The 230,686-nt window shown below is 62.7% G+C and carries 173 protein-coding genes and 11 pseudogenes (1 of these 184 cut by a window edge); 115 read left to right on the forward strand and 69 right to left on the reverse strand.

Annotation, left to right across the window (positions count from 1 at the left end; all coding sequences use genetic code 11):
- On the reverse strand, positions 1–849 hold an 849-nt coding region (locus QZ634_RS00005; RefSeq protein ID WP_291984459.1), incomplete at its 3' end, for a hypothetical protein.
- 462 nt (positions 850–1,311) lie between these two features.
- Here QZ634_RS00005 and QZ634_RS00010 point away from each other — a divergent pair.
- The 5 genes from QZ634_RS00010 (at position 1,312) to QZ634_RS00030 (ending at position 7,631) form a co-directional block, all read left to right on the forward strand.
- Positions 1,312–2,571 carry an extracellular solute-binding protein gene (locus QZ634_RS00010; protein WP_291984461.1) on the forward strand — a complete coding sequence of 420 codons (1,260 nt, stop codon included), beginning with the start codon at positions 1,312–1,314 and terminating at the stop codon, positions 2,569–2,571.
- Positions 2,568–3,311, forward strand: coding sequence for a glycerophosphodiester phosphodiesterase (gene ugpQ / locus QZ634_RS00015; RefSeq protein ID WP_291984463.1), 744 nt, complete (start codon positions 2,568–2,570; stop codon positions 3,309–3,311). The genes QZ634_RS00010 and ugpQ overlap by 4 nt, the downstream gene beginning before the upstream one ends.
- Positions 3,312–3,419: 108 nt before the next feature.
- The gene (alaS, locus tag QZ634_RS00020) at positions 3,420–6,035 is read left to right on the forward strand and encodes an alanine--tRNA ligase (protein WP_291984466.1); all 2,616 of its coding nucleotides are present in this window, start codon (positions 3,420–3,422) and stop codon (positions 6,033–6,035) included.
- A 53-nt stretch (positions 6,036–6,088) separates the two neighbouring features.
- On the forward strand, positions 6,089–7,120 hold the full coding sequence (locus QZ634_RS00025; RefSeq protein WP_291987908.1) for a low specificity L-threonine aldolase: 1,032 nt from the start codon (positions 6,089–6,091) through the stop codon (positions 7,118–7,120).
- A gap of 22 nt (positions 7,121–7,142) precedes the next feature.
- Entirely contained in the window at positions 7,143–7,631 is a 489-nt protein-coding gene (locus tag QZ634_RS00030) for an NUDIX domain-containing protein (RefSeq protein ID WP_291984468.1), read from the forward strand.
- 5 nt (positions 7,632–7,636) lie between these two features.
- On the opposite strand, the gene QZ634_RS00035 is transcribed toward QZ634_RS00030, so the two are convergent.
- From QZ634_RS00035 to QZ634_RS00065, 7 genes are all read right to left on the reverse strand, one after another.
- Positions 7,637–8,905 carry an HDOD domain-containing protein gene (locus QZ634_RS00035; RefSeq protein WP_291984470.1) on the reverse strand — a complete coding sequence of 423 codons (1,269 nt, stop codon included), beginning with the start codon at positions 8,903–8,905 and terminating at the stop codon, positions 7,637–7,639.
- Between the two features lie 95 nt (positions 8,906–9,000).
- Entirely contained in the window at positions 9,001–10,404 is a 1,404-nt protein-coding gene (locus QZ634_RS00040) for a phosphomannomutase/phosphoglucomutase (protein WP_291984472.1), read from the reverse strand.
- Entirely contained in the window at positions 10,405–11,376 is a 972-nt protein-coding gene (locus tag QZ634_RS00045) for a hydrolase (protein WP_291984474.1), read from the reverse strand.
- On the reverse strand, positions 11,373–11,819 hold the full coding sequence (locus tag QZ634_RS00050) for a nuclear transport factor 2 family protein (protein ID WP_291984476.1): 447 nt from the start codon (positions 11,817–11,819) through the stop codon (positions 11,373–11,375). The genes QZ634_RS00045 and QZ634_RS00050 overlap by 4 nt, the downstream gene beginning before the upstream one ends.
- Entirely contained in the window at positions 11,816–12,832 is a 1,017-nt protein-coding gene (waaF, locus tag QZ634_RS00055; RefSeq protein ID WP_291984478.1) for a lipopolysaccharide heptosyltransferase II, read from the reverse strand. Before waaF ends, QZ634_RS00050 begins: the two co-directional genes overlap by 4 nt.
- A 46-nt stretch (positions 12,833–12,878) precedes the next feature.
- A complete protein-coding gene (locus QZ634_RS00060; protein WP_291984479.1) occupies positions 12,879–13,076 on the reverse strand; it encodes a zinc-finger domain-containing protein in 198 nt (65 codons plus the stop codon).
- A gap of 22 nt (positions 13,077–13,098) precedes the next feature.
- Positions 13,099–14,019: a branched-chain amino acid transaminase gene (locus QZ634_RS00065; protein WP_291984481.1), complete on the reverse strand. Its 921-nt coding sequence runs from the start codon at positions 14,017–14,019 to the stop codon at positions 13,099–13,101.
- 106 nt (positions 14,020–14,125) lie between these two features.
- Here QZ634_RS00065 and QZ634_RS00070 point away from each other — a divergent pair, with 106 nt between their 5' ends.
- From QZ634_RS00070 to QZ634_RS00090, 5 genes are all read left to right on the forward strand, one after another.
- Positions 14,126–14,572 carry an NUDIX hydrolase gene (locus tag QZ634_RS00070; RefSeq protein ID WP_291984483.1) on the forward strand — a complete coding sequence of 149 codons (447 nt, stop codon included), beginning with the start codon at positions 14,126–14,128 and terminating at the stop codon, positions 14,570–14,572.
- Complete coding sequence (locus QZ634_RS00075) at positions 14,569–15,168, forward strand: hypothetical protein (protein WP_291984485.1); 600 nt, start codon at positions 14,569–14,571, stop codon at positions 15,166–15,168. Before QZ634_RS00070 ends, QZ634_RS00075 begins: the two co-directional genes overlap by 4 nt.
- A 13-nt stretch (positions 15,169–15,181) precedes the next feature.
- On the forward strand, positions 15,182–16,282 hold the full coding sequence (mnmA, locus tag QZ634_RS00080; RefSeq protein ID WP_291987910.1) for a tRNA 2-thiouridine(34) synthase MnmA: 1,101 nt from the start codon (positions 15,182–15,184) through the stop codon (positions 16,280–16,282).
- A 361-nt stretch (positions 16,283–16,643) separates the two neighbouring features.
- Positions 16,644–17,453 (forward strand): PEP-CTERM sorting domain-containing protein, encoded by an 810-nt coding sequence (locus QZ634_RS00085; protein ID WP_291984487.1) that lies wholly within the window; start codon positions 16,644–16,646, stop codon positions 17,451–17,453.
- A gap of 86 nt (positions 17,454–17,539) precedes the next feature.
- Positions 17,540–18,415 (forward strand): class I SAM-dependent methyltransferase, encoded by an 876-nt coding sequence (locus QZ634_RS00090; RefSeq protein ID WP_291984489.1) that lies wholly within the window; start codon positions 17,540–17,542, stop codon positions 18,413–18,415.
- An 839-nt stretch (positions 18,416–19,254) separates the two neighbouring features.
- Here QZ634_RS00090 and QZ634_RS00095 read toward each other — a convergent pair.
- Positions 19,255–19,632 (reverse strand): hypothetical protein, encoded by a 378-nt coding sequence (locus QZ634_RS00095; RefSeq protein ID WP_291864366.1) that lies wholly within the window; start codon positions 19,630–19,632, stop codon positions 19,255–19,257.
- Between the two features lie 170 nt (positions 19,633–19,802).
- A complete protein-coding gene (locus QZ634_RS00100) occupies positions 19,803–56,330 on the reverse strand; it encodes a CARDB domain-containing protein (RefSeq protein WP_291984491.1) in 36,528 nt (12,175 codons plus the stop codon).
- A 258-nt stretch (positions 56,331–56,588) separates the two neighbouring features.
- Between QZ634_RS00100 and QZ634_RS00105 the strand changes: the two genes are divergently transcribed.
- From QZ634_RS00105 to QZ634_RS00115, 3 genes are all read left to right on the forward strand, one after another.
- Complete coding sequence (locus tag QZ634_RS00105; RefSeq protein WP_291984493.1) at positions 56,589–57,044, forward strand: helix-turn-helix domain-containing protein; 456 nt, start codon at positions 56,589–56,591, stop codon at positions 57,042–57,044.
- A gap of 288 nt (positions 57,045–57,332) precedes the next feature.
- Entirely contained in the window at positions 57,333–57,860 is a 528-nt protein-coding gene (locus QZ634_RS00110) for a hemerythrin family protein (protein ID WP_291984495.1), read from the forward strand.
- Positions 57,861–58,065: 205 nt separating this feature from the next.
- Positions 58,066–58,671, forward strand: a complete 606-nt coding sequence (locus QZ634_RS00115; RefSeq protein WP_291901377.1) for a MarC family protein — start codon at positions 58,066–58,068, stop codon at positions 58,669–58,671.
- A gap of 350 nt (positions 58,672–59,021) precedes the next feature.
- On the opposite strand, the gene QZ634_RS00120 is transcribed toward QZ634_RS00115, so the two are convergent.
- The gene (locus tag QZ634_RS00120; protein ID WP_291984497.1) at positions 59,022–59,678 is read right to left on the reverse strand and encodes a hypothetical protein; all 657 of its coding nucleotides are present in this window, start codon (positions 59,676–59,678) and stop codon (positions 59,022–59,024) included.
- 260 nt (positions 59,679–59,938) lie between these two features.
- On the opposite strand from QZ634_RS00120, the gene ssb reads away from it, so the two are divergent.
- The 9 genes and pseudogenes from ssb to QZ634_RS00165 all read left to right on the forward strand — a co-directional run bounded on the left by ssb (position 59,939) and on the right by QZ634_RS00165 (position 69,694).
- On the forward strand, positions 59,939–60,388 hold the full coding sequence (gene ssb, locus QZ634_RS00125; RefSeq protein WP_291984499.1) for a single-stranded DNA-binding protein: 450 nt from the start codon (positions 59,939–59,941) through the stop codon (positions 60,386–60,388).
- Positions 60,389–60,471: 83 nt separating this feature from the next.
- Positions 60,472–60,720 carry a hypothetical protein gene (locus QZ634_RS00130; RefSeq protein ID WP_291984501.1) on the forward strand — a complete coding sequence of 83 codons (249 nt, stop codon included), beginning with the start codon at positions 60,472–60,474 and terminating at the stop codon, positions 60,718–60,720.
- Positions 60,721–61,264: 544 nt separating this feature from the next.
- Positions 61,265–62,098, forward strand: a complete 834-nt coding sequence (locus QZ634_RS00135) for a PD-(D/E)XK nuclease-like domain-containing protein (RefSeq protein WP_291984503.1) — start codon at positions 61,265–61,267, stop codon at positions 62,096–62,098.
- Between the two features lie 94 nt (positions 62,099–62,192).
- Positions 62,193–63,254 carry a recombinase RecT gene (locus QZ634_RS00140; RefSeq protein WP_291987912.1) on the forward strand — a complete coding sequence of 354 codons (1,062 nt, stop codon included), beginning with the start codon at positions 62,193–62,195 and terminating at the stop codon, positions 63,252–63,254.
- An 877-nt stretch (positions 63,255–64,131) separates the two neighbouring features.
- A pseudogene (locus QZ634_RS00145) lies at positions 64,132–64,836 on the forward strand (hypothetical protein); the annotation flags it as partial.
- Between the two features lie 646 nt (positions 64,837–65,482).
- A pseudogene (locus tag QZ634_RS00150) lies at positions 65,483–66,241 on the forward strand (transposase); the annotation flags it as partial.
- A gap of 86 nt (positions 66,242–66,327) precedes the next feature.
- Positions 66,328–67,710 (forward strand): IS1182 family transposase, encoded by a 1,383-nt coding sequence (locus QZ634_RS00155; protein ID WP_291984505.1) that lies wholly within the window; start codon positions 66,328–66,330, stop codon positions 67,708–67,710.
- A 139-nt stretch (positions 67,711–67,849) separates the two neighbouring features.
- Positions 67,850–68,452 (forward strand): annotated as a pseudogene (locus tag QZ634_RS00160) (transposase); the annotation flags it as partial.
- Positions 68,453–68,626: 174 nt separating this feature from the next.
- The gene (locus tag QZ634_RS00165; protein WP_291984507.1) at positions 68,627–69,694 is read left to right on the forward strand and encodes a patatin-like phospholipase family protein; all 1,068 of its coding nucleotides are present in this window, start codon (positions 68,627–68,629) and stop codon (positions 69,692–69,694) included.
- Here QZ634_RS00165 and QZ634_RS00170 read toward each other — a convergent pair.
- Positions 69,680–71,257 (reverse strand): hypothetical protein, encoded by a 1,578-nt coding sequence (locus tag QZ634_RS00170; RefSeq protein ID WP_291984509.1) that lies wholly within the window; start codon positions 71,255–71,257, stop codon positions 69,680–69,682. The genes QZ634_RS00165 and QZ634_RS00170 overlap by 15 nt on opposite strands.
- 221 nt (positions 71,258–71,478) lie before the next feature.
- Between QZ634_RS00170 and QZ634_RS00175 the strand changes: the two genes are divergently transcribed.
- The 7 genes from QZ634_RS00175 (at position 71,479) to radC (ending at position 78,547) form a co-directional block, all read left to right on the forward strand.
- Positions 71,479–72,525, forward strand: coding sequence for a cyclic GMP-AMP synthase DncV-like nucleotidyltransferase (locus tag QZ634_RS00175; RefSeq protein ID WP_291984511.1), 1,047 nt, complete (start codon positions 71,479–71,481; stop codon positions 72,523–72,525).
- Positions 72,526–74,220 (forward strand): ThiF family adenylyltransferase, encoded by a 1,695-nt coding sequence (locus tag QZ634_RS00180; RefSeq protein WP_291984513.1) that lies wholly within the window; start codon positions 72,526–72,528, stop codon positions 74,218–74,220.
- Between the two features lie 68 nt (positions 74,221–74,288).
- A complete protein-coding gene (locus QZ634_RS00185; protein ID WP_291984515.1) occupies positions 74,289–74,732 on the forward strand; it encodes a Mov34/MPN/PAD-1 family protein in 444 nt (147 codons plus the stop codon).
- A gap of 862 nt (positions 74,733–75,594) precedes the next feature.
- Positions 75,595–76,677 (forward strand): toprim domain-containing protein, encoded by a 1,083-nt coding sequence (locus QZ634_RS00190; RefSeq protein WP_291984518.1) that lies wholly within the window; start codon positions 75,595–75,597, stop codon positions 76,675–76,677.
- A 13-nt stretch (positions 76,678–76,690) separates the two neighbouring features.
- Positions 76,691–76,957 carry a hypothetical protein gene (locus QZ634_RS00195; protein WP_291984520.1) on the forward strand — a complete coding sequence of 89 codons (267 nt, stop codon included), beginning with the start codon at positions 76,691–76,693 and terminating at the stop codon, positions 76,955–76,957.
- A gap of 100 nt (positions 76,958–77,057) precedes the next feature.
- A complete protein-coding gene (locus tag QZ634_RS00200; RefSeq protein ID WP_291984522.1) occupies positions 77,058–77,864 on the forward strand; it encodes a DUF1738 domain-containing protein in 807 nt (268 codons plus the stop codon).
- An 83-nt stretch (positions 77,865–77,947) separates the two neighbouring features.
- Positions 77,948–78,547, forward strand: coding sequence for a DNA repair protein RadC (gene radC / locus QZ634_RS00205; protein ID WP_291984524.1), 600 nt, complete (start codon positions 77,948–77,950; stop codon positions 78,545–78,547).
- 109 nt (positions 78,548–78,656) lie between these two features.
- On the opposite strand, the gene QZ634_RS00210 is transcribed toward radC, so the two are convergent.
- Positions 78,657–79,301, reverse strand: a complete 645-nt coding sequence (locus QZ634_RS00210) for a LexA family transcriptional regulator (RefSeq protein ID WP_291984526.1) — start codon at positions 79,299–79,301, stop codon at positions 78,657–78,659.
- Between the two features lie 80 nt (positions 79,302–79,381).
- On the opposite strand from QZ634_RS00210, the gene QZ634_RS00215 reads away from it, so the two are divergent.
- From QZ634_RS00215 to QZ634_RS00225, 3 genes are all read left to right on the forward strand, one after another.
- On the forward strand, positions 79,382–79,654 hold the full coding sequence (locus tag QZ634_RS00215; RefSeq protein ID WP_043569162.1) for a hypothetical protein: 273 nt from the start codon (positions 79,382–79,384) through the stop codon (positions 79,652–79,654).
- Between the two features lie 5 nt (positions 79,655–79,659).
- Complete coding sequence (locus QZ634_RS00220; protein ID WP_291984528.1) at positions 79,660–80,151, forward strand: FlhC family transcriptional regulator; 492 nt, start codon at positions 79,660–79,662, stop codon at positions 80,149–80,151.
- Positions 80,152–80,453: 302 nt separating this feature from the next.
- Positions 80,454–80,756 (forward strand): hypothetical protein, encoded by a 303-nt coding sequence (locus QZ634_RS00225; protein WP_291984530.1) that lies wholly within the window; start codon positions 80,454–80,456, stop codon positions 80,754–80,756.
- Between the two features lie 63 nt (positions 80,757–80,819).
- Here the strand turns inward: QZ634_RS00225 and QZ634_RS00230 are convergent.
- The 9 genes and pseudogenes from QZ634_RS00230 to QZ634_RS00270 all read right to left on the reverse strand — a co-directional run.
- Positions 80,820–81,127 (reverse strand): annotated as a pseudogene (locus tag QZ634_RS00230) (DNA helicase); the annotation flags it as partial.
- Between the two features lie 143 nt (positions 81,128–81,270).
- A complete protein-coding gene (locus QZ634_RS00235) occupies positions 81,271–87,576 on the reverse strand; it encodes a DEAD/DEAH box helicase (RefSeq protein WP_291984531.1) in 6,306 nt (2,101 codons plus the stop codon).
- Positions 87,497–91,084 (reverse strand): STY4851/ECs_5259 family protein, encoded by a 3,588-nt coding sequence (locus QZ634_RS00240; protein WP_291984533.1) that lies wholly within the window; start codon positions 91,082–91,084, stop codon positions 87,497–87,499. Before QZ634_RS00240 ends, QZ634_RS00235 begins: the two co-directional genes overlap by 80 nt.
- A 25-nt stretch (positions 91,085–91,109) precedes the next feature.
- On the reverse strand, positions 91,110–93,245 hold the full coding sequence (locus tag QZ634_RS00245; RefSeq protein ID WP_291984535.1) for a 3'-5' exonuclease: 2,136 nt from the start codon (positions 93,243–93,245) through the stop codon (positions 91,110–91,112).
- A 24-nt stretch (positions 93,246–93,269) separates the two neighbouring features.
- Complete coding sequence (locus tag QZ634_RS00250) at positions 93,270–94,004, reverse strand: hypothetical protein (RefSeq protein ID WP_291984537.1); 735 nt, start codon at positions 94,002–94,004, stop codon at positions 93,270–93,272.
- Positions 94,005–94,042: 38 nt separating this feature from the next.
- The gene (locus QZ634_RS00255; protein ID WP_291984539.1) at positions 94,043–94,558 is read right to left on the reverse strand and encodes a hypothetical protein; all 516 of its coding nucleotides are present in this window, start codon (positions 94,556–94,558) and stop codon (positions 94,043–94,045) included.
- A gap of 6 nt (positions 94,559–94,564) precedes the next feature.
- Positions 94,565–97,435 (reverse strand): site-specific DNA-methyltransferase, encoded by a 2,871-nt coding sequence (locus tag QZ634_RS00260; RefSeq protein ID WP_291984541.1) that lies wholly within the window; start codon positions 97,433–97,435, stop codon positions 94,565–94,567.
- A 2-nt stretch (positions 97,436–97,437) separates the two neighbouring features.
- Positions 97,438–100,530, reverse strand: coding sequence for a BPTD_3080 family restriction endonuclease (locus QZ634_RS00265; RefSeq protein ID WP_291984543.1), 3,093 nt, complete (start codon positions 100,528–100,530; stop codon positions 97,438–97,440).
- A gap of 353 nt (positions 100,531–100,883) precedes the next feature.
- Positions 100,884–101,129, reverse strand: a complete 246-nt coding sequence (locus tag QZ634_RS00270; protein WP_291984545.1) for a hypothetical protein — start codon at positions 101,127–101,129, stop codon at positions 100,884–100,886.
- 74 nt (positions 101,130–101,203) lie between these two features.
- Here QZ634_RS00270 and QZ634_RS00275 point away from each other — a divergent pair, with 74 nt between their 5' ends.
- Complete coding sequence (locus QZ634_RS00275) at positions 101,204–101,761, forward strand: hypothetical protein (protein WP_291984547.1); 558 nt, start codon at positions 101,204–101,206, stop codon at positions 101,759–101,761.
- Between the two features lie 46 nt (positions 101,762–101,807).
- Complete coding sequence (locus QZ634_RS00280) at positions 101,808–102,683, forward strand: restriction endonuclease (protein ID WP_291984549.1); 876 nt, start codon at positions 101,808–101,810, stop codon at positions 102,681–102,683.
- Positions 102,684–102,930: 247 nt separating this feature from the next.
- Here QZ634_RS00280 and QZ634_RS00285 read toward each other — a convergent pair whose 3' ends face one another.
- The 7 genes from QZ634_RS00285 to QZ634_RS00315 form a co-directional block, all read right to left on the reverse strand.
- A complete protein-coding gene (locus QZ634_RS00285) occupies positions 102,931–103,638 on the reverse strand; it encodes a hypothetical protein (RefSeq protein WP_291984551.1) in 708 nt (235 codons plus the stop codon).
- A 61-nt stretch (positions 103,639–103,699) separates the two neighbouring features.
- Positions 103,700–103,837 carry a hypothetical protein gene (locus QZ634_RS00290; protein ID WP_291984553.1) on the reverse strand — a complete coding sequence of 46 codons (138 nt, stop codon included), beginning with the start codon at positions 103,835–103,837 and terminating at the stop codon, positions 103,700–103,702.
- 25 nt (positions 103,838–103,862) lie between these two features.
- Entirely contained in the window at positions 103,863–104,285 is a 423-nt protein-coding gene (locus QZ634_RS00295; protein ID WP_366145342.1) for a hypothetical protein, read from the reverse strand.
- Positions 104,282–104,632, reverse strand: coding sequence for a hypothetical protein (locus tag QZ634_RS00300; RefSeq protein ID WP_291984555.1), 351 nt, complete (start codon positions 104,630–104,632; stop codon positions 104,282–104,284). Before QZ634_RS00300 ends, QZ634_RS00295 begins: the two co-directional genes overlap by 4 nt.
- Before the next feature lie 107 nt (positions 104,633–104,739).
- Positions 104,740–105,093, reverse strand: a complete 354-nt coding sequence (locus QZ634_RS00305; protein ID WP_291984557.1) for a hypothetical protein — start codon at positions 105,091–105,093, stop codon at positions 104,740–104,742.
- Positions 105,094–105,483: 390 nt separating this feature from the next.
- The gene (locus tag QZ634_RS00310) at positions 105,484–105,738 is read right to left on the reverse strand and encodes a hypothetical protein (RefSeq protein ID WP_291984559.1); all 255 of its coding nucleotides are present in this window, start codon (positions 105,736–105,738) and stop codon (positions 105,484–105,486) included.
- Between the two features lies 1 nt (position 105,739).
- Complete coding sequence (locus QZ634_RS00315; RefSeq protein WP_291984561.1) at positions 105,740–106,714, reverse strand: ParM/StbA family protein; 975 nt, start codon at positions 106,712–106,714, stop codon at positions 105,740–105,742.
- A 507-nt stretch (positions 106,715–107,221) separates the two neighbouring features.
- On the opposite strand from QZ634_RS00315, the gene QZ634_RS00320 reads away from it, so the two are divergent.
- Both QZ634_RS00320 and QZ634_RS00325 read left to right on the forward strand, forming a co-directional pair.
- Positions 107,222–108,505, forward strand: coding sequence for an SPFH domain-containing protein (locus QZ634_RS00320; protein ID WP_291984563.1), 1,284 nt, complete (start codon positions 107,222–107,224; stop codon positions 108,503–108,505).
- On the forward strand, positions 108,502–109,941 hold the full coding sequence (locus QZ634_RS00325) for a hypothetical protein (protein WP_291984565.1): 1,440 nt from the start codon (positions 108,502–108,504) through the stop codon (positions 109,939–109,941). The genes QZ634_RS00320 and QZ634_RS00325 overlap by 4 nt, the downstream gene beginning before the upstream one ends.
- A gap of 261 nt (positions 109,942–110,202) precedes the next feature.
- On the opposite strand, the gene QZ634_RS00330 is transcribed toward QZ634_RS00325, so the two are convergent.
- The 3 genes from QZ634_RS00330 to QZ634_RS00340 form a co-directional block, all read right to left on the reverse strand.
- Entirely contained in the window at positions 110,203–110,589 is a 387-nt protein-coding gene (locus QZ634_RS00330) for a helix-turn-helix transcriptional regulator (RefSeq protein WP_291984567.1), read from the reverse strand.
- Between the two features lie 362 nt (positions 110,590–110,951).
- Positions 110,952–113,030, reverse strand: coding sequence for a HAMP domain-containing sensor histidine kinase (locus QZ634_RS00335; protein ID WP_291984569.1), 2,079 nt, complete (start codon positions 113,028–113,030; stop codon positions 110,952–110,954).
- Between the two features lie 75 nt (positions 113,031–113,105).
- A complete protein-coding gene (locus QZ634_RS00340; RefSeq protein ID WP_291984571.1) occupies positions 113,106–113,825 on the reverse strand; it encodes a response regulator in 720 nt (239 codons plus the stop codon).
- 887 nt (positions 113,826–114,712) lie between these two features.
- On the opposite strand from QZ634_RS00340, the gene mobI reads away from it, so the two are divergent.
- The 3 genes from mobI to QZ634_RS00355 all read left to right on the forward strand — a co-directional run bounded on the left by mobI (position 114,713) and on the right by QZ634_RS00355 (position 116,082).
- On the forward strand, positions 114,713–115,195 hold the full coding sequence (gene mobI / locus QZ634_RS00345) for a conjugative transfer protein MobI(A/C) (protein WP_291984573.1): 483 nt from the start codon (positions 114,713–114,715) through the stop codon (positions 115,193–115,195).
- Positions 115,196–115,200: 5 nt separating this feature from the next.
- Positions 115,201–115,491 carry a hypothetical protein gene (locus QZ634_RS00350; RefSeq protein ID WP_291984575.1) on the forward strand — a complete coding sequence of 97 codons (291 nt, stop codon included), beginning with the start codon at positions 115,201–115,203 and terminating at the stop codon, positions 115,489–115,491.
- Positions 115,492–115,773: 282 nt separating this feature from the next.
- Positions 115,774–116,082: an H-NS histone family protein gene (locus tag QZ634_RS00355; RefSeq protein ID WP_291984577.1), complete on the forward strand. Its 309-nt coding sequence runs from the start codon at positions 115,774–115,776 to the stop codon at positions 116,080–116,082.
- A gap of 160 nt (positions 116,083–116,242) precedes the next feature.
- On the opposite strand, the gene QZ634_RS00360 is transcribed toward QZ634_RS00355, so the two are convergent.
- The 9 genes from QZ634_RS00360 to QZ634_RS00400 all read right to left on the reverse strand — a co-directional run bounded on the left by QZ634_RS00360 (position 116,243) and on the right by QZ634_RS00400 (position 126,732).
- Positions 116,243–117,523: a plasmid pRiA4b ORF-3 family protein gene (locus QZ634_RS00360; protein ID WP_291984579.1), complete on the reverse strand. Its 1,281-nt coding sequence runs from the start codon at positions 117,521–117,523 to the stop codon at positions 116,243–116,245.
- Positions 117,524–117,866: 343 nt separating this feature from the next.
- Positions 117,867–118,292 carry a hypothetical protein gene (locus tag QZ634_RS00365; RefSeq protein ID WP_291984581.1) on the reverse strand — a complete coding sequence of 142 codons (426 nt, stop codon included), beginning with the start codon at positions 118,290–118,292 and terminating at the stop codon, positions 117,867–117,869.
- Positions 118,293–118,353: 61 nt separating this feature from the next.
- A complete protein-coding gene (locus QZ634_RS00370; RefSeq protein ID WP_291984582.1) occupies positions 118,354–119,400 on the reverse strand; it encodes a DMT family transporter in 1,047 nt (348 codons plus the stop codon).
- A complete protein-coding gene (locus QZ634_RS00375) occupies positions 119,397–119,777 on the reverse strand; it encodes a hypothetical protein (protein WP_291984584.1) in 381 nt (126 codons plus the stop codon). Before QZ634_RS00375 ends, QZ634_RS00370 begins: the two co-directional genes overlap by 4 nt.
- A 60-nt stretch (positions 119,778–119,837) precedes the next feature.
- Positions 119,838–120,305 (reverse strand): hypothetical protein, encoded by a 468-nt coding sequence (locus tag QZ634_RS00380; protein ID WP_291984587.1) that lies wholly within the window; start codon positions 120,303–120,305, stop codon positions 119,838–119,840.
- A gap of 26 nt (positions 120,306–120,331) precedes the next feature.
- Complete coding sequence (locus tag QZ634_RS00385; RefSeq protein ID WP_291984589.1) at positions 120,332–123,475, reverse strand: efflux RND transporter permease subunit; 3,144 nt, start codon at positions 123,473–123,475, stop codon at positions 120,332–120,334.
- A gap of 12 nt (positions 123,476–123,487) precedes the next feature.
- A complete protein-coding gene (locus QZ634_RS00390) occupies positions 123,488–125,056 on the reverse strand; it encodes an efflux RND transporter periplasmic adaptor subunit (protein WP_291984591.1) in 1,569 nt (522 codons plus the stop codon).
- A complete protein-coding gene (locus QZ634_RS00395; protein WP_291984593.1) occupies positions 125,053–126,270 on the reverse strand; it encodes a TolC family protein in 1,218 nt (405 codons plus the stop codon). Before QZ634_RS00395 ends, QZ634_RS00390 begins: the two co-directional genes overlap by 4 nt.
- 99 nt (positions 126,271–126,369) lie before the next feature.
- A complete protein-coding gene (locus QZ634_RS00400) occupies positions 126,370–126,732 on the reverse strand; it encodes a hypothetical protein (RefSeq protein WP_291984595.1) in 363 nt (120 codons plus the stop codon).
- Positions 126,733–127,747: 1,015 nt separating this feature from the next.
- Between QZ634_RS00400 and QZ634_RS00405 the strand changes: the two genes are divergently transcribed.
- The 5 genes and pseudogenes from QZ634_RS00405 (at position 127,748) to QZ634_RS00425 (ending at position 133,443) form a co-directional block, all read left to right on the forward strand.
- A complete protein-coding gene (locus tag QZ634_RS00405; protein WP_291984597.1) occupies positions 127,748–129,448 on the forward strand; it encodes an IS66 family transposase in 1,701 nt (566 codons plus the stop codon).
- Entirely contained in the window at positions 129,445–130,302 is an 858-nt protein-coding gene (locus tag QZ634_RS00410; RefSeq protein ID WP_291984599.1) for a DUF4338 domain-containing protein, read from the forward strand. Before QZ634_RS00405 ends, QZ634_RS00410 begins: the two co-directional genes overlap by 4 nt.
- A 189-nt stretch (positions 130,303–130,491) precedes the next feature.
- Positions 130,492–130,587 (forward strand): annotated as a pseudogene (locus QZ634_RS00415) (LysR family transcriptional regulator); the annotation flags it as partial.
- A gap of 354 nt (positions 130,588–130,941) precedes the next feature.
- A complete protein-coding gene (locus tag QZ634_RS00420; RefSeq protein ID WP_291984601.1) occupies positions 130,942–131,253 on the forward strand; it encodes an integration host factor subunit beta in 312 nt (103 codons plus the stop codon).
- 12 nt (positions 131,254–131,265) lie between these two features.
- Positions 131,266–133,443, forward strand: coding sequence for an ATP-dependent RecD-like DNA helicase (locus QZ634_RS00425; protein WP_291984603.1), 2,178 nt, complete (start codon positions 131,266–131,268; stop codon positions 133,441–133,443).
- Between the two features lie 179 nt (positions 133,444–133,622).
- Here the strand turns inward: QZ634_RS00425 and QZ634_RS00430 are convergent, their stop codons facing one another.
- The 5 genes from QZ634_RS00430 to QZ634_RS00450 all read right to left on the reverse strand — a co-directional run bounded on the left by QZ634_RS00430 (position 133,623) and on the right by QZ634_RS00450 (position 136,815).
- A complete protein-coding gene (locus QZ634_RS00430) occupies positions 133,623–134,021 on the reverse strand; it encodes a type II toxin-antitoxin system VapC family toxin (RefSeq protein WP_291984605.1) in 399 nt (132 codons plus the stop codon).
- Positions 134,018–134,254 carry a ribbon-helix-helix protein, CopG family gene (locus QZ634_RS00435; RefSeq protein WP_291984608.1) on the reverse strand — a complete coding sequence of 79 codons (237 nt, stop codon included), beginning with the start codon at positions 134,252–134,254 and terminating at the stop codon, positions 134,018–134,020. The genes QZ634_RS00430 and QZ634_RS00435 overlap by 4 nt, the downstream gene beginning before the upstream one ends.
- A 666-nt stretch (positions 134,255–134,920) precedes the next feature.
- Positions 134,921–135,166 (reverse strand): hypothetical protein, encoded by a 246-nt coding sequence (locus QZ634_RS00440; protein ID WP_291984610.1) that lies wholly within the window; start codon positions 135,164–135,166, stop codon positions 134,921–134,923.
- A gap of 173 nt (positions 135,167–135,339) precedes the next feature.
- Positions 135,340–135,894: a sigma factor-like helix-turn-helix DNA-binding protein gene (locus tag QZ634_RS21465; protein WP_366145343.1), complete on the reverse strand. Its 555-nt coding sequence runs from the start codon at positions 135,892–135,894 to the stop codon at positions 135,340–135,342.
- A 120-nt stretch (positions 135,895–136,014) separates the two neighbouring features.
- Positions 136,015–136,815 carry a replication protein RepA gene (locus tag QZ634_RS00450; RefSeq protein WP_291984614.1) on the reverse strand — a complete coding sequence of 267 codons (801 nt, stop codon included), beginning with the start codon at positions 136,813–136,815 and terminating at the stop codon, positions 136,015–136,017.
- Positions 136,816–137,913: 1,098 nt separating this feature from the next.
- Between QZ634_RS00450 and QZ634_RS00455 the strand changes: the two genes are divergently transcribed.
- The 3 genes from QZ634_RS00455 (at position 137,914) to QZ634_RS00465 (ending at position 141,051) form a co-directional block, all read left to right on the forward strand.
- On the forward strand, positions 137,914–138,330 hold the full coding sequence (locus tag QZ634_RS00455; protein ID WP_291984616.1) for a hypothetical protein: 417 nt from the start codon (positions 137,914–137,916) through the stop codon (positions 138,328–138,330).
- Between the two features lie 289 nt (positions 138,331–138,619).
- Positions 138,620–140,437 (forward strand): conjugative transfer system coupling protein TraD, encoded by a 1,818-nt coding sequence (gene traD / locus QZ634_RS00460; RefSeq protein WP_291984618.1) that lies wholly within the window; start codon positions 138,620–138,622, stop codon positions 140,435–140,437.
- The gene (locus QZ634_RS00465) at positions 140,434–141,051 is read left to right on the forward strand and encodes a DUF4400 domain-containing protein (RefSeq protein WP_291984620.1); all 618 of its coding nucleotides are present in this window, start codon (positions 140,434–140,436) and stop codon (positions 141,049–141,051) included. Before traD ends, QZ634_RS00465 begins: the two co-directional genes overlap by 4 nt.
- A gap of 468 nt (positions 141,052–141,519) precedes the next feature.
- On the opposite strand, the gene QZ634_RS00470 is transcribed toward QZ634_RS00465, so the two are convergent.
- Complete coding sequence (locus QZ634_RS00470; protein ID WP_291987916.1) at positions 141,520–141,723, reverse strand: GDCCVxC domain-containing (seleno)protein; 204 nt, start codon at positions 141,721–141,723, stop codon at positions 141,520–141,522.
- Positions 141,724–141,780: 57 nt separating this feature from the next.
- Positions 141,781–142,212 (reverse strand): Cd(II)/Pb(II)-responsive transcriptional regulator, encoded by a 432-nt coding sequence (gene cadR / locus QZ634_RS00475; protein ID WP_291984622.1) that lies wholly within the window; start codon positions 142,210–142,212, stop codon positions 141,781–141,783.
- Positions 142,213–142,318: 106 nt separating this feature from the next.
- Here cadR and QZ634_RS00480 point away from each other — a divergent pair, with 106 nt between their 5' ends.
- Together QZ634_RS00480 and QZ634_RS00485 are read left to right on the forward strand one after the other, a co-directional pair.
- A complete protein-coding gene (locus QZ634_RS00480; protein ID WP_291984624.1) occupies positions 142,319–142,465 on the forward strand; it encodes a hypothetical protein in 147 nt (48 codons plus the stop codon).
- Between the two features lie 53 nt (positions 142,466–142,518).
- Complete coding sequence (locus tag QZ634_RS00485; protein WP_291984626.1) at positions 142,519–144,582, forward strand: heavy metal translocating P-type ATPase; 2,064 nt, start codon at positions 142,519–142,521, stop codon at positions 144,580–144,582.
- A gap of 10 nt (positions 144,583–144,592) precedes the next feature.
- On the opposite strand, the gene QZ634_RS00490 is transcribed toward QZ634_RS00485, so the two are convergent.
- The gene (locus tag QZ634_RS00490; protein ID WP_291984628.1) at positions 144,593–145,948 is read right to left on the reverse strand and encodes a heavy metal sensor histidine kinase; all 1,356 of its coding nucleotides are present in this window, start codon (positions 145,946–145,948) and stop codon (positions 144,593–144,595) included.
- Positions 145,945–146,631, reverse strand: coding sequence for a heavy metal response regulator transcription factor (locus tag QZ634_RS00495; RefSeq protein WP_291984630.1), 687 nt, complete (start codon positions 146,629–146,631; stop codon positions 145,945–145,947). The genes QZ634_RS00490 and QZ634_RS00495 overlap by 4 nt, the downstream gene beginning before the upstream one ends.
- A 192-nt stretch (positions 146,632–146,823) precedes the next feature.
- On the opposite strand from QZ634_RS00495, the gene QZ634_RS00500 reads away from it, so the two are divergent.
- The 12 genes from QZ634_RS00500 to QZ634_RS00550 all read left to right on the forward strand — a co-directional run bounded on the left by QZ634_RS00500 (position 146,824) and on the right by QZ634_RS00550 (position 157,386).
- Positions 146,824–147,165, forward strand: a complete 342-nt coding sequence (locus QZ634_RS00500; RefSeq protein ID WP_291984632.1) for a DUF4148 domain-containing protein — start codon at positions 146,824–146,826, stop codon at positions 147,163–147,165.
- A gap of 287 nt (positions 147,166–147,452) precedes the next feature.
- Positions 147,453–147,806, forward strand: a complete 354-nt coding sequence (locus tag QZ634_RS21470) for a DUF2946 family protein (RefSeq protein WP_366145375.1) — start codon at positions 147,453–147,455, stop codon at positions 147,804–147,806.
- 265 nt (positions 147,807–148,071) lie between these two features.
- Positions 148,072–149,361 (forward strand): TolC family protein, encoded by a 1,290-nt coding sequence (locus QZ634_RS00505; protein WP_291984633.1) that lies wholly within the window; start codon positions 148,072–148,074, stop codon positions 149,359–149,361.
- Between the two features lie 64 nt (positions 149,362–149,425).
- Positions 149,426–150,775, forward strand: coding sequence for an efflux RND transporter periplasmic adaptor subunit (locus tag QZ634_RS00510; RefSeq protein ID WP_291984635.1), 1,350 nt, complete (start codon positions 149,426–149,428; stop codon positions 150,773–150,775).
- 10 nt (positions 150,776–150,785) lie between these two features.
- Entirely contained in the window at positions 150,786–153,881 is a 3,096-nt protein-coding gene (locus QZ634_RS00515) for a CusA/CzcA family heavy metal efflux RND transporter (RefSeq protein ID WP_291984637.1), read from the forward strand.
- A gap of 11 nt (positions 153,882–153,892) precedes the next feature.
- Entirely contained in the window at positions 153,893–154,318 is a 426-nt protein-coding gene (locus QZ634_RS00520) for a hypothetical protein (RefSeq protein ID WP_291984639.1), read from the forward strand.
- 39 nt (positions 154,319–154,357) lie between these two features.
- Positions 154,358–154,684, forward strand: a complete 327-nt coding sequence (locus QZ634_RS00525) for a P-II family nitrogen regulator (protein ID WP_291984641.1) — start codon at positions 154,358–154,360, stop codon at positions 154,682–154,684.
- Between the two features lie 216 nt (positions 154,685–154,900).
- Positions 154,901–155,248, forward strand: a complete 348-nt coding sequence (locus tag QZ634_RS00530; RefSeq protein WP_291984643.1) for a DUF3703 domain-containing protein — start codon at positions 154,901–154,903, stop codon at positions 155,246–155,248.
- A complete protein-coding gene (lspA, locus tag QZ634_RS00535; protein WP_291984644.1) occupies positions 155,245–155,796 on the forward strand; it encodes a signal peptidase II in 552 nt (183 codons plus the stop codon). The genes QZ634_RS00530 and lspA (QZ634_RS00535) overlap by 4 nt, the downstream gene beginning before the upstream one ends.
- The gene (locus QZ634_RS00540; protein WP_291984647.1) at positions 155,793–156,257 is read left to right on the forward strand and encodes a copper chaperone PCu(A)C; all 465 of its coding nucleotides are present in this window, start codon (positions 155,793–155,795) and stop codon (positions 156,255–156,257) included. Before lspA (QZ634_RS00535) ends, QZ634_RS00540 begins: the two co-directional genes overlap by 4 nt.
- Positions 156,254–156,712 carry a disulfide bond formation protein B gene (locus tag QZ634_RS00545; RefSeq protein ID WP_291984649.1) on the forward strand — a complete coding sequence of 153 codons (459 nt, stop codon included), beginning with the start codon at positions 156,254–156,256 and terminating at the stop codon, positions 156,710–156,712. The genes QZ634_RS00540 and QZ634_RS00545 overlap by 4 nt, the downstream gene beginning before the upstream one ends.
- Positions 156,713–156,723: 11 nt before the next feature.
- Positions 156,724–157,386 carry a thioredoxin domain-containing protein gene (locus tag QZ634_RS00550; protein ID WP_291984651.1) on the forward strand — a complete coding sequence of 221 codons (663 nt, stop codon included), beginning with the start codon at positions 156,724–156,726 and terminating at the stop codon, positions 157,384–157,386.
- A 216-nt stretch (positions 157,387–157,602) separates the two neighbouring features.
- Here QZ634_RS00550 and QZ634_RS00555 read toward each other — a convergent pair.
- Positions 157,603–157,767, reverse strand: a pseudogene (locus tag QZ634_RS00555) (type II toxin-antitoxin system YafQ family toxin); the annotation flags it as partial.
- A gap of 451 nt (positions 157,768–158,218) precedes the next feature.
- Between QZ634_RS00555 and QZ634_RS00560 the strand changes: the two are divergent.
- The 15 genes from QZ634_RS00560 to QZ634_RS00630 all read left to right on the forward strand — a co-directional run bounded on the left by QZ634_RS00560 (position 158,219) and on the right by QZ634_RS00630 (position 172,029).
- A complete protein-coding gene (locus tag QZ634_RS00560; protein WP_291984653.1) occupies positions 158,219–158,647 on the forward strand; it encodes a lytic transglycosylase domain-containing protein in 429 nt (142 codons plus the stop codon).
- The gene (locus QZ634_RS00565) at positions 158,635–159,321 is read left to right on the forward strand and encodes an OmpA family protein (RefSeq protein ID WP_291984654.1); all 687 of its coding nucleotides are present in this window, start codon (positions 158,635–158,637) and stop codon (positions 159,319–159,321) included. The genes QZ634_RS00560 and QZ634_RS00565 overlap by 13 nt, the downstream gene beginning before the upstream one ends.
- Before the next feature lie 4 nt (positions 159,322–159,325).
- On the forward strand, positions 159,326–159,520 hold the full coding sequence (locus QZ634_RS00570) for a hypothetical protein (protein WP_291984655.1): 195 nt from the start codon (positions 159,326–159,328) through the stop codon (positions 159,518–159,520).
- Positions 159,513–159,806 carry a TraA family conjugative transfer protein gene (traA, locus tag QZ634_RS00575; protein ID WP_291983290.1) on the forward strand — a complete coding sequence of 98 codons (294 nt, stop codon included), beginning with the start codon at positions 159,513–159,515 and terminating at the stop codon, positions 159,804–159,806. Before QZ634_RS00570 ends, traA begins: the two co-directional genes overlap by 8 nt.
- 14 nt (positions 159,807–159,820) lie before the next feature.
- Positions 159,821–160,111 carry a type IV conjugative transfer system protein TraL gene (gene traL, locus QZ634_RS00580; RefSeq protein WP_291984657.1) on the forward strand — a complete coding sequence of 97 codons (291 nt, stop codon included), beginning with the start codon at positions 159,821–159,823 and terminating at the stop codon, positions 160,109–160,111.
- Between the two features lie 3 nt (positions 160,112–160,114).
- Complete coding sequence (gene traE, locus QZ634_RS00585; RefSeq protein ID WP_291984659.1) at positions 160,115–160,705, forward strand: type IV conjugative transfer system protein TraE; 591 nt, start codon at positions 160,115–160,117, stop codon at positions 160,703–160,705.
- Entirely contained in the window at positions 160,641–161,363 is a 723-nt protein-coding gene (locus tag QZ634_RS00590) for a type-F conjugative transfer system secretin TraK (RefSeq protein WP_291984661.1), read from the forward strand. Before traE ends, QZ634_RS00590 begins: the two co-directional genes overlap by 65 nt.
- Positions 161,356–162,621 (forward strand): TraB/VirB10 family protein, encoded by a 1,266-nt coding sequence (locus tag QZ634_RS00595; RefSeq protein ID WP_291984663.1) that lies wholly within the window; start codon positions 161,356–161,358, stop codon positions 162,619–162,621. The genes QZ634_RS00590 and QZ634_RS00595 overlap by 8 nt, the downstream gene beginning before the upstream one ends.
- 3 nt (positions 162,622–162,624) lie before the next feature.
- The gene (locus QZ634_RS00600) at positions 162,625–163,335 is read left to right on the forward strand and encodes a DsbC family protein (RefSeq protein WP_291984665.1); all 711 of its coding nucleotides are present in this window, start codon (positions 162,625–162,627) and stop codon (positions 163,333–163,335) included.
- Complete coding sequence (traV, locus tag QZ634_RS00605; RefSeq protein ID WP_291984667.1) at positions 163,332–163,940, forward strand: type IV conjugative transfer system lipoprotein TraV; 609 nt, start codon at positions 163,332–163,334, stop codon at positions 163,938–163,940. Before QZ634_RS00600 ends, traV begins: the two co-directional genes overlap by 4 nt.
- Entirely contained in the window at positions 163,937–166,540 is a 2,604-nt protein-coding gene (traC, locus tag QZ634_RS00610) for a type IV secretion system protein TraC (RefSeq protein WP_291984669.1), read from the forward strand. The genes traV and traC overlap by 4 nt, the downstream gene beginning before the upstream one ends.
- A 12-nt stretch (positions 166,541–166,552) precedes the next feature.
- Complete coding sequence (locus QZ634_RS00615) at positions 166,553–166,945, forward strand: hypothetical protein (RefSeq protein WP_291984671.1); 393 nt, start codon at positions 166,553–166,555, stop codon at positions 166,943–166,945.
- An 81-nt stretch (positions 166,946–167,026) separates the two neighbouring features.
- Complete coding sequence (locus QZ634_RS00620; protein WP_291984673.1) at positions 167,027–167,740, forward strand: conjugal transfer protein TraF; 714 nt, start codon at positions 167,027–167,029, stop codon at positions 167,738–167,740.
- 8 nt (positions 167,741–167,748) lie between these two features.
- Positions 167,749–169,173, forward strand: coding sequence for a conjugal transfer protein TraH (locus tag QZ634_RS00625; RefSeq protein WP_291984675.1), 1,425 nt, complete (start codon positions 167,749–167,751; stop codon positions 169,171–169,173).
- 33 nt (positions 169,174–169,206) lie between these two features.
- Positions 169,207–172,029, forward strand: a complete 2,823-nt coding sequence (locus QZ634_RS00630; RefSeq protein ID WP_291984677.1) for a conjugal transfer protein TraG N-terminal domain-containing protein — start codon at positions 169,207–169,209, stop codon at positions 172,027–172,029.
- Positions 172,030–172,082: 53 nt separating this feature from the next.
- Here the strand turns inward: QZ634_RS00630 and QZ634_RS00635 are convergent, their stop codons facing one another.
- The 3 genes from QZ634_RS00635 to QZ634_RS00645 all read right to left on the reverse strand — a co-directional run bounded on the left by QZ634_RS00635 (position 172,083) and on the right by QZ634_RS00645 (position 174,845).
- On the reverse strand, positions 172,083–172,766 hold the full coding sequence (locus QZ634_RS00635; protein WP_291984679.1) for a hypothetical protein: 684 nt from the start codon (positions 172,764–172,766) through the stop codon (positions 172,083–172,085).
- Between the two features lie 403 nt (positions 172,767–173,169).
- On the reverse strand, positions 173,170–173,688 hold the full coding sequence (locus QZ634_RS00640; RefSeq protein WP_291984681.1) for a cytochrome c: 519 nt from the start codon (positions 173,686–173,688) through the stop codon (positions 173,170–173,172).
- Positions 173,685–174,845 carry a c-type cytochrome gene (locus QZ634_RS00645; RefSeq protein WP_291984683.1) on the reverse strand — a complete coding sequence of 387 codons (1,161 nt, stop codon included), beginning with the start codon at positions 174,843–174,845 and terminating at the stop codon, positions 173,685–173,687. The genes QZ634_RS00640 and QZ634_RS00645 overlap by 4 nt, the downstream gene beginning before the upstream one ends.
- A gap of 217 nt (positions 174,846–175,062) precedes the next feature.
- Between QZ634_RS00645 and QZ634_RS00650 the strand changes: the two genes are divergently transcribed.
- The 23 genes and pseudogenes from QZ634_RS00650 to lspA (QZ634_RS00760) form a co-directional block, all read left to right on the forward strand.
- On the forward strand, positions 175,063–175,743 hold the full coding sequence (locus QZ634_RS00650) for a heavy metal response regulator transcription factor (protein WP_291984685.1): 681 nt from the start codon (positions 175,063–175,065) through the stop codon (positions 175,741–175,743).
- Between the two features lie 2 nt (positions 175,744–175,745).
- Complete coding sequence (locus QZ634_RS00655; protein WP_291984687.1) at positions 175,746–177,152, forward strand: heavy metal sensor histidine kinase; 1,407 nt, start codon at positions 175,746–175,748, stop codon at positions 177,150–177,152.
- Between the two features lie 321 nt (positions 177,153–177,473).
- Entirely contained in the window at positions 177,474–177,902 is a 429-nt protein-coding gene (locus tag QZ634_RS00660) for a MerR family DNA-binding protein (protein WP_291984689.1), read from the forward strand.
- A 65-nt stretch (positions 177,903–177,967) separates the two neighbouring features.
- Positions 177,968–178,729: an HD domain-containing phosphohydrolase gene (locus tag QZ634_RS00665; protein WP_366145344.1), complete on the forward strand. Its 762-nt coding sequence runs from the start codon at positions 177,968–177,970 to the stop codon at positions 178,727–178,729.
- The gene (locus QZ634_RS00670; RefSeq protein WP_366145345.1) at positions 178,726–179,073 is read left to right on the forward strand and encodes a DUF2933 domain-containing protein; all 348 of its coding nucleotides are present in this window, start codon (positions 178,726–178,728) and stop codon (positions 179,071–179,073) included. The genes QZ634_RS00665 and QZ634_RS00670 overlap by 4 nt, the downstream gene beginning before the upstream one ends.
- A complete protein-coding gene (locus tag QZ634_RS00675) occupies positions 179,070–179,750 on the forward strand; it encodes an isoprenylcysteine carboxylmethyltransferase family protein (RefSeq protein WP_291984691.1) in 681 nt (226 codons plus the stop codon). Before QZ634_RS00670 ends, QZ634_RS00675 begins: the two co-directional genes overlap by 4 nt.
- Positions 179,747–180,112, forward strand: a complete 366-nt coding sequence (locus QZ634_RS00680) for a cytochrome c (RefSeq protein WP_291984694.1) — start codon at positions 179,747–179,749, stop codon at positions 180,110–180,112. The genes QZ634_RS00675 and QZ634_RS00680 overlap by 4 nt, the downstream gene beginning before the upstream one ends.
- 77 nt (positions 180,113–180,189) lie before the next feature.
- Complete coding sequence (locus tag QZ634_RS00685) at positions 180,190–181,179, forward strand: YncE family protein (RefSeq protein WP_291984696.1); 990 nt, start codon at positions 180,190–180,192, stop codon at positions 181,177–181,179.
- Between the two features lie 71 nt (positions 181,180–181,250).
- Positions 181,251–183,674 (forward strand): heavy metal translocating P-type ATPase, encoded by a 2,424-nt coding sequence (locus QZ634_RS00690; RefSeq protein ID WP_291984697.1) that lies wholly within the window; start codon positions 181,251–181,253, stop codon positions 183,672–183,674.
- A gap of 16 nt (positions 183,675–183,690) precedes the next feature.
- Positions 183,691–184,179, forward strand: a complete 489-nt coding sequence (locus QZ634_RS00695) for a YHS domain-containing protein (protein WP_291984699.1) — start codon at positions 183,691–183,693, stop codon at positions 184,177–184,179.
- A 221-nt stretch (positions 184,180–184,400) separates the two neighbouring features.
- Positions 184,401–184,778 (forward strand): hypothetical protein, encoded by a 378-nt coding sequence (locus QZ634_RS00700; protein ID WP_291984701.1) that lies wholly within the window; start codon positions 184,401–184,403, stop codon positions 184,776–184,778.
- A gap of 32 nt (positions 184,779–184,810) precedes the next feature.
- The gene (locus QZ634_RS00705; RefSeq protein ID WP_291984703.1) at positions 184,811–185,938 is read left to right on the forward strand and encodes an NAD(P)-binding protein; all 1,128 of its coding nucleotides are present in this window, start codon (positions 184,811–184,813) and stop codon (positions 185,936–185,938) included.
- A 97-nt stretch (positions 185,939–186,035) separates the two neighbouring features.
- Positions 186,036–186,221: a YHS domain-containing protein gene (locus tag QZ634_RS00710; RefSeq protein WP_291984705.1), complete on the forward strand. Its 186-nt coding sequence runs from the start codon at positions 186,036–186,038 to the stop codon at positions 186,219–186,221.
- A 163-nt stretch (positions 186,222–186,384) separates the two neighbouring features.
- The gene (locus tag QZ634_RS00715; RefSeq protein WP_291984707.1) at positions 186,385–187,035 is read left to right on the forward strand and encodes a methyltransferase domain-containing protein; all 651 of its coding nucleotides are present in this window, start codon (positions 186,385–186,387) and stop codon (positions 187,033–187,035) included.
- 240 nt (positions 187,036–187,275) lie between these two features.
- Complete coding sequence (locus QZ634_RS00720) at positions 187,276–187,992, forward strand: DsbC family protein (RefSeq protein ID WP_291984709.1); 717 nt, start codon at positions 187,276–187,278, stop codon at positions 187,990–187,992.
- Between the two features lie 254 nt (positions 187,993–188,246).
- Positions 188,247–189,320, forward strand: a complete 1,074-nt coding sequence (locus QZ634_RS00725) for a phospholipase D-like domain-containing protein (protein WP_291984711.1) — start codon at positions 188,247–188,249, stop codon at positions 189,318–189,320.
- 320 nt (positions 189,321–189,640) lie between these two features.
- The gene (locus QZ634_RS00730; RefSeq protein ID WP_291984713.1) at positions 189,641–191,563 is read left to right on the forward strand and encodes an alpha/beta fold hydrolase; all 1,923 of its coding nucleotides are present in this window, start codon (positions 189,641–189,643) and stop codon (positions 191,561–191,563) included.
- Positions 191,564–191,568: 5 nt separating this feature from the next.
- The gene (petA, locus tag QZ634_RS00735) at positions 191,569–192,204 is read left to right on the forward strand and encodes a ubiquinol-cytochrome c reductase iron-sulfur subunit (RefSeq protein ID WP_291984715.1); all 636 of its coding nucleotides are present in this window, start codon (positions 191,569–191,571) and stop codon (positions 192,202–192,204) included.
- 94 nt (positions 192,205–192,298) lie between these two features.
- Positions 192,299–192,955, forward strand: a pseudogene (locus tag QZ634_RS00740) (phosphatase PAP2 family protein); the annotation flags it as partial.
- A gap of 69 nt (positions 192,956–193,024) precedes the next feature.
- A pseudogene (locus QZ634_RS00745) lies at positions 193,025–193,986 on the forward strand (IS3 family transposase); the annotation flags it as partial.
- A 212-nt stretch (positions 193,987–194,198) separates the two neighbouring features.
- Positions 194,199–195,476: pseudogene (locus QZ634_RS00750) on the forward strand (IS110 family transposase).
- A 190-nt stretch (positions 195,477–195,666) separates the two neighbouring features.
- Positions 195,667–196,098 carry an IS200/IS605 family transposase gene (tnpA, locus tag QZ634_RS00755; protein ID WP_291984717.1) on the forward strand — a complete coding sequence of 144 codons (432 nt, stop codon included), beginning with the start codon at positions 195,667–195,669 and terminating at the stop codon, positions 196,096–196,098.
- Positions 196,099–196,206: 108 nt separating this feature from the next.
- Positions 196,207–196,566, forward strand: a pseudogene (gene lspA, locus QZ634_RS00760) (signal peptidase II); the annotation flags it as partial.
- A 98-nt stretch (positions 196,567–196,664) separates the two neighbouring features.
- Here the strand turns inward: lspA (QZ634_RS00760) and QZ634_RS00765 are convergent.
- Both QZ634_RS00765 and QZ634_RS00770 read right to left on the reverse strand, forming a co-directional pair.
- Positions 196,665–197,264: a methyltransferase domain-containing protein gene (locus QZ634_RS00765; protein ID WP_291984719.1), complete on the reverse strand. Its 600-nt coding sequence runs from the start codon at positions 197,262–197,264 to the stop codon at positions 196,665–196,667.
- A 132-nt stretch (positions 197,265–197,396) separates the two neighbouring features.
- A complete protein-coding gene (locus tag QZ634_RS00770; protein WP_291984721.1) occupies positions 197,397–197,966 on the reverse strand; it encodes a carboxymuconolactone decarboxylase family protein in 570 nt (189 codons plus the stop codon).
- Between the two features lie 253 nt (positions 197,967–198,219).
- Here QZ634_RS00770 and QZ634_RS00775 point away from each other — a divergent pair, with 253 nt between their 5' ends.
- The 6 genes from QZ634_RS00775 to QZ634_RS00800 all read left to right on the forward strand — a co-directional run bounded on the left by QZ634_RS00775 (position 198,220) and on the right by QZ634_RS00800 (position 206,001).
- A complete protein-coding gene (locus tag QZ634_RS00775; protein ID WP_291984724.1) occupies positions 198,220–198,612 on the forward strand; it encodes a CzcE family metal-binding protein in 393 nt (130 codons plus the stop codon).
- Positions 198,613–198,736: 124 nt separating this feature from the next.
- Entirely contained in the window at positions 198,737–199,021 is a 285-nt protein-coding gene (gene copK, locus QZ634_RS00780; protein ID WP_291984726.1) for a periplasmic Cu(I)/Cu(II)-binding protein CopK, read from the forward strand.
- A 486-nt stretch (positions 199,022–199,507) separates the two neighbouring features.
- Complete coding sequence (locus tag QZ634_RS00785; protein WP_366145346.1) at positions 199,508–199,909, forward strand: copper-binding protein; 402 nt, start codon at positions 199,508–199,510, stop codon at positions 199,907–199,909.
- 77 nt (positions 199,910–199,986) lie between these two features.
- A complete protein-coding gene (locus QZ634_RS00790) occupies positions 199,987–201,291 on the forward strand; it encodes a TolC family protein (RefSeq protein ID WP_291984728.1) in 1,305 nt (434 codons plus the stop codon).
- 17 nt (positions 201,292–201,308) lie between these two features.
- Entirely contained in the window at positions 201,309–202,841 is a 1,533-nt protein-coding gene (locus QZ634_RS00795) for an efflux RND transporter periplasmic adaptor subunit (RefSeq protein WP_291987923.1), read from the forward strand.
- A gap of 1 nt (position 202,842) precedes the next feature.
- The gene (locus QZ634_RS00800) at positions 202,843–206,001 is read left to right on the forward strand and encodes an efflux RND transporter permease subunit (RefSeq protein WP_291984730.1); all 3,159 of its coding nucleotides are present in this window, start codon (positions 202,843–202,845) and stop codon (positions 205,999–206,001) included.
- 374 nt (positions 206,002–206,375) lie between these two features.
- On the opposite strand, the pseudogene QZ634_RS00805 reads toward QZ634_RS00800, so the two are convergent.
- Both QZ634_RS00805 and QZ634_RS00810 read right to left on the reverse strand, forming a co-directional pair.
- Positions 206,376–206,678 (reverse strand): annotated as a pseudogene (locus QZ634_RS00805) (Tn3 family transposase); the annotation flags it as partial.
- Positions 206,679–206,683: 5 nt separating this feature from the next.
- The gene (locus tag QZ634_RS00810) at positions 206,684–207,934 is read right to left on the reverse strand and encodes a cation:proton antiporter (RefSeq protein WP_291984732.1); all 1,251 of its coding nucleotides are present in this window, start codon (positions 207,932–207,934) and stop codon (positions 206,684–206,686) included.
- Positions 207,935–208,018: 84 nt separating this feature from the next.
- Here QZ634_RS00810 and QZ634_RS00815 point away from each other — a divergent pair, with 84 nt between their 5' ends.
- Complete coding sequence (locus tag QZ634_RS00815) at positions 208,019–208,162, forward strand: hypothetical protein (RefSeq protein ID WP_291984734.1); 144 nt, start codon at positions 208,019–208,021, stop codon at positions 208,160–208,162.
- Between the two features lie 623 nt (positions 208,163–208,785).
- Here QZ634_RS00815 and QZ634_RS00820 read toward each other — a convergent pair.
- From QZ634_RS00820 to QZ634_RS00855, 8 genes are all read right to left on the reverse strand, one after another.
- Complete coding sequence (locus QZ634_RS00820; RefSeq protein ID WP_291984736.1) at positions 208,786–209,994, reverse strand: MFS transporter; 1,209 nt, start codon at positions 209,992–209,994, stop codon at positions 208,786–208,788.
- Positions 209,995–210,048: 54 nt separating this feature from the next.
- Positions 210,049–210,630 (reverse strand): carboxymuconolactone decarboxylase family protein, encoded by a 582-nt coding sequence (locus tag QZ634_RS00825; protein ID WP_291984738.1) that lies wholly within the window; start codon positions 210,628–210,630, stop codon positions 210,049–210,051.
- Between the two features lie 117 nt (positions 210,631–210,747).
- Positions 210,748–211,227, reverse strand: a complete 480-nt coding sequence (locus QZ634_RS00830) for a cupredoxin family protein (RefSeq protein ID WP_291984740.1) — start codon at positions 211,225–211,227, stop codon at positions 210,748–210,750.
- 72 nt (positions 211,228–211,299) lie between these two features.
- Entirely contained in the window at positions 211,300–212,445 is a 1,146-nt protein-coding gene (locus tag QZ634_RS00835; protein ID WP_291984742.1) for a copper resistance protein B, read from the reverse strand.
- 26 nt (positions 212,446–212,471) lie between these two features.
- On the reverse strand, positions 212,472–214,277 hold the full coding sequence (locus tag QZ634_RS00840; protein ID WP_291984744.1) for a copper resistance system multicopper oxidase: 1,806 nt from the start codon (positions 214,275–214,277) through the stop codon (positions 212,472–212,474).
- A gap of 324 nt (positions 214,278–214,601) precedes the next feature.
- Entirely contained in the window at positions 214,602–215,039 is a 438-nt protein-coding gene (locus tag QZ634_RS00845; protein ID WP_291984746.1) for a c-type cytochrome, read from the reverse strand.
- A 155-nt stretch (positions 215,040–215,194) separates the two neighbouring features.
- Positions 215,195–215,536: a hypothetical protein gene (locus tag QZ634_RS00850; protein WP_291984748.1), complete on the reverse strand. Its 342-nt coding sequence runs from the start codon at positions 215,534–215,536 to the stop codon at positions 215,195–215,197.
- A 421-nt stretch (positions 215,537–215,957) separates the two neighbouring features.
- On the reverse strand, positions 215,958–216,428 hold the full coding sequence (locus QZ634_RS00855; RefSeq protein ID WP_291984750.1) for a heavy metal-binding domain-containing protein: 471 nt from the start codon (positions 216,426–216,428) through the stop codon (positions 215,958–215,960).
- A 187-nt stretch (positions 216,429–216,615) separates the two neighbouring features.
- Between QZ634_RS00855 and QZ634_RS00860 the strand changes: the two genes are divergently transcribed.
- The 9 genes from QZ634_RS00860 to QZ634_RS00900 all read left to right on the forward strand — a co-directional run bounded on the left by QZ634_RS00860 (position 216,616) and on the right by QZ634_RS00900 (position 226,147).
- Positions 216,616–217,098: a S26 family signal peptidase gene (locus tag QZ634_RS00860; RefSeq protein WP_291984752.1), complete on the forward strand. Its 483-nt coding sequence runs from the start codon at positions 216,616–216,618 to the stop codon at positions 217,096–217,098.
- 439 nt (positions 217,099–217,537) lie between these two features.
- A complete protein-coding gene (mobH, locus tag QZ634_RS00865) occupies positions 217,538–219,505 on the forward strand; it encodes a MobH family relaxase (RefSeq protein ID WP_291984754.1) in 1,968 nt (655 codons plus the stop codon).
- Positions 219,506–219,613: 108 nt separating this feature from the next.
- Positions 219,614–220,243 (forward strand): type-F conjugative transfer system protein TraW, encoded by a 630-nt coding sequence (gene traW / locus QZ634_RS00870; RefSeq protein WP_291984756.1) that lies wholly within the window; start codon positions 219,614–219,616, stop codon positions 220,241–220,243.
- A complete protein-coding gene (gene traU, locus QZ634_RS00875) occupies positions 220,227–221,240 on the forward strand; it encodes a conjugal transfer pilus assembly protein TraU (protein WP_291984758.1) in 1,014 nt (337 codons plus the stop codon). Before traW ends, traU begins: the two co-directional genes overlap by 17 nt.
- Before the next feature lie 4 nt (positions 221,241–221,244).
- Entirely contained in the window at positions 221,245–221,955 is a 711-nt protein-coding gene (gene trbC, locus QZ634_RS00880) for a type-F conjugative transfer system pilin assembly protein TrbC (protein WP_291984759.1), read from the forward strand.
- Positions 221,952–223,148, forward strand: coding sequence for a hypothetical protein (locus tag QZ634_RS00885; RefSeq protein ID WP_291984760.1), 1,197 nt, complete (start codon positions 221,952–221,954; stop codon positions 223,146–223,148). The genes trbC and QZ634_RS00885 overlap by 4 nt, the downstream gene beginning before the upstream one ends.
- Positions 223,145–225,223: a conjugal transfer protein TraN gene (locus QZ634_RS00890; protein WP_291984761.1), complete on the forward strand. Its 2,079-nt coding sequence runs from the start codon at positions 223,145–223,147 to the stop codon at positions 225,221–225,223. Before QZ634_RS00885 ends, QZ634_RS00890 begins: the two co-directional genes overlap by 4 nt.
- A gap of 82 nt (positions 225,224–225,305) precedes the next feature.
- A complete protein-coding gene (locus QZ634_RS00895) occupies positions 225,306–225,812 on the forward strand; it encodes a hypothetical protein (protein WP_291984762.1) in 507 nt (168 codons plus the stop codon).
- Between the two features lie 110 nt (positions 225,813–225,922).
- Positions 225,923–226,147 (forward strand): AlpA family phage regulatory protein, encoded by a 225-nt coding sequence (locus tag QZ634_RS00900; RefSeq protein ID WP_291987925.1) that lies wholly within the window; start codon positions 225,923–225,925, stop codon positions 226,145–226,147.
- On the opposite strand, the gene QZ634_RS00905 is transcribed toward QZ634_RS00900, so the two are convergent.
- The 3 genes from QZ634_RS00905 to guaB all read right to left on the reverse strand — a co-directional run.
- Positions 226,044–227,327, reverse strand: a complete 1,284-nt coding sequence (locus QZ634_RS00905; protein WP_291987927.1) for a site-specific integrase — start codon at positions 227,325–227,327, stop codon at positions 226,044–226,046. The genes QZ634_RS00900 and QZ634_RS00905 overlap by 104 nt on opposite strands.
- Before the next feature lie 298 nt (positions 227,328–227,625).
- Positions 227,626–229,191, reverse strand: a complete 1,566-nt coding sequence (gene guaA / locus QZ634_RS00910) for a glutamine-hydrolyzing GMP synthase (protein WP_291984763.1) — start codon at positions 229,189–229,191, stop codon at positions 227,626–227,628.
- 58 nt (positions 229,192–229,249) lie between these two features.
- Positions 229,250–230,686, reverse strand: partial view of an IMP dehydrogenase gene (guaB, locus tag QZ634_RS00915; RefSeq protein WP_291984764.1) — the 3' portion only. Its footprint extends 24 nt past the window's final position; 1,437 of the gene's 1,461 nt are visible here — the last part of the coding sequence; its start codon lies off the right edge, out of view; the stop codon is at positions 229,250–229,252.

Consider the following 230,686-nt stretch of genomic DNA (forward strand, 5'->3'; position numbering starts at 1 on the left):
CGTCTGGGCCTCCATCATGTAGGTGCTTCTCGTGTTCGGGGCAGTGTAGCAGTTGTCATCGAGGTGCGACCCCGAGCTGCCTTGTTCCCAGGTGGTGGGCGCGTAGATCTGCGCGGCGACGCCGCCGTTCGCCGCCATGGCATTCGCGCCGTTGAACAGGGTGCCGGCTCCGCAGCCTGACACGCCATTGCCATCGGCGGACAGCCTGGCTTCGTCATAAATCACTTTATCGAGAATGTACGTCGTCTGATCGATGAACGGCGTGCCGCTGTAGCTGGTCAGGTATTGGGAAAACGGCGACCATACGCCGGGGTCGCCAGGCTGGTCCCCAAATCCGCTGACGCCGTTCTCCGTGATACCGGCCGAGAACCCCAAGGCATGCACGAGCTCATGCACTGCGGTCGAGAAGAAATCGTATTCGCCGGGCTGGAACGTGTTACCCAACGCCCAGGTATTGGTGGCGAAGTTCCACGTCACGTTGCCATCGGCGGTGCCTACCGCGGGATCCGCGGCGTTGCCACCGAGAATCTTGAGCATCACGTCGCCCCTATCGTTGAAGCCGTCGGCGGGTCTTGGCGCGTTGAAATTCGAACTCGCCGAAGCCAGGTTGCCCGGCGTGCTGCCGCTGCCATCGACATTCATGAAGAGGTTCGCAGTGTAGCTGGTCAGAAAGCTGCTGACGTAGGTCGCAGCGGACTGCAATTCGGCTTGGCGTGCAGCACCTTGTGCGAGGTCGTTGAAGCCGACGCCCGCTGCATCCTGAAAGTTGAACGTCCACGTCACGGCGGCATGGGTCGGTGCAGCGGCAAACGCAGCGATGATCGCGGCGGCGGCAAGTTTTTTCTTCATGGTGCTTTGCTCCTGATTGTGGTGGCGGGCAGGTCCTCGGAGTTGCCCTGTTTTTCGGTCGCCACTGGGGCGGTAATATTTTCGATACGGCCTTTGCCAGCCCGTGTTCCTGCGAAGCCTGAAACGCCCGCCGCAACACCATTAGTGAAATTTATCACAATGGTCTATCTAGCGCGCGTTCAGGTAAAAGCAAAACCCATGCCACATTCTTGGTGACAATTATATCAAAGAGATACAAGCGCATGGTGAGACTCTTTATTTGCGAGTGTAAAGTTTTCCGACACCCGGCTTCCGGCATGGATTGGCCTCTGCGAGGGTGCCACGAGGGTGCCACGAGGGGGCTGTCAGGCGGGCAGGGCGCTGTCGCGTTGCTCGCCGCAAAGTGAACGCTGCGAAGTCCGTTCTATCGCCGCAGGCTACGGCTATAATTGCCGACTCTTTTACCTAAATTCCAGGATCGACATGCGCCTACTCAAATTTTTCCCGTCTGCGGTGGCAATCGTTCTTGCTGCCCCGCTTGCTTTCCCGGTGTTCGCGGCACCGGTGCAAATCGACCTCTCGCATCGTCTTGACGAAGAACGTGGCGAACGGCTCGAGAAATTCGTCGCGCGTTTCAATGAGCGGCAGAAGGATTACCAGCTCAACGTCGTGCGCCGCGTCGACGGTGACGCGCCGAAACACCTCAATCTGGTCACCCGCGAAGAACAGGCACAGTTCCAGACCAGCAAGGAGGACTTCAAGCCGCTGTACCTGGTGATGAAGCAGGCCAAGCAGCCTTTCGATGGCCGCAAACTGTCGCCTGAGCTGCGCGTCGGCCTCGACGATGCGAAAGGAAACCTGTTTGCCCTGCCGCTGGCCTTGTCCACGCCGGTCCTCTATATCAACAAGGAAGCTTTCCGCAAGGCCGGTCTGGATCCCGAGAATCCACCAAAGACCTGGGCCGCGGCACAGAAGGCTGCCGACAAGCTCTTCGATTCCGGTAGCACCTGTCCTTACACCACCTCCTGGCCGGCGTGGGTGCATATCGATAATCTGAGCGCCTGGAACGGTGGCGAGGTCTCGGACGCCAAGGGCAGGCTGGACTTCAACGGCCTGGTTCAGGTGAAGCACACGGCGATGCTGACGACCTGGTCGAAAGCCAAGTTCTTCACCTATTTCGGTCGTCGCGACGAGGCTGACCGGCGCTTTGCGGATGGCGAGTGCGGCATGCTGACCAGCACGTCGTCGCTCTATGGAACTTTGCGCGCTGGTCGCAAGGTCGAAACCGGGGTGTCGGCGCTGCCCTATCACGACGATGTGCAGGGCACGCCGCAGCAGACGCTCGCCGACGGTGCCTCGCTATGGGTCGGGGGCGGCAAGAAGGCAGACGAGTACAAGGGTGTGGCGCTCTTCGTCAGCTTCCTGCTGGAACCTGATCTGCAGGTCGAACTGACCGCTCTTGAGGGCTTCCTGCCGATGACTTCGGTGGCCCGCGCCGCTGCCAATAGTCAGCTCCTGCGCGCCGACGTCGCCAGTCTCGACGTCGCCTACCTGCAGTTGCAGGGCAAGGGCGCCTTGCGTCCGCTGCGGGTTTCGCAGATCGAGCCGGTGCGCATCATCGTCGAGGAGGAGCTGGAAGCCGCCTGGGCTGGCCGCAAGCCGGCCAAGGAGGCGCTCGACAATGCCGTCGAGCGTGGCAACCAGGTCCTCCCGGCGGCGCTCAGGGCGCAAGTCTTGAAGTGATTCGTCCGCGGCTCGGCTGGTCCCTGCCGCGCGTCTTCGCGCACCGCTGTGGCGGTGCGCTGGCCCCGGAGAACACCCTGGCCGGCCTGCGTATCGCTGCCCGCATGGGACTGCGGGCAGTCGAGTTCGACGTCATGCTTTCGGCCGATGGCTCGCCGTGGCTGGTGCACGACGAACGCCTGGAGCGCACCAGCGACGGCTCCGGGCGGGTCTGCGAGACTCGCGACGCGACGCTGCGAGGGCTCGACGCAGGCGCTCATCGGCACCCTGCGTTTCGTGGCGAGCCGCTCCCCTCTCTGGAGTCGGCGGCAGTGCTTTGTCGGCAGCTCGGGCTGATGGCCAACGTCGAAATCAAGCCGGCAGCCGGTTTTGAGTTTCTGACCGGCGAGGTTGTCGCTCGGCAGGTCCGTGAACTCTGGGTGGGTGCCGAGCTGCCGCTGGTTTCGTCGTTTTCCGAGGAGGCGTTGCTGGCCGCGCGCGAGGCAGTTCCCGAACTGCCACTCGGCGTGCTTTATGAAAGCCCGCCAGAGGATTGGCTGACCCGCGTCAATGACCTCGCTGCGCTGAGCCTGCACTGTGACGCCGAGCACCTTGACGACAGCGTACTGAGCAGTGCGCGGGCCAACGGCATTCCGGTGCTGTGCTACACGGTCAACGAGCTCGGCGCGGCCGAAGCGCTTTTCCGGCGCGGCGTGATGGCGGTTTTCAGCGATCGCATCGACTGCGTGCGCGATGGCTGAAGCCGGTCGCGGCGGGTGATTGGCCGGTCGCGGCTACCGCTTTCACGTTAGAATCGCAGCTTTTTGAACGACCCCGCGCGGGTACGGACGACGATGAAAAGCACCACCATGAGCAGCGCTGAAATCCGCGAGAAATTCCTCAGGTTCTTTGAATCCAAAGGCCACCAGATCGTCGAGTCGAGTTCGCTGGTTCCGCATGCCGACCCGACGCTGCTGTTCACCAACGCTGGCATGAACCAGTTCAAGGACGTCTTCCTCGGTTTCGACAAGCGTCCTTACCAGCGGGCGACGACGTCGCAGAAATGCGTTCGCGCCGGCGGCAAACACAACGACCTCGAAAATGTCGGCTATACCGCGCGTCACCATACCTTTTTCGAAATGCTCGGCAACTTCTCCTTCGGCGACTACTTCAAGCTGGAGGCGATCCGCTACGCCTGGGAGTTGCTGGTCGATGTCTACGGTCTTCCCGCCGATCGCCTGTGGGTGACGGTGTATGCCGAGGACGACGAAGCCTACGCGATCTGGACCGGGGAGATCGGCGTGCCGGCCGAGCGGGTGATCCGCATCGGCGACAACAAGGGCGCGCGCTACGCCTCCGACAACTTCTGGATGATGGGCGACACCGGTCCCTGCGGACCATGTACCGAGATCTTCTACGATCACGGTGAAGGCATCGCTGGCGGTCCGCCCGGCTCGCCCGACGAAGAGGGCGACCGCTACATCGAGATTTGGAACAACGTCTTCATGCAGTTCAACCGTGACGAGGCCGGCGTCATGCACCCGTTGCCGAAACCATCGGTCGACACCGGCATGGGACTCGAGCGGACGGCTGCGGTCCTGCAGCACGTGCACAGCAACTACGAAATCGACCTCTTCGCCCGCCTGATCGCGGCGGCAGCCCGCGAAACCTCGTCAGCGGACATGCACAGCCCGTCGCTACGGGTCCTCGCCGACCACATCCGCGCCTGCTCCTTCCTCCTTGCCGACGGCGTCATTCCAGGCAACGAGGGGCGCGGCTACGTTCTCCGCCGCATCATCCGGCGCGCCATCCGCCATGGCTACAAGCTGGGTGCGCGTGCCGCTTTCTTCCACCGCATGGTGCCCGACCTGGTCGCCGAGATGGGCGCTGCCTATCCCGAACTGGTGAGCAGCCAGGAGCGTGTCAGCGATGTCCTGCGCCAGGAAGAGGTGCGCTTCTTCGAGACCATCGAACACGGCATGAGTCTGCTGGAGAGCGAACTCGCGGCCCTGGCTGGCGATGGCGTTTTCAGCGGCGCCACCGCTTTCAAGCTGCACGACACCTTCGGCTTCCCCCTCGACCTGACCGCCGACGTCTGCCGTGAGCGCGGCGTCAGTGTCGATGTCGCCGCCTTCGACGCGGCGATGGCCCATCAGAAGGAGCAGGCGCGTGCCGCCGGCAAGTTCAGGATGGCCGCCGCACTCGACTACAGTGGCCCCGAGACGGCCTTTCACGGCTATGACGCGCTCGACTTCAACGGCCAGGTGCTGGCGCTGTACCGGGATGGCAGCCCGGTCGATGAACTCAGGGAAGGCGAACTCGGCGTCGTCGTTCTCGACGAGACGCCGTTCTACGCCGAGTCGGGCGGTCAGGTCGGCGACCGCGGCGTGCTGCAGGGCGCGCAGGGCATTTTCGCCGTCGAGGACACGCAGAAGATCCAGGCCGCCGTTTTTGGTCACCAGGGCGTCGTCCGTACCGGCGTCGTCGTCGTCGGCGACCGGGTCGCTGCCCGCGTCGACGTCGTTGCGAGGGCGCGCACCGTGCGCAACCACTCGGCAACGCACCTGATGCACAAGGCGCTGCGCGAAGTGCTCGGCGCGCACGTGCAGCAGAAAGGCTCGCTGGTCGACCCGGAGAAGACGCGTTTCGACTTCGCGCACAATGCGCCGATGAGCGCCGACGAGATTCGCCGCGTCGAGCGTATCGTCAATGACGAGATTCTCGCCAACGCCGCCGCCGAAGCACGCATCATGGCCATCGACGACGCCCGCAAGTCTGGCGCGATGATGCTTTTCGGCGAAAAATATGGTGATCAGGTGCGCGTGCAGACGATCGGCTCGTCGATCGAATTCTGTGGCGGCGTGCATGTTCGCCGCACCGGCGACATCGGCCTGTTCAAGATCGTCTCGGAAACCGGCGTCGCGGCTGGCGTCAGGCGCGTCGAGGCGCTTACCGGGGACGTTGCCCTGGCTCTCGTGCAGCAGCAGCAGACGATGCTGGCCGACGCGGCAGCGGCTTTCAAGGCGCCGATCGCCGAGGTCCCGGCCAAGCTCGCGCAGGTGCTCGACAACGTCCGTTCGCTGGAAAAGGAACTTGCGCGCCTGAAGGCGAAACTGGCGTCGGCGCAAGGCGACGACATGCTCGCGCAGGCGGTCGATGTCAAGGGGGTCAAGGTTCTCGCGGCACTCATGGAGGGCGCCGACGTCAACGCCCTGCGTTCGGCCGTCGACAAGTTGCGCGACAAACTGAAGAGCGCCGCGGTTGTCGTCGCCTCGACCAGTGCAGGCAGGGTGACGCTGATTGCCGGCGTGACCGCCGACCTGACCGGCAGGGTCAAGGCCGGTGAGCTGGTGAATATGGTCGCCCGCCAGGTCGGTGGCAAGGGTGGTGGTCGCCCGGACATGGCGCAGGCGGGCGGCAACGAACCGGAGAAGCTGCCGGTCGCGCTGGCCTCGGTGGCGGAATGGGTCGAACAGCGCCTGTAACCCAGCGGCCGTCAGCGGCCTGACGAACCAGCGGAATGACGGTGACGACGACCATGCAACACTTCGCCAGTGACAATTACGCCGGCATCTGCCCGGAGGCTTTCGCCGCCCTGCTGGCGGCCAACGACGGCCACGTGCGCTCGTATGGCGACGATCAGTGGACGCTGCGCGCTGCCGACCGCCTGCGGGACGTGTTCGAGACCGACTGCGACGTGTACTTCGTTTTCAACGGGACGGCGGCCAATTCACTGGCCCTCGCCGCGCTCTGCCAGTCCTACCACAGCGTCATCTGTCACCAGCTGGCGCACGTCGAGACCGACGAATGCGGCGCCCCGGAGTTCTTCTCGAATGGCGCCAAGCTGCTCGCCCTTGCCGGCGAAGAGGGCAAGCTGACTCCGGCAGCGATCGAGGAGGCGGTGACCAGGCGCACCGACATTCACTACCCGAAGCCAAAGGTGGTGACGCTGACCCAGGCCAGCGAAGTCGGCACGGTGTACCGTCCCGACGAATTGTGCGCCATCACTGCCACGGCCCATGAGCTGGGTCTGCGCGTGCATATGGACGGCGCCCGCTTTGCCAACGCCGTCGCCGGCCTTGGCGCCGCTCCGGCCGATCTGACCTGGCGCGCGGGTGTCGACGTGCTCTGCTTCGGAGGGACCAAGATGGGGCTGCCGGTCGGAGAGGCGGTGGTCTTCTTCGACCGTCGCCTGGCTGAGGACTTCGCCTACCGCTGCAAGCAGGCCGGCCAACTGGCGTCGAAGATGCGCTTCCTTTCCGCGCCGTGGCTCGGGATTCTCGAAAACGACAGCTGGTTGCGCCACGCCGCGCACGCCAACGCGATGGCCCGCCGCCTGGCCAGCGGGCTGGCGGAAGCCGCGGGTCTGCAGACGCTTTTTCCGGTCGACGCCAACGGCGTTTTCGTGCACCTGCCAGCTGTCGTCGAGCAGGGCCTGCGCGCGCGCGGCTGGCTCTTCTACACCTTCATCGGCGCCGGTGGCGCGCGCCTGATGTGCGGCTGGGATACCGCGCCGGAGACCGTTGATCGCTTTCTGGCCGACGTCCGCGAGTTGTTGGCCGCGTCGTAAGCGAAGTGAGTGAAGTAGCGAAGTGAGCGACACCTGGAATTTCTGCCCCCGCTGCGCTGCTCGTCTTGAGTCCAGCGACGAGGGGGGGCTGCCGCGGCTTTCCTGCAGTGCCGGCTGCGGCTTCGTGCATTGGGACAACCCGGCGCCGGTGCTGGCGGCGCTGGTCGAGTATCAGGGCGCCATCGTGCTGGCGCGTAACCGGGCCTGGGCGGCAGGGGCTTTTGGCCTGATCACCGGTTTTCTCGAGCGCGGCGAAGACCCGGCGGTCGGCGTTGCGCGCGAGGTCAGGGAAGAACTCGGCCTGGACGCGTCGGCGACGACGCTGATCGGCGTCTATCCCTTCGCCCGCAAGCACGAAGTGATCATCGCCTACCACGTCGTCGGTCACGGCGAGATCGCCCTCAACGAAGAACTCGCCGAGTTCCGCCTGGTCGCCCCCGCAAAGCTCAAACCCTGGGACTTCGGAACCGGCTTCGCCGTCAGCGACTGGCTGGCGCGCCGCGGCGCCTGAAACGCTCAGTCGGCGCTGCTGTTCAACCAGCTCAGCGCGGCGCTCAGGCCGGTGTTGAGCGTCTGCCGGTCGTAGTTGCCGGGTAGCCGGGACAACAGGCTGTCGCAGCAGGCGGCGTCGTCGTTGTCGAAGCACTCGAGCAGTGCGAGGAGCGTTCCCAGCAGGCCTTCGTGCTGACGCAGAGCGTCGCCGACCTCGCGCTCGACGGCGATCTGTTCGAGGATTTCTTCAATCGGCAGGCCGAGTGCGGCCGGCATCATCGACAGGATGCCGGTGATGAACGCCAGGTCGGCCTGCTTGTGGTCTCCCGGCTTGCCGACGGCGACCAGCAATTCCATCATCCGCCCGCGCAGGGCGGCGACTTGCAGCAGCGGCGAACGGGCGGGGTCGAGCGAATCGTTGGCCTGGTTGCCGGGTGCCAGCAGCAGCAGCGATAGCCAGCGCTGCAACTGGCGCCTGCCGAGCAGGGTGATGGCGTGGCGCAGCGAGGTCACCGGTTGCGTCGAGCGGTTGCCGAGGCGCCCGACGGAGTTGACGATGCGCAGCAGGTTGAGCGTCAGTGCCGGCTCGTGCTTGAAGGCGTCTTCGATCACCGCCGTGTCGACGTCGCGGCCGACCAGGTTGCACAGGCGAATCAAGGTCGCGTGCGCGGCCGAGAGGCGGCGGCCGCTGACGATTTCGGCCTGGGCAAAGTAGCGGCCCTGGAAGAGGGCGAAGCCGAGGTTTCGACAAGCTTCCATCTGCGCGTGGTTGTCGACCCCCTGCGCCAGAAGCTTGAGTGGCAGGTGCCGCAGTGAGCCCGCCAGCTCTTCCAGGCGCGCCTGGCCAGCATGACGCAGGTCGATCTTGACCACCGAAACGAGCGGCAGCAGAGGCCGGCTGCGGTCGTCGATGCCCTGATAGTTGGTCAGGGCCAGGGAATAGCCGCGCTGGAGGAGTACATGACAGCGCGTCAGCGTGGCTTTCTCGGGAACGCCGTCGACGAGCAGTTCGAGCACCACACCTGGCGGTGGCAGCAGCTCGATCGCCTCCTGTTGCAGGAAGTCGGCGTCGACGCCGATGTAGGCGCAGGTATTGCCCAGGGCGCCGTGCATGCCGAGTTCGGAATAGGCCGCACAGAGTGGTGCGCCGGCGCCGCGTGCGGCCGAGACAGCGTCATCGTCGTCAATTCCTTCGCTGCCGTGGAACGACAGCTGGTAGCCGGCGAGCTCCTGCCGGCGGTTCAGGATTGGCTGGCGGAAGAGGAATGCGTTCTGCAGGAATTGATCACTCATCGGGCCTGCTCATCTGTGCGGTGCATTCCAGTGTCTCGCTGATCTCGTTCGGGCATCTTAGCATTCCATCTCGGCGAAGCGCTTGTGCGGGGCGCTCAGAAGGGCAGTTCCAGTCCCGGGCGCGCGGCGTGGATGACGCGGCGGAAATCAGCCTGGATGCGTTCGAGTGCCGCCCGGTTGTCGGCCTCGAAGCGCAGGACGACCACCGGCGTGGTATTCGACGGGCGGGCGAGGCCGAAGCCGTCGGCGTACTCGACGCGCAGGCCGTCGATGGTGATGATTTCGCGGGCGCCGTCGAAGCGGGCGTTGCGGCGCAGCTCTTCGACCAGCGCCAGGGGTTCGCCTTCGTGCATGGCGATGTTCAGTTCGGGCGTCGAACTGCTGTCCGGCAAGGTCGTCAGCAGGGCGTTGGCGGCGTCGGCGTCGCTGCTGCGCGAGAGGATCTCGAGCAGCCGGGCTCCGGCGTAGAGGCCGTCGTCGAAACCGAACCAGCGCTCCTTGAAGAACACGTGTCCGCTCATTTCGCCGGCCAGTGGCGCACCGGTTTCCTTCAGTTTGGCCTTGACCAGCGCGTGCCCGGTCTTCCACATCAGCGGTTCGCCGCCATGGTCGCGAATCCACGGCGCCAGCTGGCGGGTGCACTTGACGTCGTAGATGATCTGCTGGCCCGGACAGCGACCGAGGACGTCGGCGGCAAAGAGCATCAGCTGACGATCCGGGTAGATGATCTGGCCGTCCTTGGTGACCACGCCGAGGCGGTCGCCGTCGCCGTCGAAGGCGAGGCCGAGTTCGGCATCGGTGTCGCGCAGGGCGCGGATCACGTCCTGCAGGTTCTCGGGCTTCGACGGGTCGGGATGGTGATTGGGAAAGTTGCCGTCGACGTCGCAGAACAGCTCGACCAGCTCACAGCCGAGCGCGCGGAAGAGTTGCCCGGCAATCACGCCGGCTACGCCGTTGCCGCAGTCGACGACGATTTTCATCGCTCGCGCCAGGCGGACGTCGGCGACGATGCGCGCCAGGTAGGCGGGCAGGACGTCGGCACTGCTCGCCGTGCCCGCACCCTTGCGCAGCTCGCCGGCGTCGACGCGCCGGCGGATGCTCTGGATCGTTTCGCCGGCCAGCGTTTCGCCGCCAACGACCATTTTCAGCCCGTTGTAGTCAGGCGGATTGTGGCTGCCGGTGACCGCCACGCAGCTGTTGCAGCCCAACTCGTGGGCGGCGAAGTAGGCCACCGGCGTCGGTACGCAACCGAGGTCGATGGTGTCGATGCCGGCCAGGCGGATGCCTTCCATCAGTGCCGCCGCCAGCTCCGGCCCCGACAGGCGTCCGTCGCGGCCGACGGCAATCGCTTGCTGACCCCGCTCGGCGGCCAGAGAGCCAAGGCCATGGCCAATGCGGCGGACGATGTCGCTGGTCAGCGTCTTGCCGACGATGCCGCGAATGTCGTAGGCCTTGAAGATTTCGCTGGGCAGGGCGGCGGCGTTGGCGGTGGCGTTCATTCAAACCTCGTTCTGGAAATAGTGGAGAAGGCGCAGCGGCAGCCAGTCAAGGTGCCCGGGCGGCTGGCCGGCAACGAAGCCGACGTGGCCGCCCTGCGCCGGGAACTCGCGCCGTACACTGGCGGCTACCTGGCTGGCGGTGGGCAGCGCCGCCTCGGGCAGGAAGGGATCGTTGCGCGCGTTGAGGAGCAGGGTCGGCAGGCGTATGCCGGGCAGCCAGGGCTTGCTCGAGGCGCGTCGCCAGTAGTCGTCGGCGCTGGCAAAGTCATGCAAAGGCGCTGTGACCTGTTCGTCGAAGTCGTGCAGATTGCGCGCTGCGCGCATCCGTCGCTCATCGAAAATTCCCGGGTGGCGGCGCAGCTTGGCGGCTGCCTTGCCCTTGAGCGTGTGCAGGAAGTGCCGGGTATAGACGCGGTTGAAACCACAGGCCAGATGGTGCCCGGAGACGCTGAGGTCGAGCGGGGCGCTGACCGCTGCCGCGGCGTGCAGGCAGTCGGCGGCTTCGGTTTCCCGTTCGCCGAGCCATTTGAGCAGCGCATTGCCGCCCAGCGAGACGCCGACTGCGTAGCGCGGGCGGTCGGAATAGAGCTGCTGCAGGCGGCGCAGAATCCAGTCGATCTCGTCGCTGTCGCCGGAATGGTAGGCGCGTGGCAGGCGGTTCGGCTCGCCCGAGCAACCGCGGAAATGGACCACGACGCCGGTCCAGCCGATGGCCGCGGTGGCGCGCATCAGCGCGCTCGCGTAATGGCTGGCCGAGCTTCCTTCGAGGCCGTGAAAAAGCGTCAGCAGCGGCGCGGAAGCCGCCGGCATCACGCCCGGCTGCGGGTCGCTCCAGTCAAGGTCGATGAAATCGTCGTCGGGTGTTGGCCAGCGTTCGCGGCGATAGCGCGGGGGAGCAGGCTTGATGAGCAGCGGGTAGATCGTCTGGGCGTGGCCACCGGGCAGCCACGACGGCGCACGGTAGCCGGTCAATGGAGAATCCGTGGCGGGTTTTCCTCGCGCTCGCCGGCGCGCTTGTCGGCCAGGTCGCGATCGGCCGCGGTCGAGGAATGATGGGCAAGCAGGCGCCAGCCGCTGGTTCCGCGCTGGAAGACGTTGGTGGCGAGCATCGGGCCGTGCGGTTTTTGCTCGTCACCGATGTACAGCGTTTCGACGACGTTGTGCACCGCCAGGAGCATGCTGTTCCAGCGCAGAACGCGCGACAGGCGTACCTTGAGGCGCGGGTTATTGGCGAAGATACTCCGCCAGCTGTCACGGATCGCTGCCGTACCGCTCAGCCGCTGGCCGGTCGGGTGGATGCAGACGATGTCTTCGTCGTCGGCCCAGACGCTCATCAGGGCGACCAGATCGGCACGCGCGATGGCCTCGTAGAACGCTGCTTCGACGTCAGCGGGGCTGGCAAAGGTGGCGATCATTCGGCACTCCTCGCCAGGCAGGCGTCGAGCACGCGTTGCGGTTCGAGCTTGTTCAGGCAGTCGAGATGGCCGAGCGGACACTCACGCTTGAAGCAGGGGCTGCATTCGAGGCGCAGGCTGATGACCTGTGCCCGATCCGACAGTGGCGGCGTGAAGCCGGGCGACGACGAGCCGTAGACGGCGACCAGCGGCCGGCCTAGTGCTGCGGCGACGTGCATCAGGCCGGAGTCGTTGCAGACGACGAAAGACGCCGCCGCCAGCAGGTCGATGGCCTGGCTCAGCGAGGTGCTGCCGCAGAGATTGCGTGGCGCGCTGGTCGTTTGCGCCAGGTCGGCGATCTGTTCGGCAATCGGCCGGTCTTTCGCCGAGCCGAGCAGCCAGACGGCGTAGCCACGCGCGGCCAGCGCGTCGGTCAGCGCTGCGAAATGGCGGGCTGGCCAGCGCTTGGCCGGGCCGTACTCGGCGCCGGGGCAGACGACGGCCAGTTTTTCGGGGAGGGCGAGGGAAAGTTCGGCGAGGGTCGCCGCGCGTTGCTCGCTGCTCGAAGTCAGCCGTGGCGACGGCAGCGGTCGCGGCAGCGGCGCGCCGGGGGCCTCGGCGAGTTGAGCGAAGCGCTCGGCCATCTGCGGCAGCAGGATCTTGTCGAGCGTATGGCGCTGGTTGATCAGGCCGTAGCGCTTCTCGCCGACGAAGCCGATGCGTTCGGGAATACCGGCAAAAAATGGCACCAGCGCCGATTTGAGCGAGTTGGGCAGGACGTAGGCACGCTGATAGCCGGCTGCAGCGAGCCGGCGGGCGAGACGGTGACGTGTTTTCAGCGACAGTTCGCCGTGGACGAAGGGGCTGTCGACGACCTGCGCGATTTCCGGCATACGTTCGAGGACCGGCGCCACCCAGCGCGGCGCCAGCGCGTCAAGCTGCAGGCCGGGCGTGCGTTCGTGCAGGCGCCGGAACAGCGGCTGCGCGAGAACCGTGTCGCCGATCCACGACGGGGCGACCATCAGCGCTTTCATGAGAACCTGTTCAGCCGGCTACCCCGCAGCGGACAGCCGCCGACGATCAGTGATGCCCTTTCGGCAGTCCGCCGGTCAGCACGTAGTGTGCACTGCAGTACGGGCAGACGGCCTCCCCGGTGCGGGTGATCTCGAGAAATACGCGCGGATGCCGCGCCCACAGCGGTGCGTCGCTGGTGGGGCAATGCAGGGGCAGATCCTTGGCGCTGATCTCGATGGGCTTCTGCGGGGTGTTCTGGGGCATGGTGGAAACCTTGCAAACTGGGTTAGACGTAGGCGAGCCAGTCTGCATGCGCCGGAACCCGGCCATTCACGCAGTCGAAGTACAGGCTCTGGATGCGGGTGGTGATCGGTCCGCGGTGGCCGGCACCGATCTGGCGATTGTCGAGTTCGCGAATGGGCGTCACTTCGGCGGCGGTGCCGGTGAAGAAGGCTTCGTCGGCGCAATACACTTCGTCGCGGGTGATCCGCTTTTCGATCACCGGAATGCCGAGTTCCTCAGCCAGCTCGAGCACCGAGGCGCGGGTGATGCCCTCGAGGCAGGAGGTCAGATCCGGCGTGTACAGCTTGCCATGCTTGACGATGAAAACGTTTTCGCCGGCGCCTTCGGCGACGTAGCCATCGACGTCGAGCAGCAGCGCCTCGTCATAGCCGTCGTGCGCCACTTCCTGGTGGGCGAGGATCGAGTTGGTATAGGTGCCGACCGACTTCGAGCGGCACATGTTGACGTTGACGTGGTGACGGGTGAATGACGAGGTCTTGACGCGAATGCCCTTTTCCATTCCCTCGACGCCGAGGTAGGCACCCCACGGCCAGGCGGCGATGGCCACGTGCGTGCTGACTGCCGTGGCGGCAATGCCCATGGCTTCAGAACCGTAGAAGACGATCGGCCGGATGTAGCACGATTCGAGCTTGTTGGCGCGGACCACTTCTTTCTGCGCTTCGAGCAGCGTTTCCTTGTCGTAAGGCATTTTCATCTGGAAGATGTAGGCCGAATTGAACAGCCGGTCGGTATGCTCTTCGAGACGGAAAATGGCGGTGCCCTTTTCGCCCTTGTAGGCGCGAATCCCTTCGAAGACGCCCATCCCGTAGTGCAGGGTGTGCGTCAGCACGTGCGTCGTTGCCTGGCGCCACGGCACCAGCTTGCCGTCGTGCCAGATGAATCCGTCGCGATCCGCCATGGACATGTTTTGTTCTCCCTTTGCTGGAAATCCTGAAGCGGAAAGTTTAGCCGATTTCGCCCCCCGGTTGGCGGTAAAATGGCGAGCTCCCGCTACCCGCAAGGCTTGTCGAATGGTCTGGAAACCCAACGTCACCGTCGCCTCTGTGCTCGAACGCGATGGCCGCTTTCTGCTTGTCGAGGAGGAAACCGAATACGGTGTCTGCTACAACCAGCCGGCAGGCCACCTCGAGTGTCGCGAGTCCCTGATCGATGCGGTGGTCCGCGAGACGCTCGAGGAGACGGCCTGTACGCTGAATCCGCAATACCTGGTCGGCGTCTACAACTGCCGCAACGAAGCCCGCGACCTGACCTACCTGCGCTTTGCCTTTGGCGGCGAGATCGTCGCTCACGATCCCGGCCGGCAGCTCGACACCGGCATTCTGGCGGCGCACTGGCTGACCCTGGCCGAGATCCGCGCCCTGCAGGCGCAGCATCGCAGTCCGCTGGTACTGCTTTGCATCGAGGACTGGCTGGCGGGAAGGCGCTATCCGCTGGATTTGCTGACCCACTGTCAATGAGGTGGCTGCTGGCGCTGGCGCTCCTCGCGGCGGCGGCACCGCTGAGCGCTGGCGAGGCGATCAGCGTCTGTTACAACTACGGTTGTCTGAGCCAATCCGACGTGCACTACGCCGACGAGCAGCTGGCGCAGATACGGGCGCTGCTCGGCACGGCAGAGAGTGCCGCCGACGAGCGTGCGAAGCTGTCGCTGGCGATGGGCTGGCTGCTCGGCTGGGCCGGCCAGCAGACGCCGATTGCCGCCGACCGTGGCGGTAACACCGCCGACGATGGTGTCTATGGGCGGATGGATTGCATCGATCACTCGACCACCGGCACGCGCCTGCTGCGCTTGCTGGAGGCCCGCGGCTGGCTACGCTTTCATCGCGTGCTCGACCCGGTGTGGCGCGTGCTCTACCTGTTCCAGGTGCACCATGCGGCGCAGATAGAGGAGGTCGTGGCAACGCTCGGGAGCGAGTCGGGGGCGAACGCCGGCAACGGGGAAGCCGAGCCGGCGCGCTACGTCGTCGACAGCTGGTTTCGCGACAATGGTCAGCCGGCGCTGGTGATCGACTTGCAGAGTTGGCTGGATGGCCAGGAAGAGAACCTTGAACCTTAGCAAAGGCAGGAACATGAAGGTGGCAAAGACGGTGGTCGTCGGCTTGTCCGGGGGGGTCGATTCGGCAGTGGCGGCCATGCTGCTCAAGGAGCAGGGCTGGCATGTTCTCGGCCTGTTCATGAAGAACTGGGAGGACGACGACAGTGACGAGTACTGCTCGTCGCGACAGGATCTGGTCGATGTGATGAGCCTTGCCGACGTGATCGGCATCGACGTCGAGGTGGTGAACTTCGCTGCCGAATACAAGGAACGCGTTTTCGCCCACTTTCTCAAGGAATACCAACTCGGTCGAACGCCGAATCCGGACGTGCTGTGTAACTCGGAGATCAAGTTCAGCGCCTTTCTCGAACACGCGCTGAGCATTGGCGCCGATTGCATCGCCACGGGCCACTACGCCGGCGTGCGCGAGTTTGCCGGGGCATTCCAGTTGCTCAAGGCCGAGGACGGGACCAAGGACCAGAGCTACTTCCTGCACCGCCTGAATCAGCAGCAATTGGCGAAGACGCTGTTCCCGCTGGCCGGCCTGTACAAGCGCGAGGTGCGCAAGATGGCCGAGACGGCGGGGCTGCACGTCGCGCTGAAGAAGGATTCGACGGGTATCTGTTTCATCGGTGAGCGGCCGTTCAAGGAGTTCCTGATGCGTTACCTGCCCGCACGGAAAGGCGAGATTCGTGGCCTCGACGACAATCGCCTGCTCGGCGAGCACGACGGCGTCGCCTATCACACCATCGGCCAGCGCAAGGGGCTGCACATCGGCGGCGTCAAAGGGGGCAAGAGTGGTGACAGCGGTGACCACGACGCCTGGTTCGTGGCTCGCAAGGACATCGCCAGCAACACTCTGTATGTCGTCCAGGGGCACGCACATCCGGCGTTGCTGACCGACGAGCTGCGTGCCGAGGACCTCTCCTGGGTGGCCGGCCGGGCAGCGCACACGCACTGGGTGTACACGGCCAGGACGCGTTACCGCCAGGCCGACGCCGCTTGCGAAATCGAGCGCATCGATGCCGGCGCGTGCCTGATCCGCTTCGCCGAAGCGCAGTGGGCGGCGACGCCGGGCCAGTCGGTCGTGATTTACGAAAGCCGCGTCTGCCTCGGCGGCGGCGTTATCGCCTGATCGCGGCGGTGCTTGGACGCCCCTCGTGAGGCGCCACGGCTGTCGCGCGCCGGCTTCAGACCCACGCTTCGGCGCCTGGTGGTCGCGGGCGGTCACCGATGTTCGCCTCGGACTCGTCTGCCCCCGGATCTGATCGATGTTGGCCGGTGCGAAATGTCACGTTGAAGGGCGGCAAACTGTCGGAAAATTTTACAGTGGTAAGCTTTCTTGGTTGTTGAAGTGCGCTAAGTCTTTGATTGTGCGTTTTTAAATGTTTCTGGCACGGTACGTGCTTATAGTTCGTCGGGTCCCATGAAAGTTACAGCCCGCCAGGTTTGCCGAGTTCAATGGACTAACTAATACTCTCAAGGAGAAAATTGTGATGAAAAAAAGAATGTTGGCTTCGGCCATCTGCGGCCTGGGCCTTATGGCTTCGGGCGCTGCTTCCGCCTCTGTCATCGGGGGTGTCGATTTCGGCCCCTTCGGCTTCCACATCGATACCACCACGCTGGCCGAGACCTTTGTCGGCGCTAACGGCGACATCGCCCGGGGTTACGGCGTCATCAATACGATCAACGGCAACAACGCCTACGCCGGTACCGAAAAGTTGTTCTTCATCTTCGACAACTATGTCGCGAAGGATTACACCCCGACCACGGTCAACTTCTCGGGTGGCGTGGTCAAGATCTACAAGCGCGCAGACTTCAACCTGCTCCTGCAGGGCTCGGAAGGCGTCGGCGGTAACCTCGACCTGATCGATGACGGCATCCTGTGGGCGACGATGACCGGCCATGCGCAGCAGGGAACGGTCAATACCCTGTCGGCAAGCGGTCAATTCACCGGTGCGTCGCTGAGCTTCACGGGTGCGGGCCTGCTGGATGTCGACCAGACTCCGGGTAGCGGCCTGCTCGACGTGCAAACGCGCCTCAACGGGAACGACATCGCGGACGGCGTTGCTCCTGGTTTCGGTTTCGCGGACGTTGCCCTGACCACCTCGGCCAACAACTTCGTGCTCAACCCGTTCGACAATACGGCTGGCTGCCGGACCGGTGGGGCAGTTGCTGGTCAGTGGTGTCTTGCTGGCTCGGCCGACCTGCGCGGTACCATCATTCCTGAGCCGGGCGTTCTGGCTCTGCTCGGTATCGGCCTGCTGGGCGTGGTTACCTCGCGCCGCAAGAGCAAAGCCGCCTAATCGGGCTTTGCGGGGGGCGAATAGCCCTCTCGGTTCGGGAGCCCCGCTTGCTTGGCAAGCGGGGCTTTTTCGTATATAAACGGGCGATGCCGAACCCCGCCCTGATCCCGACCTTCCTGCGCGAACTGCTGGTCAGCCGCAGCCTGCCACGCGAGCCCGAGCCAGACTTGGTCATGGACGACCCGCAACAGGTTGCCGCCTACGCGGAAGCCGGTCGCATCGACGGCATCATGGCCTCGTCGTACCTGTTCCATTCGGCGCGTATCAGCCAGGTCGTCCAGGGGTGCAAGACTGTCCTCGACCTCGGCTGCGGTCCGGCGACACAGCTCGCCCAGATCGCGCAGTTCAATCCCGAAATCGCCTTCACCGGCCTCGACCTCTCGCCGGCAATGCTCGCCGACGCGCAGCGCCATGTGCAGGAGCTGGCCCTGAGCAACGTGGATTTCCGCCAGGGCGACATCACCCGCCTGGACAGCTTCGCCGATCGCAGTTTCGATGCGGTGATCAGTACCATGGCCCTGCATCACCTTCCGACCCTGCAACACCTCGACGACTGCCTGGCCGAGGTGGCTCGCGTGCTGCGTCCGGGTGGCGCCCTGTACCTCACCGATTTCAGTCGGCTGAAGTCGCTCAAGTCGGTCATTTTCTTCGCCTACATGAATGCCGACCATCAACCGCACATTTTTTCGCTGGATTACGAGCGCTCCTTGCGCGCGGCGTTCCTCAAGGAAGAGTTCGAAAGTCTGGTCAGCCGCCATTTTCCTTCCGAGGTCAGCGTTCAATCGACCTTCAAGGTGCCCTTCCTGGTGATCATCAAGACCGCGGATCACCCTTTGCCGGAGGCGCTTCGCCAGCGGATCGCGGCGATGTACAAGGCACTGCAGCCGCGCTACCGTCGTGACCTCAACGACATCCGCAACTTCTTCGCCCTCGGTGGCCTGCGCAACGATCCCTTCTCGTAGGCGCGCGCAGCAAAGTGGAGTGGCGTTGGGGTGTGGCTGGCTGTGGCCGGCGCCTTCAGGTCGCCGCCCCCATCCGCCCGCACGTCATTGCGAGGAGGCGTAGCCGACGCGGCAATCCAGAGGTCTTGTTTCTCGCCTGGCCGACGGGGCGCACCAGTCGTCAGAGAATGGAACTGGATTGCCGCGTCGGCTGCGCCTCCTCGCAATGACGACGGTGGCTGGCGAGTGCTTGTCCGGATTCGGCGACGCGGGTAGCGGCATGGAGCGGGTGAAATCCCGCCAGCGCACGGGTTTCGGGCGGCTGTCATGGTCGCTGAAAGTCTCGTCAAGAACGCCGCACAACACGACCCCGACAATCCTGCAAGGCCACCACGAACCCGCTGCGCGAAGCGGGTCGTGGCGCTGCGCTTGTGCGCCTCAGACGACCAGTTCGCCCGGTTCGATACACTGTGGAGGGGCGTGGCCGGCGCGGCGGCTTCAGGTCGCCGCCCCCATCCGCCCGCACGTCATTGCGAGGAGGCGCAGCCGACGCGGCAATCCAGAGGTCTTGTTTTTCGCCTGGCCGACGGGGCGCACCAGTCGTCAGAGAATGGAACTGGATTGCCGCGTCGGCTGCGCCTCCTCGCAATGACGACGGTGGCTGGCGAGTGCTTGTCCGGATTCGGCGACGCGGGTAGCGGCATGGAGCGGGTGAAATCCCGCCAGCGCACGGGTTTCTGGCGGCGGTCATGGTCGCCGAGAGTCTTGTCAAGAACGCCGCACTACACGACCCCGACAATCCTGCAAGGCCACCACGAACCCGCTGCGCGAAGCGGGTCGTGGCGCTGCGCTTGTGCGCCTCAGACGACCAGTTCGCCCGGTTCGATACGTCCCATGCCGATATAGACGTGGGCAGCCTGATTGAACAGGCTGTCGAGATCCGGCCATCTCGTCTCCGGAACGGCGCCGGTGATCCAGCCGTTCGGCGCCTGCAGGAAGAAACCGGTATAGCAGTCGTTCGCCTTGTCGCCGCCATCGTCCATGTTGCACAGCGCGAGCGGGCCGATGGCCGTGATGGGCACAGGGTAGCCGTCGTCGGCGCGGACGCCGAAGCCGATCACGTTGAAGCGTTCGGTGATGCTCCAGGTCTTGATGTCGTCCTTCGCCGAGGTGTCGATGGAAATCACTATCCAGCCAGCCTCCGCCGGCACTATCGCCTCAAACTGTCTCTTGGCCATCTTTCTATCCTTGAAGTTGTGAGCAGACTTGCGCAGCACCATTGCCGGCACAGGCGGAAACGTATCACGTTCGCGCGTTCACAAGAAGCGTGGACGGGCAGCGTTCCCTTGCCGTCCAGCGCTCCCGTTGGTCGGCAGAAGCGACGCAAGCAGGCGCCGCGGGCCGGTGCTCAGGCCGACCGGGTTGCTTGCGGCGAGGCGTCCAGCGTCACCTGCAAACGGCTGTTTGGATTGGCAGTGTTTCTTGCCAGTTGGGTGACAAAGGACGTCTGCCAGTTGTCGCGCCGGTAGCGCGGGTCGTCGCTGCCGACGCTGAAGCCGGCGAAGCGGGCGCCGAAGTCGATCTGCGGCTGCCCTGGCCACTCCTGCGGCTCGGCAAAGACCAAGGACAGACCGGTCGGCGCCTTCGCTACCTGGGGCCATTGCAGGTCATGCAAGGTCTTCCCGATCGTGGAAACGTCCGCTGACGTGATTCGGCGGTCGGAATCGACGTCGGCGACGAGCAGAGGATCGATTCGCGACCAGGCGGCAAAACCGTTGTCCGCTTGCCAGGCAAGCCGCGAAATGAGCGCCAGATCGGCTTTTTCCCAGGTGCCGTTGCCGTTGGTGTCGCCGACGTAGCCGACACTTTGTAGTCCGTCGCGGTCGGCGCCCGCGAGCGACTGCGCGTTGATCGACACCTGCTGGATGTCGAGCACCTGCTGCGTGCCGTACGGAGCCGTCGCCGGAACGCTGGCCACGAGGTCGAGCAGCGTGACCGTTCCGGCGTCAATGGCGGTTGCGGTCTCGATGTTTACCCGAAGCTCACCGGGAAGCGGGCGGTCGATCTTCAGCAAGGCATCGGCAGGCAGGCCGGAGCCGGGGAGCGCGGCGCTGATTTCCAGCAGCGCGGGATCGAAACGGATGACGAAGCTCAGTTGGTGCACCTCGCCCGGGCTGAGCAAGGTCAGCGGAAGGTGCTGGCCGGCGGCCGGCACATTGACCGCCTGGCCGGGCCCGCGCATGAAGTCGGGCAGCGAGAGCTGCGTTGCCGGCACGGCGTCGAGCGTGAACGAGGTGCGAAAATCGTCGCCGAAAACAACGTCGCCGTCGCCGTTGCCGTCAAGGTCACTCCATGCGCTGTGAAACGCCTGCGGCCCACTCCTCAGCGTCAGGCGGTAGGTATCCGCGAGCAGGCCGCCGCCGCCGACCAGGTAGCGCAAGCCCCGGTAATCGGCGTCGATGACCAGCGACCCGTTGACCACCCCGGCACTGCCGGTGAGAACGATGTCCGCCGCGCCGAGACTGGTGAGCGCTGAGTCGTAGAGGTTGATCCTGCCGGCCTCGAAGACGTCGTTGAAACGCACTGCAAATCCGCCATGGTCGTAGCTGAACGAAGTGAGCTGCAAGGGCGGCGGCAGAACCGTCACGGCCAGCGGATCGAGCGAATAGCGGCCATCTTCGTCCACGGCCGTGGCACGAATGAGCACTTCGCCGAGTACTCCGCTGTAGCGGTGGCTGACTTGGCCGGGATTGCCGTCGATGTCGACGATCTGTCCGTCGCCCCAGTCGATGCGCCAACCATCGATGCGGTCGTCGCCCGGATCGCTGCTGCTCAGTTCGAGCGTGAAATCCTCGTTGGCGTAGGTCGCCTGCAAGCCCCCGGCGCTCAGCGTCGGGGCGACGTTGGCCGGGGTGACGATCACGCGGACGGCGGCGATATTCGATTCGACCTCCTTGCCGAGCAGGCGATAGCTGAAGCGATCGGTGCCGTTCCAGTCGGCTTGCGGGCTGTAGGTGAAGCTGCCGTCGGCATTGACGGCAACCTTGCCATGCAGCGGGCCGTCGACGAGCACGGGGACGATGCCGCTCGTTGCGCTGCCGAGCCTGTCGCCAGACTGCACGCCTGAATCGTTGTCCAGGACGGCGATGCGCAGTGGAGTGTCCTCGGCGGTGGTTGCCTCGTCGTCCCGCGCTGCAATCGCTTGCCCGCCAGCGAGCCGCAGGTCGCGGACGGTGACCTGGCTGCTGGCCGCGGCGGCACCGCGCCCAAAGCCGATCAGGTCGAAGCTCAGGTTGACGACCGTACCGGGGGCAATGCCGGCCAGGTCGACGACGACCGACACGCCGTCGGCCGCGTTGTGCAAGGTCGTGACGCCGGCGGCCCTGTGCTCGCTCCCATCCGCTTGCAGGTTGAGGATCGCGTCGCTGTTGGCAAGGCCGCTGCCACCCAACAGCGATTGCCCGGTGCTGGCGTCGATGAGCGCCACTTCGAAGGCGTCGTCGGGGGCGGCGTCGACGTCGTCCAGGGCGATGTCGGTGAGGGTGAAGGACAGCGTGCGGTCGTTGGCGCCGACGACAAAGGCCTGGTTGAGGCGGGTCTGCGACGAGGCCGCTTCCCTGAGCGTCGCAGCACCCTGCGCGAAGGCGACTTCGCCGCTGGTGGACCAGGCAGAGCCGTCGATGAAGGCGGCGTCAAGCAGGGTGGGGTTGGCGGCAATGCTGAACTGTGCGATCGCAGCGCTGAGCGTGTCGCCCGTCTGGTCGTTTGTTTCGGCTGGGCGCAGCCGGCTGAGCCGCAGGGATCCCACGTTGCGGCTCAGTGGCAGCGGTGCGCCGGGAGGGGTGGAAGGATCGTACGGCAACGGTGCCGAGTCGGTGCCGGCGAGCAGACCGTGCAGCGCGGCGAGTTCGCTGGAAGTGGGCAGGCGACGCACGCCAGGCGGAAGCGTCGAGGCCATCAGGTCGTGGCTGTCGCCGGTGTGCTCGAGTCCCGCCGCGTGGCCGTATTCATGGCGCAGAACGGTGAGCAGATCCATCCTGCCCTCGGCGTCGGAGCCCTGCCTGGCGATCCATTCGAACGGGTTGCTGGTGGGCAGGAACTCGGCGTTGTCGGAGGGCGTGAGGTCGATAAACCAGCCGTAGCCGGCGGCATTCTGGTCCAAGGCTATACGCACATTGTCCTGATCCACAGTCATTTTCCCCAGCGTGCCACCGGGCAGGTCTAGGTAGGTGACTAATGCTGCATTGGCGCTACTCACACCACCGGCCAACGGGACAGATTCGTGCCAGGCTACGACGTTCTTGTCCTTGACAGCGGTTGGGGATTTGGAGATTTTCCAGATTCGGTAACCGTCACTGCTGCTGCAGACTTCAGACGCCGTGTAAGCCGCAGTGTTCATTGAATGAAACTGATAATGGAGCCTGACTTTCCACCCGTTGACCTCCGCGTCAATAATCGCCGAGTCGTCGCCAAAATAACCGTCGTCTGGTTTATAATAAAACGCTTTGTGCTCGCAGTATGCGCGATGTTCTTCACACTTCGCCGGAAGAAGCGAGCCGTGGGCTGGTGTTTTAATAATATTAGTTTTTGACCGGTCAAAAGGCCCCGTGTTTGCGTACCATTTTCTGATGTCGCGTCCTTCGAATTGTGTAAAGTACAACGACGCCTCGAAATAAGGAAAGACCGGTATTTGTTCTGGGTATGCTCCTGACTCTGTGTGAATGTTTTTCAAGGGTATGTTTGGCACTACATGGCAGATTCCCATTTCACGCGACTTTTTCTGCCTACTATTCCTGGAGGCCTCTGCCTGCGCTATAGAAACAATAGGGCTAGTTGACCCTGAGTGGTCCATGTAATCTAGCGCGACCATCTTATATCCTCCTCGATAGAAATAGGGTTCTATTTGAACACGGTCGCCTACCTCTTGAATTTCCGTAGTAAGCGCCCGGGAAAAAATCCGATTGATGTTATCGGTTTGGCGCGAAAATAAATCAGTGCCTAAGAGAGCATTAAGACTTCTAGCCATCGGCGTGGTCACCGCTTGCAGAGCGGGCGGCCGTAATATTATTCCGAACTGGCGGTCATAATGTTCTTCTCCTCTGCTTGAAAACCCAAGTTGCGAAAGTGCTTTCCTGAGGTTCTCATAAGGGTTGCCGCCTGTCTGCATAAGATCGACATTTCTCTTGTACTTTAGCCAGCGCTCGGCATGTGCCATTCTTCCGATTCCAGTGGAAATTTCATCGAATGTTTCTTTTTCGGCATTCGACTTGCTGAAATCCAAAAGATCGGCACGGCCGTTTAGATTACTGGCTGACGATCCGATCGCCCAAAACCACCCCGCGGAGCGTGCAGCAAGTTCTCGGTTTGACGCCAGTAAATCCGGGTTTCTCATCAGCTCAGCTCCCGTAGGCTGGCCCGCTAAAGGGTGGCTAGACAGGTAAGCTGCAAAAGCCCCGTAATTTGCCCTTCCCGTAATTTGTTTTAGACCGCGTCCCTTGAAGAGCCAGCCATCGCCGCTAGCGATGTTTCCGTTGCCTAGGTAGGCGTTGGATTCACTACCGTAGACGGTATTGGCAATACGAACTTGTCGATCGTGAGGGACGGTTGCCTCCCCAGCTTGCCTGCCCAATAACTGCGCCAGTGTTCTTGTGCTCCCGGCAGCATCGACCTCTTGATGTGTTCTCAAGTAGGAAAAGGTACTGGCGAGAGCGGCTTGCGAGTAATTAAAGCCCTCGGTGAGATCTCTCATGCCACCGGATTCTTGCTTTATCTGGGCAAGAAAAGCCGCAATTCTTTGCGGTGTTGTGATCTCGAACTCCAGCATGGCGCTCTGTAGGGGTGCGATCCAGTCTCCATAGTTTACCCCTCGTACGTTCCCCATTATGTTGCCAAGGGACTCTGCTGTCATTTGGCTGCCAATGCTCAACGCGGTGCCTCCAATGAGCAGTGCTTGTTGGTCGATTATGCCTCCAGCGGGGTTGCCTTCACCAAATAGCGCCGTTCGAATTGTCTCGGTATCTCCATTCAGAATTCTTATCGACTCTCGGGTGCCGTTCGTTTGAGTGGCGGCGTAAATCGCTACAAAGTCCAATAGTACTTCATTCTGCTTGTTGAGCTGCGGGCTCTCGGGAGTGCCGTTGCTCGGGTTTTCTCCGAACGTCCGTGTTGAAGGATCAAAGTTTCTTAGATGAGGGTTTAGCAGTAATGAGGAAAGGTTTCTTGAGTTAACATAGTCCCATTCGCGATTGGTATAAGCCTCTGGGTTGGTGATTGCCGGCGGTGGCGTTCTCGGAATCACTCCGTTTATCACTTCGCTGCCACTGACCGTCCGTTGGTTTTGCGTAGAGACGTAGTCTGTCCTGACTCCGAGGTTGAGGCGGTTCCCGAGGTCGTTGGTGCCGGCGAACCAGAGGTTTGGGCGTTTCTCTCCTTCCAGTGTCTTGTTTTCGGCTTGCCCAGCGACCATCAGATCAAACACCCAGCTCGTGCCCATCGCTGCAGTGGGGTTCGTCTTGTCGGTCATGTCTTCCCAGCCCACGAGCTGCTGACTTCCGGACGGAAAGAAATCGAGCCAGTGCGGTGCGTTGTAGGCGTTCAGCCAGGCGACGTCATGCTCGGAAAGCGTGACGGGCGGCAGCGGGGTGGTGCGCGTTCTGGCTCGTCCCCGTTCCGTGATTTGCTCGGTAAGGGTGGTGGCGTAGGCGGTCTTTCCATCGATGATCTGGTCAAATTGCCGCAAGGCGATGTGCTCGGCGTCGTCGATTGCGCCGTTGACCGTGATTTCTCCCGTATTGACTGCGGAGAGGCCAAAGCCAAGGTACTTCAATCGTTGCTCCACCCGCCACACGTCGAGAAGGTCGTTCTCGGCGCCTGGTCGCGCGCTGAGGCCGGCTGCGCCGTCGAAGGGGTGATACCCCGGATTGTTCAGCGGCCGATCGCCGAAGAAAACGGTCTCGGCCGCTCTCGCGTAATCCACGACGCGCAGTTTCAGGAGCAGGCGCTTTTCCGGATCGTTCCTGTCGTAGCCCTTGAGGGAGAGGGTGATGCCGGCAGCAGGCAGCGTCCTGCCCTGGCGCAGGCGATCGACATCGATTTTCGGCGCGAGGAAGACGATGCCGCTGTCGCGGAGCGTCTTCTTGCCCAGGTCGGTGCTGACCGCTTGCAGTCCGGAGTAGGTCGCACTGGTCGCTGCCTGCGCCGACGTGAATCCATCCTCGCGTTCGGCGGTGAGCAGGAAGCCCTGGCCGTCCCTGACCAACTGCGCAGCGCCGCCGACCTCGATGTTTTCCCAGTTGATGTTGAAGTCCGCGTCGTTCAGATCCTCCAGCGTGCTTGCGTATTCGTCACGGATGAGCTTGAAGAGGTCTATGCGGGCGACGTCGCCGTAGTTGATTTCAGGGACTTTTCTGCCTGCGTCAGGGGCGAAGGTCGTCGGGAGGAACTGGCCGCCATCGACCGGCGCCGTGAATTCCACCGCGTCGGGTTGCAGTAGTTGGCTGGTCGCCATTCCGTGGATCCAGCCGGAAGTCAGTTGCGGGCTGTCGGCGAGGTTCAGCTTGCTCGGAGTGACGACCTGGGTCGTCACGCCATCGATTCGCTGGCGATCGATCGGCAGGGGTCGCGGCGACGCCTGCCTGGCGAGCGAATTTCTTTCCGCGGCGGCGATGAGCGCGTCCAGGTCCCAGACCAGAAGGCCGCTCGGCGGCGGTGCTTCGCCAATGGTCGGCCAGTAACGGATGTCGGCCCACAGCGTCCTGCCGCCGTCGGTCACTTGCAGGCGTGAAAAGTTGGCGTCGATGATCGGCGAGGTCGCGCCGAGGTACTCCGGCGCTGCACCGAAGGGATTCCTGACGATACCGATCTTGCCGCCTGCCTGCCGGGCGCCGTTCTGAGGGTCGTCCAGCGCGTACAGCGGATCGACGAAGTCGAAGAAGTAGTCGGCGACCAGCGCGTATTCGCTGCCGTTGCGCGCAACGATCACCGCTGGCGATTGCGCACGCTGGATATTCAGCTGGTAGTTCCCGTCGAGGCGGCTCATGCCGGGCAGGGCGCCGGACATCGGGATTTGCCTGAAGACCGGCGTTCCCTGAAGTCTTCCCGAATTGCTCAACTCGACGGTGATCGTGGCCAGGCCCGCGTTGTCGTCAAGTGCGTCGCTGAGCAGCAGTCGCAGCGTATTGCCCTTGATCCCCGCGGACGCAATGTACTGCGGCCCCTTTCCTTCGCGGGTCGGGAAATCGACCTGCACGAAGGCGCCGGTGCCGGTGGCCGCGAGGCGGCCGCTTCGTTCCTGTAGTTGATCCAGGTCCAGGATGAAGACGTTGCCGCTGTCCGGCTGGCTACGCGCCATGGCCACGTCGATGCGCTGCTTGCTGGCAGTGAGCGCCAAATAGCTGTGGGCGCCGTGCGTCAGCGCCAGGTCGATATATCCGTACGGCGCGTTCTGGCCGCTCACTGCCGCGGGCAGCTCGACTTGCCGGATGGCCAGGAAGTCGCTGGCCGTTTCGTCGATATTGACGCGCAGGAGACGGTAGTTGCCAGCCGGGTCGTAGTGGCCGCCCTCGGCGACATAGAGCCACTGCCCGGAAACGGCCAGGCTGCTGACATTGGCCGTTCCGACGCTGAAGCTGGTTGTTGCGCTCATGGTGGCCGTATCGATGACATGGATGGTGCCGTGCGCGCCGGCGACGAAGACGAGGCGGTTGTCGAGGCTGAAGGCGATCTGGTCGGTCTTGCTGCCGCCACCGACGGTCGGGTCGCCGTTGGCGTCCAGATAGGGGATCTCCTTGACGATCTCGCCATTCCTGAAAATCTGCATCCGGTTGGCCAGGGTGACGACGCTGAAGTCGGTCTGTCCTGCGAGGGCGACGTGGCCCGCCTCGCCGTTGGCCAGCCAGCGTGTCGCGCCGGGATTGGCCGGGTCGACGGTTTGCAGCATGCGCTGCACGGTGATCACATGGAGTCCCAGTGCCAGCTGTGGCGGAAGGTCGATGTCCACGGTCATGCGCGCAGCACCGGGTGCGACCGCTGCGAGGTCGACCACCTTCTGCCACAGGCGCATGCCGTCGCGCATTTCCTGACTGTCGTTTCGCCAGACGGCGGAACTCGCTTTGCCGTACGGATCGAGCTTGGGCTCCTCCGGGGAGATCCACACTCGCAGGGCGCTGGCTTGCGCCGCCATTCCGGGGACTGTCGCCGGCTGGAGGTCTTCGAGGGTCAGCTGCAGCTTCCCGGCAGCGAGCATTTTGACGTCGGTGATGCGCGGCGAAGTGCCCGTATCCCGGGTGCCCGATCCGCTTTCTCCGGGCGTCGCGATGGTCAGCGTGAGTTCGCCGTTGTCGAGGCTTCTCTGGACCGGGACGACCTGGTAGACGCCGCCGAAATCGAGGTTGATGGCGTAGATTTCCGACATTCCGGCGAACATGCCGATCAGGTTCGTCGCTGCGCCGGCACCCGTCAAGCCGCCGTTGGCCAGGTTGCCAGCCAGCGAAATCGCCAGCGAATTCGTCGTCAGGGCAAAGACGTTGACGCCGTTGCCGCGCACTTTCAGCGCACCGGTCTGATGGTTGCTGCGGGTCTTCACGAGAACGAGATCGCCGGAAGCGCTGACGCCGCTGTACGGTGGGCTGGCGGTGCGGGCGACGAGCCGGCCCTGCGCGTCGGTGCCGACGAAGCCGTTGTCCAGGAGCCACCATTTGTCCTGCACGATGCCATTGACGTCGGGGGCGGTGCCGCGGCGCAGAAACAGGACTTCGTCGCCGACTTCGACCCCGACCTCGTCCTGCAGCGGGATCGCCAGTTGCACCGGGACGCTGCTTGCCTGTTCGCCGAGATCGAGGCGGAACGCAGCGAGGGTTTGCAGGACCTCCGGTTCCGGCGCAGACATTCCCGTTTCGGCGAGCAATTCGGGCACGGCGATGCGCCGTATCGAGACCAGCGCATCGTCGCGCAGGGCTCCCGCTCCGATCATCACCGTTTCGCCGGTCGCCGCCTGCACCACGCCACCCTGGTCGGCGGCGATGGTGATGCCGGCCGGGGCGGCGGTGTTCGGGTCATCGTCGGTCAGTGCGGCGGCCTGCACACGCAGGCGGATAGTGCTCTGGCCGATGACCTGGTCGCTGACGCCGCCGTAGCGATCGACGACGCTGGCCAGGTGAACGATGGCGACGCTGACTTCGCCAGGTCGCAGGGCGGTGATCAGCCCGTCTTCGCCGAGGCTGGCGATGCTCGCGTCGGAAACGAGGTAGCGCGTGCCGCTGTACACCGGCGGGGTGGCCGGGATGACGATGTCGAAGCTTTCGCCGCTCTCCGGGTCGAGGTAGCTTTCCAGCGTTTCCGGTGTGCCGGAGAAGTTCGTCTGGCTCGCCGTGTGGATGTCGATCGGCTGATCGCTGTAGGGGTCGGGCAGGCGTACCTTCAATTGTCGTGTGTCGCCCGGCATCAGGGTGAGCGTGCCCGGGTAGACGTCCGGCTCGATGGACAGACTTTCGTCGCCGCCGTAGCCGCTGGCACTTTCGTTCTCCTCTGCGCCGGCTTCGCGGTCGAAGGGCAGCGCCGCAGCGCGAACGTTGATCGCCGCGGCGGCCTGGACCAGGCGTCCATCGTTGTCTACGCGCTGAATCATGAGCAGCGCCGGGCCGACGCCGGTCGCCCGGACAATGTCGTGCGTGTCGTCGACCTGCAGCGGGTTCGGCAAGCGGCCACCGAGCTCCGTCAGATCGGCGCTGCCGAGCGTGAGATAGGCGGCGTCGGTGATGGCGACGGACTGCTCGTCCGCGAAGTCGGCGCTTGCCTGCAGGCGGGCAAACTGGCCACTGGCCAGCGCCGGCAACTGCGCGAGATGCAGGCGCAGCAAGCTTGCGCCACTGACGTCGATCGTCAGCTCGAGCGGAGCGCCGGCGGCGAATCCGTCATCGGCCTGCAGCGTCAGCGTCGCTGCACCGCTGTAGCCGGCTTCCGGGGTGAAGCTCAGCGTCTGGCCGTCGGCTTCTATTCGGCCGCTGCCGTGGTTGCTGCCGAGAACGCGCCAGAACAGCGTGTCGCCCTCGAGGTCCTCGGCGAACTTGCTCAGCGCGCCGCGCGCGGCCAGATCGGTGTGCGTCCTGAGTGCTGCGGAAGCGCCGTTTGCCGTGTTCGTCGCCGTCGGCGCGCGATTGGCCCTGAAACCGTAATTCGCGTAGAGGACCTGGCGGTCGGCGCTGTCCATCCGGCCGTCGCCGTTGATGTCCGCCACACGGTCCTGTGCGGCAGCGGCTTGCTCCCAGGCCTGGCTGTCGGCGGCGTCGACACGGCCGTCGCGGTCGAGGTCGCCGGCGACGCTGATGCGTAGCTGTGCTGCACCGTTGCCGGTGATGCGAATCAGCTTGACGCCGGCGTCGCTGACGCGCAACAGGCGGGTGAGCGTGCCGTTCATCGTGGTGCTGCCAATGATCTGGGCGCCGACGACTTCGAGCCGGGCGTCGGCGGGGAGCATCGTTTCGAGCGCCAGGATCACGGCGCCCTGAGCCCCGGGCGCATGTATCGTCGATTCGATTTCACTCTCGCGCACACTGAAGGCGAGGTTGATGCCCGTATCGGCGTTCAGCTCGCCGGCCCAGGCGTTGGCGTCGCTGCTGCCCCAGTGCACGGCGGCGCCGAGGTAGGCGGTGAGAGGGTCGGTGAGCACTTGCCCGCCAGCGGCGTAGGCGATCGGCGTCCCCGGATCGCCGTCGTCGAGGTGGCGGACGAGGATCAGCCGGCCGGCGCTGTCGTAGCGGTAGGCGATGGCGGTGGCGCCACCGGCGCCGTCAGGAGCCGTAAGGCGCACGATGCGCCCGGCGCTGTCGCGCTGCAAATCCAGGCGCTCGGCGAAATCGCCGTTCACCGCCACGATGCCGGCGTCCGAAACGAGCCAGGATTGGCCGTCGGCGAAGGCGATGCGGTTGATCGTCCCTTGCGCGTCGAGCGTGTAGCGCGTGCCGTCCGGAGCGGTCAGCGTGTAGGCACCGGGCACCCAGGGCAGGCCGCTGTCCTGCGCGTAGAGTCGATCACCCTGGCGCTGGAGACGGTCGGCGCCGCTGCGCGCCTGGTCGGCGTGCGCCTGCAGTGTCCAGCCGCGGTCGCCGCTGAACGACGGCCGCCAGACCTGCGCTGCGCCGGCTTCGCTGCCCAGGCGTTCGCCTTGCACGCCGAGAACGAACGAGAGCTGGGTCAGGCCAGCGCTGGCGTCGGCAAGATCGGCCGGGATAGTCAGCCAGACGCGCGCGCCCAGCGCCCACGCGGCGCTTGCCCCGTTGGCCAGCATTGCCGGCTGGTCGCTGCTCAGCCGGCTGGCGAGAAGCGGCAGCGTCCAGTTGCCAAAGTCGCCGCGGTTGTCGGCCGGCGCGCCGCTATTCGTCGGCTGCCAGTGGCGGATGAGGGCCAGCGTGTGGCCGGCAAGGGTCAGCGCGGCATCGGTCTGGCTGTGGCTGGCGAACGTCTTGTCGGCGCTGTCGATGATCAGCGTGGTGGCGATCTCGCTGCTGCGGCCAGCGAGGTCCCAGGCGGTCAGGCGCAGCTGGTAGATGCCGTTGTCGAGCTGCTGTGGATCGAGCGTCGCCAGGGCCAGCGTTTGCGCGACGCTGATCGCCGGCGTTTCGGCCTCGGCCAGCGTTTGCCAGCGATTGCTGCCGGCGACGGCGATTTGCAGTTGCCAGCCCATCAGTTGGCTTTCCGCGATGCGGGCGGCGAGGGTCGTGCTGGCCCGCACTTCGTGCGGCTGGCTGCTCGCGCTGGCGCCGGCAAGCGTGCCGCTCCACGCCAGTAGCGGCGCCGCGGTGTCGGCCGGGTCCCTGACGCGCAGGGTCTCGGTGTGGGTGGCGCTGAAGCCATCGCGGTCGGTGGCCAGGACGCGCATTTCGATCAGTCCGGGCTGGCTGGCGCTGAGCCGGACGCGTCCGGCACTGTCGAGCGCAACACTCTGCCAGCTCCCGACGCCGCTTTCCGCGTTGATTGCCGAGCCACGCACGGTCACTGCGAGTTGCGCGATGCCGCTCCAGGCGTCGGCGCGCACGCTGGCCAGGATCGTTTGCCCCGGCAGCGCGGGCGCGCTCGGCGTGGTCGAGACGACGATCTTCGGCGCGTTGGCTGCCGCTTCGGCGAGCACTCGCAGGGTGAACACCGCCGTTGCCGTTCCGCTGCGCGCCTGGCCGTCGTTGACCGTGGCACTGACCGCAAAGTCGCCGATCTGTCCGGCGCCGGGCGTCCAGACGAGACGCCGACTGTCGGCGTCGTAGCGGGCACCTTCGGGAAGGCCGCTGAAGCTGATCGCCAGCGCCGCGCTTTGAGCCGGGCCGTCGGGGTCGCTGAGCGAAATCCCGTTGCTTGCAGCGGCGAAGACGACCGGGACGCTCAGCGTGTCGCCGATCACGACGGCGTGATTGCTGGCGCTGATCTGCGGTCGCCGATTGACGTCGAAAACGCGTAGCTGCACGCTCTGTGTGGTCAGCGAGTTGTCGGCAGCGCGGCCGTCGTTGGCGCGAAAAGTGACGCTGTACGAGCGGCTGTCGGCGCTGCTGTTGTCGACGACATCCCCCGGCGTCCATTCGAAACGGCCACTGCTGGCGTTGAACGAGACGCCGGCCGGCGTTTCCTGGTCATGCACCAGGCTCAGTTGCACGGCGTCGCGATCGGCATCGGAGGCGACGACGGTGAAGGCCAGCGTCTCGCCTTCGTCGATCAGCTGCAGCGCTATCGGCACGATGCGCGGTGCCTGGTTGGTGTTGGCGACGACGATCTCGATGTCGCGGCTGAAGCTGGCCATGCCGTCGCTGGCGGTGACGCTGAAGCGCCAGTGGCCGGCGCGCAACGCGCTGCCATCCGGGTCGCTGCCGTCCTGTGCCGCGAAGAGATCGGGAGTCCAGTCAAACGCCGCGCGACCGCCGTCGGCGCTGAAACCCATGCCGCGCGGCATGCCGGCGACGCGCCAGTGCAGCGCATCGGCGTCGCTGTCCTGCGCGAACACTTCGAGGGCCAGTGGCTGCCCCTCACGAGCGTCGATGCGCAGCGGGCTGGTGTTCACCGAGCCGCCGGCGTTCCCGGCAGCGACGCGATCGTCGGCGAGGGTCTGCCCGTTGACCCGCACGCCGAGCAGCTCGGGTGCGGCGTTTTGCGAACGAACGACGATGCGCAGCGTGTGCCGGCTCACGTTCGGCAGCGGCTGTTCGGGGGTGCCGAAGCCGCCGTTCTGCGGTGGCAGCCCGCTGTCGGTAACGATCAGCTCTACGTCGCGGCTGCCAAGGTCGTCGGCGGTCGGTGTCCAGCGCAGCGTCGCGTGTCCGTACTGGCTGGCCGGAATCAGCTCGGCGCCGAGTGGCAGGCCGTTGCTCGACCAGCTCAGCGGGTCCTGGTCGAGGTCGCTGGCGACGATGGCCACCGACAACGGCTGGCCGACCAGCGCGACGACCTGGCGTGGCGCGGCGATCAGCGGCGCTTCGCTGACGCTGTGCACGCTGACGACGAAGGAGCGCGTTGTGCTGAGCGCCTGCGTGGCGTTGCCATCGCCGTCGTCGCTGGCGGTAATGGTGACCGTGTAGTCGCCGCGGTCGCCGGCACCGGGGGCAAAGCGGATGCTGCCGCGCAGTTGGCCCGTTTCCTGACCAGGCGCTTGCTCGCCAGTCGGCGGCGGCAACTGCGTGTAGCTTGCGAAATGCGGCAGGCCGCTGATCGTGATGGCGATCGGATTGCCGTCGACGTCGCCGACGCTGAACGGGATTTCGAGCACGCCACCGGCGTCGACGAAGGTATTGCCCAGGTCGCCCATCTGTGGTGCGCGGTTGGCGTTGCCGACGACGATCGGCACGACCAGCTGGCTCAGTGCGGGTGTTCCCATACCGTTGCCGTCGTCGGTCGCGGTGACGACGACGCTGTAGCTGCCGGCCTGGGTGTAGCCCGGCGTCCACACGATTTCCAGGGTGTCGGGGTCGAAAAAGGCGCCTTCCGGCAGGCCGCTGAGCTGGTAGCCGACGCTCGGCGCGCTCGTTTCCGGGCCGATCGCTGCACTGCCCGGACGCATGCGCACAGCTGGCGTGAAGGCCGGGTTGTCGGGGTCGAAGGCGAAGACACTGATGCGTAGCGGCTGGCCTTCGAGGACCCGCCAGGTTTCGCCGGCGGCGAAGATTGGCGCGCCGTTGGCGTTGGCGACGTTCAGGACGACATCGCGGTCGAGCACGCTGCGGCTCGTTTGCCCCGAGGGCGCCGTCCAGGTGGCGACGACGCTGACCGGCACGCGGTAAGTGCCGTGCTGGTCGAAGCCCGGCGTCCAGGCCAGCCAGCCGGTCTGCGCGTCGAGTGTGGCGCCGCCTGGCAGCCAGCGCGCGCCGTACTCGACGCTGAGCGTCGTGCCGTCGGCCTGTGCGCGACCGGGCAGCATTCCCGGTACGCCGGCGGCAAGCTGCAGCGCCCAGGCCTCGCCCTCGCGCAGGGTTTGCGCGGCGACGGCGGCCAGGACGGGTTGCGCGCGAGCCTGTTCGACGGTGATCGTGAATGTGCGGCTGGCGGTGCTCTTGCCGTCGCTGGCGAGGACCGTGACTGCCGCCCAGACGCCGGCCTGATCGTGGTCTGGCGTCCAGCTCAGGACACCGCTGGCCGCGTCGAAGACGGCGCCGTGTGGCAGGTTGCGCAGCGCCAGCGTCAGGCGGTCGCCGTCGGCGTCGGCGGCGAGCAAGGGCAGCGACAGCGTTTCACCTTCGGCGAGGGTGACGTCGTCAATGCCCTCGATCACCGGCGCGCGGTTGCCGCCGATCACCGCCAGGCGGAATTCGCGCAGCGCGACGCCGCCGCGGCTGTCCTCGACACGCACCATGAATCGCGTACTGGCGTCGGCGCTGGCGAGTGGCGTCCAGTCAAGCGTGGCGGTCGCGTGCGCGGCTTCGCCGGACAGGTCGATCCCGGCCGCTGGCGTCAGCGTGACGCCGGCCGGCGCGTCGACCAGCTGCCACCAGAAGCGCGTTCCGTCGAATTCAATCGCTTCAATCGCTTCAATCGCTTCGATCGCTGCGAACGCTTCGGTCGCTTCGGTCGCTTCGATCGCTTCGATGCTCGCGCTCCATGCCTCGCCGACGCGCGCCGGCGGCAGGAGGTCGCTGTCGACCAGACCGGCGAGCGAAAGGGTCGGTGGCCGGTTGTCCTGCGGGAGAGCGAAGACGCCGTGCCCGAGGTTGGCCTTGAGCAGCTCGCTCAGGCCGGCGCGCGGCACTGTTTCGCTGCCCGGCGTGACGCGAACGGTCTGGCCGGCAATCGTTGCGCCGACCGCGAGGCGCCCGCCAAGCGCCTGCAGCGCGGCGCCGAGGTCGATGGTCCAGAGGTCGGCGTGGCCGGATGGACCATCGCTGGCCGGCTGGGCGTCGGCGATGGTGCCGGCAAAGTAGCGGCCGGCGTCGAGGAGCAGGAGCAGGGGGCCCCGGATTTCGTCGCTGCCGATATTGGTGACGCTGACATCGTAGCTGACCTCACCGCTGGCACGGCTGGCGCGGGTGTTGCTGAAACCGAGCTGCAGCCGGCTGCTCATGTCGGCAAGGGCGGTGAAGCGGCTCGAAAAGCCGCTCTGCAGCGGCGTCCCGGCGGCGCTCTGCAGGCTGGCGGCGATGTCGATCCGGAAGTCGCCGGCGGCGAGGCCACCGATCGCCAGCCAGGCAGTGCGGCTTGCGCCATCCCAGCGCACCGCTTGCGGCTCGCTGCGCGCATTGGCAGTGCCCGCCGTGGCCCCGTCGCTGGCGAGCGCGGTGAGCACGAAATTGCAGGGATCGAGGACGCTGCGCGGGTCATGGCCAGCGCTGCCGTCAGCCAGGGTGCCCAGCCACATCGCCTGGTCGAAGACGACGCCGATCTCGTTCAGCGGCAGCGGCACGAGCGCGCCGTCAGGGACGGTGATTGCCTCGACGAGTGGTGCGCGCTGCAGGGAGATTTCGTCGATGCGCGTCGTTTGGGCGACCAGGATGCGCCCGTCGCCAGTGGCGACGATGCTTTCGCCGCGGCTGCCACCGCTGGCCACCTGCAGCGCTTGCCGGCTGGCGAGTTCGACCATCCACACCGGTGACTGCTGCGGCGTGCCCGTTGCACCCGCGCCGACGTTGCGCTGGCGAAGGTTGCTCGAAGCGAAGAGCAGTCCGTCGAGGCTGCTCCCGGCGGCGCCGAAAGCGATGCTGTCGACGATGCCGGAGAGACGATATTCGAGTTCGGCGCGGCCGACGGAGCGGCCGCCGAGCGGGAAGCTGACGATCTCGCTGGTCGCCTGCAGTTGTGCCCCGGCGACCTCGCTGCCGCTCCACTTGACGCCCCACAGGCGGCCGTCGGCGGCGAAGGCCAGGTCGCCGACGCGCTGATTGCTGAAGTGCCGCCAGGCGCGGGCGCGGTCGCTTTCGGCGGGGTCGAAGATTTCGATGCCGCCGCCCGAAGAAACGTAGATCCAGCCGCTGCCCGGGTCGATGGCCAGCGCATGGGTCAGCGGCTCGCCGCCCGGTCCGCGATGGCGTTCGATGACCTGGCCGCTGTCCACGTCGACCTGCAGCAGTTCGGCGCCGGTCGTCAGCCAGAGCTGGCCGAAGCGATCGACGGCCATGTCGAGGATAGGCTCGGCGAGCGTGAACAGCGGCGCCAGGCGCGCGTTGAGGAGCTGCGCCGAGGCGGGGACTGAATTCGTGGCCGGGCCGCCATTGCTGTCGAGGTGGAAAACATGGTTGCGCTCGCTGCCGGCGCTGGCCAGGAAACTGTGATCGGGCAGCTCGACCAGCGCCTGCGCGCCGATGTCGGCGTCGCTGGCGGCGTAGCCGCTGGCCAGGCCGCGCACGCTGAACGGCGCGAGTACCGAACGCAGATCGCTGCCCTGGCTGTCGGCGACGTGCCCGGGCAGCAAGCGTGACGCTTCGGCGAACAGGGCGTTCGCCGCATAGCTGCGGTCGGCCGTGGCCAGTGGCAGCTCGGCAGTTGCCGGCAGCGACTCGTTGCTGCCGATGGCGTCGAGGATCTCCTGCCGTGCGCCGTCGTCGGGCAGAACGGCGTTGGCCAGCGACGCGGCCTCGCGGTTGCCGGCGCGGTCGGTGGCGGCGGCAAGGAACTCATAGCGCTTGCCGGCGCTGCCGGTGAAGATCGCCTGGCCGATCGTCGGGTCGACCTGACGTTGCCAGAGGCGAAAATCGCCACCGTCTTCGGCGACATAGACACTGACCGACTTGACGCCACTGCCCGTGCCGCCAGCACTGCCCGCGGCAGGCGGCGTGTCGTCGGCCTGCCAGCGGACATCGAAGCTTGGTGCGCCGTCGGCGTTATCACCGAGGGCGCTCGCCGTCAGAGTCGTTCGCGGCGCGTCGGCATCGAGCTTGACGACGCTGCGCTGGCTGTCGATGGGCGGTGCCTGGTCGATGAACATCCGCGCGCTGGCAACGATGTCGGCGCCGGAAACCGCGCCGTCGCCGGCGCTGACCGTGTAGCTCAGCGAGGCACGCTGCACAGCGCCGACGCCCGCTTCGCCGGCAGCCCGGGCGAGCAGGCCGCGCGTCGCGTCGTGCAGGACTTCGCCGGTTTGCGGGTCGATGGCCTGCAGCAGCCAGGTGGCGATGCGCGTCGTGACGTCGATGCCGGCGCTGACGCGCAGCACGAAGCCCTTGCTGCCGCTGAAGTCGAAGTCGCCCTGGAAGCTCGCCCTGCCGGCCGGCAGGTGCACGTTGATGTCGCCGAGCTTGAGATCGCCGAGGCGGAAGGAACGCGCGTCGAGGCTGGCGTCGAGTGCCATCACCAGGCGCAGTTGCCCGGCCGGCGCGTTACCCGGCATCCCGAAGTTGACGGCGTACGGCAGCGCTGTCGCCGCCGGGACCCAGGCCTGGCCGTCGTCGCCGAGCAGCGCCTGCGGCCCGCGCACGCCGAGCAGGGCGGCAGCGGCTGCCGACTCGCTGGCGGCCTGCTGCAGATAGTGCGTGAGGTCGAGCGCCTGGCCGGGGACAGGCCTGAAGTCGGCGTCGAGAACGCCGACATGGCGCAGGTACTCGAGCTCGCCGAGGCCGCCGGCAAAGACGTTGAAGTTGATGAAGTGCGTTTTCTGCGCCGCCTGCCGGTCGTAGTCGGCACGCTCGGCCGAAACAGGGACGGGGATTTCGACGAAGCCGGCGAGCGACTGGCGGACTTCGCGGTAGTCGACCGGCGCGGTCGTCGCCTGCGGATCGCCGGCGAAAGCGGCGCTGTCGCCATACCATTTCTGAACCGTCGCAAAAAAGCCGAGCAGGTCGCCCTGCGTGCGATAGGCGTCGCCGCCGCGGGCCAGGAGGATGCCGCTGGCGAGCGTGCTGTTCAGGCTGACCACCTTGGGGTGGGAACGGATCGGCGGCGCTTCGTCGACCGGCCGCAACAGTCCGCCGGCTTCGAGTGCGCCGAGCCAGCCGGCGACCCACTGCCCGGGGTCGGCAGCGAGCGTTGCCAGGCTGGCCGGTGCGCGCTCGTCGGCGAGGATCGCCGCGCGCAGCCTGCTCGCGTGGGCGACCTGTTCGGCGACGAATTCGTCGCGCGTCAGCGGCGTTGCCGCGCCGCTGACGTCGAAGCGAAACGGCAGCGCCAGCCTTTCGATCTTGAGCAGGTTTTCGTCGGCAACCGTCGACACGAACTTCCTCGCCAGTCCCTCGGCAATGCGGTCGAGGTCCTGCACGCCGCCGTCGAGCAGTCCCTGTTCCTTCCACTGCGGGTGCAGCGCGTAGAGCTTGTCGCGCAAGCCGTCGAAGTCGTGGGCAATCCATTCGGCGAGGCCCGGCCAGGTCTGGACGTTGAAGCTCATGCCGACGTAGCCGCCGGCCGCCAGGTCGACCACGTAGCCAGGCAGCAGATTGACGCCGCTGGTATTGAGCGTGCCGTCGAGGCTGGCCCAGGGAATGTCCGGGCGTGTCGTGCCGCTGTTCGGCGTCGGGCCGTAGCTCTGCGTGTTCCCGGCAGCGTCCACGCTGACGCCGTCCGGGCGGCCGCCGATGTTGCTGCCGACGACCAGGTAGGGCAGGGCGATGCCGCTCAGTACCTCGTCGCTGTAGCCCATTTCGGGAACGCCGAGGTCGAAGCGTACGTAAGGCGTGTCGATGTTGGCCAGGCTCTGCAGGGCGACGCTGTAGCGGCCGTTGTCGCCAGGAGTCAGCGTGCGCGGGCCGCCGATGCCGATGGTCACGTCGGCTTCGATGCCGCGTTCGACCAGGAAGCGCTGCGCTTCGACGACCCGTTGGCCGTCGGGATTGATGACGCTCAGGTCGTAGAGACCGAACCGCACGCCGCGCAGATCGAAGACCGCCCGGATGTGCGTCGCGTCGAGCACCTGCCAGCGTTCGGGTTCCAATTCATGCACCCCCGGCCGGGTCAGCTTGACCAGTGCGCCGGGCTTGAAGTGGGCGCCTTCGATGTCGATGCTCAGCCAGCGGTGCGCGTTGTCGCCCGGGTCGCCGCTGCCGCCCTGGTCGGGGCTGATGCGGCTGATCGACAGCGGCAGCAGGTCGGCGCGCAGCGTCACCGGCGTGTTGGCCGCAGCTTGCCGCGAGCGCAGCAGGAGGTAGTAGTCGCCGGCCTGCGTGCTCGGCAGCCAGACCTCCTGGTCGCTGGCCAGCGGCCGGTCGTAGGCGGCGTCGAAAGCGTAGCCGCTGGGCACGTCGCCGTAGCGCAGATAGAGCTCGTTGTGGCCGTCGTCGGCGCTGGCGGTGAGGCTCACGCGCAGCGTTTCACCGGCCGCGACGGCGACCTTGTAGAGGCGTTCCTGCCCCGGCGAGAGCGTCGTCTGCAGCGGCGTGCCGACCTGCATTCGCGGGACGCTGACCTGCACGCTGCTGCCCGACGCGCTGCGGTTGTTGGCCTCGCCGGGTGGCAGGTTCACCCCCTCTACGCCGGTGCCGGGGCCGCTGATCGCGCCTTCGAACACTTCGTTGTACAGATCCGGGCGGACGATCAGCCGCCAGTTGCCTTCCTTGAGCGGCGGCAGCGTGGCGGTCAGCGTGCCGTCATAGCTGCCGTTGGCGGCCAGGCCGGCCGGGTCGCTGACGTGGTCGACCTTGCCGAGCAGGAGGTCGCCGAGGTCCCATTGGTTGTCGGCGGAAAGGTAAACGGCGTCGGTCCACCGCCCCCAGGCCGGGTTGCTCGACTGATTGGCGACGCTGAAGTCGATGCGCAGCGTGTCGCCGACGCTGGCGCCGGCGGGCACGACGACCTGGGTGACGACCAGGTCGGCCGGCGGCGGAATCTCGATGAGCAGTGGCTGCGCGGCTGCCAGGGCGTTGTTCCGCTCGCCGCCGAACTCGCGCAGCCGGCCGAACTCGCCACCGCCCCAGGCGCGCGCCGGGTCGCTGATTACGAAGACGTACCAGGGGCCGCGCATCTGCTGTGGCGCGCTCACCACCAGGTTGGCAGCGTAGCTGCCGCCAGCGGCGAGGCCACCGGAATGCTCGACGTAGCCGAGATAGTGGTCCTCGTCGATGTCCAGGAAGCGGTCGCGGGAAAGATAGACGAGGTCGTACCAGCGGCCCTGGTCGGCGGGCGTGTCGCCGCCGGCATTGACGACCCGGTAGCCGACGTTGAAGTCCTGACCGGCGATGACCGTCTGCGCAGCGACCACTTCGGCGAGCTGCAGGTCGGGTGGCGTGGCCAGGGTGATCGACAGCGCTGTCGACGCGAGGTTGTTGCCTTCGTCAGCGAATTCGCGAATCGTTCCGGCCGGGTCGCCGAAGCGACCCAGCGGCAGCAGGTCGTCGCGGATGCTGCTCGTTTCCGTCGAGTATGGGTTGGCGAAAATCGCCGTGTCGGTGTTGACCAGCAGGTAGAAGTCGCCGCTGATCGATGCCGGCAGCGTGGTGGTGATCGACGCGCGATAGGATTCGCCAGGACGCAGGGTCGGCGCCAGGCCGTTGCCCTGCAGATGGACGGCGTAGGTCTGCAGGGCGAGGTCGCCGTAATCGAGCGAAGCATCGCGCGACAGGTAGACGCCGTCGACCCAGCTGCCGCGGCGCGTTTCGCGGCTGCCGCGATTGCTCACCGTCCAGCTGATCGTCAGCGTCTGTCCGGAGAAGGTTTCGCCTTCTCCTTCGGTCCGCGCAATGACGATGTTGTCGACCTGCAGGTCGGGCTCGCGATAGGTGATGGCGAGGGTGCCGCGGCCGACATTGTTGTCGTTGCGCCGGCCCTCGAAGACGCTGCCCGGCGTACCGTTCACACCGGAATACCAGGCCATGCTGCCGGCGAGTGAGCCGCCCGCCGACAACTCCGCTCGCGCCCCGCGCATGCCCGGGTTGGCAAGGTCGCTTTCGGCGTCGGTGATCACGTAGAGGTAATACTGCCCGTCGGCACCAGCCGGCAGGCGGATTCTTGCCGTCCCGGTATAGCTGGCGCCGGCGGCGAGACCGCCAACGTTGGAGTGCACGACGCTGCCCAGCGCGATCGCCCGTTCGGCGATGAACGACGGGTCGCGGCTGAGGTAGAGGGTGTCCGCCCAGCTGCGCGTTCCCGACCATACCGCCGCACCGACGTTGGTGACGGTCCACGTCACGGTCGTTTCTTCGCCCGAGAAGTGGAGGGCATCGCTTGCGTCGTCCGCACTGTCAGGCAGCGCACGCACGTCGCTGACGCGCAGGTCTGCGGCCGAGGCGTCGAGCTGCGAAGCGCTGGCGCGGGCGTTGTTGCTTTCGTCTGCCTCGGCGATGTGGCTGCCGCTGTCGGTACGTACGATCAGGAAGCGCCCATTGATCCACGGTGCCAGCCGCAGCGTCTGGCTGACGCTGTAGCGTTCGCCGAAGCCCAGGCTTCTCGTCTGGCCAAAATCGGCGAGGTGCCAGACCTCGCTTGCCACGTTCCAGTCGGCGTTGTCGGCCAGGTAGACCGAATCGGTCCAGCTGCCGCTGAAGGCGTCGCCGCGGTTGTCGACGCTGTAGCTGAAGCGATAGCTTTCGCCGACGGTCACCGCTGGCGGCGCGACGACCTCGCTGACCCGCAGATCCGGCGGCGCGCTTCCCAGCACGCTGATCGGTCGCGCGTGGTAGTTGTTGTTGTCGACCTGTGTCGGGTCGTCGACGTTGATGTTGGTGGCCAGGGTGTCTTCGAGAACGACGTCGTAGGTGTCGCTCCACACGCTCAGGAAGTATTCGCCGGAAGGCAGTGCGTCGGGGACAGTGACGCGGACATCGCCAAGGTAGCTCTCGCCGACGCCGAGGTGCCCGACGTGGCTGAACGAGCCAAGCAGAATGTCGCCCTTGTGGGCGCCGGGGCGGCGTTTGTCACGTGCCAGCCAGACGCTGTCCGTCCAGCTGTCGAGCGCCGCCGATTCGCCGCGCGTCGTCGCGCTGCCAAGGTTGCTGACCTGGTAGCGGACTTCGACGCTGGCGCCGTGCACCGCCTGGCTCGGGGCGACGACGTCGCTGGTGACCAGGTCGCCAAAGGGCACGGCGTCGACCGTGAAGCGTGTGGCGTAGGCGTTGTTGCTGTCGTTCGGATACTCGTCGATCCGGAAATTGCCGTCGGCGACGACGATCAGATAGGCGTCGCCGCGCAGGCGGATCGGGATGTCGAGCAGTGCGGCTTCGCTGCTGTAGCTTTCGCCGGGCGCCAGCGCCCCGGCGTTGGCCACTTCGCCGAGCAGGCGGTCGTCGCCGCTGAGCGTGCCGTCGTCGGACAGATAGACCTTGTCGCTCCAGCGGCCGTTGGCCGGCGCCGCACCGAGATTGTTGATCGTGAAGCGGATGGCGGTCGTCGTTCCGGCGCTGACATGTTCGGGAACGATGACGCTGGCGACGCGCAGGTCGGCGCGCGCGTTGCGCCCCACGGCGGTCGTTTCGGCGGCGAGCAGGGCGTTGTTCTGGCCTGCTGCGCCGTGTTCGTAGATCTGCTCGCCGCTTTCACCGAGCCTGGCGTTGGTGCGCACCTCGAGCCGGTAGAGACCTTCGATCCGCGGCGGCAGGCGCAGCTGCTCGCTGCGCGTATAGCGCGTTCCGGCGGCCAGCGTGCCGTCGTGGCTGAAGCTGCCCAGCGCGATCGCGCCGGTCATGCCGTCCACAGCGCCAGACTGGCCCGTGGCGCTGGCCGGCAGCAGCCAGACGCTGTCGATCCACACGCCAGTGGCGTCGGCGTCGCCCTGGTTGACGACGCTCCATGAGACGTCGATCAGCGCGCCTTCCCGGGCGCTCGCCGGGCCGACGACGCTGTCGACGCGCAGGTCGGGCGAGCGCGACAGTTCGACCGCCAGCGCGGGCGAACGGCCGCTGTTGTTGTCGGTGAAGACGAATTCGAAGGGGCCGCCGGTACGCACGTTGAGGTAGTGTGTGCCGCTGATCCCTTCGGGAAGCCTGACCTCGACGCTGCGCGCGTAGCGCGCGCCGACGGCGAGCTGGCCGAAGTGACGGGCCTGGCCCAACTGCGCGACGAGATCGCTGCCGTCGGCGTTGCGGCTGAGCCAGACCTGATCCGACCACTCGGCGCTGTCGGTGCTTCCGATGCCGTTGTTCACCACCTCCCAGCTCAGCGTCAGCGACCGCCCACTCGCCGCGAGGCCGGCGGTGGCGAGCGAAGCGACCTGCAGGTCGGCGTAGGCGACCGGCATGACGTCGACCGGGTGCGCGAGCAGGACGACATTGTTCGCCTCGACGTGGTTCTCGAAGACTTCGCCACGCGCGTCGCTGACGACGAAGAGGCGGAAGCGGCCGCTGCTGCGCGCGGCGAGTTGAATGCTTTCGCTGCGCGTGTACGACTCGCCCGCGGCCAGCGCGCCGTCGTGGCGGTATTCGCCGATGAGTAGGTCGTCGGCGTTGCCGAGGACGTCGTCGCTCGACAGCACGATGCGGTCGCTCCAGCTGCTCATCCCGCCGGCGCCGGTGCCCCGGTTGCCGACCGTCCACGCCACGCTCAGGGTCGCCGGGTCGGCGATCAGCGTCTGCGGCGCGCTGACTTCGCTCACCGCCAGATCGGCGTACGGTGAAAGCTCGACGCGCAGCGGCGCGTGCGTGCGGTTGTTGCTGCGCTCGCCGTCGCCGATGGCGTCGCCCGCGTCGCTGATGACGATCAGATCGTAGGCGCCGGAAAAATCGAGCGGCACGACGACATCGACTGCCGCGTCGTAGCTTGCGCCGCTCTCCAGCGGGCCGAGATGGACGATCTCGGCGAGTCTGTGGAGCGGGGCCGAGGCCTCCGCCGCGGCGAGGAAGAGCTGGTCGGTCCAGCTGCCGAGGGCGACGCCGCCATCGTTGCGCACCCGCCATTCGACGTGCAGCGGCGTACCCGACGCGACCTGCGTCGCGGCGTCGAGAAGGCTGACCGCGAGATCGACGCGGGCGACGCGCAGCGTGTCGTCGGCGCGCGCCAGGTTGTTGTTCTCGCCGCCGCGCTCGTAGACGCTGTCGTCGCTGTCGGCCTTCACCAGCCAGCGCCATTGGCCATCGGGCAGCGACGCCGGCAGCGTGAAGCTGGCGCTGCGCGCGGCACGGCTGCCGGCAGCCAGGACGCCCGTGTTGAGGACGCTGGCCATTTCGCGCAGCGCGCCGCTGCTGTCTTCGACGAAGATGCGATCGCGCCAGGCGCCGCTGGTCGGCGCCGCACCGACGTTGCTCAGCGTGTAGCTGACGCTGGCCACGTCTCCCGGGCGCAGGGCGCTCGGTCCCAGGACGTCGCTGATCGTCAGATCGGGCGTCGGCGTCAGGCTGATGCGCACGGTGGCGGCGCTGGCGGCCGTGTTGTTGCTGCTCCGCCCGCCCTCGTTGACACTGCCGTCGGCGTTGCTTTCGACGATAACGAAGTAATCGCCTTCGAGGTCGCGCGGCAGGTTCAGCGTCGCCTGGCCGCGATAGCCCTGGCCCGCTGCGAGCGCGCCGCTGTGCACCAGAGAGCCGGCGACGACGATGTCGTCGCTGCTCAAGCGGGCGTCGGTCGAGAGGACGATGCGGTCGTTCCACTGCCCGCCGTTGGTCGTCGCGTTGCCGAGGTTGACGACCTCCCAGGCGATCGACAGACCTTCGCCGCTGCGCGCGTCGGCCGGTGCGTCGACGACGCGCACGCTCAGGTCGGCGGACGGTGCGGGCTGGACGTGCAAGGCTGCCGAATAGCGGTTGTTGCTGCGGTTGCGTTCGGCCAGGCGAGCGTCGGCATCGCTGACGACGATGACGAAGTAGCCGCCACTGGCTACGCGCGGCAGCGTCACGGCGACCTCGCCGAGATAGCTCTCCCCGGGCGCCAGCGTGCCGGCATGGGCAAAGGTCGCCACGACGATGTCGCTGGCGTCGATCTGGGTGTCGGACGAGAGCAGCACGCGATCGTGCCACAGCGCCAGGTCGCTGCTCGCGTTGCCGCCGTTGCGTACGCTCCAGCGGATGTCGGCGCTTCCGCCGCTGACGGCCAGGGCGGGCGCCGTGAGCTCGACCAGGCTCAGGTCGGCGGCCGGGAGGTGCAGCTGGAACGTCACGCTGGCGCTGTTGTCGGCGCGCGTATCGGGTTCCAGGATCTCCTCGCCGGCGTCGCTGCGCAGGGCGAGGAAAACCGGCCCCTGGGCGATGAAAGGCAAGGTCATCGTCGCGCTGGCCAGGTAGCTCTCGCCGCTGCCCAGGCCAGCGCTGTGCCGGAGGCTGCCGACGACGATGTCGTCGCCATTGCCGATGACGTTGTCGCGGCTGATGACGAGCTGGTCGTTCCAGGCGCCATCGAGGTCGACTGTGCCGTGGTTGACCACCTGCCAGTCGACGCTGATCCGTTCGCCGGCAATTCCCGTTGCCGGCGCCGCGAAGGACTCGACCCGCAGGTCGGCGTAGGCCGTGCGCGCCGCGAGCAGCCGCACGCTGGCGCTGTTGTTGCTTTCGGCGTCGTCCAGCGGCGCTGCGGCATTGGTTTCGAAAAGCACGCCGAGACCGCTGCGATCCTGGTCGACGCTGACGCGAATTTCGAGATTGCCTGCCGCGCGCGATCCGTCGGGAAGACGGAAGCTGAAGCTTCGCTGGCGATAGTCGCCGGGGGCGATCGCGCCATTGGTCTGGCCGCCCGTGGCGGCGAGCGGATCGTAGACGGTGCTGCTGTCGAGCAGTATCTGTGAGCTGTCGAGGTTGGTGACCACGATACGCTCGGCGAATGCACCGGCGGTCGAGCTCAGGCCGATGTTCCAGTCCTCCCAGCGGATGCTTGCCATGCCGCCGGCCTGAAGGTCGGGGTTGTCGGCGCGCAGGTTGCGGATCTCCAGATCGGATCCGACGAGGTGGATCAGTTCGCCCTCTCCGGCGCGCCGGACATCCTCGCCGCTGCCGCCCTGATTGGCCGTGGCGACGACACGCAGCGAGAAGCGTCCGGCGGCGCTGTTGCCGCTCGGCCAGATCAGGCTCGCGCTGCGCTGGCGGCTGGCGTCGACGGCCAGTGGCGCAGCGCCGGACAGATCGTCGAGGACGACGCTGGCGACCAGTTCGCGGGTGGTCAGGTTGCGCAACTCCAGGCGTTCGCTCCAGCCCGGCTCGGCGGCCTGATTGCCGCGGTTGACGGTCTCCCAGCTCACCCTGACGGCGGCGCCGGGGTCGAAAACGGTGCCGGGATCGAAGGCGAGGTTCTCGATGTGCAGTTCGCTGGACGGCGCCCGGACGACATCGATGTCGATGGCCAGGGCGTTGTTGCGCTCGTTGCTGACGCCAACGCCACCTTCGCGAATGACATTGTCGGCGTCGGCGATGAGCGTTATCCGCAGGCGGCCGACCGCGCTGGCATCCGCGGGCAAGGTGAGGCTGTGGTGGCGGCTGCGCGAGTCGCCGGCGGCGATTGCCCGGTTGGCGGCTTCGCTCGCCGCGTCGGGGACGTAGAGGTCGGCGACGATGACGCCGCTGTCGAGATTGCGAACGACGATGCGCTCGCGCCAGTCGCCCGTGGTGGCTTCGCTGCCACGGTTCTCGAGCAGCCACTCGAGGTCAATGGTCTGTCCGCTGCGCAGCTCGCCTGGCGGGTCCACCGCGATGCGGCTGACGCTGAGGTCCGCGGCCGGTCGGCTCCGGAAATCATCGTGAGTCTCGGCGGCGGTCTGCGGCACCAGGCCGAGGCGGAAGGAAACCGGCGCGCTAGCGGCCGGGCTAGCGGCCCCGCTTGCGCCATCGATCAGCAGCGTATAGCTGCCGGTGACCAGGAGCACGGGCGTTTCCTGGTCGACGCCGTGCAGGCTGTGCCGGTAGAGGATCTGTCCCGACGCGCTGTCGATGTGGTCGAGGGCGACGCTGTCGACGCCCATCGCCGTGCGCTCGAAGACCGTTCGCCCGAGGGGGTCGAGAAGCTTCCAATGCGCGACGGCGCGAGCCACTCCAGAGGTCGACGTGCCGCTGGCGGAGTCGAGGACGTCAAGAAAATAGCGCTCGCCGGCACGCGCCGAAAAACGGAAGCCTTGCCTGCCCTCCGCTGGCGCAGTGCCGATCGTCGTTGGCGTGTCGCGTGCGAGCGGCAGGCTGTCGTCGAGGGCCAGCACGCGGAAGCGGCCACTTTCCGGCGCACTGCCGAAGTTGCGGATGAGCAGGGTGTAGTCGCCGGCGGCGAGCTGCCCGGAATGATAGATGGCGTGGTTGATGATATTTGCATCGGTGCCGCTGGCCGGCTCGCTCATCCGCCGCGAGAAGAGCAGGACGCCGCGCGAATCCACGAGTTGCCACCACAGGCTGGCGCCACTGCCCAGGCTGTCGAAGGCGAGGACGCTGGGCTGATCGAGGTGCAGCGCGTAGGGCGTGCTGCCGTTGCCGGCGAGTGTGGCCACCAGGGTGGTGCCAAGAGCGGTGTCAAGAGTGGTGCCAAAAGCGGTGCCAAAAGCGGTGCCAAGGGTGGGCGCCGGCACGCCGCCGGTCGCGCTGCCCGGGGGCTGGCCGGCGTCCTCGCCGGGTGCATTCGTTTCGCCGAGCACGAAGCGCAGCAGCCTGGCGGTCAGCCCGGGCGACCGGTCGCGCAGCTCGAGCGTGTAGCTTCCCGCGGCGGGCAGCCTGATGGCCTGCGGCGTCGTCGCCGATGCGTCGGCGCTGTACAGGCGCCAGCCCGCCGCACTGCGCACTTCGACATGGGTCGCGAAGTCGGCGCTCAGCGGGGTCAGCCAGAGCGTCGCGGCGCTGCTGGTGGTGAAGCGGTAGGCCAGGGCGCCGCCGGCTTCGAGCGTCGCCGCGACGACGCTGTTCAGGGCCAGCTCCTGCTCCCGCCCGAGATCCTCCCCGCTCGATATGCTGAAGTCGTAGTGCCGGCCTGCTTCATGATCGCTGCTGTCATCGTCGCGGAGCAGGAAGTAGGTGCCGCTGCGGGGGAGGGGGGCGACGCTGCCGGCGCCCTGTCCACGTGCCAATTCCCGGCCGAACTCGTCGAGCAGCCACCAGCGATCGCTGTCGCCGGAATCCTGCGCGAGCGTCAACGGTTCGCCGGCGTCGGCGACAAAGCTGAAGATTGCCGCCTGGCCGGGAAGCCGCTCGCCGGTGTTCCGGATGCCCATGCTCAAGGGCTGCGCCTGCGCCAGATCGAGCAGCCGGAAAGTGAAGGTGTCGGCATCCTCGACATCGGCATCCGCCGTAAAGGCAAGCTGATAGCTTCCTGCCGGCAATTCGACGATCGGCAGCGGATCGTCGGGATTGGCCTCGCTGCTCAGCGTTCCCTGGGCGATCGACTGCCCGGCGCGGGAAATCCGCCAGCCGAAAGCTCGGCTATCGTTGTCGGCAAGGGCCGGGTCGAGCAGGACGCGTGTCGCCGTTGGCACGCTGAAGCGATAGGCAGCGCTGGCGGTGGCGGCGAAGGCTTCGCCGCCGACCCGTTCGCCAAGCGCGATCGCCTGCACGGTTTTCAGCGCGAAGCGGTAGTTCGCCTGGCCGCCAGCCGCCGACCGCGGATCGCTGTCCCAGACGAGGAAATAGCGACCGCTCCCGGCGAGCACGCCAGTCGTCGTCGCCTCGTCGAGATAGCCGGTCGCGACCTGGGCGCCGCTGCTCGCGAGCAGGCGCCACCTGCCGTAGAGGCCGCCGAGGTCGGAGGGCTGGTATTCGACCTGCGTCCCGGCGGCAAGATCGACGGCGTAGATCGCCGCTTCGCCGCCCTGCAGGCGGCCCGAGACGGCCGTGTTGACCGCCAGCATTGGCGCTGCGGCGAGGTCCAGCAGGCGCAGAGCGTAGGCCGTCGTGGCTCCCGCTGCCGCCGCCATCGCCTGCACTTCGATGCGGTAATCGCCGGCGGCAAGCTCGAACGGGTCGAGGGGAAAGCCTGGCGTGAGCCCGTTGAGTGTTCGCAGCAGCGTGTTTCCCTGGTAGAAGAGAACCCGCAGCGGCGAGTCGGCGCTGAGCAGGTCGAGGAACAGCTGCTTTCTCTCCGCCAGTCGGAAGCGATAGCCATACTGCGCGTCGCCCGTACCGTTTGCAGTCAACTGGCCGCTGATTCGGCTGCCGAGCGCGATGGGCGCGCGTTGCCGTTCGACCGTAACGCTCGAGTGGCCAGTGACGTCGGCCCGCCGGACGAGGTACCAGCGGCCGTCCTGCGCCGGCACAAAGCGCAGCACGGCATCGTCGGACAGCGCCTGTGCCTGGGAGAAATCGGGGCGGTGAAGCGACCACTCGCTGGCGTTTTCGGCCTGCAGGCGATACTCGTCACCGGCCGTGAGCTCGACCCGATAGATGCGCGCGCCCGAGGCGCCAAAGCGGCTGACGTCGCCAACCGCGCTTCCGCCAGCGACCTGGCTGGCGTTGGCGCTGCCATCGACGCGAAAGGCGAAGCTGCCGCCCGGGCCGTCGTCGCGCGACACCTTGAGCGTGTAGTCGCCGGCGGCGAGCGACAGGGCTTCGCTGCTGGCCTGCCACGCATTCCAGTCGCCATGGTCACCGGTAAGGAAGCCGGCAGCGTCGCGCAGGACCCAGTGCGCCTGCCAGGCCTCTTCGGCGTCGGTCGTGCGACCCTCGATCAGCGCCAGTCCCGCCTGGTCGAGCGTGAAACGATAGGCCTTGCCGGCGGCGCCGGTCGCGGTCAGGGTGTCGCTGATGTCGACAGCCAGCGCCACCGGGCGGCTGGCGGGCAAGGTTTGCGCATCGCCCGCGTGCTGCGTGGCCACCAGCGTGTAGTCCGCCGCCTCGGCGAGGGAGCTGCCGCCGAAGACGACCAGCGTATAGAAACCGGACTCGTCGAGCGTCTGCTGCAAGGCGCCGTCGCTGACCCAGGCGTCGGCGACGTGGCGACCGAAAGGATCGAACACGACGATGCTGGCATCGTAGAGGAGCTGGCGGTCGAGTTCGTTGGCGCCGCTCGCCGCGATGGTGACGGTCTCGCCGGCGCGCGCCTGCAGGCGATAGACCTGCGTCTGCTGCCCGCCTGGAGCGACGGTGTCGTCGATTGGCTGCCCGGGAGCGAGGATCCGCTGGCCGGTGCGCGTCATGTTCAGCAGGCGGAAATTGAAGTCTGTGGTGAAGTCCGGCGTGAAGTCGGACCCTGCGCTGCCGTCGCCTGGTCGCCCGCTTGCGCTGAGCTTGAGGGTGTAGTCGCCGGGGGCGAGGTCGAGCTGGTCGGAGTACAGGCTGCCGAGGTAGTCGCTGGCCAGATGTTCCCCGTCGGCGGCGCGGATTTCGTAGCCGACGTTCCAGACTTCCGACAAGGCTTCGACCAGGATGCGGCTGCGCTCGGTCAGGGAAAAGACGTAGTCTGCCGTGTGGTGGCGCAAAGGCCCCAGACTGGCTGCGCGGACTTCGTCCACTTGCAGCGTCGGCGGGGCCGAGGAGACGACGCTGAGCGGCGTGCTCAGCGTTCCGTTGCCGGCAAGCGCCGGCTGTCGCTTCAATTCGAGGGTGTATGAGCCGCGGTTGCCGGGCAGGTCGATCGACGTGCCGACGCCGTTTCCCTGCGCCACCGGCGTGAGCTGCGCGTCGAACAGCAGCCAGCTGATTTCCTCTGTCTGCTCGCCGCTCGCGTCGCCGATGTTCAGGCGCGTGCCTGGTCCCGGGAAGCTGGTATCCAGCCGGTAGACCCTGGCCTGTTCGCCGACGGCAAAGCTGGCCAGCGTTTCGCCCATCGCCAGTGGTGATGCAGCATCGAAATCGACCAGATGCACGCTGAAGGCGCCGCCACCGTCGCCGTTGGCCTGGACGGCAAAGTCGTAGCTGCCGGCATCCAGCCACACCAGGTAGGGAGGGCGGGCTTCACGATCGTCGGTGCCGGCCTGGGCCGGTCCAAGGGCGAACCAGCCGTCGGTGGCGGGCGGGTCATCGGCGTTGCGGATTCGCCATTCGACGCCCGCCTCGGAGCCCTGGTCGTGGATCTGGACGTGCGTTGCGAAAGGTACTTGCAGCGTGTAGCGGCGGATTGTCTCGTCGTCAGCAAGCCGACCGGCAAGAAGGTCGCCAGGCCGAATGCCTGTCGGCGACAGGGCGAGGCTGAAGTCAATGCTGCCCGTGGCGCTGGCCGCAGGACTCCCGGCAGCGCTTCCCGAGAGCGTGACGAGGAAGCGGCCGACCTCGAGGTCGCCAAGGTCGACGATCGAGCTGCGGCCAGCGAAGGGCAGGGTGTCGCCGGCCTGTACGCGCCTGCCCGAGGGGTCGTAGATTGCCCATGCGACGGGCGACGCGTTGGCGGTGGCGATGTGCAGGCGATGATCACCGGCGGTGAGGACGTCGTAGCGGTAGACTCTGGCCTCGCCAGCGTTCGCCAGTTGCCCGGCTGTTCCCATCGGGGAGAGCGCTTCGGCAATCTCGCTGGCCAGCAGTTGCAGATCGTAGCGGGCGTGGTCGGCTGTCGCCTCGATGATCAGCTCGTAGTCACCGGCGGCGAGCAGTTCGTTGTCCCCGGCTTCGCTGGCGTCGCTCTCGGGCCACCAGTCAGCCGGGCCGGCATCCGTGCCGGCAGCTACCAGACGCCAGCGGACGTCGCGCGAGCCGGCGTCGTGTATCCAGGCGCGCGTCGGCAGGCTTGCCGCAAGGGGCAGGCTGACCCGGTAGCCGATACGCTCGCCGGCGCGCGTCAGGCCTCCCGCCACCGTCTCACCCGGCTGCGCCCGCAGGAGTGTCGCCTGGCGGGTGCTGAGCAGGTAGTCGAGCGGCGTGACGGCGAGCGGGTCGTTTTCCAGGATCAGGAAGCGCTCGCTGTCGCTGGCCGTGCCGAGTTCCGCCGGGTCGAGCCGCGGCAGCGCGAATTCGCCGAGCACAACGCCATTGGCGTCGTAGGCGGTGAGCACGCCACTTGCGTTGCTGGCGCTGGCAACCTCGACCGTCAATGGCCGGCCAGCGTTTGCCGGTGGCACGCGAAAGATCTGTGCGCCGCTGCCGGCGTCGAGCGTCGCGCGTACTTCCTGGTTTGGCGACAGCGTTTCGGCGCCGGCCAGGTCGATCAGCCGGAAGGCGTAGGCGCCGAGATCGGCGGCCGTATCGGCTTTCACGGCGAGAGTGTAGGCGCCGGCATCGAGGGCAAGAAAGGCGTTCCGGTCGCAGACCCCGGAAGCGAGCAGCGCGCCGTCGGCGGCGTGCAGCGTCCAGTGGTTTCGGGAGCCGGCGAGACCGTCGAAGAGGAGGCGGGTCGGCCAGTCGAGCGAGACGCGCCATTGCTCGGCAAGATTGGCGATGCGGGTGCTGCCGCTGGCTTCGCTGCCGACGCTCAGCGTCGCGACCTGCGGGTCGAGCAGCAAGGTTTGTGCGCCAGAGAGCGGCAGCGATTCGGCACGGCCGGCGTCGATCATGCGGAAGCGGAAGTTTTCGGTGGCGCCGAAGGCCGGGAGGAAGCGCAGGCGATAGGCGCCCGCCGCGTCGAGGCGGATAGGCGCGACGAGGGTGTTGCCGCCGAAGCCATGGCTGCGGTGAATGAGCCCGGTCGGTCCCGACAGTTGCCAGGTCAGATTCTCGCTGTCGGTCAGCGCATCGACGAGGAGCGTTGTCGGCGAGTCGATCGAGAACAGGTATTCGCGAACCAGGCCAGGCTGATCGATGGTCGCGGAGACTTCGCTGCCCAGCGGCAACTCCTGGCTGCGCACCAGCAGGCGGCGCAGGACGAACTCATAGTCATCCTGGCCATCCGGGCCATCGCCGTCGCTAGCGTTGCCGTTGTTCATTTCCTGACCATCGACGACGAAGGTGTAGGCGCCGGCCGGGAGGGTGAACGAATCATGACTTTCCGCCATTCTGCCGCCGACCATCGTCCTGCCGCCGCGGTCAAGGACCCGCCAGTCGCCGTCGCGCGTTGGCGTGGCAGTGGGCGCGAAGACGAACTCGCTTTCCTCGTCGACGAGCAGCGACAGTGCCTGCGCCTCGCCGGTCGGGCCGAGGGTCAGCGGGATAAAGCTTTCGCGGGCCAGGAGGGGCAGCGTGGCGGTGTCGAGCAGGCGAAAGCTGAAGCCACCGGTGGCCAGGGCGGGGCTGGAGACCACGAACTCGTAGTTGCCTGCGGGCAGCGCCAGGACACTGGCGTGCGTGCTGGCGAAACTGTTCAACGGCTCTTCGCCAGCAGCATTCACGAGCGGCGTTTCCACGCGAGAATCCACGAGCGGCGTTTCCACGCCGCGGGGCCCACTCAGTCGCCACAGGAAATCACCGGCGGCGGCGCCGTCCGTCTGGCCGGTGTCAATCAGCAGCGAGCTCGGCGCAGTCAGCGTGAAGCCGTAGCCGACCGCTTCTCCCGGTCGTTCGATGCTGCCCAGCGTGCGTTCGTTGAGCGTCAGCGGCGCTGCTCGCGCCGTGGTCAGGGCAAAGGAAAAGGCGATCGGCCGCGGCGCCGAGTCGGGCGGCTGCTGCCCGAAGGTGGGGAAAACCGCCAGCAGATACTCTCCGCTGGTCGGCAATGGGGTTTGTGTGGTGCCAGCGCCGAGAGTGGCAAGCGGGCGACCGTAGGGGTCCCATAGTTGCCAGGCGACGCGCTGGTTCACTTCGCTCGCCAGCGGGGGTTTGGCGACGACAGTGCTCTGGCCGGCAGCGGCGGTGAAGCGATAAAGGCGCGTTTCGCCCGCGGCGATCGTTTCGTTGACGTGGGCGCCGGAGGGCAGGTCGATCGCGGAATCGGCATTCAGCACGCGGAAGCGGTATTCCGCTCCCGGCGGGCCGGAGGTGTCCAGGGTCAGCAGATAGTCGCCAGGCGGCAGGCGAAGAATCTGCCCCGGGTCGTCGCGCAAGGAAGTCCAGCCGCGTACCGTGCCGAGCGGCCCGGCAAGCATCCAGCGCGCGGAGGCAGCACCCGGCGAGTCGAACGGGCTGGACGCACTTGGCGCACTCGACGGACTCGACGCACCGCTCAGGGCATCAAAGACAAGGGTGCTTGCCTGAGCAAGGGTGAAGCGATATTCGGCGACGCTGCCGACGCCGGCGGCGCTGACGCTGATCGGGCGGTTGAAGACCAGGGCAGCGCTGATTTTCGTCTGTCGAGAAAGGGTGAAGCCGACGTTCGATGCGCCGTTGGCGCCGTAGTAGCCGTCGTTGAGCAGCGTGTAGCTGCCCGTCGAGGCAATGTCGATGCTCCTCGTGATGGTCTCGCCCGAGGCTGCCGCGATCTGCTGTCCGAAGGGGTCGAACAGGCGCCAGACGCCGCCTGCGGAATCCGCCGCCTGCAGAACGAGCGTGCTGCCGGCCGTCGCCGCGACACGGTAGCCGATGCTCGATGCCGCTGACGGGCGCATCGTGACCACTCGTTGCCCGAGCTCCAGTTCCGGGAAGGCGGCGCTGTCGAGCAGCCGGAAAGCGTAGGCGCCGTCGGCAAAGACGCTGCCCGTTGCGGCAGCGCCCTTGACGGTCAGGGCGTAGTCTCCCGCCGGCAGATCGAGGAGCGGGTTGGCGTTGGCGTCGTCGCTGCGGTACAGCGGGCGGCTGTCGACTTCGTTGCCGCGGGGACCCTGCAGGGACCAGACGGCGCTGCTCGCGCCACCCTGCGTGTCGAACACCAGCTGGCTATCGGCGGCGAGCGTGAAGCGATAGCTTCGGCTGGCGTCGGCGGCAGGCAGGAGTCCGGCGAGCATCGTTCCGAGGGTAAATTCCTCGCCGGCGGGCGAAGCGGCCGGGGCCAGGTGGCCGACGCGTTGGAGCCGGAAGTGATAGTCACGCGGCGTTGGCGCATCGGCGCGTCGTTCAAGCAGCAGGGTGTAGACGCCGGCGCTGCTCAGCAGTCGGGCGTCGGAAGCGTTTCCGGCAGGGGGCAGGGCGGCGGCTGCGGCGACATCACGGCCGAAACGGTCGATCAGCCGCCAGACGCCCTCCTCGCTGCTGCTGCCGGTCATGCTCTCGAGCGCGATCTGGTCGCCTGCGCCGGACAGGAAGCGATACGCCTGCGTGCGGTTTTCCGCGCTCAGGACGGCGTCGGTGGCCGCTTCCAGCGACAGCGTCGGCGCGGCCGCCAGATCCAGGAGGCGGAACGAGAACTCGCCGGTGGCGGCGCCAGTGCCGCGCACGGTCAATCGATGCGTGCCAGCGGGCAGCGTCAGGATGCCGAGATGACTGGCTTGGCTGGTCGGGCTGGCCTGGCTGGCCTGGCTGGGGCCCTCGCCGTGGTCGACGTTGTCGAAACGCTGCTCGGAGACTTCGTTGCCGCGCGGTCCCGCCAGCGACCAGACGATATCCGGCCGCTGACTGAGCGCCTCGAACGCCACCTGCGTTGGGCTGGCGAGATCGAAGGTGAAGACCGTCGACTGGCCGGCGCTGGCGACGCTTCCGGCGACGGCGTCGCCCAGGGTCAGCGTTCGCGCCAGGTCGGGGACTGCGTTCAGCGAGAATTCGTAAGCAAGAACGGCTTCCGCCGCGTTGCTGTCGGCGCCATCGACGAGCAGCCAGTAGCCGCCGCTCGTGGCCACGGTAAATGGCCGCGCCAGGGCGACGGGATTCGCTGCGCTGCCGAAGTCTCCGCTAGCGACGCGCACGCCCCAGGGATCGATCAGCCGCCAGTCGAGCGAACCGCCGGAGAGCGAGCGCGGCTCGAGAAAGAGCTTGTCGCCGGCGCCCAGCGCCACCCTGTACAGCTGCGACGCAGTCGCCCGGTCAAGCTCGCCGGTACTTAGGGCGCCCGTGACGAGATTCTGCGCCGACTCGGCAGCGAGCAACCGGAACGCGAAACTGCCGCTGGCGGCGCCGTCGAGGTCGACCGACAGCGTATAGCTTCCCGGCGGCAGGAGCAGCTTTTCGACGCCGTCGAAGAGCGTGCTTTGCGCGGCGGCGCGGCGCGCGACGTGCTGACCCGCCGGCCCGCTCAGCGACCAGGCGAAGGCGGCGTTGCCCAGGCGGTCGAAAACGACCGGCGTCGTGGCCGCCAGATCAAAGGTGAAGTGGGCGATTTTTCCTGGCTGGTCGATCGTGGCGATCTGCGTTTCGCCGAGGCGCAGCGGCGAGTGGCTGTCGACGACCTGTTGCAGGGTGAATCCGTAGGCCAGCGCCGCCTGATTGGCGATGTCGCCTTCGAGCAGGAGGAGGTACTCGCCGCTGCGCTCGACGGTGAACCGCTGGCGATCCTGTCGGGCATCGAAGCTGTTGCCTTCCTGGCGGCCAAAAGGGTCGAGCAGTCGCGCGGAAAGCGCGCCGGAAGCGGGCGCTGCCGCCTTGAAGAAGTAGCTGTCGCCGGCGCTGGCGCGGAAGCGGTAGAGCGCGCTCTGGTTACCGACCTCGAGGACGCCGCTGACCGGCGTGTCGGGCGCCATCGCGCTTGCCGAAGCGGCGTCGATCACGCGCAGGGCGTAGGCGCCGAGCGCATCCTGCGTGCCATCGACGCTCAGCCGATAGCTGCCCGGCGCCAGGTCGTACGCCGGTGGGGCGGTGTTTGGCGATTCGGTGGCGCTGAACGACCTGCGCGCGACCAGTCCGCCGGGGCCGTCCAGTCGCCAGGTCAGGTCGCTGCGATTGCTCAGGCTGTCGAGGACGACACGGATTGGCTGGTCTACGCTGAACTGGTAGTGATCCTGCTCGCCGGGGGCGTCGATGCTGCCGGCAAGGGTCAGGATGCCGGCGCCGCTGTCGCCGTCGAGGAGGACGCGCGCTTCGAGGGCCTCGAAATGGAGCCTGGTTTCCGGAATCCTGCCCGCAGACTTGCGCATGTTCGTTTCCCCCTCGCATTGCAACCCTCAATGCCAACGGACAAGAAACCGACGTTTCTCAGCGATCGCCAGCGGTCACCGGGTTGCCACCCGTACCCGCAGGTCTGCCTGAAGCGGAGCTTTTCTGCTATGCTGTGCAACCTAATTTTTAGCAAGATGTTGCGAGATGTCAATAGTTTCTTGCGTTACCTGCTTCCCCTTTGTTCTTTTTGCGGGTCATCAATGACTGGAACTCCGGCCCCTGCTGGCACCACGGCGATGGCAACGGCAAGCGAGCGCAGCGTCGATCAACGGTCGTTGGCCGACATCGAATCGGGTGCGCTCGCCGCGCGCTTGAAAGCGATCATCGGTGACGAGTCGGTGTCTTCGTTTGCGCGCCGCTGCGGCATGGCCGAGTCGGTGCTGAGAACTTACCTCCGCGACGGACGAATGCCCCCGCTGGACAAGGCCCTGGCCATTGCCGCGGCGGCGGGCGTCAGCGTCGACTGGCTGGCCACCGGGTGCGGCGCGCGTGCGCTCGCGCAGGTCCGCGCTGCCTACACGCCGAGCGCGGAAGATGTCGTCGCGGCCGATGCGCCAGTGGTCGACGCGGCTGTCCTCGAAGGCATCGTCAAGGCGGTCCTGCACGGGCAGGGCAGGCAGGCGTCGCCCGAACACCTTGCCGGCATGATCGTCGATCTTTATCAACGCGCGCTAAAGCGTGACGCGTGCTGACGAGGCCGGCTGCGAAGTCGCTTCGTGTTGGCTCGCGACACGGCGAAAGCGACGCGCTTTGCCGCCGCCGCAGCCTGCCCGGCAACGAATTCCCGGCTTGCCGGTGGGCCCGCTTCCCGGTCGGCCTGCGCCTGCTGTTTGCGCCGCTTTCGCCGAAGTGAGACTTTTGAATCCTTTTGCGCGTACCGGGTCGTATAGGATCGGAAAAAAACCCCCGCCTGGGCGCGGCGCTCGACCTCAACCGCAAACACAAGGAGCTAATTCGCTGAATCATAAGAGAAGAGACACATGGGTCTGAGTTCACGCGTCATGTTCGACGGTCGCCTGTCTGGCGTTCACGGCTTGACCAATTTTTCGCTCAAGCAGCGGGTCGCCTGGGATGGCCGTCTCAATATCGGCGAGGCGCAAATCGACGCCCAGCACGAGGCTATCTTTGCCCTGGTGGTAAGAGCTTCGGACGCCTGGCGCAAGCACGGCGACGTCGAGCAGCTGACGCTGATGACGGGAGAGCTTCATCAGGCGCTCGAGGAACATTTCAGCTACGAGGAGGGGGTGCTGGCGGGGCTTGGCTACGACGATCTCGCCGAGCACCGTGCCGAGCACCAGGTGATGCGCGACGAGTTGCAGCTCATCCGCGCCCGGGTGGAGCAGATGGATCCGGCAGGCGATAACGCCGAACCGGGATTTCTTCTTCTGAACTATATCCTCAGCGCGACCGTTGGCCACATCCTGCACAGTGACATGGACTATTGCGTCCTGGCCCGTGCGGCTGCGTCACATCGCGGTTCGGCCGCCGCCGCATCAGTGTTTTCTTGAGCCTGTAGTGGCGCGGCAAACGGCGGGCGGGAGCGGGTGATGACCAGCCAGCGGCCAAGGAATGCCCAGTGCTGTTATCCTGCGTAGCCGTGCGGCGCCTTCCATTCCCCCCGTCCCCTCTGGCCTGTCGATTGCGGTTGCTTTTCTCCGAAGCCTGAAGTCTCGCGCTCCTGCGCTCACGTGTCCGCCATGAAGCCGTGAATCGATGAACTACACCTTCGCCTCGGCGACCATCCTGCTCATCCTGATCACCGATCCGGTCGGCAATATCCCGATTTTCGCCAATGCGCTGCGCTCGGTTCCGCCCGAGCGTCGCGCCTGGGTGATTCTGCGCGAGGTGCTGATTGCCTTTGTCCTGCTGCTGACCTTCATGTTCGTCGGCGACGGTTTCCTGCGGCTGATGAACCTCAGCGAGCTGTCGCTGCAGATTGGCGGTGGCGTGATCCTGTTCCTGATCGCGCTGCGCATGATTTTCCCGCAGCCGGGAGTCGCCGACGCGCCTGACGCGCTGGGTGAGCCGCTGATCGTGCCGCTGGCCGTTCCGGCCATCGCCGGGCCTTCGGCCCTGGCGACAGTGCTGCTGCTGGTTTCGCAGGCGCCCGAGCGGCGCCTGGAGTGGATCGGCGCCCTGTGCATCACGATGGCCGTGTCTGCCGTCGTTCTGGTACTCGCCGAGCGCATCCAGCGCGTTGCCGGCGAGCGCTTCGTGGTGGCCCTGGAACGGCTGATGGGGCTGGTGCTGGTCGCCGTGGCGATCGAAATGATGCTGCGGGGGATCAGGACCTTCGTCCTGCAGCTCGCCAGCGGCTGAGTTCAGTGCCGGCGCATCATTCCCACTCAATTATCAACAAAAAACATAAGCAACTGATAGTAAAGACGAAAATAAGGACTGACGTCAGACGATACCAAGAATAATACCAGCACCAAAGGAAGGCTCGAACTGGCGTTCGTCTGTTTGGCGATGCGGTTGCATCGTCAATCATTGCGCTGGTCGCACTCCCCAAGCAGCAATCTTTGCGAGTCTTCAACGGACCCCTTTAGCCGGGTTCGGTTCAGCCGACGAGTTGGTTTGGCGGTACCCGTTGAAGTTGTGTGGCGCCGCGCTACCATTCGGGCCGGCACCTTCGGCCTTCCGCAAGGCGGCCTTGCGAGAGAGAGATTCTACTCGCCTTCGGGGAGCTTCACCCGAGTGTGGTCTGTCGGAGAATTCTCAGCCTCCACCACCGGACCCTCGCTCGCGTCAGCCACCGTCTCGCTCGCCGTCTCCTTCCGCCGTGCCGCCAGCACCGCACGCGTGGCGAGCTGCCGGATCTGTCCGGCCAGACGAAGAATCCGCCGCTTCCATTCATAGACCCCGCGCGCGTATTGGTTGTCGCTGATGACGCATGAAAGCCAGAGCGCATCCAGGTGGGCCATCATCCCGTCGAACTCGCGGATGATCGCCAGGTACTTGATCGAGCGCGGCGAGGTGATCTGCACATCGATGGTCTTGGCGCTGGTGTAGCCGATCGCGGTCTCGATGCCATTGCCTTCGGCCACTTCCTTCAGCCGCAGCGACTCCTTGCGAATCTCCTCCAGGGTCTGGTCGATCTGAGTATCGACCAGGGCATCGACTTCCTGCGCCTGCTCTTCGCTCCCGATGAATCGCAAGACCACACTCAACGAGAACAGCGCGTTGGCGCACATCTCGTAGCCACGGTCGAAGATCTGCTGCGCGTGCAGCGAATTGAGCAAGGCCTTCTGCGTCAGGAAGGGCCGGCTGTTGTCCTGCCGGACCGATGGAATGTGCGTCGAATCGTTCCTCTGTCGCTGTGCCATCTGCCGTCTCCCGGAGTGTCGATCAAGCCCAGCGTATCGCTTGCACTGCGAGCGCGACCTTCGAAAAGCGACCAGAAGCAACGCATTTCGAACCCCTGCGACGACCGTGGCGGCAGAGAATTCAGCCATCTCTCGTTCCGTCTATGACGATCGAAGTGAAGGTAGCTGGCCTTCTTCATAAACAGCATTCTCTCCAACCCCCGGCGGGGTAGCCCCGTCAGGATACGGCGGCGTCCCTGCCTTCATTGTCAGGAGGCAACATGCCATCGTTGAACAGAGTCACCCTCATCGGCCATCTCGGCGCCGACCCCGAGGTTCGCTACACCCAGAACCGAGAAGCGATCGCCACGATCCGGATCGCGACCACAGAGATCAGCAAGGACAAGTCGTCCGGTGAACGCAAGGAGACCACCGAATGGCACCGCGTGATCTTCTTCAACCGTACCGCCGAAGTCGTCGGCGAGTACCTCAGGAAGGGCTCTCCGATCTACGTCGAAGGTCGCATCCAGACCCGCAAGTGGCAGGACAGCGCAGGTCAGGATCGCTATGTGGTCGAGATCATCGGCAGCGAAATGCAGATGCTCGGTGCTCGTTCATCGGCGAAGGACGCCAAGGCATCGGGTTCCGTCCCTCGTCGTGCCGGCACGGCCGCGTCTGATCAGGCAAGCAGTTCAGCCGTCGACGAAGTGCCGGTCATGGAGCCGTTCTGAGCCGGTCGTCACGTCTTTCCCCTACCGGGCGGTCATTCTCCCGGGCCGGGAGCCGACCGCCCTTCACCTCAGGAGGTTCGCTCATGGAACGTGTCATTCTCGTCCTCGCCATGCTGGCAGGGCTTCACTTGCTTCTGTCGTTTCTCCGTTGCTCGGCACAAGGCCTCAGGAGCTTCTTGAGCCGTCGACCCGAAGCGACGGCAGCGCCCGAGCCGGTGAAGGTCACAAGCACCCATTGGCAGCAATACGACCGACCGGCTTACCAGCGCCGGATCGGGGTCGACATCGATCCCGCCAAGAGCGGTGAGGCTTCGTTTGAAGTGATCGCCTGAACGCTCATCCCCCTGCGGGGCATCGCCTCCGCATCAGGGGAGGGATGCCCTTTTTTTTCCTGGAGGCATCTCATGGCACTCGTTCTTCTTTCTTGCTGCATCACCGGCTGGATCATCAGCCGTCCGATCATTCGCGCGCTGGGGCTCTGAACATGGCTTTCGACCCCGCACACGATCAAGTCGTGCAATCCAACCCGCTTCTCGTTCGACTCTTTTCGGCTCTCTCGATGAATCGTGCCTGCGATCTCCACCAGAGACTCCAGGCAGGGCGCACCGACCCGGAAACCCGCCAGCTACTCCGACGGGCTCTGACCCTCGCGAGTCAAGAACAAGCAGCGAACTGAAGCACGCCCCGGCTTGCCGGGGCTTTCCCGAGTGCGTTTCCTGAGCGCCCTCCGGAAAGCAGCCTTTGATCGAGCGATTCTTCGCCCGAGCAAGTCGCGGTAGCTGGCCGCACGAAACAAACAGCATTTTCATCCACCCAGCCGGGGAGGCCCTCTCCGGAAGGGGCAGGTGACTCCGGCTTTTTTCTTCTGGAGGCACTATGCACGTAAGACATCCTGGCCTGCTGCGCATGCCGGCCAAGCAATACCACGCGGATCAATCGATCGGCCATTCGGGAATCATCAAACTGCTCAAGAGCCCCGCGCATCTGCGCGAAGCCCTTGATCATCCGTCGCCGCCAACGCCGGCGATGGCGTTTGGGTCTGCGGTTCACACCCACGTCCTCGAACCGGATCGTTTTTCCGAAGAGTTCGCGGTGGTCGAGAAGTTTGATCGCCGCACCAAGGAAGGCAAGGAAGCCGCCGCCCGCTTCGAACAGGAAAATCAGGGCAAAACCCTGATCACTTCCGACGACCTGGCGACATTGACCCGAGTGCGCGCCGCCGTTCACGCGCACGAGGGGGCGGCCCGCCTGTTCAAGCAAGGAGAGGCCGAGCTGTCGGCGTTCTGGACAGACCCGCTCACCGGGATCCCCTGTCGCTGTCGTCCGGACTGGTTCAACGGGACGGCCGTGGTCGATCTCAAGAGCTGTGTCGATGCCAGCAGCCGAGGTTTTTCTCGCGCCATCGCCAATCTTGGCTACGACATCCAGGCGGCGTTCTACGTCGATGGAATGAAAGCCGTGACCGGCACGGAGTTGCCCTTCCTCTTTGTCGCCGTCGAAAAAGAGGCTCCCCATGCCGTGGCGCTTTACCGGGCTGACCCAGAAATCATCGAGGTCGGTCGCAAGAAGTACCGGGCAGCACTGCAGCTTCTGAAGTGGTGCCAGGACTCGGGCAACTGGCCGGCTTACCAGCCCGGGGGTGAGATCGAATTGATTTCGCTACCGCGTTGGGCAGCCAACGCCGACGCCTTCGAGTTCGACGCCGCCTGATCGGCGGCCATTTTTAGTTCATTGACCCCGGCGGGGAGACCAGTCCCCGCTCCGGGAGGCATGGTGTCTCCGCCATTTGTATTTGGAGGAAACCATGTCTCAAACCTTGCGTAACATCCAGAGCGCCCGTCAGGGGAATCCGACCAACGTGGTGTCTTTTCCAGCGATGCTCGAACAGCTCAAGGGCGAAATCGCCCGCGCGCTGCCCAAGCATCTCAGCGCGGAGCGCATGGCGCGGATCGCACTGACTGCATTTCGCATGAATCCGAAGCTGTCCGAAGTGGAGCCACGCAGTGTCGTCGCGGCGGTCATCCAGTCTTGCCAGCTCGGTCTGCAAATCGGCCTGATGGGCGAAGCGCATCTCGTCGTGTTCGGTAGCCAGTGCCAGTTGATCCCCGGCTATCAGGGGCTCGTGAAACTCGCGCGCAACAGCGGCAGCGTGCAGGACATCTATGCGCACGAAGTGCGGATCAACGACCGGTTCGACATCGTCCTGGGCCTCAACCGTTCCTTGATGCACGAGCCGTTGAAGAAGAACGGCTTCCCGGCGTCCGACGACGAGCGTGGAGCGATCGCCGGTTTCTACGCCGTCGCGGTGTTCAACGATGGCTCACGCACCTTCCACGCCCTGTCAAAGGAGCAGGTCGAGTGGGTACGTGATCACTCCCGCGGCTACCAGATGGCGAAGAAGAACCGAAAGGAGAGTCCGTGGGACACGCATTTCGTCCCGATGGGCCTCAAGACGGCCATTCGCCGCCTGTGCAATTTGCTGCCGAAGTCGCCGGAGCTGGCCATGGCTCTAGCCATGGACGAACTCAACGAACGCGGTAAAACCCAGAACATCGGGATGGCCGAGGCGATCGACGGCTCCTGGGCTCCGATCATCGACGACGAGTCGAGTGACGCGAAGGCTGAGGAGACGGGGGCGGGCGACCAGAAGTCCGGTCGTGAAGGTGGCAAACCGCCGCTCGATACGCTCCTCGCCAGCATCAGCCAAGCTGCATCCGTTGATGAACTCGACGAACGCTATGCCAAGGCCGAAGACGCCGCCGACGACGGCGATCTTGAGCAGTTGCTTCGCGCCTATCGCAGTCGTAAGGCGGCGTTGACCGACACGGCTTCACCGGTCAGTGCGATTGTCGGCGTAGCGAAATGAGCGCCCCGCGAGGAAGTGATCGCGGTGTCTCTATCCATGGCCGATGGCCCGAGGCCACGACGAAAGGCTGCGGTCCGCACCGAGCGAGCAGAAGCACCTGGCGAAGGCTGCCCGTGGTCTGACGATGAACTCGTCAGGCTTCACAGGCGCCTGCTGCACAAGTCGCTGCGCGCTCTGTTCGATTCGAGGGTCTGCGCCGCTACACGGGTGGAGATCCTCGACTGGCTGCTGTCCCCGAAGGAGTGCTCGAACGCCTTCTCGTACCACGCGTGCTGCGCGCTTTCTGGCCTCGATTCCGAAGTGATTCGGGATCGGGTGCTGGAACGCTACCGGCGACGCGATCCCCGATAAACCCCCGGCGGCAACGCCGGGCTTTCCGCAGAGGGTTGACGCAGCCCTTTGCGGAAAGCGCATCTGGGCGTTGGCGCCGGCCGGCCGGTGGAATTCTCCGTGTTGCTGCGAGGTTGTGCGCTCCAGGTTTGCATTTCGGGACGGGCATGGCTCTGGCGAGAGCTCTTGCCTGACACGATCTGACGACAGACCGAACTGCGCGCGCGGTGGACACAAGTAAGCCAGGACTCTGCAGTCGATGGTTGCCGCGGGTCGGCAAGATCTGTTCGAAGTGCTGCGACGTCAATAGTGACGCGAACGTCCGCTGTGCCGCGTATAGCGGTCTCTCCCATAGGACGACCCGTGAGCCGCTGCCGGCCAAAGGCTGGCGCTCGTCCGTGACTGCTCTCTGGTACTCGCCCCCCCCAATTTGTACCGATGCAGCGCTGGCCTCCCCACCTGCGATCGGCGAACAGCCCCCACGTAACTCGGGCGCGGGTTGCTGGATTAAAGTAGATGTTGCTGACATCACCTAGAGAACCGATCCATGAACGAAGCTTGGATTCTTCAAACCTCTGAAATTCGGCGTCCGTTCTCTCGGGCGACCTGGGTCCCACTCCGGGCGTCGCTCAATGACGAGAAGGGCAACGTGACGGAGGTTGGGTATATCGGCAACATATTCGCTTGCGGCTCCGTCGCCTTTCCAAACAAGCATCGCGAACTTGCCGAGCGCTTGAGCTGGAGCGACATCGGTATCGGGCACACCGTGGCACCGTATGCGTACTCAGACGGACATTACTCGCCGATGGATGAGTACCAGTACAACGACAAGGAGTCCATCGGGATCAACCTTGTTTTCGAGCACCCACAGCCCGTGGTCGGCGGCCGGCAGTGGATCCTGAATCCTGACCTGGTGGTCGCGCTTCGCCTGATTAAGGAAGGGCCGAACTGGGCCAGGCCGGAAGAGGACTTTGTCGTGGTCGCTAGGGAGACGGTGGACAGCGATGGCAGCCATCGCCTGATAGAAATCAAGCGCGAGTTCCTGATGGACTATCTGGCCGCGCGCGGCCTCTCCCTTCGTCTGTCCTATGACCGCCAGCGCGTCGAGAACGTGGCCGACCACAAGGACAGCCCCTATGCCGGCCTGAACGAGATCCAGGATCAGCGTGAAGGTGGAAGGTACGAGCTGCGCATCCGGGAGCTGAGCGCCGTGTTTGGCGGGAACTGGGCGTCGCTTCGTATGTGGCGCACTGTATCCAACGGGTCAGAGTGATTTCAGTTTCCAAATCACTCTGACCCCCATGGCACTACCTTAGGCCGATAGCATGGACAAATCACTCTATTTCTTGCTTGCCAACGTACGTCACCACCGGCGCAAGCCGGTGCCCGGGAAGGTCCGTCGATGCTGGATTCAGGTTTTTTCTTGGATGCAAAGGCGGCTTACGTTTCTGTAGCAACTGCTTGTCGTTAAACGAAAAACATGGCATGTCAAAAGCTTAAGGTAGTGCCATGGCACTCTGACCCGTTTAGTTTCACGGGCAGTGGCAATGTATCGACCATGCATGATATTTGGCTTAAGACCATAATTCATAAGCTGCTTGATTCGATCACCCTGTTCTCGAAGACCTGCCGTCAGGCCAATTCACACAACGCGGCCATTCCAAGCGATAGCGGTTGTACGGGTGCCAGAGTTACCATACCTTGGAAGAAGACGTTTAGCCCAATTCAGACGATCGGGACCGGCAAGAGGAACCGGCCTGAGCAAACGCAATCATTGGCACAGGTGTCTCATAGAGTCAGTCCGCATGCGCATAGGGAAAACCTTATGCTCTAGCAGCCTGTCGGACTTACCCCGCTGCATGCGATAATCATAGTTATTGATTGAGACGGGCGTTGCCATGACCTTTCACGCGATAGATCGAGACACCGACTACCTGTTGCCCCCGTCGGTGCAAGAGTGGCTGCCAGAAGCGCACCTGGCACGGTATGTCGTGGATGTAGTGGAAGGACTTGATCTATCGGCGCTGGAACGAGCCTATGCCGGGCGTGGCAGCGAGGCCTATCACCCGGCGACGCTGCTCTCCTTGTTGATCTACGGCTACGCCACGGGTACGTTCTCCAGCCGCAAGATTGAACGGGCGACCTTTGATTCACTGGCGTTTCGTTACATTGCCTGCAACCGGCATCCCGACCACGATACGCTGTTTTACTTCAGGAAGCGCTTTGGCAAGAAGTTTCAATCCGCCTTTGTCCAAGTGCTCCAGATTGCTCGGGAGAACCAACTCTCGCGTTTTGGTACCGTCAGTCTGGATGGCACCAAGATTCACGCCAACGCCAGCCGGCACAGCGCCCTATCGTATGGGCACGCTGAGAAGATCGAAGCCCACCTGAAGGCGGGGGTACAGGAACTGCTGGCTCTGGCGGAGTCAGCAGATCAATCGTCGGTGCCGGACGGAGCGAGTCTTCCCGACGAGATCAAGCGCCGAGAGGATCGCTTGGCGGCGATTGTGGTCGCCAAAGCCAAGCTCGAGGCACGGGCCAAAGAACGGTATGCGCAGGAGAGCGCGGAGTACGAGGCCAAGAGGGCTACCCGTGCAGCAAAGGAAGCAGCGACAGGCAAAAAACCGGGCGGCAAGCCACCGACGCCACCTGAGAGCCTGTGAAAATATTCCCAAGGGTTTGTGTTGGGTGTGTGCGTCTGGGCTATGATGGCGATGTCATTAGTTATAGGCAGGCTGAGATCATGTCCGAGACGAAACCACTGTTCGCAGACGACGCCATGCCCGAGGTCACCGCGTGCGCCCCAGCTGCTGCGGAAGCAGTGCTACGGAAGACTGTGGCGCGAGTCTTGATGCCCAATCGCAGCCAGCTCGAATTTCGTGCCAGCGATCTGGAGTCAGTGCTTTCCCCTGGACACCGAGCGCGGTTGGTGTGGGGTTACGTGGAGCGACAGGAGTTGGCAGGGCTCTATGCGGGAATCAAAGCCGTTGACGGTGGCGTGGGCCGGCCGGCGATTGCCCCTGAAATCCTGTATGCCCTGTGGCTTTACGCGACGCTGGAAGGTGTTGGCAGCGCACGTGCCATCGCTCGTCTGACGGAGGTCCATGACGCCTACCGGTGGATTTGCGGTGGAGTACAGGTCAACTACCACACCCTGGCCGATTTTCGCAGCCACCAAGGCGAGGCGCTGGATGATCTGCTGACCAACAACGTCACCAGTCTGATGGCGGCGGGAGCGGTCAAATTCAAAGGCAGTGCGCAGGACGGCATGCGTGTGCGCGCCAGTGCCGGCGCTGCCTCGTTCCGGCGGGAAGAGACGCTGAAAGCCTATCTTGAAGCGGTCCGGCAACGGGTGGCCAGACTCAAGGCGCAAGTGGATGACGACCCGGTGGGCGAAAGTGCTCGCAAACAAGCGGCGCAGCAGCGTGCGGTGGCTGAACGGGAGGCACGCATCGAGGCCGCCCTGGCTCGGCAACCTGAACTGGCGGCGATCAAGAAGGGTCAGGGCAAGGACCCGGGTGAAGCCCGCTGTTCGACGACCGATGCCGATGCGACGAACATGAAGATGGGCGATGGCGGATTTCGGCCGGCGTTCAACTTTCAGTACGTCACCGACACCGAAAGTCAGGTGATCATCGGCGTTGAGGTGGTGACTGTTGGCACCGATCAAGGCCAGCTGGCAACGATGGTCGAGCAAGTCAGCGAACGCTATGGCCAGGTCCCGGAGAACTGGCTGGTCGATGGCGGCTACCCGGGGCATGGGCAGATCGACGCGGTCGCAGAGCACACGACTGTCTATGCGCCAGTGCCCAAGGCAAAGGACCCACAAGTCGACATCCACCAACCGAAAGCCAAGGACAGCCCGGCGGTGGCTGAATGGCGTCAGCGAATGGCCAGCGACGAAGCCAAGCGTCTGTACAAGGACCGCGCATCGACCGCCGAATGCGTCAATGCCCTGGCCCGCAATCGGGGGCTGAATCGACTGCTGGTTCGCGGTCTGAAGCGCGTCAAGGCGGTTGCACTACTCTTCGCCCTGGCGCACAACCTGATGCGCACCGCTACGCTCGCACCCCATTTGGTCGGGATAGGGAGAGGAACGTCTGTCGTCCCGCAAATCGCCGGGTAAACAGCAAAAATCCGCCAAGAAACAGAAATCGCGCGCCAACAGCTTGCTCTACCATGAACACAGCATATCTTGGCCTGTACTGGCCATACTTGGGAAATGACGCCCCTGCTGGCGCCCAGGGAAAAACTTCACAAGCTCTGAGTCCGGACCGCGTGCGGATGATCAGATCAACCTGACCGATGAAGAATCCCGGATCATGAAAGTCGCTGGTGGCGGTTTCGAGCAGTGCTACAACGCTCAGGCAGTGGTCGATACCGAATCGATGCTGATCCTCGTCCCGGACGTCACGCAGGCGACGAACGACAAGGAGCAGGTCGAGCCGATGGTCGGGAAAATGCAAGAGAATCCCGAAGGACTCAATCAGCCGGAGACTCTTTTGGCCGATACGGGCTACTTCAGCCAGAGGAACGTCACCGCCTGCGTCGACACCCAGATAACGCCGCTGATTGCGGTCAAGCGCGATGCGCACCATTCGCCGTGGCGGGAGCGTTTCACCGAGCCGACGCCGCTGGCCGAAAACGCTTCGGCCGTCGATGCGATGAAACATGCGCTCAAAACCAAGGCTGGCCGCGCGGCCTATGCACTGCGCAAACAAACGGTGGAACCGGTGTTCGGCATCATCAAGTCGGTGATGGGCTTCCGCCAGTTTCTGCTGCGTGGCCTGGAGAATGTCCAGAACGAGTGGACGCTGGTTTGCCTGGCGTGGAATTTGAAGCGCATGGCCGCTTTGCGTCTGCAGTAGGAAACGACGACAGGGACATCACCACTCCATGACCAAGCAACCAGATTTCACCCCAAAACGCGCCGACTCGTCCCGGATCGCGGAATTGGCCTACCAGCCAATTCCAAGCCCGACAGGCTGCTAGGCACTTGAAACAACTGGCAAAGACCCCATCTGCATAAGCTATATCAGTGGATGAGCAAAATGGCTGAAAAAAGCAAGCCCTTCAGAGTGTTGTGCTTGGACGGTGGCGGCATGCGCGGGGTCTACCAGGCTGCATATCTTGCGACCTATGCCGCCCGCGTGGCCAAGACCGAGCGCTTGGGGGAAAATGCTCTCGATATCGGCAGTGCTTTCGATTTGATCGTCGGCACCAGCACGGGCGGCATCGTGGCTTGCGCGCTCGCCAAGGGCATCCCCCTTCACGACGTGCAAGATCTGTACTCGGATTACGGCGGCAAGATCTTCCCGCACCAGTGGGCGCGAGCGCTGCCGTTCATTGGCAACTTCGTGGTCCGGAATCTCGGCATAGGCCTGCGACGCGGTGAACTCGCGCTACGGGAAGCACTGAAGTTCAAGCTGGGGGAAACTACCATAGCTGAGGTCTACGAGAAGCGTGGGATCGCGCTGGCGATTCCGACGATCGACATCAACCGGCATTCCGCTGTCGTCTTCAAGACCAAACATCTCAACAGACTTAACGGCCGCGACGACCCGCGCACGCTGGTGGATGTGTGCATGGCTACCACAGCAGCGCCTATTTTGCGTTCGATGGCGAAGCTGGATGAGCCCGGCGGTGACGGTGCAACAACGGCAACCTATGTCGATGGCGGCCTGTGGGCCAACAACCCTGGCTTGATTGGCATGATGGAAGCGGTCGAAATCCTTCATGACCGGGATGAGCAGCGCCCGATTCAGCTGTTTATGCTGGGCACACTGCCCGCGCAGGGGGGCGAGGAAATTTCCGATCGAGCTCGCTATAGGGGAGCTCCAGGCTGGAAGTTTGGTTTGAGGGCCATTGAGGCCGGAATGAACGCGCAGGCCGTTGGATACAGTTACCTCACAAATAAGGTTGCAGAATTGCGCCATGACGGGAGCTTTGCCTACCGTCTGCCGGCTCAGTGCCCATCTAAGGCCCTGCAGGAGTATCTGTCCAACATGGATGACGCTCGGCCTGAGTTGCTGAACGCGCTCGCACGACAAGCAATTTCCGACGTTGACTATGAAATTCCCCCGCAGGACTTGTCTCTATTGCGCGAATGATTCTGACATGTTGAAGGCGGCTGGAAAGTCGATACGGCGGCAGCGGACGGCGGCCCACATTGCTTTCACGCCGTTTTGCGTGACCCGGTAGAGACGAGAGTTGGTGACCTTGGCGATCAAGCCATGGCCGCGCAGTTTAGCGATCAGGCGGCTGGTTCGATGCGTGCGCCGCTTGATTTCGGCGGGGTTGTTGGCAGGGGCTGAGTAAAGCTTGGCCTGGAGATCGCGGTTGCGGAAGCCATTGATGGCGAACTCGCCGGCCAGCAGCGCGGTGAACAGAGCGACGTTCTCCGCGGTGACCGGGTTGAAAGCGGCGACATGCCGACCGGCCTTGCTCTGTGACCGGCACAGGCGATCGATGGCCTCGATCGCCTGACCTTGAAGAGGAGCATTGGCCAAGGCGTCGATCAGGCGCGAGTTGGCGCCGTGAGCGACTTCGGCATAGCGCCAGAAATTCGAGACCCCTTTGCGCATGGGCGACCACCGGCAGACGACCTGGCCCTCGGCATTTTCGGACGAGGTGAGGATTTTGAACTCTGCCGGATTGTTGAGTGTGGTCTCGATTCTCAAGACGTTGAGATGATCGTAAAGTTTGACGGAGTTGCGTCGGATACGGAACTTGATCCGGCAACCTTCGGGCCGCTTCTTGCTGTCGATGACGACCTCGCCCGTGAAGAGGTGATGAGGTTTTTGGCCGAGAAAGCGCATGACGTCCGTCGCGCCGAAGCCGGTGATGGCGGCATGGACGAGGTCGTGGTGGATACGTTCGAGATTGGCTCTGGACTTGAACAGGATATCGGTGGCCACTTCGGCCTGGTCGATGCCGAACCAGTAGCCGTCGAACTTCGCAGCGGCGATGGCCGGCAAGAGCGGATTGACGCTGGCCACCTGACGAATCAGGAATGCTGGCCAGTCGGTGTGATTGAACTGCTCGGCAAGTGCCGCCGTGGCCTCGAAATCCGACACCCAGAGAATCTTGTTGTCGCTCCGCTCGAAGGCGACACCCACTTGCGGCAGTTGCCGACACAGCCACTCCCGGCCATTGACGTAAATCTGAGTGGCGTACGGTGCCCAGGTCTGGATACGCACGTGCATCCAGCCAAAAACCGGGTCGATCAGATACCAGTACAGGTGCAGGCAGCGGCGATTGCGCCGAACGACTTCCAGACGTTGTGTCTTGCGATTGCCGGCGACGGCGAACGAGACGCACGGTTCGATGACCGAGAAGATGCAGACTAGGCCTTCGGCAATTCCGTCCTGCTCGGCGATGGCCCGGGCCATCGCTTCCTTCGATCGACCGCTGGCGTGCGTGTGCGCGGAGGCGAGAAAGTGGTAGGGACGCCCCGCCTCTTCGGCGGTCGTCTTCGCGTGTTCGACGAGCGTTTTGGTTTCGCTTTCGAAGAACTTCCCGGCATCCTTGAGCAGCACGCCCCGCTTGGACAGGTAGCGGCCAAACGCACCATCCGGAAACATCGAGGTCAGGTACCCCTTGAAGATGATCCGGTCGAACCCTTCGACCACACCCAGGATTGACTCTTGGTGCTTATTGAGGAAAATGTCCATGTCGCCTCCTTTGCCGTGCGGTGGTCTACCTCCTACGTGGGGTTGAGGATATTGTCCTCGCAAATTAAATCCGGCGGTATCGGAGGCGACACCTCCTTTTGGTTGCGGCCAACGGCCGCGCTATGCTTGGGCAAGCCAAGACCAGCACCCTCAGATGAAGGCCTTCCGGACCGCGCTATCCGATTCTCAGCCTCACGCACCTACAAACCAGGAAGAAAAGAATGACTGACATCAATTGCAACGCCGACATGACCGGCTATCACCGTAGCGAGGTCACGCTAGCACTGGGCCAGCAACAGGACATGCGCGGCCGAAGGGACAACGGCCGGGACCGTCTGCGTAAAGGCCTCGACACTGCATGCAAACCGCAGCCACGAGAGATTCACTCTCAGGGCTCGTACCAGATGCGCACCATGGTGCAGGACCCTAACAACGACTACGACATCGACGATGGCGCCTACTTCTGTTCAGAAGACCTGAAAGATAACGACGGTGTAGACTTAACCCCGCTAGCCGCGCGGCAGCGTGTGTGTGACGCCTTGAAGTGGGATGGCCGCTTCAACCAAGAAGCCGAGGTGAAGGACAACTGTGTGCGCCAAGTTTACGCTGCGGGCTATCACATTGACGTGCCGGTCTACCGTATCGGTATGGAGAAGGACTTCGCCGGCAATCACGTCGAGAAGTACGAACTTGCCAGCGGCGACTCGTGGGTCATTTCAGATGCACGCGCCGTCACGAAGTGGTTCAACGACCAAGTAGGTGAGCTGAATTCCGGCCAAGCCGACGGCAGCCAGATGCGGCGTATCACCAGGCTGACCAAGAAGTTCGCCCGGCGCGCGGATTGGAAAGCGAATACCACCAGCGGGATCACGATCTCGAAGCTCGTGGTAGATCATTTCGTGGTCAACGCAGATCGCGACGACAAGGCGCTGCGCCAGACCTGGCAGCAGATCCACTGGGCTCTAACTTTGTCAACCCAGGTTGCACATCCCGTTGTCGCGAAGAACCTAGCCGAGCAAGGCGAGGTCCAAGTCACGTACTTCCGGAACTGTCTGAAGGGGGCGCTGGACACCCTCAAAGTACTCGACCGCGAAGACTGCAGCCGCGCAATGGCCCGTGAGGCCTGGGATAGCGTGTTCGACACGAACTTCTTCTCCGATCAGCCGAATCCCGATACCACCAACGAGGCATCCGCTCTTGGCTCAGTCATGAATGTCATATCGGTCGAAACTGCGCGTCGCGAGGATGGTGGTGGACGCTTCGGCTGAATGACGTCGGCAGAAGTCATCACCGCCGTCGAAGCCGAGCTGGACCAGTGGTGTCCAGGCCACTGGCGAAAGCTATCCGTCGAGGAGATGCAGCCGGACCCTATGCCGCTGTTCCACTGCGGCTGGCGGGTAACTCTTGCAGAGGGCACGATCCGTGCCCCAGGAGTCGGCCACCTTCTGTGCGCCATCGACGTCGCGTTCCCTAACTCCCAGCCCCGTATTTTCGCCCCGGAACTTGGAAGCGATTTCCGCTGGCCCCACGTCGAGCCGAATGGGCTGCTGTGCCTGCGCCCGACGTCGATCATGGCCCCACCGGGCGATCGCGCCCGCGTCCACCTCGATGATGCGGTCGAACTGCTAAACTATTCCGATGCGAAATGCCGGACCGAGTTCGAGCGGGAGTTTGGCTCGTATTGGTCTCAGCAGGCCATCCAGCCAAGCGGAAAACTCAAGGTCCTCAGCCTAGTGAAGCCAGGCGGCAAATCGCGCCAGGTGGCTTTCCACTTGGATGCGCAATTGGGGCGCATCGTTGTCGCCGATACCAAGGCTGAGCTCAAAGCTTGGCTGGTCAGCCTCGGCGTTCAGGTGGGAGACCATTTCCTGTGGCCCGCTCTGCTGGTCAAGCTCCCACGCCCGTGGCAGCCGACCGAGTTTCCGCAAACCGTTGGCGATACGATTCGTGACCTTCCCATGAATGTTGTGCAGCCGATGCTGGTGCATAACCACCGCACGCTGTTCCTGTTCGAAGCTGAAACCTCGACAGGCCCAGTATTCGCCTCGGTCGTGGCGACCGGTGACAAGAGCCGGAGGCTTCGAAACGGATTCCGGAGCTGGGAGCAAGTTCCGCTGGACCACGTGAAGCGTGCTTTGTCTAACCAGCGTGTGGAGCGTGTCGTCGTAAGTCGCGTCGACGCGCCCTGGATTCATGGGCGGGGCCACTACCCGGATCACACCGATTTGCAGGGCCGCAAGGTAGTCATCGTGGGCTGCGGCGCTGTGGGATCTGAAATCGCGGAGTTGCTGGCCAAGGCTGGTGTCGGTGAGCTGACGTTGATCGACAGCGATACCTTTCTGTCCGCGAACGCCAGCCGTCACTTGTTGGGTCTTGGCTCCCTCGGCTGGAACAAGGCCCAGGGCGTGGCTACTGAGTTGCAACGCCGACTGCCCCACCTGAAGATCGGCGCGTCTTACACCAAGAAGTTCGAGCGTCTCACAGCCGCAGACCTAGGGAAGCTTGCCGGCGTGGACATGATCGTAACCGCGGGTCTGGACATCGAAGGCGAAGCGGCCGTGAACGCTTGGCGTCAGTCGTTGAACCGTCCTCCCGCCTACCTCAGTACTTGGGTCGAGGCATATGCCATCGTGGGACATGCCGTGCTGCTCTACGGCAAGGACGATCTGATGTCGCGCTTCGAAGGTGAGCGTCCGGCTTTCCGTTTGACGGACTGGCCGGTGGGGGCCGGCGAGGTCATCGTCGAGGCCGGTTGCGGCAACGTTTTTCAGCCTCATGGCGCGGCCGATCTCCAACCGACCATTTCCATGGCGAGCAAGTTAGCCCTGGATGCGCTACTCGGGCGCGTGCCCGCATCCTGCAGGCGCGTGTGGTTCGGAGACCGAGAGGCCGTGGAGGCGCTGGGCGGTGTGACCCGGGACGACTTTACTGAAACCAATGCCATGCGGCAGCTGACATGGTGACGCGGCCGCCACCTGATGGCACCGCTGCACCCAGCTTAGTCGGTCGGCTTGAAAAGGTTGCGCAGCTGGTGCTCTTTACCGCTGACGCCTTGGCGCATGTGCGCCGGTACCGTCAGTGGTTGCCTTGGGCAAAGGAAGCCGGCGGCCAACTGTTCGGAACCATCAGCGCCGAACAGATCCTGGTGACTACCGCGACAGGCCCGTATCCCCGTGACGAGCGATCGCGCTACCGCTATCGATCCGACCCCGCCGCCGCACAGCACGCTATTCGCGCTCAGGCCGAATCCGGTCTGCTCTACCTCGGGGAGTGGCACACGCATGCCGAAGATCGCCCGGATGCGTCTGGCTTGGACGGCGACGCCATGCGTCTGCTCTTGGCCAAGTCCCAATTGAACAGCAACACGTTGCTAATGCTGATCATCGGACGCAAGACCACGGTCGATAGCCTTGGACTGTGGACCGTAGCGGCTAAGCGCGTGGATCAATGGCGCCTGGAATACATCGCCACCTAACTCCAGAGGCTGCACGATCAGAACGACTTCGATAGCCGCTGGAGATGAGCTTGTGCCTCGCTGGCTTTTCATTCGGTGGTGGAACTTTCGAAAGAGCCACCGTAACCTGAGTTACCAGGGTGACATTGTAGTCATCGACCAATGGAGCTGCGACACGGAACACTCGGAGATTATTTGTCTTTTCGCAGGGTACAGAGCGGCAGCTAACTGGTATATAGCCGCCCGAGTCTTTCCACAGCCCAAGGTCAGCAATGGCACGACCAGACGAAGCGCGCCTCGTCGCGAAAGCCCGCTTTGAAGCAAACACCGGACGCTGATTGTTGTCGCTCACGCCGGCACTCATCCCCGCCAAATTCCGCCGCCAATTTTTGCCACCAAATTTGTGCGGTTTTACTCCGCCGCTAGCGCCGTTCCCTGGTGCTGGCAACGCGAGGCCGTTGGAAATCGCATCCAACCGCGCTGTTCGGCCGTACGCACCGAGATGCCCTGTCGTCGAATTCGATCCGATCAGGACGCATTTCGCCCGCTGTAGGCCGAAGTGTCTGCGTACCATCGTAGCCGTTTCCTCCCCTGCAGCACTTTCCCCGGCCACCGTGCCGGGGCTTTTCGGAGGGGGTTCGGTGAGCCTCCTGCGAACAGCCATTGAGTTTCGATCCCGCACCGTAAGGCGCAGGATGGACGTGTGGTAGCTGGCCACGAGAAAACAAACAGCATCATGACCCCGCCGGGGAAGCGTATCCCGGCAGGGCTACCTTCATGCCGCGCGGAACGTTCCAACCGGCCTTGCCGTGGCCTTCCCCAGGACCCCGGCATGGGGTGCTTCGGAAGGTCCCGACCGGGACATTCCATGGAGGCACCTGCAATGAAACAGGCTTATCGAACACAGAGCGTCAAGGATGACGCACGCGGGCGCTGGGAGCGGGTCCTGCCCGATCTGGCGCCGGCGTTGAAAGAGGCTGTGGAGCGGCGAGGGAAGCATGTCCCTTGTCCGGTCCATGGTGGTCGGAATGGCTTTCGGGTTTTTCCTGACGTCGATCAAACCGGCGGCGGAGTCTGCAATACCTGCGGCTTTTTTGCCGACGGCTTGTCTTTGCTGATGTGGGTCAACGACTGGGATTTTGGTCGCACGATCCGCGAAGTGGCAGAGCATGTCGGCGGCCAGCCCGTCAGCAGCACCCGCAGGCAATGGCCGTCGGTCGCAAGTGGTACGTCCGACGATGCCACCCGCCGCGAACACCTGAATCGCACTTGGCGGGAATCCTTCCCGCTAACAGACCCGCAAGCCGAGCCGGCGCGTCTCTATCTGGCGCGGCGAGGGCTGTCGGCAACGGCACCACAAACCCTGCGTTTTCATCCCGCGCTGGGTTACTACGCCGAGCGGTGTCTCGTGGGGCGCCATCCAGCCATCCTTGCCCAAGTCACCGGGCAGGGGGGCGATTCAGTGACTCTCCATCGCACCTATCTGACGGTCGATGGCCACAAGGCGCCGGTCGACGCGCCCAAGAAGCTGATGTGCCATCCCTCGGCGCGACAGCTGACCGGCGGCGCCATTCGCCTGATAGCCCCCGGGAGTCGCCTGGCGGTGACCGAAGGCATCGAAACTGCGCTTGCCGTCATCGAAGCCACCGGTCTGCCCGCCTGGGCGACCGGAAATGCCCATCTTCTGGAAACCTTTGTTCCTCCTCCAGGAGTGCGCCAGGTCCTGGTCTTTTCCGACAAGGACCGGCCGTCGCGACAGCACCCGTCCGGACACGGACAGGAAGCGGCGAGGGCATTGGTGACTCGGCTCTGGGCCATGGGGATTCAAGCCGGTGCGATTGCGCCAGCGCTCACGATTCCCGACGGCCAAAAAGGGGTCGATTGGCTCGACGTGTTCAATCTCGCAGGGAAAGCAGGTTTTCCCACGCTCGGCAGCGTCGACAAGGCGCTGACCCGGGCCGCCTGACGAGGAGGTGACCATGTACGGCGTCATCGACTTCAGTCGGATCAACACCCGGCCAGGGGGTTTCGGGCCTTTCGCACCGCCAGTCGGATGGCAGGGCGACTACCGGCAATATCTGCAAACCCGCTTCGATGGGGACATCGGTGTGCGACAACAGATCCTCGTCGTCGGCCGAATCCTCGTTCTCCAACCTGACTGTGCACGCGCCCGGTTCCTCGGGCCGCATGCCGTCGAAGCTCAGAAATTTGCGCTTTCCGCGGGTTCATCGATCAACCGCAGCTAACGCAGCAGACTTTCCCGGCCTTGGCCGGTTTTTCCATCCCACGGGGAGTGTATCGCTCCCCGACAGGGACGGTGCCTTCCCATTTTTCACTGGAGGCACCATGTACGACAAGTTCGCACCCCTTCTCGAACAGGCTCTCACTGAGCCCGGGATCGTCAGTCAGGCTTTCCGCCGGTTTCACCGCTTCAGTGTCGGCAATCAGATTCTGGCGGCCATCCAGCTTCGGCGAAAGTGCCTGCCTCTATCGCCCATCGCGAGCTTCAGTCGCTGGAAGGCCCTGGGTCGGTCCGTCTGCAAGGGACAGAAAGCACTCTCGCTGTGGATGCCGATCACCGTCAAACGCCGGGACCGGCAGGCGGTTTCTGACGATCCCGGCGATTCCGGCAGCAGCGAAGAGGTGTTCACGCGCTTCAAACTCGCGCCGCGCTGGTTCAGCCTGGAGCAGACCGAAGGTGAGGCCTACGCTGAGCCTGTCGAATCGCCCCATTGGGATGCCGGAGCGGCTTTGGCCGCGCTGGACATCACGCAGGAGCACTTCGATTACCTGGACGGCAATGTCGAGGGCTATGCGGTTCAGCGCCGCATCGCGGTCAGTCAGTTGGCCGAGCACCCCCACTCGACGCGTTTTCACGAGATGGCTCATGTCGTTCTCGGGCACACCCTCGAAGCCGACTGCCATGACGCCCCGTCGACGCCAAGAAGTGTTCGCGAAGCCGAGGCCGAAGGCGTGGCCTTTCTCCTGTGTTCGATCCTCGAGTTGCCAGGCCGGGACGAGTCGCGAGGTTATATCCAGTCGTGGCTCAAAAACGGTCAGCTCCCGGAAAGATCGGCGCAGCGGATCTTCAGCGCCAGCCAGAAGATTCTCGAAGCCGGCAGACCCGTTGGCCAGCCAACGGTAACGCATTAAGTCGCAATCTTTGAACCCCGCGGGGCGTGCATCGTCCCGCAAGGGGAGGGTGCCGTCCCGCTTTTCTATTGGAGGCACCTCAGATGATTCATTCAAGCAACCGCGAACTACTTTCGATCGTGCTTGGTGACGAGGCCGCGTCGCTCGCCACGCGTTCGCTGGCCGAGCTTTTCGGGCTGCGCGCCGTTCGGCAGACCACCACCCTTGGTGCGGCAGAGGAGGTTCTCTCCTATGCCGTGCGTGACCGATTGATGGCAGCCCGGGAACTTCTGCGGCGTGCTCTGGCGGAAGTTCTTGCCGAATCAGCCGTCAGCCTGTCTTCACCGGCGGCAGTTCGCGATTACCTGCGGCTGTTTCTCGGTGGGCAGGAGTACGAAAGTTTCGTCGCGCTGTGGCTCGATGGGCAGAACCGGCTGATCGCCGGGATGGAGCTCTTTCGTGGAACGACGACGCAGACGTCGGTCTACCCCAGGGAAGTGGTCAAGGCCGGCCTGAAACACAACGCCTGTGCCGTTATTCTGGCGCACAACCACCCCTCGGGGCATCCCGAGCCGTCGCGCGCCGACGAGTTGCTGACCAGCGAGCTCAAGAACGCCTTGGCGCTCGTCGACATCCGGGTGCTCGACCACTTCATCGTGGGCGACACCGCCGTCATGTCCTTCGCAGAGCGGGGGCTGATCTGACCAAAAAAATACCCGCCGACCTGGCGGGTATTTTTTTGGTCAGCTGCAGGCTGCAGCCGAATGGTCGAAAGTAATAGTCTATTAGGAAAACGCTCGGCGAACGTAATGATCAGCGTAGCCGACCGGAGAACACCACCGTGCCGCAAACCACTGCGTCGTCCGGCAGACGCATGATCGGTGTCGGCCAACTGGGGTTGAGCGTTTTGAGAAATCGGCCTTCAGGCGTGACTACCAGTCGCCGGAAGAGGGCGGTTTCGCCATGGAGTACCACGACATCCTTCCCGTGTTCAGGAGTGACACGCGGGTCCAGGAAAAGAATCTCACCTTCGCGGTAGCCGTCGTCGCCGTGCATCGCCTCACCGAGCACCGGGAGGGCGAAGGTCTCGTCGCTGTGCTCGACGGGGCAGGCCAGCCATGCGCCCTGGTCCCGATCGTTTGCTGAGTCGGTGGGCAAGATCTGTTCCCAGCTCAACACTGGCACCACGCCCCTGGCGAGCATGTGGGCAGAGATCGGCTCCCGGCCGGCCAACTGATCCGGTGTGACGCCGAACTCGGCGGCGAGCTTTTCGAGCGTGTCCTGCCGCGGATGTTTGGCCTTCGAGCGCTCCCTGAGAATTCGGTTGATGGCCGGCTGTGAGACACCCGAACGATGGGCCAACTCGGTCTGATTCAGGCGATGTTTGCTCATCAGCGCTTCAAGGATTTCTGCCACCGGGTTTCCGCTGGCGGCGACTGTAGAGGCGATGTTCATCATAGATCATCCGATTTATGGTTGTGCTATGTATTAAGTGTAATATATAATGCGTCCGTGTGGCAACTTTTTGATTGTCTATCATGGAAAAGCGCGACGTACTCAAAATCAACAGGCAGTTCCTGTTGCTCACGCGCCAGTTGGCGCGGGAGGGCAGGGCGGCCGAGATCATGACCGGCTTACCCCGCGCGGTGATCGAAAAAGTGGCCTCGCTCGACATGGACGAAATCGACGAGCTGGCGGAGACGGTCCCCGTATCGCTCTACACGTTCCGATTGACGGACTCGGCGCTTGAGCGGCTGTTGCAGATGCCAAGGGATGCGAAAAGCACCTACGCCGAAGCCACGCTTCTCTAGCCGTCATGTCGGCGCTGCTTGCCCCTGATGAGTTGGAAAACAGCCGAGTGGCCCATGAGCTGATCCGTTTGCGCCTGCGCGTGCCGATCGTTCATTACCTGACGAACATCCATCCGAAGCCGCTGCGCATGCGCTGGCGGCAGCTCCACGGGGAAAGCCCGCACAACGGGAAACTCCCGGATTCCGTCCGACCGTTCATCACCAACCCAATGATGCTGGCCAAGCTCTCCAGTTTCGTTGCTCTCTACAACCGTCTTGACGAGGGTGATGGCCGATCGGTCACCGCAGCGATGTTGTTGTCGGCATGGGAAGTACATGGTCGTGTCGGGAGCGTTGGCCTGGACATCAATGCCGCGTGGTACGCGATCAGGGATGTGCGATCGAGGATCGTCGGCTGGGAGCGGTGTGCAAGGTGCCAGGCCATGTACATCTATGAGCCGAATGTGTCGCATGCGCGATCGTGCCCGTTTTGTCGGCTGGCGAGGGCGCGATCCTGAGGCTTTTTCTGAACGGCAGCAGACCGTCGGGTGGGTGAGAGTAGTGTGTCGCGCCGGGTCGTTGCACTCTCGTTGCCCCCCGTTGGCATCGGAAATTCGCAGCGCGTTCAACGCCCTGTTGGCGGTCGGTATCGATCGACCCCCTCAAGTCGCCTCCACGACGCCGTTCAACAGCCCACCGCCCGACGCTTCCGTCCGCTCGGTTGCGCGCGTGATGCATCGACTCGCCATTCATGCAATATACTGTACAGGTGTACAGCACGTTGGCGGCTGTGAAGCTTCTTCGTTAGTTCCTCTCCCCCATGATTTTCAAGGTCTATCTGATGCGTATCGGTGGTCGGCGTCGCCCGTGGCGCGACATCCTGAACAGCCCAGCCTACGTTGGCGACCTGCGCACCGTGACCGAAAAACGTGGTGATGCCATCTACACCCAAGCACTCCTCGTCAGCGCCGGGGCATTGGCCCAATGCCAGCTACCCGCCCTCTATGAGCCGGTGTTGGTGACAATCGCGCCGATGGCGATCCAACTCCGTGGGTTCGAGCGTATCAAGAAGCCCGAGGGGTTCTACGGCGTTGTTCAGGAATGGCATTGCATTGCGCCGTAGCCGCGTAACCCATGCGGCGAGCCACGGCTGGCTGTTGCCGTTCAACTACCCAACGAGGGCAGCTCAATGGGAGCAAAGCCCGCGCCCATGACTTCGCACGTCGTCGAGAAACTCCGAAGCCGGTTCGACGCCGGTCACAGATAGATCGTCTCTCACCCGTGTGCAACAAGTAACGAAGAGCAAGCGTCGCTCAGTATCATCGACCTCCTGGAGATCGGCGTCGTCGCCCACCGTCTTGATGCGATCATGTAAAGGGATCACTTCGTAGCGTCGCAAGCCATCATCACTACCGCGCGGTATTCCAAACCCTCGGCGAGGTCCATGGTGCTGATCGCGGTGTGGCCGCCGATCGTTTCGACGCGCTCATCCAGAGTCTTGACGGAATACAGCTGGCACGAGAGACAACACTAAAAATATCAATTTGATTCACGTTGCAAGCCTGAGAGGCTGCATCTCTGGAGGGTGCGTGTTGAGTACGGAAATCCCACTCTGGTCAGTTCTCAGTTCGCCGCAGCTACCGAAGCTTCACAAATAGCTCAGTGGGTAGCGTACCTCCTTCAACAAGAATGTGCATGTCCACCACTTCCCGGACTTGATCGTTTGCTGGTTTCGTGAAGTCGAAAGCTACCGGGGGTCTCCGTGCACCGGACGAGGCTGGCACACGCCAGTAGCTAACTCCTTGGTCCAGCCGAACTGTCAGCGTCTTCCCATCAGAGAATCTGACTTCCAGCACGCGGCCATGCTGTACCTCGAATCTGTTGGGCACCAGGACAGTCGTCCGCATCCCGAGGTATTGGAACGCTCCTCTTGCAACGGCGTCACGAACGCGCAGGTCCGGCCAATCGGCGAAAACGCGGTTGAACGCCCGGCTCTCGCCGCCGCTGCGAACGGCCGTGGTTGTGATGGTGAGGGCTGGATCATCCCATCGCGCCTGGCCCACGATCGCCTTTAGACAGCTGACGAGATCGACAAGCAATGCCATTGACAGCGGCGTAAAGAGATAGCGGTCGCTATAGCTTATCTCCACCACGTCAGTGATGGAGTTCTGGAGTTGCTGTAACGTCCCCTGGTGTTCGTCGGCGATAATTTTCCAGAGTCTCGTTCCGAAACCCTGGAGCGGGCCATCCACCTCATGATGCAAGACGATCTCGCGGTCGCCAGCAACCACTGCTTGCGGCCTTATTTCCGCCGATTCAATCTTTGTCGTCGCCGTGCTGGTACCGCTTGCGAGCGTGCCGATGACCCATGGCGAGTTGGACGCTCCCCAATCCTCGTTGGGCTCTGTCGACTCGCTGTCGGTACTGGCCCAGGCGACGCTGGACGATCCGTGGCTGACCTCAGCAAGGATGCTCGCACCGGCAGCCTGCGGTAGCGCGATAGTCAAGCCAATGGTGATTGCCGGGTGGTCAGCCAAACTCGATAATGCAAATCTGTTCGATTCCGAGAGTCTCTCAAACAACGTTCTTTCGATCACGACTTCGACCGGGCGTGAAAGTGATGCGAGACGATAGGCGAGAAGCCTGATCGAGGAAGCAGAAAAGTCGATACTCTCCGACGCGCCACCAGCAAACAAGCGCGTTAGCAGTGCATCCGGATGGCTGCTTTCACGCAGTACCGCCCCGACCATTCCCGACATCTCGACCCGTGAGCTGTCTCCAAAGTGGCGTAACGACTCGGGAATCTTCAGCATGTCCAGCCAGTCCGCCGAAATGACGGCCAACGCTGCAAATCGGTCGAGCACTGCGGCTTCGAATCGCTGGTCGAAATCAAGGATACAGTGTGGGCAGCAACTGTCGCATCCCTTCGGGCAATCCAGGCGCGTGGCCGCTGCACGGAACATGTCATTGATCAGGCGTTCGGCGCTAGACGCATAGCCGGCCGCATATCTGTCGAAGACGAAAATCGATTGACAACGCTGGTCCTCGACGGCGCGAGTTTCCTGAACATCGCACCCTAGCTCGCTGGTCTGAACGCCGATCAAGGCGGCAAGTGCGTCACGTAAAGCGACGCCAATGGTCAAGGCAACGCCGCGTTTCGTGATCCATTGACCGCTGAGATCGCGAAGCTGAATTTCCAGGACGTCTGTGCGTACCTGATGCCCGAGCACGATACCGTTCTTGATCTGATACTGATTGGCACCGCCGGCGCAAACACGATCCGTGGCACGGCTTCGTAGTTTCTTGTGCTCCGAACCCGTCGCGAGAATTTTTGGGGGAGTGCCATCTGAAAGCATTGGCTCGGCACGCCCGCAACCGAGACACAGGGCATAGCCCTTGCCATGAAGACCGGCAGAATGGTGATAAACACGCCCGTCGGTGGTCGCTCGAAACCGCCCCAAGGCCGGATTTGGCATGGGGGACCAAGCACCTCTTGCGCTAATCCATGGCCGCTCTACTGGAACAAATTGCTGTCGCGTCACGTCGTTGTGCGGTTCGACATAGAAGTCGACGGAGAACCCGGCGGGTTCGAGGAACTGTTGGATATCGTTGGCTTTCACCTCTGCACCACAAGCGTCACAGTTCGATGCTAGCTTCAGCGACATCGTGGTGCCACTCGCGCCACAGCTTCGACAACGCCACGCCAATTTGATCGCCTGGGTTTCTCTGGCGCCCTCTTGATCCGCCGGGACATGCCAGTTCAGTGTGATTCCTGCCGATCGATACACCAAGCCGTCCATGACCAGCTCGGCACCGGGTGCGTATTCACGAAGCGCGGTCACCAGGTCTCTGCTGGCGAGATCCCGCTTCTGGAAGCGATTGTCATCCCGGCCGCGATTTGTTGGCGCATCTGGCGGCGGCAACCTCCTTGCAGCACTAACGGTCGTGTTGTCAAAGCTGGCAATGGATGTCGGGAAACCATAGCCGGGAAGGAAGCCCTGGGTCGCCAGTTCGCGCAGCAGATACTCCTCGGCTAGCCGCTTCTTCTGGAAACCGATGGCTTTCGCTGCGGGATCAGTAGTTGTGCCTGGTCCCAAGCCAGACTCCTGCTCGATGAGGGCCTGCCACTCAGTCTGCCATTGGTCGAAGGCCAGTTCCATTTCCGCACCCGCCTGTCGAACGAGTCGATCCGTATCCTGACCCTCGAACAGGGTGTGGCGCACCAGTTGCTTCAAACCAGCGTCCACGCCCTGTTGCGACTTCGAGATGTAGGCGTCGCACCAACGCACGAATCGTTTCGATGGACCATCTTCGCGATCATCGAAGAACCAGCCACAATTTAGCCGTGTCATGTCCTGAGGGTTCGTTTGCAGCAGCTTGGCAAGGAAGCGCGCGAGAATCATCGCGTTGACGTGCCGCTGCACGATCACCGCACTGTTCAGTGAAACCACCGGAGGCGGCAACCGGGCATCGAATGCCCAGCGTGTGTTCAGGAACACGTTTTGGTCATGCGGATTTGATTTGCACAAGGTAACGGCCGCTGATCGCGTCTCCCGCCGTCGACCCGCCCGGCCCGCACGCTGCAAGTAGTTGGCAGGGTGAGGCGGCACGTTGTTCATGGCCACCAGTTGGACGCCACCGATGTCGATGCCCATTTCCATCGTCGTCGAACACGAGAGCAGGTTGATCGATCCCTCCTTGAAGCCTCTCTCGTATTTGTCCAGGAGTTCAGACGCTTGTTGTGCTGAGTGCTCGGCGGCAGAAAAATAGGGCGCCGATTCAATGACTCGATCGTTGACGTTCGCCCAAAGACCGTCCTCGCGGAGACTGACTAGCGTCTCCTGTTGCGAGAGCCACTCGCGTGCTCGCCCTATACGGCGCACGCCATCAGTTTCTCCACCGAAGGGCAAATCGTAGACGGGTATCTCTCTGCGCTCGCAAACCGCGATCTCCTCTCTCATGATCCGCGGAAGATACGGAGTGACGCCTCGTACGGTCGTATCAAGAAATCGACGAGTTACCGGACAAACCCAGGCGTGGGAAATCGTCGAAAACGCCATGTCCTGCAATCGCAGGATGTATCCGCTTTCCGTGAGGGACAGTACTTTCTGGACTTGCTCCCATGCCGCGATCAGCAGACTATCGACGGCATCCTGACCAGGGTGTGTTTCCACGTCGACTTTCAGCAGATGGGCGACGAGCCGGACCAGTGTGCTCTGTGCTCTTGAACGTCTGGCGGATGGCCATCGCCGTTGCCCACGCGAAATCTCATCTGCGTTCGGAGCGACAATCCAGTTGCGCGGAAAACGTATGCCGATCCAGTTGCGCCACAGGTCCGGGATGTCCAGGCTGCCCCCACCACGAACAAAATGGTCGACAGCCACTTTCAGGAAATCCTTCCACTCGTGCAAGGTAAATCCTCGGCTAGCCCAGGCTGGGGGTGCTGTATTGAGCCTATCCAGCTGGGGATAGTGCACGGCGATCATCCCCATCGTTTCGAGGTTGTTCTGCCGCTTTGGTCGTCTGCCAAGTTCCCTGACCAAGAGCATTCCTGCCAGATTCGAAGCGCCCTCGTGGCCGTCGAAAACTTGCCGTGAGTACCCTATGTACGTCTGAAGAATCCACCGGAACTCCTGTCCCTCTTGAGCGATTGCTGCCTGCAATTGCTGAAAAGGCATAGGTGCCGGTTGCAATGCAGCCGCCAGCTGCATGCGGGCATCGTTCAACAACTGCACGATTGGCACCTGGGCTGCCTCGGGCATTCCCGGTGTGGCAAGTATGCTTTCGTACTTTTGAATACGACTCCTGATCTCCGCCAGTTCAGGTGTCGCTGTCCCGCTCATTGCCTTGAGCACGTGGTGATAAATCAGCCCGCGTGCCTTTGTACGCTCTGCGTCTTGCTGCAACTTCGCGGCCAGTCTCGCCGTACCCTGGCGGCTGTCGCTGAACGTCAATAAGCGGCGCCCTCTGTAAGGCTGATCGGCTGGCCTGGCGCCGTCTGGCGCATACTCAAGCAGAGTCGGCAGTAAGCCACCCAGCAGGAAGGGGGCGCCGATTCGGGCCTTGCGGAAAAGACGACCGGTACGAGCAGGTGTCGCGCCACACGCCGGACAACCGAGCCCATCGCCACTTTCCTCGTACACAATCAAGGCAAGCGCATCCGGATCGCTCGCGTCGACGATCTGCTGCGTTTTGCGGTTGATGTGCAGGTCGCCGGCTTGGGGTAGATTTCGGTTGGTAATCAGGATCGCATGGCCGCCCTCAACGGGCTCGTTCTCATCGCTATCCAGCGCGTCTGGCTCATCGTTGTCGATCTCCAACTCGAACTCGTCGACGGCAGATTCACTTGACGCCTGCACTACGGCCCCCTTCTTCTCTTCCGATAGCAGGTAGGCCGCACCGCATTCGTCGCAAGACGCAAACTCGAAGGCGGGGGCACCACAGGTGCAATGATTTCTCGGTTCCAAGAAGACCTGCCCGAAAGTCCAGTCCGGGTCATCGAGTTCCGAGCCGCGCTTTTCGGGGCATTGCGGGTCTGCGCAGCACCACAAACCCGTCAATGTCTGGTGAAAGGCGTGCGCCCGAAGAGGCAGGAACGCTGTTCCACCTGTATCAACCGCGCTGGTCAGCAGATCGAGCCAGCTCAATGCCTCTCGCTGCTGCGTTAGCGTATAGGCCGACGCAGGACCAAAGATGAGCGAGCAGACTTCCGAGAGTTTCGCCACCGGCGACGCACTGCGGCGGACGAAAAGCTCGCGGATTTTGCGCGCGATGGGATGTCCCGACAGCGCGCGATAGCGATTGGGCGTTTCGACTTCACCCACATCAATTTTGCGCAATTCGTCCAGCGAGAAACGGCAGACATCCTTGCCCAAGGGTATCAAGGGAATCTGTCGAGCTCCCGATACCAGGTGAACGCGCGAAATATCGACACCCGCGACCTGCGCCAGAAATTCCTTGAGGCGCTCGCCGGCGGGATCATCCGGATCGCCAATCGTCGCTGACGTTGCCACGAAGCGAAGGTTTTCTGGCTTGACGTCAAATGCGTGAACAACGCGACGAATCAGTAGGGCCAGCTCAGCGGCCTGTGAGCCCACATAGGTGTGCGCTTCATCAAGGACGATCCACTCAAGCTTTCCGCTGGACTTCTCCAGGATGGTCGCGTCCTGAGCCCTTACCAGCATGTATTCGAGCATCGTTGCGTTGGTGACCAGAATCGGGGGTGGTGCTGCACGTAGAGTCCGACGGTCCTTCACCTCGCTGCCTGCCGGTGCACGCGCGTGTGCGGGCACCGTTTCCGGCGTCAGGCCGTTGTAAAGGCAAAACCGAATCTGGTTGCCGAATCCATGTGTCCAGGCACTGAGTCGATCACGCTGGCTGTTGATCAGTGCATTCAGGGGATAGAGAAACAGCGCGCGGACACCGACCAGCTGGCTACCCAATTCCAACTGCTCTCTGGCGAGTCGATCCAGGATCGGCACCATGAAGCACTCGGTTTTTCCTGACCCTGTGCCGCTCGTCACGATGAGCGACTTGGCGGGTTGCTGCGCCAAAATCTCCCACGCCTGCAGTTGGTGCACGTAGGGTGCTCGGTCCTTGGCAAAGCGGTATTCGTCGGCCAATTGGGGTGGTGGCGAATTCATTGCGTTCACCACCGATGGTGTGAGTAGCTTGCCCGCCAGGTCACGCATTTGGCTGTTGCTTGGCGCCCACCCAAATACAGCCTCGAATGTCGGGTCAGCGAGGAAGCTGCCAGTATCACCAAACGGCCGCGCAAAGACCTGCATCAGGTGTCGACGCAGCGGTGCGTTCGCGAATCCAAGCCAGCCAACCGTTCCAAGATTCGCGCGGCTAGCGAGTGCCTCAAGGAGCGATTCGAAATACTCTTCTTCCATCATCATCCAATCGTGGCAGGTGAGGAACATCAGGTTGAGGAAGTTCAATTCGCCCTGTGGCCAGACAGCGAGCAACGGTCAAATCAAAGGCCTCGGCGAACCATTCCGCGTCGAATGACTGAATCTCGCGTATCGCGCTGATCACGTTTGGATGGCGGTTCAAATCGACGGGCGGGTCCATCGCGGCATTGACTGCCAGAAGAATCGGCAGGTTGATTACGGAGTCATGGAAGCCGTACTCGACTGGACAGAGATACGGCCTCGCTCCGTGCTGTTTTACAACGGACAGTTCAGCCGGAAATCCCTGTGGCCACTGCCGTTCAGCGTTGTTGCGCAACAAGTGCTGAACCCGTGAGCTTTCGCCACCGAATAGCTGCCCGGCAAATACCGCATCCATGGGCTGTTGGCGGCAAACCTGCAATTCCTGGTTCGTTCGCTCGGTAGCGATCGCGCGCGCCACTTCCAGCAGCACGCGAAGGGACGGGCAAGCGGATGTCAAAGCCTGTAGTCGCCGATCAAGGTGTTCCGATACGACGAAGCCCCCAGTGTCTACTCCGTACCAGGAGGTGCCTTGGGCGGTCACCGCGCGTATCGCATGTACCCAGGCCGTCAAAGGAATCGTTTCCCAAGCAGTGGGCAGTTCGTTGGGAAAACGCTCAGCAAATCCAGCGGGCAGGCCACCCATGCGAACCGCAAGCGCGGCCATGCCAGACGGGGAATGGGTGAAGCGCCGCCACAGGTCGAGAGTCGACAGGGGCAGGTGGCCAAGTTGTACTGCAAGCTGCTCCGCGAGGCGCCAATCGTCACTGACGAAGTTCAACGCCATCGTATCTATCAGGACGTCAAGCGCGTCCATCCGGTGTCGTTCGGCCGGAATGCCGAGCGCCGCCGCTAGGTCGAGTTGCGCTTCTGTGGCTTCCCCCGCGTCTTGAGTCTCGGGCAGTATCGTGGCCTCACCGTCATGGGGTGCCAGAACGGGCCATAGCATCGGTCGGAAGATCAATTGAGAGTCACTGGCCGGATAGATCACCCATGGACCGGGTGAAAGGTCGGTGGACGGGAATATCCAGTTCCCTGTCGCCACACCTTCGGAAAGAATGGCAGCCAGGCGAATCGGCTCTTCACCGGGGGCATTGAGTCGAAGTGCGACCACCGGCAAGCACGCGAGATCGTCCGCCGACAAGCGGCCGAGTTGTTCCTGGGGCACGCCAACTCTCGACATCATCGCCATTCGATCGAGTTGGAACTCGTAGCGGGCCACGCGCAGCGTGGCTGATTCGCCACCGGACAAGCGTAGCCTGACACTCACATAGGCATCCAGGGTGTCGGCGCCAGCAAGCATGCTCTGGATGTCATTCAGGTAGTCGACCAGTCGAATCTCGACGCGGGTCCCACCAAGATTGGTCTTGATCGTGTGTGCCACTTCGCTGGCTGGATGAGCGTGATTCCCACGATGTAGCCCAAGCCTTAGCGTCGCATGGTAAGCGTCAGCCCCGAGAAATCCCACCATCCGAGTACCGCAGGCCCGGCCGACCGCGAGCAAGGCGCCATCCTCTAGCTGCGCCCCATCGGCGGCAATGATGCGCACTCCTTTGGCCGGGAAGGGAACCCGAAGCCTGACGATATTTGGGTTGCCAGGCCACACAGCGTTTACTGAGCACCATTCGGGTGGGTGGCCTTCTCCCTGGAACCGCAGATCAAGCACAAAGCTTGTCCCATCGGGTCGTGTCCTTGATGAGACTCCCGGGGTGTCGCTCTCGGCTGTCAACAACGCCCAGTTCGTGAATCGCAGCAATCCGTTTGACGGATCGCGACCAGGTTCAACCGCCATTCTCGCCTGCGCAGGCAAAAGCACAACAAGCGACCGCCATTTAGTTTCGCCTTGAGCTTGCCAGATTGCACTCACCGGGCCGACGACTTCCTCCGGACGCTGAGTGACCCTTCCCCCAGGGAATTGCCAGGCGAGCGCGCCTTGAACCCGACTATCTGGACGACCCTCGGACACCTGGTACAGGTTTGGCACGCCAAAAAATGCAACCGCTGGACGATCAAAGAGGTCCCAGCAACGGCGGCCTCGCAGTTCAAATCGTTCCTCGATGGCGGCCGCCTGCCCGCATCTCACACGGTAGTGCGATCCGTCGGAAGCGTCGATCCGAACGACCCCGCGGATTGTCCAAACGCGTCGAGCGCCGCCCGATAGCTGGCCCTTGTGATTCACTGAAGCGTCGTCGTCGGGACGCAAATTCCAGTCCACCGGAATGCAGAGTATCCCCTCATGCCCACTAATCGCCCCGGAACCCTGGCGAACCAATCGATAAGCGTTCGTGGACTCAGCGCTCTGCTCGAATATCCAGGGCAGATCGGATTGAAGCGCATCGCCGCGGGCAACTTCCTTGTGACGCGCATCCCCCGATACCGTGAGGAGCTGCATCGTATGTTCGGCGGCCGCGACGTCTCCCTGGCGGTCCAGAGCGCGTCGTTCGATACGATAGCGGTCTTGGCCCGCCAGTCGCCGCAGGGAGACATCCGCGTATTGCTCCCCAAGTGGAAATCGCAAGGTCAGTGTGCGGCCCAGGCTTTCCGACTCGATCCCGAAGAGCCGGGACAGAGCCGCTGAGTCCAGGAACTCTGGCAGCACGACCTCCGATCGGAGCTGAAATGAATCTTGCTCCGATGAGTCCAGCCATCGCTTAACGAAGACTGCTTGGTTTCCCTGCAATTGTTCGCGGTACGGGACGACGATCGCCAGCTTGAACAACTCGATCGCCTGATGGTCATCCATCGGCAGTGGAAACTCGTCCCTCCAATTTACGTGGGTACGATCAAGCTTGCCGATCAAATCATCAGTGTTGATTAGCTGGGCCTGTTGCTTCAGACGCAGAACCGTAAGGACGACTTCGGTCAGCAGCACAAATACTTCGCTCTGCCGATAGGTGTTTGGCAAGTAATGGGCAAGGCTCTTGATCCATTCGAGGATCTCGGCTGCGTCCGTTCGGCCTTCCGCAGCCAGCCTCAGTGCTCGCATCAATATCCAGCCGATAGGCCCCCGTGCGCGCGCCAGGAGACACATAGGGAGGCCGCCCTGAAAAGCGATGCTTCCGAGGTACCGTAGCCCGTGCGAGTTCGACAAGCGAAGCTTCCAGCCTTGCAGGCCTTTTTCAACGCACTCGCTGCGCTCGCTCTGATTCCACGTCTCAGCGGGAGCTCCAATCGCACTTACAATTGGTTCCCATGTGAATCCGGTTCCGTCATAGTTGCGGCGCCACCATTCAGCCGCATAAAGCACGAACAAGGGTGGGAAGCAGGCGATGTTGTGAGAAGCTTCACCAAGCGTGGCGGTTGTTAGCCAAACACCGACACGCTCTCGTAATATCGTTTGGAGGTCCCGATACTCCTCGTCAGTGACCCGGTAAGTGTAAAGAGGCCGACCGGTCGGGTACTCGAACCCTCGCCGCCTCAAGAAGTTGCCTTGCCACTGGTGAATTGGATGCACTTCACGTACTCCCAAACGGACGTTCGTCAAAGCAACTTCTCTTGCAGGCTCTTGGTGCGTCATGCCCCGGCGGTCGAGCGCCGGTAACTCAGCGTTCCATCACCTTCGGGCTTCGCGAATCCCCAAGGCTTCGCATGTCATCAAGAAATTCTGACGCCGGCTCTACGCTCGTCACCAGTAGCTGGTCCCTGGCTCGCGTGCAGGCAACATAGAGCAGGTGGCGCTCGGTGTCGTAGACCTCTTGCAGGTCGGCGTCGTCGCCGACCGTCTCGATGCGCTCCTGCAAGGGAATCACCTCGTCGTCGCACGCCATCACCACCACGGCGCGGAACTCTAGCCCCTTGGCGAGATGCATGGTGCTGATTGAGACCTGGCCGCTGATCGTCTCGACGTGCTCGTCGAGGACCTTGAAGACCAGCCCCGATCCCTTGACCACCGCCCGTGCGCGGTCAAGCTGCGCTTCGGATCGAACGAATACGCCGATCTCGTGCGGGAGGATGCCGGCTGTGGCACACTCCGCCACCCAGCTGCCCACGGCCTCGATCTCCTCGCCCTCGTCCTTGAAGCTGCGGATCGTTGGCGGCGGGCCGTTGAACACCGAGACGGTATCGCTGCGGTCCTCGCTGTTGCCGTCCACGTCGGTCACTGCCGGGCCAAGCAGTCGGTCAGCCTGGCTGCGGATTTGGTGCGAGGTGCGGTAATTGACGCGCAAAGTGCGCGAGCGCCCCCGGATATCCACCCCGAGTGCTTTCCACGAAAACGGCTGCTGGAAGATTCGCTGCCCAAGGTCGCCAGCAAAAAACAGCGCATTGGGCCGGCCACCACCCAGGGCAGCAAGGAATCGGAGATGCGCGACACTGACATCCTGCGCCTCGTCCACCACCGCGAAATCGAACACCACCGTCTTTTTCGCTGAAAGTGTGGCGGCCAGTGCGGTGAACAGCTCCGCATGCGTGATCAGCCTGCGTTCGTGCAGTCCTGCCCGCATTCGCTCGAAGATCGACCACAGCACCGTGCGCTGCGCTTCCGGAAGCCGGGTTTTCCGGCCCAGGCGCACCACGTCGCGATAGCCCTCCCAGGTCGTCAGTTGCCAGGCATCGACGACCTGTTCCCATTCAGTCAGCAGAAAATGCCCGCCGAACTTGTGGCAACCGATGGCCTTGGCCGCGTCGTTCAACAGTTCACGGATGATCTCGCGGCTGGCAATCGATACCGGCCCCACATGGGCCTTGTAAAGTCGGAGTCCGATGGCCGCTAGCGAATGAACATCGATCCGCTCGGCAAGGCGCGGCTCGTGGGCCAGCAGTCGCTTCAGCTTGGTGTGCAGCGCACTCGCCAGGGTGTCCGAGAAAGTCGTCAGCAGCACGCGTGCGTCGCCATGTGCGCGCGCCAGGTGGGCGGCCCGATGCAGGGCGACGATGGTCTTACCCGTGCCGGCCGAGCCAGCGACACGTGCCGGACCAGCGTACTCACGCTCGACCCATTGCCGTTGCTCGGGATGGAGAAAGACGGCCCATTTCTCCCAAGGGAATTCGAGCGCGCGCTGCAATTCCTCCACATTCGACATCACCCTGAAACGCCGCTGGGCGTCCGGGTGATCGAAGGGGCTGACTGTCGGAGCCGGTGGTGCCGGCACGCGGGGCTTGCCACCAGTCGCCAGTTCCAGCAGCGCTTCGGCTGCCTCGGCAGGCAGATGGTCGGACAAGACCAGAAGCGTGTCCTCGTTTGCCTGCTTGACGTCGGATAGCCACTCGGCGGGTACACCGTAGCCGAGCAGCTCATCATCGGAGCGGTCGGCAAACAAGGGTGGCAGCGGGGGCGCCGGCGTTGGCGTCAGTGCGAGTTCCGCCTGTGCCGGACCTTGCACATACGCCGGGATAACGATCTCCTGCACCGTCTCGCGTATCTCGACCAACTGCGCGGCACCCGTCTTCGGGTGCGTTTCCAGCTTGCGCCGTTCGGCCCAGTCGTATGCCTTGTCGTGGTGATCGACGTAGCAGAGCAGCAGGCTCGCATTGCTCTTATGCACGATCAACCGAAGGTCGCTGCCGACACGCACTGACCAGAAGTTCCTGTCCTTCGCCCGCTCCAGTTTGTGGAAACTCATGCCGGGATTGGCCGGGTTGATCTGCAAGTCGAACGCAGTTGTCTTGACAGCCTTCTGTTCGTCACCGGTCAGGCGCGCCAGGCTATCGGTGAAGGTGTCGGCGATTCTGAAATTCACTCAAGTCTTCTCGCACGGGCTGAATCAAAAAGGAAGATCATCTTCGGTGACAGCGGTGGTCGCGTCGACCGGCCCAGCGAGCAACAGCCTGTTCTTTGCGTCCGTCAGACTCCACGTTCCCTCATGCAGCCCGCAGATAATGTTCATGCAGTACGCCTTCTGCATTGCGCTTATCATGCGCAGGTGGAGATTGCGTGCAGTGCCGCCAACGAACAACGTCGGCCCCAAATGACCGGCATCGTGCGTGTATTTAAACCTCTCACCGTCTGGGTACCACTCATGCGCAGAGACCAGCATTCCGATGAAAGACACCATTAGTTCCGGAAATGGGTTCATCGACTTGCACTCATGGGCAGCCACAACCGACGAATTCCGCACTCTATAGAACGGCCTCTTTCCGCTCGCATACTCTTCGCGTTTAGAGTCCTCGACAACCGCACCCTTGATAAGTACTACGATGTCCGGAGTAAACGCGATGTCTTCATTGGTGTGGGATTGCACGCGGACTTGCTGACGGATCTCGAATTCACCATCAGGGCCAACTGCTTCAACCCATGAAAAGTTGGATGGATTCCCGGCAGGTGAAGTCAGATACCTGTACTCGCCTTTATCGTTCAGGTTCCTTGGTTCTAGCTGGTAGCCTTGAGACTCATAAAACCGCAACAGCGCATGTAGTGATCCAATTTCGAATGCCGCTGACAATTGTCTGTCGGTAATCCGCATCACGGTTCCGTGCTTTTTTGCAAAGGCTTTTGCCATCTTTTCTGCTTGAGATAGCCATTTGTCGGGACTCGAACTCATCGTTCGCTGCCCTCGCCATTCGCTTTATTATCGCGTTCGTTGCGAGCAATCCAATACACAAGGTCGCTACAGGTATTCTTTGTCATCCAGTCTCGACGAAAACCTAGCTTCGTGACTAAACCAAAGAAATCCTCGATAGCGCTCTTGACTCGGGCCGTATGTGCAGAATCAAAACGCTGTGACCCATGGACTATCGGATGAGACGACCCGAGGCCAAGTGCTGGAGCAACGCGTGAATCTGGGTCGGATTGCCGACCAGTTCGAGCAGATGCGTCCAGTGGGCCAAGTACTTCCTGGTAGATGCAGTTCAAACTGAAGAGCGCACTCAACTTTGTGTCTGGCCAGTTGCGCGAACGAATGAAGGTCAATTCCTCATTCTGTTTGCTGACCAAGAAAGCCAACTCGCGCAACATGGCTTCATGCCGACGCGTAACCGCGCCACGCACCTTGGCATCGAGGGGCTGCGTCAGAGCTGCCAGTACCGGATCAATGTTGGAGCGCTGATTCGCCATAGTGGTTCACTGAACCTTAAACACTTTCATCACCTCATCCCCCAGGTGATTGATCACCTTCACCGCGATCCGCCCTGATTTCGGTTTGTCGAACGGCCGTGAGGTGTCGCTGTTCAGGGTCGCCCAGGCCTCCGGGTCGATCTCGGCCTTGAGGGTTGTCTTCAGGGACTTGTAGGGATCGTTGGCGCCGAGGAAGTAGGCGTGGCGGACGAAGAAGCTTTCTTCGTTGTAGTCGGTGTCGATGAACCAGCAGGCGATGCCGTCGGCGCCGTGGCTGATCACTTCGCCGGTTTGCGGTTTGAAGACGTCGACGCCGTTCACTTTCAGGCGCAGCTTGCCGTCTGGCTCGGGGAGCAGGGTGATGTCCGGTTCGCCGAAGATCACGAAGAGGTTGCCCTTGCCAGTGTTCTTGAGGTCCTCGGCCATGTGCAGATCGGCGTTCATGCGCGCCTTGAGCACCGGGATGCGGCCGAGCTTGCTGAAATCGGTGGCATGCGCCTCGTAGTTGAAGGCGCAGGCGATCAGCACGTCGAAGCCGCCATCGCCCGCCTCACGGGCGGCGGCGACGAGGTCGGCGCGCTGGACGGTGCCGAACTCGGGGCCGATGAAGACCGCCGCGCGCTTCTCGCAGCCGCTTTCGGCATTGCCTTCCAGGTAGCGGCCTTCGGCGCAGACCAGATCGCCGGGCCAGAGGGTGAGGGCGGTGAAACTGATCCGGCCCTCCTTGTGCGCCTGCTGCACGCCGGCGGTCTTGAGGTTGTCGAGGACCATCTGCGGGAATGACTGTTTCGCCGCGTAGTCGGCGTGCTCCTGATTGAGCGTGTCGATCAGTTCGTCGTCCTCGTCGACACCGAGCACGCGGTGCGGGCTGAGGCTTTCGACGGTGAACGGGCCGGCGACGCGGACCGTCTTCCGGTCCTCGTAGGGCTTGTCGTAGAGCGTTTCGAATTCGGCCTTGGCAGCGATGGAAGCGTCGATTTCCTGCTGCCGGGCGATGCGCGCCTGCCACCAGTCGGCGTGCAGCTTCTTCGTTGTTTCCGGCCATTTTGCGTAGTCCTTTACGGTTGCTTCGCGCGGGATCTCCCACTCCTGCCAAGACTTGCCGATCGCCGCGTTCAGTGCCTCGCGCAAGGGTTCCAGCCTCGCCTGCCACTGCTCCCAAATGACATCGATCTCGGCGTTTTTTGCAATGGAACTAAGCATGATGTGCGGCACGCGCTCATAGACGAAGCCATGGCGGATGTCGCCACGCACCGGTTGCGAACTCGGTGTGCTGCGCGTGACTTCGGCTTCCTTGAGCTGACCAGTGCGGGAATCGGCAAGCAGGTAGAAAGGATAGCGCGCGCCCATGACGCGGGCGCGGGCCAGCGCCAGTGCGACGCGAGAGGTATCAATGGTGATCCAGCGGCGGCCCCATTGCTCGGCGACGGTAGCGGTGGTACCGGAACCGCAGGTTGGGTCGAGGACGAGGTCGCCTGGGTCGGTAGCCATGAGAATGCACCGTTGGATCACTTTTTCCGAAGTTTCGACGACGTATCGCTTTTCAGAGGCGAAGCCCGCAATACCGGTATCGCCCCAAATATTGCTCTCCTGAAATGCAGCGAAATCTTGGAAATAGCGGACGTAATAAAGACCCTTGCTCGTTGAGCTGAGGCGAGACGCAGCTTTGAGTCTTCCCATTCCTTGCTCGTTTGTTTTCCACCGAACCTTTTCCGAAGGGCGAAGTGTCTGACCCTCGAACTCCACGGGGAACCACGATGCAGCGCCTTCACCCTTGTCGCGGCCAACACTTTGACTCGTGAGGTTATCGATACGGAATAGGCGCGAGCCAGCTGGCAGATTCCGTTGTCCAGAAAATTCCTCAAGTGAAATCACTCTTTCAGCCAAATCGGGCAGGCGCACTCGCTTGTATGCACTTCCCCCAGCGCCACCGATTTGTTTCACAGTTAGCAGTTGGTGATACTTGAGGTGCTCGCGTGACTTTGCGTAGAAGACGAGAACATCGTAGGTGCCGGACAGAAATTCAGACGTTGCACTCGCTGTCTTCGAGAACACGATTTGGGAGATGAAGCTTTCAGCTCCGAATACTTCGTCCAAGAGTGAGCGGATGAGGTGGCAGTTCTCTTGGCCAATCTGCACAAAGATCGATCCCGACTCGGTCAGCAGATCGCGCGCAATCGTGAGCCGGTCCCGCAGGTAGGTCAGGTAGCTGTGTATCCCGTCGCGCCAGGTGTCGCGGAAGGCTTTGACCTGCTCGGGCTCGCGGGTGATGTGGTCGGCCTTGCCGTCCTTGACGTCGCGGCTGGTGGTGCTCCACTGGAAGTTGCTGTTGAACTTGATGCCGTATGGCGGATCGAGGTAGATGCACTGCACCTTGCCGCGCAGGCCTTCGCGCTCGGCGAGGCTAGCCATGACCTGCAGCGAGTCGCCGAGGATCATGCGGTTGGTCCAGTTCTGGTCGTGCTGGTAGAACTCGGTCTTGTCGGTCCCGGTCGGGATACCGTTGAAGTCGGCGAACAGGTCCGGCGTAATCTGCCCGGCCTCGTGTGCGCGCTCCCTGGTGCTGCGCAGCAGATCGTCAATCAGCACCTTCGGATGCACCTTCTCCTGGATGTACAGCGGTGGCGCGTGGACGACGAGGTCGCTCCAGTCCTGCTGGTCCTTGCCGCGCCAGACGAGCTGCGGGTCGAGGTCGCGATTTCGGTTGGATTTTTCGTCGCTGTCGCCAGCGACGTTGCGCGGGTAGCGTATCTCTTTCGGTTGCTGCTGCTCCCTCTCCAGTATTGGCTGGCACTCCGCCGTCGGGATGTTCTTGCGCCGTGCCTCGTCGTGCTTGAGCGCTTCGACGGTCTTGATGGTCGTTGTTCTGGTGGCCATGTTTATTGCTTCCCTGTCGCCGCTTGTTCTGCAGCGGAGTCGATCATCTGGTTGAATTCGCTTTCGACCTTGGCGGCAAAGTCGGCCTCGATCTGGTACACCTCGGTGAATTCGGCGAAGGCCCAGCGGCCATGGCTGCCGAGGTGGTTCACGCCGGGCACCCAGTAGGTGTCCATGGTCGATTTCTTCTCGACCGCATCCTCCCGCCGGTAGCCCTTGATCTCGACGACGAGGTGCAGCAGATCTTCCTCTCCGTGGCCGTCGTCCACCAGCACGATGAAGTCGGGCAGGTACTTGCGCGTCTCCGAGCCGTAGCGATACGGCACTTCCAGACCCAGGCCGTGGTTCTTCGCATAGGCACGCACCTTGGGGTGCGCTTCCGCCACCCGGCAGAATTCACCTTCCCAATCGCTGTCGAGCACTACCCAGTTGATGTGGCACGAGCGGGAACACGTCTCCCAGCGGTCCGCCTTCGAGGTGTTGAAGCGAACGTGACTGGTCGAGCCGGTGGGGTTGTAGGGGTCGAGCAAGGCCTTGATCGGGCGCTCGCCGAGGAACTTGCGGGTGATCGCGGCGGTGATCTTGTTGCAGGCCATGTCGGCCAGTTCCTGATACATCAGCTGCGCCGGGTAGGTGCCACCCTTGCAGACGAGATACTTGCGCTTCTCGTCACCATCCAGCCATTGCTTGGTGATCCGCTTCAACTGGCCGAACAGGTGGAGTTTAGGGTCCTCGCCGGGGTCGCGCCATTTGGTGTACAGCAGCCGCTGGGTCAGGTGAAAGAGCAGGGTGGAAGGTCGCATGTCGCCAAGGTGCGCAACGGTGAGGTTCACTCCCTCGCCGATGATGCCTTCGTTGCGGTTTTCGGTGGGTCCGGTCAGTTCCGGGGTAAGTTCCAGCACCGACTCTTCGTTGAAGTCGGCGGTCAGTCGCTCCTCCGGCAACTCGACCCGGTAGCCTTCGACGCGCGGAAAGCGAATCTCCAGCGCGTCGCGTTCCGGTCGGATTGCCTTGACCTGCACCGTTTCGCGCGGTGGTTGCGGGGGCGCAATGACCGGCTTGGCGGTGAAGTCGAAGGGGATGCCGAAGACGTCTGCGTACTCGACGTTGAACAGCCCTTCCTCGTTGAGGTCGTAGGACTGACGGCGCAACGCGCGCCCAATCACCTGCTCGCACAGCAGTTGGGTACCAAAGGCGCGAATGCCGAGGACGTGGGTGACGGTATTGGCGTCCCAACCCTCGGTGAGCATCGACACCGAAACAACGCAGCGGATGGCGCCGCCCAGTTGTCCCTGCTTGCCGACGGTGTTCATCACCTCGCGCAAGAGTTCCTGGTCCGCGATGCTGGCGCCGGCATTGGCGTCGCCCGAGCGCTCGACGATCTCGCGCCGAAAACGTTCGATTTCGTCGGCCGCCATGCCACGGAAGTTGTCGTCGAGGGCATCGCCAGCTTCCAGTTGCTCGCTGTCGATGAGCAGGGTATTGGGCCGTGGCAAGGGGTTGCCGGTGATGTCGTCGAAATTGCGAAACAGCGCCAGGCGGCCGTTTTCGAGCGTCGTGGTGCCATCGTCGTTCTTGCGATGAAAGCCAGAGACGAAGTCATAGACCAGTTTGGAAATGGCGGTGTTCTGGCAGACGATGATGAAGCAGGGCGGCACGCGGATGCCGAACTGCTGCCAGAGCCTGTAGGTCTCTTCGTAGTGGCCATAGAGCGCCTGCAGGGCGGTTTGCAGGCGAACAGGCAGCTTGAGCGGGTCGAGGTCCTCGCTCTGCCCACGGCCCTTCTTGGGCATTTCCTTGCCGATGTGTGCCCACAGGTTGCGGAAGACCGGCAATTCGTCACCGGTGATGTTCTGTGCGACCGGGACGCGCGGCAGCTTGACGATGCCGCATTCGATGGCATCCATTAGCGAAAAATCGCTCATCGTCCATGGAAACAGTGTGCCCTCGACGTAGCCGGAGCCACTGAGGAAGAAGGGGGTCGCTGACAGGTCCATGACCCGGGCAACGCCCAGCTTGCGGTTGACCGCTTCGAGCCCTGAAATCCACAGGCGGGCGGCCTCGTTGTTCTTTTCGGCCTCCTTCTTTTCGTCGCCCTTCAGGTCCTCTTCCTCGGCGTCTTGCGGCTTCTCGCGGTAGCAGTGGTGTGCCTCGTCGTTGATCACCAGGATGTTCTTCATGCCCATCAGGTCCGGCATCACCCGCTGCACCATCTGGCCTTCGTTTTCCAGCGTCTGCAGCTCGTCGCCGGTGCGGCCCTGGAGCAACTGACGCCCGCCTTTGGACACCGCGATGCGTTCGCGCAGCTTGAAGGCGTGGAAATTGGTGATGACGATCTTGGCGCGATTCAGTTCGTCGAGCATGTCGCTCGGTACCAGTTCGCGATCTTTGTAGTAACTGTTGGGGTCGTTCGGCTGCAGGACCCGCAGGCGATCCTTGATGGTCAGACCGGGCGCACAAATCAGGAATCCGCGCGTGAAGTTCTTGCTGCCCGGGCGCCTGACCGCGTTGACCGTCTGCCAGGCGATGATCATGGCCATTACCGTCGTTTTGCCCGCCCCTGTGGCGAGCTTCAGTGCCAGCCGCATCAGCAACGGATTGGCGTCCCGGTTGGCCGCCGCAAGATGTTCGAGAATGCCCTTGCCGTACTTCGATTGCGGTGCCACTTCGGCGAGCCAGATCGCGGTCTCCACCGCTTCCACCTGACAGAAGAACGGACGAATGCCGCTGAACTTGTGATGGCGCCAATGTTGCAGCAAGCGTGTCGTCTCCGGCGTCACCTGCCACTGGCTCGGATTGGGCAGGGCGCGCCAGGCGTCAACATGGCCACGCACCTGGTTGATGATCGACGTCGGGTCGTACTGCTGCTGCTTTGTCGACAGCCCCTTGCCATCATCGAAAACGAAGGCCTGCTGCGTGCTCTTGGTAGCGCTCTTGCGCTTCTTGGGCTTGGGGATCGGCGTGATGAACTGCGCGCGCCGCCGCATTTCCAGAGTCTTCTGCGTTGGTTGTCCGGTCTCGTCAAGCTCCCAGTGTTTCAAGGGGCACTCGTACGGCGAATTAAGGATCGGGTGGTCGAAGAACGGGTTGGACATGGTCAGTACCGGTCGGGGCAGCCACTGGTCAGGACAGATTCGCCCCGCTCCCTTGCATTGCGTTCTGGCCGCGTTGTAAGGAGCGCGATCACAACATCCGCTGGAACAACGCAGCTGGCCCACATCTTGGTTATGCGACGGTGCATCGATTGTGTTGCAGGGGATGTGTCTTGGCAGTATTGACTGCCTTTTCTTTTCTTGGCGCCAGTAGTACTGGTCCCCATTAATGTACTCGAATGTTCTAGGCAATCCAAAACAAAATGATGCCAAGATATTTGACAGCCTGACGAGGTTTCGCGCCCAGTTGCCGGTGGACGCCTCCGACGCGAATCTCCCGCAATGGCAACGGAATCTCAGGCAGCAGACGACAACGCGATTTTTATTCGTTTCAGGCCACTACCCACAGTTTCGGCCAGTTGAACCAAGTTTGGATCGTCGGAAGGTTGCTCTACCGTCCATTCGCAGAACGACGCCATGAGCGAAGCCCTTTCGATGGAGAGCTTTGAGGCCAGCAAGCCAGACTCAATGATCGGGATCAGAGCTGCAGCGGCTCTGAGACGATTGATTTCCGGGGATGGTGGCGGAATCTGGTTCGGCATGCCACTATTCTAGCCATGGCTGGGACAAAACATGGGGAATTATTCAACAATTCTGGCCTTTCCCAGAGCATGAAATGAACAAACTGCTAGCAACCATCGCCCTCGGGGTGTTTGCCACAACCGCTCATGCCCAATATCGATGCGTAGAGAATGGGCGCACGCTACTCACCGACCGCCCCTGCACGGCTGAAGAGGGCCAAAGCGACCAGAAGCCCCAAGACAAACCGAACAACGTCTTTGGTGACGCTGCCAATTCAGCCTACACGACAACCACGGGAAGTTGGCGAGGCCAAACACAGTATCAAGCAACTGTCTCTGGCGCGGTTTCCCCGGAGGCACATGCCGTCGTTCCGATGACCATCGAAATTGACCCGCAGGGCAAGGTGATGGGTTCGAGCCCGGAAAACGGCTGCAAGTTGAAGGGAATTGCTACGCCGGGGATGCTGGCAACTACTGCAACCCTTGACGTGACATTCTCTGGATGTACTTACACCGGCTTCAATCGTCGCATGTCTGGGAGGCTGGCTATCTATGCTGCCAAGAAGTATGCCCAGCTCAGCCTCGCTGCTTATTCAATGGGTGTAGGCAAGATTGCTGCAAAGTTTGACATTCGCGCAACGATGCGAAGATAGCCGATAGGCTTCATGGACTGGGTAGGAACGCTGACAGGAATCAGTGATGGCCAGAAGAAGAAATAGCAGCGTCTTTGAAGACCTGTTCGGAATTGCTGCAGCGCTTCCGTGGTGGGTCGGGAGCATCTTGGCTGTCGTCGCCTACGTGATCCTGCACAGGTATGCGTCTATGGATGTACCAACCAATGTGGCTCCAGGGCAGATCGGGCAGATGGCCGTCGGTCAAATGACCAAGGCGCTGGCCCTTTACGGCCAATACATCGTCCCGCTGCTTTTCTTGGCCGGTGCAGCCGCATCCTTCTTCGGACGACGCAAACGTGAAGGACTCGTCCACGACACTGCTGGCGACAAGTCCGGTGCTACCCTGCGCGCCTTGAATTGGAGCGACTTCGAGTTACTCGTCGGCGAAGCCTTCCGGATGCGTGGGTTTTCAGTGGTTGAAACTGGCGGCGGTGGTGCCGATGGAGGGATTGATCTGGAATTGAGGAAGGGCAGCGAGGTATTCCTCGTGCAGTGCAAGCAGTGGCGGGCGTACAAGGTTTCGGTCAATGTGGTGCGTGAATTGTTCGGCGTGATGGCATCGCAGGGCGCCACCGGAGGCTTCGTTGTCACGTCGGGCACCTTCACACCAGATGCGCGCTCTTTCGTGGAAGGGAAGAATATCGAGCTGATTGATGGTTCGGCGCTCAAAGCCATGATTGATCGGGTTCGTGCCGCCCGACCCGAGATGGCATCGCCCCGAGCAATTCCAGCCAGCGTGCAGACGCCTGGACAAACTCCCACGGCTTCAGCAGAGCCAGCCTGTCCCCGTTGTGGCGGCCTCATGGTAAAGCGCATTGCGAAACAGGGGGCGAACGCGGGAGGCGCCTTCTGGGGATGCATGGCTTTTCCAAAGTGCCGAGGCATCAAGACGATCGAATAGCTTCGTTTCCGTGATCGGCGTATGCCGACGCCAACAGCACAGAGCTACGCCGCGCGACCGATTCCGAACTGAAACCTCCGAGTGTCCAGACTGCCACAGCAGCGAACTGCACAAGAAGCTGTCGGCTTTTGCCGCCGTTACCAGCACGGCTTCGAGTGCCGCCGGTCTGCCGAGCCCCTGCGGAAGTTGCGGCCACCCCGAGGGTCCGGGGGCCTGTCATTTTCAGTGACAGGGCGCGATTTTCTCCTCAGCCTTGACCATCGTCTGCGGACTGGCGACGCCTGGAACGCGAATCACCCTTGGCGTCATCGGGAGAGCGTTTGTCGCGCCCAGACCTGCTTCGCTCGGGTGACGGCCCGGCATCCGGAGCCGAACGGCTTTGCGGCCGAGCGGCATTGTCGCGCTCCGGGCGAAGTGCCGGATTGCTTGCGGCCGGCCGCCCCTTGTCGCGTGGCGCATAGCCGAGAGAATTATCGCGCTCGACAGAAGGGGCAGGCCGTTGCTCGCTCCTTGGCTGCCCGTTCCGGGAGTTATGAGTATCCCCATCCCACTGCCGACGCGGTGGGTTATCCCGTTCCGGCCGGGGCATGGGTTGCGCCTCCATGCGTGGCGCTGGCGCCGGTCGGGGCCGCGCATCGTTTTCCCAGCGGCCGCCGGATTGACGCCAGGAGTCGCCACTGCGTTCCCAGCGATGCGGCACCCAAAGGTAACCACGACGAGGCGCTTCCCAACGGCCGGGCACCCACGCGTAGCGGGCACCACCCCAGCCCCAGTAACCCGATATCCACACGTAGTCGGTAAACGGCGGATAGCCCGGGTACTCGTACTGCGGCGGCGGTGGCGCAACCCGCACCGCTTGCCCGTAGTAAGGGCCCGGCGGCCCGACGACGCAAGCAGTCATCAGCAGCGATGCCACCATCGTCAGCCCGACAATCAATGATCCGTTCTTGTTCATGGCCTCACTCCGGCAAAGTTGGGGGTCACCGCTCCCGTCCCGGAGCTGGTTGCCGGTGCGACTATCCAGCTCGCGATGTTCGGGAGTGGACGGTATTGATGAAGCCGGGTTGGCCGATGCTTACCGAGACGCCAAGGTCGGCGGGCAGCACGGGGGCGGTGGAGACGATCAGTGCGACGGCGACGAATAGACGTTTCATGCGGGTCCGGTGTATGTCGATATCTTCAAACAACGCGCGAACGCCTTATCGCGATGACCGGGAGCCCACCTCGCTGCCCCGACCACTCCACCGGAAATGGCTGCATTAGATGTTTCAGCGTCAGGGTCGCAGGCTGCTTTCCCGCGAGAATGGCTTCCACGATGTCTGGTGCCAGCAAGGCCAGCCGAATGGCGCGACTCACGAAGGAAGGTCCGATGCGTTCTGCTTTGGCGATCTCGTCCAGACAACCGTAGGTACCGTTCTCCAGCAATTTCTGCCAGCGAAATGTCCGCGCGACCGCCTTGATCATGGTGTTGTCGATGGTCGCCATCGGCATCGGGTTGCCGTGCGTTCCATCGGGCAGAACGATTACCTTGCGCCCACCGCGTTTCTTGAAGGTCATCGGTACTACAACGGAGACCACTTCCACGCTGTTCGTAACCATCATGCGGCTTTCTTGCCTTCAGGAATCACGGACAGGATGAGTTCCCGCATGCCTGCCGTTTTCATGTCAATCCTGAGACCCGTGGGGCTGACGGTTACGCGCTCCACCAGCAGTTGAATGATTCTGGCCCGCTCGGCCGGAAACAATTCATCCCACGCCGGTTCGATCGATTGCAACGTCAGAATGGTTTCTTGCTCATCGGCTGTGGGATCAAGGGCCACCACCTCACGGATGGCCTGGGACATGACCTCGGGTGCTTGCAGCACTTTCCTGACTTGTGCAATCACCGCCGCTTCTACTTCTCCGGCTGGAACACGGGATATCGAGCAGGCGTCCTTGCCGATCTTCATCGAGGCGGTATTCACATGGCAGGGATCCCGCCCGTCCCTCCGGAAAATCACTGTCGCCACAATCGCGGGCAGACGGCAGGACACTGCCTGGGCGTCCGGACGGTTCCTCAGCAGGTCACGTGCAGGACGGCATTGACGTCGTCGGCTTTCATCCGTTCCAGCTTGCTGCAGACTTCCGGGGTCGGCAGCGCGACCACCTCGATGCCCTTCTTCTCGGCGGCGGCATAGACAGCGGGCATGATTGGCAACGCGCCGTACATCCCCGTTCCGATGTACAGCCGTTTCCCGTGCCAAGGGATGGCTTCGTCGGCGGAGAAGGGCGTATGCCCATAAGCTGCGCGATAGGTCTTTGAGGGCCCCTTCGTTCGCTTTCGGATGCTTCCCTGTTCGATGACGAGATCGTAGTCGTAACGCGCGCCCTCAACCTCGATCGTGCCAAAACGCAGCATATTCATCTTCATCGCTGGTGCTCCTTGGGAGGAATGTACTTCCAGTATAGGTAACCAAGCCAAGCCAAGCAGCGAACGTCTGCTGCGCTTTCTGTTGGGCAAACACGGAGCAGTCCTGTCCCTGTCCACAGAATGCGCTGGCAACCCTGTGGGTAAGCGGTGGACAAACGGTGGAAAGCCGCCTTCGACCGGCCTCCGCCAAGGGAAACTTTCCACTGCCCGGGAATTAGGCGCTGCCAGCAGCGAACAGGGCAGCGCGCGGGCTCGGTCGAGAAGCGTGGGCAAATTCCTCCCCAGTACTCGAAGGCCTGCGGGAGCACGGTGAAGGTAGGGCGCCGGCGGCCCCATCGAGGCCTTCTGTGAGCCGCTCATCGCGGCAGAATGCCTTGATGCTCCTCGGGACTACAGTCCCTGAGTCAGCTTGCGAATGATCGTGTTCGCTGACTTCTTTCGATCGGCTGCGCCTTCCTGCGTCGGGTCCTGCAAGTTCGATGACGCATGACCTCGCGACGGACCGTGACGCAAATCCCTCAAGCCGATCATCGCCAGCACTCTGAGCCGTTCCGCCCGCGCTCGTGTCGCGACGGTACCAAGGTCGGCAAGCAACTCCGGGTAGGTGCCCGTCGGGATCTTCACCACGATGCGCAGCGACGACATCTCAAGCACCCATCCGCCAGAACCCGCGCACGTTCGCAAAAACCGGCGCCTCCGTCGTCGACACCTTGAGCTGTGGGAAGGCGTCCTTGATCGCCTCCTCAAAGAATCCCGCGCCGCCGCCTACCAGCAGCACTAGGTCAGCACTCGCGTTTTCCTTTCGAAGCGATTCTCGCAACCGGGTGGTGACGATCGGCCCGACCTTGTCGGCAGCCTTCTTCACGTAGGGTGCGATTTCGACCCGCTCGCCGAGAAGACGGACCTGCGCGTGTCCCTTGCGGAGCGTGTGCTCCAGGCGTTCTCTGCCTACGTTGCCCCCAAAATCCTGTGCGATCAGGCGAACGGCTTCATCAAGGATCACCGAAGACGCCTCCAGGCTCGTGCCACACGACTGGCGCCGCAGCTCGCCATTGCTGATCAGGAGCCAGTCGACCGAGAAAAAGCCGGGGTCGACCACCAGCACCCGGCTATCCTCGATTTCCGAAGCATCCGGCAAACCCCAGACGTAGTCGACGAACCCTCCCACGGGCTGCGGGACGACCTTGACCTCGCTCACGGTGACCCTTCGCCGCGGCGTGATCTGGTGCTCTCCCCGCATCTGCCCGGCCAAACGCTCGCGCAACGCAGGATCGAGATACTGATTGACCGGAAGCCCGGTAACAACCCGATCGATCTGCTCCAATTCGGAAAGCAGAAGCCCTGCATGGAAGAGGGCGCGATAAGAGGCCGTCGACGGGTAGTCCTCGTGCAACTCGCGACTCCATAGCTCGGCGCGATCCGGCGATAGACCGGAGACAAACGGTTCCCCGTTCACCAGCACGCGCAAGAAATCTTCCTCGCCGTCGCTGGCGATCTTTTCTCCGAGCCGATCGGCGGGCGCAGCGCCGGCGGGTCGCAGCACAACCCGGGGTTCGCCACCGGGGTCTCCGCAGGCCAACTTGAGGTTGGAATAGCCGATATCGATTCCGAGAACTGTCATCTCAGGTCTTCTCCTGGGTCACGTCATTGACCACCGCGCCCGGAACTGGGCAGCGAAGCCTGGCAGAAGCGCTGCAGGAAACCTTCAGGCACACAAGAGGAGCGTTCAACGTTCCTTCGCGCGTTCAGTGCGCCGCCAGTGCACCTGATGCTATGGAAACGGTCGGCCCAGCAGGATTCGAAAAGCGACCAGAAAAGACGAATTTCGCCGAGGCAGGGGAGGCTTCTTCAGCGGCCAGCCGCCTGCACACGCCGCAGATTCCCCCGCTTGACGGGCACGTTCAGGGCCCGGTTGTGAAGATTTGTTCACACCCCTGAAGAAATGGGGACGTCCCGGTAGAAAAGCCGCCGGCCCGTTACGAAACTGCCCCCGCACCGCCTTTGAACCCTCCACGGCACTTGGACGACCATGGATTCCATGCCGAACCGGGGTGCGGACCGATCTTCCCGACCCCACGGCGGGGCAGTGACCCCTTCCGTCGAAGATCATCCTGTGGGGAGAAACATTATGTCGGAACAGCTCACCAAGATCGCTCAAAGCGTTCGCAGTGCCCTGGGTTACTCGGCTGCCGGTGTGGGTCGAGTGGCGACCAGTTGCGGCAGCGCCATCCGTCATCGCGCCGTTGGTCTCATCGCCTTCAGTGTGCTGGCCGCCAGCGGTTACGCTCTCTACACCAATCCCCCGGTGCAAAGCATTGGCCGCGGTGAAGTCGGCATCCGCCTCAACCAGTTTACCGGCGGTTCGGTCGAGGTGCGCGAAGGCGCAGCGCTTGTCGTCCCCGGCTTGCACCAGCTGCGCCGCTTCTCGCTGCGCGACCAGGTCTATCGCCCGATCGATGGCCTTGAAGCCAGCGGCCCGGCGCCTTTCCAGTCGGTGGAGGGGCTCTCGCTCGGCATCGACATCGCGGTGCGCTACGCGCTTGACCCGAAACAGATCGCGGCCATGGCCAGGAACCTGCCCGAGGACCTCAACGGTGAGATCGTCGAGCCGGTGGTGCAGGGTGTCCTCTACAAGACCCTGTCCCGCTACACGGTACGCGAGATCTTCTCCAGCAAACGCCAGGACATTCAGGAGTCCATCGAGCGCGAACTGAAACCCCGCCTGGCGGCCGACGGAATTGTTCTGGAATCGGTGACCCTGGGCAAGGTGGACCTGCCGCGCGACTACCGGGCGGGCATGGAGACCCTGCTCGCCGAAGAAATCGCCAGCGAAAAAATGCGCTACACGCTGGAGCTCAAAGACAAACAGGTCAAGCAGAGCGAACTCGAAGCCCTGGCCCAGAAAGTCCGCCGGGAAACCGCCGCCGAGGCCGCCGGCCAGGAGCAGATCATCGCTGCCAGGGCACAGGCCGAAGCGATGAAACACGTCCTGCCCTTCAAGCAGAAACAGATCGAGCAACGCGGGCTTGAAGCCGAAGCCGAGAAAGTGAGCCGCATCAAGCGCGCCGAAGCCACCGCCCAGGCACGTCGCATCGAGGCGGCCGGCGAAGCCGATTCGCGCCGGCAGCTGGCCGACGCCGAAGCGTATCGGCAGGATCGCATGGGAAAGGTCGCCAGCGAACAGCTGGCCCGTGACGGCGCGCTGATCGACAAGCATCCGCTCCTGATCCAGAAAACGATGGCCGACAAGCTCTCCGACAAGATTTCGGTGATCATCGCGCCACCACCCCGCGACGGCGGCTTCATCGGCGCCGCCCTGCTCGGTAGCAGCCGAGTGACGCCTGCGCCATCAGGACGCTATGAGGTGTCGGACGGTCGAGCAGCGGACGAGCGTTTCGAGGGAGGGCAATGATCATGCTGGCCACCGCACTCACCATCATCGCCATCGTCACCCAGGATCAGGCCGGCCTGCGTGCAGCCCCGCGGGAAAGCGCCGCCCAGCACGCCATGCTGTGGCAGGGTGACAGTCTGGAAATTCGTGGCGCCAAGGGCGATTACCTGCAGGTCTACGACCATCGCCGGGAACGTGCCGGCTACGTTCGCGCGAGCCAGGTTCGGCCGCAGTCGCTGAAACCGGAAAACGCGCCCGAACTGCTTGCCGTGGTCCGTTTCCTGCGCGACACCCCCGGGGCGGAAGCCCTGGGCATCAGCTATGCCGCCGCCTATCTCAAGGCAGCGCCGGCGGCAGCCATTGATGGTGAGGTGTTCGACGCGCTCGGCACCTTCGCCGAACGCCTCGCCCGAAGCGCCACCTCGCGCCAGGCGAGGAGACCCGACAGCGCCGTTGGCGAGCATCTCGAAGTCGCTGCCGCTTACGGCGTGACCATGGTCAGCGTCGAGCGCGACGACCAAGTCCAGCTCTGCTACGACGGCGACGCCTTTCGTCGTGTCCTCGCGCTACCGGCGACCGATTTGCAGAAAGCCCTGGCGGCGCTGGCGCTGACCCGTCACGACTGCGTATCACCGAGGCTGACGCCGGTCGAGCGGTTCGCCCTCGACAACTGGCGGGCCGAAGTGCTGGACCGGATCGACACGTCCCAGCTCCCGGAGGTCCTCAAGAACCGCCTGCACTTGCGCAAGGCCGGGGTCTGGGCAAGTCTCGCCTGGCAACGGGCGAGACGGTCCGAACTCGGCACCGCGGCCGTTGCCGAGGCAGGTAACCGCGCGGTGGACGAACTGGCGGCGATCAACAAACACGAGTTGGCGGAAAGCGATGCCGCGACCTACAGCGATGCCGCGATTCGTGTGGGCGCTTCGCGCTGGGCCGCCGAGCCCGGGCTACCCTTCGACGCGATCAAGGCGCCGGTCGGTCTCGGGATCGTCACCACTGCCGGTGAGCCAGGCGAGACCTGCGTTCATCTGGTCGATGCGCGACACGACGTGAAGAACCCGCTTCTCAAGCGCTGTACCTACGGCATCGTCTGGTCGGCGTCAGCTGTCGCCCACCCCGAGGGTGCCGCTCTGACCCTGGCCGTGCAGCCGCTCGACACCTGGCGCGAGATGTGGGTCTTTCGCCAGGAACCGAGGGGCTGGACCCTCGATGTCGTACCGCCGGCGACCGACACCCCCGACCTTGCCTACGTCGAATTCGCCGGATGGGTGCCGGGCCGCACGAAGATGCTCGCCGCCCGTGAGGCGAAGGTGGACGGCCGTTACAAGGTCAGTTTCGAGTTGCTGAGCGTGTCCAGCCTCGAAGTCGAGCGCTGGGCCGACAAACCGACCTCGCTGTCGGCCTTCTACCGGTGGCAAGCGCCGACGTGGAAGGCGCGGACAGTGAGCATTCGCTGAGCTTTTCTGGTGGTGCCTCTGCGTTGGTCCGCAGGTGGGGTTCCGGGGCATCCTCCTTCAGACGATGGGTCGCGGACCCAACTGGTTGCAGTCCATCGCCTGCTGGACGTCGTCAGGCTTGAGTCTTGTTTGTTGCGCTGAATGGCGTTCGTTCGGTAGAGGGGGATGACGCTTCACTTGCCGGAAGCGGGAGCAGGCACTCCGCTGATCGGCGAAAGGGCGCGGGTTTGCGGATAACCGCGGCCGAAGGCCTCGGGGGGGCTATTCCCGCCATGGCGCGTTGATACCGGTCGACAGATACGGATAAGGCGGCAGGTGTTCAGGTGTCGCGCGCGCGCCCTGGGCTTCGAGGACGGCCTTCAGGATGCCTTCGAGCACAACGGGGTCGAGTGCCGGTGTTTGTGGTCCTTCGGCATCGCCGGCTCTGCCAGATGCTGTGCCGTAGGCCGCGAGGACTTGGGCCGAGACGCGTCGGCCGCGTCCTGTCGCGAGCCAGTCAACGGTAACGCCGTCGGCGACGGCAATGGCCAGCGCCTTGTCCAGCGGTGGCATTCGTCCGTCGTTGAGGTACGTCCGGAGCACGGAGTCCGCGATCCCGCACTTTCTGGCAAAGGCCGCCATGGAGTGGTGTCCGATGAAGAGCTTCAAACGGGTCCAATCGCGCTCGATTCGACTTGAGGAATTGACAGGCTCTCGTGCACTCGATCGGACGTCATTCCATCGGGTGGCGATTCTCCAGGGGTTTCGGCCTTGCTCATCTTGGTCCATTTACAAGCGGCGCTCTTGAGGGCGGGAAGCCAGAGGGTCCGGCCAGGCGCAGTCGAGGCGAGGGCTGGCGGTCGTTGGTGTCCTGCACTAATTTCCACGCACCATGCACTCGCAAGCGCCATGATCATCCCCGTCCGGGATGATCATCGGTCAAGGCCGGTGCTGGATTCTCGGCTCTGCACCTGCGCTCCGGCGCGGCGGCAGAAACACGCGATCTCCTGCCTGGAACCTGTTGGCGGACCTTACTGAGTCCCTCCAACCCGCATTCGCTGCAGCGTCAGCAAGAAACTCACGCCATCTTCCACGTTCCGAACGTTGATCGTCCCGCCCATCTTCGCCATGTACGTCTTGGCGACGAAGAGACCTTGGCCCCGGTTACCGTTGGCGCCGGCTTCCGCATGCTCGGAGACGCCGTACTCGAAGATCTTGTCCAGGAAATCCTCAGCAATGAGTCGGCCGACATTGTGAATGATCACCGTCGCCGTGGTCTCCGTGGTCTCCAGGGTGAGGGTGATCGGCGTGCCGGGCTGACGGTAGCGATCGGCATTCTTGAGGATGTGCGCGAAGACGTCTTCGAGGGGGAACTCGTCGGCGCGTACCCACACCGGTTGGTACGCAGCGGCGCAACGCACGTCGACAAAACCGGCGTTGTCAGCGACATTTCGTAGAAGCTTGGCAATGTCGATCGCCTGCACCTGCAACGCCGAGGACTGAAAGGCTTCGCTCGGACTGGCGTTGCCGTAGAGCACACGCACCGCCTGCTGCATGCGATTGATGTAGCGATAGCTGGGGTCGCCGGCGTGGCCATGCAGCACCAGGAGCGATTGTAGCGGCGACATGATTTCGTGACCAACGGCGTGCCACATGTCCCGTTCCTGCTCGGCGCGTATCCTTTCCCGCTCGGCGTCTTCTTTCACACGACGCAGGAGGTCGTTGAGGCAGTTGGCGAGGATCCCCAGTTCGTCGCTGCCGCGGAGATCTGCCAGATCGAAGCGCTGCAGGCCGCCTATGCCCTTCACGCTTCTGGAGAGCGCGCTGGAACGTCGCGTGAGACGGGATATGCGCCGGACGACGCCGGTCTCGATGACCAGCCACGCCAGCGCGATGGCCAGCAGCATGGCACCGACAAACCAGGAAACGCGCGAGGCGATGGCGCTCAGGATCTTGTTCACACTGCGCGCATCACCGTGGAACAGAATTCGATAGCTGCCCATGGGCGTCACCACCTCGTCGGCGAGTTCGACCGGGGCGTCGTAACGTTCCACCGGCAATTTGCGAATCAGGCGGGTGAGTAGTGGCGAAGGCTCCTCCAGGACCTCGTCCTTGCCATGTAGTTGCACCAGATTGGTATGCTCACCGCGGTCAGCCTTCTGAATCGTCAGGGTTTCGCCGGGCAGAAGAAGGCCTGTCAGGTCGTTGAGGGAAAACGGCGGGACGGCACCGTCCTCGTTGCTGTCGAAAATCGCCGGGCCGTCCCCGGGGGGTAGCACTTCGACGCGAACCTGGAACTGGTCGAGGTCGGGGGGCGGCCACTGGGGCTTTTCCGGTTGGAAGAGTGCATCGCGCAGGACCTCGATCGGCAGGCGTAACGAGAAGAACGATTTCTTGTCGCAATGCTCGTCGCTCTCCCGGGTGGCGTCGAGGCACCTGCCGCTCTGCCATACCCAGCCGCGGAATTCTTTCACCGGCATCTCGCCGGTGTAGTCCCGGTCGTCCAGCTCCACGTAACCGGTAAAACGACCCCGCATCCCCGACGCTCGCCGACGCTCGTCACGGCTCGGGACTTCGAAGGGTGCGAGCCAGCGGTACGTCTGTCCGCGCAGGCTGACCACCACCCGCAGGCGGTGAGCGCCATCGAGGAACTCGTTGCCGATGCGGTGAGGCAGCAGCGTGCTGCTGACAAAAGTGCCCGCCGCATAGATGAAGCCGCCGGCCCAGGGGTTGTTGGCAATCGCGATGCACAGGCTGCCGTAGTTCTTGTATTGGACCAGGCAACCGGCCATTTCCACAGCATGGCGGACCTTGCCCTGGTCGTCGAAATCGATGGCCGAGAAGGGTAGCATCACCGGGCGTAGCGGTGTCACGGGGCCGTCGCCGCGCGGCGGGTTGAGGAGTGCCAGCTGGCCGGCCGGGTGGCGCAGGCGGGCGACGATCTGTTCCTTGGTCTTGGCGAAGCTCGTTTGATAGTTGTCGTAACTGCGCTGCTTTTCCTCCTGCAGCACTGCGACCGCCATGGCCACCACGGCCAGCGCGAGCAGCAGGAAGGAAGTCCGAAAGAGGATGCGCAGCCGGAACGACGCTAGCCAGGCCAGCGGTTTCATTCCGGCGACCTCACCGAAGAGGCGTAGCGATGCACCGGAGCGCCGCGGAGGAACACGCTGCTGTCCATCGCCCGCTTACCGATCGCTTGCGCCGGTGGAGATCGGGTCGGACCATCGGAAGCCGCGCATGGGGATGTTCTCGATACGGTCGAACGCCTCGTCCAGTTCGCGGAAAGCCTCACGGATGCTGCTGATGTGTTTACGGATGTTGTCCCGACTCCGGCCGCTCTTGACCACCTGGGACAGTTCTTCGTAAGAGACCACCTCGCCCCGTTTCTCGTAGAGCGCGGCGAGGATGCGCTGGGCGGTCAGTGGCAGGTTGATTCGTTGTCCCCGCCATAGGGGCGTGCTCTGCCGCAGGGGGTCAATGGAGAGTTCCTCGCTGGCAGCCAAGGGCGGCTTGACGCTTGCACGCTGTCGGACGGCACGCAGGATTTCCAGGAAGGTATCGATGAACTCGGCTTCCTCGAAGGTGGCCTTCTGCAAGTAATCCCAGGCATCCAGTGCCTTCATGATGCCGCGGTAGATGGTGGCGGGCATCGCCGAGACCACCAGCACCGGTGTACCGCTGGTGCGCTTGTTGATCGCGTTGATGATCGCAACACCCGCGTGACGCTCCCGCCCCAGTTCGATATCCAGCACCACCAGGTCGTATTGCACGCGAGCCAGGGCGGCTTCCGCATCGTCGCGGGTGAACCACTGCTCCACGGTGATGCCCGGGTGCGCGGAAAGAATCCATTCCTTGAGTTGGTTGCTGGTGGGAATGTCGTCTTCGATGACGGCCACTTTGAACATGAAGCGCTCCGATCCTCTTTTCCAGAAGTATCGCTATTTTTGACGGAGAAAGCACCGCCGTCGTGTGAAGGTTTCTTCACACGTGTGACGGTTTGTTCACGCGTCGGAAGAAGCGCGAATGTTGCGGAACAAACGGGTTGGGCTGGCTACCGAAGTCGCCCGGTGGCGGCATGGAATCCTCCACCGCATGTCCGGCACCATGGTGGTCATGAGCAAACGGCGGGCAGCTAGATCATGGCGCCGAAAGAGGGTCAAGAACCCACGCCCCAAGAAGCATGACAGGGAAGGTAGCCACCATGTCGGATCGTCTGAGGAACCTCGTCTTCATCCCGCTTTACATCCCGGCAACGCCGGCCGTTGCCGTCTCTCGGGCAGGCAGATGGCCTCTGTCGTTGATCAGCGCGTTCGGGATGGGGCAGCGAAACGGGGCAGTGGTACCGCAGGAACCCTGCAGCGATACCTCTGGGGTTTTGAGCATTTTTGACCACGATCTGTGCACCGCCAGAGCACCTGGCCGCATGCCAATCGAGCGTGCTCGGTATCAGGTTCGAAATGCGACCGGGAAGGACGCATCTCGGCCGCAAGGGGAGGTGGCTGGTGCCTACGATTGCACCCACCATGCCCTATTACATAAGGATTGGTTGGGCTGCAGCCTTATGGAAGAAAAAGCCTGCTCATTGGCCTGGAATTACCCCTTGGTCGACGCCCTGCGAGGCCTTGAAGCCGTCCAGATAGGCGAAATGGCCGTCCTTGGTGACCGGAAATGGTGCTTGGCCTCTGTCGCAACCAAGGTCTTGCGCTATCCGGGTGTCGGCGTTTTGGCCGATTTTTCATAAGGATTGGTGGGGTGGCGAATCCTTATCTTTAAAAGGGGGCACGGACTACCGATGGAAGACCGGATCAGGGACGTACGAGCGCTGCTGCAAGCTCAGCTGAAAGACGTGTTCGAACAGGCCAAAGACCTGGGTAATCGCTACCTGCAGGAAGTCATGGAGGCAAACACCGGCAAGGAATGGAGCCAGAAGAACACGTTGCAGTTTCGGGTTCGGCAGCGGGGCAATGCGCTCTCCCTCGAGTGGTACCTGGTCAATTGGTACGGCAGGAAGGCTCAAGGTCGCGAGGCGCGCCGAACGTACATTCCGAAGCGCAACAACAGTCGGCGCCGGGATGCACAAGTGTTCGGCTACCGCATGGAGGACCTGCTTCGACACACCTCGGGGTGGGACGATGACCTGGTCACCGCCGTAGAAAGCGAGGCCGGCGCGTATCGTCGTCAGGCGCATTACCTTGCTGACATGCTCGTGACGCTGGGGCGCCTGGAGCGGTTTTCGAAGGCAGCGACGCAGTCGCAGGGCGAGCGGAAGGAGTAGGCGTCATGAACAAACCCCCTCGCTATTTGGTGAGCGATCAGTTCGATCTCGGGATGCTGGCCTCGCTGACCGCGGACATCACGCTGACGGAGATTTCCCTCGCTGACGTTTGCCAACGCATCGAGGATGCTGAGCGCGAGCAAGAGCTGGGGCTTCATGGCGGGTGGGCTGCCGCTGTGAAACACAGAGCGGCGGTCACGCTGGTGCCCAACGGGCCGATCTTGCTACTCGCCCGGCGAGTGGAAACCGATTGCGGGGTGATCTTCAAATGGGTGCAGGTCGAAGTTATCAACTGACTTTCTCGCGGTGCGGCGGGCGATGGTGAGCGACTGGTCTGTCATCCAATGGCGCAATCGGCGAGAGGCGAGAACTGCGAACCTGGGCCAAGCTTGTCAATGAAATATCCTGGGGGGTGTGATACATCGAATTTCGTTCGGGTCAATTCGTTGAACTGACCTGGGCTAATCGGTTCAAATAGGCGTTTATCGTATTGAATCAGCCCGCACTCGATTAAAATCCCGTCAGTGGCGCCTTTTCGGCGTTTCACTTCAAACCCGAAATATCTCTCAGGAGACTCCATGCCGAACTACCAGGAACTGCTTGCTGAACGCGAAGAACTCAATCAACGGATCGACGAAGCCCGTAGAACTGAAGTGGCAAAAGCGATTCGTCGGGTGAAGGACATTATCCAGGAATACGACTTGACCGCGGCCCAGTGTGGTTTTAGCGCAGTCGCTGCAGGTACCCAGAAAGCGCGCACCCCCGTCAAAGCCAAATACATCACGCCCGACAAAAGAGTGACCTGGAGCGGTCGTGGGAAACTCCCGAATGTGTTCAAGGCGCTGGTTGAAGCAGGTCACCGGATGGAGCACTTCTTGCTGAAGTGATTTGGCTGGGCCTTGCGATTAACTCGCGTTAATGGAGTAGTGGTTGGCTGGCACAGGCAGCACCTCCGCAGTGTCAATAACCCCTTCAGGCAGCAGATAATCGCGAGTCAGTAGAAGCGATCGCAGAGATCACTGACCGTAAGACGGGGGCCGCACGTAATCACTGGTACTGCGGTGGCGCCTTTCCCTCTTTGGCGAGGACTGCAGGCTTCGCTCCGGTTTCGGACACATCCAGCTTTTCCACCAGCACGTTGAAGCGCCAGTCGTCGCCGAAGTCATAGCGGAATTCGACAAGTTGTCGGGGAGACAACCCGGCTTCTCCCAAGGTCACTTCGTCAGCATAATCGTCATCAACGTCGCTGCAGCTCGGGTCATCCAGTGTGCGCAGGGTGGCGTATTCGTCCTGGTAGCGAAACTGATACAGGTGTTCGTGATCGAAATTGAACGCGTCGAGGATGGATTCTGCGAGGTCCGCGAAGTCGCTTTCGGCAGGCATCACGATGCGGCGCCAGACACCTTGGCCGAGCGAAACCTTAAATGTCACACTCCCTCGGAACGGTTCGACGGTCTCCGGTTCTCCCAGAGAACTGCGCCAGGCCGGAAAGAACGGGATCACCGCGTCTGCCCAAGTAAAGAAAGGAGGGCGATCCAGTTCTTCTTCGCGTGGCACTTCCTCTTCGACCGAATCCTCGCCCGAAGGGTTGAGCAAATGCTCCAACAATTCGGTAGAGGAGGTGTAGCCGAATGCCCGAAGGTAGGTGGCGCTGGCGGAAAGTCCCCATGGTGTCGCGACCATCCGCTTGATCTGCCAGCCTTTACCGGAGACGGCCTGATCGGAAACGATGTCGAGCAAGCCGAACAATTGCATCATGGCGATCTGCTTCATGCCGAGCAATGCCAACATGGCCTCTTGCCACTTTTCGTCTCGCTCTTTCGCACGGCTGCCAGGACGGTGGCGCTTCAGGAAGGTGCAACGATATTCTGCCATCCTGTCGGCTGCTGCCAGGCCGAAACGGTCCGGCCCGAAATCGGCGAAGCTCCACCAGCGTTCGAGCAGGCTGAAATATCGTTCTGTCGGACTGAGCAATTTCCACTTGGCGGCCATTTCCGTATTGAGGACCATCCTCGGCGTGGTACTTGAGCGATCGACCTTTCCCAACCGGCTAAAGCGTAACAGCAGGTGCAACCCATCTACGTGGGGGTAGGACATCTGCCTGCCGCGGCTGAGGCCGATTGGGGCGGGGTGAGTAAGGAGGCTATTGAGTTCGGGCAGACGAGCGATGGCGAACTCGCTGGTCTTTGGCGAAACCGGAATACCGTCCGTGCTGAGGTAGTTCAGAAGCGCGTCGAAATCACGCACGATGGTGCCGGGAGAATCAGGTGCGGCGGCAACGGCAGCGAACACGGTGCGGTCTGCATCGGTGAGGGACAGCGTGGTCATATCGGTTCTTTCAAATGCTGGGATCGCAGCCGTACGATCACGCAAGAGGATGGCAAGTCATGGTGGGCTTCATCAGTATTACCGGCTAGGGTAACCGGGGTCAATCGGTGCTAAAGCGCAAGGAGCGATCCTGTCGTCCGATCGCCCGAACGCCTCCCGAGGCGGTGCAATCATTTGCACTCAGTCCTTGGTGAAACGAGTGGAACCGAGGATGTCGTCTGCCTGGGTGGGCGATCGTGCGCTGGGTCTTCAACTTCCTAGAGAAAAACCGGGATGCCGGGATCGATGAGGTCGCCAAGGGGGTGAAAAAAGTGCTGTGATGAAGCCTTGATTTCCGATTCGCTTACTCAAAGCGGACGGCGATACGCGCCCCTTCATCCCTTTCGCAATAACCCGCCGGCGCTTGCCGGGCAGGCCAGGTCAGCGTGCATCTGAGCACCGCGCCATCCGCGGCGTGCAATTCCGGATTGGCCGAGTAGGCGTAGTGTTCGGTATCGCTTCCAGGCGATATCCAGCTGGGACGCCTGCCGCGACTATCGTGCTGTTGCGAGGCCGAAAGCTTCACGTCGCGGCGTATCGCAAAGCCCTGGGCGAAGAAACGCCGCCCTCCGACTTCCAGGACCATTTCAGGCGCCGCACGCCCGTCGTGACTGAAGGTGCCAACCGTGACACTCGGGTCTCTACTTGCCGGCGCAAGAGCGTGCGTATGTCCTGCGCAGCCGGTAAGCGTAAGCACTGCCAGACCAGCGATAACGAACACTGTATTCATTGTTGTCCTAGGGCAGTCTCAGAAAACGGAAAGTCAGGCACGCCAAGATATCTACCGCTGTTCAATGAGCGTGCCGGTGGTGAATATCCGGGAAATGCGGATGCTTGTGGACGATGACGCCGTGCTCATGTCGATGAGCATGAGGGGTGTCAGGGTTCCACTCAAACGCGTGCTGATGCTGATGGTGCGCGTCGTGCGTATGCGTGTGGTGGTGTTCGAGTGGCTCATGGGCATGTTCGTGCTCGTGGTGCTCGGTCAGGTGCAACCACACGCCCCCGGCCATTAAGCCCGCTGCCAGCCAGAACGTTTGATCAGTCGATTCCCCGAGCAAGACTAGCGCCACGGCTGCGCCGATGAACGGCGCGGTGGAAAAGTAGGCGCCAGTCCGCGCCGTGCCGAGGCCGCGCAAGGCCAATACGAACAGCACGAGGCTGATCCCATAGCCAAGCAATCCGATGCTCATCGTGGCAAGGACCATTCCCGCATTCGGCATCATTGCGCCGAACGACAGGGCGAGCAGGCAATTTACCGCACCAGCGATCATCCCTTTGCTGCCCGCAATGAACAGGGCGTCCGACGCCGAGACCTTGCGCGTCAGATTGTTGTCGATCGCCCAACACAGGCAGGCGCCCATGATCGCGAGCGGACCGACCCAACCGGTGACGCCTCCCTCCCCTGTCGGCCACGACAGGACGACGCCTCCTGCAACGATGGCGAGCATGCCGAGGACAATGCGGCGGTCGGCGTTTTCCTTGAACACGACCCAGGCGATGACCGCAGTGAGCACCGCCTCCAGATTGAGCAGCAGTGAGGCTGTGCTGGCGCTGGTTCCCACAAGCCCGAAGACGAGCAGGAATGGGCCAAGTACGCCGCCGAAGCAGATGGCCCCGGAGAACCAGAACCAGTCCGAACCTGACAGGCCACTAGCTTTCCAGCCGCGGTCACGCAGTAAGCGCGCTACGGCCAAGCCCAGGCCACTGCCCAGATAGAGCAATCCTGCCAGCCCCAAAGGGGATGTGTCGCCAATCAGCAGTTTGACGAATGGGGTGCTGCCACCAAACAGGGCGGCAGCCAGCAGCGCAAACCAGACGGCGACCGGGGTTTTCATTTGAGGTTGAAGGTCGCCTTCGCCTCGGGTTTTCCAGTCAGCGTAACGCGCAGTGCAACCCGCACGCCGACGCCGACCTTGAAGTCGCCCTTCGCGCTCATGCGGTTGTCGCCGTCCGGATCGAGCGCAACCGTGGTCTTGTCGTTTCCGGCATAGATCGTTGCTTCAGCCTTTGCGCCCTGGGTTGTGAACGGCTTGCCGTTATCGGACACATAGAGCATCAGCGAATCGGACTTGGCAACCAGTTCGTAGGTGACCGATCCAACCTCGCGCGCCATACCGCCGTACTTCGGGCCATGATCGTGGCCTGCACCGGCATGCACGGCAGTCGCCGCCAGGCTGGCTACGCATAGAAAAGCAATCACTAATTTGTTCATTGTTTCAAGCTCCTTGTGTTTGAAGTGTTTGATGTGTTCGATGATCCGACCAGGTGCTATTCATCGGCGTGCCTTGTGTTGCCACTGGGCATGGCAGGAAACGCAGGCTGTCTGGAGTTCGCCCAATGCCGCCGACGCCTCCATCCAGTCGGATTTTTCCACCGCTGAGGCGACAGCATTGGCCTTGGCGTCGAGTATCTTGTCATAGGCCAATAGTGCCTGCTTGAAGCCCTCCTGATCGGCCGTTTCCATGATCGTCCAGGGTTTGTGACGGGGTGCTGGATGATTGACGACCACATTGACGCCCGCCCGCACCAGTTGCTTGTTCTGCAGGAGGACGCCGTCCTGTATCCAGTTCAAGGCGCGGCCGAGAATCTGCATCAGATCCCGGTAGCTCATGTCTGCCGGCCGCTTGCTGGCGACCAGCGCCTCAGCGCTCTGTTGCGCAATGGCGACGGGCAGAGAGATGGCCAACGACATCGACAGGGCAATGACCGCTTTGAACGATTTCCCAAGTTTATTTGGCATGTTTGCTCCTATTGATCAAGACAAGCTCAAGCATCGTCAATGACGTCGCTGGTCCGTCGGCGCACGGTTTGGCCACTCTCGAGTTCCTGGCGAATGGCCCCAAAACGTAGATAAAGTGCTGGCACGATGATCATGTTGAGCAGCGTCGAACTGGCCAGTCCGAACAGGATAACCACGGCCATTGGCGACTGTATTTCGCTGCCCGGTTGGCCGGCGGCCAGGGCCAGCGGCACCAGCGCGAGACCAGTGGCCAGCGCGGTCATCAGGATCGGCACCAGACGTTCCTCAGCACCACGTTTGACAGCTTCCGCAGCGTCCAGCACGCCTTCGTGCTCCACCAGATGATGGATGTGAGCGATCATCATTACCCCGTTGCGGGTGGCGATGCCGAACAGCGTGATGAAGCCGATGATCGAAGCCACCGACAGCACGCCACCGGATACGAAGACACCGATGACGCCGCCGATGATGGCGAGCGGCAGATTGAGCATGACCAGCAGCGCATCGCGGACGGTTTTGAAGGCCACGAAGAGCAGCAGAAAGATACCGATGGTCACCGCCATCCCGAGGAAGAGCAGGACACGAGCGGCCTCCTCGGCACTCTCGAACTGGCCGCCGTATTCGACGTGGTAGTCTGCCGGCAGTTTCACCTCGCTACCTACCTGGCGCCGGATGTCGTCTACCACGCTGGCCAGATCACGACCGGCAACGTTGGCCATCACCACCATCTTGCGCTGCACGTTCTCCCGCGTGATGTAGTACGGCGCCCTGTCATTGCGAATGTCGGTCAGGGCCGAAAGCGGCAGCTGGGCACCGTTGGCGGTGGTGATCAGGGTGGCGCGTACAGCATCGAGGTTCGCTTTTGAGGCCGGGTCGAAGCGCAGCGTCAGGTCAAAGGTCGCCTGACCCTGCTGGACGCGACTGACGGCCATTCCGGAGAAGGCGGTCTCGACGGTCTCGGCCAGCTGACGGACAGACAAGCCGTGACGCGCCAGAGCATCGCGTTTGAAGCGGATGGTCAGGAACGGGATGTCGTTTTGCTGTTCATCCGTGACGTCGACTGCGCCATCGACGTTCTGCACCACCGCCTTGATTGCAGCGGTCAAGCGGCGCAATTCGCCCAAATCGGGGCCGAAGATCTTGACCGCGATGTTGGAACGGCTGCCCGACAGCATGTGATCGATGCGATGGGAAATCGGTTGGCCAACCACAATCTGAGTGCCGGGAACGGTCGACAGATCGGCGCGCAGGGCGGCGAGGAAATCCTCCTTGCGGCGCTCGCCCATCTTCAGCGTAACTTCCATTTCGGAGGCCGAGACGTCCATGGCGTGTGGATCACCCTCGGCGCGACCGGTGCGTCGGGCAGTAGCGACCACCTCCGGATGCGACAGGAGAATCTGCTCGACCATTTGCCCGAGCCGGTCGGATTCTTCCAGTGCGGTGCCCGGTAGCGTGGCGGTGCTGATGGTCAACGTGCCCTCGTTGAAATCCGGCAGAAAGGCCCGGCCGGCGAAAGACAAGGCGACCAGGGAGATGAGCAGCGCGCCAACGCTCAGCACGGTCACCATCTTCCAGCGCGTGATCGTAGCTTCCAGCATTCGCCGGTAGGTGGTGCGCAGAAAATGGATGAAGCGCGGTTCGACGTTTTTGCGAACGATCTTCGAGCCAGGCAGAAAAAGTGCCGAGAGCACTGGCGTTACGGTGATGGCCACCAGCAGCGAGGCGGACAACGAGACCACGTAGGCGAAGCCGAGTGGCACCATCAACCGCCCTTCGACACCGGAGAGGAAGAAGAGCGGTAGGAACACCAGGATGATGATTAGGGTGGCGAAGACGATGGACCCCTGAATCTCCCGGGTCGCTTCGAACACCACGTGCGTCGCAGCGCTGCGCTCGCCTTCCGGCTTGGCGAGATTCTCGCGCAGACGACGGACGATGTTCTCGACGACAATAATCGCGTCGTCGACCAGTGCACCGAGCGCGATGGCCATGCCACCCAACGTCATGGTATTGATCGTCGCACCGAGCGCCTTCATCGACAGGATGGCCGCCACCAGTGACAGTGGGATAGCCAGCAGGGTGATCGCTGTGGCCCGCGCCGAGAGCAGAAAGGCGAAGACGATGGCGATAACCAGCACGGCCCCCTCGGAGAGGGCAGCGAACAGGTTGTCGATAGAAACCCGGATGAAATCAGCCTGACGGAAAATGTGCCGTTCGATCTTCATGCCCGCCGGCAAGGCAGCCTGGATGTCGTCAAGCGTGCGGTCGAGATGATTGGTCAGATCCAGCGTATTGGCGCCGGGTTGTTTCTGGATGCCGAGAATCACCGCCGGCTTGCCGTTATGCGAGCCGACGCCGCGTTTTGGCGCGGCCCCGATGCCAACCTCGGCGACGTGGCGAATCAACACCGGCTGCCCGTCCCGCAGTGCAATCACCGTCTCGGCAATGTCGGCAAGCACATTGATCCGGCCCTGGCCCTGAATCAGGTATTCCTGGGCGGCGTCGACATAGAAACCTGCGGTGGCATTCTGGTTCGAGTCGCGCAGCGCCTGGCTCACTTCATCCAGGGTCAATCGGTAGGCCGCCAGGCGTTCCGGTTTGACGGTGACCTGGAACTGCTGGGTGTCGCCGCCGATGGGCAGGACTTCAGCGACGCCTGGAACGGCCAGGATGCGGCGTTTCAACACCTGATCAGCGGCGTTCTTCAATTCCATGCCGGAGTGCCGCTCGGAATGCAGGGCGATGAACAGGATCTCGCCCATGATTGACGACGCCGGAGTCATCGCTGGCGCCGGGAGGTCGGGCGGCAAACTGGCGCGAGCCAGTTGCAACCGCTCGGCAACCACCTGCCTGGCCAGATAGAGATCGGTGCCCCATTCGAACTCGACAGTGACGACCGACAGGCCGATCTTGGTCGCCGACCGCACCCGCCGCACATTGGGTGCGCCGTTCAGGGCTGTTTCGATGGGAAAGGTAACCAGGCTTTCGACATCCGTCGGCGCCATGCCATGGGCCTCGGTGACCACGGTGACGGCTGGAGCCGTCAGGTCTGGGAAAACGTCTACCGGTGTCCGTGCCGCCTGCCAGCCCCCCCAGGCCAGAAGGAGAACGCCGGCAAGGACGACAAAGAGCTTGTTGCGCAGCGACCACGCAATGATGTGTCCGATCATGTCGTACCCCGCTTAGTGCGCATGGCCATGACCGATTTCACCGGTCCCGGTTGCTGCCAATTTGACCAGCCAGGCACCACGAGACACCACCCGCTGCCCAGGCTCCAGTCCCTCAACAACCTCGACCCAGTCGCCATCCCGGGTGCCGATGCGCACCGATCGGCGCTCGAAGGATTCCCCACTGGTCATCACGAACACCGTGGCAACACCGTTCTCGTCGAGCACGGCGGAAGCAGGAACGGCCACACCCTCGCGGGCAGCGCCAGCGAACACTTGAGCCTTCACCGCCATGCCAATGCGCAGCCGTTCATCGGGTTGCGAGAACTCGAAGAGCACAGGTACGGTACGGGTCGTCTCATCGACGGCGCCGCCGGTGGCGATCAGGCGTCCATTTTTACCGGGGACGATTTCGAATCCTTCTTCGACGCCATCCACGTGGAAGGTGGCACCACTTGGCGCGACCAGGCGAGCGGCTTCCGATTCGGGAACGCGCAGTTTCAGCCAAAGCACACGACGGTCGGCGATGTGGAAGAGCAAGCTGCCTTCCTGCACAAAAGCGCCGGGCGAGACACGCACATCGGCGATCGCGCCCGACACGGGAGCGCGCAGCGGGATTCCACCGCCTCGGCCTTCGTACTGACCGAGGCGCCCTTGGGCGGCATTGAACCCGGCACGGGCTGACTCTTCCCCGGCTCGTGCTGCCAGCAGGCGTTTCTCGGGTACCGCCTCATCCTTGAACAGGCTTTCCATCCGGCTACGCTCTCGGCTGGCCAGGTCAAGTTCAATCCTGGCCTTGCGGGCTTCAGCCTGGAGCGAAACCATATCGGTGTCGCCACCCAAACGTGGCGAGAGATAGGCCAGAATGTCGCCCTTCTGCACGTTCTGGCCGAGCACCGGGAACTTGCCGGCAGGCTGAACCTGGCCTGATGCCGGTGCAGCAAGCAGGGCCTCGCCGTCAGGGCGGCCACTTAAGGTCCCGGTGGCATTGATAGCTGCGCGCAATGGCCGTTTCGCCACCTCGGCGGTGGCGAAATCCACCTTCCACTGCTGTTCCTTGGTAAAGCCGATGCCGCCATCGTCGTGTTCGCCAGTCGCCGCATTTGCGCTCTTGCGGTCGGCGTAGATCGTGAACGGGCCGAGCTGATGGCGTACGGTGTATTCCGGAGTGGCGACCTCGATCATCAGGTCCCGTTCACCGGCGAACTTGGGGAGGGCTTCGGGTCGAAAGATGCCGGGCTGGGTCGGTGTCTCGGTAGAAAACACCTCGTCGGCCTGGCCACCGCCGGAGAGGATCACAGAAACTTTGCCGGCCTCCAGAGCCTTGAAATCGGCAAGGCGGGTCAGGTGGGCGGCAAAGGCGGCCTTTTCACCGGCGACGAGGCGCGGGAACTCGACGAATAGTTCGGTCTTGTCGTTGAAGTGGGTGATTTTTTCACCGCCGCCACCATGACCAAGCTCGGCTTCAGTGGCTGCTGGATGGCTACCGTCCTTGGCATGTGGGTGGCCCGAATCACCGCAGGCACTCAACAGCAGCGTGGCAGAGAGTGACAAAATCAGGGAGGCAATCAGAGTCTTGTTCATTCGGCGGCAATCCCGGTAAGCAGGTCATAGTCGATGCGCGCCTGGCGCGCTTTCCATTCGAGGTCGAGGGCCGTCATTTCGGCCTCCAACGCGCCGCGATAGGCGTCAAGGAGTTCAAGCAGGGTTGATTCGCCGCCTTGGTAGGCGGCTTCGGCGATACGCAGCAGTTCCGCAGATTCGCCGACGGCACGAGCACGGTAGTCGGTGGCCGCGCCGATCAGACGTTCCGTCTGGCGATGCAGGCCGCGCAAATCGCCCTCGGCACGGGCGCGGGTCATGCCGAGTTCGCCCCGGGCGTTGAGCGCCTCTGCTGCAGCACGTTGCCGGCCAGCCTGTTGGTGGTCGAAAACCGGTAGTGGAATCAACAGCGAGACAACAGTGCCGGTTTCCTTGGTGAAGCCGTTGTCGATGCGTTTGGGGCCGACGCCGAGGGTGATATCGGGTACCCAGCCCCGAGCCGCGGCGCGGCCTTCGAGATCGGCCGCCTCGGCACGGCGCGCAAGCGCCTGAAGATCGGGGCGCCGTTCGATGCCAGACAAAGCGTTCTCCAGCAGCGGGGGGGCGTCCGGCCGCAGGATACCGGTGACGGGTTCGGTCGCTTTGCCGGAAGTGCCGATGATGGCCGCCAGTCGCTCGGCAGCCCGATCCAGATCGGCTTTTTCGTTACTCAGCCGCGCTCCAGCCGCTTGCCGTTCGCGGGCCAGGCGTCGTCGGTCATAACCCGAAGCTTCGCCAGCCTTGGCCAGCTTGTCGACGATGCGTTGGATGTGTGAGAAGCGCTGGACCCAGGTCTCGGTGGCCAGCACGGCTTCCTGCTTGAACAGCGTCTGGTAGAAGCTGCGGCTGATTTCGGCCGTCCACTCGCTGCGGTACAGGTTGTTGCCTGCGTAGGCTGCCTCGACGCGTAGATCGGCAGCCTCACGACGCAGTCCGCGTCGGCCGGAAACATCGAAAGTCTGGAAAAGCTGCCAGGTCTCTTCGGTCGAGCCTGGTCCGCCCCGGTTGCGATCGTGGCTATAGCCGAGTGTCGGGTTGGGCAGCATTCCGGCCGCTATTGCGTCGGCCTTGGCCGATTCAACCCGCCCGAGTTCCAGATCAGCCAGATCGGAACGTGCTAGTCCGCGGCGAACGGCCTCGGCTTCGGTCAGGGGTGTGGTTTGCGCCCACGCGGCCAGCGGCAGCGCGAGCAGTAAAACGGATAACAGGTGTCGCATCGGATTCCTCGTGACGAAAAAACAGGGTCGAGGTCACCGGCGGGCGACATGGCCGGACCGCCGCGAGTAGCGGCGTCGGCTAAAACGGGCCCACCGGTTCTACAGGAGAACCGATGGAGGCCAGTCGAAAGGCGAGGGAATGTGCGAGGTGAATGACGAGGCTGCTTGCCACGGCGGGTCTTGGGGCAAGGCTTTACCCAGACTCAGTGGCGGTTCGAGCACGACATCGCTGAAGACGGGATGGTAATGACCATCGTGATGACCGTCATCGTTGTGGCCTTGCGGCAGAAGGCTGTCTGTGGTGCCATCGTAACGATCAACGTCGGTATCGTGGCGATGGCCGTCATCGTGAGAATGAAAGACGGCGGCCGATTCTTGATGATTCAAATTGCCATGCACGCTCTCTACTGCCGACCAGGCGAACTGGAAGGGAACGATAAGCAGGAGGAGGATGGTGAGCACACGACGCATCGGCTCATTATACCGAAATACGATTACAGGTGGGGCCATGAGCCAGGGAAAGCGCATGGATGCCAACGTCGCCGACCATCAGAAATAGTCTTTTACGCTCAAGTGGTTACGAAGAAGCCGTTCACAGCCCAAGGCCTCCGCACTCGACTGATATAGTTTGTTTTGTCATATTCGGCAAGTAAAAAAGAGGTTTAGGTCGTTTCGTGTGGAACGGCCCCCGGTGAGGCGGATGCCTCTGCCGAGCCCTTCGGGCGCCCCCACCCCTGGCCCCGCCCCAGAGGGCAGGGAAGTCCTTTCCACCGGACGAGCTCGGGAGCTAGCCGCGAAAAGCCGCAACCAGCCCCAAACCCTTGAGCTTATTGGCGTTTCTGACGCCCTCAAGGGTACGCTTCGCCGGACTTCGCCCGCCCTTTGCCGCGTCCTCAACGCCAGAAACAGCACTGCTCGGGGTCGCAGAGGACCTCGGCGGCGGCCGTGGCCAGCGGTCTGTTCCACACGAAACGACATAGAGCCGTAAAAAATCGTTAATAATGCTCGAGGAAAGCGTCTGTGCAAACCGGGCATCGAAGGCAACTTGTGCTGTGGTCCGTGCAACTGCAGATTGCTGCGGCTGAATGAATCGACGCTTGCTCAACCACGCTATCCACCAGCCGAAGGGTCCACAAATGGGAAGCAGCACCAAGCCCCCCACACCAGAGTGTTTTGGTTGGCATACGTTCTGGCCCGCCAGGCCAGTAGCCCGTAACTGTCTGCACCAAAAACGATCGCCCCGCTGAACGCCTTGTTCCGCGGGGTTTTTCGTTTATACCTGTTGACCTCGCCTACCCAACAAATGTCATTTCTGACGAATTTTGGCGTCTTACGGGCCGTTTCTCTCGAAACCTCGTGACTTCTGGATTGTAAGCATTCGGTGAACCCGTAGCCCCCGCCGTTTTAGTCGGCATGCTTCAGTCAGCGACTCGCCGACTGGCCGGGACACTGGACACAGTAGAGAAGATCGGGCACCATGCGGCGCATGGGCACCGGTGTGGACATCATCTGCGGAGGATCGGCGACAAATAACCGCCAAGTGGCGCCGTTCGCCGAGGTGTTGGTGACGCTGACCAAGGAGCAGGAGATCAAGCTCCGTTGTGAGGCCAGCTTCTGGCGGAGCCAACATCGGCAAGCGCTGGTCCGGTTGGCGCAATCGGAGGCCGCTCATCGGGCGGAAATGGCGCAAGCGGTGGCGCGTGAGGCGGCCTTGCGCAGCGAACTGGTGCAGGCCCAGGGCCAGATCCGCGATCTGCAAAACCGCCTGTTTGGTCGCAAGTCAGAGCGTTCTTCGGGAGCCGAGAAGCACCCGGCAGCGGAGCAGAAGTCATCGCGGCCTCGAGGCCACCGGCCGGGAGCCGCGGGTCACGGGCGGCATCTGGAAAGCCACTTGCCGACACAGGTCGAAGTCATCGAGATCGACGGCCCGCATTGCCCGGACTGTGGTCTGGGCTACGTCGACTTTCCCGGTACGGAAGACAGTGAAGTCATCGAGATCGAGGTCAAGGCCTACCGCCGAAAAATCTGCCGGCGGCGCTACCGGCGGACCTGTCAGTGCGCGGGTGCCCGGGGCATTCTGACCGCGCCACCGGCGGCACGATTGATCGCGCGCGGAAAGTACGGGCTGTCGATCTGGGTGCACCTGCTGCTGTCGAAGTTCTTGTACGGCCAGCCGACGCATCGGCTTCTGCGGGACTTGTCCGATCACGAACTGACGCTCTCGGCAGGAACGGTGGCCGGCGGACTTCATGCCTTGGCGCCGCTGTTCGAGCCGTTTGAAGAAGCGCTGCTTGGCCGACTGCGTAGCGAGAAACAGTGGCACGCAGACGAGACCCGCTGGCGGGTTTTTGCCGAGACCGAAGGGAAGGTCGGACATCGCTGGTATTTCTGGGTGTTCCACTGCCCATCGGTCATCCACTTCGTGCTCGACCCGAGCCGGTCGGCGTCGGTGCCGATCCGGGAGCTCTCCGGGTGCGGCGGGGGAATCATCATCTGTGATCGCTACGCGGGCTACAAGAAACTCGCGCGAGTCCTTGACCACTTCGTTCTGGCCTTCTGCTGGGCACACCAGCGGCGTGACTTCCTGGAACTGGCCAACGCCCATCCGGAGCTCGCGGACTGGGCACTGGCCTGGGTCGAGCAGATCGGAGAGCTCTACCACTTGAATGGCTGGCGCCTGGAAGTCCGTAACGACCCGGCACAGTGGGCCGAACGCGACCGCGTCTTGCGGCAGGCGATCGTGCTGATGGCCCGTCAGCGCGAACGCGAACTGGCGAACCCGGCGCTCAAAATGCCGGCGAGCAAGGTGCTGCGAAGCATGCACAAACATTGGTCCGGCTTGACCGTGTTTGTCGACCGCCCCGAGGTGCCGATGGACAATAATGCCGCCGAGCGCGCACAGCGCACGCCGGTGGTCGCACGCAAGAACTTCTATGGCTCGGGTAGTCACTGGTCCGGCGCACTCGCCGCGACGATGTTCAGCTTGCTGCTGACGCTGCGCTTGTGGGAAATCAACCCGCGCACCTGGCTGACGGCTTATCTGGAAGCCTGCGCCGCCAACGGCAATCAGCCGCCGGCGGACTTGAGTGCCTTTCTGCCCTGGGCGATGGCGACCGATCGTCTGGCCCGGATGCGTGGCATCCCGGTCGCTCAGACACCTTCCATCGATAGCTCGTGAAGCCTTATTGCGGGCGCCACTTTACCGCCGACGAACTGCAGACGATCCGCGGCCTGATCGAGGCCCCTCCCGGCAGCAGCCGCGCACAACTCTCGCGGCAGGTGTGCGAGCTCTTCGACTGGCGCAAGCCCAATGGCGAGCTGAAGGACATGACCTGCCGGGTGGCCATGCTGCGCATGCAAGCCGATGGCCTGCTCACCCTGCCGGCGGCACGACGGCGCGCTCCTCGCCAACCCGAGTATCGGCCCACTCACGCCACCGATCCACAACCGTTGCTCACCCAGCCGGTGCATGAACTGCCACCGCTCTCTGCGCGCCAGGTCGTCGGTTCGGCGAACTCGCGTCTATGGAACGAGTACATCGCCCGTTACCACTATCTCGGCCACACGCCCATGGCGGGCAGTCAGAGCCGATACTTCGTCTTCGCCGGCGAGACCCTGGTCGCCTTGCTCAGCTTCGGCGCCAGCGCCTGGAAACTCGCCGCGCGCGAGCAATTCATCGGTTGGCACGATGACCAGCGACAAAGGAACCTGCAACGGGTGGTGAACAATGCCCGCTTTCTGATCCTGCCCTGGATCCAGTGCAAGGGCCTGGCCTCCAAGATCCTCTCGCTCATTCAGCGGCAACTGCCCAAGGACTGGCTGGCGCGCTACGGCTACCGCCCCGTGCTGCTCGAAACCTTCGTCGAGACGCCCCGCCATCGCGGTACCTGCTACCAGGCCGCCAACTGGATCAAGGTCGGTCAAACCGCCGGGCGAGGCAAAAAGTGCCCCACCAGCAAGTCGATCCTCCCGATCAAGGACATTTGGCTCTATCCCCTTCACCGATCCTTCCGATCAGTCCTCTGCCGCTAACTCGCCTCGCCAGCCCCGCTGCCTCGCTACGGGTTGGCCGAATACTTACTCTGGATTTTAGTGCAGAACTTTTAAGCCGTTGTTTTTTCTTGATAAACTTGCATGGCTTGATGGGTGGTTTTCGGGCATAGGCGTTGGGTCAGACAGGTACGCCAACGCGAAATTTCTGATTGGTGTGGGCTATAAGTCACGGTCTCATTGCTCTGGCACCCAAGGCTGGATGCCGATCCAGCACATCGTTGGCTGCGCGGCCACGTCAGGGATGTCTGCGCGGTATTTCGCTGAAATGATTGGACCGACGGCCAATCGAGTCGAACGGCGGGTTCCGGATCAGTGTGCTGTCATTCGCGCCAGCCGAGCTTTCGCTGTCGCTACGTCGCCCGCTGGCTGACAGCTGCCGTTGAGTGATGCGACTCAAGGCGTCGACGCGCCAGTCGCCGACCTCAGGCGGACACCGTCTCCCATGGCCGGCAGGCCAAAGATCAGCGCAAAGCGGCGAGGTGCGGCTCCCTCTCGGACGGCTGACCTTCACGAGGTCGAAGGCCGAACGGGTGGTGGGCTCGGTACGGGAAATGCTCGTCTCTCTGAGCCCCTCCGGCGATGACATCCAACGCAAGTCCAGGCGGTAGAATGCCGCCTATGACCCGTGCTGATCTGATCGCCGCCGTCGCTTCCCGCTTCCCTGCGCTGACAGACAAGGATGCCGACATCGCGGTAAAGGAAATCCTCGACGCCATCGGGAGTTCTCTCGCGCAAGGCAATCGAGTCGAAATCCGTGGTTTTGGAAGCTTCCGCCTGAACCACCTTCAAGCAAGGACCAGCCGCAATCCAAGAACCGGGGCCGCGGTTTCGGTACCCGCGAAATATGTACCCCACTTCACCGCTGGCAAGGAACTACGGGAACGTGTCCAGGCATCAGTCAAGGACATACCGCTGCAGCAGGCGGCCTGACGACCACCCTCCATGTCTGACGCCGCCGAACTCGACCGCCTCGCCGGCCTCGTTGAACGCGTGACCTTCCACAACGAGCAGAACGGTTTCTGTGTTCTGCGCCTCAAGGTGAAGGGCGAGCGAGAACTGATCACCCTGATCGGCCACGCCCCCGTCGTTTCTCCCGGCGAATACGCGTCCGCTTCCGGCAACTGGGTCACCGATCGCGAGCATGGTCGGCAGTTCCGCGCGGTGTTCGTCAGAATCTCGCCGCCGACTACTCTGACGGGCATCGAGCGCTACCTCGGTTCAGGGATGGTCAAGGGCATTGGCCCGGTTTATGCGGGAAAACTGGTCAAGTCCTTCGGTGCGGCGGTGTTTGACGTGATCGAGCAATCCCCCGAACGTCTTCGCGAAATTCCCGGCATCGGTGAAGTCCGCGCCAGAAAGATCACCTCTGGCTGGGCAGACCAGAAGGTCATTCGCAGCATCATGGTCTTCCTGCACGCGCATGGCGTCTCCACCTCGCGAGCAGTGCGCATCTTCAAGACCTACGGCCCAAGCGCCATCGACATCGTTCAGGAAAACCCTTACCGGCTCGCTCAAGACATTCGCGGTATCGGCTTTCTCTCGGCCGACACGATTGCCCAGAAGATCGGCATTGCCAAAGATTCTCCCCTGCGAGCCCAAGCCGGTATCTCCTACGCACTGACCGAAGCCTCGGGCCAGGGCCACTGCGGGTTGCCCTATGCCGAACTGGTGCCCCTGGCGGTGAAGCTGCTCGACATCCCGGAATCCATCATCGAAACGGCGATCGCTCAGGAAATCGCCGAAGAGGTACTGCTGCCCGACACCGTCGAAGGTCGGCCCTGCGTGTTCCTGGCACCGCTGTATTACGCCGAGCGGTCGATAGCCGCCCAAATTCAGCGTCTTGGTACGGGCGGGAGTACCCTGCCAGAATTCGATGCCGACAAAGCCATTCCCTGGGTCGAGCAGAAGCTTTCCATCCACCTGGCCGATAGCCAGAAAGAAGCCATCCGTCTCGCCCTGTCTTCCAAGTTACTGGTGATCACCGGCGGACCTGGCGTCGGCAAGACGACCTTGGTGAATTCGATTCTGACCATCATGACTGTTAAGGGCGTCAAGCCTCTGCTGTGCGCGCCGACCGGACGAGCGGCCAAGCGCCTCTCCGAATCAACCGGACTGGAAGCCAAGACCATCCACCGCTTGCTGGAGGTCAATCCGCTCAACGGTCAGTTCAAGCGCAACGCAGACAATCCTCTCGAATGCGATCTTCTGGTTGCCGACGAGTGCTCGATGATCGACGTGCCTCTGGCGAACCAGTTACTCAAGGCAGTGGCCACCAGCACGGCGATGATTTTGGTGGGTGATGTGGATCAACTGCCCTCGGTCGGTCCCGGACAATTTCTCACCGATTTGATCGACTCCGGCACAGTTCCCGTGATTCGACTGACTGAAGTGTTCCGACAGGCAGCGACATCACGCATCGTTCGCAGTGCCCACCAGATCAACCGGGGCGTCTTTCCCAGCCTGCCCGAGAAGGGAGAAGCCTCGGACTTCTATCTCGTCGCCGCCGAGGAGCCGGACATCATCGCGCAAACCGTGGTGGATTTGGTGCAGACGCGCCTGCCCAGAAAGTTCAAGGTCGATCCGATCCGCGACATACAGGTACTGTGCCCGATGAACCGGGGGATCACCGGCGCCCGCGGCATCAACGAGGCCTTGCAGGCGGTGCTCAACCCGCCCGGCGAGCACAGCGTCGAAAAGTTCGGCAACCGCTTTAGCGTCGGCGACAAGGTGATGCAGATCGAGAACAACTACGACCGGGATGTCTTCAACGGCGACATCGGCTTCGTAACCGGCGTTGATCTCGACGAAGAAGAACTCGCCGTGGCATTCGATGGCCGGGTGGTCACCTATCCGTTTGGCGAACTCGATGAACTGGTGCTCTGCTACGCAACGACCATCCACAAGTCGCAGGGTTCCGAGTACCCGGTGGTGGTCATTCCCATCTCGACCCAGCACTACATGATGCTCAAGCGCAACCTCATCTACACCGGGATCACGCGTGGCAAGAGGCTGGTGGTGCTGGTCGGCCAAAAAAGAGCACTGGCCATGGCGCTGAAGGGGGAGCAGGTCGAACGGCGCTGGTCGAAACTGAAAGAACGTCTGCTCACGACTGACCGATAGTCGAGCTGCCACGCTCGCGTTACCGGGTAAGTCGCGTGGGGTCCTCGCTGCGGCGGGCTATGTCCCCTCGGGACAAAAACCCGTCTGATGACGTCTGTAAGTGCCTTTGCCGCTTGCCGATATTCAAGGCGCCGATCGCAGCAATGTCACGTCGGACTGGTCGTCGGCCGTCTCGGACTTCATCTCCAATCCTCAACCTGCAATCCGCTGACTCGTTTGAACTCGCCAACATTCGATGTAACCACCACCAACCCACGCGCCAGCCCTGTGCCAGCTATCAGGACATCGTAAGCGCCGATTGGCTGACCCTGGATCTTGAGCGCCGCACGAATTGCTGCGGCTGCCTGTGCATCAGCTTCATCAAACGGCAGCGTGGCGATGGTCGAAAAAAACGCGTCCAGTATTGGCGCCAGCTTCTTTGCGCGCTCGGTGTTGAGCGCCAGGCCGTAATCAACCTCCATGCGCGTAAGCGCAGACATGCCAATCAGATTCGGCGGTGTGGCTTTGACGCGCGCCAAGACGCCGGGTTGGCCTTTGACGAAATCAGAGACCGTGCAGGTGTCGAGCAGATACTTCATGCCAGTGGGTCAGCTGCCGGCGGCTTGAGGCGGTCCCTGCCTGCTTCAAATAGCGGCATGTCGGCCATACCCTTGAAGGAAAGTAGTTCAGCCGGCCATTGGGGTTTGCCGCGCCTCTTCAGCCACTCGCTCACTGCCTGGCGAACCAGCGCATTCCGGCTTTCACCAATCTTTTTGGCAACTTCGTTGAGCTGCTGGCCAGTTTCGTCGTCAAGGTAGATGTTGAAGTTCATGGTTACGGCCTCCACACGCATAACTGCTTTATATGTTATGTGAAGGCGGTTTGAATTGGAAGGTGTCCGAGTGTGATTGCGTAACCACGAGTATGGAGTAGCAATCCTGATAGGCCGGTTGACAGCCGAAATTCAGGCGGGGGATTCAAGGTGAACTTGGTTCATTCAATGGTCACTCACGGGAAATAACGCTGGTCCAGTGTCCGCAATGGAGGCGCGACCCCACTGTCCCTTGTAGGCCGTGACTTGCCCGATGCTCAGTCAGACCCATCGGCTGCTATGCGCTGCATTGCTGCCGATGGGGAGAAAAATCTGAACGGATCCTGAGGGTCGAAAGGGCGAGTAGCGCTTTCGGGTAAGCAGCCACTCGGATTGGTCTGCCCCGACTTATCCGCCGGACCTGCTCGAACGGCAACAATGTGGCACAGCTGACGCTCAAGGCGCCTGCCCCAATGACCGCGGTGGCCGACGACCGGCCCGACGGCGCACAGGACAAAGTGGTTGGTCTCCGAGTAGCTGGCTGCCGTTCGGGACGCTCAATTTCTTGGGGCTGGTATGGCCGCTCCCTGGCTGTAAGCCGACTCCTGTAGATCAGCCTTGATCGGGGCTGCTGCCGTTCTCGCCGCCTGGCATCCAAGCGGTGGTGCAACAGGTGGCCGCCAGCTCTCATGCGACTGCAGACAGCGTCAGCTTGATGCGTTTCAGGCCACTATCGACGGTCTCTGCCAACTTGGCCATGCTTGGATCGTCGAAGGGCCTTTCTACCGTCCATTCGCAGAAAGCAGCCATGTGCGCGGCGCGCTCGACAGAGAGTCGTGAGTCGATCAAGCCAGCCTCGATAGTGGGGATGAGCGCTGCGGCGGCTCTGAGGCGACTGATTTCGGGGGGCGAGGGCGGGATCTGCTTGGGCATCCCAATATTCTACCGAGGACCAAGGCTCACGGATCCTCGGCGTGGTCATCAAACACGACACTTCCCGCAGCGATCGCGCCGCGCCCGTAAGTTCACAGGTGGTAGCGCCTGTGCTGTGCTTACTGCTGCTCAGCGTTGGCGCGCTGCCGCGCGAAGCTCCTGGGTGACCGAGTTCAGGGCACGTCATTGGGTGCGCCCAAGTCGTGGCTCAGCCGACGGCTGCGCGCCAAGACAAGGATTTGCCGGAGCGTTGCTTCAACCGCATTTCGATTTCTTGGAGCCCCACACTTCAGGCGTGCGCGTTCTTCGAGTTGCCTGACGCGCTCCCTCGATACGCCAAGTCCATCGCCAATCTGCTGCAGCGTGGCCACGTCGCCGTCCAGCCCGAGGCGGCGGGACAGAACGAGGAAGTCGCGGCTCCCATTGCGCAGGCCCTGAAAGCAGGTGCTCACCGCGTCGACCACTCCGTCGCATGCGTCAGCGCCAGCGTGTTCCTGGAAGTGTCCGATCTCCTCTGCGCTCGCGCCAACTCGTTCGAGCAGGACGCTGAGTCGAGGGTCTTCACCATACACGGCTGCCGACAAGCCGTTCACCGCTATCACTCGCCGCCGTAGATTGGCCGCCATCGCCCTTGAGTCCTTGTCACCTTGGCTGTGCAACGCATGGCGCTGATCCTCCGCAGCGAAATCACCCGGTCCATCCGTGGTTGTTCTCGCCGCAGACCGCATCAAATACCCATGTGAAATTGGCGCTACGTTTGACGATTTTAGGGGGCGACGAGTTATCGCGCCACAGCAGCGCGCGCCGACGAGAAGGATTCGGATGAAAAAGGCGCCGAATGATCTGACCTACAGCGAAGACAACCGAGCCCCGCCGGTATGACGAATATGCAAGCGGCTGGCTGCCACGAGGAGCCCTGTTTTCTCGGCCGTGACGTCGGCCTCCGGGTAAAACAGCAGGGTTTCCTCCAGCCGCTGGAGAAACCGCTTCTTGAAGTCGAGCAAGCCGCGCGGTGTATCGCCGTAGTCGGCGCCGAATTGCAGCTTCAAGGCTTGCCAGGGGATGAGGGCACTGGGGTGACGGGTGACGCGCAGGACAAAGATGCGGTAGACGAGCCAGGAGTAGATGTCCATCGCCAGCGGCGACTGGGAGAGCGCGTGCAGCACACGCATGTCGATCGGCACCGGCGACTCGGTGATGTTGCGAAAGAACGCCCCCGATAGCTTGAGGGTGCTCTTCCAGCGCCTCTGGTCGTCAGGCCGTTCGGGATCCCAGAAGAAAAAAGCCTCGTCGGCGATCGCCATATTTTGCAGACAAAACCGCCCCTGTTTTTGAAAGACGATCGACAGCACCGAAGAAAACAGCTTCATGGACTGCTCGCGCAGCCGCTGTCCGTCGCGACCATCGGTTCTCATGCCGAGCTTGTGGAGGAACTCGTTCTGGCTTCTTCCGAGGTCCAGCCGCGGGCACTTCGTCTTCACGGCTTCGGTGCAGATCCACGCCAGAACCAGCCGGGGAACCGTGCCGAAGGGCAGGCCGATTTTCGGGTCGGCGATAATTGATAGCGACACGGCACCGCTTGTACGTTCGAACGATGACACGCCGGGGTCGGTGTGCGGCAAGGTGGTCTGAACCAGCGCCTGGCCCATGAAAGCGAGCGACTCGGCATCGACCTCGACATCGCTGATCTCGAAAGCGATGGACATCAGCTTGTCGGCGCGCGCGACCCTGGTCACGGGAATACCGCTCCCTGGATGCCGGACAGAAGGTGGGGCCGCCGGGATGGAATCGTGAGAAGGGGGGATTGGGGGCTGGTTCGCATGCTGTCACTGTTGCACCCTGCCGGCCCTCGGTGCAGGCGAAAAGCGTCCAGAAAGGTGACTTTTTGGACGCAAGGCGTGGGAAGACGTCAGATCGCGAAGGGCTATGGGCCGCGGAGCTACGGTACGCGGCAGCCTGAATCGCTGTGGAATCGGACGATTCGAAATCCACAGTCGAGATTCCGGGTGGTGACGGTGCGTGTGATGGACGCTGACGCTGATCGTTTGCCCCTCGTGGGCCATACGCGCAGCGAGACGTCTTGCACGGTGGTGGCGTGAAGGCTTCTCAGGCAGCACGTTGCACCGTGACCGTTTCACAGCCTGCACAACCCTGCCGCGGTGAGGTACCGATCTGGCCATCCCCGCCTGATTGCCACGACCGCGGTTTTTCTCCTGGCAGGCTGCTTTTCGCTTTTTTTGCCCTTTTCAACCTCGATTCCGCTGCACGTAACTCGGCGCGTTGGTTCTTCTGCGGCTCGAACGGCGCGGCGGCAGGTAGTTATCCACAGGCGCGACCGCCCCTTACTTGTAAATTACTTGAATTTACTTGTTTACTACTTGTAGACCCCCCTCAAACCCTTGCCACGCAAGGCCTGTAGCCGAGGTCGTGAGACAGGTTTCACGTCGTTATGAGACAGGTTTCACGTTAACTGAGACAGATTTCACGTGGATAACTTTTTCCCTCCTCTGAAAGTCCCTTGTAGCCTGGGTTTGCGGCGAATGGCGTTTGAGACAGGTTTCACGTGGATAACTCCTCTGAGGGGCGATTTCTGTGGATAACTTTTTCCGAAAAGCGGCGCGAAAGGACGCTTTTCGGGGACTTGCATTTTTTTAGCCATCCGTAGAATCGTTCTGGATAGCGTCTCGATCGGCGCCGCTCGCGGTGGATCGGGAGGTTGCAGGGCGCTCATTACGGAGGAGAAGAACATGCGCAACGAACAATCCGGACTGATCACATCCCTGGCGTCGCACTGCTGGCGCCTCTTGAGCTTTCGTGGTGACTGGAAATCCATGCCGGACTCGGCAGGCTTTGTCTGGCTGGCTATGGGCGCGACACTTCTCAGCGGCCTGACGGAACAGCTCGTCAGGGGCCGGTCGCTGGACGTAGCCGTCCTCAGCGCCGTGGTCTGGGCGGGATTCATTCTCGCCGTTTCCAGACACGGCGGGATCTTCAATCGTCGGTTCGCCGGCGCTCTCGCCCTGCTGTCGATCGGAATCGAGGGGCTGCTAGTGCTCACGATCTGGATTCCGGTGGCCGAATGGCCGGTAGCGATCTGGGCCGGCGTTGCCGTCATGCACCTGCTGTTCCAGGCCAACGACGCGGGTGCGGCGGCAGGGCGCTAACGCCGGTTAGCATCGAGCGCCGTTTTCCTCCGATGAAAACGCCGGTCATCGACTTCAGTGCAATGATGCGCACAGGATCGGGCGGCCAGCTCCCTGAGCCGCTGCTTCTCAGGGATGAGGGCGACGCCGATCGCTGGCCCGACTTGGATCAGTCCATCGTCTTAGCGGTGCCGACGAGCCAGCCCGACCATACGTTCGATCCTGCGAAGCGGGTCATGGCACACGCCCAAACGTGCCACAGAAGAAAGCGTGCCGGCCATCCGTCGGCGCCATCGTCGAGGAGCGTGTGATGGCTGCCTCCTCGCCCTACGACTTCGAGGTCCCGTGGCGCCCCAACTTTGAAGCCAAAATGGCGCTGGTCTGGGCGCTGGCGTCGGCCCTGATCATCGCCTTCTCCTGGGCGGTTCCGTTGTTCTCCCAGTTCTCGGCGCTGCTCGCCGTCGGATGTGCTCTCGCCGCGGCCTGCCGCGGTTACCAGGCCTACCAGCGGCTGCTGGATGCCTCGCGTCTGCGCTCGTTCGGCAAGGCGTTCATTGATCTCGGGGAACTCGAAAAGAAGGCTCACCAGGCCGCTCAACGGCAGGCGCTCTGGCTGGGAACAGGGTTTCCCTGGACCGACATCGAGGCGAGCAAGCTGCATACTCTGATTTCACTCGGCGTCGTCAGGACGCTCGGCAAAGCCGCCCAACAGACCGAGGGCGCCTACTGGGTCCACGGTCTCGCCCCCGAAAATGACCTCTATTCGGAACTCGCCCACCTGGTCGGGCACACACTGATCGTCGGCACGACCCGTGTCGGCAAGACACGCCTGTTCGATCTGCTCATCGCCCAGGCGATCTTCCGGGGCGAGACGGTGATCATCATCGATCCGAAGGGCGACCATGCGCTCGCCCGGAATGCCCGCGCCGCGTGTGACGCCAGCGGGGCAGGGGAGCGTTTCGTGTATTTCCATCCGGCGCATCCCGATCGATCGGCGTGCATCGATCCCTTGCGCAACTGGAACCGCAAGACCGAGCTGGCCAGTCGCGTGGCGGCGTTGATCCCCTCGGAAACCGGCGCCGACCCGTTCACCGCCTTCGGCTGGAAAGTGCTCAACGACATCACCAACGGCATGATTGCCACCGGCCACCGGCCGAATCTGGTGCAGCTGCGACGCTACGTCGAAGGTGGCCCCGAGAGCCTCCTGCAGCGGGCCCTGAAAGTTCATTTCACTCGACAGATAAGGGACTGGGAAAGCCGGGCCGCGTCCCATATCCGGCGCTACAAGGATCGGCTGCTGGAAGCCTACATCGCCTTCTATCGGGAGATCGCCATCCATGAAGCGCAGTCGGTGGATCTCGATGGCTTGATCTCGACCTACGAGCACAATCGCGAGCACTTCCAGAAGATGGTCGCCTCCTTGATTCCAATTCTCTCGATGCTCACCAGCGACCCCCTGCAGGCGCTCCTGTCACCCGACTTCGAACCCGGCCACGAGCGGCTGGTGACCGACATGTCGAAGATCATCCACGCCAATAAAGTGGTCTACATCGGTCTAGATTCGCTGGCCGACTCGACGGTAGGCAGCGCCATTGGCTCGATCCTGCTGGCCGATCTCGCCGCCGTCGCGGGCGACCGCTACAACTACGGCATCGACTCGCTGACGCCGGTCAATCTGTTCATTGATGAAGCCGCCGAGGTCCTCAACCAGCCGGCCATTCAACTGATGAACAAGGGCGGCGGCGCCGACTTCCGAGTGACCATCGCGACGCAGACCTTTGCCGATTTTGCCAGCTCACTCGGCGACGAAAACAAGGCCCGCCAGGTGCTCGCCAACACCAACAACAAGATCGCCCTGCGCGTTCTGGATTCCGAAACGCAAAAATACCTGGCCGAAGGCATGCCGCAGATCAAGGTGCGTTCAATGGCACTGCGCTACGGGCACAACGTCGATAGCCACGTGCAGGACGAATACACCGCGTCTTATCAGGAACAGATCATGGAGGCGGAGGCGGAATTCTTTCCGGCGGCGATGCTGGGTGAACTGCCGCCGCTGCATTTTATCGCCCGGCTTTCGGGCGGCCGGACGCTCAAGGGACGGTTTCCCATCCTGCTAACGCAGCCATGAGGGCGGCGCGCACGGAGAATGCCTGGAGTACCTTCGTCGCCGTCGCGCTGTTTCTGGTGATGGCGGCCACCTGGGCGCTCATTCCGCCGGCAGTGATCCGCAACGCCTGGATCGCCGAGCGGGCTGAGGTCTACGCGATTGCTGGCAAGGGCGAGAGCGATGTCTACGGTCGTACCCTGGACGATATGGAAAAATCGCTGGCGTCGGATTTTCGCAGCTTCATCATTGACGCTCAATCGACAGGGCAGGGACCCTTTGGGAGTTCCGACCTCAGCGCTTGGGCGCAGGGCCGGATCGTCGCGACCTGGTTGTGGATCGGCCTGGTCGCCTACCGCCTGCAAGTGTTGATGGGATGGCTGGTGCCAGGGATTCCCTTGGTGATGGCGGCCTACAGCGACGGCCAGCTCGTGCGGGAAATCCGCAAGTATTCCTTCGTGGCCCAGAGCCCGATCCGACACAGCCTCGGGGTGCGCGTGCTATGGGCCGTTCTGGTAGGGCTTGCCGTCTGGATAATCGTGCCGTTGCCGATGCCCTCGCTGCTGCCACCCTTGTTGATCGTCTCGATCTCGTACGCCCTGTGGCTGTGGGTGAGCAATTTGCAGAAGCGGCTTTGAGGGGTGTGCCATCCAGGGGGCGCTACGGCTGTGGTGTGACGGCTGGTCGACGGCGGCGAATCGTGGCGCGTTCGTGCTGCCTCGACCACGACCTGGTCATTGCCGTCGCGAAGAAACGAGACCTCTGAACGGCCGCTGCCACCGTTCAACGTGACGTTTGGCGGTGTAGCCTCTGGGGCAGGTTCTCGGCCGGAGGGGCCGTTGGGTTGTCGCACCAGGAACGACTGCAATGAGACGGTCAGCGGTCGTTCAACACTACGGGGCCACGAACGACGGCTTTCTCATCCGTCGAACGCGAACTTTCACCAGATTGAGGTCGGAAGGTCGGAAGGTCGGTAGCGCTGCTGCTCGAAGCTAGGGGACGTCTCAGAAAACGGAAAATAGAGCACGCTAAGCCTTTTCGCCGCGCCATGACGCAAACAGCCCGCGCAAAGGCGGGCTGTCGACGGTGCCGGGGAAAGCCTGGAATTACCCGCAACTCCTGTTCTGCGCCTGAATCCGTGGGCATTTTGCCGAGCCGAAGGAACAGAATACGCAACAGTCGCCGGAGTTGGGGCGCAGCAGGTTCTTGCAGTTGCGGCACTCGTAGTAGAACTGGCAAGCGTCAGTCGACATGGTTTCCTGCTGGGCGAATCCACAGTGTGGGGGTAGAACAAGCAGCCGTGTCACCAGCCGCCATTTGAGGAATCAGCTCACGAAACGGGAAAAAGTTGTACGCCAAGACCTCGATTAGCCGAGGTGCGTATGCCTTTCATGCCGAGGTTCTGTTTCCATAGACGCCAGCCCCTGCAAGATTCCACAGGCGTCCATGGCCTGCTCGCTCTGGCAGCGCTGACGCAGCTCACTCAGCTGCTGCTTGAGCTGGGACAGCTCGGCCATACGCACATCGACGTGGGCAATGTGTTCGTCGAGTAGTTGATTGACGCCACCGCAATCACCGGCAGGCTGATCCATCAGACCCAGTAGCGTGCGGATTTCCGCATGCGTCATATCCAGGGCACGACAATTCCGTATAAAGCGAAGCCGCTCGACGTGGAACTCGCCATAGCTGCGGTAGTTGGCCATCGTCCGTGCCGGTGCGGATAGCAGTCCTTCCTTTTCGTAGTAACGCACGGTTTCCACCGTGCATTGCGCCACTTGGGCGAGTTCACCGATCTTCACGGGTAGTCTCCAAAACACTTGACCCTATAGTAACTTCAGGGTGTGAAATGGACAATATACCAACAATTGGACGACGCCATGCCCTCTCGCCCCGTGAAAATTACGCATGTTCACCACGCATGCGGCGACGATCAGTCTCATGCTCACGACGCTTTGCCCGCTCATCACGATCATGGGCATTCGCACGACCATGGTCATGAGTGTTGCGCTGCCGATCCCTTACCAACATCGGCATCAGGCAACGCCAGTCTGATCACAGCCAAAATTCCGGCCGGCTACACACTCACTCGGTTACGCGTCGCACAGATGGATTGCCCGACCGAGGAGGCGTTGATCCGCAACAAGCTGGGTGGCATAGCCACGGTGAGCGGGATGGAATTCAACCTCATGCAGCGGGTCCTGACCATTGTCCACCAGAACAACACGCTACCAGCCGTTGAGACGGCCATCCGTGACTTGGGCATGAGTACCGAGCCAATGGAGGCAAGCAGCCAAGGCAGCGCGCCCACCGAGGCAGTCAGTAAGCCTTGGTGGCCGTTGGCGCTGGCCGGGGTTGCCGCTCTGGGCGCGGAAATTGTCCATTGGGCTGGCTTGCCAGAATGGTTGTCCGGATTGCTGGCACTCGTCGCCATCACAATCAGCGGTGTCGGCACTTTCAAGAAGGGCTGGATTGCGTTGCGCCACGGCAATCTCAATATCAATGCCTTGATGAGCATTGCCGTGACGGGTGCGGTATTGCTGCGGCAGTGGCCGGAAGCGGCCATGGTCATGGTCTTGTTTACTGTTGCCGAGCTGATCGAAGCGAAGTCACTTGATCGGGCACGCAATGCCATTCGCAGCCTGGTGCAGTTGACGCCGGAAATGGCGACAGTACGGCAAGCGAACGGTGCTTGGGCCGAACTGCCAGCCAAGGCTGTCACCATCGGCCAAATCGTGCGCGTCAAACCAGGCGAGCGCGTCGCCCTCGATGGTGTCGTGACGGCTGGGCGATCAAGCATCAATCAGGCGCCTATTACCGGCGAGAGCTTGCCGGTCGACAAGTCGGCTGGAGACAGTGTATTCGCCGGGACCATCAACCAATCTGGCTCCGTCGAATTCCGGGTTACTGCCGAATCCACGCATTCGACCTTGGCACGTATCATTCACGCGGTCGAAGAAGCGCAAGGCGCACGTGCGCCAACCCAGCGCTTCGTCGATCAGTTTGCCAAGATCTACACGCCGGCGGTGTTCGTCTTCGCCATCGCGGTAGCCCTTGTGCCGCCCCTGCTACTTGGTGGCAGCTGGCAGGATTGGGTATACCAGGCGCTGGTTCTGCTGGTCATAGCCTGTCCGTGCGCCTTGGTCATTTCCACGCCCATCACCATCGTCAGCGGTCTGGCAGCAGCAGCCCGCCACGGCATTCTGATCAAGGGCGGTGTTTATCTTGAGGAAGGTCACAAGCTCGCGTGGCTGGCATTCGACAAGACCGGCACCATCACGCACGGCAAACCGGTATTGACCGATACGGTCTTGCTCGATCAGACGGACGGAGTGGATGCCGTCCGAGTGGCCACCAGTCTTGCTGCACGCTCCGATCACCCGGTTTCTCACGCCATAGCCACAAGCGGACAACGGAACGACACCGTCCTGCTTGATGTAGCGGACTTCGCCGCCATTCCAGGGCGAGGTGTGCTCGGAACCGTTGGCGGCGTGCAATATCAGCTTGGTAACCATCGGTTGATCCATGAGCTTGGCGTATGTACTCCTCCCCTGGAGGCTCGGCTTGGTGAATTGGAAGAGCAAGGCAAGACGGTCATTCTGCTCACCGATGGCGAGCGCGTGCTGGTCCTGTTTGCGGTGGCCGATACGGTCAAGGACAGTAGCCGCGCCGCGATCCGGGCGCTACATGAGTTGGGTATCAAAACAGTCATGCTGACCGGCGACAACGCACACACCGCGCGAGCCATCGCGGCCCAGGTTCAGATTGACGAAGCCTTGGGCGATCAACTGCCGGAAGACAAGCTGCGTGCTATCGAACGCTACGCGCAAACAGGCAAGGTTGGCATGGTGGGTGACGGCATCAACGATGCACCGGCCCTGGCGCGAGCTGACATCGGCTTTGCCATGGGCGCGGCGGGTACCGATACGGCTATCGAGACTGCTGACGTCGCACTGATGGATGACGACCTGAACAAAATTGCGCGTTTTGTCCGCCTGTCGCGCACTACCCGGACGGTACTGGTACAGAACATCGCGCTGGCATTGGGCATCAAAGTCGTTTTTCTCGTACTCACGCTGCTCGGTATGGGCACCATGTGGATGGCGGTATTCGCTGATATGGGCGCGAGTCTGCTGGTTGTGGCTAACGCTCTAAGGCTGGTGCGTCAGTAGCAAATTGCTCTCAGATTGGAGTCGTTGGTTGCGTGCTCCCCATGGGCAACACGAAACCAACGGTCGTCCTGCCTATCGCGGACTCTGCGAATGTCTTGCCGCCATGCATGCGCGCGATGGCGGCGACGATCGACAACCCTAGACCATGGTTGGTTTCGCTATGTTCACGCGCAGGTGACGCCCGGTAGAAGCGATCAAACAGGCGAGATTGGTGCTCTTCCGGGATGGTCGGGCCGATGTTGCTTACCGAAAGTTTGACGGCATTTGTCGCGTCGGAGTCGATGGCCAGCTCAACGATTGAGCCTGGATCGGCGAAGTGGGTTGCATTCGATAGCAAATTTGACAGTGCCCGGCGTAGCAACGCTGTGTCAAAGAAGCCTGAAGAGTCTCCCTGCACCTCAGCACGTAGGCCAGCTTCCTGTAGCGACGCGTCGTGATAGTCGATGACTTCGGCTGCGATCATCGCCAGGCTATCAATACGATCTCGTCGTGCGAGCGCGCCACAAGCGGCTCTTGACAGGAACAGCATGTCGTTAACGAGGCCGGCAAGGCGCCGCAGTTCTTCAAGGTTTAAGCCGAGGACTTCCCTCAATTCATTCGCTTCTCGATTGCCACTCAACGCCAATTCCGTCTCGCCAATCAGTATTGTCAGGGGATTTCGCAACTCATGTGCGACGTCCGCATTGAAGCCATCCAGCTGCTTGTAGGCGTAGTCCAGCCGCGCGAGGAGCGCGTTGAACTGCGTAACCAAAGGCTGCAACTCTTCAGCTTGGCCTGACCCATCCAGCGACTGGTCAAGGCTGTCCGGGGCTAGTGCTGCCGCCTGCCGGGCGAGGTCGTGAATCGGCGCCAGTCCCCGTCTGACGAGCCAAACGCCACTCAGGTAGATCAACGCGGAACCGGCCAAGGCACACGCTAGAAGCGTCCATGCCAAGCGTCTCATTAGTTCAGCATCTGCTTCCGTGTTCAGCGTCATCTGGGCGCGAAGGGCCGATGTGCCGAATAGCATCGACGGAACATCAAAAGTAAGCTGCCTCTGAGAGATGGCGGCTTGTGCGGTAGATGCGGTGCTGTAGACGAGAGCGCCAGCGGGTGTGCTCAGGCGCAACTGAAGATCAGCATGGCCGACAAAGAAATCGTCAAGCTTGTGACGCAGGCTGGTCAATTCGTCCTCGGCTCCAATTTCAGCCACCAGATGGCGGATTACTTCCTCCTTGTGCTGAAGCTCTTCACTCTGGCGAGCCACAAAACTGAGGTTCGTGACGAAGTACACCGCCACACAGACTAGCCCAAGCCCTAGAAGAGCCTGCACAGCGAGCCAACGAGACAACCAGTGGTCTATCGACCCTGGAGCACTCGTCTTCATGACTTTCGGCTTTCTAGGACGTAGCCCATTCCACGGACGGTGTGAAGGAGTTTCTCGTAGAACGGATCGTCGAGTTTGCCTCGCAGGCGACGCACGGCTACTTCGACGACGTTTGTATTGCTGTCAAAGCTCATGTCCCACACCTTCTCGGCCAGTGCTGCGCGCGAAATCACCTGCCCGTGTCGGCGCAGTAGGAGGCTGAGCAGCGTAAATTCCTTAGCGGTCAGGTTGATGCGCTCGCCGCCTCGCGTTACCCGTCGCCGCCCGAGATCAACTTCGAGGTCCGCCAGCCTGAGGATATGGGCGTCCGGACCTAGGGGCTCTCTTGTTCCACGACGCAGCAGGGCCTGCACCCGGGCAAGTAGCTCGGAAAGGGAGAAGGGCTTTACCAAGTAATCGTCGGCCCCAGTTTGCAGGCCCCTCACCCGATCCTCAACCTTGTCCTTCGCTGTGAGCATCAATACCGGCACAGCGCTCTGTCGTCGAAGCGCGTGCACGATTGCGAAACCATCCAGCCCTGGCAGCATGACGTCGAGAAGGACGGCGTCGTATCCGCCGTTCAGCGCAAGCTGCAACCCGGCCGGGCCGCTGTGTGAGACATCAACGACGTAGCTATTCTCCGTAAGCGCCTTGCGTAGGTACTCGGCAAGCCTCAATTCGTCTTCGATGACCAGGATCTTCATGCGCGAATTATCGCGGGATCGGCGATGCAAAAGGATTACGAATTCGTAATTTGGCAGTTCGCAAATTGACGTGCTCGGCGCGCTATCGTACCTCCCGTGCCGAACGTTCAACCCAAACGGCATCGTTACCGCACACCAGCGTGTTTTCAAGTTCCATCAAATTCCACTTCGCCTACAAGAAGGAAACCCATTATGTTGATTCGTACCGCCATACTTTTCCCCATCCTCTCCATCGCCCTCGCCGCACCGACGCTTGCGCTGGCCGAATCGGAGATGCATTTCTCGAGAGGCGAGGTGGGCTACACGTTTTACCCCAATCATGTGAAGTCCACCAAGACCACCGCCCAGGTCATGCGGGAATTGCAGGAGGCCAAGGCAGACGGGAGCTACCAACAGTCTCTGGAAAACTATCCGGCTCCTGCCAAAAGCGTCGGGTCGGGCAAAACTCGAGCCGAAGTGCTCAATGAGCTAAAGAATATTACCCCCGCCGAGCGCGCGCGAATGCAGGCAATCTATACAAAAGGTGCGGGGTAACATCTGAGCTCTTCGTCTTTGAGTTACGGTGATGTTGGCGGCAGTTTCGATCCGTAAAAATTTTGTGACGGTCACGCCTCTGGCATATCCGTACGCACTGTACTCGGGTGCGAACCGGTATTCCAGAGGCGACCGTGATACCCGATATCTCAGGCTCGAAGGCTACCATCTCAACCGCCCAGACCAATCGGCATTGCTATGACGAACGTGCAAAAACCACCTACCTTCCCGGGAAACCAGCGGATGAAACCGACGCAGAGGCAAGGCTTCTTGGTTATACTTCGCCCGTGATCAAGCGCCTCGTCCTTATCCTCTTGCTAGTAGTTGCGCCGCTCCAGGCTGCTTGGGGCGTGGCGGGCGGCTATTGTCCGCATGACGAGCGGAGTGCGGACACGCAGCATTTTGGCCATCACGTACACCAGCATCAGGCGGCCGACCAGAACGACGTCGGCGATCCAACCGCGACAGGTTCTGATGCCGACTGCTTCTCGTGTCACCTCGGATGTGTCGGCGTCACCATGTCACCTGCCCCAGTGCTGTCGTCCACGCCAGCATCGTTGGCTGTCGCCCCCCCCGCTCGCTTTCCCCTCTCCGTCTTTCTCCAGGGTCCAGAACGACCCAATTGGATGCCCGCCGTCTGATCCGGCGGAACGTCCACAGCTTTCAACCGCAATTCCTCTCCTTAAGCCCCAGAACAGGGGCTAAGCGGCCGTCGCAAACGGTGCTTCAGAGTAATGGCGGCCACCAAGCTAGAACCGTGGCGCAATCGCGCAAATCGGCGGCAAACGCCTGCCGATACGGGCTTTTAGCGCGCCTCCCGCGGCAACAACTGATAAATCCAAGGCCAACTTTCTGGTCGCCTTGCCGCCTACATGCGCGGGTATCAAACGGAGATTTCAACGAGACATGCATTCAAATATTCATCGTGGGCGCGTGGCCCGCTTCATCACAACGCTGATCTTGGCGGCCGCCACGTCGGCGGTGCTGGCTGCAGAGTCACCCCTGACCTTGGCAGCGGCCTTGCAGATTGCCGAAGCGGCCAACCCCCAACTTCGGGCAGCGCAAGCCGATCTGGCCGCCACCGAGGGGCAACTCGCTGATACCCGTGGCCTGCTCTGGAACAACCCGCAACTAACCGCCGAACAGGCCCGCCGCAAGGTTCCTCTCCCGGGCCAGGGAGATGACACCCTGCGGGAGTGGGGTGCCGATCTTTCCCAGACCCTGGAGATCGCAGGTCAGCATGGCTATCGTCGCAGCGCGGCTGAGCAGGATCTGGCCGCACTCCAGGAAAGCATCGAAGAGACCCGCCGGCGGGTCCTCGCCGAGGTCGAGCAGAAGTTCGTCCAGGTATTGGGCCTGCAGACGCGTGTTACGACCGAGGCTGAACTGGTCAGCTTGATCAGGGATGCTGCTGGAGCGGCAAGAAAACGCTTCGCGGCGGGCGAAGATACCAAGCTCGACAGCAATCTCGCGGAGGTTGAGCTCGGTCGCGCCGACAATCAGCTGCAAGCGGCGCGCGAACAGCTCATCCAGGCCCGCGCAGATCTCGCCGCCACTCTGCAATTGCCGGCCGAAGCGCTGCCGGAAGTACGAGGGACACTGGCCTCCGAAGTGGCCACGCCATACACCCTGGACGAGCTGCTGGCCGCAGCCGCTGACCGGCCGCGATTACGTACGCTGGAGTACCAGGAGCAGGCCGCCCGCAGTCGCCTGGGCTTGGAGCGTGCCGCGGCATACCCGGACGTGACTGTTGGCGTTTTCACGGCCCGTGAAGGATCAAGCGATGCACGCGAGCAGATCACCGGCGTTTCCGTTTCCTTACCCCTGCCACTGTTTCGCCGCAACGCCTCCGGCATCGGCAGAGCGGTCACCGACGTGAGCAAAGTCCAGATTGAGCGCGAGGTGGCCAATCGGGACGCGCGCGCAACGGTCCTGGCTCTGTGGCAGAAGCGGGAAAGCCTGCGTGGTCGGGTAAAGCAGCTTGATCAAGTTGTCCTGCAACGCCTGAACGAGAACAAGCGTCTGTCCGTAGCAGGCTACCGGGCCGGTGAGATCAGCCTCACTCAACTCTTGCTAGCAACCCGGCAAGTTCTCGATACCCGCCGCGAAGTGCTGGAGGCCATGACCGATCTGGCCCTGGTGCGCATCGAACTCGAGCAGGCAGCGGGCTGGCATCGGCAGCCGAAAGGCTCGTGATGAGTCATCACCGAGTCGCACACCGCACCCGTCACCTGAAAATGTATCCATTGAAAGATCATTCATGAACAACCTATTCCACGTACTCCCGGCGCATCGGGCTGCACTTTTCGCACTCGGCTTCTCCGCCCTGATTCTCGGCGGCTGTGGCAAGACCGAATCTCCGGCCACCGCCGCCAAAGCCGGCACGGCAATGAGCAGCGCCGAAGAGCAGCACGCCGCTGCCGAGAAGCCAGGCGAACACCGGGGCAAAGACGAACACGCTGCGGGCGAGAAAGCCGGGGCACACGCTGGGGAGGTTAGCAAAGACGGGGACGGCCACGGCGACGAGCATGAAGCAGGGGAGGTGGAAGCACTCAAGCTCAGTGCCGAAGAGATTCAATCTGCCGGCATCGAGAGCGCAGAAATACTGGTGCAGGAAGTGAGCGAACCGCTCACCCTGACCGCCACCATCCGCCCGAATCAAGACCGCATAGCGCACGTGGCGCCACGCGTCCCTGGGCGCATCGTCAATGTCAAAACCAATCTCGGCGACCAGGTAAAGGCCGGGCAGACGCTGGCCGTTCTCGATAGCCTGGAAGTCGGCGATGCGTACTCGGCTTACCTGCAGGCAGCGACCCAGCAGTCGGTAGCCAAGGCCGACTTCGAGCGCGCCGAGAAGCTGCACGGCGATCAGATCATTGCCCAGAAAGACCATCTGCGCGCCCATGCCGAGTACGAGAAGTCCAAGGCCGCTCTCGCAGCGGCCAGGGACAGGCTGCGCATGCTGGGTGTGGACGCCTCGCCTACGGGCGACGGCAAAGCACGATCCACCTTCCCGGTCAGCACGCCGTTCGCCGGAACGGTAATCGAAAAGCACGCCATCCTCGGCGAGCTCTCCCAGCCAGACAGTCCGCTTTTCGTCGTCGCCGACCTGTCGAAACTGTGGATCGCAGCCGATCTGTTCGAGAAGGATCTCGGCCGCATCCAGGTAGGCGCCAGTGCGATTGTTACCGTTGCCGCCTATCCAGACGAGTCCTTCGAGGGCACGCTGACCTACATCGCGGCAGTGGTCGACAAGGAGACCCGTACCGTGCAAGCGCGTGTGGAAGTGACGAATCTGGACGGCCGGCTCAAACCGGAAATGTTCGCCACCGTCGCCATCCGTACCATCGAGACGACCAGACAGGGTGCGACAGTCAAAGCCTTGCTGGTCCCCACCGAGGCCGTCGTGTTGATGAATGGTCAGCCCACGGTGTTTATCGAGGACAGCGACGGCTTCGAGCCGAGAAATGTCGTGCTCGGGCAGAAACTGCGTGGGCGCCTGGTGGTCAAGAGTGGCCTGGCGGCGGGCGAGCGGGTGGTGACGGCGGGCGCTTACGCCCTTAAGGCACGCATCATGAAGTCGGAGCTTGGCGCAGGTCACGGGCACTGAGGGGAAAACCATGCTGAACCGTATCGTTGATCTCTCATTGCGCTACAAGCTGCTCGTCTTGCTGGCTTTCGTGCTGATGGCTTTCTTTGGCGTCCGCGCCTTTCTCAACGTCCCGGTGGATGCGTTCCCGGACGTTACCCCGAACCAGGTCAACGTCTATACAGAGTCGCCTGGACTGGCCGCCGAAGATGTCGAACAACTGCTCACGACGCCGATTGAAACGGCCATGGCTGGCCTGCCGGGGGTCGAGCAGATTCGCTCGGTTTCCCTATTCGGCCTGTCTTACGTCGGTGTCTATTTCAAGGATGATGTGGACATCTACTTCGCCCGGCGCCTGGTCGGAGAGAAGTTGCAGGAGGCCAAGGAACGTTTACCCGCAGGCTATGGCGAGCCTTCTCTCGGACCGAACAGCTCGGGGCTTGGCCAGGTTTTTTGGTACACCGTGGAATCGGCCGACGAGAAACTCTCGGCCATGGACCTGCGCACCTTGCATGACTGGACCGTGCGTCTCATGTTGCGCACCGCGCCGGGGGTAGATGACGTCACCACCTGGGGGGGGCAGGAAAAGCAATACCAGGTCCAGATCAATCCAGAAAAACTGATCAAGTACGGACTCTCCTTCAAGGCCGTCATGGAAGCGCTTGCCGCCAATAATCGGCAGGTGGGCGGACAGTACATCAACCTCGGCCAGGAGCAATATCTGGTTCGCGGCCTTGGTCTGGTGGCCAACACCACGGACATTGGCAACGTGGTCATTGCCGAGCGCGAGGGCGTGCCGATCCACGTGCGCGAGGTGGCCGAAGTCAAGGAAGGCCCGGCGCTGCGCTTCGGGGCAGTGACGCGCGACGGCAAGGAGGTGGCTCTCGGTATCGCCCTCGCACGGATCAACGAAAACCCCAAGAGTGTCGTTGATGCGGTGAAGCAGAAACTCGATCTCGCGCGCCAGGCACTACCTCCTGGCGTCAGCATCAAGCCGGTCTACGACCGTACCGAGCTGGTCGACAAGGCGCTCGCGACCGCCGAAAGCGCCCTCGTGGAAGGATCGATCCTGGTGGCGATCGTGCTCTTCCTGTTCCTCGGGGAAATTCGCTCGGCAGTGGTCGTGATCGCCACTTTGCCGCTGGCGATGCTGTTCGCCTTTCTGATGATGCAATATTTTGGGCTGTCGGCCAATCTCATGTCTCTGGCAGGTCTGGCGATCGGCATCGGCATGATGGTGGACGGTGCCGTGGTCATGGTGGAGAACGCCTTCCGCTTGCTCTCGCATAAGACTGGTCAGGTCGTAAACCGCACTCACGTCATGCTGGAAGCTGCGCGCGAGGTCATCAACCCGATCGCTTTTGCCATTCTCATCATTATCGTGGTGTTCCTGCCGCTTTTCTCGCTGACCGGTCTGGAGGGCAAGCTGTTCAAACCCATGGCCTTCACGATCACTTTTGCCATGGTGGGCTCGCTGATTCTCACGCTTACCCTGGTGCCTGTGCTCGCCGCGCTGATCCTGAAACCCAAGGAAGAAAAAGACACGTTTCTGGTTCGCTGGATCAAGGCGGGCTACCTGCCGATTCTCGACTGGGCGCTGGAAAACAAGAAGAAGGTGATCGTCGCTTCGCTGACCTTGCTCGTCTCGGCCCTCGCCACCTTCCCCTTCCTCGGCAAGGAGTTCATGCCGACGCTCCAGGAAGGCGCCATCATGTTCAGAGCGACCGGCATCCCGTCGACCTCGCTGGAGGAGTCGATACGCGTCTCGCAACAAATGAATGATGTACTCAAGAAAGAGTACCCACAGACCAAGATGGTGCTGGCCACCATTGGACGCGCAGAAAAGGGCGAAACCGCCGACGCCAACTACATGGAGGTGCTGGTAGAGGTGAAACCGCAAGCTGAGTGGCCTGAGAAGATGTCCATACCGGAGCTTTCAGACCGCATGAAGGAAACCCTGGAGGTGGCGCTACCGACCGTGGTGGTAGGCAACACCCAGCCAATCCAGATGCGCGTCGAAGAACTGATTTCGGGCGTACGTGCAACGCTTGCCCTCAAACTTTACGGACCAGACCTCGCCGAACTCGACCGCCTGGGCGCAGAAAGCAAGGGCATCCTGAGCAGTGTACCTGGCGTCGCCGACCTGTCTCTGGAAGCCAACAAGGGCAAGCCGCAACTGGTCGTGAAGGTCAACCGCGAAGAAGCCGCGCGTTTCGGGATCAACGCTGACGAGATTCTGGAGATGGTGCAGGCCGGAATCGGCGGTATGGCTGTCAGCACGCTCATTGATGGCGTACGCCGCTTCGACATTCAGGTGCGTCTCGATGCAGCATTCCGTGATACGCCGCAGGCAATCGGTAATATCCCGGTGCGTACCTCATCCGGCGCCATGGTCCCGCTCTCGCGCGTGGCGACGGTGGAGATGGACGAGGGCTATACCTTCGTGCGCCGCGAGCAATTGAGTCGCTATGCCGTCTTGCAGATGGACGTGAGAGGCCGCGACGTGGACGGTTTCGTCCAGGAAGCGGACGAGAAAATTCGGAGTCAGCTGAAGCTTCCCGAAGGCTACTGGATTGAATGGGGCGGGGCTTTCGAGAATCAGCAGCGGGCGATGGCGCGACTGGCGCTTATCGTACCGCTCACCATTGGACTCATCTTTGTCCTGCTGTACACCGCCTTCAACTCGCTGACCCTCGCCACGCTAATTATTGCCAACGTGCCCTTCGCGGCAATTGGCGGGGTCTTCGGACTGGCGATAACCGGCCAGTACGTCTCGGTGCCCTCTGCGATTGGCTTCATCGCCGTGTTCGGGGTAGCCATGTTGAACGGTATCGTACTGGTGTCATTTCTCAACGACCAGCGCGGCCAGGGCCTGTCGATCCGTGACGCGGTACGCCAGGGGACGGCGCTACGCCTGAGGCCCGTACTGATGACCGCCTCGGTGGCCATCCTCGGCCTCATCCCGATGTTGCTTGCGCAGGGCGTTGGCGCGGAAACACAACGGCCTTTGGCGACAGTCGTCGTCGGTGGCCTGCTCACCTCGACGGCCCTGACGCTGCTCCTGCTGCCGCTCATGTACGAGTGGGTCGAGACGCGCCGCGAGCGTCGCACCAGAACTTCACAGTGAAAGGAACAAAGATGAATACGGTGTTCGCTATCGTCGGTCTAGCCGCGCTGACGCTTAGCGGTTGCGCAGGGCATACGCACGCGCTTGCGCCGGCAAGTGGGAACCCGAGGGTCACGGTTGGCACCTTCAGTCACGAGGGGCGCGGGGCGCCGGCAATGCTCCTGGAGGTCGAGGGGCGGCGTTTCACCGCCCAGGACTTCGCGATACGCCGCGACACGAACCGCTCGGTCTCGCAACAGCACGACAGTCGCAGCCGGCGTCACAGCGGTATCGCTGCTGGAAGCGATACCGAACACTACGACTACTCGGCCAATCCGGAATTGCGCGCGGCGGATGGCACGGTGCTGCGATGCACGCTGACCTGGCCCGCTCGGCAAGCGCCTGCAGGCTATTGCGAGATGGATGAAGGGACGCGTATCGCTGTCCGCTTTGAGTAAGCGAATCGGCAATCATGAAAAATCCAAAGGAGAACTGACGTGAAGGAAATCAAGGCATTCATCCGGCAGCACCGCATCGCCAACGTGCTTCAGGCGCTGCGCGATCTGAAGGTTGCCGACATCAGCTATCACAACATCACGGTCTCCCAGGTGCAGCGGCCCTTGGCGAGTGAGGACCCAGCGCAGCAGCACTACTCCCTGGATCTTGCCGAAGCCGTCGTCTCCGAATACAAACTGGACCTCGTATGTGCCGATGAAGTGGTCGACGAGCTGATTGCCGCCATCACGACAGCGGCGCATACGGGTCTGCCAGACGCCGGCTGGATCTTTGTGAGCGAGGTGACGAAGGCAATTGAAATTCGCTGAAAGCCCGTCCAACTTGCAGCTTTCCGAAGCTTCACCCTCAAGCCGGACGTATGATGGCCAGATGGAAATTATGATAACGATCGGGGTAACGGCCAGTGGCCACAGATTGCGACTCACGAACAAGAGCGCGGCCAATCCTCCGCCCGCGCTCACGCAGGCCGACATGGCAGTGATGAACGACGACCTGCGTCTGCAGAGAACGGCGAAGGGCGTGTCATGACCGGACCAGCATCACCACGGATCGAGGCCTTCGAGGCCAAGATAGCCGTGTCGGCGCGGCACCGGCTTGCCGGCTACCCCCGGCGTGCGTTCGCTGCTCTGGAGCGGGCACATGTGCTGGGGCAGCGGGACTTCAGTGCGCACCTGCGCGTGCATGGGTGGATGCTTCGGGTCGGCTGGGAAACGGGTGACTCGCGCGAAGTGGTCGGGCAGCTGATGCGACTCGCGCTGGTGCCGCTCGGCCGCCTGCCAATTGGCAACACCGGCGGCACGAGCGTCAGCGCCTTCGCGCCGATGGGCATCCCGCCCGAACTGAAACGGCTGCTGCAAGGCCGCGACCGATGAACACCCCCTCTGCCAGCGCGGCGCAACCCCACCCTGTGGCCGCCGCCTCGAGCGACCGCTGGTGGCTGTTGATGGTGATCGCCGCGTCAATGCTGGCGCTCGACCAGGGCGTCAAGTGGATCGTCGCGCAGAATCTGCCGCTGGGCGCGAGCATCGCGGTCACCGAGTGGTTCAATCTGGTCCATGTTCTCAACCCGGGCGCTGCGTTTTCGTTCCTGGCCGATGCCGGCGGATGGCAGCGCCATGTGCTGACCGTGCTGGGCGTGGCCGTCAGTGTCGTGCTCGCCGGGCTGCTGTGGCGCGGCGTCGGCAGTCCTGTCGAGCGCGTGGCCTATGTCGGCCTGATCGGTGGCGCGCTGGGCAACGTCGTCGACCGGGTTCGCATTGGCGCGGTTGTCGACTACCTCGATCTGCATTGGCGCGAGATGCACTGGCCTGCGTTCAACCTGGCGGACATCTTCATCGTCGGCAGCGCGGCGCTGCTGGTGCTGGCGGCGTTCAGGCCGGGCGCAAACGGGCAACAGACCGGACAAGGGAGTACTGGATGATGAGCATTGCTGTTTCGAATCGTCGACTTGCGCGCATCGCCGCAGCCTTGTTGATATTGGGTGCGGCGTCAGCCGTCCATGCGCAGGTGCGGGTCGACGGGGCGTGGGCGCGTGCGACCGTGCCGAGCCAGTCGACCACGGGCGCCTTTATGCGCCTGACCGCCGACAAAGAGGTCGTTCTCACCGGCGTCAGCTCGCCGGTCGCCCGTGTCGTCGAAGTGCACGAGATGTCGATGGACAAGGACATCATGCGCATGCGCGCGGTCGATCAACTTCCCTTGAAGGCCGGCCAAACGAACGAGCTGAAGTCCGGTGGACTGCACATCATGATGATGGGGCTGAAGAAGCAGATCAAGGTGGGGGAGGTCGTGCCCTTGACGCTCTCGTTCAAGGCGGCCGACGGCCGCGTGTCGACGGTCGAAGCGAATGCAATGGCCAGTTTCGCCCCGCCCGAACGATGAGCACAGCACAGTCGGTGGGGCCGCGCCACGGCGGCCGGTATGCCACGTTCTGGACACCGTTGTTCCTGGCCTGGCTGCTGGCGCTGTTGGCCACGGCCGGCGCGCTGTTCCTGGGCGAGGTAATGGGCAATACACCCTGCGTGCTGTGCTGGTATCAGCGCATCGCGATGTTTCCGCTGGTGCTGGTGCTCGGCATGGGCTTGTTCACCTCGGACCCTCGCGGTGCGCGCTATGCCTTGCCACTGGCCGGGGTGGGATGGGGCATCGCTGCCTACCACCTGATGGTTTTCTGGGGCGTGGTGTCCGAGGGCCTCGTGCCCTGCGGTCAGGGATCGTCCTGCACCGACGTCGATGTGCAGGTGGCCGGTTTGGTGCCGATTCCGCTGCTGTCGCTGGCGGCGTTCACCGGCATCCTGGTGCTGCTGTGGTTTTCAATGAGGAGGGCAAAGGCATGAGCAGGAAGTGGATGGTTCTGGCGACGGTCGCCGTGGTCGTTCTGGCCTTCGCGGCAGGGGTCGTGGTCTTCACGGGGCGCACGAACCAGGAGGTGACGGCGGCGGCCCAGACGCACAGCGACGCGCTGGTCAGGCCGCACTCGCCCATCTACGGCAATCCGGCGGCCAAGGTGACGATCGTCGAGTTCTTCGATCCGTCCTGCGAGGCCTGCAGCGCCTTCTATCCGATCGTCAAGCGCATCGTCAACGCGAGCTTCGGCCAGGTCCGGCTCGTCGTGCGCTATGCGCCCTTGCACCACGGGTCGGATACGGCCGTGCGGATCATCGAGGCGGCGCGGCTGCAGGACAAATACTGGGACGCGCTCGAGCGGGCGCTGGCTGCGCAGCCGCAGTGGGCCGCGCATGGCCGGCCCCAGCCGCTGTTGATCTGGGACGTCATTGGCGACATCGGCCTGGACATGGCGAAGGCGAGAGCGGATGCCGATGGGCCGGCCGTCGACCAGGTGTTGCGGCAGGACATCGCCGACATGCAGGCGCTGAAGGTGAATCGCACGCCAGGCTTCTTCGTCAATGGCACGCCCTTGCGTGACTTCGGCGAGGCGCCATTGAAGGCGCTCGTCGAGCAAGAGCTCAAGAAGCGGTCGGCTCAGAAAACGGAAAATAAAGCACGGTAAGCAATTTGGCAGATGCCTCTCTATTGAGGTCGTCATGTGACTGGGGTTGTAAGCCGGAACCGCCGAAAACTCCGTCATCCCCCCGCCGGCCCTGCCACGAGCGCATCAAGGTCCAGGTTGATCACCTTGGTGTCGATGTGGAACGTGTAGTGCCCGTTCCACATCGGTGATTCCGCCCGCCGTATCCTTCATTTCCTTGTCACGAAGCCCGGCTGCTCACAGGCCAAGTTCGCTGTGCGAACCGAGACGGACGAGCTGGAGTACGTTGTCGTCCGGTTTTCTGTAAATCAAGACCACGTTGGGCTTGACGTGACAATCCCGGTGGTCCTTCCAATCCCCACTGAGCGAATGATCGTGGTGCTTGTCGGCCAGAACCTGATCATGGAGCGACGGCGGCGGTCGGTCCTGTCCTTTCTTTGGCGTTCAACCTTGTAGGCTTTGCTTACCGTAAGCTTTGCGTAGAAGAAGGGAAGTGTTGTGCAGCAAAGACGAATGGATTATTTTGGTTATAAAGGGTTAAAAGATGGTTAACGGCCCAAAAAAAGACTAGAAAAACCTTTTGTAGCAATGGCTTAGAAAAACACCATACCCGCCGTCCGCGTCATGTGGCGCCAGCGTCGGCTCAGGCCGAGCTGCCGCCCTCCGGCAAACCTACGCGAAGGTCTGCTGCACTCGGCGCAGCCGACCTTCGAGGACGAACCACTGGGACGTCCCTTTTGAGCCGTAGGGCGCTGTCCGACGCCGTGCGAGCCGAACCCCGAACCCTCCGCTAACCGAAATGCGCCCTTAACGGTCACATTTCAGCGACGCAGGAACCGTCTGGCTTCCTACCATGGCAGCCATGACTCGCGCCTTCCTGACCATCCTCCTGCTGCCCGCGGCTTTTTCCGCGCAGGCCGCCTGCTTCGAAGAAGCCGGTCGCCGCTACGGCATTCCACCATCCCTGCTCAAAGCAATCTCCGCAGTCGAGTCCAACTCCAACCCCGCCGCACGCCATCGCAACCGCGATGGCTCGGAGGACCTCGGGCACATGCAGATCAACAGCAGTTGGCTGCGCAAGCTGGGGTCGTATGGCATTGGCCGCGATCAGCTTCTTGATGCCTGCACCAGTACGTACATCGGCGCCTGGATTCTCGCGCAGAACATCCGCCGCTTTGGCTATGGGTGGGAAGCAGTAGGGGCCTACAACGCCGTCTCTCCCGACAAACGCGCGGCCTATGCCCGCAAGGTCGCCTCGCGGGTCAAGCCATGGCGCTCCTGAACCGTGTCGCCATTCTGCTCTTCACGACCTCGCTGCTGGTCGGGTGCGGGAGCCTGCCTCCAGCGCTTCCTCAAGCGCTGCCCGAAGCAAGTCCCAAACCGATGGCGAGCGACAGGATCGCCTGGATCGAACGCCAGTTCAAAACCTGCCGCGGCACCGCCTGCCCGATGCCCACACGCAAGACGCTGGCGGTCGTCGCACTTCCCGTTGCTGAGAGTGATCCAGCGCCTGCCGTTCCTGGTGTCCAGCAGACTCCCGCACCGGTGCCCTCTGCTTCTCCAGTCGCCACCGCTGCCGAGCCGGTAACCGCCACCATCCTCTTCGAGTACGGCCAAGACACTCCCACCGCCGATGGACAACGGGCGTTGGAGCGCCTGGCAGCCACTTCAGCGAAGTACAAGCGCATCGAGCTCTACGGACGAACCGACGACATCGGCGGCAAAGCCTACAACGACCGGCTCGCCAGACGGCGTGCCGAGTCCGTCCGCTCATGGCTCCTCGACAGGGGCGTCGAGGCCGAGATCGTGGTTCGTGCCGAGGGCCTGTGCTGCTACCTCGATCCGGCACCCACCGAAGCGGCGCGCCGAAGCAACCGCCGTGTCGAGGTACGTCTCGCCGGCCCGCGCGACGGGCTCAGTGACAACAACGGCAGCAGCAACCGTAAAGGAGCATAGCGACGTGAAATTACCGCATACCCACAGTTTCATCCGCGACGTGGTCATTGCCGGCGGCTTCATCGCCATCGGCATCCTCGCCCCGGGTTCGCCGATCGAAGGCGGGTTCGACGCCCATCTGGGCGGCATCGCCGTCGGCCTCGGCCTCGGATGGCTCATCAAGTCTTGTGTCGATCTCAAAGGGAACCGTCATGGATAGCCGTCGTAACTGGATCAAGGGCGCCCTGGCGCTCGTCTTGCTGACCGCCGCCACCGGTGCGCTGGCGGGAACCACTGGTACCGAGTTTCAGAGTCTCTATACCTGGCTGACCGGCATGGTCCAGGGCTACTTCGGCAAGGCAGCGGCCATCGCCGCGATCGGCCTGGGGGCGCTCTTCTCGCTGGCGAGGCTCAACCCGATGCCGATTCTCTCCGGAGTCGCGTTTGCGGTTTTCCTGCAATACGCGCCGACCATTTCGACCGGCATCCTGACCGCCACGATCTGAATCCGGAGAGCGCCGTGGACGAGACCGGTTACATCCCGAAGTCACTCGAAGCCCAGGAACGTTTCCTGTGGTGGGATTTTGATCAGGCCATCCTCTTCCTGCTGATCCTGGGGACGGGCGTGATCTCCGGAGCGATGCTGGCCGGGATGATCTGCGGCGTGCTCCTCGCCTGGCAGTACGGTCGGATCAAGACCGGCAAGCACCCGAAGTTCGCATTGCACGCGCTGTACTGGTGGCTGCCGAGCGGGATCGTCGTCCGCCTGCGGGCGACCCCGCCTTCGCATCTGCGTTTCTTTCTCGGCTGAGCCATGCGCCTTCGAACCTTCACCTCCGAGCGGGACAATCATCGCGCTGAGATCACCTTCATGCGCATCGCCGTCGGCGGACTCATCCTGGCGCTGCTGGCCAATGCCGGCGTCTTGCTCGGCGTGGCCGGCTCGGAAAGAACCGTGCTGGTACCGCCGGAAGTGCACAAGAGCTTCTGGGTCAGCGGCGAGAAGGTTTCCGGGGATTACCTGCAGGAGATGGCGTACTGGTACGCGGGCCTGGCGCTCAACATCACCCCGCACGTCGCCGAGTACCAGAAAGACCTCTTCCTCAAATACGCCGCGCCCAGCGAATACGGCCGTCTCCAGGCCGAGTTCGGCGCCCGTACCGATTTCATCCGCAAGAACAACGCCTCGACCCAGTTTTCTGCGCAATCGGTGATGGCCAACGAGGCCGCCAAGAAAGTGGCCCTCGCCGGCGTCCTGATGACCTGGGTCGGGGACAAGAAAGCTTCCGAGAAGCAGACCACCTATGTGGTCGGCTTCCGCTACCGCAATGGGAGACTGCATGTATCCGAATTCAGGGAAACCAGCGATCAGGACCCGTTTGGCGCTGACGTTAGTCCTCGCTAGCGTCGCGTCACCGCTCTTAGCCGCGCAGCTCCTGGAGGGCCGTCCGGACGATGCGCTGATCGCCACGGTATCGCGCAACGAACCGAACCTCATCCGCATCGACGGCGGAAAAATTCGCCGTATCCACGGCGTCGAAGGTGAGTTCGTCGTCAGTGCCGACCGGGAAACCGGCGCCGCCTACCTCAAACCGACGACCGAGCAGCCGCAGCTCAGCGTCTTCGTCGCCGATGATGCCGGCCGCCACTGGAAACTACTGCTTCACACCGCCGACATCCCGGCAGAAACGCTGGTCATTCGCGATCGCACTCAGGCACGCAGCGAGGGCAAAGCCATTCTGGCCGACGACTCACGCCTCGGGGCGATCCGCCGTGTGCTTCTCGCGCTGGCGCGCGATGGCGAACCCGAAGACATGACCGCCCGAAACACGCTGGAGATCGTCCCTCTCTGGAACGAAGCCCGCCTGATCCTGGTAAGGACGCTGGACGGCGCCTTGTTCGGCGAGAAGTACCAGCTGATCAACGTCTCGTCGTCGCGCATGGTGATCGACGAGCGTGAGCTGTATCGACCGGGTGTGCTGGCGGTGATGGTCGATTCGCTCGAACTTGAACCGGGTGAAAGCACGGACGTCCTGGTCGTCCTGGAGGGACGTGATGGCTGAGTCACCCGGCAACCGGATCGCCTCGGCGATCGCCAGACTGTCCCCGAAACAGCGGCAGGTCCTGATCCTGGGGCTCGGGGGGGCAGTGTTCGCAGTGCTCATCTTCGGCGGTGTGGCGCTATGGGACCAACCGACCACCCTTCCCGAGGGAACGCCGCCGGTGCGCCCGCAGCCCTTGCCGATCAGCGCTCCAGGCGCCCAGGCCGACCCCCGAGAGATCTGGATGAGCAAGTCCGGCGAGCAGATGCGCCAGATGGAGGAGATGATCCAGGGGCTACGCCAGCAGGTCGACCTGATCGAGCGGAAGCCGCCGCTTTCGAATCCGGTTTTGCTAGCAATGCCGCCGCCGCTGTCCTCGCCACCACCACCGGTGGTCGAGCCCCTCAACCTGCCACCACTACCCCCGCTGCCGACGAATCCGGGCGCAGGGATGAACCCGGACGGACAGCTGGCGTTACCCCGGCCACCGGGGATCGCGACCTTCGAAGTGAGCGACGCCAAGGTCAGCGCACCCGCGGTGGGCGGGCAGGGGGCCGACCAGAAAGACGCCCGCAGCTACGTCCCATCGGGGTCGTTCTTTCGCGCGGTGTTGCTCGGTGGTCTCGACGCACCCACCGGGGGGCAGGCGCAAAGCAACCCGCACCCGGTCCTGATGCGAGTCCAGGACAACGCCTTCCTGCCGAACCGCTACCGCTTCAAGATCAAGGAATGCTTTGCGCTGGGCGCCAGCTATGGCGATATCAGCGCCGAGCGCGCCTACATCCGGCTCGAATCCTTGTCCTGTGTGCGCCATGACGGCAAGGCGATCGATGTCCCGGTCAAGGGCTATGTCGTCGGTGAAGACGGCAAGGCCGGCATGCGTGGTCGCCTGGTCAGCAAGCAGGGGCAGGTACTCGCCAATGCCTTGCTCGCCGGCATCGGCGCCGGTATCGGCCAGGCTTTCCAGCAGAGCTCGATGACGGTATCGACGAGCCCGCTGGGGTCGATCGGGTCCGTCGATCCGGGGAAACAGGTCCAGGCCGGTCTGGGAACCGGCGTCGGCAAGGCGTTGGACCGTCTCTCGCAGTACTACATCACGCTAGCCGAGAAGATGTTCCCGATCATCGAGATCGATGCCGGTCGCACCGTCGAGGTGGTGTTCACGAAAGGTTTTTCTCTCGCCGGCGGGTCCGCGGGCGGCGATTCCGATAGCTACACCGACATCTGGCGGCGCGGCCGCGAAGTCCAGAAGAAACCCCTCGAACCTTTCAAGGAGTGATCTATGTCGTTCAAACCCCTACTGGTCCTGCTCTCCCTGACTCTCTCCCTGGCACACGCCGACGAGAGCGCCGAGGCGCTGGCCGCGCACCTAAAAGAGAAATATCCGGCGACCCGCATCGAGCGTGTCGACACCTCGGAGATCCCTGCCCTCTATGAAGTCGTGATGGGGCAGAACACTGCCTACACCGACGCCTCCGGGCGCTATTTTGTCTTCGGGCATCTCTTTGACATGCAGACGCAGCGCGACCTGACGGCCGAGCGCCTGGAGAAGCGGCAACGCGTGGCGTTTTCCGAGCTGCCGTTCACCGATGCCATCAAGACGGTTCGTGGCAAGGGTGAGCGCGTGCTGGCCGTCTTCTCCGATCCGGATTGCCCGTACTGCCAACGGCTCGAAGGCGAACTCGATAAACTCGATAACGTCACCCTGTACACCTTTGCCTATCCGCTGGAGGGGCTTCACCCCGAAGCGAAAGCCAAGGCGGTGTCGGTCTGGTGTGCGCCGGATCGCGCTGGTGCCTGGGCCGAGCTGATGAAGAGCGGCAAGGCACCGGCCAAGCGTACCTGCGATCACCCGGTCGATCGCAACATCGCACTCGCCCAGCGGCTGGGGATCCAGGGCACGCCCACGCTGCTGTCCGCCGACGGGCGCGTTCTGCCGGGTGCCGCGAGCAGCGAGCGGATCGAGCAATGGCTGACGGAGAGCCGGCCATGAGCCGGGCAGGGGCCTTCGGTCCGTTCATCCTCGTGCTCGCTCTCCCGGCATTGCTCGCAGGATGCGCTGGCACGATGTCGGGGCTCGACGGGCACGGGAAATTCTCGTGCAAGGCGCCGGACGGGATTGCGTGTGCTTCACTCGCCGGGGTCTACGCCAACGCGCTGCAGAACAATCTGCCGGGCCAAGAGCGGCCGCCTGAAACAGCCACGACGCCGAAGGTCGCGAGTCCTGGCCATACGCCCCCGTCGACCATCACGCGTCCCGTGCTCAGCTCGGGTGAGCCAATCCGCAGCGCCCAGACAGTGCGACGGATATGGCTGGCGCCCTGGGAGGACGACGAGGAAGTGCTGCACGACCAGTCGTATGTCTACTTCGTCGTCGATCCCGGCCGCTGGCAGCTTGCACACACGCGACGCAACGCCAGTGAGGCGTATCGGCCCGTGATACCGCCAACCGCCTTCACCCCCGCGGCCACGAATCCCGACGAGCGCCCCGTTCTCCGGATGGAGCGCGAGGCTTCAGGGTCTGCAATTCCGCCGTCGCTTCCCTTGCGGGGGCGCGAGTTACTGCAGCCGCCAGGTGCTTCGGAGGGTAAGGAATGAGCCTGTCCGATACCCTGCGCGAGGCCTTCCTGCCGGAGCGATCGGCGCACGCGGATCGTCTGCCACGGCGGCTGTTGCGCGAGATTTCTCGCATGCCGCGACTCACCGGCATCCTGCCCTATGTCGCCTGGCAAGAGGAGACGCGACTCTTTGCGCTGGATCAGGGGGCCTTCGGAGAACGCGAATCGCAGGCCATCGGTTTTTGCATCGAGGCCTTGCCGCAAACCGGCGCCAACGACGAAATGGAGAAGGTGCTGGCCAGTCTCTTCGTCTCCTGCCCGCCGGGAACCGGCATCCAGGTCACCTTGTACGGGAGCCCGAACATTCTCCCGGTCCTGCGGGCGCAAGCGAATCTCCTGCCACGCTCAGCTGCGGATGTCCGGTCGGTTGCCGAAGGCGGCGCTGACCAGAATGGCGGCTGGGAAGATCGCCGTCACAACAACATCTTTCGCCTATTAGCGCGGCGACGCATCGATCATTACCTGCAGGGCACCGGCCAGTCAATCTTTTCGCATCAGACCTACCTGCTGCGCGATTTCCGGGCCGTGATCTCGATCACCCTGCCGCTCAACCCCGAGGTGCCGGCCGACGTCGACGAGGCGCTGCGTGTCCGGGAAAGTGTCCACGCCACGCTCAAGTCGGCGCACCTGCCGGGCTACGACTGGGGACCCGAGCAGCTACTGCACTTTGTCGCTCCCTTCTTCGATCACTCGTCGCTATTCACCGGTCGTGGCCTGCGCCCGATCGAATGGAACGAGGCACAGCCCCTCCGGGACCAGGTCTCGCACCACGAGATCGCCTCGCGGCTCGGCGATAGCGACATCCGCTTCCGCCAGGCCGGCGGCGACGAATCGGTGCTGCAGCTCTTCTCGGTTCGCCAGTACCCGCGCTACTTTCGCCTCGCCGGCATGAACACGCTGATCGGCGACCCCTACCAGCTCGCCCTGTCGATGCCGTGTCCGTTCGTGATCACCATGGGGGCGGTGGCGCTCGACTACGAGGCGGCCCGAAGCAAGGCGCAGATCAAGGCGACCCGCGCGACACAGAGCGCCGGCTCCTACATGGCGCACTTCCAGCCCGATCTGCAGGAACGCAAGCGCGACTGGGACATGGTGCTGAAGACCTTCGACAGCGGCCGCACGGTGGTCGGGATGTATCACCAGATCTGCCTGTTGGCCAAAGTCGCCGAGGGCGCCCGCTGCGAGCACGCCGTGCGAGCGGTCTGGCGCGCCCGCGGCTTCGATCTCACCAAGGACTTCTATCTGCAGCACCAGGCGCTGGCGGCGGCATTGCCGATGACGCTGACGCCCGCCCTGCAGGCGGACCTGCGTCAGTTCGGTCGGATCAGCACCAAGACCGCTGACAACGCGGTGATGATGTCGCCGCTGATCGCCGAGTGGAAAGGCACGCCGACGCCGGTCATGACGCTCTTTGGCCGGCGCGGCCAGGTGCTCGGATTCGATCTCTTTGACAACACCGGCGGCAACTTCAATTTCGCGGTCGCCGCGCTGTCGGGTTCCGGCAAGTCGGTCTTCGTGAACGAATTGACCTATCGCTACCTCGGCGCCGGCGCGAAGGTCTGGATCATCGACGTCGGGCGATCGTACAAGAACCTCTGCGAGTTGCTCGACGGCGAGTTTATCGAGTTTTCTGACGAGCGGCGCAACACGCTGTGTCTCAATCCGTTCTCGATGATCATCGACATCAACGCCGACATGGAGATGGTCCTGCCGCTCCTGGCCCAGATGGCGAGCCCCCGCGAACCGCTGGACAACTACAGCTACACCGCGCTCGGCTCGGCGATCAAGCGGGTCTGGGACGCCAAGGGCCGATCGGCGACGATCACCGACATCTACACCCTCCTGCAGACCGGCCGGCTGTCGAGTGAAGGCGAGTACGAGCGCGACCTGAGTCGCCTGGCGACTGCCCTGGAGCCCTATACCCGCCACGGCGTCTATGCGAGCTACTTCGAGGGCGCCGCCAACATCGCCTTCGACAAGGATCTCGTGGTCCTCGAACTCGAAGAGCTGAAAGCCAAGAAGGACCTGCAGTCGGTGGTGATGCAACTGATCATGTACCGCATCACCCAGCAAATGTATCGCGACCGTTCCCGCCGCAAGCTGGTGATCATCGACGAAAGCTGGGACCTGATGGGCAGCGGCGCCAGCGGCAGTTTCATCGAAGCCGGCTATCGTCGCGCCCGCAAGTACGGCGGTGCCTTCGGCACCATCACCCAGTCCGTGGACGACTACTACAAGAACGAGGCGACCCGCGCGGCGATCAACAACGCCGACTGGCTGTTCCTGCTGCGCCAGAAGCCGGAGAACATCGAGCGGCTGGGCACGGAAGGGAAACTCGTGCTCGACGAATGGCTGAAGCGCCAGCTCGCGTCGGTGAGTACCGAGCACGGGCATTTTTCTGAAATCTATATCCATTCGCCGGTTGGCTCCGGTCTCGGGCGACTCCTTCTCGATCCCTTCTCGATGCTCGTCTATTCCACCCGCGCCGAGGATTTCCAGGCCATCAAGCGCCTGCGCGAGCAAGGGCTGTCGGTTTCGGAAGCGGTCGAGCGGCTGGTCATTGAACGTGCGTCACAGTAAAGCGGAGCGGTCATGAGTCCTTTCAGAACAGCGTTGCTTACCGGCGCCCTGACGCTGGTGCTGGGGGCCGGCATCGTGGCGTCCTGGTTGCACTTTCGACCTCTGGAGATTCCGCGATTTGCGCGCGTCAACATCGGGGCACTCGTTGCTCAGCAGCAGCAATCGCTGGTCGAGCGGGTCAAGCCGGGCATGGATGCCACGGAACAGGCCAGGCTCTTCGAGGACGCCAAGGCCTTCGGGCTGCGGCTCGACGCTGCGCTCGACCAGGTCGCGCAGGAGTGCCAATGCGCGCTGATCAATTCAGCGGCCTTGCTCAAGGCCTCGTCGGCCGCGGCGATTCCGGACTGGTCCGCAAGGGTGGCGGAAATCGTTGGCACGGCGCCAGCAAGCCCGTCGGCGCAGTGATCGATGCGATCCCTCGTGATGGCCGTGTGCTGCCTCTGCTTCGGAAGCGCCTCAGCGAACAGCGGACTGGAGTACCCGTCGATGTGGATCTGTGACGAGGATCGGTTCAACTGGTATTGCGACATCCCGCCGGAAGCGGAGCCGACCGACAGCCCTACCGAGAACCCCGAAGCGAAGGCGCTCAGGGAGGAAGTCGAAGCCGTCGCGGCCCTGAAGGCCTTGCGAGAAGACGCCGAGCGGAAGAGGGCGCTGGCCATCATCAAGCCGACCCCGGAGAACTTGAAGCGCTACATCGTTGCGCAGGAAGCGCTGATGGACCGGGCGTCCGTCTTCTCGGACGTCTGGCGACGCGTCATCTGGGCCAATCCCGAACTCAATTATCAGTTGCGCAACCCGTCCAACAACGCCGCCATCCAGGTGCGTGATACCCAGCGCTCGCGCAAGGCAAGCGAGACGCTGGCCGGGCTCGCCGGCGAGTGGGGAATTTTTTTCTTCTTCCGCTCGGATTGCCCGTACTGCCATCGCTTGGCGCCGACCCTGAAGTGGCTCTCTGAGCAGTACGGCATCGCCGTGTTTCCGATCTCGCTCGACGGCGGCGGATTGCCCGAGTTTCCGCAGCCCTCGCGGGACAACGGAATGGCGGCGGCGCTGGGCGTAACCGTGGTGCCTCTCGTGGTGCTCGGCAACGTCAAGGATCGCCGGCTGCTCCCGATCGGCTCGGGCGTGCTCTCGGCGCAGGAGATCGTCGAGCGCATTTACATCCTGACGCAAACGCGTCCCGGCGAACTCTATTGAGGCGGATCGTGAATACTCCAGGCTTCCGGCGAACGCTCGCCGTCACACTCGTCCTTGCGGCCCTGACCAGTCAGGCAAGCGCCAACGTTTCGCAATCGATGCAGGACTGGTTCAACGACATCGGGGCCTACGGCAACGTGACCGGCCCCAACGCCTATCGCGGGCAGACGATGAATTTCTATACCGGCGGCAGCCTGTACATGCGCACGCCGGTGCGCAACTACCCGCTGGCGAGCATTACACCGCCGTCGTTTCGGGCAGGCTGCGGCGGTATCGATCTTTATGCCGGATCGTTTTCTTTCATCAACAAGGACCAGTTCGTCGCGCTGCTGCGAAACATCGGTAACAACGCCATCGGTGCTGCATTCAACATGGCGCTCTGTTCGATGTCCCCCGACCTTTGCGACCTGCTGAAATACCTGCAGGACCAGGTGTCGAAGATGAACAACCTCAACATCAATTCCTGCCAGGCCGCCGAAGGGATCGTCACCGCCGCCGGGAGCATGCTGACCGATCGCACCCAGGAGAAGGAAGGCAAGACCGCCGGGGCGAGCCTGAACCTGTTCGGCGATGTCTTTGAGTCCTGGGACGAGTGGAAAAAGAGCCGGGTCACGGCCAGAAACATCCGGACGGCAGCCCGAAACGCGTCAGCGGGCTATCGCGAGCTCTTTGAACCGGGCAACGTCGTCTGGCGATCGCTGTCGCGCGTCTCCGGCGTCAGCGATGAGACCAAGGAACTGCTGATGAGCTTGACCGGCACGATCATTGTCACGCCGCCCGGCGAGAACGGTGACGAGAAAGCCCGGTGGACCTACCTGCCCGGCGGCAAGCTCACCTTCCGGCAGTTCGTCGGTGACGGCGGATCAACGACAGTGACGCTGCCGGGCCTCAAATGCGGTGTCGATGCCGCCGAGTGCATGAGTCCGACCTTCTCGGAGAGCGCCTTCACCGTGACGCCGTTCTCTCGGCAAGTGAGGATCCGGATAGCCGCGATGCGCGACAAGATCGTCAACCGCGATGCCTCCGGCCAGTCGAACCTGGATACCGCCCTGATCGGCACCTCCTCGCTGCCGGTCTGGAAGATGCTTGCGGTATCGAGCAGCATCCCAGGGGGTGACCGGATCACCGAGGACTATGCGCAACTCATCGCCGTCGATGTGGCCTACGCCTACTTCACGAACCTCTCGAAGACGCTGCGCAACGCGCTGCAGAACGAAACCGGCAAGAGCGGCCCCGACGCCGTCGCGGCGGCCGAGAAGATCCTGGTCCGGCTCAACGAGATCGAGCAGGAGGCGCGCGACATGCTGCGGGCCGAATACCAGAAAGGCATGCAGGTCGTCGAACTGAGCCGTTCGCTGCAACTCCTGCATCAAAGCCTGAACGCCGGGATGCCGACCAACATCTTCCAGTCGATGATGGTCTTCAACCGCTAGTCACGACGGGTACAAGCGGTAGGGGAAAGCGAAATGTACGAGGTCTATGCCTACTGGAACGTCGCCGAGTTGGAGGCGATGTTCAATGCCGTCGCGGCGATCATGGGTAGCGGCGACTACCTCGGCCTGCTGCGAACCATGGCGATTGTCGGCGTGATCGTCGTCGTCATCGCCACCCTGAGCGGACGCGAACGACTCGACGGGATGTGGAAATGGCTCTTCTTCCTGGCCATCTTCCAGGCGCTTCTTCTCGTGCCCAAGGTGACGGTGACGATCGTCGATCGCACCGGCAACGAGCCACCGCGTGCGGTCGCCAACGTCCCGATCGGGCTGGGCGCCTTCGCGCACGCGATGAGCAAGGTCGGCGACTGGCTGACCGGCGCTTTCGAGACGGTGTTCTCGCTACCCAACGATGTGAAGTTCCGCAAGAACGGCACCCTGTTCGGCCACCGTGTGCTTGCCGAGCGTCTCGCCGTGAAGAGTGGGAATCCGGTGCTGACCAGCAACCTGCTGGAGTTCTACCGCGAGTGCGTCGCTCCGGATGTGGCGACCGGCTACATCCGCATGAAGGAAGACATCATCGAGGTCAATAACGTCTGGGCCAGCCTGAACGGCAAGACCAACCCGGCGCGGCTGGTGACCGTGCGCGACATAGGCGATCCGACGTTGCTGAACACCGTCGGTTGCGATGTCGCCTATCAGAGCCTGACCACCCAGATCACCGCCGAGTCGAACCGTCAGCTCACCATGCTGGGTTCGCGTCTTTACCCAAAAATGAGCCAGGCCGACGCCGGCGCGGCGATCGTCGCCTCGCTGGCTACCTCGACCAACTATCTCCTGGGCGTCGCGGCGTCGGCACAGGACGCAGTGAAACAGGCGATCGTCGCCAACTTCATGATCGATGCGCAGTACCTGCTGCCCGCGCAGCTCGGGGATGCTGCCAGCGCGCAAACCAACCTGGCGATGGCGCAATCGCTGCGCTCGACCAGCGACTCGTACAAACTGATGGCCCGCATCGCCGAGTCGACCATGCCCAAGGTGCGCAATGCCATCGAACTCGTTCAGTACGCGATCTTTCCGGTCTTTCTGCTCTTCGTGGTGATCAGCGGTCACCAGGCCGGGGGTGTCATCAAGTCCTACGCCGCGAGCCTGTTCTGGATTCAGCTCTGGGCGCCCCTCTACGCGGTGATGAACTTCATCATCACCATGTATTCGCGTAGCCACTACAGCAATGGCAGCGCTGGCGGTGGCCTGGCGATCGAGCAGATGAGTTTCCTGAATACCGCGATCATCAGCGATCAGGCGATCGCCGGGATGCTGGTGATCTCGATCCCGGCCATTGCGGCGGCCATCGTCAAAGGCGGCGAGGTCGGCCTGCAGGCCGTTGCCGGCCTGGTGGCCCCGCCGCGGGATCCCGAGAAAATCGCCAGCGCGCTGGCGATGGGCAACATGCAGATGGGCCACGCCTCGCTCAATAATGTCAGTCACGACACCCAGAAGGGACTGACGGTGGACATGAACCCGAGCTTGCGGCAGGGGATGACCAACTATCAGGCGCGCGGGGGGTTCGACTACAGCCACTTTTCTGGTGGCGGCTTCGTCGTCCGGCAGGGAAAAAGCGACGTGCGCGCCGACATGGCGCTCAACGATTCCCTGGGCGCTGCGGCGAAGGAGAATTACGAGCATTCCCAGCAGGCCACCCGCCAACACTCCGCGGAGTATGCCGAAAGCGCGCTCGCCGCGCTCAAGCAGGAGGCGGGATTCGAGCGCAGCCACAGCCAGGGCAGCAGCGACACCACAGGCTACCGCCACGGCATGGGGTCGAGTCGCCACCACGAGGCCAACGACAGCCTGCGTCAGGTCGATCAGTGGGCCAAAAAGCTCGGCGTTGGCGAAAAGGTGGCGATGGAAATGATGATCGGCGCCTCGATGGGCATGAATACACCGAAGCTCCTCGAGATCGCCGGGCTTCGCGGTGGGGTGGAGCTCGCCGCCAAGCTGCGCAACTCTGCCGACGCTTCGCGATCGCTGGAGGAGATGGCGCAGTTCGCCAGTGAATCGGGCTTTGGCAAGAAAGTCGGCACCGTGCTCGACAACGGCTGGGAGCGCAGCTATCGCAGCACCGACGAGGGAAGGGAAGCCGGCAGCGAGGGGATGCGCGCATCGCTGGATCACGCACGGCAATCGCGTGAAGTCTTCAGCGCCTCACTGCAGGAAAGCGAAGGGCATCGGCAGATGTGGGAGCTGTCGCACAGCGGCCAGCTGGGCTCGAACCTGCAGCTCCAGGATCATTTCATCAAGGATTTCCTGCTGCCCAAGCTCGATTTCAACTACGAGACATTCCAGGGGATCATGGGCGACCCGTACAAGCTGCGTCCCTACATTGCCGAATACACCGCGCAGAACTACGACCGGATGCTTGGCGAGATGGCCGGCCAGGTCCAGGGGGCGGATGCGATCGGCGCTCGCCACGAGGCAGATCGAAGCAGCGTTCCCGGTGCCGGTGCTGTCGGGCAGGCGGGGGAAGGCTACCGGGGACAGGTGACGGGCAGGGCGGCAGGTGCCGGGGTCTCGCCCCAGGGGCGACCGAGTGATGAGACCGCGCATACGGCGATGCGTGAATTCTCAACGAACGCGTATGCGATACGAGACCGCAAGGAGGGTGCAGCGCAGACGCACCAGGAGAACGCGACGCCAACCGATTTCGACAAGCTGGAACCGGTGTCGCCGGTCGGTAAGGGCGCGGCAGTTGTCGGCGAGGTCGGGAAAGCAGCGGGACGGGTGGTCGAGGGGCTGAGCGGGGAAGATCCCGGTCAGTACGTCCAGGACAAGCTGGTCGGAAAGAAGAAGCCTTGAGCCGAGCGCGGTCGCGATCTGGGCGAAGGCAGCGTCTTTCCAAACACCCGTGGTCAGCCACGCGTGCGGTCGGCGACGCGCCGTTCCAACGATTCGAGCGCCACTCGCTGTGCGGCACTCGCCAACGCGTGTGCCGTTCGCCGGTACTGTGGTCGGTCGTGCTTGGCGAAATCCTCGATCATCTGATCGACGCTGGTCGCGCAATCCGCGGCCGTAACCGTCTCGGGCAGGCAAAGGAAGTAGGCGGCAAACACGTTGCGCCAGTCGATGTCAAGTTGCCAGGAGCCGCCCTCGTCGGGGAAGAAGATCACGTCCTCGTGCCCTTCATCGATATGCCGAAGCAGCCGGCAAAGGCGCTCGAACGTCTGGCGGGCAAGTTCGAATTGCCCGCTGTCCGCGGCGCCGATGCATCCGCGCAGGAGATGCTTGAACTCGGCGATGAAGGCATCCGTGCCCCGCGAATGTTCCGTACAGTTTCTGGAATTCGCCGCGAAGTCTTCGAAGGGGCGACCGGCCAGACTATCGGCGTGGAACGTCTGCACTTCGTCGAGTAACGCTTTTGCTGTTGCGCTCGCTTCCGCCAGGTCGTCCACGTGCGCGTAGTCGCCGACGAGGCCCTTCAACTTCGCTTGTGGCAGGAGTTCTATCGCGCGTTCGGCGATGATCAGCAGATCGCCGCTGCGCCTTCCTCCCAGTGCCTTTCGCAGCATCTCCGGATTGGTGATGCGCCCGCTCATCAGTCCGTCGCCACCTGAAGTAGAGGAGGGCAGCGGGCTTCCCTGAGCAACCGCATTACACTGCCCTCATCCGGCGGCGTCCCGCCGCGCGCGGAGGCGAACAGCGCTGGAGGATCCGTTTCCAGCCGTTGCGTGGGGCAACGGCCTCGCGCAGGATGTCCACGCACTCCGGTGCTGGTGCACCAACTTGATGGGCAGGTTCTGTCACGCACTTGCCGTGCGCATAATCCGCATCAGGGCCTTGACAAACCACCGGAGACCACCGGTCGCCCTTGGCTGTGCAGCCTCGGTCGCACGCGTTACCAGGCAGAGGGCGGTCAAGCGGGGCCGCTGGTCATCTTGTAGAATCCCCCAAATAATCGCGAACGCGCCCAAGAGTCAGAATATGACCGGATCTCGGGCGCTATTTCTTTGAAAGCGTGACGCGTGCCTGGTGGGCACGCTGTGCTTCGGGCCAGGTACTCTTGATATAGGCGAGGCTGGCACGAATTTCTTCCTCCGCGAGAGTGTTCGCAAAACCCGGCATGTCGCTGCTATAGCCCGGCGGCGCGTACCGGCCAGCCTGGAGACCATTGCTGACGATCGCGATCAAGACCTCGTCCGGATGGTGCCAGGTATGCCCGCTGGCGTCGTGCGGCGGCGCCGGCAAGCGGCCGTTCGCGCGGCGCACGCGCCACGCCGGTTGCCCTTCCAGATTCGCACCGTGACAGCTCGCGCAGTATTGCGCATAGACGCGCTGCCCCATTGCCAGCAGCCGAGCGTCATTGGCGTCGATCAGGGGGGTGCTTGTACTGCCTTGCCAGGTGGCCCACGCTGTCGCGCCGACGAGAAAGGCGACACTCGTCGCCAGCAGCCAGCGGAAGCCGTTGGCACCGGAGGCGGTTCGCTTCGTTGGTGGTCCTGAATCGCTCGCTTCGCTCAATGCGTCATACAGCCCGGGTCCATGTGCTTTGCTCCCTGGCAGCGCAGGGCGTTCTCGTTCCAGAGGCTCTTCATATAGGCGACCAGGTCTTCGGCATCGCGTGCGTTCAGTTTGCCCTCGAAGGCGACCATCCTACTGTTCGGTGCCGGGCTGCCCTTGAGGATGGTGTTCTGCAACTGTTGATCGCTGTGATGCCAGGCGTGCGCGCTATCGTCGAGGGCGGGCGCCAGTCCCTGCATGCTCTTTCCGAACTGCGGCGCTTCGCCTATTCCAACCGCACCATGGCAGGCCTGGCAGTTGGCGGCGAACAGCTTCTCGCCACGCTTCTCCGCCGCGCTTTCCGGTCCGCGTGGCCGGTTGATCGCCTGCCAGCTGCGGCCGTCGTCTGCGCTGACGAAGAGCTTCCCGATATGAGTGGCGGCAAACAGTTGATCGCCATTCCGCGCCATCACCAGGATCGCCTGTCCGCCGAAGGAATTGGCCAGCGGCGTCCATGCCAGTTCGGGCTCGTGCGCTTTTAGAAAGCCCTGTCCGAACTGAAAACTGTAAAGCGTTCCGTCAGGCTCGGCGCTGAACATGGTCACCGGAATGCGCATCATCGACGCCGGCCGCCAGGAAGCACCGTCGTCAGTCGAAAAGCGCAAGCCCTCCTCGGTTCCGGCGTACAGACCACTCGACGAGGCCGAGATGTTCATCAGCTTGTCTGGCACGTCGCCGCTGCGGTTCCACGTGCGGCCGCTGTCCATACTGCGGTAGAGACCGTCGGCGACACCGTACAAGCGCTTCCCGTCGGTCGGACTGACGGTCAGCAGCGCGAAGCTCTCCGGCCCATCTTGACTCTGCCGTTGCCAATGGCTGCCACCGTCATCTGATCGCAGCAAGCCTCCGGACGGGCCACTGCCGTACAGCACTTTGGCGTCGGACGGATCCGCGGCGAGTGCGACGAAACCACCATCTCGCTTGGCGCGTAAGGTCAGCCGACCATCGGGCTGCACGAGGTAGAGGCCCTCCTTGGTTGCAACAAGCACCCCATCGCTACCGTTGGATGGCGCGAGTGCGAAGATCCGACCCAACTCCGGGGCGGCGGCAGCTGCGAGCGGGACGACGAATAGCAAGGCAGTAAGGCGGCGCAAGACGGACAAGGCAAATGTCTTCATGGAGCGAATCCTTCGATCATTGAAATGGATAACGGCTACCCGAGGCACAGCGAGCTCAAAACGACTCTCGGCAGAACTTGAGACGCCTGTAGTCCACGATGATGCGCATGTCACTCCGTCTGAAAGCTGACATGGCAATTACATTTCTGTAATGGGGTTCTACCGGCACCGCAAGCGGGCACAATCTCGCACACAGACTTGGCAGAGGGCAACGTACATGAAGATCCTGATTGTCGAAGACGAGCCCAAAACGGGCGATTATCTGCGCAAAGGCCTGCTTGAGGCGGGTTTTGTCGTCGATCTCGCACGCGATGGCCTCGACGGCCTGCATCTGGCATTGAGCGGCGATTACGACCTGATCGTCCTCGATGTGATGCTACCGTCGCTGGATGGATGGGGCGTGTTGAAAACGGTGCGTCGCGGCGGTCACGAGATGCCAGTTCTCTTCCTCACTGCACGCGACGGCGTGGAAGACCGGGTGCGCGGGCTGGAGCTCGGCGCGGACGACTACCTCGTGAAGCCGTTTGTTTTTTCGGAGCTGCTTGCCCGCGTCCGCACGCTGCTCAGGCGGGGTCGATCGCAGGAGGTCGAGACGCTGCGCGCCGCGGATCTCGAGCTGGATCTGCTACGCCGCCGCGTCAGCCGTGCCGGCGTACGAATTGACCTCACGGCCAAGGAATTCGCGCTGCTCGAGCTACTGCTGCGCCGCCAGGGGCAGGTGTTGCCTCGCTCGCTCATCGCCTCGCAGGTGTGGGACATGAACTTTGACAGCGACACCAATGTGATCGACGTCGCGGTGCGTCGCTTGCGTGTAAAGGTCGATGAGCCCTTCGAGGCGAAGCTGATCCACACCGTGCGCGGCATGGGCTACGTGCTGGAAATTCCGGAGTCTCTCTGAGCATGCGACCGTGGCCGAGGTCGCTGACTACCCGGCTAGCGCTGTTGTTCGCGCTGCTGACCGCCCTCCTGTTGGTGGTTGTCGTGCTGGTGCAGGGCCATGCCGTTGAAGGACATCTTCGTGAACTCGACGATCAGGAACTGACTGGCAAGGTGACGCTCATCAAGAACCTCCTGCATCGCGCCGAATTGTCCGAAACTCTGTCACGCCGCCTTGACGACGCCTTCATCGGACACGACATGTTGGGGGTGGTATTGCGAAACACAGAGGGCAGACTTATCTACGCCATTCGCCCGGAGCACTTCAGTGATCCGCAGATGGCCAATGATGACGTAGCGCCGGAGGTTACGACGAGATGGGAGAAAAGCGGCAAGCAATACATTGGTCTGGAAACCACCGTTGAGGCGCTCGATTTCTGGTCCAGGCCGATACGCTTGAAGGCCCTGATCGGACTCGATATCTCACATCAGGTGCGCTTCTTGGAACAAGTGCGCAAGCGCCTGTGGATCGACATTTTCTTCGCCGCGATCATCGCCGCGTTGTTCGCCCTGTTCGCCGCCCACAGCGGGCTCACGCCGCTACGGCGAATGACGGCTACCGCACGCGGCTTGTCGGCTGAACATCTCGGCGAGCGTCTTGCCGAGCGAGACGCACCGACCGAGGTTCGCGATCTGGTGATCGCGCTCAACGGCATGCTGGAGCGACTGGACGCATCATTTCGCCGCTTGTCCGATTTCTCTGCCGATATTGCCCATGAGTTGCGCACGCCGGTCTCGAACCTGATGACCCAGACCGAAGTCGCGCTGTCGCATGCTCGGAGTCCGGACGAGTATCGGGAAATCCTCGTGTCCAACCTGGAAGAGTACGAGCGCATTGCGCGGATGGTCAGCGACATGCTGTTTATTGCCCAGGCAGAAGATGGACGTCTGCCGAAAGTGACGGAAACCGTCAATCTGGCCGATGAGGCACGGGCACTGTTTGATTTTTACGAGGCGCTGGCTGATGAGAAGGGCGTGAAGATCGTTCTCGCCGGGGAGGTGAATGTCACTGCTGATCGCCTGATGGTGCGTCGTGCGCTTTCCAACCTGTTGTCGAATGCACTTCGTCACTCACTGTCCGGAACCTCCGTCGAGATCTTGATTGCCACCGAAACCAGCTCGGCGACGCTGGCAGTGAAAAATCACGGCGATACGATACCGTCCGACCAGTTGTCGCAGATCTTCGAACGCTTCCATCGCGCAAGCCCAGAGCGACACCGTCACGGAGAGGGCGCCGGACTGGGGCTGGCCATCACACGCAGCATCGCCGAGATGCACGGCGGTCGCATCGAGGTAACGTCCAACGCCGGAGTGACGGCCTTTACGCTGCATCTGCCGCTCGCCCCGGCAGTACCTTCTGCGAATGCTTGAGCAGTCGGTCGTTCCGTCAGGATTTGCTGCACGCTAACAAGCGACAGTGGCGGCGCTTACTACCACAGGTGACTGAACCGTAATCCGGCGGTCATCTCCTCGTGGGGACCCGACTGGCACCATAGGCAAAGGTAAAGGGTGCTGCAAAGCGGGAAACCCGGCTCGCCAGGCAGATGCAGGACAGGCGCGAATATCTGTTGCCCGCATAGAGTCAAAGGTAGCAGAGGCTGACGAACAATGCCTCCTTCTGGCGACCACTCTCTTCGCTAAAAAAGCCCCTTACGGGCCTGCTCATTGTTGGTTCTGGACAGGAGAAATATCGTGAAAGTCAGCGAGTTGGCGAATCTGGTGGGCGTTACACCGGATACCGTCCGCTATTACACGAGCATCGGGTTGCTGGTTCCAGCCATTGATCCTGACAACGGCTACCGTCGTTTCAAGGATACCGACGTCCATCGCCTGCGCTTTGTTTTGCGCGCCAGGCGGCTCGGCTTCCATCTGGACGAGATTGCCAAGATCATCGGCATGTCCGATCGCGGCCGAACGCCGTGCCCAGTGGTCAGAGAGATCGTCCAGCGGCGCATCGCCGAAACTCGCGAGCGAGTGGCCGAGATGCAGGCTCTGCAGGCACGTCTGGAGCAGGCGCTGGCGCTGTGGGCGGAAATGCCCAACGCCGAGCCCGACGGTCACGCCACCTGTGCGTTGATCGACGCGACCGGCGACGAGTGCCAACACACAACCGACGCTTGACCTGTGAGCGGCTCCAAGGTGCAAGTTGCGCTCTGCGAAGACTGAACGGTAACTGAGATATGGACATGAAGCGAGAAAACGATGGCCCTGACGCCCGCCTTACCAAGGGCGATTGCATCTCCTGTAACGCCCTCGGCACTGGCATCTCTGCCGCCCTCAGCGACGGTGGATGCTGCTGCGAAGCGTGCTATCTGAATAGCAGAAAGCAGGAAGCGAACACGTCTGCCCACGCCTACGAGGGTTTCGCCGAAGCACTGGTCGCAGCGCTCGACCTGCGGGAACACGAGACCGGCCTCCATTCCAAACGGGTGGCCTGCCACACTCTGGTCCTGGCGCGCTGCTTCCTGTCCAGACCGGAGCACTTGCGCGATGTGTACTGGGGCGCGCTGCTACACGACGTGGGCAAGATCGGTGTCCCGGACGCGGTACTGCTCAAGCGGGGGCCGCTCGACGAGGGCGAGTGGGCGGTCATGCGGACGCATCCCGAGGCTGGATCGCGCATTCTGGCGCCGTTGCCTGCCCTCGCGGAAGCCGCCCGAGTCGTCTTGTGTCACGAGGAGCGCTATGACGGCAGCGGCTACCCGGCTGGGTTACGTGGTAACGAGATTCCGCTTGGCGCTCGGCTGTTCGCCGTGATCGACACGCTGGACGCCATGACTTCCGATCGCCCCTATCGGCGCGGCGTCGATTTCGACACTGCCAAAGCGGAGATTCAATACATGAGTGGCAGCCAGTTCGATCCGCTCGCCGTCGAGGCATTCATCCAGGAAGAAGCCACGCTCAGGAAAATGGTTGCACTCAAGTGCAACGCGGCTCTAGTGCCATGAACAACAACTGCAACGAAATCGATCGACTCGCCAAGGAGCAAATTGTGAATACGCATGAGCATTCCGCCAACGAAACATCCCCCGCCTCGCCTGGCGCTGGCAATAGCCGACGCGCCAAATGGGTGTTCGGCGGCTTCGCCGCTGTCTCGCTGATTCTGCTCGCCGTCGAGCATCGCACGCATGTGCTTGCCTGGGTGCCATCCTGGTGGCCCTGGCTGTTCCTGCTTGCCTGTCCGCTGATGCATATCTTCATGCACGGCGGCCACGGCAGCCACGGCACTCACGGCACTCACGGCAATCACGATGCTCAAGGCGGCGTATCCAGCAAGGCCGACGACAAATGAGCGACTCGTCTTCTGCCTACGGCCTGTGGTCCCTGGTAATCATCAACTCTGCCGTATTCATCTTCTTCGCCTTCAGTTTCTTCAAGCCGCATAGCAAGCGCGACTGGCGAACACTGGGCATGTTTTCGGCATTCGTCGTCGCCCTGTTCACCGAGATGTATGGATTCCCGCTGACCATCTACCTGCTCTCCGGATGGCTGACGCAACAGTTTCCGGGCGTGGATTTCCTCCAGCACGACTCCGGTCACCTGCTGGAAGTGATGTTCGGCTGGCGATCGAACCCGCATTTCGGACCGTTCCATGTTCTGTCGATGGTCTTCATCGGTGGCGGCTTCTGGCTGCTCACTGCGGCGTGGCGCGTCCTCTACACAGCGCAGGCGAGTGGCGTGCTGGCCACCGCCGGACCCTACGCGCGGCTGCGCCATCCGCAGTACCTCGCTTTCATTCTGATCATGGTCGGTTTTCTGCTGCAATGGCCGACCCTGATCACCTTGACGATGTTCCCGATCATGCTCGTTGTCTACCTGCGCCTTGCACGCCGTGAGGAACGCGACGCGGCGGCAAGCTTCGGCGAAGCATGGGTGACTTATGCGCGGCGCACACCGGCCTTCCTGCCGCGTTGGCCCGTCGCTTCCGGGACCGCGCCAGTGGATTGGAAAGGCAAGGAACGTCCATGATGCGTGCCACGAACCCCGTGTTGGCAGGCCTGGGCGTTGCTGCGGCCGCATTGGCCGCTTTGGCCACAGAGCCCCGAGTAGCCGTGGCCGGCACTGCGACGGGCGAATCGACCTACCAGTCCAGTTGCGTCGCCTGCCACGGTGCGGATGGTGCCGGCGTGCTGCCCGGCGTCCCCGATCTGACCTCCACGGACGGCCCACTGGCTCTCGCCGACGCGGTGCTGGTCAAGCGTATCGCCGAAGGTTTCCAGAGCCCCGGATCGCCGATGGCGATGCCACCGCGGGGCGGCAACCCGAGCCTGAGTGACGAGGATCTCAAGGCGGCAGTGGACTACATGCGCAAGGAGTTTGGTGTCCGCTGAGCAATCGAGCACGCCACGCGTCCTCAACCATCGCGCCGGGGCAACCCTGATCAACTCTTTCACGAAGGGACTTCAACATGAAAAGCTATTCGAATCTGGCCGCGACGGCCATCGTCATTGCCCTCTCCGCGCAAACGGCCTGGGCAGGCATGACCGTGTACATCCCGCTCGGCTCCGCCAACAAGGTGATTGCCGTCGACGCGGCGAGCAATCGCATTACCGCTACCTACGACGGCGTCGATAATCCGCACGGCCTGGTCGCCACCCCGGATGGCGAATACCTGGTCGCCGGTAGCTTGTCGGAAACCCCTCTGCCGGCGGGCGCCGCGATGGATACGGAAAACAGCCAGCTGGCGGTGATTCATCCGGCGCACGGTCACGTCATGTCGACCATCCCGGTAGCTGGCTGGACGCACCATCAGGCGATCACGCCCGATGGTCGCTACGTGCTGTCCACCCATCCCACACGCGGCGGCATCAGTGTCGCCGATCTGACCGAGAACAAGGTCGTCCACACCGTCGCCACCGGCCCGGCGCCGAACTATGCCGTGGTGACCCCTGATGGCAAGCGGGTTTACGTCAGCAACAGCGGTAATGGCACGATAAGTGAGGTCGACACCGCCGACTGGAAAGTCACGCGCACCCTGGACGCAGGCGCCTCACCCGAGCACATGCTGCTGGCGCCCGACGGCCAGCGGCTGTACGTGGCCAACGCGCGCAGCGGCGCGGTCAGCGCGGTCTCACTGGAGACCGGCAAGGTCGAGCGCGAATACAAGATGGGCAAGCGCCTGCACGGGCTCGACATCAGCGATGACGGCCGCTGGCTCTTTGTCAGCCTGATCTCCGAGGACAAACTGGTGGCACTCGACCCGCAGACCGACGTGCGCCGCGTTTTACCGCTCGCGCCCGCGCCGTATCACCTCGGTGCCGTGCGCGGCACCGGCAAGCTCTACGTCTCCAGCCGCAAGGAACCGAAGATCTGGGTCGTGGACCAAACCTCGCTGGAAGTGCTGGACACCATCTCCTTACCTGGCGGCGAAGGACATCAGCTGGCAGTGGTGCCTTGAAGAAATAGCGCTTGACCTGTGAGCGACACACAGGTCGAAACTGCTAGCAGTACTACCTTGAAAGGACTGCCATGGACACGAAAACACGGTCGAGCGGGCACGAACATCATCATCACCAGCCCGAACATTCGCACGCCACCCACGACTTGCCCCCTGGTCATGATGCCGCCGGCGCCAAAACGGTAAAGGATCCGGTCTGCGGCATGTCCGTCACGCTTGGCGCCGGCAAGCCAAGCTTCGAGCACGACCGGAAGACCTGGCACTTCTGCTCGCAGAAATGCCGCGACAAGTTTGCTGCGGATCCTGCGCACTACCTGACTGGCGCGCACAAGAAACAAGCGGAGCAAGCGCCTCCAGCGCCCGCCGGCACGCAATACACCTGCCCGATGCACCCCGAAATCGTTCGCGATGCGCCCGGGGATTGCCCGAAATGCGGCATGGCTCTGGAGCCGATGGGGGTTCCGACCGGCGACGAAGGTCCCAATCCGGAGCTGGTCGATTTCAGGCGCCGGTTCTGGATCGGCGCCCTGTTGACCGTACCGCTGCTGGTACTGACCATGGGGCCCTTCCTGGGTCTGGGCTTCGTGCGCGATCTGCTCGGTGAGCGCACGGCGCAATGGGTCGAACTGGTGCTGAGTACGCCGGTGGTGCTGTGGGCCGGCTGGCCGTTCTTCGTTCGCGGCGTCAAGTCCGTCGTCAATCGCAGCCTCAACATGTTTACGCTGATCAGCCTGGGTGTTGGCTCGGCCTATTTGTTCAGCATCGTCGCGGTCCTGTTTCCGGACTTGTTCCCGGATGGCTTCCGCGATGCAGAGGGGCACGTCGGCGTTTACTTCGAGGCCGGCGCGGTCATCGTCGTCCTGGTCCTGCTCGGCCAGGTGATGGAGCTGGGCGCACGCGAGCGCACCGGTTCGGCGATCCGCGCGCTGCTCGACCTCGCCGCCAAGACGGCGCGCGTGATCCGTGCCGACGGGCGCGAGGAGGAAATCCCGCTCGAGGAAGTCGTCGTTGGCGACCACGTGCGGGTGCGCCCCGGCGACAAGGTGCCGGTCGATGGTGTCGTAGCGGAAGGCCATTCGTCGATCGATGAGTCGATGATCTCGGGCGAACCGGTACCCGTCGAAAAGATCGCTGGCGACACGGTGACCGGTGCGACGATCAACGGCACCGGGTCGTTGATCATCGAAGCGAAGCGGGTCGGAGGCGACACGGTACTTAGCCAGATCGTCGAAATGGTCGCCAACGCGCAACGCTCGCGTGCCCCGATCCAGAAGCTCGCCGACTCGGTCGCCGGCAAGTTCGTTCCGGTGGTAATCGGCATCGCCATCCTGGCGTTCATCGCCTGGGCAATCTGGGGACCGGCACCAGCGCTGTCCTGTGGTCTGGTGGCGGCGGTGGCCGTTCTGATCATCGCTTGCCCTTGCGCATTGGGCCTGGCGACGCCGATGTCGATCATGACCGCCACGGGGCGGGGTGCGCAGGCCGGTGTGCTGATCAAGAACGCCGAGGCGCTGGAGCGCTTCGCCAAGGTGGACACGCTGATCGTCGACAAGACCGGCACACTGACGGTGGGCAAGCCGAAGCTGGTAGCCGTGCTGCCCGCTGCCGGGCATGAGGAGGTCGAGGTGCTGCGCCTTGCCGCCAGCCTCGAACGTGGCTCTGAACACCCGCTGGCCGAGGCCATCGTCAGGGGAGCCGAGGAACGCGACATCGAACTGGCCAAGGCCGACAGGTTCGAGGCGCTCACCGGCAAGGGTGTGAAGGGCGTCGTCGACGGCCAGGCGGTCGCCCTGGGCAATGCCGCACTTCTCACCGAACTGGGCCTGGATGGCGGCACGTCCAGTGCTTTCGTCGAGGCGGCTAACGCTCGCCGTGACGAGGGTGAGACCGTGATGTTCATCCTGATTGGTGCAGAAATCGCAGGCCTGGTAAGCGTCGCCGACCCGGTCAAGGAGAGCACACCCGAAGCACTCAAGGCGCTGCACGCCGAGGGTCTGACAATCATCATGGCCACTGGCGACAACGAACGCACGGCGCGTGCCGTCGCCGGCCGCCTGGGCATCGACGAAATCCGTGCCGACGTATTGCCCGCGGACAAGGCACGCATCATCAAGGAGTTGCAGGCCAAAGGCCACAAGGTGGCGATGGCCGGCGACGGGGTCAACGATGCACCGGCACTGGCGCAGGCCGACGTCGGTATCGCCATGGGTACCGGCGCCGACGTGGCCATCGAGAGCGCCGGCTTCACCTTGGTAAAGGGTGACCTCAACGGCATCGTGCGGGCACGGCGTCTAGCCCGGGCGACCATGCGCAACATCAAACAGAACCTGTTCTTTGCCCTGGTCTACAACGCCGCCGGGGTCCCGGTCGCCGCTGGCGTGCTGTATCCCTTCCTGGGCATCCTGGTGTCACCGATCTTTGCCGCCGCGGCAATGAGTCTGTCGTCGGTCTCGGTGATCGGCAACGCCTTGCGGCTGCGCAGGACCTCTATCTGACTTGAGGGAGAAAACGATGCCCATAGAAACCAAAGTAGAAGACGTGGTGTGCGACATGATGGTCGAGCCGGATAGCTATCGCTTCCACTATCGTGGGAGAGACTATGCGTTCTGCTCAGCGCAGTGTCGCGAGCGTTTCGAGGCCCATCCGCACTTGTATGTCGGCACACCGGGTCATCCCGCGCCCAAGAAACAGGGGGTGGTTGTGTTGAAGCAACGACGGTTCGTCGTGGATAGGGCGCTCGATGAGACTCAGGCAAAGCACCTGCAAGCAGAAATCAACGCCATGATGGGCATCAAATCCTTGGAAGTGAGCGGTGCGGAAGTCGTGGTGACCTACGATCTGCTGCAGGCGACTGCTTCACAAATTGAAGCGGAGCTCGAGAAAGCCGGGGCACACCTCGGTAACGGCTGGGGAGAGAATTTGCGCCGCGGGTTCATCCATTACACAGAAGAGTGCGAGATCGACAACCTGCAGGTTAGTCCATCCGCAGGATGCCACTGATGAGTTATCAAATCGCCAGGTCACCAGGATTCTTTCGCCTCGAGGGATTGCTCGGCAGGTGTCCTCCACTTGATCTCCGGCCTGTGGGTGCCGCAGATCTTGGCCGCGACCGCGAATAGCCCGTCATGGTTGCTGTGGCTACCAATGCACGACAGCTGCAAGAAATAGCGGGATAGTCCCGGATCGCATTTGCCATCGGAAACAATGCAAAGGAGAAACACATGGAATGGATAACTCAAAACTGGTTGTTGATTGCGGGTGGCATCGGCATCTTCATGCTCATGCGTTGGGGGGGGATGGGCTGCGGCGGCCACAGTGGCGGAAATCATCATCGCGGCGCAGGTGACGGGGGGCAGCATGATGACAAAGCCCACGGCAGTCATGGCGGCGCAGCGGCCGAAGCGACGCTACCCGCCACAGACCCGGTCAGCGGTCGCTCGGTGGATCCGCTCCAGGCCATCGCGTCGATCTATCGCGGAACCCCCGTCTATTTTGAGTCGCGCGAAAACCGTGATCGCTTTGAAGCGTCGCCCGACCAGTATCCGACCGTGCAGGCGGCAAAGCCGGCAGAACCCGGTCGCCGGCATGGCTGCTGCTGAACGAGGCGCTCTTCGGCAACCAGCAATCGCGAATGCTACTTGACGAAAACGACCCGCGAATGACAGAGAACGCAACATCCAGAAGGATTGCCGCGACGAACAAGGAGTTCGCGCCAATCGAGATCGTGGGCGCCGGACCCGCCGGTCTGGCTGCCGCGATCACGCTTGCGCGGGGCGGCAGGAAGGTCGTGCTGCATGAGGCTCAGCGTGAGGTCGGCCATCGCTTCCAAGGTGATCTCCAGGGCCTTGAGAACTGGTCTGGTAAGCGCGACGTCCTCGATGTCCTGCGGGCTGCTGGCATTACGACCGATTTCGCAATGACGCCGTGCACCCACGGTATCGGCTTCGATGCCTGGGACCGCCGCTACCCTCTGCGCAGTTCAGCGCCGATCTTGTATCTCGTGGAGCGCGGCCCGGGCCGCGGCAGCCTCGACCGGGCGCTACTCGATCAGGCCCTCTCGCTGGGGGTCGAGCTGCGTTTCGGCAGCCGCAAGGACCAATTGCACGGCACGGGTATCCTGGCCACCGGTCCGCGCACGGCCAGCGCCATCGCGGTCGGGTACCACTTCGAGACATCCTTGGCAAACGGCTTTTGGGTGATCCTCGACGATGCACTCGCGCCGGGTGGCTACGCCTATCTGCTGGTGATGGGCGGCCGTGGCACGGTCAAAAGCTGCATGTTCAAGGGTTTTGCCGAACAACGCACTTACGTCCAGCGCACCGTCGACCGCTTCCGCGGTCTGCTCGGTTTCGCGATGCAGGATGCGCGTTTCCACGGCGGCGCGGGCAATTTCTTCGTGCCGACAACGGCTCGCCGTGGCCGCCACCTGGTGGCCGGCGAGCAGGCAGGATTTCAGGACGCGTTTGCCGGTTTCGGCATGCGATACGCGATCCTGTCGGGCGTGATGGCAGCGCGCAGCATGCTGGAACACACCGACTACGACGCCTCATGGCAGCGTGAGATGAAGGGCCCGATCGACACTGGCGCATTGAATCGTGCGATCTACGACCGCCTCGGCAACCATGGCTATCGCTGGCTGCTGCGCGCACAGGCGCGGATCAGCGACACCACGACGTTCCTGCGCTGGCTCTATGGCCCATCGCACCTGCGACGCCTGCTACGGCCCTGGGCCCAGCGGCGCCTGCTAGATGCCGGCTAACCGCCTCGACCGCGCGACACGCTAACACAGCAGCATCGCCACAACACGCAAGTTATGGCGGCTTCAGACACCCATTTCAACGCAACGCAAGGAGAAGATGATGAACAGGAATGACAGCAAAGCAGTACAAAGAAAGCGCGAAGACCGCGATCCAGTCTGCGGCCAGCGCATCAACCGCAACAAGGCGCACATCACCATTCAGTACAAAGGCAATGAATACCTGCTTTGCTGCCCAATCTGTCAGGCGGAGTTCGAGCGCGATCCGGAGCGCTATCTGCAGTGAGCGTCGATGGTGGCGCGATCTCGGTACGGGCTTGTTCAGGCAACAGGACCGATGTGCAGCCGGCGCCACTTGCTTTCCGAGTGTCCGCTGCTTGCGCGTTCTCGGCCGTCGCGCCACCTGTCTGGTACCGCCGAGCCGGGCACCGGACCAGCTGGAAGCTGCGATGACGCTCAACAAAGGTGAAACTCGGGATCTCTATCGCCGACGCGCGAAACGATATGACTTGTCAATCCAGCTTTATCGGCTTTTTGGATTCGCGATGGACCAGTACCGACAGGACGCGATATTGGCACTTGGCCTTGCTCCTGGAGATCATGTCGTTGAACTGGGCTGCGGGACCGGTCTCAATTTCGAGTACGTGCAGCGGATCATCGGTCCCGAGGGAAAGATTGTTGCTGTGGACCTCACCGATGCGATGCTGGATGTCGCCAGATGTCGAGTCGCCAGAGAGCACTGGACGAACGTGGAGATCGTGCAGGCTGACGTTGCCAAATGGCAGTTTCCCGTCGGTGTCTCGGCTGTGTATTCAACGTTTGCAATTACCTTGGTCCCCGAGTACGACGCGATCATCGAGAGGGCGAGCCGTGCACTGAGGCCGGGGGGAAGTCTGGCGGTCCTGGATATGAAGAAACCTGACCATTGGGCGACATGGCTGGTCAAGCTTGCGGTGTGGCTGAACAAACCATTCGGCGTGAGCCTGGATTTGGCTGATCGCCATCCCTGGGATTCCATCGAACGGTATTTGAGGAAAACCGATTACAGGGAATACTACTTTGGCGCCATCTATGTCTGTGCGGGTAGAAAAGACGCTTGAGACAGACCTTGGCAAAACACACGGCACATTGCGCATCTTTCGCGGAGCGAGGCGTAAGGGGAGGGTGGAGGCTGGTCCGCTGACGCCGCGGTCAGAGGAGGTCGCCCACACCCTGAAATCGACATTCCCTGATTGCCGGGGTTGGCTGATGAATGCTGTATCAGTGTCGAGAAGCGCAGTAGTACGCTACGCGATCGATGCTTTTGGAAACACCAACCCAGCAAAGCCGGAGAAAAGAAGATGTACAAGAAGCTCGTATCGCTCGCCCTTGCGGCTACGTTCAGCTTGCCGACACTCGCCGACGAAGCCACCGTGAAGAAGGCGGTCGAAGCCAAACTCGGAGGCGTGGTGACCAGTGTTACCAGGACCCCCTATCTAGGGCTCTATGAAGTCTACGCCAATGGCCGGGAGGTCATTTACACCGACGAGAAAGTCTCGGTGCTGCTCGTCGGCTCGCTGATTGATGGCAAGACGATGAAGAACGTAACCGCCGAGCGAAAGCAGAAACTCAGCGCGATAAAGTTCTCTGACTTGCCTCTGGCGCTCGCCGTCAAGCAGGTGCGCGGTGATGGCAAGCGTGTTTTTGCGACCTTCGAGGACCCGAACTGCGGCTACTGCAAGCGCTTGGCCAAGGAAACCGCCAAGCTGGAAAACGTGACCATCTACACTTTCCTCTACCCGATCCTCTCGCCAGATTCTCTCGAGAAGTCCAATCAGATCTGGTGTTCCTCTGATCGGGCGAAGGCGTGGAACGAGTGGATGATCGATGGCAAGCCGCCGGCAGGCAAGGGCGATTGCGATACCACGGCAGTCAAGGAAAGCATTGAGATGGGCCGCAAGCTGGCGATCAGCGGCACGCCGACGATTTTCTTTGCGGACGGCGAGCGAATTGCCGGCGCTATCCCGCAGGCCAAGATCGAGCAAAAGCTCGCCGAGGTTCGAGCTCCGGTCGAGTAGGTGGCGGTAGGACCCGCGAAGGCGAGCAGCGCGCCGACGATGGAATTCGCGAGAGCCTGCTGCTTGCTGGCGTGGCGGTCGATATTTCTCAGGCTCCAGATCGAGAACCACATTGACTGTGTGACGAGCAGCAACATCGCCGTTATGGCGACACTCGGGAAGCCGTACTCATACAAGCCGCGGAAGCCATGAGCCCGAATTCCCGCGCTCTCGCCCCGTGCGCTTGCGACGCTGATTCTGCCGGCGACGTTTCAGTGCCGCTGTCCGCCCCAATGGAGATTGGGCTGTTCACCGAAGGCGATGCTCTCTACGCGGCAATGCTCGCGTCGATCAAGTGCGCCTGCCGGGTCGTACGCATGGAAAGCTACATCTTTGCGGGCGACGAGATCGGTTGGGAGTTCGCTGTGGCTTTGGCCGAGCGCGCGCAGGCGGGTGTAAAGGTGCGGCTGCATCTGGATGCAGCGGGTGCGGTCGGCGAGTCAACACTGCCGCTCGTGCAGTACGTCCTTAAGCAGGGCGTGCAAGTGCGCTGGTTTCACTGTTGGAACTGGCTCCGGCCGCTGCGCTACAACCGTCGTAACCATCGCAAGCTGTTGGTGGTCGACGAGCGTCTCGCCTATGTCGGGGGCTTCAACGTTCACCGGGAGAGCTCGCGGCGTTTCTACGGTGAGACGAGATGGCGCGATACCCATGCCTCGATCTCGGGAGCGCTCGTGCTTGAGGCGGCGGGCCTTTTTGACGCCTTCTGGGGCGGCCAGCGCCGCTGGGCACCGACACATGGCGGTGGCGCCAGCCTGATCTCGAATCACACTGGTACCTGTAGACACCGTATTCGCTGCCTCTACTCGCAGGCCTTCTCCGGAGCGCGTGAGCACATCTATCTGACTACCCCCTATTTCGTTCCCGACCTGCTCATGCAACAGCGCCTGATGATGGCGGCACGACGTGGTGTCGACGTGCAGCTACTCGTCCCGTTGCGCAACGACGTCCCGCTGGTGCGCTGGGCAGCGCGGGCGTTTTACGCCGCGTTGATCGCCGCCGGGGTGCGGGTCTACGAGTACCAGCCGCGCATGCTGCATGCGAAAACGCTCACGATCGACGGGCAGTGGGCCGCACTTGGCACCGCAAATTTTGATTACCGGAGCTTCTTCCTGAACTACGAGCTGGTCTTGGCTGTGGACGAGCCTGACGTTTGTACCCTGCTCGAACGACAGTTTCTCGATGATCTGTCCCAATCGCTAGCGGTCACGGCCGGAAGCTGGGCTCGGCGACGTTGGCCGCAGCGCGTGTTGGAGTGGGTCGGCTGGATAGCGCGTCGCTGGCTGTGAACGGCGGCCGGCATCCGTCAGCCGGACTGCTTGAAGCTTGCACTCATTTATTTTGATCAATGGCCAGGATTTGGCTTGACCTCGTAGGTACACACAGGTCTAGATTGACATACAACTTCTCTTGACAACTGTACGCCATGGCATATACGGCGTCGGTTGCTCGGGCGTATGTTCTTCGCCGCAGCGACGATATCGGGGTTGCGCGCGACGACAAATACAACACAGGAGCGCTTCGGTATCGATGGGCGCACTTCCATCCAGTTGAGGTCTTCTAGGTCGCCGGCTGACAAACGCTCCAGCATTGAACAGAGGAAAAAATCATGATCAACAAGCACGAAGAAATCCCCGCGCCACCGGCCAAGGGGCGCGCCATAGCGAGAACGTCGCGCCAGGAAAAACCGGGCCAGGCGCCGATAGCGACGACCGAGATCACGTCAGCCGCCAACGCTGACAAGTCGACCGCGAACCCACTACCGCGCACGGCGTTCGCTCGCCGCCTCAGCGATCGCCACTCGCTCGACTCCGACGCGCTGGAAGACATCGACCGCATGACCAATATCGCGCTCGGCAAACTGAGTGGCGGTATTTCGCCAGCGTCGCTGGCCATGGCCTACCTCGACTGGATGGTGCACCTTGGCTCCTCACCCGGGAAACAGTTTCAACTGGCCGCCAAGGCGACGCGCAAAGCGATGCGCCTGGGCAGCTACGCCCTGACGTCGGCGATCACCGGCAACGCCGAGCCGTGCATCGAACCCCTGCACGGCGATCACCGTTTCGACCATCCCGGCTGGCAACGGTTTCCCTACAACGTCATCTACCAGGGTTTCCTGCTCAATCAGCAGTGGTGGTACAACGCGACCACCGACGTGCGAGGGATTTCCAAGCACAGTCAGGCCGCTGTTTCGTTCACTGCCCGCCAGATTCTCGACATGACGGCGCCGTGCAACATCCCCTTCCTGAACCCCGAGATTGCCGAAGCGACGATCAACGAACGCGGCGCCAATCTGGCGCGCGGCGCCACCAACTATCGCGAAGACATCAAGCGCTCGCTGCGCGACGAGCCGCCCGCCGGGGCTGAAGCCTTCCGCGTCGGCGAGAACCTCGCCATCACACCTGGCAAGGTGGTCTACCGCAATCACCTGATCGAGCTGATTCAATATTCGCCGGCTACCGACACCGTCCAGCGTGAACCGGTGCTGATGCAATCGGCGTGGATGATGAAGTACTACATCCTCGACCTCTCGCCGCACAACTCGCTGGTCAAGTATCTCGTCGATCGTGGCCATACGGTGTACATGGTCTCCTGGCTTAACCCGGGTCCGGAACACCGTAATCTGGGCATGGAGGATTACCGCAAACACGGCACGCTGGCCGCTGTCGAGGTCATCTCAGAGATGCAACCCGGGCGCAAGATCCACGCCGCCGGTTATTGCCTGGGCGGCATTCTGCTCACCATCACGGCGGCGGCAATGGCGAGAGACGGCGACCACCGTCTGGCCAGCGTAACCCTGTTCACCACCATGACCGACTTTACCGAAGTCGGCGAGATCAACGTCTTCATGGACGCCAGCGAAGTGACGCTGCTCGAAGACATGATGTGGCAGAAAGGCTACCTCGACCACAAACAGGTCTCGGGCGGTTTTCAGGTGCTGAAATCTGCCGACCTGATCTGGTCGAAGATGGTCCGCGAGTACTACCTCGGGCATCGCGAACCGATGTTCGACCTGATGGCCTGGAACGCCGACGGCACGCGCATGCCGTATCGCCAGCACTCCGAGCTGCTGCGCCGGCTGTACGTGGACAACGAGCTCTTCGAGGGCAAGTACATGGTCGAAGGCCGCGCCATCTCGATCAGCGACATCCACTGTCCGATCTTCGCCGTGGCCGCCGTGACTGACCACGTCGCCCCCTGGCACTCGGTCTACAAACTGCACCTGCAAAGCGACGCCACCGAGCTGACTTTTGTCCTGACCAGCGGCGGTCACAACGTCGGCATCGTCAACGAACCCGGCCACCCGCGTCGCTCTTACCAGCTCAGCGTGTGCCACGAAGGGGACCGCTGCATCGATCCCGAAACCTGGAAGGAAAAGACGCCGACCTCGCAGGGATCCTGGTGGCCGGTCTGGCAACAATGGCTAGAAGCGCACTCTTCGGGCAGCGAAGCGCCGCCACTGATGGGCGCGCCCGAGAAGGGCTACGCGCCGCTTTGCGACAGTCCGGGAACCTATGTATTAAAGGAGTGACCAGCATGACTTGCGATGACTCACCAGTACTGCAAGGCGTCGATCCGCCTGACGCAGCGCACGAGCAACCAGACCTCACACGGCGACGCGTTCTGGTCGCGGCGACGACAGCCTTGGGCGGGGTCGGCATTGCCGCGGCCACGGTACCGTTTATCAGCAGCATGTTGCCCAGCGAAAGAGCCAAAGCAGCCGGCGCCCCGGTCGAGGTGGATTCCAGCAAGCTCGAACCCGGCACCTTGCTGACGGTGGGATGGCAGGGTAAGCCGATCTGGATTTTGCGTCGTACCGACGAGATGTTGCGGCTGTTGGGAACAGATGACCAGCGCTTGCGCGATCCCCAGTCGGAAGAGCCGCAGCAGCCTGCATACTGCAAGAATCCGTCGCGCGCAATCAAGCCCGAGTACCTCGTCGCGGTGGGGCTCTGCACGCACCTGGGTTGCATCCCGACTTTTCGCCCAGACATCGCGCCTGACGATCTTGGCCCAGAGTGGCGCGGCGGCTTTTATTGCCCGTGTCACGGCTCAAAGTTCGATCTCGCGGGAAGAGTGTACAAGGATGTTCCGGCGCCGACCAACCTGGTCATTCCGCGTTACACCTATTCGAGTGACGTTCAGATCATCATCGGCACCGACGTTGGATAAGGACTCGGACGCAAAAACCATGCAATGGCTCTGCAACGTGCCGCGTGCGGAACATGGCGGAGAGAAAACAAGGATTCCCCATGGTTAGCGGTCGATGATCGCTAACACCGCGTTGTTCCAAGCCATCAGTGTGGGAACACCAGCCGCACTTGGGTCGCTGGCGTGGTTCTTCAGTCTCACTGGCAGCTACTGGACAGCGCCCCTGATTCTCTTGGGTCTGTGGTGGTGGTCGAACTCGGCCACCGATCCAGCGCGTGCCCGTGCCGGGCGACTCCAGTTCGCTGGCTTTGGCATGGCCTTCATGCGGGCTATTCTGGCGGCCATCATCATGAAGCTGTGGCTCGATTTCCCGCGCCCGCCCGTCATCCTCGGCGACCTGGTGCGTGTCCTCGGTGAGATTGAGCAGCACTACAGCCTACCCAGTGGGCATGCCACGTACTCGGCATTGGTTGTCGGCGCACTCTGGCCCTTGGTTGGACGCTATGGCCGTATCGGTTTGATCCTTTACGTCGGCTTAGTCGGCTGGTCGCGCATCGCCACCGGGAGGCATTTCCCGGTCGAGGTGCTGGCGGGTTGGGGTCTCGGATGGGGCTGTACTGCTCTTGCCAGATGGCTTATATCGCTGGCTGTGCCGGCATGGCACACGGCGTGTCGCATATCAGCTTTCGTCTGGTATGGAGTGGCCGCCTGCATCATCATGGTCGATCAGCTCGCAAAACTAGCCATCAACCACACGCTTGCTCATGGCGAACTGAGCTTCCCCCGAAATTTCGTCTGCCAAGGGTGACCTAGAATGGACGTCACTTTTGGAAGGCAGGCAATGAAGATACCGAAACAGGCATACACGATCGAGTTCAAGGAACTGGCGGTCAAGCGGATCAAGGCTGGGCAAAGCGTAGGCACGGTTTGCAAGGAACTCGGGCTGAGCGACCAGACCGTTCGCAACTGGGTCAAAGCGGCGGCAGAAGGCAAGCTGAACGGTGCGGGCAGCAAGGTGGTGACACCGGAGGAAATGGAGTTATCAAGGCTGCGCGCCGAGAATCTCCGGCTCAGGCGGGAGAACGAAATCCTAAAAAAAGCGACGGCGTACTTCGCAAGGGATGTGCTGTGAAGTACGCCTGGATTGCCCAACAGGGCAAGTCGTTTCTGCTCAGCGAATTGTGCGATGTGCTTGAAGTCAGCATCAGTGGCTATCGGGCCTGGAAACGTGGCGGCAAGCCCGATCGCAAGCGATTGACCGACAGCCAGATGCTGGCGCTCATCCGGGCCATTCATGCCGAACTCAAAGGCGCCTACGGCAGTCCGCGCATGGTGCGCGAACTGCGCGCAAGAGCTTTCTCGGCCAGCAAGGAACGGGTCGAACGGCTGATGCGCGACAACGGCATCCATGCCCGCCACAAGCGGCGCTACAAGGTCACGACAGACTCGAAGCACAGCTTGCCGGTGGCCGAGAACCTGCTCGCCAGAAACTTCACGCCGACGGCGCCGAATCAGGTCTGGGCCTCTGACATCACCTACCTGTGGACGGATGAAGGCTGGTTGTACCTGGCCATCACGCTCGACCTGTTCAACCGTGAAGTTGTCGGCTGGTCGCTGAAGCCGCGCATGACGGCGGACATCGTGACCGATGCGCTGACCATGGCCTGGTTCAGGAAGCGTCCGGCGGCGGGGCTGCTGCACCACTCTGATCGGGGCAGCCAGTACGCAAGTCACGCGTTTCAGGACAAGCTCAAGGCGTTCGGCATGGCTTGCTCGATGAGCCGGAAAGGCAACTGCTGGGATACTCAGTGCAGAATACTCTTCGAACGCCGGCCTGATCTGACTCATGCTGGGATTGGCCACGCTGCCTTTGCGTTGACCTGTCGATCGGGTTTCGGTGTTCCCCGAGCATTGCCGGGCCCAGCTCTAGTGACCTGATAGGAGCCTTGTATTGCACCGTGAGTGTCCTGTCCTGGGAATGGGGTTGGCGATGCGCCACCACATCGGAGATACGCATGGAACAGGACGAAGTCATCTTGGGTGTCGACACGCATCTCGACGCGCATGTCGGTGTCGTGATCAGCGCCACGGGAATGCTGCTTGGAACATTGTCAGCACTTGCCAATACGGCTGGGTATCTCGATTTGCTGTCATGGGCGAATCGCTTCGGTCGTCTGTGCAGGGCGGGGGTTGAAGGGACCGGTACCTATGGGGCGGGATTGACTCACCTGCTACAGGACCATGGTGTCGAAGTGCTGGAGGTCAACCGGCCCGACCGCGCATCACGTCGGTCGCGAGGGAAATCTGATCCGACCGATGCGGAAAACGCCGCACGTGCAGTTCTCTCTGGACGTGCAACTGCCATTCCAAAAGAGCACTCGGGACCTGCCGAAGCGATGCGCGCTGTCTCTGTTGCTAGGCGTAGCGCAGTCAAGGCAAAGACTCAGGCAATCAATCAGTTGCGAGCCTTGCTTGTCAGTTCGCCACAGGAACTCCGTGAGCATCTCCTGAAAGCAAAAACGTCCGAGTGTGTTCGGCGCTGTGCCCGACTTCGCCCTCCGGGCAGGACGGCCGTGCACGAAGCGCTGACAGTAACACTGCGTTTGTTGGCTAAACGCTGGCTGGCACTGGAAGCAGAGCTCAAGACACTTGATGCAATGCTCGAGCGGCTGACCAGTCAGCACGCCAAACGTCTTCGTGGACAATTTGGTGTCGGACCTCAAACAGCCGCAGTACTGGTTGCCGTTGCCGGCGACAATCCCGAGCGGTTGAGGAATGAGGCTGCGCTGGCCGCGTTGTGCGGCACCAGCCCTTTGCAGGCGTCCTCCGGAAAAACCGTTCGGCATCGCTTGAACCGCGGCGGCGACCGCTCGGCCAACAATGCCTTATGGACCATTTCCATGGTTCGCATGCGCAGTGAACCGCGAACTCGGGCGTATGTTGAACGGCGGACGAGAGAAGGCATGTCAAACAAAGAAATCCATCGCTGTCTGAAGCGCTATATCGTCCGGGAACTGTACCCTCTCATCTTGAACGATCTGGCCGATTCGAAGCGTGGTTCTTGACATAGGAGCGTCAATGCGCCGACAGAGAGCTGGTTCAACAGCTTCAAGAACGAGCGGGTGCATGGGTTTCGCTATCTCACCCACGCCGAGATCAAAGCTGCCACCTTTGAATACATCGAGGTCTTCTACAACCGGAAACGGCAGCACTCGACCCTCGGGTACCGGTCGCCTGTTCAGTTTCTGGAGAACTGGATCAGAGAGCAGCATCAGAAGAAACTGGTAGCATGAACCACACCCTTTGGCAGACGAAAAACCGAGGGAACCTCAAACAGGTCGAAGTCACCCCGTTTTTCAACCTAGCCTACCAAAGGAGACCCCCCGGCTTTGCCGGGGTGGCAGTAGAAGTTTGACAGTATAGGGAGTCCATCGAAGAAACTCTCCGTCGTGAGCCGCCAAGCACACGAAAGGGAATTTCACGATGGACGAGTTTGAAAGCCTAAGTCACACGAAGTGGGAGTGCAAATACCACGTAGTCTTTATTCCGAAATGCCGCAGGAGGACGTTGTACGAGCAACTCAGGAAACACCTTGGCGAGGTTTTTCGCCGGCTGGCGCTTCAGAAGGAGAGCCGGATTGAAGAGGGTCACCTGATGCCGGATCACGTTCACATGATGATCGCGATACCGCCGAAGTACGCTGTGTCTCAGGTGGTTGGGTATATCAAGGGCAAGAGCGCGATTCACTTGGCGCGGGTCTATGGAGAGCGCAAGCGCAACTTCGTGGGCCAGCACTTCTGGGCGCGAGGGTACTTTGTTTCGACGGTCGGCAGAGACGAAGCCGTAATCCGGGAGTACATCAAGAACCAGGAGCATGAGGATCAGCGCCTGGAGCAGATGAACCTGTGGCGCTGATTGGCCACTGCCGGTGGCTCAACGAATCGGGGCCGCGTTAGCGACCCCGAATTGCCGCTTTGAGCGGCTCACAAACTAAAGCCCCCGGCTTTGCCGGGGGATACTTACCTCTATGTACTAAATTCGGGGGCTGCGTTCAGTGTTCTAGCGAACGCGAGCGGTTGGCAACGCTACTTCTTCATCGCCATCGGCTTGGCCATTTCAGCTTGGCTAGTGCGCATTTTGCGGCAGCACCTGCCCCGCCTCGAAGCGCTGGGCTATAGCCTGATCCTCGGCGGAGCGCTTGGGAACATCACGGATCGCGTATTCCGTGGGCAGGTCGTGGATTTCCTCGATTTCTATTGGCTCCACACACACTTTCCTGCCTTCAACCTTGCCGATGTAGCCATCGCGTTGGGAGCCGCCTTGCTCATTGCGGAAGCACAGAACAAAAGCGCGATAGAGGGGGCAAAGTCAAGTACGACTTAGAGCCGTTGTCTTGCCACGACTCCTCTCTGTGGTGTCTTGGTCCTTCGATGCCATCTCAAATCGCCTTTGCGTTGGATCACTGAAACAAGGGAACGGCGTCAGGCTTTCTTAAAAATTGCCCCGTAGTGGTAGGGCGGCAGATTGACCAGCCCTTCCAGTTGGAAGCCAGCCGGTTTAACTACCGCGCGGGTGTCCTCTGCAGAGATGCGAAGTTCCGTGCGTGGCCCGCGAGGCAGGCCCAGCACAGGCGTCTCTTCGCGTGTGATGCGACACCAATTGACGATTGCGAAGCGACCGGCGGGCAGGAGGATGGCGGCGATTTCCTTGGCCAGTGCGGTCTTGTCCGGCACGCCGTGGAAAGTGTTTGCCATCCAGACATAGTCTACCGGGCTGGCTATCAACCGACTTAAGTCCATCGCATCGCCGAGTAGCCAGTCACAGTTCGACATCCCGTCGCAAGCGCCTTTCGCTTGCTCCAGCATTGCCGGGTCAAGGTCGACCCCGATGACGCGGCCTGGGCCAAGCCGGCGCGCGATGGCGGCGGTGAAATAGCCGTCGCCACAACCCAAATCGACAACAGTCATCCCGGATTCGACACCCAGATCCCTGACGATGCCATCGGGGTCGGGCCACAAGGCATGCCACCAGTTCTTGTCCGGCATCCCCGTAGCTTGAAACAAACGGTCATGAGGCTTCATTTGAGGATTTCTTTGCTATTCGAGATCATGAGCATTTACGCGGTGCTGCAGAAATGGCCAAGCCGATGAAGGCCGCAAGCGCGGACAGGCTGTGCCGCTGCTCACGCTTTCTTCGTCATTCTGCGTGCCTCTCTAATCGTCCGACCTCGCCGGTTTCGCATCCACTGCGCAGAATCCCTGGGGTTCAACGCCAAGTGCCGCATTGAATTTACTCGACATGTTCTGGAACGCCACGAGCGCGGTCAGCTCGATGATTGCATCATCGTTGAAATGTGCACGCAGGCGAGCGAAGTGTTTCGCTGTCGTCTGCCGGTTAGACCACGTCATCGCCTCGGCATAGGCGAGCGCAGCTTTTTCTTGCTCAGAGAACTTCGTGCTGTCCTCGTAAACCGGGAGCTCGGCAAGCTTCCCCGAATCCACGCCGCGTTTCAGCACGGTCGCAGAATTGATATCGACGCAGAAGGCACACCAATTGATCTGTGACACTCGCACGGTCACCAGGGATCGCAAGGCGGGCGCCAACGGCGATGCCCGCCGATCGAGCGCGCCATAGAGCGTGGCAAGGGCGGCAAAAACCTTTGGGGTACGGCCCGATAGCCTTGCCGGCTCAAGCACCGAGCCATATCGACGCCGCTGGTTCCAGAAGAACAACCTGACGTACCAGGGAAATCGATGACCCCTGGATGTGTCAACGAAAATCATGCGCTTTTCTCCATGTGTACGCCGGAAAAACTCTGACTACTCCGGCATGGTTGGCACCGAGAAGTCGTGGGCAGGGCACGCGACCGCGGATGCGATGCTTGCCTCCCGCCGCACACATGAGCCTTGGTTACAGTCATCTGACCAAATCGTAACTCGCCAGTCAGCATTCTGTTGGCATGCGTCTTCTAAGATGGCATCAGCGTCGGATGAGGACTGTCCGGCGCATTCAACCCCATCTCACGAGGAAAACATCATGACCTACAAACTCGCCAAACTGGCCCTGATAGTGGCTGCGAGTGCTACCGGTGCAACGACCGCGTTTGCTCACCAAGACTACTCCGAAGCACAGACCGCACACTGGATTTCGCACGTCTCGGAAGCCGGTGGCCAGCCAACTGCCACGCAGCTCTCCCCCTATGGTTACGCGTCACCCGGAGTCGCCACACGGGAGATCAAGATCGATAGTGGTACCAGGTTCTTGAACGTCAAGCAGCTGGAAACTGTGCGCATCGACGCCGGTGGCAAGAGCACCATCTGGACATTCGATACGCTCGGGACCACGCCGTTTCCGCTTTCAAACGTCGTTGCCGGCGCCGATGGTGTGACGGTGTATGTGAGCGAAAGTCCGGATCGCCTGGGCAGCTGACACAGGTCCAGGAGCAAGAAAACCAACCGGGGATGATGCACATTTCATCGCCCGGAGGCACTACCCGAAGTGGCTCGAGAAACATCTCTGCAATCTTTATTGAACTAACTCCAGGAGAAAGAAAATGTTGAAAAATCTGTTAATGGCCGTCGCACTGACTGGCGTTGCTGTAGCCGCCAACGCCGACGATGCTGCTCGTGCGCAAGCTGAAAAGGTGATCTCGATGAAGGACGGCTCGACGGTCTTCATCTTCAAGGGTGGCAAGATGGCCATGGAAGACAAATACGGTCGCGCCACGCGCATGGACGAGGGCCAGGTGATGGAAACCACGGATGGCCAGAAGATTATCATGCACGGCGACGAGGTCAGTCGCCTCAGCTCACTTCTCAAGGACCATAAAGGCCCTTGAGCGACAGCTGAACCTTTCGAAGCCTTGTCGCCCATTCTGACGACACGCGACATCAGACCAAACGAACGCTGCTCGTAGCAAATGGGATCGACATGATCTGCAGGCTTCTTGATCAGAGAGCTTAGGCCACTCGTTCCGCGCCTGTTCGCACGAGCACTTCGGTCGTGGCGGCGCAGCGGGGAGCGTACACAAGCCCGTAACTATATAAAGGCGCTGCGGATATCTGGCGAAGGCCAGATACCGCGGCGTCTTCCGCTTGGACAAAGCCGGTAGAGGCACTAAGCGGCGTACCAGCACAAGCGAAGGCGGACCAGGAACGGAGGCTCAGCGCGAAGATCCGCAGGAAGCCGGCCCGCTGACGTGCATGACTGGGCTCAATGGTGGAGCAGCATTACACGAATGTAATCTATAGGTCAGCTTGTTGAGCGGATGCAATAGGTATTATTTGCGGCCTTGGCCACCGTGAATGCAGTTGCTGTGACATGTTTGCGCAAGACTGAAACTCAGAGCCTATCGACCTCCGATCATCTACCCACAGGATCCGCCATGAAACCTTTGTTTCCCGTCATTTCCCTGCTTGCCCTGGCCCTTTCCAGCCCAGTGTTTGCCGCCGCTGAACACGATTCTCATCATCCGGCGGGCAGCGCCGCAGCTAGCGTCAAGGCGGCGGCATCTGAAGGCACCGTGAAGAAAATAGACAAAGCGGCCGGCAAGATCACCATCAAGCATGGCCCGCTGGCCAATCTCGGGATGCCACCAATGACCATGGCCTTCCGTGTCAGTGATCCGACGTTGCTCGACAAGGTCAAGGCGGGCGAGAAGGTGAGCTTCACTGCGGATAACGTCGGCGACGCCTTGACGGTCACCGCACTCGAACCTGCGAAGTAGTTTCCTTTCTCCCCTACGGGAGCCGCGCGCTTCGTGAGTCGCGTATGCGACTTTCACATTAACCGGATTCCCGACAGATGATGCTTTCCACGCCAAGCGCGCTCACGGCACGCCTTGCCGCCGCCGGCTGTGTGCTGCTTGCGCTCGTGCTTGCCAACGCGCCGGCTTACGCGCAAGGCCCACTCGCCCCCCCGCTGGGCGCTTCGCTCAGCGGCTTGCTGAGCTATGCGCGCGAGCACAACCCGGAACTCGGCGTGCGCAAGTTCGAGGCGCAGGCGGCGCGCGAACGGGTGGAGCCGGCGGCGGCATTGCCGGATCCACGCTTCGAGCTCGAACTGATGGACTTCACCAACACCATGAATCCGGATCGTTCTCCTTCGCTGCTGCCGGGGCAGGTGGGCAACACCCGTTACCGGGTGGTTCAGCCGTTGCCGTTCTGGGGCAAGCGGGAGCTCCGCGGTGAGGTTGCCGAGGCGCTCGCCGAGCAGGTCGAGACCATGCAGGAGGGTACGGCGCTCGAGGTCGAGAACCGCATCAAGACGGCCTACGCCAGACAGTTCCAGGCGTCGGGACAGATCCGCATCCTCCGCGAGACGCTGTCGCTGCTCGATGCCATCGAGCAACTGGTGCTGACCCGCTACGGCGTCGGCCTGGTGCCGCAGCAGGATGCCTTGCGGGCACAGAGTGAACTGACCTCGGTAAAGATCGACCTCGTCGAAGCCGAACGTCGCCGGCGCGACAACGCCGCCAAGCTCAACGCCTTGCTGGCGCGCGACGGTGATGCGCCGTTGGCCGAGCCCGTGCGCCTGCCGTCGGCCCCTGACCGGATTTCCTACAAGAGCCTGCTCGAACAGATCCGCACCCGCTCGCCTGAGGTCGCACGCGAACGCTTCGGCGTCGTCGCCGCAGAAAAAGGGCGCGAACTCACCTGGTTGAACCGTTACCCGGACTTCGCCGTCGGTCTGACCAACAACCGCCCGTACAACGCGTCGGACAACTGGGAAGTGATGGTGGGAGTGACCATTCCGCTGCAGCAGTCGTCCCGTCGTGCCCAGGAGCGCGAGGCCGAAAGGCGCCTGGAGGCTGCGCAGACCCGTGTGGTGGCCGCTGAAACGCGCCTCGCCGGGCGGCTCGGTGAGGCGCTCGCCGCCTTCGAGGCAAGCCGCGACAAGGCCCGTCTGCTGAAGGACACGCTGTTGCCGCAGGCCAGTGCGACCTTCGAAGCGGCGCAATCGGGCTACGAGAGTGGCCGGGTCAACTTCAACACGCTGATCGACGCCGAGAGGCAGATTCTGCGCGCGCGGCTGGCGCTGCTCGACGCCGATGTCGAGACCGCCGTTCGCCTGGCCGAACTCGAATTTCTCGTAGGAGCACCCCTGTGAACCGCAATCTAACGCTCATCCTGGCGCTGGCCACCATTGCCGCAGCGCTGGGTGCCGGCTATTGGGCCGGCAGTCAGCAGCCGAACCACTCTGCCGACGTGGTCGATACTGCCAGCACCGATGGCGCCGCGCCGGCGAGCAAGAAGGCGCGGGAAGTGCTCTATTACCGCAATCCGATGGGCCTGGCCGACACTTCGCCGACGCCGAAGAAGGACTCGATGGGCATGGATTACATCGCTGTCTATAAAGGGGACGAGCCCGACGACAGCGGCGTGGTCAAGGTCAGCCCGGCTCGTGTGCAAACGCTCGGCGTCAAGACCGCGCGTGCCGAACTGCGCACTCTGGATTCCGCGCTGCGAACGGTGGGTCGGGTGGAGGTCGACGAGCGCAAGATCCACGACGTGGCGCCGCGTTTCGAGGGCTGGATCGAGCGGCTGCAGGTGAGCGCCACCGGTGACCCGGTCAGCAGGGGGCAGGCCCTGTTCTCCGTCTATAGCCCCGAGTTGGTTTCCGCCCAGAAGGAACTGCGCATCGCCGAGACGCTCGAGCGGAGTGCCGGCGATGCCGATCCGGTGGCCCGCGAGGGTGCCCGCCGTCTGGCGGAGGCGGCTCGCGAACGGCTGCGCAACTGGAAGGTCGCTGGTGCGGCCGGTTCACATAACGATCTGGTGACCTTTTCGTCGCCCGCCAACGGCGTGGTGCTGGAAAAGAAGGCAGTCGAAGGGATGCGCTTCATGGCCGGCACGGTGATCTACCGCATCGCCGACCTGTCCACCGTCTGGGTGATCGCCGACGTGTACGAGCAGGATCTGGCCCAGGTGAAGCTCGGTGCGGTGGCGCAGGTGATCATTGATGCGTTCCCGGGGCACCTCTTTGAAGCAAAAATCACCTACCTCTATCCGACCCTCAATGCCGCCACGCGCACCACGCCGGTCCGGCTCGAATTGAACAATCACGACAACATGCTGCGCCCGGGCATGTTCGCGCACGTCGAGATCGCCACCGCGGGGAGTGCCGCACGCCTGACGGTTCCCACCTCGGCGGTGATCGACACCGGTGAACGCCAGGTGGTCCTGGTCGTGCTCGGGGAGGGAAAGTACAAGCCGCAGCCGGTGAAAATCGGTCTGCGCGGACGCGACGCCGTCGAAATCCTCGAAGGGATCCAGGCCGGCGACGAAGTGGTGACCGCAGCCAACTTCCTGATCGACGCGGAAAGCAATCTCAAGGCGGCCTTGTCGACCTTCACCGCGCCAGAGGCGGAAAAGGGGGCAAAGGGGGCAAAGGGGGCGAAAGCGGCGGTAAAAGCCTATGAGGCGAATGGCTCCATCGACTCGCTGGACGCGGCGTCGAACACCGCGTCTGTAACCCATGACCCGATACCGGCGCTCAAGTGGCCGGCGATGACCATGGAGTTCGGGCTGGCGAGTCCCGAGGTGGCAAAGGGCATCCCGCCCGGCGCGCCGATCCGCTTCGAGTTCGAGGACCGGGGCGATGGCGAGTTCGTGATCACGCGCATCGACAAGGCCACCACCAAGCACGAGGGCCACTGAGATGCTCGATCGGCTGATTGAGTGGTCGGCGCGCAACGTCTTCCTGGTGTTGCTGGCCACGCTGGGGGTGGTTGCTGGCGGCATCTATGCGGTCAAGAACACGCCGCTCGACGCCTTGCCGGATTTGTCCGACGTTCAGGTGATCGTGTTCACCCCTTACGCCGGGCAGGCGCCGAAGGTGGTCGAAGACCAGGTCACCTATCCCCTGACCACCGCCATGCTGGCGGTGCCAAAAGCCAAGGTGGTGCGCGGTTTTTCGATGTTCGGCGCTTCGTACGTGTACGTCATTTTCGAGGACGGCACCGACATCTATTGGGCGCGCTCGCGCGTGCTGGAGTACCTCAGTTCGGTACAGGGCAACCTGCCACAGGGCGTTTCGCCGCAGATGGGACCCGACGCCACCGGTGTCGGCTGGGTCTTCCAGTATGCGCTGACCGGCAAGAATCAATCGCTGGCCGATCTGCGCAGCGTGCAGGACTGGTACGTCCGCTACCAGTTGACCAAGGCCGGCGGCGTGGCCGAAGTGGCCAGCGTCGGCGGCTTCGTCAAGGAGTACCAGGTCATCGTCGACCCGCACCGCTTGGCCAGCTATGGCGTTTCTCTGGCGCGCCTGTCGCAGGTGATCCGTGAATCGAACCGGGACGTCGGCGGCAGGGTGGTCGAACTCGCCGAGAAGGAATACATGGTTCGCGGATTGGGCTACCTCAAGGGCGTCGGCGACATCGAGACGCTGGTACTCAAGAGCGATGGTGGAACGCCGGTGCTGGTGCGCGACGTGGCACGGGTGGAGATCGTCCCGGCCGGTCGGCGCGGGATTACCGAACTGAACGGCGAGGGCGAGGTTGTTTCGGGGATCGTCATGGCCCGCTTTGGCCAGAACGCGCTCGATGTGATCGCCAACGTCAAGGCCAAAATCGAGGAACTGCTACCCGGCCTGCCGGAAGGGACCGAGATCGTTCCGGTCTATGACCGTTCAACCCTGATCGAACGCGCCATCGACAACCTGAAATGGACACTGCTCGAAGAAAGCCTGATCGTCGGTGCTGTCTGCGTGATCTTCCTGTTGCACGTCAGGAGCGCGCTGGTCGCCATCCTGACCCTGCCGATCGGCATCCTGATCGCCTTCATCGCCATGCGCAGCATGGACATGGGTTCGAACATCATGAGCCTGGGCGGCATCGCGATTGCCATCGGCGCGATGGTTGATGCGGCCATCGTGATGATCGAAAACGCCCACAAGCGGCTCGAACACCTGCCGCCACACGCCACGCAGCACGACCGCGCAGCGACCATCATTCGGGCCTGCAAGGAAGTCGGGCCGGCGCTGTTCTACTCGCTGCTGATCATCACTGTTTCCTTCCTGCCGGTGTTCACCCTGGAGGGCCAGGAAGGGCGCCTGTTCAGTCCGCTGGCCTTCACCAAGACCTTTGCCATGGCCGGTGCGGCCATACTGTCGGTGACGCTGGTGCCGGTGCTGATGATGTTCTTCATCCGCGGGCGGATCATGCCGGAACAGAAGAACCCGGTAAATCGCTTCCTGATCTGGGTGTATCGGCCGATCATCCTGTGGGTGATGCGCAACAAGGTCGTCACCTTGGTGCTGGCCGGTGTGGTGATGGCGGTCACCGTCGTACCGGCCAGCCGCATCGGTTCGGAGTTCATGCCGACGCTCAACGAAGGCTCGCTGTTCTACATGCCGGCCTCGCTGCCCGGGATGTCGGTGACCGAGGCCGCGCGCCTGTTGCAGACCACCAACCGGGTGATCAAGACCTTCCCCGAGGTCGAATCGGTCTATGGCAAGGCTGGCCGCGCCGCCAGCGCCACGGATCCGGCGCCGATCGAGATGTTCGAGACGGTGATCAACCTCAAGCCGGAAAAGGAATGGCGCGCGGGCATGAATGTCGACAAGCTGATTGCCGAGATGGACGCGGCGCTCAAATTCCCGGGCGTCGCCAATTCATGGACGATGCCGATCAAGGCGAGGATCGACATGCTGTCCACCGGCATCCGCACGCCGGTCGGGGTGAAGGTCTTCGGCAAAGATCTGGCGGTGATCGAGAAGGTCGCGCGCGAGATCGAACAGGCGGTGAAGGATGTGCCGGGGACGACGAGTGCCTACGCCGAGCGGGTCACCGGCGGCTACTACCTCGACATCACGCCGAAACGCGATCAGCTGGCGCGTTATGGCATCACCGTCGGCGATTTCCAGCAGGTGATCAGCAGTGCGCTCGGTGGCGCCATGGTCACCACCGCCGTCGAGGGGCTCGAGCGCTACAACATCACCGTGCGCTACCCGCGCGCCCTGCGCGACGATCCGCAGCGGATCGCCAACGAGGTCTTCGTGCCCAGCCAGGCGGGCATGATCCCGCTTGGACAACTGGCGAGCATCGAGCTGCGCAACGGCCCGCCGGGAATCAAGACGGAGAACGCCCTGCTCGCCGCCTACGTCTTCGTCGACATCCGCGATCGGGATGTCGGCTCCTACGTCAAGGATGCCCAGAAAGCAGTGGCCGACAAGGTCAGCTTCCCGCCCGGCTATTACGCCACCTGGTCGGGCCAGTTCGAGTACATGGAGCGCGCCAAGGCCAAGCTGGCCCTGGTCGTGCCGCTGACCCTGGCGATCATCTTCGTGCTGCTGTACCTCAACTTCCGGCGGCTGACCGAGACGTTGATCGTCATGCTCTCGGTGCCTTTCGCGCTGGTCGGTGGTATCTGGCTGATGTGGTGGCTGGGCTACAACATGAGCGTCGCCGTTGCGGTCGGCTTCATTGCCCTGGCCGGCGTCGCCGCCGAAACAGGTGTGGTGATGCTGATCTACCTCGATCAGTCGTGGCAGGAGATTACCGCCAGGCGCCGCGCTGAAGGCGTCGATCCGACTGCCGCCGACCTTTACCACGCGATCATGGAAGGCGCCGTCGAACGGGTGCGGCCGAAGATGATGACCGTCGTGGCGATCATGGCCGGTCTGCTGCCGATCATGTGGTCGAGCGGCACGGGCTCGGAAGTGATGAGTCGCATCGCCGCGCCGATGGTCGGCGGCATGGTCTCGTCGACCGTGCTGACTCTGTGCGTCATCCCGGCGCTGTACGCGCTGGTCAAGCAGTGGCAGCTGCGGCGGGCTCTGGCCAAGCCGCCAGTACTGCCGCTGAACGAAGCTTGATCAGCGAGGCCGCGCGCGCTGACAGGCGCAGCGCGGCGCGCAACACGAGCGTGAACGGGGTTCGGGCGCAATATCAGCGAACCGATTTAAGGACTAATCAATTGGCCGCTAATCGCTGCCAAGTACCGAAAAGTCCCCTTGACATTGAAGTTGGCTTCAAGGTCGATCCTGAGATCGTGACGCGCTCACTGCACTTGCAGCGTGCCCAACGTCATCAACATGAAAGGAGCCTGGAAATGACCGCCCGATCCTGGGCGCCTTGGAACGGGTCGATGACGACATACAGCGCACGTCATGAAGATCGAGCTATTCCACACACCATGTTGCGAACGCTGCGCGATGGCCTTGGTCGATCTACAGGCGGTCGCCGCCACGGTCAGGTTGATATGCTTCAAGGCTCGCGGCGAAAGATGCGGTAGCAACCGCTCGTCGATGTTCTTACCCGAGTCGCGGAGCACCTGGACTGCTCGTTCCGGGCAGACCGTGTCCCACAAAATGATGGCGGCCACCAGCAGGTTGAGGCCGCTGGCACGGTAGCGCTGGTTCTCGAAGCTGCGGTCACGGATTTCGCGGAGCCGGTTCAGGAACACCGCCCGCGCCAAGGCGTTCTTCGCTTCTCCCTTGTTCAGCGAGATCTGTACTCGCCGGCGCAACTCGACTTTCTGCATCCAGTCGAGCTCAATCACTCTCCTGGCGCCGCGTTAAGGTGCCATCGCGCGTAAATCGCCTTTAGCGCGAAAGGCGGGAGCGCGGTGGTAAGCGCGATCACGATCAGCAGGGCCGCGTACGCTTCGGTGTTCAGGAGGCCGTTGGCCAGGCCCACCTGCGTAAAGATGAGCCCGACCTCGCCGCGCGGCACCATGGCGAGCCCGATTACGGCTTGGCGCAGGCGGTTCTCACGGATGCAATAGCCGGCAAGGCACTTCCCAGCGATCGCGATCACCAGCAAGGCCGAAGCCAGTTTCCACACGAACGCAGAACCCCAGTCGACTGTGCGCAAGTCCAATGACACACCCACCATGACGAAGAAGACCGGCGTGAACACGCGAATCAGGGGGCGGATCTGGTCCTCCAAATGTTCTGAGAGGTGCGGTGCGGCGTCCATGGCGCGATTGATGGCGGCAGAAAACGGAATGCGCAGGTGCTGCGCCACGCGCAGTCGAAAGCGCTGCCCCATGGCGATACCAACGGCGAATCCGCCCAAGATCAGTGGCGCCCCGGCCAGATGCGCCAAGTAGCTGAACAGCATGATCAGGCAAACCACCATGGTCACGAGTAGTCCGGGCGACGCGCTCCTTCGGTCGTAATGATCGATCACATAGGCGACTAGCTTGGCCGTCACCGGGGCGAGGGCGACGAACATGAATATGTACAGGCTTACCTGGCCTACCGAGGTTGGCGTAACCTCCCCGATGATCGCAAACTGATACAGGAATGCCAGCGCGAGCACGCCCAGGATGTCGTCCAGCACCGCCGCACCGATGATGATCTGCGCTTCGTCCGAAGAGCCTTGCCGCAGGTCCGCCAGTACCCGCACCGTAATGCCGATACTCGTCGCGGTGAGGGTGCCACCGATGAACAGGCTGGCCATGAGGGGTAACTCGAAACCGTACCAGCTGACGCCCGCTCCGAAGGCGAAGGGGAGCACAAATCCCGTGATGGCGACGAACACCGGCTTCGTGCCGGTGCGGGCGAGCCGGTAGACGTCGGTATTCATGCCCACCTCGAACAGCAGCAGGATGATGCCGATTTCGGCCAGGATCTCCAGGGGCGCGCTGGAAGAGACCCAACCCAGTAGCGACGGCCCCAGGATCAGTCCGGCCGCTAATTCGCCGATGACCGCGGGAATACCCAGCCGGCTCGCGGTTTCACCTAGTAGCCGGGCACCGAGCAACACCAAGGCAAGCGCGAGGAAGAAATCGTGCAGTTCCATAGATCACCCGCCCTTGGGTCCGACCGCCATTAGTGCGGACGCTCGCTGAGCAACTGACATCGCTCCTAAGAAGAATGCGCTTGCATGCAGCATATCAGCGACGCACCGACTCACGAAAGGATCATCGTTGTCATCCTTGCCGCGCTCCTCGTGCCCCCTTTTATGCCCGAACAGATGTTTGCCGACGAAAACGGTCAAGATCAGAACGAAAAACCAGTTTTGCGATAGCCATCCCATTTGAGCCTCCTCATCCGCCTTGGGCGTGATTGACTACCAACGACGCCGCGGAGCGCCTCAAACGCCTCGGTCACGCAGCCCCTCTGCTTGAAGGACAAGGGAGCTGCCAAAGACAGGCGCCGGTCTCGCCTATCGACCGAGCGGAAGCCGTCTTCGATTCCCAGGAACATCGCGGAGTTTTCGCGTGAGTGCACTTCTGTCCGCACACCGCATCCATCGTCGACTCACCCATGTGCCCTGTCTCGAAGCCGCCAAGAGCCCGTTCGACTGGCTGACAACTAGCTTGCACCCCGACATCTGACGAGCCTGTGACGCCTGCATTACAACGGTGTAAGTGGCCAAACGTGCACGTTCCGACGAGGTGCTCACCGATCCGCCCGGTCATGACTCCTCGCCAGGTCGTCGCAGCACAAGGTCGGGGACGAACCCCCGCTGGCGGCTAGAAGTCAGGATCTAGTAGATGGCGACGCTGTCGGTTGCGAACTCGTGCACGACTTGTAGGCGGGCAACCCACTCCACGCCGAGCTGGATGTTGCTCACCCAGTCGAGTTAGCCGTTGGGAAGAAAGGTGCCGGTTGAAGAACTCGGTCCATACGGGTTTCTTCCAGCCCTCCTCAATTGAGGCGCGCCGCGCCGGCGCGAACGGGCGCACCAATCCACGCCGCTCCGCCAGCAAGCCCGACGGCAAGCACCCACAGCCCGTTCGCATCGAACGTTGCGTACAGAGCCCCGCCAGCAAACGACCCCAAGCCCTGACCCAGGCTACCGGCGCCGGTGAGCGCACCCAGAAGCGTCCCACTCGCACCTGCATCATTCAAAGTCGCGAGATAAGCGATAGCCGGTTGAAGAAAGGCTCCGCCGGCTCCGACCAGGACGACTGCGAGCGCCGCGCCGGCAAGCGACCCCGCTTGCCCGAGGAGTGCCATACCGGCTGCCAAAACGAGAAAACCCGCTGCGAGAAACGGGCCACGCGCCACCCGATGCAGAATCGGGACGAGGAACAAGCCGGTCTGGACGGCGAGCATGACCACCATGCACAGTGCGAACAGGGCGCCGAGCGCAGGCGGATCGAGCGACAGCGCCGTCAGAGCGAGAATCGGCAGCACGGCCTCGAACGCGCCGAGGCCGAACAGTACGAGGAAGCTGGCGAACAAGGCTGGCGACGCCTGGCGCCAGACGATCCGGTGAGCGCGTCGCGCTGGATCCGCAGCGTAGGCGGCTCCTGTCCCGACACCTCCCAGAGCAACGCTCACGGCGACGCACAGTGCAAATACGGCGGCGGTCGCAGTCGGCAGAACGAGTATGGTCGATGTCATCTCGCTCACGTCCCCCATACGCTGCATTGCGGCATAGACGAGTGCGCTTACGGCAGGGCCTGCAAGCAGGCCGAGCAGCGTCGCCATCGATGCGCTGGCAAAGAGCCGCGCGCGGACAGGACGGTCCGGCACGTTTCCGATCGAAGTGTTTACGACCGGCAATACCGCGCCGCCCGCCACCCCGGCCAGCACGCGCCAGCTGTATGCGCTGGTGAGTGAGCCAGCCATGGCAAAGGCGATGAGCGCAGCGGCGTAGCCGCACATCCCGAATACCAGGAGGCCACGACCGCCGATTCGGTCCGACACGGCGCCCCAGAGAGGCGCCGTCGCAAACAGTCCGAGCATGTAGCTACCCAGCAGCGCAGCAGTATGCCAAGCCACGGCAGCGGGCGTAGCGACGCCGGCCATGTCGTTGAGCATCGTCGGCAATAGTGGGAGGATCACTCCGTAGCCAAGTGCAATGGCGAAGTTCGCGCCAGCGAGCACCCAGAAATCACGCCGGGTCATCTCGCGCCCTGGTCGCGGCGGGTGATAACCTCTTCAAGGAAGCGCGGCGCACGGTCAAAGATGGGTCTGGTTGACCAGTCTCACCACCTTCGCCCCCGCCGTGCAAAACCCCTGGGGTTCAACGCCAAGTGCCGCATTGAATTTACTCGACATGTTCTGGAACGCCACGAGCGCGGTCAGCTCGATGATTGCATCATCGTTGAAATGTGCGCGCAGGCGAGCGAAGTGTTTCGCTGTCGTCTGCCGGTCAGACCACGTCATCGCCTCGGCATAGGCGAGCGCAGCTTTTTCTTGCTCAGAGAACTTCGTGCTGTCCTCGTAAACCGGGAGCTCGGCAAGCTTCCCCGAATCCACGCCGCGTTTCAGCACGGTCGCAGAATTGATATCGACGCAGAAGGCACACCAATTGATCTGTGACACTCGCACGGTCACCAGGGATCGCAAGGCGGGCGCCAACGGCGATGCCCGCCGATCGAGCGCGCCATAGAGCGTGGCGAGCGCAGCGAAAACCTTGGGTGTGCGGCCCCACAGCTTTGCCGGCTCGAGCACCGAGCCATAGCGACGGCGCTGGTTGCAGAAGAACAGCCTGACGTACCAGGGAAATGGATGGCCCTTGGATGTGTCAACGAAAGCCATACAGTTTTCTCCAGATGTCGGCCGAGGAAAACTCGAATCATTCCGGCGACATTGATATCGGTAGATTGTGAGACATCGGCTCGACGCCTTGGCGCGACGTGGCGCAATGCCCGGCGATTACTTGCTCACCATCACCTTCCCGGCCATGCCCGCTTCCAGATGACCCGGAACCAGGCAAGCGAAATCGACACTGCCCGGCTGGTCAAATTTCCAGACCAGACCACCGCGCTGGCCCGGTTTCAGGGTGATCATGTTGGGCTCGTCGTGCTGCATGCCGGGCATGTTTCGCATCATCTCGGCGTGCTCCTTGAGCTCTGTCATCGACCCGATCACCATCTCATGCGGTACCTTGCCAGTGTTACGGATGAAGAAGCGAATCGTCTCGCCCGCCTTGACGGTGATCGCGTCCGGAACGAAGCGCATCGAGTCGTTCATTTTGATTTCGACGGTACGTGTGACGTCCGCCGCCTTCCCGGGCGTGCCGACCGCACTCGCTTGTTGATCGCCGTGCATGGCGTGACCGCCCTGGTGATTGCCCGCCGCTGTTGCCAGCGCGGGTAGAGCGCTCAATAGAAGAAGAATGATTGGGGTTTTCATGGTCAATAGTTTCTTTCGTTGTTGTCGTTAATGGCAATGATCGGGAGGGTCAAGAGCCGGTCGTTGTTTTCATCAAAACCAGAAGCGCAGGCCGGCGACCCACAGGGTTTCGCTTCGCGGGTTACCCTCAGCTTTGGCCAGGTCGGCGGTCTGGCCGAACTTTCTGGCCCATTCGACGCCCACATAGGGCGCGAACTGGCGGTTAACCTCGTAGCGCAGGCGCAGGCCGGCCACGGCGTCGGACAGGCCGCTGCCGATTCCGCGGGCCTCGTCACTCTTGCCGTACAGATTGGCTTCGAGGCGCGGTTGGAGCACCAGGCGCTGCGTGAGCAGCAATTCGTACTCGGCGCTCAGGCGCAGTGCCGTGCGCCCTTCTTCGCCGACGTAGCCGGTCAGGTCCAGCTCGAACCAGTAGGGAGCGAGCCCTTGCACGCCGAAGGCGGCCCAGGTCCGGTCGGGTCCTTCGCCTGAATCGAAGCGCACACCGAGCTGCGTGTCCCAGTAGCTGGCGATGGCGTGTCCCCAGAGAATTTCGGTGCGCGCGTCCTCCAGCCTGCCGCCGGCATACTCGCCTTCCGCCTTGAGTACCAGGCGATCGTAGGTGCGGCCGAACCATGCCTGCCCCTCGTAGGAAGTGGCATTGCCATCGCGGCCGTAGGCGCGCTCCAGGCGGTCGAAGAGCACGCTGCCGAAGCTGTGTTCATCGGCGAGGCGCAGGCGCTCCGGTCCCGGGAGTGCATATTTTCCCGTGTCGAGCGTGTAGCCGTCCGAGTAGGCGTTCGGGTCACGGGCGTCGGCGGGCGCGCTGCCGCCCTGCATGTTCATATCACCATGGTCCATGCCCGACATATCACCGGCAGCCGGTGTCGTCGTCTTCTTCATGCTGCCGTCGGCATCGGGCTTGGCGCCAGATTTCATCGCTTCGTGGTTCATTTCGGACATCGGCATCGCCGGTGCCGCGGCGGAACCGGATCCACCGTGCGTTTTCATGTCGCCGTGGTCCATACCGGCCATGCCACTCCCGGCGTCAGGCATGGCGCCAGACCCCATGGTTCCGTGATTCATTCCGGGCATTGGTATGGCTGGTGAGGCGACGGGCGCCGGTGACGGCGCGCCATGATGTCCCGCGTGTTCGTCCGCCGCCGGCGCTGATTGTGCCCATGCGGTGGCTGCGCCCGACAAGGCGAGGCCCAGGGCCAGCGCGCTGAATTGCTGCATCGTCTTCTCCCTTCTGATTGAAGCGCTCATGTCACCACCACCTCGCGGAACATGCCCGCATCCATATGGAACAGCAGGTGACAGTGCCAGGCCCAACGACCGAGCGCGTCGGCGGTGACCAGGAAGCTCAAACGCTGGGCGGGCTGCACCGGAATCGTGTGCCGGCGGGCCTGGAATTTCCCGCCTGGCGTTTCGAGTTCGCTCCACATACCGTGCAGGTGCATCGGGTGGGTCATCATGGTGTCGTTGTGCAGGATCACCCGCAGGCGTTCGCCGTAGTTGAAATGCACCGGAGTGGATTGGCCGAACTCGAGCCCGTCGACCGACCAGGCGTAGCGCTCCATGTTGCCGGTCAGATGCAACTCTATCTCGCGCTCGGCCCCGCGCGGGTCCATCGGGCCGCCGATGGTCGACAGGTCGGCGAGCGTCAGAACCTTGCGGCCGTTGTTGCGCAGGCCGATGCCCGGGTCGTCGAGATTGGTGCGCGGCATATCCACGCGCATGTCGGTACTCGGACCGTACTCGGTGCGGGCATGGCGCACGGTCTGGCTGGCAATCGCCAGGCTACTCATTTGCATGCCGTGCTGGCTGTGATCCATCGCCATCGCCCCGTGGTTCATTCCTGCCATGGCGCCATGATCCATGCCGCCCATGCTGGCGCCGGCCATCCCGCCGCCCATCACGCCCATCATGTCGGCCATCGTCAACCACTCAGCGGGGTCAAGTTCGGGCACTGCCGCGCTCACGCCTTCGCGCACCGCCAGCGTCCCGCGGGCATAGCCGCTGCGGTCCATCGACTGCGCGAAAATGGTATAGGCCTCGTCCTTCGGTTCGACGAGCACATCATAGGTTTCTCCCGGGCCGAAGCGGAACTCGTCCACGCTCACCGGCTCGACATCGACGCCATCCGCCTGCACGACGGTCATCTTGAGACCCGGAATGCGCACGTCGTAGAAGGTGTTGCCGGCACCATTGACGAAGCGCAGGCGCACGCGCTCTCCGGGACGGAACAGGCCGGTCCAGTTGCCGGCGGGCGTGGTGCCGTTCATCAGGTAGGTAAGCGTCGCCGCCGACAGGTCGGCCAGATCGGTCGGACTCATGCGCATTTCGTTCCACATCCTGCGCTTGCTAACCGCCGCCTGCAGGCCCTCGCGCGAGGCATCACGGAAGAAGTCGACCGCCGTCGGCTGATGGTAGTTGTAGTAGTCGCTCTGGCTCTTCAGCTTGGCGAACACCTGCATCGGGTCCTGATCGGTCCAGTCGGACAACTGCACCACGAGGTCCCGATCGGCGCGAATCCGCTCGCCATCACGCGGTTCAACGATAATCGTGCCGTACATGCCGGTAATCTCCTGCATGCCGGAATGTGAGTGATACCAGTAGGTGCCGCTCTGCTCGATCTGAAAACGGTAGGTGAAGGTTTCGCCCGGCGCGATGCCGGCGAAACTGATACCAGGCACGCCGTCCATCTCATAGGGCAGGATGATTCCATGCCAGTGGATCGACGTCGCCACGGGCAGGCGATTGGTGACCCGGATGCTGACCTCATCCCCCTCGCGCAGGCGCAGCGTGGGGGCTGGAATCGAGCCGTTGATGGTCGTCGCCATGCGTGGCGTGCCGGTGAAGTTCACCGCGGTTTCGGCGACGACCAGATCGATGTTCGCCCCCGACAGCACCGGCGCCGTGGCTGTCGAGCCCTGGCCGGCAGCCGCCAGCGCGCTGCCAATGAAAGACGGCAGTCCGGCCAGCACGCCACCTGCCGCAAGACCCTGAACAAATCGCCGCCGTGGCGGGTGTGGAACGGCAAGCGAAAAAGGTAAACGATTCCTCATCTTTCAATGGTCTCCAAGCGGGAATGGTGTAGCGGTGCAGCGTGGTGGGATGGCTCATTCGGCAGCCGAGAAAACTGCCCGGGAGCGATCGAGGCTGCCTGGAGCTTAGCGAAGCGGTGCTGTCGCGAAGATGACCACACCATTACAAGACTGTCAGTTCTTCCCGCACAGTCAGTCGGCGCTCCCGGCGTCACCTCGCAGCCGGGAACCGCCATTGCGTACCGCTGGCCGGTACACGTCGGCTAACAAGACGCTGCCGACGCAAACCGCGGGTGCGAGTTGCGGACGCATCCGGCGTCGCCGGACCAACGACCGCGGGTGGCCCTATTGAATACCTGCCTTGCGCTGTTCAAGCCGCACATAGGCAGTGATCTGCGCAACGTCGTCCGGGGTCAGGCCGGGAACCGGCGCCATGTCGCCGAACTTCCAGTGATGCGCGCGCGAGCCGTTCTTCACCGCCAACTGGAAAGAGGCGTCGCCGTGATGCGAAGGTTCGTAGATCTTGCTCAGCATCGGCGGCCCCTTGTCGCTGCCTTGAAGATTGGCGCCATGGCAGGAAGCGCAGCTTTTCTCGAACAGGGCTTTGCCCGCTGCCGGATTGGGCATCAGTCCAGGGCTCGGCTGCGGCACCTGAATGCTTTGCGCTGCGACGGGCAGGCTGATTGCTGCGGCGACGATCACCAGCGCAAGTAGACAAAGTCGCAGGTGGGTATTGCGATGGCTATCGGAAATCGTCAGGGATTGATTGAATGACTGCTTCACTTATGCTTTTCCTCCATGGTCGTGATGGCTGCCAGCCCCCGGCGGTGGTGCTGAGCAGCATGAATTTGGTTTTGACTTGGCGTGCGCTTCCGCATTGGCCTGCCGCCAGTCACGAAAGCTGGCGAGGAGTCGTTTCAGCCAGGTAACCATGGGTTTTACTTCCCTTGACTACCATGCATTCCCGGCATCATCGGCATCCCTTGCTGACCCTGCATGCCCATGCCACCCTGACCGCTGCCCATCGGACAGCCGGCGGTGCCCATGTCTTTCATCATCGTCTGCATGTCGTCCATTTGCGCCGCCATCATCGGCATGCGCGCTTCGCCTTCAGCCTTCTGCATGGCTTGCATACGCGCCTGCATGGTCTGCATTCGCGCCTGCATCTGATCGTACATAGGGTTCGCTGGCGCGGATTTTTCCGCAGCAAGCAAGGCGACTGGTGTGCTCAGCGCAGTGGCCAAGGTGATCATCAGGAGTTTGCGGGACAGGGTTTTCATGGTCATTCCTTTGATTGGTGAGTGGTTCGTCGCTGGCGATGCGTTACCTTTACGAGTATCGGCGATCCATGCCGACGACGACCTGACGCAGGAATGACATTTTTGTCATCTGCGTTATCGAAGGCTACGCACCACAGCCTAACTGGCGCCTGCTCGACGGCCTTGACGGGCTGCGTTATCAGACCAGCGCTTGTAGCCCGTGATCGCCAAGGTAGAACTGAACGAGCAGGATGAGTGCGGCGGAGAAGTTCGGGCTTCTTTCTTCATGCAAACACGCCAATGCTGCTCCAGAGCTTGGAAAGGTGTTTCAGGCTCAAGGCACGAGAACACTATCGCGTCTTCCAGACGCTCCGTCCGGCGATCAATCAAGCTGGCCGTGCCGCCGAGCCACCTGTGGATGCCAGCAGCCGCGGCACCCCGTTCACGCCGCCGATTCAGCCCTCGGCATTTTCCGGTCCACGACGACAGCCGTTCCCTGGTACGTGACTCTCGACACTCGCCACTGCGATCCGGCCTGGTCGTAGTGGGCATTGCTCTTGCGAAGCCCGACAATGGCATTGGCCCCCATGGCAATCCCCTGGCGCGCCAGATCCAACAACGCTTGTTTCTCCGCCAGCCGGTACTCCCAGTCTGATGCCGCTTCGGTTTTGGACAGTGCCTCCACGTAGCCGACCGTTCTGACAGTCCGCTCGCCAGGAACGGAGTTCGTGGTCACCAGCAAGATCTCATTTGTGATGACCGTGAGCTCGCGCTCCAGTTGATCGAACTGGCGTTTCGTGGTGGTTTTCGATCGCCGATTCCAGCGGAACATGGCGATGATGACCAGCAGCAGCGCCAATAGCGGCAAAGTGCTGAAGATGGCGCTTGGTGGTGTTGCAGCAGCGATAGTCATGGCGGCCTCCAATTCCTTAGTGACCGATCCAGATTCTCACAGGTCCGCAAAACTGCAAGCGTCTGCCTGCATAACGCTCGTCGCCCTCCCAAGCCTGCACGAACTCCCGATTTTCCTGCCGCTCAAAAGCGTCACCGCAGGGCACATTTCCAAATCCTGACGCTTGCGGCGCCGATACAGTGGCGGCATGTCTATCGGTCTTTTCAATCTCCTGGGACGCTGGTTTCCGCTGCTTCTTTGGGTCGTCGCCGCCCATTTGGCGTTTGGTCGCGCCTATCTGCTCGCCTGGAACATCACTGAAAGCCTTCCCGGCACGCTCTTCCTGGTCGAGAAAGACGTCATGCCTGCGCGTGGTGAGCTAATGGCCTTCCGGTGGGAAGCCAACTGGCCCTATCCGCGTGGGAGCCTGTTCCTCAAACGCCTGATCGGCTTGCCCGGCTCGCTGGTTACCGCGACAGGCCGAGCCTTCTTTGTCGATGGCGAGCCGGTCGGTCGTGCCAAGGAGCGCGCGAGGACCGGCGAGTCGCTCGATACCGGCCCGGTCGGCACCATTCCCGACGGGCGCTACTACGTGGCCGGCTCACACCCGGACAGCCTCGATTCACGCTATCGCCTGACTGGCTGGGTGGCTCGGCAGCAGATGGTCGGGAAAGCGCATCGGGTCTTCTGACGTGCGGCGCACTGGGTCTTGCGGAATTCGCGCCGACTGCGCTGTACGCGAGGTTGCCAAACGCTCCAAGCGCCTGTGGATCGCCGTCCTTCATCAGGCGATCGAGGATGCGCAGGGCAAAACGCGATCGGCCGAGAAGTCGGCCCGCACCGTCGCAGGACCGCAGCGGGACGCCCTGATCTGGATTTTTTGCGACCGGTCCAGGGCACGCAATTCGTTTCGCGCGATCTGCGACCTTCTCGATCTCGACCCCGATCAGGCGCGCCAGCGTCTTCGCCGAGTACCTGCGATTCGGCGCGCCTTGCGCCAAGCCCGGCTGGATGTGGGCCAAGGGGAGGGCTGACCGATGCTCGGTTTTATCAGGAAAGCGATTCGGCAGGATAACCAAGGCCAACAACCGGCCGCAAGCCTTCCCGTAAGCACGCCGTCGCAGCAGGCCATGGACGATGAGATTCCACGCTACCCGCCGTTCATGAAGGGCCTGCCGGCAACCCACCCCGACAAACTCATCGAGACGCAGCGGGAGCTGATCGGCCAAATCCGCGAAGCCGGCCTCGCGTCTTCGGAGATCTTCGAGCAGTTCTATCGACAGTCGCTTTGCCGCTTTGCCTCCTATGCGCATCTCCTGCCGGCCAGCCAGACACATCATCACCGAGGAGCAGGCGGACTCCTGCGTCACGCTGCCGAAGTCGCCCTGTGGTCGCTCCAGTCCGGCGATCGCGTGCTGCTGCCCGGCGAGCAGGCGCCGCGACGTCGCCGCGAACTCCAACCGCGCTGGCATCTGGCCGTATTCCTCGCCGCCCTCTGCCACGACGTCGGCAAGCCGGTCACCGACCTGGTCGTCACCAGCCGGGATGGTGCGCAGCTCTGGAACCCCTTTGTCGAAGACCTCTACACCTGGGCTGGCCGGCATCAGGTCGATCGCTACTTCCTGCATTGGCGCGAGAATCGTGGCAAGAAGCACCAGGCCATTTCCGCCTTGATTGCCGAACGCATCATCAGTCCGCAGGGGCTGGCCTGGATCGCCGCGGGCGATACCGAGCTGGTGCTCTGGATGATGGAAACGATCAACGGCTCGCCCAGCACCGAGAACCCGATTCACGATCTCGTCATTCGCGCCGATCAGGCCAGTGTCGAGCGCGACCTGCGCAGTCTTGGCGTCGCGTTCACCGGCTACGAGATCGGCCTGCCGGTCGAACGCTTTCTGGTGGACATCATGCGTCGGCTGGTCCGGGAGGGGACCTGGAGCGTCAATCAACCGGGCTCACGGCTCTGGCACATCGACGGGCATCTCTACCTGGTCTGGCCGGCGGCCGGTGAGGAAATCGCCGCCCTCATTCATCAGGAAAAGATTCCGGGCTTGCCGAGAACGCCGAACAGTCTTCTCGACATGCTTGTGGAACGCCAGTTGGCGAGTGTCCGCGAGGATCGTGTCGACGGCCATCGCTATTGGGTGATCGCCCCGGCGGTGCTGGCCGAGAAGATCCCGAACATCCGACTGACGGCGATCAGGCTTCGCGATGCGGCGCTGCTTGTGGAGCCCGCACCACCCTCCGTACCGGGGAGGCTCCTCGACCAGGAGGAGGCCGTACCCGAGCCGGCCGACCTTTCGGCGCCAAAGTTGTCTCCCGCCGTGAAACTACGCGCTTCACCTGAACAGGGTCGGTTGCCAGAGACGCCTGCCCAGCCCGAGTCCACGCCCAACGCACCAGCGGCACCCACCGATCAGCTCGATGGTGCTGTGGGTGAAGCGCTGCAGGCGCTCGCCCGGGACATTCAGACCGGCAAGAAGTCTGCCGAGACCTTGATCCACATCGACCCCTCCGGCGTGTTGTGTCTGAAGTGGCCGGATGCACTCAGCAGTTGTGGCCTGGACGGCAAAGCGATTCTCGAGGAGTTGTCGCACCGAAACTGGCTGGCGGTTGACCCGCTGTCGCCTTTTCGGAAGGTGACCGAGATCGAGGTCGGGCACGGCCAATCGTGGAAAGTGATTCGTCTGCAGCCGGCGATCAAGCAGCTCATGGCCATCGGAAGGCTTCAGCAAGCACCTTCCCCGGTAGCTCCTCCAGTAGCCGCATCGGTTCAGAAATGCACCCCGATCACTGGCAAGACCGAGACCCCCGATGAAGACGAGCGGCTGAACCGGATCCAGGGCATCGTCGCCACCTTGCGCGAAGGCGTGAGGGCAGGCGTACTGCCATCAGAGCGTGAGGGTGCCTTCACCTGGATTCCCTCCCGCCAGGCCGAGCCCCTGCTGGTCGAGCGACTGCAGTTGGCGAGGATGCAGATCCTGCGCCTGGGGAGCGTCGTCCCGGACGTGTTCTTGTGTCAAACGAGAAATCGGGCGCATTGCTACCGAATCCCGGTCCCGCCCGCTGGCGACGGCAGCCAGAAGCGGAGCGCGTAGCGCCGCTGACACGCCGGCAACGGTCGCTGAATGCACCGAGGCGAAATGCGTCCGGGAAAGCCGCATTTCGAAATCCACAGCCGCAGGTGGCAGACCAGAATCGGCCCCATGTCGACTCGCGCCCCACTGCCGTTCTTTGCCCTGCTGCTCGCGGCCTCACTGCCCATCGCACACGCCGAGGATCTCGGCGTCGTCGGGCCGACCTACGACATTGCCGAACCGGATCTGCTGGAAGTCATCGATTCACGTCTCAAACACATGGAGAAGACCGGCGAACTCGCCAGGAAACAGAACGAACACCGTGATCGCGTCGTCGCGGCCGTCGAGAAACCAGCACCCGTCGCCGGGCTCACGGCCTCCGTTACCAGGCGCAGTTTTTTTGTCGACCCGACGTGGATTCTCGACCGCGACATCCGCAACGCTCAAGGCGCGATGCTGTTCGCGCGCGGACTGAAAGTGAATCCCCTCGACCATGTTTCGCTGCGTGAACGGCTCGTTTTCTTTGACGGGCGCGACCGCCGACAAGTCGCCTTTGCACGACAGGCGTTGGCGAGCCCCGAAGGCGGCGCCAAACCGATTCTGGTCGCCGGTGAGCCCCTGGCGCTGATGCGTTCGTGGAAGCGGCGCGTCTACTACGATCAGGGCGGCAGCCTGACCCGCCGCCTGGGTATTCGTCAGGTGCCGGCGGTGGTCAGTCAGGAAGGCAAGAGGCTTCGGATCGATGAAGTTCATCCGTGAGTGCGTCTTCCTGTTGCTGGCGGCGGCGGCGATCGGGCGCCCGGGGCCGGCCTTGGCGACGCCGACCTGCACCGGCCGCTTCGCCAATCCGATTACCGATATCTGTTGGCGCTGCATGCTGCCGATCCGCTTCGGAGGCCTGGAGCTGCTCTCGATGGGACAGGAAGACACCCCGAATCCCGGCGGCTCACCGCTTTGCGCCTGCCCCTCACAGTTGCGGGTTGGTTTCAAGGTGAGTTTCTGGGAGCCGGTCAGGCGCGTCGATGTGGTGCGTCGTCCGTTCTGCCTCACCAGTCTTGGCGGACTCGAACTCGATCCCGGGTTCGATGCGCCGCGCGGTTCGCGCTACAGCCAGGACAGTACATCGACCTCATCTTTCTATCAGGTCCATTGGTACGTCGATCCGGTCATCTTCTGGCTGGAAGCGATCTTCGACAACGCCTGCCTGGAGCCGGGCGGTCTCGATGTCGCGTATCTCACCGAACTGGACCCGATGTGGCACGACGATGAGCTGACCTTCATTCTCAACCCCGAGGTCGCGCTGTTCGGCAACTTGGCGGCCCGCGCTGCCTGTGCCGCCGATTGCGCAGCGGCCACCGCCGGCTTTCCGCTCAACACCCTGTTCTGGTGTGCTGGCTGCCAGGGCAGTCTCTATCCCCTGAATGGCAACGTGCAGGCCCATATCGGCGGCGTCCAGGCGTCCAGTCTGGAAATGACCCGCCTGATCGCCAAGATGCACCGGGAAGGGCTGATGTGGGCGGCCTCCGGCGAGGACGGACTGTGCGGCTACTACCCGCAGCCGATCATGGACAAGACCGGCTACAAGTATCACATGCTCTATCCGATTCCCCAGACCGCCCAGCTTGCCGGGAAATGCTGCCAGCCGCTGGGGCGATCGACGATCCTGTGGGGCGCCGGGCGCGAGTTTCCCTTCGAGGGCGAGGACTTTGCGTACATGGTCTTCCGCAAACGCAACTGTTGCCAGGGTGCGTTTTGAGGCCATGAGCAAGCGATCGTGGATTTTGCTGTTGGCGCATTGCCTTGGCGTCAGCGCCTGGGGTGGGCCGGTGACGTTCGCGCTCGCCCAGGTCGTTGAACCGGTTAACACCGAGCTGCGGTCTGCCCGCGAGCGCATGGGTTCTGCCCTGGATGCCGTCGAGGTGCCGAAGGCTATTGCCCGCCCGGTGGTTCCCGATCCGAGCCGTTTGCCGCGGCCCACGACCACAGGTCCCGACCTCGCCCGGATGGCAGAGACCTACCGCCAAGCCGCGCCAAACTCGGAAGCAGGCAAGGACGTCCCGGAGTTGATGGTCTTCGTCTCCTTTTCGTTGCCGAAGGAAACCCTGCAGCGAATCGTGACCCAGGCGGAGAAATCCGGCGCCGTGCTGGTCCTGCGCGGACTCAAGGGGAATTCTCTCGCGCGGATGGGTGAGGAAATCGCGGAGCTGGTGGGCGCCCGAAACGTGACGGCGATCATTCATCCACCGGCCTTCAAGCAGTTCAAGGTGCGGCAGGTGCCCGCGCTGGTTTTGGCACGGTCGGGCCAGGCGTCGCAGATTGGCGAAGACGGCTGCGCACCGGTGTCGAGCTTCATCCGCGTCGACGGCGATGTCACGCAGGACTATGCGCTCGATCTCATCGAGCGACAGGCGCCGGCGTGGGCCGAGGTTGCTCGCCGCTATGCCTCACGACTCTCGGGATCACAGCGATGAGCAAGCGGCGCTGGCTGGTCCTCGCGCTGCTCCTGGCAAGCCGTGCCTGGGCGCAGGGGGATGCTGCGAGCAACGCGTTTGCCGAGGGCAAGGCGCTGGGCGCCGGCACGATCGACAGCGCCTTCCAGGGAATTGGCAATGGCACCGGCGCTGCGACCGTGCCGGGGTTCGGACAGATTACCCCCCAATCGCAAGTGTTCCAGGCAGGGCAGGGTCAGTTGTCGGGGCCCGGTACGGCCAAGATCATCGACTGCGCCAGCCAGGCCCCTGAGGTGGATTCCTACCGGCGGCAGGAGTGCGACGCCGTCAATTTCGTGGCCCGCAATCCGACGGTACGACCGGCGTTCTCGATCGATCGCGCCAACGATCCGCTGATCAGTCGTGCGAGGGCGATTGCCCGCAATCCCACGCTGAGCGCCACCGGCATCGCCGCCGGGAACCCTGCCGAACAGTGCCGGGTGGTGACCGAGACCCAGCCCGCGTTGTTCAGCCGGGAAATGTGCAATGACTACCGGCCGGTGAGCAGCAGTTTCTGCTCGACCTCGCGGCAGATCAGTGTCGATCAGCATCATCGCTACCAGTGCGTCGAGCAGATGCAGTCAGTGAGTAATGCCTCGTGCTTCATTGGCCAACAGATCGCGGTCGATACCCGCTACCGCTACCAGTGCAATCAGACTGTGCAGGGCTACGAGTCGCTGAGTTGTCGGCGAGGGGTTTCCGTGACCGTCGGATTTGGCCAATGCACCCCCGGTGTCTGGCTCGGGCGTGCGGCGTTCGTCGACTGCGGCCGCTGCATCGATCCGTACATGGCGATGAACATCTTCTGCGGCAGCGACGGTCGATCGTACGAGGTGGAACCGTACCGTTCCGGCGACGGTGCCAACCGCTTCGACTATCGCCCGCTGGGCTATCCCTGGGATGGTAGTTATGGCCGCTTTCCCGTGGCGGTCGCGCCGGGTCAATCGGTCAGCGATCACTACGTCAGCGATCTCGGCTTTGGCTGCCATCTCTACGTTTATTTTAGCGTCAGCTGCAGCGCCACCACCTGCATACCCTCAGTGCGCAACGTCAGTGCCGGCTGCAACTCTGCCGGCGGCAGCGGCACCGGGGCGGCGCTGCAGCTGCCGATGTCCACGACGGTCAGCAGCTGGCGGTCGAGCGAGTGCGCCAGCTTGCAGCAGCGAGCGCAATGATGAAGGCGTTGCTTACGATGCTGTTCGTCATGACACTCGCTGGCCGGGCGATTGCCGGCGACTGCCGGCTGGCGAGTTCGACCTGTGTCGATAGCACCGCGAGCAAGACGATCTCCGGCATCGTGGTGACGCTGGCACAGGTCGGCGGTTGCTGGGAGTACCAGGACACCTACACCTGCATCAAGCCCGAGGCGATCGACTACTGCGCTGCGCTGACCACGGCCGGCTGCGGACAGATCGGTGCCTCCTGCAGCGATACCGCGTTCAACGGGACGTGCAACACGTACACCAAAACTTTCCAGTGCGGCACCGACCAGGGTGAGCCGAGCAACACGCTGCGCTTGAGCAATAGCTACACGCTGCTCACCGACGCCATCGACGCCAGCGCCTGCAGCAGCTATGCGCAGAACCCGCGCTGTCGTCTGGCGGCGCATACCTGTGTCGATTCGACGCCGTGCAGGCGTGACGCCAGCGGGGCCACCGTCTGCCTCGCCGGCGTGACGCCGCCGGAAGGGGGGCTGAACTCGACGGCGAGCTGTTGGCGCTATCAGGACGACTATTCGTGCATTGCCGACAACCCCCTCGATTACTGCGCGGCGATCAAGGCGACCGAGGGCTGTACGCTGCTCACTTCAACGTGCGACAGCACGGCCTTCGACGGGTCGTGCAATCAATACACGCGCCAGTACCAGTGCACCAACGTCACGGCGGCGACGAACCCTCCGACCGTCGTGCCACTTGACACTTCATACACCATCACCTCGAACACCATCGACACCAGCGGCTGCACCTCGCTGGCGGAAAGCAGCAACTGCGTCCATGCCGCGCACACCTGCACGGACAACACGCCTTGCAAGATCATCAACGGCCTGCAGGTCTGCCTGGACAGCGTCTCGCCGCTGCCGGAAGGGGCCCGGAGCGCTGGCGATTCCTGCTGGGCGTGGTCGGAGGACTACACCTGCGCCGCGACGGCGCTGAGCGATGACTGCCAGGAGCTGATCGACCGGGGATGCACCCAGGTGGGCAGCGACTGTGTCGACCGTCTGCCGTCGGGCGCTTGCGACCTGAACGAGCGCACCTATTCGTGCCAGACCTCGCCGGCGGTGCAGACGCAGCGCACGGTCTGCGATCAGGCGGCGTTCTGCCGGGGCGGCAACTGCTTCGACACGAGCCATCCGGCCGATCAGGATTTCGGCAGGGTCATGGCCACGCTGGAAGCGGCGCGCGAAGCGGGGGTCTATGGTGGCGATCAACGGCTGTTCACGGGTGTCACGGAGCAGTGTCGCAAGAAGCTGTTCGGTCTGGTGAACTGCTGCAAAAAGGGCGGCGGTGGCGCGGCGAAGAGCAACAACGCGCTGATGTCGGCGGCGATCCAGGGAGCGTACGCGGGAGGTCAGCTAGCGGTGAACGCCGGCAGTAAGTACGTCTTCGATTTCATGTATCCGCAGTACGCTGGCTATCTCGAAGCGGGCGCGAAGGCGATGATCTCGTCAGAGGTGCTGTTCACGCCGACGAATTTCCAGCCTTCGTTCAGTTTCTATGGGCTCACCCTGTCCACGGGGACGATGACCAGTGGCCTGCTTGGCGGGCCGATTTTTTCCATCGGGTCGCTGGGCAGTTTCAATTTCTACTTCGATCCCTACTCGCTGGCTGTGGCGGTGGCCCTCGAACTGCTCTCCGATCTGCTCTCGTGCGACCAGACCGAGCAACTGCTGGCGATGCACCGCGATGCCAATCTCTGTGTCGCGGTGGGCTCCTTCTGCTCGGCGCGGGTGCCGATCATCAGGACGTGCATCGAGCAGACCCAATCGTATTGCTGTTTCAACTCTCGCCTGGCTCGATTGATCAATGAACAGGGCAGGGCGCAGGTCGGCAAACCCTGGGGCAGCGGCAAGCATCCGGACTGTTCCGGATTCACCCCAGAGGAGTTCGAACGGCTCGATTTCTCACGCATCGACCTGGGCGAATTCATCGCGGAAGTCACGGCCAGCGTCCGCCTACCCACTGCGTCGTCGATCGGGCAGAACGTCCGGGGAACCGTCGAGCAGCGCGTCAATAGCTACTACAACCGGTGATGACTGAGCACGCCTCTTTTTCCGGGGAAGGACGCGATGCCTTCGGACAAGTGGGCGGTGTGGATTCTCTCGGGGAAATTCGATGAAAGCCGTTCCGAAAGCTTTTGCGATGGTGTTGTCCGTGCTGGGTCTGCTGGCCACCAGAGATGTCGTTGCTGCGGACTTGAAGCAGCATCTGATCGCGGCGATCGATGCGCCCGATGGTCGATCCGACGAGGAGCTGAGTGGGCGGATGGCGGAGTTCTTCAAGGGGCAGACGCGGTCGCCTTCGCCGGTGCGGGTTAAGGTCAGAACACTGAGGAAGTTTGCCGAGGCCGGTTGTGCTCGCCTGGAGGCCACGCTGATCCAGGACGAAGTGCCGACCAAGGACGGCAAGCGGATTCCATTTGCCGTTCGCTACGAGCTCAATCTGTGTCGTGACGGGCAGCCACCGAGTGAAGGGATCGACCTCGATGCGGCGTCGCGGGCGCTTTCCGGCAAGTCGCCGGAGCTACCAACCGACCACCGATCGAAAAGCTACTGGGCGCCTCTCAAGGAACCAACGGGAGCAGCTAAGTCACCGGCGTTAGAGGGCCAGCCGACGCAGTAATCTCCGAATTAACTAAGGGCGCGGCTAATGTCACCACGTGCGCGGCTGCGAGCGCGAAATGGAGCACAAGGAACAGAACAATGAACACCCGTGATCTGAGCCATGCTGAAATGACAACACCGGGGAAGACTCTGATCAACCGTAAGCAGTTGCTCCAGATGATTCCGCTATCGGAAAGAACGATCCTCGATATGGAAAAACGTCGACAATTTCCCCGTCGCTTTGCCATTACTACGCGTTTGGTTGCATGGGACTTGCAGGAAGTGGAGCAGTGGATTGATGCTCGGAAGGCGGCGGCAATCCAGCCAGTCGCCCCTGGCGTTCCGGCCGGATAGTCCAGCGGTCGATCATGTCGGCCCAGTCCTGCAGCATAGCGCGTCGCTGCTCTGCGTACTCTGCCTTGTTGTAGACGGCGCGAACACCTTTTTGCTCATGAGCTAAGCACTTTTCAATCCAGTCGGTGTTGTAGCCAGCCTCATGCAAGATCGTCGAGGCTGTCCGGCGTAGATCGTGAATACAGAAATCCTCCAACGGCTTGCCGTCTTTTTGAGCTGCCCGGTACGCGAGGGTAGTGACTCGGTTCAATGTTGCCTTACTCATGGGGCTATCCTGATCATACCGAGACGGCAGGACATATCGCGATCCGCCGGCACAAGTCTTGAGCGCCACGAAAATATCTAGTGCCTGCCGAGAAAGATGAACAACATGGGGATTCCTTCGTTTCATGCGCTCGCCCGGAATTATCCATATTGCATTCATGAAGTTGACTTCGGTCCACACTGCATCCGTGAGCTCCGACTTTCGCAGCATGGTCAATAGCAGGAGCTTTACAGCTAAGCGGAAGGTGGGCGCTGTCGAAACACGCTCAAGGTACCCGTAAAGTAGCCCAATCTCTTCCGCCGACAGCGCCCGATCTTTGGGCTGAAAGCGGGCAATCGAGGTTGGTCGCACCAACTCTGCGGGGTTGTCGTAGCGGTGGCCGCGCTCTAGCGCATACCGAAACACCAGTTGCACGATTTCGCGGGCATGGATCGCCGTGGCCGGAGCGCCTCGTGCGACTATCTTGTCGCACAGACTCCGCAAGTCCTCGTGCGAAACCTCCGCCATCTTCAGCCGCCCGAAAGGCGCCTTGAGATCGCGCTCGTAGACTGATCGCCGCATATCGCGCGTCGATTCCGCCATCGGGTGGTTCTTGAGCCAGAGTTCGGCCCATCCGCCAAAAGAATCTGCCTCGTTGGTCTTTAGCTTTTCGCGCGCCTTCTGGCGAGACGGAGACCGGCCGGAAGCCAGAGCCTTCTTGGCCTCCGTAAGGCGCTCCCTGGCTTCGGCTAGGGTCAGCCCGGCCGGACCATAGCGACCGATTACGAGTGTCTCTTGACGGTTGTTGATGCGGTAGTTGTACCGGAAGGAGACGGTTCCTGTGCTAAGTACAGTTACGTAAAGGCCATCCCGGTCGGTGAGCTTGTACGGCTTCTCCGCGGGCTTCAGATTCCTCAATTTCGTGTCTGTCAGCATTCCTTTACCGGCCTCCGATACCATCATTGAAATACCAGTTTTTTGCATACAAATTCTATTAACATTCAGTATGTTATATAGAATTGATACCATCATCCACGTACTGTACAGATGATGGTATGAACCAGTTTACAATGAACCATCGAAAGTTCATACCATTTCTCGGACCATCAACAAGTCTCGCTTGGTGGTGCCGGATGCTGCCAGTTGCTGCCAGACAAAAAATAGAAACGAACTTATAAACAATAACTTAAGATCACGAATCGCCAGCCGTTTCCTGCCATTGCCAGACGGGTGATCATTCCCACTCGATCGTCGCCGGCGGCTTGCCCGAGATGTCGTACACCACCCGGTTGATGCCGCGCACTTCGTTGATGATCCGGTTCGACACCTTGCCGAGCAGGCTGTGCGGCAGTTCGGCCCATTGCGCGGTCATGAAGTCCTGCGTTTCGACGGCGCGCAGGGCGACGACGTATTCGTAGGTGCGGCCGTCGCCCATGACCCCGACCGACTTGACCGGCAGGAAGACGGCAAAGGCCTGGCTGGTTTTCTCGTACCAGCCGGCGGCCCGCAGCTCGTCGATGAAGATGGCGTCGGCACGGCGCAGCAGGTCGGCAAATTCGGCCTTCACTTCGCCAAGAATGCGCACGCCAAGGCCGGGGCCGGGGAAGGGGTGGCGATAGACCATGTCGTGGGCCAGGCCGAGGGCGACACCGAGTTCGCGGACTTCGTCCTTGAACAGCTCGCGCAGCGGTTCGAGCAGCTTGAGATTGAGTTCTTCGGGCAGGCCGCCGACGTTGTGGTGGCTCTTGATGGTGTGTGCCTTCTTGGTCTTGGCGCCGGCGGACTCTATTACATCGGGGTAGATCGTTCCCTGCGCGAGCCATTTGGCGTTGGCGAGCTTCGCTGCCTCGGCCTGGAAGACCTCGACGAACTCGCGGCCGATGATCTTGCGCTTCTGCTCGGGATCCGAGACTCCCTGCAGGTGGCCCATGAACTGCGCGCTGGCGTCGACATGCACCACCTTGACGCCAAGATTGCGGGCAAAGGTGTGCATGACCTGCTCGGCTTCGTTGAGGCGCAGCAGGCCGTTATCGACGAAAACGCAGGTCAGCTGGTCGCCGATCGCGCGCTGGATCAGCGCTGCGGCAACCGACGAATCGACGCCCCCCGAGAGGCCGAGGATGACCTCCTCGTGGCCGACCTGGGCACGAATCCTGTCCACCGCCTCGCCGACGTAGTCGGGCATGTTCCAGTCGTGGCCGCAGCCGCAGATGTCGCGCACGAAGCGGCCGAGGATGTCCTTGCCCTTGAGCGTGTGCGTGACCTCGGGATGAAACTGCACTGCGTAGAGCCTGCGCTCCTCGTCGGCCATGGCGGCGATCGGCGTCGATGCGTTGCTGCCGATCAGCTTGAACCCCGGCGGCAGGGTGGTGACCTTGTCGCCATGGCTCATCCAGACGTCGAGCAGCCCGTGCCCTTCGCCGTTGCATCGGTCCTCGATTCCCCTGAACAACGCCGAGTGGCCGCGGGCACGCATTTCGGCGTAGCCGAATTCGCGATTGCTCGAGCTTTCGACGCTGCCTCCCAGTTGCGCAGCCATCAGGTGCATGCCGTAGCAGATGCCGAGAACCGGGACGCCGAGTTCGAATACCACTTGCGGGGCCTTGAAATCCTCGACGTCATAGACCGAATTGGGGCCGCCGGAGAGGATGATTCCCTGCGGCGTGAAGTCGCGGATGAACGCCTCGGAGACGTCGTAGGGATGCAGCTCGCAGTAGACCTGCTGTTCGCGGACGCGGCGGGCGATCAGCTGCGCGACCTGCGAGCCGAAGTCGAGGATCAGGATTCTCTGGTGGGACATGGCGACGCCTCAAATGAAGCGGGCGGCCCGTGGCCGCCCGTGAATCGTCGATCGATGCTCAATCGACGTGGTAGTTGGGGGCTTCCTTGGTGATCTGTACGTCATGGACGTGCGACTCGCGGACGCCGGCGGAAGTGATCTGGACGAAGGTCGCCCGCTCGTGCATTTCGGCGATCGTCCGGCAGCCGAGGTAGCCCATCGACGAGCGCAGGCCGCCCATCAGCTGATGAATGACTGCCAGCACCGAACCCTTGTAGGGAACGCGGCCCTCGATGCCTTCGGGGACCAGCTTGTCGACGTTGGCGGTTTCTTCCTGGAAATAGCGGTCGGCAGCGCCGGCGGCCATGGCTCCGATCGAGCCCATGCCGCGGTAGGATTTGTACGAGCGTCCCTGGAAAAGCTCGACCTCGCCGGGCGCTTCCTCGGTGCCGGCGAAGAGGCCGCCGAGCATGACGGCGTTGCCGCCGGCGGCAATCGCCTTCGAGATGTCGCCCGAGTAGCGTATGCCGCCGTCGGCGATCATCGGCACGCCGCAGTCCTTGAGGGCGTCGTGGACGTTCTGGATGGCGGTGATCTGCGGGACGCCGACGCCGGCGACGATGCGCGTGGTGCAGATCGAGCCCGGACCGATTCCCACCTTGACGCCGTCGGCCCCATGGTCGACCATCGCCAGCGCGGCTTCCGCGGTGGCGATGTTGCCGCCGATCACCTCGACGCCGGGGAAGTTCTTCTTGATCCACTTGACGCGGTCGAGCACGCCCTGCGAATGGCCGTGTGCGGTATCGACGACGAGGACATCGACGCCCGCTTCAGCGAGCAGTTCGACGCGTTCTTCGGTGCCCGGGCCGACCCCGACGGCGGCGCCGGCACGCAGGCGCCCGGAGGCGTCCTTGCTGGCGTTCGGGTGTTCGGTGGTCTTGATGATGTCCTTGACGGTGATCAGGCCGCGCAGTTCGAAAGCGTCGTTGACCACCACCACGCGTTCGAGACGATGCTTGTGGATCACCGCCTTGCCTTCCTCGACGGTGGCCCCTTCGGGAACGGTCACCAGCCGACTCTGCGGCGTCATGATGTTGCTCACCGGTTGGTCGAGGTTGGTTTCGAAACGCAGGTCGCGGTTGGTCACAATGCCGACGACGACCCGGCCGTCGAGTACCGGCACGCCAGAGATCTTGTGCAGGCTGGTGAGCGCGAGCACGTCACGCACCGACATTTTCGGGGAAACGGTAATCGGGTCCTTGAGGATTCCCGATTCGAAACGCTTGACCTTGGCGACTTCGGCCGCTTGCGCCTTGGGCGTGAGGTTCTTGTGCACGATTCCGATGCCGCCTTCCTGCGCCAGGGCGATGGCCAGGCGCGCCTCGGTGACCGTGTCCATGGCCGCCGAAACGAGCGGCAGATCGAGGCTGATGTTGCGCGTCAGACGCGTTTTGAGCGTCACGTCGCGGGGCATTACGGAAGAATGGGCGGGAACGAGGAGCACGTCGTCGAACGT

The sequence above is a fragment of the Candidatus Accumulibacter sp. ACC007 genome (genome assembly GCF_907163205.1).
Classification (GTDB): domain Bacteria; phylum Pseudomonadota; class Gammaproteobacteria; order Burkholderiales; family Rhodocyclaceae; genus Accumulibacter; species Accumulibacter regalis.

Bases quoted from the DNA above. Each gene is read 5' to 3' on its own strand.
- QZ634_RS00010 (WP_291984461.1), top strand. From the start codon at position 1,312: ATGCGCCTACTCAAATTTTTCCCGTCTGCGGTGGCAATCGTTCTTGCT.
- alaS (WP_291984466.1), top strand. From the start codon at position 3,420: ATGAGCAGCGCTGAAATCCGCGAGAAATTCCTCAGGTTCTTTGAATCC.
- QZ634_RS00025 (WP_291987908.1), top strand. From the start codon at position 6,089: ATGCAACACTTCGCCAGTGACAATTACGCCGGCATCTGCCCGGAGGCT.
- QZ634_RS00035 (WP_291984470.1), bottom strand. From the start codon at position 8,905: ATGAGTGATCAATTCCTGCAGAACGCATTCCTCTTCCGCCAGCCAATC.
- QZ634_RS00040 (WP_291984472.1), bottom strand. From the start codon at position 10,404: ATGAACGCCACCGCCAACGCCGCCGCCCTGCCCAGCGAAATCTTCAAG.
- QZ634_RS00050 (WP_291984476.1), bottom strand. From the start codon at position 11,819: ATGATCGCCACCTTTGCCAGCCCCGCTGACGTCGAAGCAGCGTTCTAC.
- waaF (WP_291984478.1), bottom strand. From the start codon at position 12,832: ATGAAAGCGCTGATGGTCGCCCCGTCGTGGATCGGCGACACGGTTCTC.
- QZ634_RS00060 (WP_291984479.1), bottom strand. From the start codon at position 13,076: ATGCCCCAGAACACCCCGCAGAAGCCCATCGAGATCAGCGCCAAGGAT.
- QZ634_RS00065 (WP_291984481.1), bottom strand. From the start codon at position 14,019: ATGTCCATGGCGGATCGCGACGGATTCATCTGGCACGACGGCAAGCTG.
- QZ634_RS00070 (WP_291984483.1), top strand. From the start codon at position 14,126: ATGGTCTGGAAACCCAACGTCACCGTCGCCTCTGTGCTCGAACGCGAT.
- QZ634_RS00075 (WP_291984485.1), top strand. From the start codon at position 14,569: ATGAGGTGGCTGCTGGCGCTGGCGCTCCTCGCGGCGGCGGCACCGCTG.
- mnmA (WP_291987910.1), top strand. From the start codon at position 15,182: ATGAAGGTGGCAAAGACGGTGGTCGTCGGCTTGTCCGGGGGGGTCGAT.
- QZ634_RS00085 (WP_291984487.1), top strand. From the start codon at position 16,644: ATGAAAAAAAGAATGTTGGCTTCGGCCATCTGCGGCCTGGGCCTTATG.
- QZ634_RS00090 (WP_291984489.1), top strand. From the start codon at position 17,540: ATGCCGAACCCCGCCCTGATCCCGACCTTCCTGCGCGAACTGCTGGTC.
- QZ634_RS00095 (WP_291864366.1), bottom strand. From the start codon at position 19,632: ATGGCCAAGAGACAGTTTGAGGCGATAGTGCCGGCGGAGGCTGGCTGG.
- QZ634_RS00100 (WP_291984491.1), bottom strand. From the start codon at position 56,330: ATGCGCAAGTCTGCGGGCAGGATTCCGGAAACCAGGCTCCATTTCGAG.
- QZ634_RS00105 (WP_291984493.1), top strand. From the start codon at position 56,589: ATGGCAACGGCAAGCGAGCGCAGCGTCGATCAACGGTCGTTGGCCGAC.
- QZ634_RS00110 (WP_291984495.1), top strand. From the start codon at position 57,333: ATGGGTCTGAGTTCACGCGTCATGTTCGACGGTCGCCTGTCTGGCGTT.
- QZ634_RS00115 (WP_291901377.1), top strand. From the start codon at position 58,066: ATGAACTACACCTTCGCCTCGGCGACCATCCTGCTCATCCTGATCACC.
- QZ634_RS00120 (WP_291984497.1), bottom strand. From the start codon at position 59,678: ATGGCACAGCGACAGAGGAACGATTCGACGCACATTCCATCGGTCCGG.
- ssb (WP_291984499.1), top strand. From the start codon at position 59,939: ATGCCATCGTTGAACAGAGTCACCCTCATCGGCCATCTCGGCGCCGAC.
- QZ634_RS00130 (WP_291984501.1), top strand. From the start codon at position 60,472: ATGGAACGTGTCATTCTCGTCCTCGCCATGCTGGCAGGGCTTCACTTG.
- QZ634_RS00135 (WP_291984503.1), top strand. From the start codon at position 61,265: ATGCACGTAAGACATCCTGGCCTGCTGCGCATGCCGGCCAAGCAATAC.
- QZ634_RS00140 (WP_291987912.1), top strand. From the start codon at position 62,193: ATGTCTCAAACCTTGCGTAACATCCAGAGCGCCCGTCAGGGGAATCCG.
- QZ634_RS00155 (WP_291984505.1), top strand. From the start codon at position 66,328: ATGTCCGAGACGAAACCACTGTTCGCAGACGACGCCATGCCCGAGGTC.
- QZ634_RS00165 (WP_291984507.1), top strand. From the start codon at position 68,627: ATGAGCAAAATGGCTGAAAAAAGCAAGCCCTTCAGAGTGTTGTGCTTG.
- QZ634_RS00170 (WP_291984509.1), bottom strand. From the start codon at position 71,257: ATGGACATTTTCCTCAATAAGCACCAAGAGTCAATCCTGGGTGTGGTC.
- QZ634_RS00175 (WP_291984511.1), top strand. From the start codon at position 71,479: ATGACTGACATCAATTGCAACGCCGACATGACCGGCTATCACCGTAGC.
- QZ634_RS00180 (WP_291984513.1), top strand. From the start codon at position 72,526: ATGACGTCGGCAGAAGTCATCACCGCCGTCGAAGCCGAGCTGGACCAG.
- QZ634_RS00190 (WP_291984518.1), top strand. From the start codon at position 75,595: ATGAAACAGGCTTATCGAACACAGAGCGTCAAGGATGACGCACGCGGG.
- QZ634_RS00195 (WP_291984520.1), top strand. From the start codon at position 76,691: ATGTACGGCGTCATCGACTTCAGTCGGATCAACACCCGGCCAGGGGGT.
- QZ634_RS00200 (WP_291984522.1), top strand. From the start codon at position 77,058: ATGTACGACAAGTTCGCACCCCTTCTCGAACAGGCTCTCACTGAGCCC.
- radC (WP_291984524.1), top strand. From the start codon at position 77,948: ATGATTCATTCAAGCAACCGCGAACTACTTTCGATCGTGCTTGGTGAC.
- QZ634_RS00210 (WP_291984526.1), bottom strand. From the start codon at position 79,301: ATGATGAACATCGCCTCTACAGTCGCCGCCAGCGGAAACCCGGTGGCA.
- QZ634_RS00215 (WP_043569162.1), top strand. From the start codon at position 79,382: ATGGAAAAGCGCGACGTACTCAAAATCAACAGGCAGTTCCTGTTGCTC.
- QZ634_RS00220 (WP_291984528.1), top strand. From the start codon at position 79,660: ATGTCGGCGCTGCTTGCCCCTGATGAGTTGGAAAACAGCCGAGTGGCC.
- QZ634_RS00225 (WP_291984530.1), top strand. From the start codon at position 80,454: ATGATTTTCAAGGTCTATCTGATGCGTATCGGTGGTCGGCGTCGCCCG.
- QZ634_RS00240 (WP_291984533.1), bottom strand. From the start codon at position 91,084: ATGACGCACCAAGAGCCTGCAAGAGAAGTTGCTTTGACGAACGTCCGT.
- QZ634_RS00250 (WP_291984537.1), bottom strand. From the start codon at position 94,004: ATGGCAAAAGCCTTTGCAAAAAAGCACGGAACCGTGATGCGGATTACC.
- QZ634_RS00255 (WP_291984539.1), bottom strand. From the start codon at position 94,558: ATGGCGAATCAGCGCTCCAACATTGATCCGGTACTGGCAGCTCTGACG.
- QZ634_RS00260 (WP_291984541.1), bottom strand. From the start codon at position 97,435: ATGGCCACCAGAACAACGACCATCAAGACCGTCGAAGCGCTCAAGCAC.
- QZ634_RS00265 (WP_291984543.1), bottom strand. From the start codon at position 100,530: ATGTCCAACCCGTTCTTCGACCACCCGATCCTTAATTCGCCGTACGAG.
- QZ634_RS00270 (WP_291984545.1), bottom strand. From the start codon at position 101,129: ATGCCGAACCAGATTCCGCCACCATCCCCGGAAATCAATCGTCTCAGA.
- QZ634_RS00275 (WP_291984547.1), top strand. From the start codon at position 101,204: ATGAACAAACTGCTAGCAACCATCGCCCTCGGGGTGTTTGCCACAACC.
- QZ634_RS00280 (WP_291984549.1), top strand. From the start codon at position 101,808: ATGGCCAGAAGAAGAAATAGCAGCGTCTTTGAAGACCTGTTCGGAATT.
- QZ634_RS00285 (WP_291984551.1), bottom strand. From the start codon at position 103,638: ATGAACAAGAACGGATCATTGATTGTCGGGCTGACGATGGTGGCATCG.
- QZ634_RS00290 (WP_291984553.1), bottom strand. From the start codon at position 103,837: ATGAAACGTCTATTCGTCGCCGTCGCACTGATCGTCTCCACCGCCCCC.
- QZ634_RS00295 (WP_366145342.1), bottom strand. From the start codon at position 104,285: ATGATGGTTACGAACAGCGTGGAAGTGGTCTCCGTTGTAGTACCGATG.
- QZ634_RS00300 (WP_291984555.1), bottom strand. From the start codon at position 104,632: ATGAAGATCGGCAAGGACGCCTGCTCGATATCCCGTGTTCCAGCCGGA.
- QZ634_RS00305 (WP_291984557.1), bottom strand. From the start codon at position 105,093: ATGAAGATGAATATGCTGCGTTTTGGCACGATCGAGGTTGAGGGCGCG.
- QZ634_RS00310 (WP_291984559.1), bottom strand. From the start codon at position 105,738: ATGTCGTCGCTGCGCATCGTGGTGAAGATCCCGACGGGCACCTACCCG.
- QZ634_RS00315 (WP_291984561.1), bottom strand. From the start codon at position 106,714: ATGACAGTTCTCGGAATCGATATCGGCTATTCCAACCTCAAGTTGGCC.
- QZ634_RS00320 (WP_291984563.1), top strand. From the start codon at position 107,222: ATGTCGGAACAGCTCACCAAGATCGCTCAAAGCGTTCGCAGTGCCCTG.
- QZ634_RS00325 (WP_291984565.1), top strand. From the start codon at position 108,502: ATGATCATGCTGGCCACCGCACTCACCATCATCGCCATCGTCACCCAG.
- QZ634_RS00335 (WP_291984569.1), bottom strand. From the start codon at position 113,030: ATGAAACCGCTGGCCTGGCTAGCGTCGTTCCGGCTGCGCATCCTCTTT.
- QZ634_RS00340 (WP_291984571.1), bottom strand. From the start codon at position 113,825: ATGTTCAAAGTGGCCGTCATCGAAGACGACATTCCCACCAGCAACCAA.
- mobI (WP_291984573.1), top strand. From the start codon at position 114,713: ATGGAAGACCGGATCAGGGACGTACGAGCGCTGCTGCAAGCTCAGCTG.
- QZ634_RS00350 (WP_291984575.1), top strand. From the start codon at position 115,201: ATGAACAAACCCCCTCGCTATTTGGTGAGCGATCAGTTCGATCTCGGG.
- QZ634_RS00355 (WP_291984577.1), top strand. From the start codon at position 115,774: ATGCCGAACTACCAGGAACTGCTTGCTGAACGCGAAGAACTCAATCAA.
- QZ634_RS00360 (WP_291984579.1), bottom strand. From the start codon at position 117,523: ATGACCACGCTGTCCCTCACCGATGCAGACCGCACCGTGTTCGCTGCC.
- QZ634_RS00365 (WP_291984581.1), bottom strand. From the start codon at position 118,292: ATGAATACAGTGTTCGTTATCGCTGGTCTGGCAGTGCTTACGCTTACC.
- QZ634_RS00370 (WP_291984582.1), bottom strand. From the start codon at position 119,400: ATGAAAACCCCGGTCGCCGTCTGGTTTGCGCTGCTGGCTGCCGCCCTG.
- QZ634_RS00375 (WP_291984584.1), bottom strand. From the start codon at position 119,777: ATGAACAAATTAGTGATTGCTTTTCTATGCGTAGCCAGCCTGGCGGCG.
- QZ634_RS00380 (WP_291984587.1), bottom strand. From the start codon at position 120,305: ATGCCAAATAAACTTGGGAAATCGTTCAAAGCGGTCATTGCCCTGTCG.
- QZ634_RS00385 (WP_291984589.1), bottom strand. From the start codon at position 123,475: ATGATCGGACACATCATTGCGTGGTCGCTGCGCAACAAGCTCTTTGTC.
- QZ634_RS00390 (WP_291984591.1), bottom strand. From the start codon at position 125,056: ATGAACAAGACTCTGATTGCCTCCCTGATTTTGTCACTCTCTGCCACG.
- QZ634_RS00395 (WP_291984593.1), bottom strand. From the start codon at position 126,270: ATGCGACACCTGTTATCCGTTTTACTGCTCGCGCTGCCGCTGGCCGCG.
- QZ634_RS00405 (WP_291984597.1), top strand. From the start codon at position 127,748: ATGCGGCGCATGGGCACCGGTGTGGACATCATCTGCGGAGGATCGGCG.
- QZ634_RS00420 (WP_291984601.1), top strand. From the start codon at position 130,942: ATGACCCGTGCTGATCTGATCGCCGCCGTCGCTTCCCGCTTCCCTGCG.
- QZ634_RS00425 (WP_291984603.1), top strand. From the start codon at position 131,266: ATGTCTGACGCCGCCGAACTCGACCGCCTCGCCGGCCTCGTTGAACGC.
- QZ634_RS00430 (WP_291984605.1), bottom strand. From the start codon at position 134,021: ATGAAGTATCTGCTCGACACCTGCACGGTCTCTGATTTCGTCAAAGGC.
- QZ634_RS00435 (WP_291984608.1), bottom strand. From the start codon at position 134,254: ATGAACTTCAACATCTACCTTGACGACGAAACTGGCCAGCAGCTCAAC.
- QZ634_RS00440 (WP_291984610.1), bottom strand. From the start codon at position 135,166: ATGCCCAAGCAGATCCCGCCCTCGCCCCCCGAAATCAGTCGCCTCAGA.
- QZ634_RS21465 (WP_366145343.1), bottom strand. From the start codon at position 135,894: ATGCGGTCTGCGGCGAGAACAACCACGGATGGACCGGGTGATTTCGCT.
- QZ634_RS00450 (WP_291984614.1), bottom strand. From the start codon at position 136,815: ATGGGCCAGGCGCTGGTTCAGACCACCTTGCCGCACACCGACCCCGGC.
- QZ634_RS00455 (WP_291984616.1), top strand. From the start codon at position 137,914: ATGCGCAACGAACAATCCGGACTGATCACATCCCTGGCGTCGCACTGC.
- traD (WP_291984618.1), top strand. From the start codon at position 138,620: ATGGCTGCCTCCTCGCCCTACGACTTCGAGGTCCCGTGGCGCCCCAAC.
- QZ634_RS00465 (WP_291984620.1), top strand. From the start codon at position 140,434: ATGAGGGCGGCGCGCACGGAGAATGCCTGGAGTACCTTCGTCGCCGTC.
- QZ634_RS00480 (WP_291984624.1), top strand. From the start codon at position 142,319: ATGTTCACCACGCATGCGGCGACGATCAGTCTCATGCTCACGACGCTT.
- QZ634_RS00485 (WP_291984626.1), top strand. From the start codon at position 142,519: ATGGATTGCCCGACCGAGGAGGCGTTGATCCGCAACAAGCTGGGTGGC.
- QZ634_RS00490 (WP_291984628.1), bottom strand. From the start codon at position 145,948: ATGAAGACGAGTGCTCCAGGGTCGATAGACCACTGGTTGTCTCGTTGG.
- QZ634_RS00495 (WP_291984630.1), bottom strand. From the start codon at position 146,631: ATGAAGATCCTGGTCATCGAAGACGAATTGAGGCTTGCCGAGTACCTA.
- QZ634_RS00500 (WP_291984632.1), top strand. From the start codon at position 146,824: ATGTTGATTCGTACCGCCATACTTTTCCCCATCCTCTCCATCGCCCTC.
- QZ634_RS00505 (WP_291984633.1), top strand. From the start codon at position 148,072: ATGCATTCAAATATTCATCGTGGGCGCGTGGCCCGCTTCATCACAACG.
- QZ634_RS00510 (WP_291984635.1), top strand. From the start codon at position 149,426: ATGAACAACCTATTCCACGTACTCCCGGCGCATCGGGCTGCACTTTTC.
- QZ634_RS00515 (WP_291984637.1), top strand. From the start codon at position 150,786: ATGCTGAACCGTATCGTTGATCTCTCATTGCGCTACAAGCTGCTCGTC.
- QZ634_RS00520 (WP_291984639.1), top strand. From the start codon at position 153,893: ATGAATACGGTGTTCGCTATCGTCGGTCTAGCCGCGCTGACGCTTAGC.
- QZ634_RS00530 (WP_291984643.1), top strand. From the start codon at position 154,901: ATGACCGGACCAGCATCACCACGGATCGAGGCCTTCGAGGCCAAGATA.
- lspA (WP_291984644.1), top strand. From the start codon at position 155,245: ATGAACACCCCCTCTGCCAGCGCGGCGCAACCCCACCCTGTGGCCGCC.
- QZ634_RS00540 (WP_291984647.1), top strand. From the start codon at position 155,793: ATGATGAGCATTGCTGTTTCGAATCGTCGACTTGCGCGCATCGCCGCA.
- QZ634_RS00545 (WP_291984649.1), top strand. From the start codon at position 156,254: ATGAGCACAGCACAGTCGGTGGGGCCGCGCCACGGCGGCCGGTATGCC.
- QZ634_RS00550 (WP_291984651.1), top strand. From the start codon at position 156,724: ATGGTTCTGGCGACGGTCGCCGTGGTCGTTCTGGCCTTCGCGGCAGGG.
- QZ634_RS00560 (WP_291984653.1), top strand. From the start codon at position 158,219: ATGGCAGCCATGACTCGCGCCTTCCTGACCATCCTCCTGCTGCCCGCG.
- QZ634_RS00565 (WP_291984654.1), top strand. From the start codon at position 158,635: ATGGCGCTCCTGAACCGTGTCGCCATTCTGCTCTTCACGACCTCGCTG.
- traA (WP_291983290.1), top strand. From the start codon at position 159,513: ATGGATAGCCGTCGTAACTGGATCAAGGGCGCCCTGGCGCTCGTCTTG.
- traE (WP_291984659.1), top strand. From the start codon at position 160,115: ATGCGCCTTCGAACCTTCACCTCCGAGCGGGACAATCATCGCGCTGAG.
- QZ634_RS00590 (WP_291984661.1), top strand. From the start codon at position 160,641: ATGTATCCGAATTCAGGGAAACCAGCGATCAGGACCCGTTTGGCGCTG.
- QZ634_RS00595 (WP_291984663.1), top strand. From the start codon at position 161,356: ATGGCTGAGTCACCCGGCAACCGGATCGCCTCGGCGATCGCCAGACTG.
- QZ634_RS00600 (WP_291984665.1), top strand. From the start codon at position 162,625: ATGTCGTTCAAACCCCTACTGGTCCTGCTCTCCCTGACTCTCTCCCTG.
- traV (WP_291984667.1), top strand. From the start codon at position 163,332: ATGAGCCGGGCAGGGGCCTTCGGTCCGTTCATCCTCGTGCTCGCTCTC.
- traC (WP_291984669.1), top strand. From the start codon at position 163,937: ATGAGCCTGTCCGATACCCTGCGCGAGGCCTTCCTGCCGGAGCGATCG.
- QZ634_RS00615 (WP_291984671.1), top strand. From the start codon at position 166,553: ATGAGTCCTTTCAGAACAGCGTTGCTTACCGGCGCCCTGACGCTGGTG.
- QZ634_RS00620 (WP_291984673.1), top strand. From the start codon at position 167,027: ATGTGGATCTGTGACGAGGATCGGTTCAACTGGTATTGCGACATCCCG.
- QZ634_RS00630 (WP_291984677.1), top strand. From the start codon at position 169,207: ATGTACGAGGTCTATGCCTACTGGAACGTCGCCGAGTTGGAGGCGATG.
- QZ634_RS00635 (WP_291984679.1), bottom strand. From the start codon at position 172,766: ATGAGCGGGCGCATCACCAATCCGGAGATGCTGCGAAAGGCACTGGGA.
- QZ634_RS00645 (WP_291984683.1), bottom strand. From the start codon at position 174,845: ATGAAGACATTTGCCTTGTCCGTCTTGCGCCGCCTTACTGCCTTGCTA.
- QZ634_RS00650 (WP_291984685.1), top strand. From the start codon at position 175,063: ATGAAGATCCTGATTGTCGAAGACGAGCCCAAAACGGGCGATTATCTG.
- QZ634_RS00655 (WP_291984687.1), top strand. From the start codon at position 175,746: ATGCGACCGTGGCCGAGGTCGCTGACTACCCGGCTAGCGCTGTTGTTC.
- QZ634_RS00665 (WP_366145344.1), top strand. From the start codon at position 177,968: ATGAAGCGAGAAAACGATGGCCCTGACGCCCGCCTTACCAAGGGCGAT.
- QZ634_RS00670 (WP_366145345.1), top strand. From the start codon at position 178,726: ATGAACAACAACTGCAACGAAATCGATCGACTCGCCAAGGAGCAAATT.
- QZ634_RS00675 (WP_291984691.1), top strand. From the start codon at position 179,070: ATGAGCGACTCGTCTTCTGCCTACGGCCTGTGGTCCCTGGTAATCATC.
- QZ634_RS00680 (WP_291984694.1), top strand. From the start codon at position 179,747: ATGATGCGTGCCACGAACCCCGTGTTGGCAGGCCTGGGCGTTGCTGCG.
- QZ634_RS00685 (WP_291984696.1), top strand. From the start codon at position 180,190: ATGAAAAGCTATTCGAATCTGGCCGCGACGGCCATCGTCATTGCCCTC.
- QZ634_RS00690 (WP_291984697.1), top strand. From the start codon at position 181,251: ATGGACACGAAAACACGGTCGAGCGGGCACGAACATCATCATCACCAG.
- QZ634_RS00695 (WP_291984699.1), top strand. From the start codon at position 183,691: ATGCCCATAGAAACCAAAGTAGAAGACGTGGTGTGCGACATGATGGTC.
- QZ634_RS00700 (WP_291984701.1), top strand. From the start codon at position 184,401: ATGGAATGGATAACTCAAAACTGGTTGTTGATTGCGGGTGGCATCGGC.
- QZ634_RS00705 (WP_291984703.1), top strand. From the start codon at position 184,811: ATGCTACTTGACGAAAACGACCCGCGAATGACAGAGAACGCAACATCC.
- QZ634_RS00710 (WP_291984705.1), top strand. From the start codon at position 186,036: ATGATGAACAGGAATGACAGCAAAGCAGTACAAAGAAAGCGCGAAGAC.
- QZ634_RS00715 (WP_291984707.1), top strand. From the start codon at position 186,385: ATGACGCTCAACAAAGGTGAAACTCGGGATCTCTATCGCCGACGCGCG.
- QZ634_RS00720 (WP_291984709.1), top strand. From the start codon at position 187,276: ATGTACAAGAAGCTCGTATCGCTCGCCCTTGCGGCTACGTTCAGCTTG.
- QZ634_RS00730 (WP_291984713.1), top strand. From the start codon at position 189,641: ATGATCAACAAGCACGAAGAAATCCCCGCGCCACCGGCCAAGGGGCGC.
- petA (WP_291984715.1), top strand. From the start codon at position 191,569: ATGACTTGCGATGACTCACCAGTACTGCAAGGCGTCGATCCGCCTGAC.
- tnpA (WP_291984717.1), top strand. From the start codon at position 195,667: ATGGACGAGTTTGAAAGCCTAAGTCACACGAAGTGGGAGTGCAAATAC.
- QZ634_RS00765 (WP_291984719.1), bottom strand. From the start codon at position 197,264: ATGAAGCCTCATGACCGTTTGTTTCAAGCTACGGGGATGCCGGACAAG.
- QZ634_RS00770 (WP_291984721.1), bottom strand. From the start codon at position 197,966: ATGATTTTCGTTGACACATCCAGGGGTCATCGATTTCCCTGGTACGTC.
- QZ634_RS00775 (WP_291984724.1), top strand. From the start codon at position 198,220: ATGACCTACAAACTCGCCAAACTGGCCCTGATAGTGGCTGCGAGTGCT.
- copK (WP_291984726.1), top strand. From the start codon at position 198,737: ATGTTGAAAAATCTGTTAATGGCCGTCGCACTGACTGGCGTTGCTGTA.
- QZ634_RS00790 (WP_291984728.1), top strand. From the start codon at position 199,987: ATGATGCTTTCCACGCCAAGCGCGCTCACGGCACGCCTTGCCGCCGCC.
- QZ634_RS00800 (WP_291984730.1), top strand. From the start codon at position 202,843: ATGCTCGATCGGCTGATTGAGTGGTCGGCGCGCAACGTCTTCCTGGTG.
- QZ634_RS00810 (WP_291984732.1), bottom strand. From the start codon at position 207,934: ATGGAACTGCACGATTTCTTCCTCGCGCTTGCCTTGGTGTTGCTCGGT.
- QZ634_RS00815 (WP_291984734.1), top strand. From the start codon at position 208,019: ATGCAGCATATCAGCGACGCACCGACTCACGAAAGGATCATCGTTGTC.
- QZ634_RS00820 (WP_291984736.1), bottom strand. From the start codon at position 209,994: ATGACCCGGCGTGATTTCTGGGTGCTCGCTGGCGCGAACTTCGCCATT.
- QZ634_RS00825 (WP_291984738.1), bottom strand. From the start codon at position 210,630: ATGGCTTTCGTTGACACATCCAAGGGCCATCCATTTCCCTGGTACGTC.
- QZ634_RS00830 (WP_291984740.1), bottom strand. From the start codon at position 211,227: ATGAAAACCCCAATCATTCTTCTTCTATTGAGCGCTCTACCCGCGCTG.
- QZ634_RS00835 (WP_291984742.1), bottom strand. From the start codon at position 212,445: ATGCAGCAATTCAGCGCGCTGGCCCTGGGCCTCGCCTTGTCGGGCGCA.
- QZ634_RS00840 (WP_291984744.1), bottom strand. From the start codon at position 214,277: ATGAGGAATCGTTTACCTTTTTCGCTTGCCGTTCCACACCCGCCACGG.
- QZ634_RS00850 (WP_291984748.1), bottom strand. From the start codon at position 215,536: ATGAAAACCCTGTCCCGCAAACTCCTGATGATCACCTTGGCCACTGCG.
- QZ634_RS00855 (WP_291984750.1), bottom strand. From the start codon at position 216,428: ATGACTATCGCTGCTGCAACACCACCAAGCGCCATCTTCAGCACTTTG.
- QZ634_RS00860 (WP_291984752.1), top strand. From the start codon at position 216,616: ATGTCTATCGGTCTTTTCAATCTCCTGGGACGCTGGTTTCCGCTGCTT.
- mobH (WP_291984754.1), top strand. From the start codon at position 217,538: ATGGACGATGAGATTCCACGCTACCCGCCGTTCATGAAGGGCCTGCCG.
- traW (WP_291984756.1), top strand. From the start codon at position 219,614: ATGTCGACTCGCGCCCCACTGCCGTTCTTTGCCCTGCTGCTCGCGGCC.
- traU (WP_291984758.1), top strand. From the start codon at position 220,227: ATGAAGTTCATCCGTGAGTGCGTCTTCCTGTTGCTGGCGGCGGCGGCG.
- trbC (WP_291984759.1), top strand. From the start codon at position 221,245: ATGAGCAAGCGATCGTGGATTTTGCTGTTGGCGCATTGCCTTGGCGTC.
- QZ634_RS00885 (WP_291984760.1), top strand. From the start codon at position 221,952: ATGAGCAAGCGGCGCTGGCTGGTCCTCGCGCTGCTCCTGGCAAGCCGT.
- QZ634_RS00890 (WP_291984761.1), top strand. From the start codon at position 223,145: ATGATGAAGGCGTTGCTTACGATGCTGTTCGTCATGACACTCGCTGGC.
- QZ634_RS00895 (WP_291984762.1), top strand. From the start codon at position 225,306: ATGAAAGCCGTTCCGAAAGCTTTTGCGATGGTGTTGTCCGTGCTGGGT.
- QZ634_RS00900 (WP_291987925.1), top strand. From the start codon at position 225,923: ATGACAACACCGGGGAAGACTCTGATCAACCGTAAGCAGTTGCTCCAG.
- QZ634_RS00905 (WP_291987927.1), bottom strand. From the start codon at position 227,327: ATGCTGACAGACACGAAATTGAGGAATCTGAAGCCCGCGGAGAAGCCG.
- guaA (WP_291984763.1), bottom strand. From the start codon at position 229,191: ATGTCCCACCAGAGAATCCTGATCCTCGACTTCGGCTCGCAGGTCGCG.